Origin of the sequence: Lentzea sokolovensis (assembly GCF_033949975.1) — a bacterium.
Lineage (GTDB): Bacteria > Actinomycetota > Actinomycetes > Mycobacteriales > Pseudonocardiaceae > Lentzea > Lentzea sokolovensis.
In genome coordinates this window covers 1-222,013 of sequence record NZ_JAXAVU010000016.1, presented here as the reverse complement: position 1 = coordinate 222,013, position 222,013 = coordinate 1, and the positions used below count along the sequence as shown (strand labels likewise).

Sequence of the window (222,013 nt, the reverse complement as noted above, 5' to 3'; positions counted from 1 at the left end):
GGGTTCCGGCCTGGTCGCGATCGCCGCGGCCCTGGCCGGAGCGGAGTCGGTGACCGCGAACGACATCGACCCCCTGGCGCTGGCGGCGGTGGAACTCAACGCCGTGGCCAACGTCGTCACCGTCGGCACCCTGGGCGGTGACCAGCTCGACAGCGACGCCCACGGCGCCGACGTGGTGCTGGCCGGCGACGTGTTCTACGACGCGGAGATCACCGCGCTCGTGCTGCCGTTCCTGACCAGGGCCGCCGCACGCGGCGCACTGGTGCTGCTCGGCGATCCGGACCGCGCGCACCTGCCGCACGACCTGTTCACCGCGCAGGCCCGCTACGAGGTACCGGTGCCGTTGACGCTGGAGAGCACCGAGACCCGCAGCGCCACGGTCTGGCGCGCCTAGTTGGTGACCAGGCAGAACGGATGCCCGGCGGGATCGGCGTAGATGCGGAACCCGATGCTCTTCGACGAGCCTTCGAGCAGCGTGGCGCCCAATGCCAGCACGAGCGGTTCGGACTCGTCGAGATCGGTGACGATGACGTCGAGGTGCATCTGCTGCGGATGCTCCTGACCTGGCCAGCGCGGCGGCGCGTAGCCCTCGACGCGCTGAAACGACACCCGGCGGCCGTCCGAGATGACCAGAGTGGCCCACTCGGCATCGGCGTCGACGATCTCGCCGCCGACCACCTGCCGGTAGAACCCGGCGAGTTCGCGCGGGTCCGGGCAGTCGATCACCAGGTCGTAGAGCTCACCGATCGCCACGCACAGTCCTCTGTCCGATGGAGATGGCCTGCAGCTTGGCCCGCAGGTACTCGCCGCCCACCACCTCGGGGTAGCGGCCGTCGAGCGACACGATCCGCGCGTCGTGGTCAGTGTTGTAGAAGAAGATCAGCGACACCAGGTCCTCGTCGGGCGCGGAGGCGTCGGGCGGCAGGACGCGGTGCGGGGTGGAACGCCACCGGTCGGAGGTCCAGCGGGCCATCAGGTCGCCGATGTTCACGGTGAAGGCGGCCGGGTCGAACGGCGCGTTCTCCCACACCCCGTCGAGGGTGCGGACCTGCAGGCCGCCCACGCCGTGCTGGCGGTCCAGGATCGTGACGGTGCCGAAGTCGGTGTGCTCGCCGATGCGGAACTGCCCCGGACCGGCGGGCCCGACCTGCCTCAGCGGCGGGTAGTGGTTGACGTTGAGCGTGTACGAGGCGTTGCCGGTGTGCCGGGTGAACAGAGTCTCGGGTTCACCCAGGGCGACCGCGAAGATCGTCAGCAGCTCGTCGGACAGCGCCCGCATCCGCCGCACGTACTCGGTCACGGCCGCCTGGAGGCCCGGCACCTGGGTGGGGAAGACGTTGGGGCGGAAGAAGAACGGGTCACCGCCCGCCGGGTCGTCCGAGCCGAACGCCAGTGTCTCCTTCAGGTCCGGCGGCGCCATCGCCCCGTCGGCGCGCCCGGTCGCCTGCTCGTCGGGCGGCAACCAGCCCCGACCGCCCGTGCGCACCGCGTAGGGCTGCTTGCCGGGGGTGGGCAAGGCGAAGAACTCCCGGGTCAGCGCTCGGGTCCGCGCGCGCAGGTCGTCCGGGACGCCGTGCCCGGTGATCAGCAGGAACCCCGACTCACGTAGCGCCGCGTCGACGCGGCCCGCCACCTCGGCACGGCGCGTGCCGTCGAACCACCCGGACAGGTCCACCAGCGGAACACCCATGACAGCAACTCCTACCGCGACCGCGTGAGGTGCGCCAGCCGGTCAGCCGAGCCGTTCCACCACGAACGCCGTCAGGAACCCGGCGGTGGTGCACAGCCCGGTGTAGAGACGGGCGCGTTCGTAGGCCTCGGGGATCATGGTGTCCGCGATCATCGCCAGGATCGCTCCCGCCGCGACGGCCGTGATCACGGCGATGAGCTGCGGTGACGCGCCGTCGAGCAGCAGGTTGCCCGCCGCCGCGGACAGCCCGCTCGCGACCGCGATCGCACCCCACACCCCGAACACGTAACCGGGTCCGCGCCCGGCCTGCTTCATGCCGGCGACGCTGGAGAGCCCCTCGGGGACGTTCGAGATGACCACGGCCGCGAGCATCGCCACCCCGACCCCGCCGCCGCTGAGCAGGGACACGCCCAGCACGACCGACTCGGGGATGCCGTCGAGCAGCGCGCCCACGGCGATCGCGGTGCCGCTGCCGGCCTGGTCGGTCTCGGTCGGCTGGTTGCTGCTGCGCTTGCGGTGCCGCGCCCCGTACCGGGCGAGCAGCAGGTTCGCCAGCACGTAGCCGACCGCGCCGCCGAGGAACCCGGCGGAGGTGGCGAGCAGGCCACCGGTCTTCTCCGCCTCGTCCATCAGCTCGAACGCCGCCGCGGCGGTCAGCACGCCCGAGCCGAACGCCATCACCACGGCCACGACGTCGCCGGGCACGCGCAGGAACCAGGCGACGAGCGCGCCCGCCACGAGCGCCCCGCCGCCTGCCAGTCCCCAGATCCCTGCTTCCACCCACTGCGGCACCGCTACATCTTGGCGAAGAACACCTTCAGGTCGCCCGCCAGCAGCTCCGGCGAGTCGTGCCCGGAGTAGTGCCCGCCCCGCTCGAACTCCGACCAGTGCACCAGGTTGCGGTGATCGCGCTCGGCGAAGCGGCGGATGGTCTGGAAGTCGTCGGGGAAGATCGCGACACCCATCGGCACCGTCGTCGGTTCGGTCGGCTGGTCCTCGCGGTGGGCGTCCTCGAAGTACAGCCGCGCACTCGACCCGGCGGTCGCGGTGAACCAGTAGATCGCCACGTTCGCGAGCAGGAAGTCCTTCGTGACGACCGGTTCGCCCATGAGCTGCATCGTCCAGGCGAGCTGCCCGACGGGGGAGTCCGCGAGCGCGAACGCCACGTTCTGCGGCCGCGCCTGCTGCAGCTTCGCGTACCCCGACATCGTCTCCCAGAAGTTCTGCAGCACCCCGAGCCGGCGGTGGTCGTCCTCGGTCAGGCCCTCCATCTCGGCAGGATCACCCGAGGGGAACGAGAAGATCTGCGTCACGTGCACGCCTGCCACGTGCTCCGGGTCGACCTGCCCGAGCTGAGGCGCGATGATCGCCCCCGCGTCGTTGCCGTGCACGCCGTAGCGCTGGTAGCCCAGCCGTGCCATCAGCTCCGCGAACGCCTTCGCGATCCGCCCGGAGTGCCAGCCCGTGTCGGTAGTGGGCCCGGAGAACCCGAAGCCGGGGATCGAGGGGATGACCAGGTGGTGGTCCTCGCGCAGGTGCTCGATCACGTCGACGAACTCCAGCACCGAACCGGGCCAGCCGTGGATCAGCATGACCGGCAACGCGTCCGGGTTCGGGCTCGTGACGTGCAGGAAGTGAACGTTCGTGCCGTCGATCTCGGTGACGAACTGCGGGAAGGAGTTGAGCCTGGCCTCCACGGCCCGCCAGTCGAACTCCCCGGCCCAGTACCGCGCCATCTCCTTCACGTCCGCGACGTCGTCCCCGTAGAGCGAACCGGCCCCCGGCACCTGGTCGGTCCACCGCGTCCGCGTCAGACGAAGCCGCAACTCGTCGATGTCGGCGTTGTCGATCGCGATGTGGAATTCCCTGATCTCCGTCATAACCCGAGGCTAACGACGCTTGCGGCCAGCCTCTGTCCTAAAGTGTCCGTCCATGTTGGAAACATCGGCGCGCCTGCTGCGCCTGCTCGCCCTGCTGCAGTCACGCCGCGACTGGCAGGGCAGCGAACTGGCCGACGAACTGCGGATCAGCCCCCGCACCGTCCGCCGCGACGTGGACCGCCTGCGCGAACTCGGCTACCCGGTCAACGCCACCACGGGCTCGTTCGGCGGCTACCGCCTCGGCGCCGGCGCCGAACTCCCACCCCTGCTGCTCGACGACAACGAGGCCGTCGCCGTCGCGGCCGCCCTGCGCACCAACGCCGTCACAGGCCTGGAAGAGGTGTCCCTGCGCGCGTTGCTGAAGCTGGAACAGGTCCTGCCCTCGCGTTTGCGCCACCGCGTGTCAGCCCTGGAACAGGTCGAATCCGTCCCACGCGACTCCCCAGCACCCGCCCTCGACCCGGAGTTGCTGACAGTCCTCGCCGCCGCCTGCCGCGACAGCGACACCCTCCGCTTCGACTACAACGCCCACGACGGCACCGCGACCCGCCGCCGTGTGGAACCCCACCGCCTCGTCAACTGGGGCCGCCGCTGGTACCTCGTCGCCTGGGACGCCGACAAACAGGACTGGCGCAGCTTCCGCGTGGACCGCATCACCCCACCCCAACCGCCTCACGGCCCGCGCTTCGCCCCACGAGACTTCGACGCCACCACCTACGTCGCCTCCCGCGTGACCCAAGCCGCCTGGCGCTTCCAGGCCCGCGTCCTCGTCCACGCCCCGGCCGACGCCGTCGCCGCCCGCATCAACGCCGCCATCGGCACCGTCGAAGCCGTGGACGACGCCTCCTGCGTGCTCGTGACCGGCTCCGACACCGTCGAAACACTCGCCGTGTGGATCGGCATGCTCGGCTTCGACTTCGAAGTCACCTCACCACCAGAGCTCGTGGCACACGTTCGCACTCTTGCGGCCCGCTACGCCCGCGCCGTACAAGACTGACCATGGCCATCACCGGACGGGACATCGAGCACCTGCTCTACACCGAAACGCCCGACCCGATCCTGGTCCTGCACAACGGGGAGGCGGAGATCGTGGCCGCTGCCGATCTCGGTGGGCGGCCTGGCGCGATCGTTGTGTGCTCGCGTTCCGAGTTGCTGCGGCGGGTGGGGGAGCGCGACATCAGCGAGCAGGAACTGACGGCACTGGCCGCCGAACTCACCAGGTCAACTCAACGCCCAGCTCCTCCGCCGCCCGCCTGGCCCGCTTGACCAGATCAGGACGCAGCTTCTGGAGGATCTTCTGGTCGAGTCTTTCCAGCAACCCTACGAGGCTGAACGTTTCGGGGTCGATGTCGTTCACGTGCACGCCTAGATCGTGCAGCCTCAGGAGGCCTTCCATCTTGTCGTTGATGTGGACTCTGTCGACCAGATATGAGAACTGTTCCATCAGCTCGACATCATCGCCGCCTGTGCCCAATCTGCTGAAGAGCTCACGCGAAAACATCACGTCGCCTTCGGCCTCGTATAATTCCATGAGCGCAGGCACACACCTGTCGACCGGGGTGGCCATCAAGTTGATCAACGCTGATGTCACGATGATGCCGCACTGGGACGTCAGTGGTGTCAGAGTGTCCCGAAGCGTCACGCTGACGTCGTCCAACGTCACGTACGGCTCCGACATCAGAAGCCACTCGTTGTGGACCTCGCGACCGCGGTTGTTCAGGTTCACTGAGAAATGCCGGTCGGTGTCGCGATCGACCCAGAACCACAGCACCACGTTCGCCCACTCGCTTGACGACAGCCGCGACTTCCAGAACAGCATCAACCGCCGCCAGTCGTCCACACTCACACCCAGTTCGTCGGCGAAGAGCTTGTCCCGCAGAACCAACGCCAGCACCGCCAGGTTGAGCGAGTACTTCGCGTCCCGCACCGAGTCGGGCAATGCCACCGGCGAGTAGTCGCCGCGCTGCTTCCTGGTCTCGTCGCGCGCCGCGAACAAGCGTGAGACCAGGTCGAACAAACCTTCCCGGTCGGACTTCGCCGCGAACTCCCGCAGGAAGTCCAGCACCGGTTTGCTCGTCACGAGCGCCATGTAGGACAGCACGGCGTAGAGCTCGGTGTCGTCCGCCGAAGCCTTGCGCTTCGACCGGGCCCGGTCCTCTTCCCGCAGTTCGGTGAGCCTGTTCCACACGAACCGCGCCACGAGGTACTCGCCGAAGGTGGCGTGCAGGAACTCGTAGGTTCGCAGCGTGGTGGAGTCCGCGCGTGTGGCCTCCGTCTTCTGCACGAAGAAGAACCGCCCCAGCACCGTCTCGCCGGCCGACAGCCGTGTGTGGGTTCCGATCAACCGGTCAGGGGAGTCGAGAGCGAGCAGCTGGACGAGGTCCGCCGTCACGTCCTGCTCGGCGATCCACTGCACGCCGCGGTTGAACATCGCGAGCGCCACCACCGACAACCGGTCGAGCTCGAACTCGACGTCGTGGTCCAGATCAGCAGGGGAGCGTGACTCGCCGCTCTTGGTCACCTCGCGCCGGGCGAACAGGTCGAGCAGGCGTGCGTACAGCTGCCCGCGGCTCAGGCTGAGATGGTCGCGCTGGAACGAATCATCCACCGCGTCGTACAACGCCAGCATCAGCAACAACAACGGCTGCGAAGCCAGATCCGGATACCGCAGCACGGTCTCGGCAGGCAGCGGGCGGTTGACCGAGTTCCACACCTCCAGCCACGAACGCACTTGGCCGTCGGAGAACGGCATCAACCGCACCACCTGCGTGTGCCACGGCATCTCCAGGCCCGCACACACGCTCAACCGGCTCGTCACCACGAACACCGTCGGCCTGCCCATGTCCTCCAGGCGCTGCTGGAACTCGGCGATGATCGTCAGATACCGGGTCTGGCTCACCCCGGTGGCCTGCAGCAGTTCGTCGAAGCCGTCCAGCACGACCAACGGCAACGCGCCACCGGTGTTGCGGGAGAAGTCCGCCCAGCTGACCGGCTCGTGCAGCAGGGTGTGCAGGCCGCACTCGATCTGGTGCACGAGATCGGCGTCTGAGGGCGTGCAGCGCAGCTCCACCCGCACCACGGCGAAGTCCGACGCCGGCAACCGCGCCGCGAGCATCTCGGTCAGCACCGACTTGCCCGAACCCGGATCCCCCAGCACCAGCAGGGGAGCCGCCAATGCCTCCGGCGACGTCAGATACCCCGCCAGATAGGCGTAGAAATCGTCACGGACGGGCACGTCGTCCCACCACGCGAGCAGCGACGGCGCCAGCGCTCGATCCGTGTCGGTCACGACCTGAAACCGGGGATCTACATAGGCGTCGGACAGGCTCGGGATCCGCACGCCGTCCGGCACCTCGGTCGACTTCACCAACGACCGCCGCAACGCGCCCCGGTAGGCACCTGCCAGCTCGGCGAGCCGCACCTCGGGCATCAGGTCGGTCGTGGTCTCGCTGAGCACGTCCTCCAGCCGTGCCAACGCCTTGCGCACCGAACGGCCGTCCTCGATCGAGCACCAGAACCTGATCTCGGGAAACTCGGCGGCGAGCTGACCCAGCAACTCCTGGTACCGCACCAGCGCACATGTCGTGATGTGCTGGACCGCTTCGGTCACTTGCTCCTGCTCGTTCTCGTCGAGGCCGTCCCAGCACGCCAGACTCATCACCGCGGAGAGCAGGTCGCCGGCGAGCTGGTCGTAGGTACGTGCCACCACGACCAGGTTCTCGTCGTAGGAACGGCCCACTGACGGAAGCGGCAGCTCCAGCTCCCACGGGCTGAACCTCGCGACGAGCTCGCGGTCCTCCTTGGTGAGCTTCACGTGGACCTGCTGCTCCTCGAACGCCTCGAAGAACGCCGTCATCACCAGGACAGCGTGCGCGGCGTGCAGCTGCTGCGTGCGGGTGTAGCGACTCACGCCCCGGCGCTTCGCGGAGACCTTGGAGATCAGCTCGTTGCTCAGGCGGAGGAAGTCCGGCTTGGCGTCGAAGAGGGACAGCACCTCCCACATGCCCAACGAACCCAGGAGCAGCAACCCGCCCAGGACCTTGTCCATGGCCGCGACGACCGGGTGCTCCTTGCCGCCGAGGATCTTGACGGCCTCGTTGTAGCTGTAGGTCTTTCGCACCCGAAATGTCTACCCGACAAGTGACGGCTCATCCGGAGAACAACACCAAAAGACCAATGGCGATCAGTACGACCGGAAGAGCGATGTGGCCCCACTTGGCCAGGGCTCGTGCCACCACCTGACGGGAGGCCAGGAACCAGCCCGCCAGGCACCACACGCCGACCAGCAGCAGGAACACCGCGACGTAGACCCACAGCGAGTCCGCCACGGCGAAGACCGGCACGTAGACGCCGATGTTGTCGCCACCGTTGGCCAGGGTCACGCCGGCCATCGCGAGGATGCCGGGAGCGGCGTCCGGTTCGTCCTCGTCGTCGGAGCCTCGCCACAGGGACCAGGCGGCCTTGAGGCCCAGTGCCAGGGGGATCAGGCCCAGCCACGGGCGGAACTGGGCGGGGAGCAGGGATGCGCCCAGGGCGCCGATGACGGCTATCGCGAGGATGGCGGTGAAGCCCAGGTACTGGGCCGTCACGACCCGCCAGGCCGACTTCGCCCGCGCGAAGAACAGCGCGAGGAGCACCAGGTCGTCGACGTTCGTCACCGCGAACATGCCTGCAGCCTGGCCGATCACCCCAAGATCCACGGCCGCATTCTCGCCCGCCTTGAAACGGATAGCTCATCCGTATGTGTGCTAGCGTCGATCTTAAGCGGATCAGCTATCCGGATTGGGGAGTGTCATGGCGCGCAAGGCAGTGGTCACCGCGGGGACCGGCGGTATCGGGCTGGAGACGGCACTGGGGCTCGCTCAGGCAGGATTCGCCGTCACGGTTGTGGGGCGCAACGCCGAACGTGGGGCGCAAGCCGTCGAGAGGATCAACGCCAGGGCAGGGGAGCCCGCGAGATTCCTGCAGGCCGACCTCGCCTCGCTCGACGCGGTGCGCGCGCTCGCCGAGCGGATCGCCGCCGAAGGGGAACTGGAGGTGCTGGTCAACAACGTCGGCGCCATGTTCGCCGATCGCGCCGAGTTCGACGGCGTCGAAGCGTCGTTCGTGGTCAACCACCTCTCGCCCTACCTGCTCACCGAACTCCTGCTCCCGGTGCTGACCGGCCGGGTGGTGAACGTGACGTCTGGTTCCGTGGTGGTCGCCAAGAAGGTGTTCGACGAGGTCGAGCCGCCTGGCGGCTACTACGGGTTCCACTGGTACGGGCGCGCCAAGCTCGCGAACCTCGCCTACACCCTCGACCTCGCCCAGCGGCAGACGAAGGTGGCGGTGCTCGCGGCCGACCCCGGAGGTGCGGACACCGACATGACCGACGGCACCATGCGCACGTCCAAGATCGTGTCACCAGGACTGCGACTGCTGTGGCCGTTGGTCCGCCGCACGTTCGAGAAGGCGACCTCAGGGCCTGCCGCCATGGCAGCCCGGTCCTCGATCCTGGCCGCCACAGACAAGACACTGCCTTCCGGCACCGTCATCGGGCGCCGTGCCGTTCCCGTCTCACCCCACCGCACAGCCACGGACCCACGCGTCCAACAGGCCGTGCGCAGGCTCAGCGAGAGGCACGCGCCACTCGTCCGCGTTCCGGATGGCGTATCCAATTAGGCTGGAGGCATGACGCCGCAGCGGAAAGACGCCGCCCGCAACTGGGAGCACATCGTCACCGTCGCCAGAGAACTCGTCGACGAAGGCACCCCGCTGCAGCTCAACGACGTCGCCCGCCGCGCAGGACTGGGCGTCGGCACGGTCTACCGGCACTTCCCGACCACCGAAGCGCTCCTCGAGACCGTCGCCACGCCCTGCCTCGAAGCACTCGCCGGCCACGGCGAACAAGCCCTCACCCACGACGACCCGTGGAAAGCCTTCGCCGACTTCCTCACCACGCTCGTCGAAGGCCAGGTCACCGACGCCGCACTCGTCAAGGTCGCCGCCACGACCCACGACGTGCTGCCACGCACCACCGAACTCAAAGCGCAGATCCTCGCCACCGGAGCCAAACTGCTCGCCCGCGCCCGCGACGCCGGAACCGTCCGCCCCGACGTGCACGACGACGACCTCGTCCCGCTCATGTGCGGCATCTCCTACGCCACCTACGTGCACAGCGCGAGCCCGGCCGACCGGCTCACCACCGCACGCCGCTACCTCGAAACCCTGCTCCGAGGCCTACACGCCTGACCGCGGCGGACCGGCCGCCACGAACGCCCGCAGCTCATCCAGCTCCCGCGCGCTACCGTCGGTCAGCATCCACGTCACACCCGCGGCCTCGTACTCCTTCACCTCCTCCGGCAACACGCCGCCACCCCACATCACGACATCACCGTCGTCAGGCCCGCCCGACGCCACGAAGTCCGCCTTCACACGAGCGGCGTCCTCGGGGGAGAGCACCACCAGACCGTCAGGGCCGAACGTCGCCGGCACCACGCCCGCCGCGTGCTCCGCCGCACGGAACGGCGTCGAACGCGGCCAGTTCCCGCCGACCCAGATCGGCACCTCCACCGGCGCGAACCGCACCCCGGACACCTCGAACAACGCACCGCGGTGCTCGACCTCGGCGCCGGACAACAACGCCCGCAGCAACTCGACGCCCTCCGACATCGCCCCAGCACGCGACGCACGCTCGCCGAAGGGGGAGTAGTCCTGCGGCACACCCGCACCCACCCCGAGCACCAGCCGCCCACCCGACAACCGCTGCAAAGTCGACGCCTCCAACGCCACCTTCCACGGCCGCCGACGCCCCAGCGACGTCACCAAAGGCCCCAGCCGAAGCCTCGACGTCCGCGCCGCCACCGCACCCAACGTCACCCACACATCAGCCACAACAGGCTCCTCCGGCACCACCACGTGATCCCACAGGAAGAACCCGTCCCACCCCGCCTCCTCAGCCTCCACAGCAAGCGACACCAGCACCGAAGGATCACCCAGCGACGAACCGAACGAAGGAACATAGATCGCGTAATCCATGCCCCTCAGTGTGGCAAGCACCCCCGACAAGATCGTTCTAACGCGGCGGACCAGCGGAAATGTGCGAACGCAGCTCCGAAAGCGACGCCTTCCACCCGTCCAGCAACAACCACGTCGCACCAGCGTCCGCGAACTCCGACACCTGCGCCACCGACGGCCGCGCCCCACCACCCCAGATCGCCAAATCCCCGTCCGCAGGCCCACCCGCGGCCACGAACTCCGCCTTCATCGACGCCGCCTGCGCAGGAGACGCCACCGCGAACCCAACCGACCCGTCCTGAATGATCGGAAACAACCCCGACGCCCGCGCCGCCGCCAGGAACGGCACCTTCCGCGGCCAGATCCCCGACGTCCACACCGGCACGTCCACCGGAGCGAACCGCACCCCGGACGCCTCGAACACGCCACCCCGATGCTCCACCGGCTCACCCGAGAGCAACTCCTGCACCAACTCCACACCCTCGGTCAACCGCGCCGCACGCGACCGCGCGTCCGACGCCTCACCGAACGACGTGTAATCCCGAGGCACACCCATCCCCACCCCGAGCACCAGCCGCCCACCCGACAACCGCTGCAAGGTCGACGCCTCCACCGCCAGCTTCCACGGACGACGCCGGGGGACAGGCGTGATCATCGGCCCCAACGTGATCCGCGACGTCCGCGCCGCCACCGCACCCAACGTCACCCACGGATCAGCCACCAACGGCTCCGCCACCAGGTGATCCCACATGAAGAACCCGTCCCAGCCGGCCGCCTCGGCCTCAACGGCCAACGAACACAGCACCGCCGGATCGCCATAGGTCTCGCCATAACAAGGCACGTAGATCGCAAAACGCATGCGGGGGAGTCTGCCTCAACGCCCCTCACCGGTCGCGCCGTCGATCTGCTCCCGCAAGATGTCAGCGTGCCCCGCATGCCGCGCGGTCTCCGTCGTCACGTGCACCAACACGTTGAACAACATCACGTCCGGACGCGGCCACCACGGCACATGACCAGGGGAGTCCACCGCAAGCGCGGAGATCGTCGCATCCGAGTGCGCGCACGCACGCCGATAACGCTCGACGATGTCCTCACGCGACTCCGACTCGTCCGCCCGCATGTCCGACCCACGCGCCGCCAAGTCGTCCCACCGAGGCATCGGCTCAGGAAACGGCCGCCCGAACACCTCACCGAAGTACCGCGACTCCGCCAACGTCAGATGCTTCACCAAACCCAGCAGATTCGTCCCCGACCCCACCAACGGCCGCCGCACATCCGCCTCGGCCAACCCGTCGAGCTTCCACACCAACACCTCGCGCAACTCACGCAAATCGTCGTGCAGGTACTTCTTCGCGAACTCATCGATCATGAACGCGCAGCCTGCCAGTCACGCGCGATCGACTCCACCCACGACCAGACATCCGGCATCGCGTCGTAGGTGTACAACGAGTATTCAGGACACCCAGGCAACGGCGTGACGCCATCAGCCGCATGATCCGGTGCGAACCACACCAGATGACCCGTCTCACGATGCGCCGCCGTCAGGTTCGCATTCGCCTCTATCGCCACAGTGACGTAAGGCCGCATCTCTTCGACCGGAACCGTCAGCCCTTCGTCCTCCCACGCCCAGCCGTAATGCGGAAGGGCCTCCACGATCGACTCACTCGTCGTCGCCCCCACCGTCAGCACCTCGGTCAGGTTGAGCGTCAACTCCGACGGATCACCGAAACGCTCGACGATGCCGCCGAACACCGCCCAGAGCCGCTCCAGGAACGCGGGAGCGTCGGCCTTCCGCAACGGCGGATCGCACAACCAGCCGCGACGCGCTTCAGCAGGACCCCACGCCAGCAGTTCGTACGAACGGCCCGCCGCGGACACCGGAGTCACGGTCGCGGACGCCAGCAGCGCCGACAGTTGGGGAAACTCCGCTAGAGGGCCGCGTGTCCACGACGAGGGCTCACCGACGACGACATCGGGGTCGTAGAAGCGCTTGTGTTCGTCGAGGAGCCGATCCCAGTCAGACATGACGCGAAGCATGGCAGGGGAGACCTCACGGCAGACGCCACTCCGCCGCGCACGCCTCGACCCACGAAACGACGTCCGGCATCGCGTCGAACGAGTACAGGGAGTACGGCGGACACTTCGCCAGCGGTGTGACGCCGTCGAAACGAATGGTCGGGCGCGAACAGCACAAGACGGCCTGTCTCGACGTGCGCCGCCGTCAGGTTCCCGTTGGCCTCTATCGCCACGGTGACGAAAGGAAGCAACTCCTCGCCCGGAAGGGGCGGCATCTCGTCCGTCCACAGCCAGTCGTGCTGGCCGACGACATCAGCGAACGACGTCCGCGACGCCGACACCGTCAACACCTCGTTCTGGTTCAGCTACAGCGTCGACGGACCAGCGAACGGCTCAACGATCCCGCCGAACACCGCCCAGAGGCGTTCCAGGAACGCCGGAGAGCCGGCGACACGAGAAGGCGGCTGACAGAGCCAGCCGCGGCGGTCGTGAAAACGACCCCACGCCAGAAGTTCATGAGGACAGCCCGCCACGGACACCGACGTGACGGTCGCGGACGCCAGCAGCGCCGACGGCTCAGGAAACCCGGCCCAGGAGAGTCCCGCCACCAGGGCCGAATCCACGTTACTTGACATAATGTAGATTATCGGCAAAACGGCGACCTGCGAAGATCGTCCCAGAAGGGGCTGAAACGCCCGTGTTGGCGCGTCTGCAAGCCACAGCCAACGGGCAGGTCGGCTGCGCTTGCAGACGCCACAACATCAGATCCACGGCGATGTCGGAGCGCGGTCGACACCGACGTGTCGTCAGTGAGACGTACGTGGCGGGGTGCCATTACGTTCGCGATCCCCGACAAGTGACGCCACCTGGTCCAGCGGCTTCCTCCGCCACGTCGAATCCCGGCGAAACGGAGATTTCATGCATAATCGCCATTATCCAGCACAGTGCGCGGAATTGTCGGTGGTGTGCGGTACAAGATCCATATGCACGTGCTCGCCGCCCAGGACGCCTTCTTCCTCGCCCGCCGGACTCGCAAGGACTCGCCGCACACGACGGCCGCCTACCAGCGGGATCTCTCCGGCGTGAACACACTCCTGGCCGAGACCCTCCTCTCCCCCGTCGAGGAACTCACGATGGGCCAGCTCACCGGGGCGAACCTCCGTCAGGCTTTCGGGTTGTTCGCGGACACCCACGCCAAGAGCTCCGTGCTGCGGGCCTGGTCCACGTGGAATCAGTTCCTGACGTTCTGCGTGGCCGAGGACCTCATCGCCGGCAACCCGATGGGCGCAATCGCCCGTCCCAAGACGCCTCCGCTCGTGCCCAAGCCCCTGCGGGGTGAGGACACCCCCGAGCAGTTGCTCACGGCCGCGGCGGAGGGTGCGCGCAAGGGGCGTGATCCGTGGCCTGAGCGGGACGTGCTGGTCATCGCGCTGGGGCTGGTCGCCGGGCTCCGGAGCGCGGAGATGCGCACGTTGACGTTGGCGAGCGTGGTCGGGCGGGAGGGTGATCAGCGGCTGCACGTGAAGGGCAAGGGCAACCGCGACAGGTCCGTTCCCATCGAGCCTCCGATGGAACGCATCGTGGAGGCGTACCTGAAGAGTTGTAAGCAGCGTTTCCCTCAGGGGCGTTTTGATCGTGAGTCGGCGCTGCTCAGGGACAGGCACGGTGAGCCGATCGGGCGGGGTGGGCTGGAGTACCTGGTCAAGTCGTGTTTCCGGTGGGCGGGGCTGAACGACCGGGTGCCGACGGGGGCGAGTCTGCACGCTCTGCGGCACACGTTCGCGACGCGGCTGGCCGAGGACGGGGCGAACGCGAGCGAGATCATGGCGCTGCTGGGGCATGCGAGTTTGGCGACGAGTCAGAACTACATCGAGGCGACGGCGCGCGAGCGACGGGCTGCGGTGGCGAGCAACAGGACGTATCGGGCGCTCAAGGACATCTAGCGGTGTTCCAGTGGGATGCGGGACTCTCGGTTGTGACGCGTGGGCCGGGGGTCGCTCAGTTGCCGGATCGTTAGGCCAAGTGGGTGATCTGATAGTGCGAAAACCGCATTTCAGGGGTACCCAATGAGAATGAGATCCGTGTGGCGTGGGGCCATCTCCTTCGGGTTGGTGACGATCGCCGTGCGCCTCTACACGGCTGTCGAGGAGCACGACTTCCGTTTCAACCAGGTGCACCGGGAGGACGGCGGGCGCATCAAGTACAAGCGCGTCTGTTCGGTGTGCGGTGAAGAGGTCGAGTATTCGGAGATCACCAAGGGCTATGAGTTGGACGACGGCCGGATGGTGATCATGGAGAACGAGGACTTCGACAAGTTGCCGGTGAAGACCGACAAGTCGATCGACGTGCTGGAGTTCGTGCCGGCGGAGGAGATCGATCCGATCTACTTCCAGAAGACGTACTACCTGGAGCCGGACAAGGCGGCGGCGCGGCCGTACGTGTTGCTGCGGGACGCTCTCGTCAAGACGGGTCAGCTGGCGGTCGTGAAGATCACGATCCGGCAGAAGGAGACGCTGGCGACGATCCGGGCGCGTGATGACGTGCTGGTGATGCACACGATGTTGTGGCCGGACGAGATCCGCAAGGCGGAGTTCGACTTCCTGGACCAGGACGTGGAGGTGCGGCCGCAGGAGTTGAAGATGGCGACGTCGCTGGTGGAGTCGATGGCGGGTGACTTCGATCCGGACACGTTCACCGACGATTATCGGGACGCGCTGGAGAAGGTGATCGCGGCGAAGGCGGAGGGTGCGGAGTTGCCCGAGCAGCCGGAGGCCGAGGAGAAGGGCGATGTCATCGATTTGATGACGGCGCTGGAGCGCAGTGTGGAGAAGGCGAAGGCCGGGCGGAAGAGCGAGAAGAAGGCTCCGCCGAAGAAGAAGGCTTCGTCGGCGTAGATGGCCGGGCTCGACGAGTACCGGCGCAAGAGGGATCCGGCCAGGACGCCGGAGCCCGTTCCGAGCGCGGATGAGTTGCCGAGGGGCGACAACGACACGTTCGTGATTCAGGAGCATCACGCGAGCAGCCTGCATTGGGATGTGCGGTTGGAGCGTGATGGTGTTCTGGTGTCGTGGGCGGTGCCGAAGGGTTTGCCGTCCACGACTGATGTGGTGCGTCTGGCCGTGCACACCGAGGACCATCCGTTGGAGTACGCGCAGTTCTCCGGGGAGATTCCGAAGGGTGAGTACGGCGGCGGCGAGATGGTCATCTGGGATCGCGGCCGCTATGAGACGGTGAAGTGGTCGGACCGTGAGGTGGACGTCGTTCTGCACGGTCGTCGTGTGCAGGGTCAGTTCGTGTTCTTCCGGTCGGGCAAGGACGAGAAGAACTGGATGATGAAGCGCCGGCACGCCGCGGCGCGTCCGGACTGGCAGACCTTGCCGGAGCAGCTGAAGCCGATGCTCGCTGTTCCGGGGCCTCTCCCCCAGGATGATGATGATCTTTGGGCCTATGAGTTCAAGTGGGACGGCGTCCGGGCGATCCTGAGGGTCGAGGGTGGTCGCGTGCAGGCGTGGTCGCGGTTGGGCAACGACATCACGGTCGCCTATCCGGAGCTGCAGGGTGTGGGTGAGCAGCTGGGGTCGACGGAGGCGTTGCTCGACGGGGAGATCGTCGCGTTGCAGAACGGCAGGCCGAGTTTCAGCGCGTTGCAGAACCGGATGCACGTGACGAAGTCGGAGGCCGCGCGCCGGGCGGCGAGGCAGTATCCGGCGACGTTGCTGCTGTTCGATCTGCTGCACCTGGATGGCAGCTCCACGATGCAGCTTCCGTTCCGGCAGCGGCGTGAGCTGCTCAGGGGTCTGGAGCTGAAGGGCCCGAACTGGCTGACTCCCCCGTCCTACGACGAGGACGGTGCCTCGGTGCTGGCGGCGAGCCGTGAGCAGGGTCTGGAGGGCGTGGTCGCGAAGCGGCTGGATTCGGTCTATCAGCCGGGGATGCGCAGCCCGGTGTGGCGCAAGATCACGGACCTGTTGGCGCAGGAGGTGGTGATCGGCGGCTGGCGGATGGGTGAGGGCAAGCGTGCGGGTGTGGTGGGGGCGCTGTTGCTGGGTATCCCCCAGGACGGCGGGCTGGCGTTCGCGGGTTCGGTGGGGACCGGGTTCAACGATGCCGAGTTGGCGGTGTTGACGCCGCGGTTGAAGGCGTTGGCGCGCAAGGGTTCGCCGTTCGTGACGGAGATGCCGCGGGAACGGGCGAAGGGTGCGTTGTGGGTGGAGCCGGAGTTGGTGGCGGAGGTGGTGTTCCGGCAGTGGACGCCGGACGGGCGGATGCGGTTTCCGGCGTGGCGCGGGTTGCGGCCGGACAAGGCGCCGGAGGAGGTGCGTCGGGTTGACCAGCAGTGACGCGACTGTGCGGGTCGAGGATCGGGTGTTGAAGCTGACGAACCTGGACAAGTTGTTGTATCCGGAGTTCGGGTTCACCAAGGGTGAGGTGATCGATTACTACACCCGGATCGCGCCGGTGCTGCTCCCTCATCTCAAGGACCGTCCGGTGACGTTGAAGCGCTACCCCAACGGGGTGGACGGGAAGTGGTTCTTCGAGAAGAACGCGCCGGAGCACCGTCCGGAGTGGGTGCGGACGATGCGGCTGGAGTCGCCGGGTAGTTCGAAGGGCAACGAGACCGTCAACTACGTGATGGTGGACGAGCTGGCGACGCTGGTGTGGCTGGCGAACCTGGCGGCGCTGGAGTTGCACGTGCCGCAGTGGACGGTGGGGCCGCGCGGGGGCAAGCGGGATCCTGATCTGCTGGTGTTCGACCTGGATCCGGGTGCTCCGGCGACGATCGTGGAGTGTTGCCGGGTCGCGGAGCAGGTGCGGATGGTGCTGGACGACGACGGTGTGGACTCGTGGGCGAAGACGTCGGGCAACAAGGGCATGCAGGTGTACGCGTACGCGCCGGCGAAGGACACGTCGGAGTACGCGAAGGCGGTGGCGCAGCGGTTGGCGCAGGAGCATCCGAAGCTGATCGTGTCGACGATGGCGAAGGCGCAGCGGCCTGGGAAGGTGTTCATCGACTGGTCGCAGAACAACCCGGCGAAGACGACGATCGTGCCGTACTCGTTGCGGGCCCGGGAGCGGCCGGCGGTGTCGACGCCGATCACGTGGGACGAGGTCGAGGACTGCGAGGTCGTGGAGGACCTGGTGTTCACCGCGGACGAGGTGCTGGCGCGGGTCGAGTCGGCGGGTGACCTGTTCGGGAGTTGATATTCTGGCCGACTGCCTATGTGGGGGTTTGCCGTGAACATCGAGCTTGCCGAGTACGACGTCGCCTGGCCTGGTCTTTATGAACGGGAGCGGTCGCGGGTTCTCGCCGTTCTGCCGGATGCCGAGCTGGAGCACGTGGGGTCGACGTCGGTGCCGGGGTTGTGCGCCAAGCCGGTGATCGACCTGATGCTGGTGGTGGACGACCCGCTGGACGAGGCGGCGTACGTGCCGGCGTTGGAGGCCGCGGGGTATCGGGTGACGGTGCGGGAGGACGACTGGCACGACCACCGGATCCTCAAGGGTCCGGACACGAACATCAATCTGCACGTGTTCCCGCGCGGGTGTGCTCAGGTGCGGCGGCATCTGCTGTTCCGCGACTGGTTGCGCGACGACGCTGAGGACCGCGAGTTGTACGCGTCGGCGAAGCGGGCGCTGGCCGGGCGGGAGTGGGAGCGGGTGCAGGACTACGCGGCCGCGAAGACCGAGGTCGTGCTGGACATTCTCGAACGTGCTTATCTGGCGCGTCCGGTGGAGCCGGGCGAGGTGGAGTTCGTGACGGAGACGCTGCCGCACAACGCGCCGGTGGTGCTGGAGGACTACAACCCGGTCTGGCCGCGGTGGTTCGCCGTCGAGGAGGCGAAGATCCGGGCTGCGCTGGGCGAGAGGATCGTCAGGCTGGAGCACGTGGGGTCGACGTCGGTGCCGGGGCTGGCGGCGAAGCCGTTGATCGACATCCTGCTGATCGTGCCGGATTCGGCCGATGAGGACGCCTACGTGCCGGCGTTGGTGGCGGCGGGCTACTCCCTGCGGCTGCGGGAACGGGTCTGGCACGAGCACCGGTTGCTCAAGGGCACGGAGCCGAAGGTGAACCTGCACGTCTACTCCCCCAGGTGTGAGGAGCTCGATCGGATGCTGGCCTTCCGGGACAGGCTGCGCGCTTACCCGGAGGATCGGGAGGAGTACGAGCGCACGAAGCGGGAGTTGGCGGGCCGGACCTGGAAGCGGGTGCAGGACTACGCGGACGCGAAGACGCGGGTGGTCGAGCGGATCATTCTGCGGGCGCTGAGCTGAAGCGGCGCCGGTAGTCCGACGGCGTGAGGCCGGTTTCGCGGCGCATCAGGGCGCGCAGGTTGGCCGCGGTGCCCAGGCCTGTGCGGCGGGCGACGACGTCGAAGCGCCGCTCCCCCAGTTCGATGAGCCGGCGCGCGAGGGTGACGCGTTCTCCGGTGAGCCATGCCAGCGGTGTGGTGCCGAGCTGGGCTTGGAACCGGCGGTGCAACGTGGCTGGGCTGACGGCGGCGCGGGCGGCCAGCGAGGTGACGGTGAGCGGGGTGTCGAGGTGGTGCTGGGCCCACGCGAGGACGGGGGCGAGTGACTCGTCGGGCAGGTCGGGTACCGGGCGTTCGACGAACTGGCGTTGGCCGCCGTCGCGGTGGGCGGCGAAGACGAGGCGGCGGCTGACGGAGTTGGCGATCTCGGCGCCGTGGTCGCGGCGTACGAGGTGCAGGCCGAGGTCGAGGGCGGCGGCGCTGCCGGCGGAGGTGAGGATGTCGCCGTCGTCGACGAACAGGACGTCGGGTTCGAGGTGCACGGCCGGGAAGCGGGTGCGGAAGTCGTCGGCCCACTGCCAGTGGGCGGTGGCGCGGCGGCCGTCGAGGACTCCTGCTTCGGCGAGGGTGAAGGCGCCGCTGCAGAAGCCGACGAGGCGGGCGCCGCGGGCGTGGGCCCGGCGGATGGCGTCGAGGACCTCCGGGCGTCGGGGTACCTCGACGTTGGGGCGGTTGGGGACGATGAGGGTGTCGGCGGTGTCCGTGGCGCCGAGGTCCGTGACGCCGGTGAGGGTGAAGAAGCCGTCGCGCATCGCCGTGTGCGGTTGTGGTGAGCAGAGGCGGAAGTCGTAGAGGTGGCCGCCGATCTCGGGGCGGTGCAGGCCGAAGACCTCGGTGGCGCAGCCGAGTTCGAAGGGGTTGGAGTTCTCGTCCACGATGACGACGACGCGGTGCGAGGATTCTTGCGGCATGTGCGATTCCTAGCACTCACGCCGTGGTCGTGACAGGGGCGAGGCTCAACGACATGAACGAACCCATCGCCCTGGACAAGGCTCTGGCCTCCTTCGACGCCCTGTGGAGCCCTCGCATCGTGAGCCGCGTGAACGACTACGACGTGCGCGTCACGAAGGTGCGTGGCGAGCACGTCTGGCACGTTCACGACGACACCGACGAGTTCTTCCTCGTTCTGGACGGTGAGCTGTTCATCGGGCTGCGTGAGGCCGGGGGCGAGCGCACGGTCGTGCTGCCTCAGGGCTCGGTGTTCACCGTGCCGCGGGGCACGTTCCACAAGCCGTCGTCTCCCGATGGTGCGCGGATCCTGCTGTTCGAGCCCACCGGAACGCTGACCGTGGGCGACCGGCACGACGAGGTCCCGGCCCACGTCGACGCCACCACGGGGCACGAACTGGGCTGACGCCGCAGGAGCGTCAGCCCAGCGAGGTCAGCCCAGGCGGCAGGCCGACAGGATGATCTCCTGGCCGAGCAGCGTGCGGACCCGGACGGCGTTCTGGATCAGCTGGCCGTTCGGTCCGGTCGCGGTCTCGTTGAGGTGCACGGTCGCGACGCCGGGGATGCCGATGGTGGCGGGGCCGGTGCCGATGGGCTGGCCGTTGAGCGTGCCGACCTTCGACGAGCCGGCGACGCCGCTGGCGTCACTCACGCACTTGGCCTCGATGGCGTTGAGCGTGATCGCCCCACCCAGCAGTGAGGCTCCCTCCACCCGTGCCGACGCGACGGTGCGGCCGGTGTTCGCGTCGAGGGTGCAGTCGGCGTGCAGGGCGTTGACCGACGCCAGGCCCAGGACGTTGACCGAGGCGACGGTCTTGTCCTCGTTGGGCGGGCACTGGGCGTGCGGTGTCTTGGCGACGGTGATCAGGCCGGTCGCGTTGAGTGCCCACGCCTCGCCGCGCAGGTAGACCACGACCTTCACGACGGCGGTGGCCGAGGCGCCGTCGTCGTCGGTCACCTTGACCAGGACGTTGTGCGCGCCCAGTGCGGTGAACGTGCGCGAGGCGGTGCAGGTGCCGCTACCGGCTCCCTGGGCGACGGTGCCGTTGACGACCGGGCTGCCGTCGTCGAAGTCCAGGGTGCAGGTGTGCTTGTCGTTGGTGGCGATGTCGGTGAGCGGCGCGGAGAAGTTCACGGTGGTGCCGCGGGTGACGAGCGTCTTGTCGGCGTTCAGGGTGACCTGCGGGGCGACGTTGGTCAGCGTCAGCGTGGTGGACACGGCGACGGGCGGGTTGAGGCCGTCGTTGCCGGTCAGCGTCAGCTGCCACACGCCGTCATCGGTGCACTTGACCGTCGTGGTCTGGGCGGCGGCGTTGCCGAACGAGCAGGTCGCGCCCGCGTCCACGCCGGACTGCGGGGCCGCGGTCCACGCCGTGGTCAGTGACGGGCCGTCGGGGTCGGTCACCAGGCCCGCGAGGCTGACGTCGGTGCCTTCCTGGCCGGCGTACGGGCCGCCGGGCTTGACGACGGGCGGGGCGTTGACCTTGACGGTGACGCACTCGGTCACGCCACCGGCTCCGCCGCCATCAGTGCCGCGGGCGGTGACGCACAGCTCGTGCGTGCCCGCGGCCAGCGCCGGGGTGTCGACCGAGTAGTCGACCGTCGCGGGCCCGTCCTGCGGCAGACCCGGCGTGATCGAGGTGATCGGGAGGTCCGCGCCGCCGTCGACCTTCAGCGTCAGCTGGGTGAGCTTGGAGGCGATGACGCCGGGTACGACGTCGGGCAGCTGGGAGACGTCCGGGACCTCGGTGCAGGTGCCGCCGGTGGTCTCGGCGATCTTGCGCAACGAGTTCGGGGCGCTCGCCTGGCCGCAGGCGACGCCGTTGGACACGGCGAAGGTGAAGATCTTGATGCCGGCGTTCACCGCCTGTTGCAGCTGGGCGTCGACGGCACCGGAGCCGGCACCGTCGGACAGGAAGATCATCAGCTTGCGCTGCTGCGGAGCGGCGGTGGCCGAGGCGAGGCCGGCGGTCAGGCCCGCGGTGTAGTTGGTACCGGAGGCGAAGCTGTGCGGGGTGAAGAGCTGCACGTTGCCGATGTGCGCGCTGCCCAGGGCTTCGGAGATGTCGGTGGTGCCGTTGCCGTTGGCGTCGGCATTGGGCGCGGCGACCTTCTGGTCACCTGGCGCCGGGCTGACGTCGACGGTCGCGCTGTCCGAGCCGAACACGGCGGCGCCGACGCTGCCGACGACGGTGTTGGGGACCGCGGCCTTGGCGTTGAGGGACCGGGCGGCGGCGATCTCGCAGTCCAGGATCGTCGCGGGGTTGCCGTCGCCGTTCTGGTCGCCGCCGCAGCCCGCGGTCACGGTGCCGCCGGTGGAACCGGACACGTCGAGCACGTAGGTCAGGGCGGTGTCGACGACCGCGGCGCCGGTGCCGATCGACGCCTTGCCGGTCACGGTGACCGGGCCGGGTACGACCACGGCGTTGTTCGCCGGGCCGGTGATGGTCACGCCGATGCTCGTGCCGCCGGGCAGGTTGCCGGTGGCTGCGTGCGCAGGCAGGGCGAGTGCCACGGTGGCCGCTAGTGCGGCGCCGACCGTGATGCTGGGTCTCATGGTTCTCCGCTCGATTGGTTCGTCCCCGACCGAACGGAAGGAGACCGCACGTGGCGGAGCTGATACGGGGTGTCACCGGGATGCATTGATAGTCGACCTATTCGGACCAAGGCCGGTTCCGGTCTCGTGGATCTTGTGACTCGGGAAGAATCAGCCAGGTGAAGTTCGGGGTGCTCGGTCCGGTGCTGGTCGACGGCGTGGAGGTCGCGGCGCCACGGCAGCGCGCCCTGCTGGCGATGCTCGTGCTCGACGCTGGGCGGATCGTGGGACACGACCAGCTGATCGGCGGCTTGTACGCCGAGCCGCCCGCCGGTGCGGCCAACGCGCTGCAGTCGCAGGTCTCGCGGCTGCGCCGGGCCGTGCCGGGGCTGGTGATCGAGCACCACCCGGCCGGCTACCGGCTCGTCGCGGAGCCGTCCGTGGTGGATCACCTGCGGTGCGTCGAGCTGCTGGAAGCCGGCCGGGTGGCCGACGCGCTGGCGTTGTGGCGCGGACCGGCGCTGGCCGACGTCGACGCGCCGTTCGTGCCGGAGGCGAGGCAGCGGCTGACCGAGGTGCTCATCCGCTGCGCGCTGTCCGGCGGGACCAGCGAGCAGCTTCGCGACCTGGTGGCGGAGCATCCGTTGCGCGAGGACGTGCGGGCGGCGTTGATGCGGTCGCTGCACCGCGACGGCCGCCAGACCGAGGCCCTGGACGTGTTCACGCAGGGCCGGGCACTGCTGGCCGACGAACTGGGTGTCGATCCCTCCCCCGTGCTCGCGTCCGCACACCTGGAGGTGCTGCGGGCCCAGGCGCCGCACCGCGGTGTGCCCGCGCAGCTGACCAGCTTCGTCGGCCGGGACGAGGACCTGCGGCGCGTGTCGAAGTGGTTGCGCGACAACCGGCTGGTCACGCTGATCGGCCCCGGCGGAACCGGGAAGACGCGGCTCGCGGTCGAGGTGGCGCATCGCGAACCCGGCGAGGTGGCGTTCGTCGACCTCAGCGCCACCGCCGACGTCGCCCGCGCGGTGCTCGACGGTCTCGGGATCCGCGAGGCCGGACTCCTGTCGGCCGGGCCGCTCAGCGTCGAGGACCGGCTGCACGCGGCGCTGGCGGCGCGGGACGTCGTGCTGGTCGTGGACAACTGCGAACACGTCGTCGACGACGCCGCCCGCGTGCTCGGCGGCATCCTCACCACCTGCCCGGACGTGCGGGTGCTCGCGACCAGCCGGGAACCGCTCGGCATCACCGGCGAGACCCTGAGCCCGGTCACCGCACTGGACGACGACGCCGCCACCCGCCTGTTCCTCGACCGGGCCCGGGCGGTGAAGCCGGGATTCCACGCCGACCCGGCCGTCATCGCCGAGGTGTGCCGGCGGCTGGACGGCATCGCGCTCGCCATCGAACTCGCCGCCGCCCGCGTCCGGTCCCTGCCCCTCACCGAGATCGCGGCCCGGCTCGACGACCGGTTCCGGTTGCTGTCCAAGGGCAGCCGCACCGCCGCGCCCCGCCACCGCACGCTGCACGCCGTCGTCGAGTGGAGCTGGGACCTGCTCACCGACGCCGAACGCGACCTCGCCGCCCGCTTCACCGTGTTCAGCGGCGGCGCCGCCCTCGACACCGTCACCGCCGTGTGCCAGTCCGATGTAGACACTCTGACCTCGTTGGTGGACAAGTCACTCGTCGAGGTCACCGACGACCGCTACCGCATGCTCGACACCATCCGCGCGTTCTGCGCCACCCACGCACCCGATCTCCGCCGCGAGCACGCGCGGTGGTTCCTCGACCGCACCCAGCAGGCCGAACCGCACCTGCGCTCCCACGACCAGATCCAGTGGCTGGCCCGCCTCGCCGCCGACCACGACAACCTCGTCGCCGCCGTCACCTGGGCCACCGCCCACGACCTCGGGCTCGCACTGGAACTCGTCGCCGCGCTCGCCACCTACTACTGGTTCCGCGGCCTGCGCACCGAGGCCGCACAGCAGGCCGACGCCGTGCTGCACGCGTGCGGCGAAACCCCGCCGCACGGCCGTGAACAGGAGTACGCGCTGTGCCTGCTGATCGCGTGGCCGGTCGCGACCGGTGACCAGAGCGCCCGCATCCGCCAGGCCGACGCGCTGATGGACAGGCTCCTCGACCCGCCGCGCTACCCGATCATGACCATGATGTGGGGCATGGCGCTGGGCGCGCCCGAGGACGACTCGCAGGTGTGGCACCGCCGCAACCGGCTGCTCGGCCAGGACCCGTGGAGCGCGGCCCTCGCGCTGGTCGGCGACGGTCTCGTGGCCCGCATGGGAGGTGACCCGGCGACGGGTGCCGAGCTGCTGCACCGAGCCGCGGCGGCGTTCACGCGGGTCGGTGACCGGTGGGGCGCGGCGCTCGCGTTCAACCAGCTCGGCGAGATCGCCCTCGACCAGGGCGACGCCGCGCACGCCCTGATCCACATCGAACGCGGCCGCGGCCTGCTCGACGAGCTCGGCGCCACCGAGGACACCGCCGAAGCCGTCATCGCCCGTGCCCAGGCCACCCTGATGACCGGCGACCTCGACGGCGCCCGAGCCGATTTCGTCCTGGCCCTGTCGCTGTCCCGGCGTGCCGGAGCGCTCGTGGTGCAGGCGGGCGCCCACCTCGGCCTGGCCGAGCTCGCCCGCGTCACCGGCGACTACGCGACCGCCTACCTGGAGTGCGACCAGGCCTGGGAACGCTGCCCCGGCGGCTGGTACGGCCCGGACCAGATGCGCTGCCACATCGCCGTGCAACGCGGCCGCGTCGCGAAGGCCGAAGGCGACCGGGGCAAGGCCCGCCGGCACTTCGAGGAGGCGCTGCGCCGGGCCGTGGGGCAGCGCAACCTCGTAACCGAGACCGCCGTCCGCGCGGAACTCGCCGCCCTGGCCGCGCCCTGAGCCGCCGCCACCACAACCACGCAGGCAGCCGGCGATGCTCGATGAACGTCCACAGGTCGTCCTCGGCCACCTCGTCCGGATGCCGGCGCAGCACCTCCAGGCACTCCCGCGACACCACCCCGTGGATCCGGGCCACGTGCGCCAGCGCCGTCGCGCCCTGCCGGCGCACCTCGATGCGGTTGTGGTCCAACGCGCGAGCGACACGGCGTAAGGCGACCAACGGGTCCGGATACGACATCGCCAGGCCGATCACCGCCACGCCGACCATGTCCTCGCCGCGGTCGAACGCCGCGTCGACCTCCTCGGGGCGGCCGATGCCCATCAGCGCGGTGTAGTCGTGCCAGTTCACGCCCTCACCGCGCATCGCCCGGTCCAGCAGGAACCGCTGCCGGCCGTCGGAACGCTCGCCGGTGCGTGCCCAGTCCGCGGCCAGGTAGCGCCACACCGCGGCGGTGTCGGCACGCGAGGTCGAGGCCAGGATCCGGCACAGCTCCCGCACGTGCTCGCGTTCGCTGGCCTGCGCGAGCTCGCCCAGCACACCGGGCGGGCAGCCCAGGTCGTGCCACGCCAGCCGCGCCAGCACCGGCACCTCGTCGACGTCCACCCAGCCGTCGGCCCCGCCCCGCCCGATCTCGGCAGGCGTCAGCGAGGCCCGATACCGGGCGTGTTCGATCGGGATCACTCTCAGACCTGCGGCACCGCGCGCAGCAACGCACGCGTGTAGTCGTGAGACGGGGTGAGCAGGACTTCTTCGACCGAGCCTTGTTCCACGATTGTCCCCTGATGCATCACCGCGACCCGGTCGGCGATCTGCCACGCCAGCCCTAGGTCGTGCGTGATGATCAATGAAGCAAGGCCCAGTTCCCGGCGCAACCGGAGCAGCAGCGCCACTATCTCCCCGCGCACCGAGGCGTCCAGGGACGCGACGGGCTCGTCGGCCACCAGCAGACGGGGCTCCAGCACCAGCGCGCCGGCGATCACCGCGCGCTGCTGCTGCCCCCCGGACAGCTCGTGCGGCAGCGACTCCAGATACAGGCTCGCCGGACGTAGCTCAGCCCGTTCCACAGCGGCCGTGACCAGGGATTCCTCATCGCCGGGAATGCCGTGCACGCGCAGTCCCTCCGCCACCGCGTCGAAGATCCTGTGGCGGGGGTTGAGGGCGCTGGAAGGATCTTGAAGCACGAGCTGGACCTGGCGGCGGAAGGCCTTGAGCGCCTTGCCCGTCCGACCCACCTCGACGCCGTCGAAGATCACCCGACCGGAGGACGGCTTTCGCAGCCCCATTATGGTACGAGCCAGTGTCGTTTTGCCTGATCCGGACTGCCCGACCAGCGCCACGATCTCGCCCCGCCCGATCGTCAGGTTCACCCCGTCGACCGCGCGCGTCCGGCCGTAATCCACGACCAGATCCCGCACCTGCAGCAACGGCTGCGGCGCCGGAGCGGGCTCGGCCCAGCGGTGCGCCGGGTCACCGATCACCGGGAACGCCGCCGTCAACGCCGCGGTGTGCGGGTGCCGCGGGTTCGCGATCACCTCACGGGTGCGGCCGCGTTCGACCAGCTCTCCGCGATGCATCACCGCGAGGTCGTCGCACGTCTGCGCCAGCACCGACAGGTCGTGGCTGATCATCAGCAACCCGAGGTCCTGCTCGCGGACCAGCCGTGTCATCAATGCCAGCACCTGGGCCTGCACCACGACGTCGAGCGCGGTGGTCGGCTCGTCCGCGACGACCAGGCGTGGTCCGCACGCCAGCGCCATCGCGATCATGACCCGCTGCTTCTGCCCGCCCGAGAGCTCGTGCGGATACGCCCGCGCCTTCTCCCGGGGCAGTTCGACCTGCTCCAGCAGATCTAGAACGCTGCCGTCGACGCCGTGCAGGCGCATCGGCTCGGCGATCTGGTCACCGACGCGCTGCACCGGGTTGAGCGAGTGCATCGCGCCCTGGAACACGATCGACGCCGCCGCCCACCGCACCGCCCGCAACCGGCCCCACGACATCGTCGCCACGTCGTCGCCGTCGAGCAGGATCTCGCCGGTCACGCTCGCCGCCCTGGGCAGCAGCCGCAGCACCGACATCGCCACCGTCGACTTGCCCGACCCCGACTCACCCGCGAGCCCGAGCGTCTGACCGGGCGCAAGAGCGAGGTTCACGTCGTTGACGACGCATTTCGGTCCGTAGTGGACGGTGAGGTTCTTCAACTCCAGCAAGGGGTTCACCTCTTCGGCGTCACGACGGCTTCAAGGGCGCGCCCGACGAGCGTGAACGCCAGCACCACCACCACGATCGCGAGACCCGGCGGCAGCAGGAACCACCACGCCCGCTGCGGCACCGCCCCGTGCAACTGCGCCTGGTGCAGCATCGCGCCCCACGAGATCCGCGTCGGATCACCCAGCCCCAGAAACGCCAGCGTCGACTCCGCCACGATCGCCGACGCCACCGCCAGCGTCGCGTTGACCAGCACCAACGGCACCACCGACGGCAGCACGTGCCGTCCGATCACGTGCGTGTGGCCGCCGCCCAGGGCTCGTGCGCGTTCCACGAACGGACGGGCCTCGATCGTCAGCGTCTGCGCCCGCACCATCCGTGCCGTCGCCGGCCAGCTCGTCAGCCCGATCGCCAGGATGATCGTGCCCAGCCCACGCGGCAGCACCGTCGACAACGCGATCGCCAGCACCAGCGCAGGCAGCACCAGGAAGAAGTCCGTGACCCGCAGCAACGCCCCCGCCAGCAGTCCGCCGAAGTGACCGCTCACGATGCCGGCGAGCGTGCCGATGCCGACCGCGAGCACCGCCGCCGTCAGCCCGACGAACAACGACGTCCCCGTGCCCTGCGCCATCAGCAACGCCACCGAGCGTCCCGTGTGGTCGGTGCCCAGCCAGTGCCCGGCACCCGGTGGCTGCCACGCGCCGTCCGTCACACGGGTGACGTCGAGGGCGTCGGCGGGAATCAGCAACGGCGCGAGCAGGGCGATCAGCGCGGCCACGGCCAGCACCGCCGCACCGGCCACCCCGGCGCGCTGCGCCAGGAACCCCGAGTCGACTTTCCTCATACGACCTTCACCCGTGGATCCAGGACCCCGTGCAGCAGGTCCGCGAGCAGGTTCATCACCACGACCGCGCTCGCCGTCACCACCAGCAACCCCTGCAACAGCAGGTAGTCCGGCCCGGTCAGCGCGTCGTAGAACAACAACCCCAGGCCGGGCCAGGAGAACACCGTCTCCGTCGTGATCGCCCCGGCCACCACCAGCCCGAACCGCAGGAACACCAGCGTGATCGCCGGAAGCACCGCGTTCGGCACGGCATGACGGCGCCGCACCAGGTCGTCCCGCAGGCCCTTCGCGCGCGCCGTCGTCAGGTAGGGGGCGTGCATCTCCTCCAGCAACGACGACCGCATGACCAGCATGTACTCCGCGCACACCACCGCGACCAGCGTGATCGACGGCAGCACCAGGTGATGACCGACGTCGAGCGCCTGCGACACGAAGTCCGGCGCCGTGTCGGTGTCACGCATGCCCCGCGACGGGAACAGATCCCCCGTCACCATCATCAGCAGCATGCCGAGCCAGAACGTCGGCACCGCCCACAACGTCAGCGACGCCCCCGTCGTGACCCGGTCGAAGCCCGAGTCACGACGCCACGCCGCCCGCACCCCGAGCCACAGCCCCAGCCCCACCGCGATCACGGTCGCCGTGCCGACCAGCAGCAACGTCGGACCGAGGCGCTCGAGGATCACGTCCGCGACAGGCCTGCGGAACGTGAACGACGTCCCCAGATCACCGTGCAGCAGCGAGGTGAGGTAGTTCCAGAACTGCTCGTGCAACGGACGGTCCAGGCCGAACTGCGCGCGCAGTTCGGCCTGCATCGCCGCCGTGGTCGGACGGCCGCGCGTCATCGAGACCACGGGGTCGCCGGGCACCACCCGGAACAGGAAGAAACCCAGCACCGCCACCATCATCAGGCTGAGCGCGGCACCACCGAACCGACCGGCCAGACGCACCTACTCGCGCTCCCCCGCCGTGGCGTTGCGCCGCCGCGCCATCACGACCACCGCCGCCACCAGCACGGCGATCAGCGCACCTCCCAGCGCCAGCCCGACCCACCGGCTGCCCTGGGCCTGCACGGCCCGCTGCGCGGGTTCGGCGCCGTAGTAGCCCCACATGCCGTTCTGCGCCATGATCACGCCGCCCTGCGCGGGCTGCGTCGTGAACTTCGCGAAGTGATCGGACCGGTAGCCCTCCAGCGCGTTCTCGTACGCCAGCACCACCGCGGGCACCTGGTCGTAGAAGCGGGCCTGCATCTCCTTGACGATCGCGACGCGCTCGGCCTCGTCGAACTCCGAGAGCTGCTCGGCGTAGAGCTTGTCGTAGGTCTCGTCGCAGAAGTAGGCGTCGGTCGTGCCGCCCTTGCCGTCCGCGCCCGGCCGTTGCCCGCAGGTGTGCAGGCTCAGGATGAAGTCCGGGTCGATGTTCGTCGCCCAGCCCGAGAACGCCAGGTCGTAGGTGGCGGCGGTGGTCGCCTCGTTGAGCTGGTTGTCCGACACCAGCCGCACGTCCAGCGGGATGCCGATGTCGCTCATCGACCGCTTGAGGTACTCGCTGGCCTGCTCGTCGTACGCCCGCCCCGCGCGCCCGATGAGCCTGAGCGGGAAGCGGGTGCCGTCGGCCTTGCGCGGGAAACCGGCTGCGTCCAGTGCCGCGTTGGCCGCGGCCGGGTCGAACTTGCGCAGCTCGGATTCGCTGGGCTGCCAGTGCCACTTGCCGAACACCGGCGGCACCAGACCCGCGCCCTTCTCCGCATATCCGAGGTTCACCCGCTGCACGAGGGCGTCGAGGTCGATGGCCTGCGCGATCGCCCGCCGCACCCGCACGTCCTTGAGCGCCGGGTTGCCGTCGCCGATCGGCTCACCGGTGCGGGTCTGCGCACCGGGGTTGATCATCAACTCGGTGAAGCGGCGGCCCTGCGCCTTGTTGCGGGTCACGCCCGCCTTGCCCTGCAGCGAGTCGAACTGGGCCGGCGCCATCCGGTTGACCAGGTCGACCTCGCCCTTGCCCAGCGCCTGCACCGCGGCGTCGGAGTTCTGGAAGTACACGAAGTGCAGCTCGTCGAACTTCGCCGCGCCGCGCCAGTAGTTCTTGTTGGCCTTGAGCTTGATGAACTGCCCCGGCACGTGCTCGGTGAGCACGAACGGGCCGGAGCCCACGACCGGCATCTGGTCGTTGGCGTAGTCCTTGATGCTGCCGACCTTCTCCCACACGTGCTTGGGCACGATCGGGACGTCCAGCGCGAGCATCGTCACCTGTGGCGTCTTGGTGTGGATGACGACGGTGCGGTCGTTGGCCGCGGAGACGTGCTGGAAGTTGCTGACGAAGCTGCCGTTCGCGGTCCTGGCGACCGGGTCGGTCAGCATCAGGTTGTACGTGAACGCGACGTCGTGCGCGGTGATCGGCATGCCGTCGGACCACTTCTTGCCCTCGGGAATCGTGAAGTTCCAGGTGAGCTTGTCTGGCGAGCGCGTCCAGTTGTTCGCCAGCCCGTCGGTCACCGTCTGATCCGCCGCGGTGTACGCGGTCAGGTAGTCGTACATCAACCGGCCGATCTCGGTGCTCGACTGGAACACCGCGAGGAACGGGTTCATCGAGTCGATCTGCTGCACGATCGCGACCTTCAGAATGACCGGCGCCTGTGCCGTCACCGGAGGTGCCGCCAACCCCAATGTCGTTGCCATGACAAGCAACGCGCACAACTTCACCCGCACGAAAACCCCTCTTCCCCAGCAGCCCACCGCTAACTTACCGAGATGTGCGGATCATGATCTCGGCGGACATGGAAGGCGCCACCGGAGTCACCTGGACCGGGGACGTCATCCCCGGTACTGAGCAATGGCAACGGTTCCGGCGCCTGTTCACAGCGGACGTCAACGCCTGCGTCAGCGGCCTGGTCGCGGGCGGGGCACAGCAGGTGATCGTCAACGAGGCGCATTCCTCGCAACGCAACCTCCTGCTCGAAGACCTCCACGACCAGGCGCGAATGCTCACCGGCCGGCACAAGCCGCTGTCGATGATGCAAGGTATCGACTCCGATGTGGACGGAGTGGTTCTTCTCGGCTACCACACGGGTGCGGGCTCACGGGGCGTGCTCGCCCACACCTACATGGAGAACTCCATCACCGGCGTGTGGCTCGACGGCGTCCTCGCCTCCGAAGGGCGCCTCAACGCCGCATTGGCCGCCGAGTACGGCGTTCCCGTGCTGCTCGTGACCGGTGACGACCTGACGTGTGAGGACGCCGCGTCCTACGCGGCCGGGGCGCGGACGGTGGCGGTCAAGGAGTGCGTGTCGCGGTACGCGGCCGTGTGCCTGCCACCGGCGGTGACTTCTTCACAGATCACAGAAGCCGCCACCGCCGCGATGGCCTCGGCCGGGCGTTCGGACGCTGTCGTGGCGCCGCACCGCATCGAGGTCGAGTTCGACGCCTCGCACCTGGCCGAGGCCGCCGCCGTCGTACCGACAGTGGACCTGATCGGGGTGCGCCGCGTCGGGTTCGACGCGGTCTCCATGACCGAGGCGATGAAGGCGTTCAAGGTCGTCACCCACATCGCCGGGGCCGCGATCGAGGACGTCTACGGCTGATCACAGGCCGGCGAGAGCGAGCAGCCGTTCCATTCGCGCCTCGGGCAGCCGCGGTGAGGACGCCGCCGCGTGCACGGTCCGCTCGTCCCCGTCGTCGAGCAACGCGACCAGCGCCTCCACGGGCAGGTTGCGGTGGCCGGCGACCGCGTGCCGCACCTCGGCGTCGGGATCGGCGGCCAACCGGGCGGCGATCCCGACGGGCAGATCCGGGTCGCGCGGCGCCAGGCACCGCATCCGCGGGTCGGGGTCGGTGGCGAACCGGCGCAACACCTCCGCGGGGAACATCAGCTCGTCCGCCGGCCGCCACGGGGTGTACTTCGCGCTCGAAGGACTGAACTCGCGGTCGAGGCGCTCCGCCGTCACCACGTCCACCAGGTGCGGGGCACGCCGGGCCATCGTCGAGCGGACGTCGTACTCGTCGTCGGCGAGCAGCCGGGCGACCACCTCCGGGGGCAGTGGCTGCCCGCTGGAGGCCGCCGAGACGCGAAAGCAGGGATACGGGGAGTCGACGTGCGGCAACGGGTCGGCGCACACCCAGGGAAGGCGCAGCATCCGCAGCTCGCCGAGCACCAGCATCCGTTCGATCCGCGCTCCGTCCTCGCCGGCGAAGCCCAGCGAGTGGGGCCCGGCCAGGAGCTGTGCGTGCAGGGCTGAGCGCAGCGGTGCGGGGGTGTCCTCCCGCCCGAAGACCGCGAGCCTGACCCATGCGTTCGGATCCGTGCCGAGCGCGTCGCGCAGCTCGGACGGCAACCGCGGGTGCTTGGCCAGCTCCACCCGCACGTCCGCGTCGGGGTCCTGGGAGAGCCGGCGCGCCGTCTGCTCGTCGAGGGCGAGGTGCCGGACCACCCCGGCCCTGGTGACCGGATCGGCGAGCAGGGCGGGGATCAGGTCGGGCGGTGGCGCCGGGTGCGGCAGACCGGCGTGGTGGGCCGGGCACGCCGCCTCACGGACCTCGTCGTGCGGGTCGGTCAGCAAGGCGCGCCGCACGTGCTCGGGTGCGGCGGGCCAGTAGCGGGCCAGCGCCCCCCTGACCTCGTCGCTCGGGTCGGTCGCGAGACGTGCCCGCAGGTCGTCCGGCATGGCGGCGTTCTCCGCGAGGTACGCGCGGGTCGTCGGCTCGGGGTCGGCCAGCAGCAACTCGAACACCTCGCGCGGGGCGCCCTGATCGCAGCCCATCGCGACACTGGCCCGCACGGAGGCGTTGGGGTGGTGTGCCAGCCGAAGCCGGACCGAGCCGGGCAGACGGTCGTTGAGCGCCAGCGAGCGCAGCAGCCGGGGCCGGTCCGCGGCGATCATCTCGTCGATCAGTCCGGCGGTGAGGTCCGGCCGCTTCCCGACCGCGTCCGGTCCCTGCCGGTGGGCGATCAGGCGGCGGATCATGCCCTCGGGCAGCGCCGGGTTGAGCGCGAGCCCCTCCAGGGCCATCTGCAGGTGCACCGGCGTCCCCCCATCGATCGGCACAGGGCTGCAACAATTCCACGCTGGGCGTCCGGATACGGTGGCATTCATGCCGCTGGACGTCGCGCAGGTGTGCGCACAGCTGATCCGCTTCGACACCACCAACCGCGGTGGCGGTGATTCCGCCGGCGAGCGGGAGGCCGCCGAGCACGTCGCGGCGCTGCTGCAGGACAGCGGCGTGCGGCCGACGCTGCTCGAACCGGCCCCGCGGCGCACCAACGTCCTCGCGCGCATCCCCGGCACCGATCCGTCGCTGCCCGCCGTGCTGGTCCAGTCGCACCTCGACGTCGTGCCCGCCGATCCCGCCGAGTGGAGCTTCGACCCGTTCGCCGGAGAGATCCGCGACGGGTTCGTCCACGGCCGGGGCGCCGTGGACATGAAGGACATGGCCGCCATGACGCTGGCCGTGATCCACCGCTGGCACGAAGAAGGGCGCCGTCCGCGCCGTGACGTCGTGCTGGCGTTCGTCGCCGACGAGGAGGCCCAGGGCGCCTACGGGGCGCATTGGCTCGTGGAGCACCACGCCGCTCACTTCGCGGGTGTCGAGGCGGCGATCAGCGAGTCCGGCGCGTTCTCCTACGACGTCGACGGGGTGCGGCTGTACCCGATCGGCACCGCCGAGCGCGGCACGTCGCACATGAAGCTCACCGCCACCGGCCGAGCCGGGCACGGGTCGCGGCGCAACGACCAGAACGCGGTGACCGCGCTGGTCACGTCACTGGCGCGGATCGCGGCGTTCGAACACCCCGTGCGGCTCACGCCGACCGTCGAGGCGTTCCTCGTGGGCGCAGGCAAGGCGCTGGGGGTGGAGGTGGACCTGGACGACGTCGACGGCACCCTCACCCGCCTCGGCCCGGCCGCGAAGCTGGCCGAGAACACCGTGCGCTGCTCGGCCACGCCGACGATGCTGCAGGCCGGCTACAAGGTCAACGTCATCCCCGGCACCGCCACCGCGCAGCTCGACGTCCGCACGCTGCCCGGCACCGTCGACGAACTCGCCGCCACCATCGACTCGCTGCTCTCCCCCGGCGTGACCCGCGAGGTCCTCGAGGACCAGCCGCCCGTCGAGGCACCCGTCGACACGCCGTGGTTCACCGCCATGGCCGACGCCCTGCGCGACGAGGACCCCGCCGCGGCCGTCGTGCCGTACTGCCTGGGCGGCGGCACCGACGCCAAGGCGTTCAGCCGGCTCGGCATCCACTGCTACGGCTTCTCGCCACTGCAACTGCCCGTGGGCTTCGACTACCGCGCGATGGCGCACGGCGTCGACGAACGCGTCCCCGTCGCGGGCCTGGAGTTCGGTGCACGCGTCCTAGACCGATTCCTGTCGAGCTGACCGCCGCTCGACGAGCTCCTGCACCGCGCTGGGCAGCGTCGTCTCGAAGTCGATCAGCTTCGCCCACGTCGGCGTCACCACGATCCGCACCATGCCGTCGTAGAGCGACCGCACCTCGCGCTCCCACTCCACCCGCTGCTCCGGCGACATGTCGTAGCTGCCGTTCATCTGCAGGTACTCCTCCGGGATGCCCTCGACCTCGTCCAGCTCGACCGTGCCGCGGATCAGCAGGATCTTCGGCGGGTGCACCTCGGTGTCGATCGTCAGCGCCACCACCGGGTTCGCCCACAACGCGTGCAGCTTCGGCGCGTTCGTCGAGGTGCACAGCACGATGTGCTCGCCGTTCCAGGTGTGCGCGATCGGAACCGCGCGCGGCGTGCCGTCCTTGGCCACGTACGCCATCCGCAGCATGTCGCGGTGCAGCAGCTCCTTGCTGTACGGCCGGTTCAGCACCTCGGTGATCTCGCTCTGCGTCATCGTCGTCATGCCCCGGGGACGGAGCCGCGACGACGTTCTCGACATCCCCGCCCAAGATTTTTTCTAGCGGGGTGGCAGCGGCAGCTCCATGGCGGGCAGGCCGTCGATGCTCGCGTTGTTGTAGGGCTTCTTGTTCGTGTACTCGCGGAACTCCTCGTCGCTCTTGCGGCCGAAGTAGTCCGCGTGCAGGTCCCGCTCCGAGCGGTAGTCCATGAACGGCACCGCGAACCCGCAGGTGTCGCTGATCAGCTCCGCCGTCACCACGATCACCGCCCGCAGCGCCGGCCCGTCCGCCTCCCCGAACCCGGCCACCAGCTCGGCGAAGCGCGGGTCGTCGCGGAACACCGGCTCACCCCGGCCGTGCACGCGCACGATGTTCGGCGGCCCCTCGAACGCGCACCACATCAGCGTGACGCGGCCGTTCTCCCGCAGATGCGCGATCGTCTCGGCATGGCTGCCACCGAAGTCGAGGTAGGCCACCGTGCGGTCGTCGAGGATCCGCAACGTCCCCTGCCGGCCCTTGGGCGAGAGGTTGACGTGCCCGTCACCCGCCAGCGGAGCACTCGCCACGAAGAACACCTTCTGGTTCTCGATGAACTCCTGCAGCCGCGGCTCGATCCGCTCGTATTCCTTACCCATGCGAAGCAGTATCGATCGCCTCGCGGAACCTGTCAGCCACCTTTCCCAGGTGGTGAACGAGCTCCGGCGGCCCGTCGACGGAGAACCCGCACCCCAGCACGCCCAGGTACACGGCCAGCATCTCCACCGTGTCCGCCCCGGCTGTCAACCGGCACGACGACTCGCCCGTCGCCTCCACCAGCGCCGCCGGGACCGCGGGGAGAACCTCGGCCCGGAACGGCATCCGCTCGCTGCTCGACCCCGCTCACGAGGCCGAGCACTGGACGGAGTGCGACCGCGTCGGCCACTTCCCGGCCAGCGAGGTGCCCGACCTCTACGTGGCCGACGTCCGCAAGTACTTCTCCGCCCACCAGCAGGCCGAGTTCCACTGACCACGCCCGGCTGATCGTGTGCCGGGGACGCTCCTGGGGGGTGTGTCCCCGGCACACGATCACGCCTGGCCCGAGGCCTTCCGCGCTTCCAGCTCCACACGGTCCCAGTGGGCTTGCCAGTCCTGCTGCGGCAGGTTCGAGTTGTTCGCGCGCAGCCCGGCGACCCCGTCGAGTCCCTCGCGCAGGATGTCCGCGTGCCCGGCGTGCCGGTTCACCTCGGCGATCTCGTGGATGAGCAGCAGGTGCAGCGTCACGTACTTGCGCTCCTCCGGCCACCACGGCACCACACCGGGCGCGTCCAGCGGCAGCTCCTCGATGCTGGTGTCGGCGAAGGCCGTGGCCCGCGCGAACAACGCCAGCACGTCCTCACGCGACTCCTCCGCGGTGGCGAACATGTCCGAGTTCGGGTCAGCGTCGACGTCGAACGGCAGCTTCTCGGGGAACGGCCGGCCCAGGCAGTCGCCGAAGTAGCCCGCCTCGACCCCGGCCAGGTGCTTGACCAGGCCCAGCAGGTTCGTGCCCGTCGGCGTCAACGGGCGGCGCACGTCGTACTCGGACAGGCCGTCGAGCTTCCACAGCAACGCCTCGCGGGCGACCTTCAGATAGCGGTGCAGGTCGGCTTTCGGATCAGAGGCCATGCCCGTCACCCTGGCAGAACCCGGTCCGCGGTGGCGGCGATTTCCTCCAGCCGGGCGCGGTGCCCGTCCCACCACCCGGCGGGCACCGACGGCATGTTCGTGTTGCCGTCCTGCATGCCCGTCGCGCCGTCGATCAGCTCCCGCACCACGTCCGCGTGCCCGGCGTGCCGGTGCAGCTCGATCGACACCTGCACCAGGACCTGCCGCAACGTCACCTCACGCCGGCCCTCCGACCACCACGACACCCGGCCCGGCGCGTCCAGCGGCAGCGCGGCGATCGTCGCGTCGGCGAACTCCCGCACCCGCCCGTAGAAGGCGACGACCGACTCCCGTGACTCGCCGACGTCGGCGAACATGTCCGACGCCGGCAGGGCGTCCGCCGTCGACCAGAGCGGCGGATCGGGGAACGGCCGGTCGAACACGCGCCCGAAGTAGTTGAGCTCCACCCCGGCCGCGTGCTTCACCAGCCCCAGCAGGTTCGTGCCCGTCGGCGTCAACGGCCGCCGCGCGTCGTACTCCGACAGGCCCTCGAGTTTCCACAGCAACGCGTTGCGCGCTGCGGTCAGATACCGGTGCAGCAGTGCCTTTTCGTCCACACCGAGCAGCGTCTCAGACGGCACCGACAGTTCTGAGCACCAGTAGATCCAGGTGATCCACGACGGGCCCCGTTTCGACCGCGGCCGCGGTCAGCAACCGCTTCCGGCCTCGTTCGAACTCCTCGGCCGACAGCGACCGCAGCAGTGTGTCCGCCTCCTGCCGCAACGTCGACGCCTTGTCCGCCAACGACACCGCCGTCACCTGCGGGACCGCCTCCAGCCGCCGCACCGCGAACCCCATGCCGTCCGCCACCTCGGTGACCGTCGGGAACCCGGACAGCGCCCGCACCGCCTCGGGGAAGAACCGGAACAGGCCGATCCCGCCGTGCCGTTCCCGGAACAGCGAACGCAGCACCACCACACCGCCCGGACGCAGCACCCGCCGCAACTCCACCCCGGCCGCGGCCAGATCGCGGACGTGATGCACGACCGTCGACATCCACACCACGTCCACCGACGCGTCCGGCACCGGAATCGCGCACGCGTCCCCGGTGAGCATCGGCAGACCCGACGCCGAGCGCATGTCGGCGGACGGTTCCACCGCGACCACGGACACGTCCGGGAACCACTCCGTGAACGCCCGCACGAACAACCCCGTCCCGGCCCCCAGGTCCAGCACCGTGCGTCCCGGCACGAAGTACGGTGCGACCGCGTCCCGCCACGACGACAACCCCTCGATCGAAATCTCGCGTGCCACCCGGTATGAGCCGGCCTCCACTGCGTCGTAGCGCGTCATCCCACCATGTAACGCCATACGGATGGCGGGATGACAGCGTGCCTTCACACGCACTACACATTGCGGAGCCATGTCCCTGCCGTGGTACGAAAGGGTTGCCCTGCATGCGAAAGAGCCATCTCAGACCCCTGATCGGGGTCACCGTCGCCGCGAGCGTCGTGTTCGCCATGGGAGGCGTGCCCACCGGCGCGGCCCCCGGCGCTCAGGAAACGACGACGAACTACCAGGTCAGCGACGTCCGCACCGCTGAACAGCGCTCCAAGCTCGCGAAGTCCGGCGCCGCGATCGACTCGGTCGAGGAGCACGGCATCGTCGTGATCACCGCGACCGCGCGCGAGGTCAAGAACCTCAAGGCGCAAGGGTTCGAGGTCACCGAGCTGCCCAAGCGGATGGAGGCGAACTCGGCCGTCGGCCCGTTCGACTTCCCCGCGGCGGACTCGAACTACCACAACTACGCCGAGATGACGACGGAGATCAACAACGCCGTCGCGGCGTACCCGAACCTGATCAGCAAGCAGGTCATCGGCAAGTCCTACGAGAACCGCGACATCGTCGCCCTCAAGATCAGCGACAACGTCGGCGTCGACGAGAACGAGCCGGAGGTGCTGTTCACGCACCACCAGCACGCCCGTGAGCACCTCACCGTCGAGATGGCGCTGTATCTGATCAACCAGTTCACGACCCAGTACGCGTCCGACGCGCGCATCAAGGGCCTCGTGGACACCCGCGAGATCTGGATCATCCCGGACGTCAACCCCGACGGCGGCGAGTACGACATCGCGACCGGCAGCTACCGGTCCTGGCGCAAGAACCGGCAGCCCAACGCCGGTTCGGCCAACGTCGGCACCGACCTCAACCGCAACTGGGGCTACAAGTGGGGCTGCTGCGGCGGTTCCAGCGGCAGCACCGGTTCCGACACCTACCGCGGGCCGAGCGCGGAGTCCGCGCCCGAGGTCAAGGTCGTGGCCGACTTCGTGCGCGGCCGCAACGTCGGTGGCAAGCAGCAGATCGGCGCGTCCATCGACTTCCACACCTACAGCGAGCTCATCCTGTGGCCGTGGGGCTGGACCTACGACGACGTCGCACCGGGCCTGACCCAGGACCAGCGCGACACGTTCGCCACCATCGGCCAGCAGATGGCGGCCAGCAACAACTACACGCCCGAGCAGTCCAGCGACCTGTACATCACCGACGGGTCGATCCCCGACTGGCTGTGGGGCACGCAGGGCATCTTCGCCTACACCTTCGAGATGTACCCCGGCAGCGCCGGCGGTGGCGGCTTCTACCCGCCCGACGAGGTGATCCCGGCGCAGACCGCCCGCAACAAGGAGGCCGTGCTGCAGCTGCTGGAACGCGCCGACTGCCCGTACGAGGCCATCGGCAAGGAAGCGCAGTACTGCGGCGTCACCCCGCCCAACCCGGGCAAGTTCTTCGAGAACGCCGCGGACTTCCAGATCAGGGACAACACCACGATCAACTCCCCGATCACGGTGGCCGAGGTGACCGGCAACGCGCCGTCGACCCTCAAGGTCGCGGTGGACATCAAGCACACCTACCAGGGTGACCTGAAGGTGGACCTGGTGGCGCCGGACGGCACCGTCTACGTCCTGCACAACCGCGCGGGCGGCGGCACGGACAACATCAACACCACCTACACCGTCAACGCCTCCAGCGAGGTCGCCAACGGCACCTGGCAGCTGCGGGTCAACGACAACGCCAACCAGGACACCGGGTTCCTCGACAAGTGGAGCCTGCAGTTCTAGTTCGGTGAGTCAGGGCGCCGGTACGCCGGCGCCCTGACGCCCGTAGTCCTTCACGCGCATCGAGTCGTGCATCCGCACGCCCTTCGAGTTCAGCTTCGCCAGCGGCCGCACCACCCACGACGGCAACGACGTCAGCAGCTGCGCGCCTCGCACGAGCGCCGACACACCCAGCCGGGTGGACGGGATCAGCGTCTTCGCCACACCGAGCGCGAACGCCCTGCTGCGATGCACGATGTCGCGCATCTCGTGCTCGTACCGCGCGAACGCCGCCTCGTGGTCCGAACCCGCCGAGAGTTCGCCCGCCAGCACGTACGCGCCCAGCACCGCGAGGCTCGTGCTGCCGCCGATCGCCGGGCCGGGGCAGTAGGCCGCGTCGCCGACCAGCGCCACCCGTCCGCGTGACCACGTGTCCTCGCGCAGCTGGGTGATCGAGTCGAAGTAGAACGCCCCGTCGCCGTCCAGGTGCTCCAGCCACGAGTCGACCTCGGGATGCAGCGACGTGAACGCCTCGCGCAGCAGTTGCTTCTGCCGTGCCACGTCCCGGTGGTGGTAGGTGAGCTCGGGCGAGCGGAACAGGAACACCGCGCGTGCGTCGTCCAGGTGCCGTGCGCCGTACACCGCCGCCGTGCGCCCAGGCCCGATGTGCCCGGTCATCTCACCCGGCACGCCCAAGTCCTTCGGCACGGACGACACGGCCAGATACGCGCCCACGAACGTCTTGTCGACCTCACCGAACACGAGCCGCCGCACGTTCGAGTGCAGCCCGTCCGCCCCGATGACCAGGTCGAACCGCCGCGGCGCACCGGCCTCGAAGCTCACCTCGTCACCGATGGACGTGATCGAGTCGCCGAACACGTACTCGACGTCCGCGCGCGTGGCGTCGTAGTAGATCTCGCTCAGGTCGTCGCGCATGACCTCCACGTGCCGGTCCGACGCGGCCGCGAACAGCTTCGTCACGTCGGCGCTGATCGGCTTGCGCGTGCCTTCCCGCAGGTACGTCAGCCGCGTGGTCCCGGTCGCCAGCGCCTCGACGCGCGGCAGCACACCCATGCGTTCGGAGATGTCCATCGCCGGCTTGAACAGATCGACCGCGTGCCCGCCGGTCTTGCGCAGCACCGGCGACCGCTCGACCACCGTCACCTCGTGCCCGTACCGCGTGAGCCAGTAGGCCAGCACCGGACCGGCGACGCTGGCCCCGGAAACGAGAACTCGCACGTCACACCCCCTTACTTAACGGTCGGTAAGTGAACTGCCGCGAGCCTACACCCGTGACTTACCGATCGTTAAGTAAGATTCGGCGCGTGGCCAAGTCCGACACCAAGCAGCGGATCCTGCAGACCGCGCGCGAGCTGTTCGCCTCCCAGGGCGTGCAGCAGACCAGCCTGCAGGAGATCGCCGACCGCCTCGGCATCACCAAACCCGCGCTCTACTACCACTTCGCCTCACGCGAAGAGCTCATCCGCAGCATCGTCACCCCGCTGCTCGACGACGGCGAGGGATTCCTCGCACGCATGGAGGAACGCGCCGAGGTAGAGCCGCTGGAACTGGTCGAGGGCTTCTTCGACTTCCACCACCGCCACCGCAAGGACATGATGCTGCTGCTCACCGAGCTGACCACGCTCGCGGAGCTCGGCCTGATCGACGTCGTGCTGTCCTGGCGCGCCCGCCTCACCTGCCTCGTGTTCGGCCCGGACGCGACGCTCGAACAGCAGACCAGGGCGGTGCTGGCGTTCGGCGGCATGCAGGACTGCACCATGCAGTTCCCCGACACCCCCGTCGACGAACTGCGCGCGGCGACCGTGACGGCCGCGTGCGCGGCCCTGGGGATCGACTAGACGCTCCACACCGCAACCCTTGCCGGCCAACGGGGTCGCCGATGCGCCCGGCGGCGTCAAAAGCCGCCGTTCGGTCGCTGTCGGCCGGCGTTCAGGTGGACGAACATCACGCGATGGCCCTTCGCCGCGCATGGGTGCTCCCGCTGACACCCATCGCCGTCGTACTGCTGATCGCGGTCGCCCTCGTCCCGGTCACCGGCGAGCACCCCGCCTGGCCGCTCGCCGTCCTGGCCGCCGCTCTCGTTCTCGCGGCAGTGATCTCGGCCGCGGCCGGACGCGTCTCCGGTGAACCCGCCGAACGACCGTGGGCGATGGCCATCGGCACCGGCCTGCTCACCGTCGTCACGCCGTTCGCGGTCAGCGGCCTGCTGAACGGGCCGGCGACCGCGTTGATCGTCCTGCCCTGGCTGGCCTTGGGCCTCGGTGCGGGGTACTGGCAGTTGCAGCTGTGCGAGGGAGCGCGATCACGCCCCCTGCACGCCGCCATAGGATTCGGCTACACCTTCGTTTTCATCGCCGTGACGCTGCTGCTCGCAGTGGTGTCCGCGCGGCTCGTTGACTAGATGAGAACGGACTCTCGAAACCGCTCTTGGCTCGGCTGAGCGCGGGGTAGGGTCCGGACACCGATTAACCGCCGGGAGAGACATGCGCGCCGTCGAGATCAGACCTGGGGTCCGGATCCGCTGGGTCGAAGTGCCGGGCGCCTCGCCCGCACGCGTCTACCTGCACGGACTGGGCGCCTCGTCGGCTCCGTACTACGCCGAAGCCGTCGCGCACCCGCTGCTGGCCGGGCGCCGCAGCCTGATGATGGACCTGCTCGGGTTCGGCATCAGCGACCGGCCCAGCGGCTTCGCCTACTCGCTGGAGGGCCACGCCGACGCCCTCGCCGTGGCACTGGCCAAGATCGGGCTGCGCCGCAGCGAGATCATCGGCCACAGCATGGGCGGCGCCGTCGCCATCGTGCTCGCCGCGCGTCACCCCGAGATGGTGCGCTCGCTCGTGCTCGTCGACCCCCACATCGACCCGCACACCCCGTCGCTCGGCGCGCCCGGCAGCCGGGGCATCGCCGCCTACGGGGAAGCGGACTTCCTGAGCCACGGCTTCGACCGCGTGCTGCGCGACGTGGGCCCGCACTGGGCGGCCACCATGCGCATGGCCGGTCGCGAGGCCCTCTACCGCAGCGCGGTCGACCTCGTGCGCGGCACCTCGCCGACGATGCGGAAGTTGTTGCTGGAGCTGGAGATCCCGCGTGTCTTCCTGCACCCGGAGGACGCGCCGCCCAGCGGTGGCCGCGAGCTCGCCGCGTCCGGTGTCCAGCTCGTCTCCGTGCCGAACACCGGTCACAACATCATGATCGACAACGTCGAGGGCTTCGCGCGCGCCGTCGCCCAGCAGCGTCTGTCGGTCTAGTCCAGCTCACGGGCGATCGCGCCGGTCAGCAGTTCCCGCGCGCGGTCCAGGGTCAGCGAGCCGCTGTGCCAGCGCTCGCTCAGACCCTCGACGAGCGCGGTGAGCCGTTCGGCGGCCGCCGCCGCGTCGAGGCCGGGATTCGCTTGGCGCAGCAGGGTTTCGACGTCGGAGTTCCACGCCTCGGTGGCCGTGCGCAACGTCGCGCGCAGCTCCTCGTGGAACGCCGCGCTGGCCCGCAGCTCACCCCACGCGACGCTCGTCTCCCGCACGTGCGCGTCGTCCTGCAGCTCGTCCAGGAGCATCCGCTCGACCTGGGTGCGCGGATCACCGGACTCCGCGCCGCCGGTGTAGGACCGCGCCCGGTCGTTCACGTGCTCCAGCGCCGCCCGCAGAATCCCGGCACGGTCCTTGAAGTGGTAGTAGATCAACGCCGTGGACACCCCGGCCTCGGCCGCGAGCTTCTCGACGCGCAACCCGCGCACGCCGTCCTGCGCGATCACCCGCACCGCGGCCTCGAGCATCCCGATCCTGCGCTCCGACAAGACGATGTCCTTCCTAACGGGGTTCCTGCTGCGTGGTGCAGTGGATGCCACCACCGCCCGACGCGATGCCGTCGATGTTGATCTGCACCACCGCACGTCCGGGGAACAGCCGCTCCAGCGTCGCCTTCGCCGCCGCGTCCGCCCGCCGGTCACCGAACTCCGGCCCGACCACCGCGCCGTTGCAGACGTAGAAGTTGACGTACCCGGCCGCGAAGTCCTCGTCGCGCACCCGCACCGTCTCCGGACCCTCCAGCACCTCGACCCGCAGCGGCCTGCCCGCGGCGTCGGTCGCGGCGCGCAGGATCTCCAGGTGGCGGCGCGTCACGTCGTGGTCGAACGACTCGGGGTCGTTGTCCAGCCCCGCCACCACCACACCGGGACCGGCGAAGCGCGCGTAGAAGTCCGTGTGGCCGTCGGTGATGTCCCGCCCGGCGATGCCCGGCAGCCAGATCACCTTCCTGATCCCGAGCAGGTGTGCGAGCTCCTGCTCGACGTCGGACTTCGTCCAGCCCCGGTTGCGGTTGCCGTTGAGCACGCAGCTCTCCGTGATGATCGCCGTGCCCTCACCGTCGACCTCCAGCGCGCCGCCCTCCAGCACCAGATCCGTGCGCACCCGCTGCGCACCGGCCTGACCAGCGACGAATCCCGCGACCCTCGCGTCACGGCGGTGCTCCTGCTTGCCGCCCCAGCCGTTGAAGTTGAAGTCGACCGCGCCGCCGCCGCGCACGAACACCGGACCGGTGTCACGCATCCACAGGTCGTCCAGTTCCGAGGTCACCAGCTCGACCCCCGGCAGCAACGACCGGGCGAGGTCGAGGTCCTCGGCGCGCACCAGCATCGACACCGGCTCGAACCGGGCGATCGTCGTCGCGATCGTGGCCTGGTCACGACGCACCTGGGGCAGCAGGTCCCGGCCCCAGATCCGCTCACTGGCCGCGAACGCCATCCACGTCCGCCGATGCGGCTGCCCCTCCTCGGGCATCACCCACGGCTTCTCGCTCGTGGTGGCACCGCCGGTCTCGCCCGCGCAGCCGGCGAGCAGACCGCTGATGGTCGCCGCGGCCGACTGCACGAAGTTGCGCCTGTTCATACCCCCACGGTAACCCTGACTGAAATTTCAGTCAAACTGTTCGCGCTGGTCAGGTCGCTGTCGAGATCAGCAATGCCGTCGTGAACGGCACAGTCGCAGCGGGCGCTGACACCGCCCCGGCAGTCAGCGGCGCCGGGCGGGCTCCGCCGACCAGTGCGAAGGCCGGGTCAGCGCGTCCGGCAGCTTCGTCCTCGCGTTGCCGCGCGCGGCGTTGACCTGCGGCTGGGTCAGGAACAGGCAGGTGCTCAGGTCCGCACCCGACAGGTCCGCGCCCCGCAGGTCGGCGCCGATCATGTCCGCCCGCGACAGGTCGGAGTTCGTCAGGTCCGCGCCGATCAGGTACGCGCCGCGGAAGTCCGCGCTGCCCAGGTTCTTGTTCCGCAGCCGCGCGCCGATCAGGTCCGCGCCCCGGTACGACTTCGCGCTGGAGCGCAGCCGTTCGCTGGTGCGCAGCAGCAGGACGTTCACCTTCGCCCGGATCTCCGCCACGTCGAGCACCAGGACGTCGTCCGGTGCGCCGACGGCGTGCCGTTCGACCTCGGCGAACGCGGCGGCCAAGTCGTCGTGCGGGTCGAGGCGGCCGGCCTCGGCGAGGTACCAGAGCAGTTCGTGCAACTGCCGGACCACGGGGAACACCGCGAACATCTTCTCTCGTTCAGCGATGCGCCAGTCGACGCCGCCGAACACCGTCTGCGACACCCGCTGACCCGCACCGAAGCAGTCGTAGACCGTGCAGCCGGCGTACCCCTTGGGCCGCAACTGGTCGTGGATGCCGCACCGGTGATCGGCCAGCAGGTTCCGGCACGGCGTGCCCGCGTCCTTGGTGGCCGCGAAGTCCGCGGACTTCGCGAACGGCAACGCGACGCAGCACAACCCGAAGCAGTTGGCGCAGTCGCCTTTCAGTTCTTCCATCGCCGGATCAGCCTACTGGGTCGCCGTTGAGCAGCCGGACCTCCGCGGTGACGGCCACCGCGTCCGCCGGGCGCGTGCCCCGGTCGCGGTAGCGGAACAGCAACCGCCGGATCGACGCGCCGATCTCCGCCATCTCCTGCGGCGTCACGTGGATGAGCGCACTGAACGACTCCTCCGGCGCCGGCTCGTCCTCGGTCTCCCACCGCAACTGCCACGGCCGCGCCTTGCCACCCTGGTGCGGCGCCTCCTCGATCAACCCGAGCTCGGCGAGCCGACGCAGGTGGAACGAGCACAGCCCCGAGCTCTGCCCGAGCCGCGCGGCGGCCTGGGTGGAGGTCAGCGTGCCGTGCTCGGCGAGCAGATCCAGCAACGCGATGCGCACGGGATGGTCCGGAAGCGGCCGTCGAGACATGAACGCACCCTACCGATAACTTTGCAAAGACTGCTACTTTGCAAAGCATGTCCGAGATCCACCGAGGCGCACCGCGCCGCATCACCGTCGTCGGCGAAGAGATCCTGACCCGCCGCTGCCGCGAGGCCACCGAGTTCGGCACGCCCGAGCTCGCCCGGCTGATCGAGGACATGTTCGCCACCAACCACGTCGCCGAGGGCGCCGCCATCGCCGCGAACCAGGTCGGCGTCGACCTGCAGCTGTTCGTGTGGGACATGCGCGACGAATGGGGCACCCACCACACCGGCCACGTCCTCAACCCCGTGCTGGACGACCTCCCCGCCGACCAGCGCACGCTGCTCGAAGAACCCGAAGGCTGCCTGTCCGTACCGGGCCCGTACCGCGTGGTCGCCCGCCCCGACCGCGCCGTCGTGCGCGGCCAGGACCAGGACGGCAACCCGATCGTCGTCGAAGGCAGGGGCTACTTCGCCCGCTGCCTGCAACACGAGACCGACCACCTGCACGGCAGGCTCTACCTGGACCGCCTCACCCAGCGCGAACGCAAGTCCGCACTCCGCGAGATGGCCGCCTCTCAGGACGAGGTCTTCGCCCGCCGCGCCGCCCGAAGCTCCTCCGCCGCCTCGTCCAGCTGACGCTCCGCCCGTTCGGCCCGCGTCAACGTCTGAGCGCGCGCGTCCTCCACCACGGCGAGCGTCTGCCGCACCGCCGCCACCTGATCCGCACTCTCCTGCCTGACCTGCGCGAACCGCGTCTCGAACTCCGCACGTGACCGCTCCAGCTCCGTGCGGGCGTCCGCCGCGGCCTGCTCGGCCCGTTCCGCGCGCACCACCGCCTGGTCACGAGCCTTGGCGGCCCGGCTGACCGTCTCCGCGGCCTCGACGCGCGCCTTCTCCACCTGGGCCGCCGAGTCTCTGTGAACCTGCTCGGCTGCCGTCACCTCCGCCTGGGCTCGCTCGGCCACCGTCCGCGCTTCCGCACGAGCCCGATCGATCTCGGCCTGCGCCTCGGCACGGGCCCGCGCGATGTCGGCCTGGGCTTCGGCGCGTGCCTGTTCGATCTCCTTGGCGGCCTGCCGCCGAGCCTGCTCGGCGTGCTTCACCGCATCGGCCTTGGCCTGCTCCGCCTCGCCCCGGATCTCCTCGATCAAGGCCGCCGCCTGCACCCGGACCTCGGCGATCTCGGCCTCGGCGCGCTCACCGGCAGCCCGCGCGGCCTCCCGCGCCTCGTCTCGTTCCGTCACGGCCGTGTCCACGGCGTCGTCGGCTTCCTCCGCCGCCCGCACCGCCTGCTCGGTGGTCTCCTCGGCCACCTTGCGCGCCTTCTCGGCGTCGTGCCGGCGACGTTCGGCGGATGCCAACTCGGACTGCGCCTCCGCGACCCGTCGCGCGGCCTCGGCTTCGGCGGCCTGGATCTGACTCTCGGCGACGCTCGGGTCCGCCATGGCGTTCAGCTCGCCGACGGCCCGGCCGAGGGTCTGCGTCATCTGCTCCGACAGCACCCGGAACCGGTCGAGAAGCTCTTCAGCCCTGATCTTGGCGGTACCGGAGACCCTGGGGAGATTCGTCACGGTGACGACCTCCAGGTTTTGCTCGGTGGTTTCCGCCAGCCGCTGCCGCTCCCTCCACGCCCTCCAGCGCGTGTGCTCCGGCAGGTCGCAGTACTCCGAGGGCCTGCCGGGCCCGCCACCTCGGAAAACGGGGCGGTCACAGCCGGGGAAGTTGCAGCTCGTCTCCACGGCGATATCGTAGCAGAATTACGTGTGCAGTTACGTTATTCAACGCAACGCTACTCAATTGGGCACGAAAATCCTGGCCGCCGATAAGTGAACATTATCGGCGGCCAGGATTCCGTCAGCGAGAGCCGACCGTCCGCAGGGTCGCGAGAACCAGGGCACGGGCGACGGTGACGACCTCGCTCAGAAAAACCTGCTCCTGGGGACCGTGGGCCAGACGGACGTCGCCAGGGCCGTACTGCAAAGTGGGCACCCCCGCCCCCGCGTACAACCGCAGATCGCTGCCGTACGGAGCCCCCTTTTCAGCAGGGCGTGAATTCCCGCTGACGTCGGCGTGCGCGTCACCGACCAGGCCGGCGAGCGGATGCCCCACCGGCAATCGGCCGCTGGCGAACTGCCCACCGGGCCACGTCACCACGGCAGGGTGCGCCCGCAACCACGAGTCCTCGGCACAAGCCTCGGCCACGCACGCCTCGAGTTCGGCGCGGGCCTGGGCGGGGTCCTCCCCCAGCGCCACGCCCAGCCGCCCCTCGGCGACCAGCAGATCCGGCACGCTGCTCGCCCAGTCGCCTGCCTGCACCGTGCCGACAGACAGCGGGTACGGGATCGGATAGGCCGACATGAGCGGATCGACGTCCACGTTGCGGCGCGCCTCCAGCCGGGCGAGCGCGGCGTGGATCGGCAGGTAGGCGTCGAGGGCGCTGACCCCGGCGTACCGGGTGCTGCCGTGGGTGGCCTGGCCGGGCACCTCGATGCGGAACGTGAGCGCGCCGCCGTTGGCGACCATCAGCGCTCCGCCGGTCGGTTCGGTGATGATGCAGGCGTCGCCGGTGTGGCCGCGCTGGAGCGTGCCGAACGCTCCGAGCCCACCGTCTTCCTCGCTGACCACGAAGTGCACGGCGACCTGGCCGCGCAATGAAGTCGCCCGGATCGCGGACACCGCGGCGAGGATCGCCACCACGCCCGCTTTCATGTCGCACGCGCCGCGGCCGTGCACGACGTCGCCGATCACCCGTGGGCGGAACGGATCTCCGTCCCACTGAGCCAGGTCGCCGGGCGGGACGACGTCGACGTGTCCTTGCAGGATCAGCGTCGGACCGTCGTTCTTCCTGGTGCCGCCGACCAGGCCCCACGCCTCCGTGCGGGGTGCTTCGCCGCCGGGGAAGTCGGCGTGCGCGCGCAGTTCGGGCAGGTTCATCGACCACAGGTCGACGTCCAGGTCCAGCCGTTCCAGGTGCCCGGCCAGCACGTGCTGCAACTCGGATTCCGCGGCACTGCCCGTCACGCTCGGCACCGCGAGGAGGTCCAGCAGGAGTTGGCCGATCGCCGCCTCGTCCACCGCCGCCAGTGCGGCCGCCTCGACATCGTTGATGGTCACAGGCCGGAGGTTAGGGTCGCTCACCTGCGCAAACAATCGTCAGAAGCGGCGTTCGGCGGTGCATCCTTTGCAAAGAACGGGGCTCTGTGGCAATTCTTTGCGCATGGACGACATCGACGAAGCGATCATCCGGTGCGTGCTGCGCGACGCCCGCGCCACCTACGCCGAGATCGGCAAGGAGGCCGGCCTGTCGCCGTCCGCCGCCAAGAGACGGCTCGACCGCCTGGTTTCCACCGGTGCGATCCGCGGCTTCAGCGCGCTGGTGGATCCGCAGGCGATGGCCTGGCACACCGAGGCGTTCGTGGAGGTCTACTGCAAGGGCAACCCCACCCCGGCCGAACTGACCAAGGCGTTGCACGACATTCCCGAGGTCATCGAGGCGTGCACCGTCTCCGGAGCTGCCGACGCGATGCTCTACATGCTCGCCAGGGACATCCCGCACCTGGAACAGGCCATCCAGCGCGTGCGTTCGACAGCACCCGTGGACCGAACCGAGAGCGCGATCGTGCTGTCGCGACTGCTGACCCGGCCACGTCTGTAGCGGACGTTTCAGCTGCTCCGGCCAAGACGCTCGTTCGCCTCGTCCGCGGCCGCGGACATCCTCGCCAGGAACGTCGCGACGGTGCGGAGTTCAGCCGGCGGCGTCGTGTGGAGGACGTTCGCGATCTCGGTGCCGGCCAGGCCGAGGAACTCACGGGCGCGCTGCCGAGCAGCTGGCGTGGGGCGGAGAGTGACGCGGCGGCGGTCGGTGCTCTCTCGCGTGCGGTGGACGTGGCCCGCGGCTTCGAGCCGGTTCAGCAAGATGGTGGTCGCGCCCGTCGTCATGCCGATCTGCCGGGACAACTGCACCGGGGAGAGCGGGGTGCCCGTCTCGGCCGCCCAGACGATCTGGCTCAGCGCGTTGGCATCGGCTCCCGGCAGTCGCATCCAGGTGGCGAGGTGCTGGTTGAGCTCGCCGAAGTCGATCACCCAGTCGCGCAGGCGGTGCATCACCTCGATCTGCGCCGGCGTCCAGTCCGCGGTCAGCGGGTCGCTCTCTGTCATGCACACGCCTTCGCTCCAAAGTAGCTTTGTGACAAAGCTACTGACAGGGGAGTTCTAGATGGCTGCACGACACGCGGTGATCTCCGGTGCGAGCATCGCGGGCCTCTCGGCCGCGTACTGGCTGCGGCGCACAGGATGGCAGGTGACCGTGCTGGAACGCGCCGAGGCGTTCCGCGACGGCGGGCAGAACGTCGACGTCCGCGGCGTCGGACGCGAGGTGCTCGCCCGGATGGGGCTGGCCGAGGCCGTGAAGGAGCAGAACACCACCGAGACGGGCACGGTCTTCGTCGACACGGACGGCCGGGTGCTCGCCGAGCTTCCCTCGAACGGCCCGGACGGCGCGACCGCCGAGTTCGAGGTCCTTCGCGGCGACTTCGCCCGCACGATCCTGGAGCACCTGCCGGAAGGGGTCGAGATCACCTACGGCGACATCATCACCGAGGTCGCCGACGACACCGACGCGGTGACCGTCACCACCGCCTCGGGACGCGTTCTGAGCGCTGACCTGCTGGTCCTCGCCGAAGGAGTCCGCTCGGCCACCCGCGACCGGCTCTTCGGAGACCTGGTCGACCGCCGCGACCTCGGCATCTCCATGGTCTTCGGCACGATCCCCCGCACGGCCTCCGACGACAGCCGGTGGCGCTGGTACACCACCACGGGAGGGCGTCAGGTCCACCTGCGCCCCGACAACCACGGCACCACCCGCGCCATGCTCGCCCACGCCCGAGCCGCTGACGTCACCCGGCTCGATCGCGCGGACGCACTGGCCGAGTTCCGGCACCACTTCGCCGACGCGGGCTGGGAGGCGCGGCGTGTGCTCGACGGGTTCGACACCTCCGCCGACGTCTACGTCGACCACCTCACCCAGATCCGCATGCCGGTGTGGCACCGCGGGAGGGTGTGCCTCGCCGGTGACGCTGCCTGGTGCGTGACCCCGATGGGTGGCGGTGGCGCCTCGCTCGCGCTCGTGAGCGGATACGTGCTGGCAGCGTGCCTGTCCACCTCGGGAGACCGGTTCGAGGAAGGGCTCGCGGCCTACGAGAAGTGGATGCGGCCGCTCGTCGACGACGTCCAGAACCTCCCGCGCTGGATCGTGCCGATCGCCTACCCCCGCACCCGGCTCGGGCTGGCCCTGCGCCGCCTGGCCGACAAGGCCATGACCTCGTCGCTGCTGTCTCCCCTGACGGCGAAGTTCACCCAGGTCGCCGACACGACCAGGGACCTTCCGCCCATCGGGGCGGCGCACTCCTAGGACTCGGTCGGACACGTGTGATCACTATCGTCGAAGCGTGCTCTTCCCACTGGAACCCACGCCGATCCACGTGTCCGACGAGGTCCTCGACGACCTGCGAGCCCGTCTGGCGCTGACCCGTTCACCGCTGGACGAGGGCAACGAGGACTGGTCCTACGGCGTCCCGGCGAGCTACCTGCGCGAACTCGTCGACCACTGGCGTGACGGGTTCGACTGGCGCAAGGCCGAGGCCGCCATCAACACCTACGAGCACCACGAGGTGACGGTAGCGGGCGTCCCGATCCACTTCATGCGCAAGCCCAGCCGCAGCCCGCGACCGATCCCGCTGATCCTCACCCACGGCTGGCCGTGGACGTTCTGGCACTGGTCGAAGGTGATCGACCCGCTCGCCGACGACTTCGACGTCATCGTGCCGTCGCTGCCGGGCTTCGGTTTCCCCGGCCCGCTCACCGGCTTCCCGGACGTCAACTTCTGGAAGGTCGCCGACCTCTGGCACGCCCTGATGACCGAGATCCTCGGCCACGAGAAGTACGCGGCCGGCGGCTGCGACATCGGCGGGATCATCTCCAGCCAGCTCGGCCACAAGTACGCCGACTCGCTGTACGGCATCCACATCGGCTCAGGCCTGCCACTGGACTTCTTCAGCGGTGACCGCGCCTGGGACTTCGCCCGAAACCGCCCGCTGCCCGACGATCCGGCCGCCCGCGCCCGCACCATCGAACTCGACCACCGCTGGGCACCCCACCTCACCGCGCACATGCTCGACGGCGCCACCCTCGCCCACGGCCTGAGCGACTCACCGGCGGGCCTGCTCGCCTGGCTGCTGGAACGCTGGACCTCGTGGAGCGACAACGGCGGCGACGTCGAGTCGGTCTTCACCAAGGACGACCTGCTCACCCACGCCACGATCTTCTGGGCGAACAACTCCATCGCCACGTCGATGCGCTACTACGCCAACGCCAACCGCTACCCGTGGACGCCGTCGCACGACCGCAAGCCGGTCGTGCAGGCCCCGACCGGACTCACCTTCGTCACCTACGAGAACCCGCCCGGCATCCACACCGCCGCCGAACGCGTTCAGGCGTTCAAATCCGGACCGCTGGCCGGCTACTTCAACCACGTCAACGTGAACGCCCACGAGCACGGCGGCCACTTCATCCCGTGGGAGAACCCGAACGCGTGGGTGAGTGACCTGCGCCGAACGTTCAGCGCGCCACGGGGAAGTTGAAGTAGGTGTCCGGGAACGGCTCGTCGTTGAGCGTGAAGTGCCACCACTCCTCGGCCAGGTTGCGGAACCCGGCGCTGACCATCGCCGACTTGAGCAGTTGCCGGTTCTCGCGCGCCTGCCCGGTCACGCGCGGGTCGTCGGTGTGCGAGAGCGTGTCGAAGCAGTCGTAGCCGGTGGCCATGTCGACGGTGTTGTCGGGGAACCGGTTGGGCGCCGCGCAGTCCACCAGCCGCTCGCCGGGCACGTACGGGCGCTGGTGCCGTGCAGGCAGCTTGACGATGGTCAGGTCGAGCGTCGACCCGCGGCTGTGGCCTGACTTCTCGGCGATGTAGCCGTCCTCGAACAACCGCGTCTTGTCGACGCGCGGGTAGAACTCGGGCTTCATCCGCTGGTCGGCGAGGTCGCGCGCCCACCGCACGAAGTGGTCGACGGCGCGTTGCGGGCGGTAGCAGTCGTAGACCTTGAGCGTGTAGCCCTGTTTGAGCATCCCGCGCTGCACGGTCCGCAACGCCTTCGCGGCCTGCTTCGTGAGGATGCACAGGGGCGCGCGGTAGCCGTCGATTCGGGTGCCGACGAAGTTGTGCGCGGTGTAGTAGCGGATGTCGTGCTGGATTGTGGGGTCGACGTCGCGCAGCACGACGAACCCGCTGGTGGCGTGGGCGGGCGTCGCGACGGAGATGGTCAGCAGCAGGGAGAGCAGCAGGGCTCGCATGGAGTTCATCCAAGCAGTGCGCTGACCACAGCTGAAGTGTCGAGACCTGTCAGCGGAACCTTCCGCAGGGCCTCGGCGAGCTGAGTGCGGTGGTGCAGGCGAGCCTCGGTGGTAGGTAGTCGGGTGACGTGCCGGGTGTAGGCCTCGACCAGTGCCACGGCGGGCGGGTAGTGCCACAGGTCGGAGCCCATCCCTTCGCACCAGGTCAGGATGCCCAGCAGTCGCCCGGTGTGGTCGATGATCTCCTCGTCGGCGTCGTCCGCGCTGATGGCCAGGAGCAGATGGGAGGCGGTGGCGACCTGGGCCGCGAAGTAGGCGTTGAGGAAATCCCCGTCGCACGCGCGGCGAAGCAGCCACTCACGAGCGCCGCCGGTCCTGCACAACGTCTCGACGACGTAGACCCGGCCCCAGCCGGAGATCCGGTCGCCCAGCCAGGTCAACGCCTCGATGCCGCCTTGGCGGCGAGCCAGAGCGTCGGCGGCGAGCGGGCCGAAGTGGTCCGAGAGCAGCCCGATCGTCTGGATCAGCGGGATGTCTCGTTCGTCGTAGTCGGCCGCGAGCAGGGCCAGTCCGACAGCGGCGGCACGCCGGTTGCCGCTGTGCCGCACGAGCCACCGGCCGGTCCGCCGTGCCTGCGATCGGTCGGCGCGCAGTGCCGCGGCGGCGATGTGGTCGTTGTGGTGGATCGGGACGTGCAGGTCTGCCAGCGTGCCGGCGAGCTCCGCGGGTGAGGAGTTCGTCGAGAAGTGCTCGTCCAGCGCCGATGCGACGTCCACACCGATCTTGCGCTGGTCGCGGGTTCGCCTGCGGATGCGTTGGGTGGTGGCCCGGTAGAAGTCCTCGTCCGGGAACGGGTACCCGTCTCTGGGCAGCGGTTCGCCGGGGAACTCACGGTGCAGTGCGAGCGCGTGCTCGTACAGGGATCCGCTCATGCGCGGACGCGGGACTCGATTCTGTCGATCATGGGCGTGAGGTTAGCCCGGCGGCCACGCCCTGAGCAACGAATCCAGCGCGTCCAGCGCGCGCAGCCACGACGCCTCGACCCCGCGCGGATGGCTGTGGAACGCCCCGGCGCGTTCCAGCGACACGTACCCGTGGAACGTGCTGTGCAGCAGCCGGATGGCATCGGTCTGGTCGGGTTCCCACAGGTCGTAGCCCCGCAGGATCGCGCGGGTCATCTCGGAGTGCTTGCCGGCCGCGCTGGTCGCCGCCGTGTCCGGGTCGAGCGCCATCTGCGTCGCCGAGTAGCGGCCGGGGTGCTCGTGGGCGTAGCGGCGGTAGGCGTTGGCGAACGCGACCAGGGCGTCCTTGCCCGAACGACCCGCGATCGACTCGGCCACCTGGTCGGCGAGTTCGGCCAGCGCCAGGACGGCCAGGCGGACGCGCAGGTCCTGGGCGTTGCGGATGTGCGAGTAGAGCGAGGCGTCCTTCACGCCGAAGTGGCGGGCCAGGGCGGACACCGTCACGTTCTCGAAGCCGACCTCGTCCGCCAGGTCCGCCGCCGCCTGCGTGAGGCGGTCGGCCGTGAGCCCCGCACGTGCCATCCGTCACCCTTCCTAGGGTCCTTAATAATTTGCCTAGGACCTCTAGGTAAGCCTAGCGTCCCTGCTATGAAGCCGCTGACCGAACACGACATACGCGCGTCCTTCGTCAATTCCACCAAGGGCGAGGCGAAGCGCATGCACGTACCCAAGGATTTGGGCGAACGGCCGTGGGACGACCTGGACTTTCTGGGGTGGACCGACCCGGCCGCGCCCGACCGCTCGTATCTGGTGATCGAGCTGGACGGGCGGCTCACCGGCATCGCGCTGCGGCGGGCGCAGCAGGCCGGGCGGGCTCGCAAGACGATGTGCTCGTGGTGCCTGACCACGCATTCCGGTGACGGCGTGTCGCTGATGTCCGCGCGCAAGGCCGGCAAGTCCGGGCAACTGGGCAACACGGTCGGCGTCTACGTGTGCGCCGACCTGCGGTGTTCGTTGTACCTGCGCGGGAAGAAAAGCGCGGGGCCCGGCTCGCGGTTCAAGGAGTCGATCACGGTCGACGAACAGGTCGAACGGATGGTGTCCGGGGTCCGCGCGTTCCTCGATCGAGTGAACTCGTAGGTGTCAGAGTTCGAGGACGAGCTCCGCACTGCAGGCGCGGGCACAGGGCCACGGGTCGCCGCATTCGGTGCAGCCGGTCGTCGCGGGCAGGTGCGTGTCGAGCACCTGGACCGCCCTCGTTCGGTAGCGCTCCAGGTCGGAGTCCCAGTTGTGGCGGGAGCCCGCGGTCGCACTCGTCATGGTCATCAGTCCTCGGGTTGAGCTGGTGGACACAGCATGCACCTGTGATGGCGCTCACGGGCGGCAATTTCGCGAAACACGACGAACGGATTCGAACGACGAATCTGAGCGGCCTTGAGGAGCATCATGTCCGCATGGACATATCGGCGTCGCTGGCCGCGGCCGGGCGTGGTGACCAGACGGCGTGGGACGCCCTGGTCAGGCAGTTCAGCGGCCTGTTGTGGTCGATCGCTCGCAGCTACCGGCTGGGCGACGCCGACGCGGCGGACGCGGTGCAGTGCACGTGGATCAAGCTCGTCGAACACCTCGACCGCATCGCCGAGCCCGAACGGCTCGCCGGGTGGCTCTCCACGACGGCGCGGCACGAGTGCCTGCAGCTGCTGCGACGCGCCGGGCGCCTGCCCGAACCTGCCGAGGAGATCGCCGACTCCCCCGACCCCGCGCCGGACGTCGACCACGCCCTGCTCGCCGGTGAACGCAACGCCGCGCTCTGGCAGGTCTTCGAGCAGCTGCCCGACCGCTGCCGGCGCCTGCTGCGGGTGTTGATGGCCTCGCCGCCACCCGCGTACACCGAGGTCGCGCTGGCGCTGGACATGCCGGTCGGCAGCATCGGGCCGATCCGCCAGCGCTGCCTGGGACGCTTGAAAGTGCTGGTCAGGGGCAACGAGCTGCTGGAGGGCCGGTCATGAACGACGACGACTTCCTCGACGTCCTGCGCGCCGCCGCCGACGAGTTCGACCCGGTCCCCGCGGGCGTGCTGCGCGACGGCAGCGCCGCCCTGGCGTTGCGGACGCTCGACGCCGAACTCGCCGAGCTGGTCGAGTCCGAGGCACTGGTGCGCGGCGACGGGCCGTTGTCGCTCGCGTTCGAGTCCGACCGGGTCACGGTCAGCCTGGAGATCATCGACGACGTCGTGCGCGGGTTCGTCACCGGCGCCGCGGGCGAGGCGGTGGTGGAGACGCCCCGATCGCGCCGGGCGGTGCCGATCACCGACGGCTGGTTCATGGTGACCGAGGTGCCGCCGGGCCTGGTCCGCATCCGGGTGACGGCGCTCGACGGCACGGCGGTCGTCACGCAGTGGGCCCGCGGCTGATCTGTATTTCCGTGCGGCGCGCTCCCTCTTCCCAGATACGGAAAGAGGGGGAACACGCCCATGACCTGCTTCATCCTGCCCGCACACCTGCAGATCGAACTCGCGGAAACCGGCAACGTCGACATCCGCGACTCCATCAGAACCCTGCTCGCCTCCGCCACGCTGCGCGCCCAGCGCGCCACGCTCACCGAGGCCGTGCAGTTCCTCGACCTCAACGCCGCCCAGTTGCGCGGCCCGGCCGGTGAGTTCAAGGCGGTGCACGACGTCCAGGGCGGCGACGAACGCACCCTGCCCGGCGTCCTGCGCCGCAAGGAGGGCGACGGTCTCATCGACGACACCGCCGTCAACGACGCGTTCGACAACGCCGACCGGACCTACGACTTCTACCGCGACGTCCTGGGCCGCCACAGCGTCGACGGCAACGGCCTCAACCTCGTCTCCTCCGTCCACTTCGGACGCGACTTCGACAACGCCTTCTGGGACGGCACCCAGATGGTCTACGGCGACGGCAGCGGCAAGGTCTTCCAGCCCGGCGCCCTCGCCCGCGACATCACCGTCGTGGGGCACGAGATCACGCACGGCGTCGTGCAGTACACGGCCGGCCTGCGCTACCGGAAGCAGTCCGGCGCTCTCAACGAGTCGATGGCCGACGTCTTCGGTTCCCTGGTCAAGCAGCACGCGCTCGGACACTCCGCCGACCAGGCCGACTGGCTCATCGGCGCGGGCATCCTCGGCACCCAGCTCCAGGGCGTCGCACTGCGGTCGATGAAGGACCCCGGCCGCGCGCACCAGCTCGACCGCCAGCCCGCCCACATGCGCTCGTACGTCGACCTGCCCGACGACGGCAACCCGCGCAACGACAACGGCGGCGTGCACATCAACTCCGGCATCCCCAACAAGGCGTTCCACCTCACGGCGACACGGCTCGGCGGCAACGCCTGGGACCGCGCGGGCAAGGTCTGGTACGACGCGCTCGCCACGAAACTCCGCGTGAACTCGAACTTCACCGACGCCGCCGTGGCCACCACCGCGAGCGCGCAGGCGTTGTTCGGCAACGACGTGGCGAACGTCGTACGGGAGGCGTGGAACGACGTCGGCGTGCGCTGAACCGGTTACGCCGCCTGCCTGATCGCCCCGCCGGTCCCGCACTGGTCCACTGGGTGAGTGGCCGCATTCTTTCTGGAATCACCGGCATCACTGGGGAAACTCGCCGACCAACTGCAGCGCGCCGGTGACGACGGCGCGGCAGGGCAACGCCACGTCGAGAAGTACGCGAACCTCACGCTGCCCGAAGAAGGCGTCCTGCTCGACACGATGGCCTCCCACGAACACGCCTACGCACTCGTGCGCGGCGCGATGGAGGCGATCTCGGTGCGCGGCGGGTATGTCGCGAAAGCCATCACCCAGACCGTCGACACCTACATGCGCGAGGACGAGGCAGCGCGCGAGCGGCTGGACAAGCTGTTCCGCGGCCTTGACCCGTCCATGTCACGTCCGGACTTCAGCCGCTACGAGAAAGCCCTGCGCGGCCCGGCGTTCAGCGACGTCGCCGAACCGTCCGACCACTTCAAGCAACCCGACCGCCCCGCGGACGACGGACCGCTCTTCAAGTACGACCCCTCGTCAGACCTCTTCAGCCCGGTCGCCGCTCTGCGCGGCGTCTGCGTCACGGTGGCAGGCAGTGACCCGTTCGAGGCGATGGTGCGCTGGCTCAGCGGCGACTGGGTCGCCTACCACCGCTGCGTCACGGTGTGGAAGCAGGTGGGCGCGGCCTGCGAACAGATCGGCGCCAACATCGGCCGCGCGGGCGCCGAAACCGATTCCGTGTGGCGCGGCAACGCCTCCGACGAGGCCCAGCAGTACCTCTCCGAACTCGCCCGCTCCGTCAGCGGCTTCGTCCCGATCTGCGCGAAACTCACCGAGCACTACGAGGCCGGCGTACAGGCGGCGCAGAAGTTCAACGAGGCACTCGCCTCGGTCGCCGCCTCCCTGGCAGAAGCCGCCGGCCTGTGGCTCGGCGCCACCATGTCGTTGCGAATGAGCCGTGGCTTCCAGCGTGGCGCCACCATCGCGCTCATCGCCTACTACGCCACCCAGATCCTCGAACTCGTCACCGAGGCCATGTCGCTGTGGGGCAAGGCCAAGGACCGTGCGGCGGGGATCGTCGGCCTGGTCCACGCCGTCGAGTTCGGCCGCCTGCGCGACGTCAAACCGCCCAGGATGCTGCTCTCCCCGGGATCACCGCTGTGAGCGACGTCGACGGGCCACGGCTGCGGGAGGCGATGCTGCGCCACCTCGTCCGGTCGGCGCCGGGCCAGCCGGTGAGCGAGATGGCGCAGGAGGTGCTGTCCGGCCGGATGACCATGGGCGCGGCAGCGGGAAGCCTCGCCTACCGCGACCTGTTCGCCACCGCGGCTGCCGAGGCACCCCAGCTCATGCAGACGGTGTCACCCGCGGAACTCGCCGAGGCCGAGCAGACGCTCGCCGTCGCGGCGACCCTGCTCGACCCGCCCGTGCTGCCGGAGCCGGTGCGACCGCGACCCGCTTTCGAGGACGAGTGGGACGACTCCGTCACCTCGCCGTGGGATGAGTCCTGACCAGGCGGAGGAGTGGTGCCCACTGGTGGGCCGTGAGCGGGAGTTCGACGGACGGGGACTTGCTGTCCCGGATGCCGACGCCACAGCCCACTTCCACGCAGTTCATGTCTGGGGTGCTGTAACTACTCTTCCGCCACCAGGTCACCGCAAGCCTCCCCACCGATGATGTCGGTGACCAGCTTCCGGGTTTGTGCCTCGTCCAACGCCGTCCGTCCGAGTGACTTCAACACGTCTTCGTAGAGACCGACCGAAGGCTGATCTTCCAGGAACACGGTAGCGCCCTCACTCTCCACGAAGACGAGCGGCGGGATCTTCTTGAAGGTCAGCATGTCGAACGAGCCTGCCAGCCCGGCGTGCGGACCAAACGCCGTGGGAATCACACGAAGCGTGAGATAAGGCCTGACTGACACACGAAGCAAATGGTGAAGTTGGTCCGCCATGACGTCTGGGCTTCCGACTGGCAGCCGAAGCGCCTGCTCGTGCAGGTAGATCGTGACCGCCCGATCGCCGTCGAGAGCAGCGTTCTGCCGTGCGATCCGATTGCTGATCACAGCGGGGCGTTCGTCGACGGACAGCCGTGTCGATGCGTTGATGATGTGCGTCATGTAGTCAGGCGCCTGCACCAGACTGTGCACGACGTTCATCGACCAGCCGGTCACGCCCGTCGCTATCTTCTCGTGTTCGCGCAGTGTGCGCGCTCGGTCCGTGACGCCTGACTTGGCGGGCTGCAACCAATCGCGCTGGTGCGTCTCGTGGTGAAGCGCCATCAGGTGGTCGAACTCGTCGGGCGGCGTGCGCAGCAGGCCCAGGAGCTTGGCCAGGTCGACGTCGCTCACGCCTTCCTTGCCGTTGACCAGTTCCGAGACTTTGGCTTCCTGCCAGCCCAGCAATTCGGCGGCGGCCCGGTTGGTGAGGTCGGCCGCCCGAAGCAGCGCCCGGATCGCGTCACCGAACTCGCGGCCGCGCACCGTTGATCTCCGCAAAGGCATGCAGGGACGGTAGAGGCGGCGTTCCGTTTGGCTCCACCCATTCGCCGCAGGTCAACCTGAAAGCATGCTGTTTGGACATCTTCCAAAGTCATGGGCGTGGTTGGGTAGGCGCATGATCGACGTTCTCGGCACTGGATCCGCACCTCGGCTCGTCGTGTTCGACCTCGACGGAACCCTGTATCCGAAGGAGGCGTACGCGGAGCAGGTGCTCGCCGTGATCGGCCGGATGTTCGTGGAGTTGCAGGGCGCTTCCGAGGCGCACGCGGAGGCGAAGGTGGCCGAACTGCGGGAGGCGATGCGGACGAACTGGTCCGGTACGTCGACGACGTCGTTCGTGCGGGCCAACGGGTTCGACGTCGCGCAGTGGTTGGAGTACCGCGAGACGCATCTGTCCATCGCGGACGGACTGCGCCGCGACGACGGTGTCGTCCGGGAGCTCGGCAGGCTGCGCGAGGTGGTGCCGATCGTGTTGCTCACCAACAACACCAGGGGATCCATGGAGGCCATCCTGGGCAAGGTCGGCATCGGGACCGAGGGGTTCACGGAGGTGTTCAGCTCCGAGGACTCGCGCGACACGCCGAAGCCCGATCCCGGCGCGTTCCAGGTGGTGCTCGACCGCCTCGGGGTGCCGGCGGAGGGGACGTGGAGCGTCGGGGACCGGGTGGACATCGACATCGCCCCGTTGCAGCGGCTCGGTGGCTCCGGCATCGCCGTCGACGGGCCCGCTGACCTGGGTGCGGCCGTCGATCACCTCATCGGGCTGGTGCGTCGGGCTTGATGGTGCCGTCGGGTTCGACGTGGAATCCGGGGATCTCCAGCACCGCCTTGTGGTTCGTGAGCCTGGCGCCGAGGAACCAGCGCGAGTCGCGAGAGCGGACTCCGCTGAACAGGACGTCGTCCTCGAAGGTCACGCCGGTGAACCGGCTGGTGTCGCGGAAGTCGGCGTCGACGAACCTGGCGACACCGGCGAAACGGGCGTCGGTGAAGCGGGCCACGCCGTGGAAGACGACCTTCTCGCAGTTGAGGCCGCCGGTGAACACGCAGCCGCGAGCGTTGAAGTCGACGAGCACCGCGCGGCTGAGGTCGACCTTGACGCCCCAGAACTCCGGTTCGCGCAGGTGGGTGGTGAGGATCGTGCCCGCGGAGCGGCGGACGTGCAGTTCCTGCTGGGTCTCCAGGTCGTCGTCGCCGTCCGCGAACGGCATGCGCAGGTACGCGCTGATGACGTCGGTGACGACCTGACGCTGGTGCGGGTTCTCCTGAGCGAGGCGTTCCAGCGCGTAGAGGCCGGCGATGCGGACCTGGGCCAGCGGTGAGCCGAGGTGCTCGGTGGCTTTGACGTAGAGGTCGGTGAGGCGCCGTTCGTCGGCGTCGCGCGCGGTGATGACGGCGACGACCTCCTGGTGCCACTGCCGGCGCACCGCCAGGAACAGCACGATGCTGCCGCCGCCGGCCAGCCCGACGGTGAAGCCGGTCTTGATCGCCTCGATGCGGCGGCCGGGGTCGCTGCCTGCCTCGGCGAGCAGCCAGACGAGCACCGCGGCGGTCACGACGACGGCCAGCACGCCGCACACCACGATCACCCATCGGCGAAGCGGTCGCAGGGGCTGCTGCTGCCTGGTGGTCATGGAAGTTGATTTTGGCCTGCCGGCCGCCGATCGTGGCCTAGTTCGGCGCGACGGCTCGGCGGACGCTGTCGCGCAGGAGGTCCCGGCGGCGGTCGTGGGTCTCGGCGGGCTCGTCGCTCGTGGCCGCGTAGACGTTGCTGACCGGCGACCACGCCATCGACATCGCGATGACCATGGCCATCAGGTCGAACGGATCGCCGTCCCGGATCAGCCCTGCCCGCTGCGCCTCGGTGATCGCCTGGAGCTTGTTCTGGTCCATGCGATCGGCGTCGGCGACCAGGTAACCGGCCGGGCGTCGTTCCAGACGGGCCCAGGTCGCGAGCCGGATGAGGTCGGGGCGCTCGAGGTACTCGTCGTAGAGGCGCACGGCCCAGTCCGCCAGGTCGGCGGCGTCGATGGGCACGACGTTGACGATCCGCTCCAGCGAGCCGAAGAAGATCGCGTCGAACAGCCCTTCCTTGTTGCCGAAGTAGGCGTAGAGCTGGGCCTTGTTGGTGCGCGCCGCGGCGACGACGCGTTCGATGCGGGCTCCGGCGATGCCGTGCTCGGCGAACTCGCGGGTGGCCACGTCGATGATGCGTTGCCGCGTGGCCGCGCCACGGGCGGTCAGCTGCTGGTCGGACATGGCCGAACTGTACCGACAGAACAGTCGGTTTACTTTGCCGCCCTTCTGTGGGTACCTTGAAATAGACCGAACAGTCTGTTTGAGGGAGAGTCATGCGCAGCACCACCGGCTGGCAGGCCGACGGACCCACCAAGTTGCACGAGGTACCTATCTCGCGGCGTGACCTGCGGCGCGACGACATCGCGGTACGGGTGGACTTCTGCGGCGTCTGCCACACCGACCTGCACGCCGTGCGCGGGCACAACGGCGAGGACGTGCTCGTGCCGGGGCACGAGTTCACCGGCGTGGTGATCGAGATCGGTCCGGACGTGACGGCGTTCCGGGTCGGCGATTCCGTCGCCGTCGGCAACATCGTCGACTCGTGCGGCGTGTGCACGATGTGCACGGCGGGTCAGGAGAACTTCTGCCGTGAGTTCCCCACGCTCACCTACGGCGGCACCGATCGCCACGACGGGACGACGACGTTGGGCGGTTTCTCCCGCGAGTACGTCGTCCGCGACCGGTTCGTCCATCCCCTGCCGTCCGGGCTGGACCCGGCGGCCGCGGCGCCGCTGCTGTGCGCCGGGATCACCGTGTGGGAACCGCTGCGCGCCCTGGGCGTCGGTCCGGGGACGCGCGTCGCGGTGGCCGGCCTGGGCGGACTCGACGCGATCCGTCTGGGTGCCCGTGACGTCGTCGTGTCCACCGACCCGGACAGCGCGGCGGCGTCGCGCGACCGGTTCGACGTGCTGATCGACACCATCCCCGTGGCCCACGACCTCGCCCCCTATCTCAGGCTGGTGGCCGTGGACGGGACGCTGAGCCAGGTCGGCTACCTCGGCGCCGTCACCGTGGAGACGATGGACCTGCTCATCGGCCGCAAGAAGCTGAGCTCCGGAGGCAGCGGCGGCCTTCCCGCCACCACTGCCATGCTGGAGTTCTGCGCCGCCCGCGGCATCGTCGCCGACGTCGAGACCCTCCCGTCGGCCCGCGTGACCGAGGCCCTCGACCGGCTCGAACGCGGCGACGTCCGCTACCGCTTCGTGCTGGACCTGTCCGACCTCGACTGAGGTGCTGCGGGACGCACGAGTTTCATAGTCAACGACGGCGAGCCCGAGGCAGCTTGGCGATCTTGGCCTCGGCCTGCTCGGAGTCGATGATGCCCACGCGGGCCCGCCGCCGCAGCGCGCGGGCCACGATCTCGGCGAGCGGCGAGTCGCTCCACTTGCTCCAGTACGCCTTCTTGGTGCGTCGGCGCTTCAGCTCGGACTCGACGTCGTCGGGTTGGGACTGGGCGAGCACCAGGTGCTCACGGCGCCGATCCGCACGGACGTTGTTGCGCTTGTTCCTGGGGATGTTCTTGCGAGAGCTCTTGTCGTTCTCGCCGTAGCTGTTGCGGTGGTCCTTGGCGTAACTCAGCGCCTTCTTCTCCTGCGGGGACTTCCTGGTCACAGATCCAGTCTAGAAAGCATCGCCATCGGTTTTGCTCAGCCGTGCTAAGTTTTGCTCATGCGAGCAAAGTCCGTGACCGAGCAGGCCCGGCGAGCGCAGATCGTGGCGGCGGCGATCGCCACGATCGCGGAGCTGGACTACGCGGAGACGTCGTTCAAGGCGATCGCGGCGCGGGCCGGACTGAGCAGCACGGGCCTGATCTCGTACCACTTCAAGAACAAGCAGGAGCTCGTCGACGTCGTGTTCGCGGACATCTTGGAGCGCTTCCAAGGGTTCGTGAGCACGCGGATGAACCAGGCGGGCGCTCGCGAGGAACTGCGGGCGTTCCTGGTCGCCAACATCGCGTTTCTGCGCGAGCACCGCGCGGACATGGTGGCGTTCCTGCGGATCAAGGCCCACGCGGCGGTGACGGACGGGGGCATCGCCGACTCCGATCACGCAGGGCTCGCCACTCTGCTCCGACAGGGGCAGGCCGCCGGCGAGTTCCGCGCGTTCGACCCGGACGTCATGGCCGTGTTCGTCCTCGCGCTGCGCAACAGCGTCGTGCAGCGGTCCGGGTCACTCGATCTCGACGTCTGCGAAAGGGAGTTGGTCGCGGTCGTCGACCTAGCGACAAGGGGTTAGCCATGCGTCGGGGGACGTTGCTAGTTGCCGCATCACTGCTGCTCAGCGCGTGTGGGAAGGGGGAAGCCATGCCATCGGACGTCGTCACGACCGACACCGGGCAGGTTCGGGGTGAGGTGCGGGACGGGCATCTGCGGTTCCAGGGGGTTCCGTACGCCCGTGCGGCGCGTTGGGAGCCGCCGGTGCGCGCCGCGGAGTGGAGCGGGGTGCGGGACGCGTTCAAGCCTGGCAGTCCGTGTCCGCAGGTCGGGTCCAGCTACTCCGAGACGAAGAGCACCGACGAGGACTGCCTGTTCGCCAACGTCACGACGCCTTCGGCGGCCGGCCGCAAGCCGGTGCTGGTGTGGGTGCACGGCGACGGCGCGATCGGGGCCGGGCACTTCTTCGACGCGGAACGCCTTGCGCGGCAAGGGGACGTCGTCGTGGTGACGTTCAACTACCGGATGGGCGTGTTCGGCGGCTTCGGCCTGCCGGGTCTCGAGCACTCCGGTGAGTTCGGGCTGCTCGACCAGCGCGCGGCGTTGGAGTGGGTCCAACGCAACATCTCCGGCTTCGGCGGGGATCCGGGCAACGTGACGCTGTTCGGGGTGTCCTTCGGGGCGACCGCGGTGAGCGCGCACCTGATCGGGCCGAAGCCGCTTTTCCACAAGGCGATCATGCACAGCTCGTTCACGCTCGTGGACGTGCCTCGCGGCGCCTGGTTCCCGGACCTGGAGGCGTTGCCGTCGCTCGCGTGGCGGCCGGTACCGGAGATCCAGGAGATCGGCGCGATGATCAGCGGCGAGCTGGGCTGCGCGGACGTCGAGTGCCTGCGGCGACTGCCGGTGGAGAAGCTGCTGGACTACCCGCAGATCATGAACGTCTTCCAGTCCGTCGGCTACGGCGGCTCGCTGCTCCCCCGGCTACCGGCCGAGTCGCTGGAAGCGGGCGAGTTCGCCGACGTGCCGATCCTGGCCGGCGCGACCCGCGACGAGCACAACAGCTTCGTCGGCCTGTTCCGGCCGGACCCGATGTCCGCCGAGGACTACTCGCGGCTCGTCCGGGAGGCGTTCCCCGACCGCGCGGCCGAGATCGAGCGCGAATACCCGGTCAGCGCGTTCGCGTCGCCGAAGCAGGCGTGGGCGTCACTGCTGACGGACCGCATGTGGGCGAGGGCGACGTTCCGCCAGAACATGCTGTACGCGAAGAAGGCGCCCGTCTACGCGTTCGAGTTCGCCGATCGCAACGCGGCCACAGACCCGTCGATGCCGCCTGAACTGCACGGCGCGAACCACTCGTCCGACATCGAGTACCTGTTCCCCGAGGCGGACTTCGCCAAGGACCGCGGCCTGTCCGACCACATGATCAAGGCCTGGACGGACTTCGCCCGCACCGGAACGCCGGGGTGGCCGCGGTTCTCGGAGGGCCAGTACGTGCAGTCGCTGGCTCCGGGCGCCATCGGGCCGGTCGACTACGCGGCCGAGCATCGGCTGGCGTTCTGGAACTAGGCCAGGGCTTCGGCGGCCTTGATCACGTGCTCGATCTGGTCCCTGGTGAGGCGCCGGAGGTCCCAGACGAGGCCGCCGACGTCCGCCGGGGCCGGGTCCGGCGTGATGCCGGTCAGCGTCGCGAGGTCGGTGGCGGGAACGTCGAGCAGCGCGGAGAAGTCGCCGAGCAGGTCAGGCGTGAGCTCCTTGGTGCCGTGGCCGATCTTCGCGTAGGTCGAGGCCGCCCAGCACCGGCGACCCGTGGTCACCATGAAGACCGACTTCGCGACGGCGACCTGGTTCATGTTCCGGTTGCGCAGCAGGCGCATGACGAGCGGACCGGGACCTTCGGCGTCGTACGCGTGCGTGATGCTGGTGGGATCAGTGCGTTCCCGCTGCGGCAGCGACCGCACCAGAGCGCGCACCTCGGACCGTCCGTCGGGGTTCAACGGCAGGAAGGCACGCAACAGGCCGGGGATGCTGCCGCCCGCGTGGAAGTCAAGTGGTGCCAACTCCTCCGGCACCGGCTCTCCGGCGATCACCAGCCTGTCTGATTCGTGCAACTTCTCCCCCATGCGCACGAGCCTAGGACGGGAATCGCTACTCTGGATCACGTGCCCGGCACCACCAGCTCGCGAACCCGCGCGTATCTCGCGCGGGTTTTCGCCGTGCTCGCGCTGGTGGCCGGGGTCGCGATGATGCAGGGCACCCCGTGCGAGACGGAGTTCGCCTGGACCGCGCAGTGCCCCACGTCGAGCACGCACGCGGTCGTCCACTCCGCCCAGGCCGATGACGGCGGGCTGATCGAGGGCATCCTCGTCGCGGGCGCGTGCCTGGTGGTGGCGCTCGCCGTGCTGATCGGGTTCGCCGTGGCGCGGCGGTCCGGCTCGTTCCAGGTGCTCACAGCGCGCCTGCCTTCAGTTCTTTCTCCCCCTTCACGTCGGCTGGAAGTGCGGCTGGCGCAGCTCTGCGTGCTGCGCGCCTAGACCGAACCCGTTCGCTGGTTCGGTCCATCACGCCTTCGTGGAGGTTTCTTCGTCATGTCCAAGAACGCTCGCCTGTCCCTGATCATCGTCGCCGTCGTGGCGGTCGTGGTCGCCGGCTTCTTCCTCTTCAGCCGCAACGACACCACCGCGGCGCCGCAGTCCGCCGACGGCAAGGTGACCGTCGTCGAGTACCTCGACCTCGAATGCCCGTCGTGCCGCGCCGCCTACCCCGGCGTCGAGAGGTTGAAGACCGAGTACGGCGACCGCGTGACGTTCGACGTGCGGCACTTCCCGATTCCCAGCCACCGCAACGCCGAGCTCGCGGCCGTCGCGGTCGAGGCGGCGGGGGCGCAGGGCAAGCGCGACGACATGTTCCGGCTGATGTTCGACTCGCAGCAGGAGTGGGGCGGGCAGCAGACGTCGCAGCGCGCGGTGTTCAGCGGGTTCGCGCAGGAGCTCGGGCTCGACGCGGCCGCTTTTGAGAAGGCCCTGGACGACCAGGCGCTGCGCGACCGCGTCCTCGCCCAGCGCACCGAAGGCAGCAAGGCGGGCGTGACCGGCACGCCGACGTTCTTCATCAACGGCACCAAGTTCACCGGCGCGCCCACCTACGACGGCCTCAAGGCAGCCATCGAGAAGGTGCGTTCGTGAACCGGATCGTCGCCTGGGTGCTGGCGGTCGGCGGGTTCGTCGGGCTCGTCGCGTCGTTCGTGCTCACGATCGAGAAGATCGCGCTGCTCAAGGACCCGTTCTACGTGCCGACGTGCAGCATCAACCCGGTGCTGAGCTGCGGCTCGATCATGAAGACCGCGCAGGCCGAGGTGTTCGGGTTCCCCAACCCGCTGATCGGCGTCGCGGGCTTCGCGGTGGTGGCGACACTCGGCGTGCTGCTGGTCGCCGGGGTGTCGTTGCCGTCGTGGGTGTGGATCGGGTTGCAGGTCGGGGTGACGTTCGGCGTGCTGTTCGTGCACTGGCTGATGTTCCAGTCGCTGTACGAGATCGGCGCGCTGTGCCCGTACTGCATGGTCGTGTGGGCGGTCATGATCCCGATCTTCTGGTACACGACGCTCCGCAACATCCGGCCGGAGTTCCAGTTCCACAGCGTCGTGCTGATCCTGTGGTACCTGGTGATCGCGGCCGGAGTGTTGCAGGCGTTCTGGTTCTACTGGTCGTCGCTGGTCTAGAAGCAGCACCTCGCGTCAGCCGTGGGCGGGAAGCCCGCCCACGGCGCTGAGGACGGTGCCGTTGACGTAGCTGGCCTGCGGGGACGCCATGAAGGCGACAGCCGCGGCGATCTCCTCGGGGTCGGCGAGGCGTTGGAGCGCGACGGACCGTCCGACGGATTCGAACGCCTCGCCGAAGCCGGACGTGCCCTCGGTGCGGGTGGGGCCGGCGGCAACGGCGTTGACCCGGACACCGGAAGGCCCGAACTCGGCTGCCCAGACTCGGGTGAGGGATTCGAGTGCCGCTTTGGTGGCGCCGTAGACGCCGCTGCCCGCGCCGGGGGTCGTGGCGGCGCCGCTGCTGATGTTGACGATCGCTCCGCGGCCGCGTTCGACCATGCCGGGCGCGAGCGCCTGGACGAGGAGATAGGGGGCGCGGACGTTGACGGCGATGTGGACGTCGAAGGTGGCCAGGTCGGTGTCGGAGGTGCGGGCGAAGCGGAAGATGCCCGCGTTGTTGACCAGGACGTCGACGTCTCCGGCGCGTTCGGCCAGCGCGGTCACCTCGGTGGGGTCGGACAGGTCGGCGGGTTCGAAGCGGACGCGGACGCCCAGGGCTTCGATCTGCTGGACGACGCGGGCGGCACGTTCCCGGTCGCGGCCGTGCACGATGACGTCGGCGCCGCGGCCGGCCAGCGCGAGTGCGGTGGCGCGGCCGATGCCGGCCGTGGCGCCGGTGACCAGAGCGGTCTGCCGGGCGAGGTCCTTGCTCATGTTCGTGCTTCTTTCTCCGTGGTGCCGTGGGCCTGACAGCAGCTTCAGGCCGTTCGCCCGGATCCGCGAAGAATCTTGCCGCGGTGGCAAGGTTGGGAGCATGGATGACGAGACCTCGTCGACGATGGCGGCAGTCGGACCCCGCCTGAAGGGGCTTCGCACTCAGCGCGGTCTCTCGCTGACCGCGCTCGCGCAGACCACGGGCATCTCCCTGAGCACGCTCTCCCGCCTGGAGTCGGGCCACCGCCGCCCCACCCTGGAACTGCTGCTCCCGCTCGCGCGCGTGCTGCGCGTGGACATCGGCGAGCTGATCGGAGCGCCCCCGACCGGTGACCCCCGCGTGCGCCTCGCACCCGTCACCCGGCACGGCATGACGATGCTGCCCCTCGCCCGGCGCGCGGGCAGCCCGCAGGCCTACAAACTGATCTTTTCGCCGCGGACGCGCTCCCCCGAGCCTGAGCGGTCCAGTCACGAGGGCTACGAGTGGATCTACGTGCTCGACGGGCGCCTGCGGCTGCTGCTGGGCGACAACGACCTCGTTCTGGGGCCTGGTGAGGCGGCGGAGTTCGACACCCGGACCCCTCACTGGTTCGGCAACGCCGACGAACACCCCGTCGAACTCCTGAGCCTGCTGGGCCGGCAGGGAGAGCGGGCCCACCTGCGGGCCCGGACCCTGCCACGTGACTAGCTGCCCGCCACGACCCAGTCGCCGAACGGCGCGTCCGGGCCGACCGCCGTCTGCACGCGGTAACGCAGGCGCATGTCGGCCCCGAGGATGAACACGCGCACGAGTCCCTGTGCGTCCACCACGGCTGATGGACCGACTTCGACGTAACCGCCGAGGTCGGTCCACGGCGTGAAGTTCCCGGCCGCGTCCTGACGCACGACGCTCAGGCCGTAGTCGTTGTTGCGCGCGAAGGCCAGCGTGCGTCCGCCGGAGGTCACGGCGGCGATCGGGCCGAGGCCGCCCATGCCGCCGATGTTCTTCTGCGTCGTCTCCCAGGTTCCGTTCGGTGTCTGCTCGCGCAGCGTGCCGACGGAACCGTCGTTGGTGCGGCGGCTGAAGACCCGGACCCGGCTCGCGTCCAACGCGACGCCGACGGAGGCGGAGCTCTCCGCGCCGGTCGTCAGGGCCTGGTAGATCGTGGAGCCGCCGACGTTCTGGTACCAGTGGAACGTCCGGCCGTTGCCGTCGCCGAAGACGTGCATGCGCCCGCCCGGTGCGGTGATGGCGGAGAGCTGCGACATCGCCTTGCCGTTGCCGCCGACGGCGGTGGCCCACGTGCTGTTGAAGCCGGTGCCCTCCTGCCACTTGTTGCCGAGCGTGCCGGACCTGTTGACCACGAACAGTTCCAGCAGGCCGTTCGACACGGCCAGGACCGGGGTCTGGTAGGCGGGCGAGGAGTTGTTGGGGTTGCCGAGCGAGGTCCAGGCGCCGAAGCTCTGCGCGCCGGCCGCGGTCTGCGTGCACGTGCGGATCGCGGCCGTGTCCAGGTCGAGCACCGCGAGCTGCAGGCGGTTGTCGCCACGCATGGCGACCGCGACGCCCGGCGCGAACGAGCCGTTCAGAAGCGCGGTGGGGCCGACCCACGCGCCTCCGTTGGGCTGGCGCCACCACATCAGCGAGTCACCCGCGACGATGAACGCGTGGACGGTGCCCGCACTGTCCATCGTGGACCACTGCGGTGCGACGGGCCAGCGTTCGTAGGAGCGGGACAGGTTCACGTCGAACACGTCGCCGCTCAACGGGTCCTGCGCCTTGTACTTGTTGTACGCGGCGGTTTTCGGGGTGCGCAGCGTGCTCGGCACGTTCGCCGGCGCCTGGCGGGTGTTGTAGCAGCGGTAGCGGACCAGCAGCGCGTACGGGCGTCCGGTCGGGCCCATGTAGGACTTCACGGCCTTCTGCGCGAACTTCGCCGTGTGGATGTGGTCGAGGTGGTCGGGCATGCCGTTGGCGTAGCGGACGTCGTCGGGGAACGGGTCCTGGCAGCGCACGACCGTCGCCTGGAACTGCTGCAGGAGTCCGACCAGGACGTTCACGACGTCGGCGTGCTTGTAGGTCTGCACGCGGTTGGCCGGGCTGCCGGTGGGGACGATCGTGCTGGTGCTGTACGAGGTGTTCGTCCAGAGGTTCTTGGTCGCGTCCTCGTGCAGATCGTCACCGCCGTCGGGCAGGTTCAGGTAGATCAGCTGCACGGTCGGCTTGCCGTCGAGCGTGTTGACCTCGACCGTCTTGCCTGCGACGACCATCGCGGTGCGGGTCCACTGACTCGCCACCCCTGCCAGCGACGCGTAGGCGTTGCGCTGGCCCTTGTGCAGCTCCGCGGACAGCTGCTCGCGGGTGAGGTTGTCGGTGCCGTTGAACTCGTCGGCGGTGAGAATGATCGTCCTCACCGGACACCCGGACAGGATCGCGGGCTGGATGTCCGGGTTGATGAACAGCAGGTCGTCGTCGGAGTGCGCGATGATGTTCACGAAGCTCGCACCCGTTGGCGCGGCGGCGTGCGCGGTGCCGGTGTTGACCCCGACCGCCGTCAACGCGGCCGCGGCACCACTGGCCTTCAGAACCGTACGTCTGCTGATCTTGGGCATTGGACGACCTCCCGCTGTACCGATGCCCGGACTTCGGTCGCCAATGAATCTTTGTTACACGTGCGTCGTGCGGAGCAATTCGCGCAATCCATCGATGCCGGTGAAGTGGTGCCCGCGCATCCCGGTCAGTTCGGCGGCTCGCACGTTCTCCAGCCGGTCGTCCACGAACAGGATGTCGTCGTCGCCCAGCGCGTCACGGCACCACTCGAAGGCCGCGCGTTCCGGCTTGGCGTGCCCGATTCGGCACGAGAACGCGCACACCTCGAACAGGTCCAGCCATGCGTAGGTGCGTTCGAAGTTCCGCGCGTGGTCCTCGGGGATGTTGGACAGCAACGCGATGCGCTGACCCGCGTTGTGCAGTTCGTGCAGCAGCGCGACCATCTCGTAGTCGACGCGGCTCCAGCTCGCGACGTCCTTCTCCACGAGCGGCGGGTGGCCGACGAGCGCCCAGTACTCCTCCGCCGTTAAGTCGCCGCGGTCGTAGCCGGGCCGGTGTGCCCAGTAGGCGTCCCAGAAGTCCGCGTCGGTGCTCATCGTGGCCATGACCTCGGGCGACTGGTCGCGGGCGATCACGCCGAACATGTCGAACAGGACGATCATGCCGTCACCACCGTGACGCCCGCGGCGGTCAGGCCGTCGTCGCCGTCCGCGTCGGTGACCACGGCGTGCAGCGCGGACACCGGGGCGACGTGGGCGAGGGCGGTGCGGGTCAGTTTCGAGGCGTCGACGGCGGCGATCACGCGCCGGGCCGAGGTGATGGCGGCTCGTTTCACCGAGGCGTCCTCCAGGTCGAAGGCGGTCATGCCGTGTTCGGCGGAAAGCCCGCAGCAGCCGATCACCGCGGTGTCGAAGCGCAGTGCCTGGAGCGAGGCCAAGGTCAGCGGGCCGGTCAGGGCGAGTTCGCCGGGACGGGGACGGCCGCCGGGCACGAGCAGCGTGAGCGTCGACGACGAAGACAGCGCGTTCACGGCGTGCAACGACAACGGCATGACGGTCAGGCGCCGGTCGTGCAGCAGGCGGGCCACTTCGAGGCAGGTGGTGCCGCTGTCCAGGACGACGGACTCGCCGTCCGCGATCAGACCGGCCACGGCGGCGGCGATGCGGCGCTTGGCGTCCATGTTCTCGTCCGAGCGCAGCGCGAACGGCGGCTCCTCACCGCGCAGCAACAGACTCCTGGCGCCGCCGCGATAGCGTTCGAGAACGCCCTGAGCTGCGAGGACCTCCAGGTCGCGGCGGATGGTCATCTCGGAGGCGCCGGTCATCGTCGCCAGGTCCGCCACCCCGAGGGAGCCGGCGTCGCGGACCGCCTCGGTGATCTGCTTCAGTCGGGACACAGCCGTGATTGAACACGAGTGATGTTCGAAACTCAATCTTTCGAACAGGCGATCCGTTCGTTAGCTTGTGCATGTGAACGCTCTCAGGGCCGCGCGGGTGGCCACCTTCACGTACTTCGGGCTCAACGGGTTCCTGCTTGGTCTGTGGCTCGTGCACATCCCGACGGTCGAGGACCGCACGGGCATCAACCACGCCGAACTCGGCCGGTTACTGCTCCTGCTCGGTCTGGGCGCGTTCATCGGCATGCGACTCGGTGGCAAGTTCACCGACCGCGTGGGCGTGAAACTGGTCGTGCCCGCCGCAGGCGTGTTCTGCAGCGTCACGGCCTTCCTGCCCGGTGTGGCCGTCAACCAGTGGACGCTCGGTGCGGCGCTGCTCATCTTCGGCCTCGGCAACGGCCTGATCGACGTCAGCATGAACGCGCACGCCGTGGTGGTGGAACGGCACTACAAGCGCCCGGTCATGTCGGCGTTCCACGCGACGTGGTCCCTTGGCGGTGTCGCCGCCGCGTTGACCGGCGCACGGACGCTGAGCTGGGAACTCTCCCCCGCCACGACCCTCGGTGCCGCCGCCGTGCTCGGCGTCGTCGTCAGCCTGGTGACCGCGAGGCTGCTGCTCGACGAGAAGGAGGAGCAGCACGCCGCCGCGCAGACCGGCAAGCGCAAGGTGCCGCGCCGGATCTGGATCATGGCGGTGCTCGCCCTGCTGGTGATGCTGAGCGAGGGCGCGGCCAACGACTGGAGCGTGCTGCACCTGCAGGACGTCCTCGACGCCCCGCCGCAGATCGCGGCCCTGGCCTACGGCGCGTTCGCCACGACGATGACCGTCGGACGGTTGCTCGCCGACCGGATCACCGCGAAGGTCGGCCCGGTCGCGGTGCTGCGCTGGGGCTCGGTGATCGGCGCGGCGGGCATCGCGACCGCGGCGCTCTCGCCGTGGATCTGGCTCGCGCTGGTGGGCTGGGCGATCGCCGGCATCGGCCTGTCGGGCACGGTCCCGCAGCTCTTCAGCGCCGCCGGACACGCGGAACCCGGCGCGGCGGGAGCCAACGTCTCGCGCGTGGCCGGGCTCGGCTACCTCGGTGTGCTGGCCGGACCAGCGGTGATCGGCTGGCTCACCCACGTCGTGCCGCTCAACATCGCGTTCCTGTTGCCGGTGGCGTTGTGCCTGGTCGCGGCGGTCTCGGCGAACGTTCTTCGCACCGATTCCGCCGAGGAGAAGGTCTCGGCGTAAGAATGCGCCCATGGATCTTGCCGAACTGGATCTCACCACCGCACATCTGGCCGACGCCTGCATCCGGGCCAACATCCCGGTCCGCACCGTCTCCCTGACGCCGGTCATCCCCGGCTCCAGGACCTGCGGCCGCGTGCTGCCCGCCCGGCACGCGGGCAGCGTCGACATCTTCCTGGAGGCGATCGAGCGCAGCGAGCCCGGCGACGTGCTGGTCGTCGACAACGACGGCCGCGCCGACGAGGCCTGCGTGGGCGACCTGATCGTCCTCGAGGCGCAGCAGGCCGGGCTCGCGGGAGTGGTCATCTGGGGACTGCATCGCGACACGCAGGACATTCGCGCGATCGGGCTGCCGGTGTTCAGCCTCGGTGCGAACCCGACGGGCCCGTTGAGCCTGCGCGACCGTGCGCCCGAGGCTCTGTCGACGGCCGAGATCGACCAGTGGACCGTCACGTCCGACGACATCGTGTTCGGTGACGACGACGGCGTGCTGTTCGTGCCGGCCTCGGACGCGGAGGCGCTCATCGCGAAGGCGCGCGGCATCCGGGACGTCGAACGAGCGCAGGCGAACCGCGTGCGGCAGGGTGAGTCCCTGCGCAGCCAGCTGCGGTTCAGCGAGTACCTGGCGAGCGGACGCACGTTCCGCGAACACCTGCGCGAGATCGGCGGCGCAGTCGAGGAGTGAGGCCATGATCCCCGGGACATCGATTTTGGGCAGGTACAGGGCTCGTGCGGAGGCGTTCGAGGCGAAGGTCGCGAACGTGCGCTCGGACCAGTGGATCAACCAGTCGCCGTGTGCACAGTGGACGGCCCTTGAGGTCGTGGACCACGTCATCGAGATGCACGGCGTGATGCTCGGCCATCCGATCCCACGCACCGAAGACCCGCTCACGGACTTCCGCGAGGCCCGCCGCCAGGTCCAGGAAGCGCTGGACTCCGATCGGGCGCGCAGCGAGGTCTCCACGCCCGCGGGCCCGATGACGCTGGAAGACCACGTCGACCAGGTCGTGAGCGACGACCTGGTGCTGCACGGCTGGGACCTCGCCCGCGCCACCGGCCAGGACGAGACCATCCCCGCGACCGACGTGGAACGCCTCTGGGCCACCGCGACGGCCGTGCCCGCCGACCTGATGGAACGCTTCCGCACGCCCGGCGCGTTCGGTCCCGGCATCGAGGTCTACGGCGCCGAGATCGAGGTGCCGCAGGACGCTCCGCTGCAGGACAGGCTGCTCGGGTATGTGGGCCGGGACCCCATGTCGAAAAGTCTCTGAGCACTTCGACGGATCCGTGTAGGGCAGCCGCTGAGAGGAACGAACATGGACTGGACCCTGGAAGTCATCGTCGTGCCGGTGTCGGATCTCGACCGGTCGAAGCAGTTCTACTCCGAGCAGCTCGGATTCAAGGTCGATCACGACACGACGTTCAACGAGGACACGCGGGTCCTGCAGCTCACCCCGCCCGGCTCCGGCTGCTCGATCGTCATGGGCAAGGGCATCGTCAAGGGTGAGCCGGGGACGCTGAAGGGCGTGCAGCTCGTCGTGTCGGACCTGGAGAAGGCCCGCGCGCAGCTCGTCGAACGCGGCGTCGAGGTCGGGGAGATCGTGCGGATGAACGAGGCAGATGGAGGGTCGTTCATCTTCTTCGACGACCCGGACGGCAACAGCTGGGCCGTGCAGGAGATCAAGGCCCGCGCTACCGGTGGGGAGTGGAAGTGAAGTACATGCTGGTCAGCTACGGCGGCAGCCAGGAGGACTGGGAGGGCCTGGCCGCCTGGTCCGACGAGGACATGCACCGCATGATCGCCTACATGCGCGACCTGGACGCCGAGCTGCGCGCCTCCGGTGAGCTGCTGCAGTCCGAGGGACTGAGCGGCCCGGCGCGGGCGTTCGTGGTGCGCGGCGGCGACGACGGACCGGTGGTGGTCGACGGGCCGTTCGCCGAGTCCAAGGAGGTCATCGCCGGGTACTGGGTGGTCGACGTCGACAGCCGGGAACGGCTGCTGGAGATCGCCCGCAAGGCCTCGGCGTGCCCCGGGCCGGGCGGGAAGGTCCTGAACCAGCCGATCGAGGTGCACCCGATCATGGGCGCGCCCGACGTGGACGCGGAAACCCTGGCACCGTACGAGAAGTAGCGGTGAGGGGCCGGGCGAACCCGGCCCCTCACGCGGTCACTTCAGGTCGTACGCGCGGATGATCGTCTGCTGGACGTCACCGCCCGCGTCCGCCGCCCGAGCCTTGAACGACACGTTCTTGGCGCCGTGCGGGTGGATCAGCGTGATCTGCCAGCCGGCGCGCGTCTTGCGCAGCGGCACCGGCTTCCAGGTCTTGCCCTCGTCGTAGGACACCTGCACCGCGGGGTCCTTGATGTTCGTGACGGGGCCCGTTCCGTTGCGCTCCACCGTGATCGGCACGGTGACGACGCGTCCGGCACGGTTGTTCGCGTCGAGCTGCGGCGCGAACCGGACCGCGAGCAACGGCACCGACTGGTAGAGATCGCCGGCGACGAACTCCGAGTAGAACGACCAGTCCGCGGTCACCTTCGACGACAACGAGTCGCGGGTCGCCTCGGTGTGGACGGTGTAGCGCTTCTTCTCCGCCGGCGCGTTCGGGACGTTGCCGTACCCGGCCTCCGGCTGGTCGGAGATGACCTTGCCGTCCAGCGTGATGGTGGTGCGGCCCGTGGTCGGCGAGGAGTACCCGTACATGCCCTGCGAGCTGTGCAGGGGCAGGTCGAGGCGCAGCAGGTTGCCGACGCGTCCGGCGAAGCGCACGGTCCCCGGGGCGTGCGGTACACCGGGCCCGTAGACGGCGCTGTTCCAGTGCTCGGTCGTGGTGCGGCCGAGCTTGAACACCCGTGGTGCGACCGAGAACTGCGAGCCGAGACTGGGCCACTCGCCGAGCTTCGTGAACTCGGTCAGGCCGCCGGACCAGTCGACGCCCGGCGTGTAGAACTCCTTGAGCCGCAACGGCAGCGGGCCGGAGGCACCGTTGTCGCGCTGGCCGATCGAACCCGGCACGCGGGCGTGCGTGATGGAGTCGACCTTGGCCAGTTCGCGGTCCTTGACGGAGCGCTGCAGGTTCTCCGGCACGCGGGTCTTCTCGCTGATCCGCACGTGGTACTGGTACGGGCTGCCGTCGAACTTGCCGTTGGCGTCCGGCTTGGCCTGCACGCTCTCGGCGTAGAACTCGAACTTCGGCCACGACGTCTTCGACGGGCGGACGCGGATCGAGTCGAACGAGTTGAGGTACCAGGTGCCGCCGGTCGCGCCCCAGTTGGCCTGCATCAGGAACCCGAGACCCGCCTGCGCGGCCTTGGCCTCCTTCTGCTCGACCGCGATCACCGGCTGGGTGCCCTGCCGTGCGTCGAACACGATCTCGGTGTTGCCGGTGACCTCCAGCGCCGGTTCGGTCAGCGTGGTGGTCAGGCCGCCCTTGGTCGGGTCGGGGTCACGGGTGCTGATCGTGCCGTCGAGGAAGTACTTGCCCTTGGGCAGGCGCTGCACGAGCGTGCCGGACGGGTCGTAGCGGAAGTACGCCTGCGGCTGGTCGAGGCTGACGAACCGGTAGTCGTAGTACTGCGTCGCCGCGCCGTTGTGGTCGAGGAACGTGAGCTTCACGTCGTAGCTCTCGACCTCCTTCACCACGCCGATCGGCACCCGTGCGCCGTCAGACGACAGGACCACCGCGCCGTAGACGCCGTCCGCGACGGCGGCTTTCGTGTCGGCGGTGACCGTGGCGTCGGCCGTGCCACCGGCGGGGATCGTCAGCTTCGCCGGCGAGACGCTGAACAGGCCGGCCCCGGCGGGCTTCACCTCGGCGATGCTGAGGTCGACCGTCACGTCGGACGCGCCGTTGTTGCGGTAGGTCAGCTTCTGCGTGATGGGCTTGTCATCGTCGTGCGGCCACTGCGCGGTGCCCAGCGAGAAGCTGCCGTGGTTCGTGGAGACCCCGGCGGACACGGCACGGCCGACGTCGAGACGTCCGGCGCCCTGCTCGTAGATGGTCAGCGGCGGGTTGGGCTTGGCGCTGTTCATCAGCGCGGCCTTGATGTCCTCGGCCTTCCACGCCGGGTTCTTCGAGGCGAGGATCGCCGCGGCGCCCGCCACGTGCGGGGTGGCCATCGACGTGCCGGACATCGAGACGTGTCCCTCGCCGACGGGTGTGCCGATCTGGCCGTTCTTGGCCTTGGCGGCCACGATGTCGACGCCCGGCGCGGTGATGTCGGGCTTGACGGCGTTGTTCACCCAGCGCGGGCCGCGCGAGGAGAACTCGGCCAGCGTGTCGTCGCGGTTGACGGCGCCGACGGTGAGGGCCGCGTCGGCGGATCCCGGCGAGCCGATGGGGCCACCGGAGTTGCCGGCGGCGACGACGAACAACGCGCCGGTCTGCTCGGTGATGCGGTTGAGCGCCAGCGACATCGGATCGGTGCCCTCGTCGGGCCACGAGCTGCCGAGGCTCATGTTGACGACCTTGGCCTTGGTCGCGGCCCACTCCATGCCGGCGATGATGTCGCTCTCCCGGCCGCCGCCGTAGTCGCCGAGCACCTTGCCGTTGACGAGCTTCGCGTCGGGCGCGATGCCCTTGTACTTGCCGTCGCCCGTGACGGTCGACGCGACGTGCGTGCCGTGGCCGAGGCGGTCGTCGGTGCTGTCGCTGTCGCTGAAGTTCTTCGACTCCACGACCGCGCCCGCGAGGTCCGGGTGGGTCTCGTCGACGCCGGTGTCGAGGATCGCGACGGTGACGTCCTTGCCGGTGAAGCCCTTCTCCCACGCCTGGGGCGCGCCGACCTGCGCGGCGCTGCGGTCCAGTGACGCGGTGACCTTGCCGTCGAGCCAGATCCTGCCGGTGCCCGCCGCCCGGGCACCGGCCCAGAACGAGCCGTTCTTCTCCACCGTGATCGCCCGAGCGTCGATGCTCGGCAACGACTCGGCGTTCGCCGCGCTGATCCCCTGCCCCTGCACGATCAGCGGAAGCGTCTTGCCGGCCGCGTCGTCGTAGCCGGATCTGGCCAGCAGCGAGACGTCGAACAGCCGTGCGTCCAGTTCGCCCGTGTTGAGCCTGTGCTGGGCGTCGAGCGGGACGACGTGCAGGTCGCCGCGCGGGTCCTTGAAGCTGCGGAACCCGACGGTCTCCCTGCCCTGCGCCGCTCGGGCGTGGACCTTGCCGTTGGAGACGGTGATCTCGTCACCGGTGATGAGGGTGACCTTGGTGGTCAGCCCGTCGGCGCGTACCTCTTGTTCCTGTGGCGCCGCCGAAACAGGAACGGCTGCCGTGGCAGCAACCACGACAGCCGTCAGTCCGGCAGCGAGATGTGATCGTTTCAAGCGAACTCCCCTTAGTTCACCGAGGAGGGAATAGCCCTCAGTGACTAAGACACTCCGCACGGTTGCGGCGTTGCTGGGTGGTCCGCATCACATGTTCACAGATTTGCCTGGATTGCCCGTTCGACGGCCGCCTCGACGTGCAGGCGGGTGGTCGGGAACACCGGAACCGGCACGTCAGCCTGGGAGAGCAGCAGTTCGATCTCGGTGCAGCCGAGGATGACGCCCTCCGCCCCTTCGAACCGCGCGATCACGTCTTGATAGGCGCGCCGGGACTGCTCGCGGACGATGCCGAGGCACAGCTCGTCGTAGATGATCCGGTGCACGATCGCCTGGTCCTCGGCCGAGGGCACCAGGACCGTCAGGCCGTGGGACTCCAGGCGTTCGCGGTAGAACGGCTGGTCCATGGTGAAGCCGGTGCCGAGCAGGCCGACCGTGCTGAAGCCGGCCTGCCGGATGGCCTGTGCCGTCGTGTCGCCGAGGTGAACCACCGGGATGTCGACGGCGGCCTGGACCTGGTCGAACACCTTGTGCATGGTGTTGGTGCAGATCAGCAGGAAGTCGGCGCCGCCGGCCTGCACCTGTGCGGCGGCTTCGGCGAGAGCCTTGCCCGCGTCGTCCCAGCGGCCGTCGACCTGCATGCGTTCGATCTCGGCGAAGTCGACGGAGTGCAGCACGACCTTCGCGGAGTGCAGGCCGCCGAGCCGTTCGCGTACGAGTACGTTCGCCAGCCGGTAGTACTCCGCGCTGCTCTCCCAGCTCATTCCGCCCAGCATCCCGATCGTCAGCATGCGACCAGTCAAGCACTCCAGCGCGGGTCACGGCCGGTGGTGGACAGGAGCTGCTCGAACGGTGACGCGTCCGCCGGTGCCTCGACGGGTGCCTTGAACACGTTCATCTCGATGGCCATCGGGCCCATCTGCTTCACCAGGCCTTCGACCTCGGTGAACACCTCGGGGTCGGGCTCGAAGCGCTGGCCGGTGGCCTGGGCGAGGTCGGAGACGTGGATGGTGAGGTCGAGCAGCACCAGGCCGCCGACGGTCTGCGCGGGCATCTGCATGTTGCCGGCGATGCCCTCGGTCGCGCCGGGTTGCCCCCAGGCCTCGACGAGCTTCGCGGACTCGGCGGGGTACTGCTCGCGCCAGTCCGGGTAGGACGGCGTGTGGCTGAAGTCGGCGTCCTGCTTCGCGGCGAGTTTCTGGAACTCCACGACGACGTGCAGCAGGTGGTCGAGCAGGGCGCGGACGTCGTAGTCGGCGCACGGGGTGGGCTTGGTCAGGTCGTCGTCGGTGATGTTCGCGATGACGGGCAGTGCGTGGTCGCGGGCTCGATCGAGCAGAACGCTGAGCTTCATGGTTCCGAGCCTATTTTCGTGCGTCTCGCCGCTCTTGAAGAAACGCGCCAACCTAGTGGCGTGACTCAGAACGTCGGCGGCGAATCCGCGCTCAGCAGGGTGCCGCGACGCACCCGTCTGACCACGAATACGCCGGCAACGTTCTGAGCCACGCCACTAGGATCTGCGCTGTGCAGGGGCCGCGCCGGGACACTCGGGGGATCATCGACGCCCGCGAGCTTTTCGCCCGCGTGCGGTTTCGCCGCCGCATGCCGTGTGCCGAGTTGCAGCCGTACCTGGAGCACTACTGGCTGATCGACGGTCAGCTGGACGCGCCGTACACCTCGCACGTCGTGCCGCATCCGTCGGTGAACGTCGTCTTCGAGCGCGGCTTCGCCCAGCCGGAGATCGCCGGCGTGGGACTGGGGCTGTTCAGCCGCGTGCTGGACGGTCGGATCCGGGTGGCGGGCGTGCAGTTCCGGCCGGGAGGGTTCCGGCCGTTCCGTGCCGAGCCGGTGTCGGAGTGGACCGGGCGGCACGTGCGGCTCGACGCTCCGTCGTCGCTGGTGCTGGACGTGGAGGACGAGGACGAACGGGTGGCCGCGCTCGACGCGTTCCTGCTGGGTCTGGGGCCGGTGCCCGATCCGCAGGCGACGCTGGCGATGGAGCTGGTGCAACGGATCCGGGACGACCGGGAGATTCGGCGGGTCGCGGACTTCGCGCGGGACTGCGGTGTCGCGGTGCGCACGATGCAACGGCTGTTCGCGGACTACGTAGGGGTGAGCCCCAAGTGGGTCATCCTGCGGTACCGCATCCACGAGGCGCTGGAACGGGCCGAGTCGGACGTGGAGTGGGCGCATCTGGCCGCTGACCTCGGGTACAGCGACCAGGCCCACCTCGTCCGGGACTTCACGCAGACCGTGGGCGTCTCCCCCACGGCGTACGCGCGGGCGCTCAACTGAAGTACTGGCACAGCTCGACGAGGATCCCCTCGGGGCCGCGGACGTAGCAGGTCCGGAGCACGTTCTCGTACGTCTCGACGTTCCTGACCAGTTCGGCGCCGTGCGGCTTCAGGCGGGCGAGGGTGGCGTCCAGGTCGTCGATGACGAACGCGATGTGCCGCAACCCGAGGGCGTTGATCGGCGCGTGCGAGCTGCCGTCGATGCTCTCAGGGGTCTGGAACTGGCTGAACTCGATCCGGTACTGGTCGTCCGGGGTCTTCAGCATGGCGATGTCGCTGTTGGAGCCGTCGAGCCCGATGACGCCGTCGACGAACTCGCCCTCCATGTGCGCCTCGCCCTCCAGCTCCATGCCGAGCGCCTCGAAGAACGCGACGGCGGCCGCGAGATCGCTGACGGTCATTCCCACGTGGTGCATGCTCTTGATGCTCATGCCCCTGGGACGGAGCCCACGACCGATCCTCTACACCGAAAGTGGTCCAACTTCGCGGTAGGTTTTTGGCTCTCCTGCCTGGACCGCTTTGGCGGCAGAGTTCACGGGCATGAGCCTCGCATTCCTGATCACGACGTTGATCGCGGTCGCCACGCCCGGCACCGGTGTGCTGTACACGCTGTCCGCCGGTCTCGCGCACGGCCGCAAGGCGAGCGTGGTCGCCGCGTTCGGCTGCACGCTGGGGATCGTGCCGCACGTGCTGGCCACGGTCACCGGGCTGGCGGCGCTGCTGCACGCGAGCGCGCTGGCGTTCGAGATCGTGAAGTACCTCGGTGTCGCGTACCTGGTCTACCTGGCGTGGGCGACGTTGCGGGACAAGAGCGATCTCGTCGTGGACACCGCGGTGGCACCGGCGTCAGCCCGCAAGGTCGTGGTGTCGGCGGTGCTGATCAACCTGCTCAACCCGAAGCTGACGATCTTCTTCGTGGCGTTCCTGCCGCAGTTCGCGACCGGCTTCGGGCAGATGGTCACGCTCAGCGCGGTGTTCATGGCGCTGACGTTCGTGGTCTTCGCCGTCTACGGGGTGTTCGCGGCGTCGATGCGCGACCGGGTGCTGGCCCGGCCGCGGGTGATGGTGTGGCTGCGCCGGTTCTTCGCGGCGTCGTTCGCGGCGCTCGGCGCGAAGCTGGCGCTGAGCTGACGCCGAATCAGGACCTCGCCCACGCCGCGCGTCGCTCCAGACGAAATCCCGCTCGCTGCAGATTCGCGGCGCTCACCGACTCGGGACGAGCCGTTGCCACTGCCAGCACGCAACCCGCGTCGGCGGCCACACGGAGGCGGTGGCGCAACAACAGCGACTGCGCGCCCCGGCCCCGGTACGCGGGCAAGGTCGAGGCGCCGCCCAGCACGGCGACATCGCCGTGGATCGTCATGGCGGCAGCGGCGATCGGCGTTCCTCCCGCCACGGCCAGAAACCGCCGCATCATCGGCAGCCGATGTTCGGCCCGGATGAACGCGGCGACCGTCCCGCCGACCTCGTATCCGGCCAGCAACACCTCCACGAACGCGTCGGCCGCCCCCGCTGCGACCACGTCGAGGCCGGCACCTTCCTCGGGCCTGGGCCGGACGGTCAGCCGGTTGACCGCCAGCAGACGGTCGGCCATGCGTGCGAACCCCGCCGTCACCAGCGCGTTCTCCGCCGCGACTGCCGGTTCGGCCGGCACCACCAGCGTCGGCTTGACGCCTCGCCAGTCTGCTGAGTCGACCAGGTCGATCGCGGCGGGCACCGTCTCGCCCGACACCGTCGAGAGAAATCCCAGCGCGGGATCCGTGGCCAGCACGGCCATCGCCCCTGCCTGCTCCCACACGCGAAATCGGCCCGGCACACCGGCCTCCGACGCGGCGTCGCAGGCCCACCCCGCGCGGCGATGCAACGCGCGCACCGCCCTGCTCACCTCCGACGACACGGCTAGCAGGCGGCGGCGCGTTCGAGCAACAACGTCCGCTCGCGTTCGTTGCGGGTCAGCGACGCGGCCTTCTCGAACTCCGCCTTCGCCTCCGCGGTGCGCCCGAGCTTCGCCAGGAAGTCGCCGCGCACGCTGGGCAGCAGGTGGTAGCCCTGCAACGCCTTCTCACCCGCGATCTCGTCGACCAGAGCGAGACCCGCGGCGGGCCCGAACGCCATCGACAACGCCACCGCGCGGTTGAGTTCGACGATCGGGGACGGCGAGATTCCCGCGAGCACCTGGTAGAGGGTGGCGATGCGCTGCCAGTCGGTGTCCTCGGCCTTGCGCGCACGGCCGTGACACGCGGCGAGAGCGGCTTGTACGTAGTAGGGGCCGGGCGGTTGGTTGAGTGCTTCGGCGCGTTCGAGGGCTTTGAGGCCGCGGCCGATGAGCAGCCAGTCCCAGCGGCCGCGGTCCTGTTCGAGCAGCAGCACCGGTTCGCCGCCGGGGCCGGTGCGGGCCTTGGTGCGGGAGGCCTGGATCTCCATCAGCGCGACCAGGCCGTGGACCTCGGCCTCCTTGGGCGCGAGTTCGGCGAGCACACGGCCGAGCCGCAACGCCTCGGCGCAGAGTTCGGGACGCAGCCAGTCGTCGCCCTGGGTGGCGGAGTAGCCCTCGTTGAAGATCAGGTAGATGACTTCGAGCACCGACGCGAGCCTGGTGGCGAGTTCGGGGCCTTCGGGGACCTCGAACGGCACTCCGGCGTCGGCCAGGGCCTTCTTGGCGCGCACGATGCGCTGGGCGACGGTCGCGTCGCTGACCAGGAACGCGCGGGCGATCTCCTCGGTCTTGAGGCCGCCCAGCATCTTCAGCGTGAGCGCGACCCGTGCCTCGGTGCCCAAAACCGGGTGGCAGGCGGTGAACATGAGGCTCAGGAGGTCGTCGCCGATCTCGTCCTCGATGCCCTCGCCGGCATCGGGTGTGGCCTCCTGGACGTCGCGGCCGATCTCCTCGACCTTGCGGTTGAAGTTCTCGCGGCGGCGGATCTGGTCGATCGCCCGCCGCTTCGCCGTCGTGGTCAGCCAGGCGCCGGGGTTGCGCGGCACGCCTTCCGCCGGCCACTGTTCCAGGGCCGCGACCAGCGCGTCCTGGGCCATCTCCTCGGCGAGGCCGACGTCGCGGGTGTACCGGGCCAGCGCGGCGATGACCTTCGCCGACTCCATCCGCCAGACCGCGTCGATGGTGCGATGTACCGAGGTAGCCCCCATGGGGGCATCAGACCACAGCCACCTGACGTATTTCCACGACGCACGCAGGAAGGTGGATGCGCCGGATCCGTTCGACCGCTTCCTCCTGGTCGCGGACGTCGATCAGCCAGTACCCCGACACCCCGAACGCGCCGGGCACCAGATCCCCGGCGTCGAGCAGAACGCCCGCCCGCACGAGCGCGTCCCCGTGCTGTGCCACCAACGGTCTCGGGCTCCTGACGAACACCATGAACCGCACCGGGCCTCCTCGTTCGCCGTCTACCGGTACGTCGAACGAGGAGGCCCGGAATCGACGCGATGATCAGCCGCGGAAGTCGGCCGCGTGATCGCGCGCCCACTGCGCGAAGGTCCGGTACGGCTTGCCGGTGAGCTTCTCGTAGTCCGGCGACACCACGAACTCGTAGTCGGAGAAGTCGTCGGCCTCGCCACCCTCGTAGCCGCCCAGGCCGAGGACGTAGCGGGCGATCTCCTCGGGCCAGCCGACGCTCACGTAGTAGGCGAGCGCCTCGTCGGCGGTGACGTCCTGGAACGTCAGTTCCCGGCCGATCGCGGCGCCGATGTCGCGGGCCATGTCCCGCTGGGTCAGTTGCGGCGGCCCGGACAGGTCGTAGGCCCTGCCCGCGTGACCGTCCTCCTGCAGCACCCTGATCGCGGCGTCGGCGATGTCGGCCTCGTGGATGGGCTGGCCGAACCCGTCCGGTTCGGGGTGCACGATCGTGCCGTCGGCACGGATCGACGGACCCCAGAGGTCGATCTTGTTGGCCGCGAACTCTCCCGGCCGCAGGTGCGTCCACTCGACGCCGGACGCCTCCACGGCCTGCTCGACCGGCAGGTGGTGGCTGGTGTCGTAGCCATAGGTCACCGCGCCCGAGGACAACGTCACGATCCTGCGCACGCCCGCTCGCACCGCGCGGTCGACCACTTCCTGTGCGGTCGGTGGGTGCACGAACAGGTAGAGCTTCTCCACGCCGTCGAACGGGATGCTGTCCGGGTCGTCGAGATCGGCCTTCACCACGTCGACGTGAGCGGGGAAGTCCGCCTTGGCCGGGTCGCGGGTGATCGCCCGCACCGGACCGGTGAGTCCTCGCACCACCAATCGGCCGACGTTGCCCGTCGCGCCGGTCACCAGTGTCGTCATCGCATGCCCCCTTCGATGCCGTCGAGCAGTTTGTCGAGCCCGTAGTCGAACGAGCTGCGCATGTTGTCCGCGAGCGTGCCCTCGGTGTCGTAGGCGCCGGCGTTCCACAGCGCCGTCATCGCCGGGTACCGCTCGACGTCGAAGTAGTCGTCCCAGAACACCTGCCGTGCGCCCCACCACGAGTCACCGGACTCGCCCGTCACCGCGGCCAGCTGCTGATCGTCCACTTCGGACGCCGCCGCGCCGTGCACGAATCCCTCGACCGCGACGTGCGCGACGGTGACCTGCCGCGGTTCCAGTCCGGAGTCGGCGAGCGCGGCCAGCACGAACTCCTGGCCGTCCATCAGCCCCGGCCCGAGCGGCGGCCGCACCATCGACACGTCCCGCATCCACGGGTGCGCCTGGTAGACCGCACGCGTGCGGTCGGCGTAGTGCTTGACGCGCTCACGCCACGTGCCCTCTGCCGTGAGGTCGCGCTCCTGCAACACCGCGTCGGCCATGAGGTCGATCAACTCGCCCTTGCCGGGCACGTGCGTGTAGAGCGACATCGTGCCGACGGTCAGTTCCTGCGCGACGCGGGCCATCGACATCGCGCCGAGCCCCTCGCGGTCGGCCACCGCGATCGCCGCGGTGACGATCTGGTCGACGCTCACCTTGGGCTTCCTGCCGACCGGCTTCGGCTCCGCCGGTGTGCGCCAGAGCAGTGCGAGCGTCCTGGCCGGGTCTCCCCCGCCGCTGCGTTCGGCGGCCATCCGTCCACCTCATTTCCGTAGGCCATACGGAAACAATACCGTACGCCCTACGGAAATGAGTCCGGTTTACCCGACGAGGTCGCCGCTCACCGCGCCGGCAGCTCGCTGGCGCTCCGTCCGCCGAGGAAGTCCCGCAGGATCTCGATGAACCGCGCCGGCTGCTCCTCGGCCACGTAATGGCCGCAATCGTCGATGACCACCCCGGTGACGTCGTCGGCCGCCAGCCGCATCGTGTCGGCGACCAACGCACCGCTGTACCGGGCGCCGCCGACGGCGAGCACAGGCAGCGTCAGGCGGGTCTCCTTCCGCTGCTCGTTCTGCGCGATCGTCTCGTCGAGCGCCCGGTAGTACGCGAAGCTCGCCCGCAGCCCGCGAGGATCCGCGACGATCGCGTCGACGTAGACGTCGACGGCGTACGCGGGGATCGGCGTGGCGGCCTTGGTGGCGAACTGGTGGCCGAAGAAGAGATGCTCCCGCCCCCGGACCAGCTCCTCGTTGAGGTCGGTGAGCCGGTTGAAACCGAAGTGCCAGAGCCGCTGGTTGACCGCGGCCGGGCTGAAGACCGACGGAATCGGTGTGAGACCGGGGATGACGGCGTCGACGACGACGAGCCTGCCGACCCGCTCGGGGTGGTCCGCGGCGAGGGCGTATCCGGTCCACATGCCGATGTCATGGCCGACCACGTCGAACCGGTCGTGCCCGAGCGCGGCCATCAGCGCGACCAGATCGGCGGCCAGCGTGCCAGCGTCGTACCCGTCGTCGGGCTTGCCGGAGAGCCCGGCCCCGCGCGAGTCGACGGCGACGACGGTGTGCTCGCGGGCGAGCGCCGGCATCACTTCCCGCCAGGCGTACCAGGTCTGCGGCCACCCGCCGACCAGCAGCAGCGGCGGACCGTCCCCACCGGTGACCGCGTGCAACCGCAGCCCGTCCAGCTGCACGAACCGGCTGACGAAGACGTCGGTGAACCCGTCGGGCAGCCGCAGCGAGCTCAACATGGAACGATCGATACAACTTGTCATGGCGGCGACCCTACGCATATTGGAACGATCGGTGCAAGATGTGTAGGCTGATGAACCATGGTGGGCCGCAAGCAGTTCGACGTGGACGAGGCGCTACGACGCGCGATGCACGTCTTCTGGCGCTGGGGCTATTCCGAGGCCTCGATCGACCGCCTCACCGAGGGCACGGGACTGGGCCGGAGCTCGCTCTACAGCACCTTCGGCGACAAGAGCGCCCTCTTCCGGAAAAGCCTCGAACGGTACGCGCAGACCTACCACCCGCTGTACGACCAGGCGCTGTCCGGCTCGCACCCGAGTCCGAGCGCCGTCGTGGCCGCCTACCTGCAGGTCACCCTGAACCGCATCGCCGACCCGGCGGTCCCGGACGGCTGCCTGCTCACGGTGTCGGCAACGCAGTTCCCTGCCCTCGACGCGGAGGGCCAGGCGGCGGTCCGCGCCATGATCGACGGCGTGCGGGCGATGCTGGAGCAGGCGTTGCTCGCGGCGGGGGCCGATGAGCAGGAGGCGGCGGAGCTGGCGTTGTGCACGCTGGCGACGAACAAGTCCCTGGCGGTGCTGAGCCGTGCCGGCTTCTCGAACGAGGAGCTGGCAACCGTCGCCGCGGCCGCCGCGCGGCAGAGCGCTAGTTGACGTACCAGGTGACCTCGACCGTGTCGGAGGAGATCTTCTTCGACTCCGCGCACACCTCGTGCGTGAACACGAGCCCGGTGGCCCGGCACATCCGCGCCGGCGTCCGAGCCGTGAACCCACGGGACTCCAGGTGCTCGCGCATCACCTCAGGAGCGCGGTCCCCTGTCGCGATCACCTCACGCGAGCAGTTGCCGGAACCGCAGTAGCCACTGCCTTCGGCGACCCGCAGCCCGGACGGCGCGGGCAGCACGCCCTCGTCGCCGGGTTTGGCCTCCAGCTGACCGAGCAGGACGACCGCCGTGGCCAGGAATCCCGCCAGGACCATCGTCACCAGCCCGAGGACACCGGTCGACACGCGCCGCAGGGCCGGCAGGCACACGATCGCCGCGATGACCGGGTAGAGCCAGTACACCTCGACCTCCGAGGGCACCAGCGATCCGGACCACCCGAGTCCGCGCGGCACCACGAACCACACCAGCACGGCCAGCAGGATCAGCCCGACGGTCACCCCGGCCTCGCGTGACCGGGCCAGGAAGCACCAGATCAGGATCGGCACCACCCCGAACAGGCCCGACGGCGCCTGGGTCCACGGGAACGTCCCCACGATCACGGCGGCGACGAGCAGCGCGGCTCTCCACCAGTGCGGCCAGCGGAACTCCCCCGGGGTGGACATGCCGCCAGTAAAGCGGAAACGCCGCCCCGAAGATCGGAACGGCGTTTCCTCGTGGTGGGAACGAGTGTCAGGCTGCCAGGCGGGTGGTCACGAACGCCAGGCCAGCGTCGTCAGCATTTCCTTGCCGCGCTCGGCGCTGCGCGGGGCGCTGAGCACGTCGTAGCGGCCGCCCACGAGCTGGGTGACCGAGGCGAAGTCACGACGTCCGCCGGTCGCCTTGTAGCGGACGGCCGCGCTCGCGAGGCCGAAGACCGTACCGAAGACGAGACCCGCGATGATCGGGGCGAGGGCGCCGCCGGTCGAGAAGAAACCGAGCAGCAGGCCGACGAACAGACCGAACCAGGCACCCGACGCGGCGCCCGCGCCGAGGACGCGGCCCCAGGTCAGGCGGCCGGTCACGCGTTCGACGATCATCGGCTCGACGCCGACGATGGTGACGTCCGCGACCGGGAAGTCGTTGTCCGCCAGGTGGTCCACGGCCCGCTGGGCCTCTTCGTAGGTCCCGTAGGAACCAATGGGCCAGCCGGTGGGCGGAGTGGGCAGTGCGTTGACGCCCGTGGAATTTGCTCCCGTGGCGAACGGAGTCGCGGTGGTCATTTCCAACACCTCCGAATTGCGATCCCTACACCCGGTATTACGAACGCGGGCCCTCGGTTGTTCCCAGAGTTGAGCTGATGTGACTCAGCTCCCTGTCGGTAAGCGTGATGTCCAGCGATTCCAGTGTTTTTCCGAGGTCGTCCACCTGAGAATTCTCAGGTTTCTCACCGGCGTGCTCGACCGTGAGCGTCATTCCGACCAGCCGGCGGCTCAGGCCCGGTTCGAGACGCATGACGACGAGCTGGCGGCTGAACGGCGACCGCTCGTGCGTGGCGACGTAGTAGTTGGAGGCCATGTAGTCGACGGGCAGCTGTTCGACGTCGGTCTCGAACGCGTGCTGCCGTTCCCAGCCGTCCGCGGTCTGCTTCTCCAGCACCCAGCGGTTGTCCTCGCGCCGCAGCCGGTGCGGCCATCCGGCCTGGTCCACGATCGCACCGTCGACCAGCGGCATCGGGTGCAGCATTCCGGCGCCGAACCCGACGTCGATCAGCTGGTCGTCGACGATGGACATGAAGTGCGTGCGCGGCCCGGTCTTCACGCGGCTCATCTGCCTGTTGACGGTGTACCCGAGGCGCTCCAGCACGGCCGTGAACAGCAGCTGGTGCTCGAAGCAGTAGCCGCCGCGACGGCGCCGGACCATCTTGTCCTGGATGTCGCCGAGGTCGAGTGACGGCACATGGCCGAGCAACACGTCGATGTTCTCGAACGGAATGGCGCGCACATGCGCTTCATGCAACTCCGCGAGCGAACTCGACGCCGAGGTCCCCGTGCGCGCGAAGTACGCGTCCAAATCAAGCAATTCCGTCTGCCACATGGCCTTCCCCCTGAACTCGTTGCCACTCTTCTTTTGTCAGCGCGTACTCGACCTCTCCGTATTCCGCGCCGGGCAACGGATCGGGGAAGTCGACGTGGAACGTGCGGACGTGCCGCAGCCCGCACCTCTCCATCACGCGCCGCGATCCGGCGTTGACGAACATCGTGGTGGCGACCACGCGCCGCACTCCGCCCGTGGTGAACCCGCGTTCGATCAGGGCCTTCCCGCCCTCGGTGGCGTAGCCGAGGCCCCAGAACTCGCGGTGCAGCCGGTAGCCGAGCTCGACCTCGTCGGTTCCCTTGAACTCGAACCAGCCGACGAACCGGCCGCTGTCCTTCTCTCGGGCCGCGAGGAAGCCGTCGCCGAGGTAGTTCTCGACCGGGGCCGGGTCGAGGTACCGCATGACCTCGGGGTCGGCGTGCAGCGCGAGCAACGAGTCCACATCGGACTCGGCGAGCGGGCGCAGCGTCAGTCGTTCCGTTTCCACGCGGAGATCGTGCCGCACTTCAGCGAGGCGAACGCGGCCAGCAGGCACAGGACGATGGCGAAGCCGAACGCGATCGCGAGGCCCTGGGCGAACGGCCCGGAGATCAGGCTCGGGAAGAACCCGCGCCCGGTGAGGAACGCGGCCTGGTCCGGTGGCAGCGTCGCGAGCTGGTCGCCGAGCAGTTGCTGGATCGGGTTGTAGCCGAGGAACGCCGCGAACAGCACGGCCACCGCGGGCAGCGCCGCGACCTGGGCCGCGGCGGCCGGAGCGACGCCGTGCTCGACCAGTCCGGTGCGCATCGCCGCCGGCAGTGACTGGGAGAACCCGACGATGATCAGGCTGAAGAAGAACCCGATCGACAGCACCATCGCGGTGTTCTGGAAGGTGGTCATCATGCCGCTGCCCGAGCCGCGGGCGTTGGCGGGCAACGAGTTCATGACCTCGGCGCGGTTGGGCGAGGAGAACATGCCCATGCCGATGCCGGTGAACACCAGGATCAGCGCGAACTCCCAGTACGGGAAGTCGACGGGCAGGGCGATGAGCAGCGCGAACGTCACCGCGGTCAGCACGTTGCCGGCGAACGCGAGCGCCCTGCTGCCCAGGCGGTCGGACAGGATGCCGGCGGTGGGCGCGGCGAGCAGGAACCCGACGGTCATCGGCAGCATGTAGATGCCCGCCCACAGCGGCGTCTCCTCGTAGGAGTAGCCGTGCAGCGGCAGCCAGATGCCCTGCAGCCAGATGATCAGGATGAACTGCAGCCCGCCGCGCCCGAGCGCCGAGGCGAAGTTCGCGATGTTGCCCCAGGTGAACGACGGCAGCCGGAACAGGTGCAGGTCGAACAGAGGGTTGGGCACGCGGTGCTCGATCACGACGAACGCCGCCAGCACCGCGAGCCCGCCGATGAGGCACGTCAGCACGAACGGGCTGGTCCAGCCGGTCTGGGAGGTGCCGTGCGGCTGGATGCCGTAGGTGATCCCGACCAGCAGGACGATCAGGCCGACGCCGAAGGTGATGTTGCCCCACCAGTCCATCTCGGCGTGGCGGCGTTCGCCGGTGTCGTGCAGCTTCAGGTAGGCCCAGACCGTGCCGAACAGGCCGAACGGCACGGACACGATGAAGATCAGGTTCCAGTTGACCGGGGCCAGCAGGCCACCGACCACGAGACCGAGGAACGACCCCGCGATCGCCGCCACGCCGTTGATGCCCAGGGCCATGCCGCGCTGGGTGACCGGGAAGGCGTCGGCCAGGATCGCGGAGGAGTTCGCCATCAGGAACGCCCCGCCGACTCCCTGCACGATCCGCCAGCCGATCAGCCACAGCGCGGCGGCGTCACCGCCGAACCAGGTGATCGCGAGCATCACCGAGGAGAACGTGAAGATCGCGAACCCCAGGTTGTACATGCGGGCCCGGCCGTACATGTCCCCCAGCCGCCCGAAGCTGACCACCAGCACCGCCGTGACGACCAGGAATCCCATGATCATCCACAGCAGGTAGCCGGTGTTGGCCGGGTCGAGCGGGTTGATCGCGATGCCCTTGAAGATGTCGGGCAACGCGATCAGCACGATGGAGGAGTTGATCGTGGCGATGAGCATGCCCAGCGTGGTGTTGGACAGCGCGATCCACTTGTACCCGGCCGGAGCCGCCTGCACAGTCACTTCGCCATGCTAACCAACTTGTCTACGACGGGTTCTGCGGCGTGATCGTCTCCAGCACGTTCCCGCCGGCGTCCCGCACGACCACGCGCGCCTCCGGATGACGGTCGAGCAGCTTCGCGGCCAGCACGAACGTGCCGTTGCCCAGCGTCGCGGGCACGTCGGCCGCGCCGGGGCTGGTGTAGGTGATCGAGGCGACCCGAGGGTCGAGGACCAGGCCGATGGCCGCGGCGTTGCTGCTGCCGCCGTCGTAGTACTCCCCCTGTTCGTTCACCTTGTACGGCTTGAAGTCGTAGAACGCCGTCATCCCCGCGATGGTCTGGCCGCGGTACTCGGTCAGGTCGTCCAGGTCGAACACCATGCCGGGCGTCGGGTCGTGGTCGGCGTCACGGCAGTAGAACAGCAGGTCGCCGAACCGGCCGGTGATCATCGTGTCGGTGGCGCTGACCTTGGCCGTGAGCCCGTGCGCGAACTGGCCGGGGTCCGGGACAGCCCTGTCCTTCAGACACGCGCCGAACCGCTTGGCCTCGGGGGTGTCGCGGGCGGCGGGCGGCTGCGGGCGGTCCAGGACGGACGCGGTGGGCTTCGGTACGCCCCGCACGGCGAACTCCTCGCCGTTGACCAGTGCTTTCGTGCCGTTCTCCGCCTTCTGGAAGCCGCTGGGCGCGAGGAACAGGCCGTCCACGAGGGCGGGCATCGTGTTGTTCTGGCCCGAGTCGGCGATCTGGGACAGGCTCAGGAACTTCACGTCGGACGAGACGATGCCCGCCATGGCGCCGGTCGGCGTGGTGAAGAGGATCTCCACCTGGCGCCGGCCCTCGGGCACGGCGGGGTTCGGCGCGGAGATCGTCGTCGTGGTCGCGGTGTTCGCGCAGAAGAAGACGCCGGCCGCCGTGCGGAACGCGGTGAGCACCGTGCCGTTCTTGTGGCTGGTCGCCATCGGCGTCCATTCGGCGACGGGTGTGTGGGCCGTGGCCGCCGCGGCGCAGCGGGCCAGCACGTCGGGGTCGACCTTGTCGCGTTCGACGTGGTTGACGATCCCGCGGTCCTTGCCGACGAACTCGCCGTTGTGCTGCACGGGCGGTTCGGCGACGTCGGCTGAGCTGCCGAGAAGTGTCTGGCCGGCGAAGACCGCGCCCGCGGCGAGCATGCTCACGCCGGCGGCGATCAGGATCGGCCTGCCGTTGCGGGCGGCGGGGCTCATGCCTTCGGAGAGACGCTGACGGGCGCGCATGCGGACGTCGTCGGGCAGCGCGCGGTGTTCGGGCAGCTGGTCGATCACGGGGTGTCCTCGGGGGTCAGGTCGCGCAGCCGGGCGCGGGTGCGGGAGACGCGGGCGCGGACGCTCGACTCGGTGATGCCGAGGAGCGCGGCGGCGTCGGCGGTGGACATGTCGCCCAGCAGGCAGAGCTGGGCGATCTCGCGGTCGGAGGCCGGCAGTTTCGCGATGGCGGCCACCACTGCGGCGAGGCGGCGTTGGGCGTCGGTGCGGGCGGCGACGTCGTCGGCGTGGTCGCGTTCGTCCTGCGGCGTCAGCTTCGTGACCAGCCGCAGAGCTCTGCGCGAGGCCCGCCACTCGGTGCGGGCCCGGTTCGCGGTCACCGTGTAGAGCCACGGCAGCGCGGAGTCGCGCACCAGCTGGGCGTCGCCGCGTTTGCGCCACGCGGTCAGGAACGTCGCGGAGAGCAGGTCCTCGGCCTGCGACCAGGAGGCCGTCAGCCGGTAGGCGTAGTTCCAGACCGCTTCGGCGTGGCGTTCGAAGAGCTCGGTGAACGCGGCGTGGTCGCCTTTCGCGATCTGCTCCCAGAGGCGCGTGTCGGGCGGCCCGACGTTCGCGCGCTCGGTCGTCTCAGTCATCACACTCCGCCTGGGGCCGTCACGGCCCAGTGTGCTGCGTGACGCGCGTCACCCGAGGCTGGGGAGCCGCCCCTCATTCGAGGCCTGAACGACACCGATGGCAAGATCTTCGCCGTGCCGATCGAGCAGAAGCAGCCCGGCAATGTCGAGGCGGAGACCCAGGTGTTCGCGAAGATCACGATCCCCGTGCAGGACGCGGCGACGATTCCCGGAGTTCCCCCGGTGACGCCCGCTCCGGTGACACCCGCTCCCGCGGCGGTCACTCCACCGGCCCCCGCACCGGCCCCCGCACCGGCCGCCACACCGGCGGCGACCACCGCGGCGCAGGATCGTCAGTCCAAGTCGCTGACCCGGCGGTTGGCCCGCCGGATCCTCGGCCCGACCTTGATGACGAAGAAATAGGGCTCAGCGACACCTATCTGTCGGGGACCTGTCCCAAGCCCCCGCAGACCCGGCATGCGGTCCGGTCCTCGTTGAGTCCAGAACCAAGGCAACGGCTGCACTCCTTCACAGAAGAACAGTGTCCGCTTCTACTCCGAGTGGGGGCAGCCGCCAAGCAGGGACCCTCCCGGCAATAATGGGTGACCCCCACCGTTCACGCTCGGTGATCAAGCCTGCGTGGACGGTCCGGCCGGAATCTCGTTGGCGCGTGCGACATTGCCTGTGACGATGCCTCTGCTTTCCCCGTGCGGAAGCTTCCACCAGCCGGAGCACCCGCGCGGGCACGGGTGCGACATCTCGTGCAGCACAAGGCCTTCCGGACCGGGAACGGGTTGTTGCCACGACATCGTTCCGGACCCTGCGCACAGCAGGCAGGTGTCCTCTTCACACTCCACACCTGTAAGTACTCCACAGGGGACACTTCGGGCAATCGCTGGATCGAGGGGAGATCACCGATGGCAGTCGCGGTCGTGACGGGAGCGGGTTCCGGGGTGGGGCGCGCGGCGGCGCGAACCCTGCTGGCGGCGGGATTCCAGGTCGCTCTGGCAGGCAGGCGCGAGGACGCGTTGATCGAGACCGGAGAGGGCTTTCCCGGTTCCGCTCTCGTCGTGCCGGCGGATGTGTCGCAGGAGGACTCGGTCGTCGCGTTGTTCGAGGCGGTGGTCGCGCGCTTCGGCCGGGTGGACGTGTTGTTCAACAACGCCGGGATGAACGTCCGCGCGACGCCGATCGAGGAGTTCTCGTTGAGTGCGTGGGAGAAGGTCGTCGGGGTGAACCTGACGGGCGCTTTCCTGTGCGCACGTGAGGCGTTCAGGGTGATGAAGACCCACGGCGGCGGCCGGATCATCAACAACGGCTCGATCTCGGCGTCGGTGCCGCGCCCGCACGCGGTGGCGTACAACGCGACCAAGCACGCGATGACCGGGCTGACCAAGTCGTTGTCGCTGGAGGGCCGCGCTTACGGCATCGCGTGCGGGCAGATCGACATCGGCAACGCGGCGACGGAGATGACCGAGCGGATGGGCGCCGGCGTGCTGCAGGCGAACTTCGAGGTCAAACCTGAGCCGACGTTCGACGTGCAGCACGTGGCCGATGCCGTCCTGTACCAGGCTCAGTTGCCGCTCAACGCCAACGTGCAGTTCATGACCGTGATGGCGACCGCGATGCCCTACATCGGTAGAGGCTGAGCCTGGTACATGCCGCCGCCGCGCTCCAGCAGGCCGAAGTCGACCAGGTAGCGGCGGATGGTCACGTGGTCGAGTTCTCCCCCGTCGCACCAGGCTTTCAGCCGCTCGTTGATCTCCTTCTCCTCGTAGTAGGTCCGCGCGGTGAAGGCGTGCGAGGCGACGTGTTCGAGGATCTTGCGGCGGCGTTCGTGCGCGACGGGCAGCGAGACGAGCTTGTCGCCCCTGATGAACGGAGCGAGCCCGTCCGCGGGCATCGACTCGGTGAGCGTCGCCGCGAGCGGCTTGAGATCGGCTGGCCGGGCCGGTTCCCCCTCGACCAGCCCGGCCTCGCGGAGCTTGGTCAGCGCGGTGCCGGCGTCCTTGGCCTTCAGCCCGGAGGCGGCGGCGATGTCGGCCAGCGTGCCCGCGCCGAGGACGACGGCGGCGAACGCCCGCAGCCTCGTGGGTTCGGCCAACGCACGCACGACGGATTCCGGAGTGGTCATGCCTGCGAACCTAACGCCGCCGTCCACCCGTTTTCAGCGGGAAGGCGCCCCCTGCCAGTCCTGCCTCATCGGCCCACCAGGCCCTCGGCCATCACGTCGGCGAGGTAGCCCTCGAAGTCAGGGACGTCCGGTTCCAGCACGTGCCGCACCCACGCGGTGCGTTCGTGGGCGAGCGGCGGAAGCTCCCAGACGCAGCCGATGAGGTCCTTCGGGATGACGGTGAAGCGCGTGAGGTCCGGGTCGGTCGAGCCGAGGAACGGCTGGTCGCCGGACACGGCGGTGCGGCAGTGCAGGACGTTGTCCCAGACCCAGTTGTAGGCGTTGAGGTACATGCCGGCGGAGCTGCGGTGCAGGACGGTGACCGTGGCGGGCGGGGTCGGGTCGTCGAAGTCCGGGTAGATCTTGGGCAGGAACGCGTAGGCGGCCGCGCGGATGTCGTCGGTGATCTCCAGTCCGGGGGTGACCACCTCGTAGCGCTTGACGTGTCTGCCCGCGACGACCAGCGGTTCCCTGACCGCCAGCTCCTTCTCGTAGAAAGCCATGGGTCGAACGTATGAGCTAACCCTGACAGGGTGTGTCAGTGATTTTGGGCGGGTAACGCGGTCGGCCAGCACTGCGACAGTCCGTGCATTCGGCCGCACGCGTAGGCCGTTGAGCGCAGGCGAGAGGTGGCACCGTGTCCGATGAGCCGAAGACCGATCCAATGGCCGGCGCGTTCGGGCTGCAGGTGCAGAAGGAGTCCGGACCCGGTACAGGCCCGGACTGGACGGGCTCGTATCCAGCGGACTCGCTGCGGCGCATTCGCGCCGCGGCGACGACCGAGGAGGCGGGTGTGCAGGCGACGACCGAGGCTGTGATCCTGCTGCACTCGATCCGCCGGATCCTGATGTGGATGCTGGTCATCGTCCCGACCGTCGGTGCTGCCCTGTTCATCGCGCTGATCGTCATGGAGAACACCGCCGAGCCGGCGCCGTGCACCTCGATCTACAGCTGCAGGTGAGCAACCGCGAACGCCATCACTGACAGGGTGTGTCAGTGTATCCGCGTGCGTGCGAGCCGGTTGGTGTCCGTACTGCTCCTTCTGCAGGCCAAGGGCCGGATGACGGCGCAGGCGCTGGCCGACGAGCTGGAGGTGTCGGTCCGCACGATCTACCGCGACGTGGAGTCGCTGCACGCGGCCGGGGTGCCGCTGTACGGCGACGCGGGCCCGTCCGGCGGCTACCAGCTGCTCGACGGCTACCGCACGCGGCTGACCGGGCTGACCGCGCAGGAGGCGGAGTCGCTGTTCCTGGCCGGGCTGCCGGGTGCGGCGGCGGATCTGGGGCTCGGGGACGCGGTGTCGGCGGCGCAGCTCAAGTTGATGGCGGCGTTGCCGTCGTCGATGCGCGACCGGGCCTCCCACATGGCGACGCGCTTCCACCTCGACGCGCCCGCCTGGTACTACGACCCGGAGCGCTCGCCGTTCCTGGGGCTGGTGGCGGACGCGGTGTGGCGCGAGCGGCTGCTGGAGGTCAGTTATCGGCGGTGGCGTGCGCCGGAGGACGTCACGCGCGTGCTGCGGCCGTTGGGTCTCGTGCTGAAGGCCGGTCGCTGGTACCTGGTCGCGCAGGGCAGCACGCGGATCTCCACGTACCGGGTGTCGCAGATCCAGGCGGCCGCCGTGCTGGAGGAGACGTTCGAACGCCCGGAGGCGTTCGACCTGGCGGCGCACTGGACGGCCTCGTTGGAGGAGTTCCAATCGCGGCAGTACACGGGTTCGGCGGTCATCAGGCTGTCGGCGCGGGGCTGGGAGTCGTTCTCGTCGAACGTGCTGCCGGTGGTGGCGCGGGCGGCCGAGGAGTCCGCTGTGGACGACGGTGAGGGCGTGCGGGTGACGATCCCGATCGAGTCTCTCGGCCACGCGACCGGGATGTTGCTGCGGATGGGCGGCGAGGTCGAGGTGCTGGAACCGGCGGAGCTGCGGGAGCAGGTCACGGAGTCGGTGCGGGCGCTGGCGTCGATCTACCTGGGGTGACCAAACCTCGCGAGGTGGTGCCACAGGTGCTTCACGACCTGCGGTGGCGCCTCGACGGCCTCCAGGAGGTCCGGGGTGATGACCCCGTCCCGCGCGATCGCGAGTCCTAACGCGACGGACTCGGGTGTGCGGTAGTCCGAGTGGCGCAGGAGGTCCTGTGTGGACAGCCGGAACCCGGAGTGCCGTTCCACCGGGCAGGGCAGGTCCACGTCGGGGAAGGTCGGGTCCAGGACCACCGCTTCGACGTCGTCGAGCGTGACGGGGCCGTGGACGTGGGCCTCGACGTAGTCGTCGAGGGGGTCGCGGTCGTCGGCGTCGGCGCGTTCGATCAGGGCGAAGCGTTGCGCGGTGCCGAAGTGGACCGGGTCGAAGACGCTGTCCGGGTAGCAGAACGTCGTGCGGTCGAGCACGTGTTCCTTGAGGCGCAGGTGGGCGGAGCCGAACCGCGGCGCGGCGCCGTGTTCCAGCCCGCGATGGTCGAGCGCGCCGTACTTCGGCCGGTCGGCGGGATTCGCGTGGTCGTAGGCGCCGCCGAACAGGCGGCTCTCCCAGTCCCAGCGGGCGCCGCCGGGGTGGGCGGTGAGACCGCCGTTGCTGGTGCCGGTCTCGAACTGGGAGCGGTAGACGCCCTCCCGCGCGAGCTTCGCCAGTACGCCGCGACCGGGGTGGAAGTTGAGCGTCACACGCAGGTCGCGCGGCATCAGTCCGCCGGCCGAACGCGCGGCGACGTGCGCGATGGCCTGCTCAAAGGACACGAGCGAGCTCCCGGTCGTGCACCCGCCCCAACGCCAACTGCGCGGTCAACGCCCCCAGCAGGGCCATGAACATGTCCCACTGCGTGTCCCACACATCGCCCTGGGTCCCGAGGAACTCATCCGCCGCCGCCCCACCCAGAACCGCCGCCAGCCACTCCCCCAGTTCATAGGTAGCGCTGAACGCCAGACACACGCACACGACGAGGAAGAACAACCACCCACCGGGCCGAAGCGGAGTCCGGCGCATCAGGATCTCGCGGGCGAGCACGGCCGGCACGAACCCCTGCACGAAGTGAGCGAACCGGTCGTAGTGGTTGCGCGCCAGGTCGAGCAGGTCCTGCACCCAGAACCCCACCGGCACCCGCGCGTAGGTGTAGTGGCCGCCCAGGATCAGGACCAGCGCGTGCAGGAAGATCAGCCGGTACAGCAGCGGCGTCAACGGGAAGCGCCGGTAGGTCGCGATCAGCACACCCCCACCGATCACGACGGGTGCCACTTCGAGGTACCAGGTCGCGCGGTCGTACGGGCCGATACCCGAGGCGATCAGGGCGGCGACGGTCAGGCCGAGCAGGACCAACGGCTCGGTGGTGCGCTTGTCATAGCTCACGGATCACCTTGCAGGGATTGCCGACGGCGAGCACGCGCGGCGGGATGTCGCGCGTGACGACGCTACCGGCTCCGATGACGGCGTCAGAGCCGATCGTGACACCCGCGCAGACGATGACTCCGCCGCCGAGCCACACGTTGTCGCCGATGGTGATCGGCGCGGCGGACTCGAAGCGCTGTCGGCGGGCCTCGTGGTCCTCGACGGGGTGCAGGGCGGTCAGCAACTGGACGCGGGGGCCGATGGAGACGTCGTCGCCGATGGTGATGGTGGCGCAGTCCATCAGGATGGCGTCGTAGTTGAGGAAGCTGTTGGAGCCCATGTGGATCTGGTAGCCGTAGTCGCACTGGAACCGCGGCATGACCCACGAGCCCTCGCCGATGGAGCCGAAGAGCCGAGAGATAACCGCACCGGAGCGGGTGGCGTTGAACTCGTCCACCAACTGCTGCGCGGCGAGGCGTTCCGCGACCAGTTCGGGGTCGGAGTCCTTGTACAGCAGGCCGGTCGTCATCTTCTGCTTCTCGGTGATCACCCTTCGAGAGTGCACGAACCCAGCAGCGCGCGTGCCCTGGACGCGGCGATCTCCATCAGTGCCACGAGTTCCGCGGCCTCGAAGCCGGGTGGCGGTTCGACCGCGAGCACCACAGGTGTGGTGGCATGAACCGAAGGACGAGCAGGCAGTTGACCTGCCGTTTCGACGGAAACCACCACAGGTGTTCTGGTACCGACGGGGCCGGCGACGCGCTCGCGGAGGGCGTCGAGGAGTTCCTGTTCCGGTTTTCCCTTGAGCAGCAGGAGCACGAACGGGTCGGCGTCGAGCAGCCAGCCGACCTGGAACGCGAGCGCGGCGGCGTGGCGGCACGTGAGTTCCCAGCTGTCGCAGTCGCAGTCGGGTTCGAGGTCGCCGATGCCGGGCAGCAGGTCCACACCGGACTCTTCGGCGGCGAGGACGAGGTCGCGGGGCATGTCGTTGTCCAGCAGGGCGGCGATGTGGCCGGAGTGTTCGGCGACGCGGTCGAGGAACCGTCCCCATTGGACTTCGGACAACGCCGGGACGCGGACGGTGGTGCTGTAGACGGTGTCGTCGTCGTGCACCTGGGCGTGCAGGCGGCCGGGGCTGACGGTGATGGGGCCGACGACGCCGGCGTGGGCGTAGCGGCGGCCGAGGCGGATCAGGGTGGTGTTGAGCGCGGTGTCCTCGAGGGCCTTCACCCAGGCCTTGCCCCACCACGTGGTGGCGACGCGGCGTTTCACCTTGGGGAACGCGGCGAATCCGCGGGCGGTCACTGGGCGCTCCTGAGCTGGACGAGTTCGGCGAGTTCGGCGTCGGTGAGTTCGGTGAACGCGGACTCTCCCCCGTGCAGGACGGCGTCGGCGAGGTCGCGTTTGTCCTGCAGGAGTGCGGCGATGCGTTCCTCCACGGTGCCTTCGGTGACGAGCTTGTGCACCTGGACGGGTCTGGTCTGGCCGATGCGGTAGGCGCGGTCGGTGGCCTGGTCCTCGACGGCGGGGTTCCACCAGCGGTCGAAGTGGATGACGTGGTCGGCGCGGGTGAGGTTGAGGCCGGTGCCCGCGGCCTTCAACGACAGCAGGAAGACGGGCGCGCGGCCGTTCTGGAAGTCGTCGACCATCTGTTCGCGCTGGGGCACGGGGGTGCCGCCGTGCAGGAACAGGGTGGGTTGCTTGATGTGCTGTTGCAGCAGCCGGGCCATGCCGACGTACTGGGTGAAGATCAGCGCCGAGCCGTCCTCGGCGACGATCGTGTCCAGCAGTTCGTCGAGCAGGTCGAGCTTGCCGGAGGCGCCCTGTGGAGTGGTGTGGCCGAGGTAGTGCGACGGGTGGTTGCAGATCTGCTTGAGTCCGGTCAGGAGTTTCAGCACAAGACCGCGCCGGGCCATGCCGTCGCTCGAAGCGATCTGGTCGAGGGTCTCCCTGGTGAGCGCTTCGTACAGCGCCGCCTGCTCCACGCTCAGCGAGACGTACCGGTCGGTCTCGGTCTTGGCGGGCAGTTCGGGGGCGACGCCGGGGTCGGACTTGCGGCGGCGCAGCAGGAACGGCCGCACGACCTTGGCGAGGGTGTCGTCGGGTTCGGGCCAGCGGGTCCGGAACGCGCGGTGCGTGCCGAGCAGGCCCGGGGTCGTCCAGTCCAGGACGGCCCAGAGCTCGGACAGCGAGTTCTCGACGGGCGTGCCGGACAACGCGACGCGTGCCGCCGCGGGGATCGAGCGCAGTGCCTTGGCGGTGCCGGAGTGCGGGTTCTTGACGTGCTGGGCCTCGTCGGCGACGACCATGCCCCACTCGTGCTCGCTCAGCGCCTCGGCGTCCAGCCGCATGGTGCCGTAGGTGGTGAGGACGACGCCGCCAGTGGCGAGCGTCCGCTGTGGACCGTGGTAGCGGGTGACGGACACTCCTGGTGCGAACCGGTGGATCTCGCGTTCCCAGTTGCCGAGCAACGACGCCGGGCAGACGACCAGCGTCGGGAGTTCGTGGTCGCGGTGCAGGTGCAGTGCGATGAGCGTGATGGTCTTGCCGAGGCCCATGTCGTCGGCGAGACACGCGCCCAGTCCGAGGCCGGTCATGTGGGCGAGCCAGCGCAGGCCGTGCAACTGGTAGTCGCGCAGCTGTGCCCGCAAGGCCGCGGGCTGGGGGAACTCCGGCACTGTCGCGATGGCCGTGGTGAGGCTGTGCGGGGCGACCTCGACGTGCTCGCCGTCGATGATCGCCACGCCGGTGAGGGCGGCGGTGACGGCCTGAGCAGCGGTGATCGGCTTGAGCTGCTGGCGGGCCTTCTTCTTGAGCTTCGGGTCGACCAGGACCCACTGGTCGCGCAGTTTCACGATCGGCCGGGACGCCTCGGCGATCACGTCCATCTCGGCCTCGGTGAGCTCCTCGCCGCCGAGCGCGAGCCGCCAGTCGAACGTGAGCAGGTCGCCCGCCTCGAACCGGCCGCCGGCCTCGCCGATGACGGCCTTGGCGGACAGGGTCATGGCGAGGTCGCGGGGCCAGTGGACCTCGATGTCGGTGCCGAGGAGTTCGGTGATCTCGCCGTCGGTGAGGTCGGCCTGGTCGAGCAGGCGTTGCAGCGGCGGCCAGTCGACGCGGGCCATCGCCCTGATGGCGTCGAGCTCGCGGCCGGAGCCCCGCACGTCCTGCGGGTAGGGGTCGGTGATGGCGCGGACCTGCACGATCGCGCGGAACCGCAGGTCGTCGGAGGTCTCGATGCGCAGCGAGATCTTGATCTGCTCGTCGGCCCACGTCTTGAGCTCGGGGACGTCGTGCGGTTCGGTGCCGGCGAACGGTCCTTCGCCGGTGCGGGGCAGCGTGTCGGCGACGGCGTCGAGAAACCCGCGGAGTTCGTCGTAGTCGCCGTGTGCGGCGAGCTGGCGCAGGTGCAGCTCGTCGGCGTGGTCGAGCGGCCCGACGCGCCAGGTGTCGTGGCCCCCGGCCGTCACGCCGGGCACGATCCGGCCGCGGGCCACCAGGGTCAGCGCGGTCGCGGCGGCCACTCCCCAGTAACCGTCGTCGTGCAGCACGTCCGGCAGGGCTTCGAGCAGGGGTTTTCCGTGGAGCTGGCCGAATCTGGGCGGGTCGGCAGGCACGAACATACTCTGTACCGTACACCATACGGTACGGTAGGGTCGCGTTCGTGATCGAACACACGGGCAGCGGTGACCCCGCGAGGACGCTGGCGTTGCTGTGGCGCACGCAGGAACGCGTGTCGCGCAAGGGCAAGCCGGACCTGAGCGTGGACCGGATCGTGCAGGCGGGCATCTCGCTGGCCGACGCGGACGGGCTCAAGGCGCTGTCGATGCGGCGTGTGGCCGAGTCGCTGGGCGTGGGGACGATGTCGCTCTACACCTACGTGCCGGGCAAGGGCGAGCTGATCGACGTCATGGTCGACACCGTGCAGGCCGCGACCGGACGTGAGGCGGCCGAGGGCTGGCGGGAGCACCTCGCGTACGTGGCGCGGGAGAACCTGGCGCTGTACCGACGCCATCCGTGGTTGTTGCAGGTCGCGCCGTCCCGCACGGTGCTGGGCCCGCAGGTGGCGGCGAAGTACGACTTCGAGCTGCGCGGCCTGGAGGGCGTGGGTCTGTCGGACGTGGAGATGGACTCGGTGCTCAACCTCGTGCTCGGGCACGTGCAGAACTCGGCGCGCGGCCTGACGGCGGCGGCGGTGACCGAGAAGGAGACGGGGCTGACCGATCAGCAGTGGTGGGACGCGGCGGCGCCGGTCCTGATGACGGTGTTCGACCCGGCCCGCTTCCCGGTGGCGGCACGCGTGGGTGGCGCCGTGGGCGAGGCGCACCAGAGCGCGTTCAGCCCGGAGCACTCGTTCGAGTTCGGGCTGGAGATGATCCTCGACGGCGTCAATCGACTGATCGAGTCGCGTCGGCTGTAACTGCTGAGTGACACCTTGCGGGATGCGTCGTTAATTCCCACACGGTGTCACTTGGGTGCCTACAGTTACGCCACGCCGATCAACTTCACCGCTGGGAGGCCCGCTCGTGGTGATCGACTCGCAGCCCCGGCAGGCGCTGGTGCGCCGCTTCACCGGTCTGGCGCGGTCGACTCCGGGACGCCTGAGCCTGATCGTCGTGGTGCTGGTGGTGGCGAGCCTGGCGAGCGGCTGGCTGTCGACGTGGAGCGTGAACCGCCAGGAGCGGGCGCTGGAGGACCTGACGACCAGGTCCGAGCCTCTCGCGCACGCGGCGCAGGAGGTCTACCGGGCGTTGCAGGACGCGGACGCGACGGCGGCGAGCGCGTTCCTGTCTGGCGGGCTGGAGCCTTCCCAGCTGCGGGAACGCTACGAGAAGGACATCGCGCAGGCACAGGCGGCGCTGTCGGTGGCGACGGCCTCCTCCCCCGACCTGACGGCGACGCTGGCGGCGCAGCTGCCGGTCTACACCGGACTCATCGAGACAGCGCGCACGAACAACCGGCAGGGTTTCCCCGTGGGCGCGGCGTATCTGCGTGAGGCGTCGGGGCTGATGCGCACGCAGCTGCTGCCGGCGGCGCAGGAGCTGTACCGGGCGGAGACGGACCGGGTGTCGCGCGCGCAGGACGAGGCGAACTTCCCCTGGGGCTCGGTCGGGGTGGCGCTGGCGTTCGTGATCGCGCTCGTGCTGACCCAGCGGTATCTGACCCGCCGGACGAACCGGCTGCTCAACGTCGGCCTGCTGGTGGCCACGGGCGCGGCGGTGGTGTCGCTGCTGTGGGTGACGACGGTGTCGGTGCTGGTCATGAACAACGTGTCGGACTCGCGGGCGGCCTCGCAGAAGGTCGACGTGCTGGCGCAGGCGCGGATCGCGACCCTGACCGCGCGGGGCGAGGAGACGCTGACGCTGGTCGCGCGGGGTGCGGGCCAGACCTACGAGAAGAACTTCGTCGAGGTCTCCGAACGGCTCGAAGGGCTGCTCGACCAGGCCGCGCGCCTGGGCGGCACCGAGGCGGTCGACGAGGCGATGCGGCAGTTCCGGCAGTGGCAGCAGGTCCACCAGCGCATCCGCGAGGCCGACGACGCCGGGCAGTACAGCGACGCGGTGGCGCTGATCGGCAACCCGTACTTCGACTCGCTGGACCAGTCCCTGGTGCGTGCGATCGGGGAGGCGCGGCAGGACTTCAGCGACGAGGTGGCGGTGGCGCGGGCGTCGCTGGCGGGTACGGCGGTCGGGGTGCTGGTGCTCGCGCTGATCGGCGCGGCGGGGTCGGCGATGGGGTTGTGGCAGCGGCTCAAGGAGTACAGGTGAGGCGACTGGCGTTGGCGGCGCTGATGCTGCTCGGAGCGTGCTCGGCGGGTCCGCCGCCGAGCGAGGTCGTGCCGCGCAGCGCCGCGGCACCGCAACCGGCGAACGCGAGCACGGTCTCCGCGGCGCCGAGCAGTTCGGCGAACCCGCCGCCGTCGTGTGACGCGACGGCGAGCCTGCGGCCGGGCGCGTTGCCCGCGGCCGGGCAGATGCCGTCCGGGTCGACGATGGCGAAGATCGCGCAGCGCGGCCGGTTGATCGCCGGGGTGGACCAGAACTCGTACCTGATGGGGTTCCGCAACTCGTTCACCGGCGAGATCGAGGGTTTCGACGTCGACGTGGCGCGGCAGATCGCGAAGGCCGTGTTCGGTGACGAGAAGAAGGTCCAGTTCAAGGTCGTCACGGCGGCCGAGCGGATCCCGATGCTGCAGAGCGGCGCGGTCGACGTCGTGGTGCGCACGATGACGATCACCTGCGACCGGCTCAAGGACGTGGACTTCTCGCAGGTCTACTACCAGGCGGGGCAGCGGGTGCTGGTGCGCCGCAACTCCGGCATCACCGGCGTGGAGGGCCTGGCGGACAAGCGGGTGTGCGTGGCGTCGGGGTCGACGTCGCTGGGCAACGTGGTGAACCGGGCGAAGACGACGGTGAGCGTGCCGAACTGGACGGACTGCCTGGTGATGCTGCAGCAGGGGCAGGCCGACGCGATCTCGACCGACGACACGATCCTCGCGGGACTGGCCGCGCAGGACCCGTACACCGAGGTCGTGGGGTCGCGGTTCACCGACGAGTCGTACGGCGTGGGCGTGCCGAAGGGGCAGGAGGACCTGGTCCGGTTCGTCAACGGCGTGCTGGAACGGATGCGCGCCGACGGCACGTGGGGCGGGATCTACCGGCGGTGGCTGACGCCGCTGGGTCCGGCACCAACGCCGCCCGTCGCGCGTTATCGGGACTAGGGGGCCGGGATGAGTGACGAGCTTGAGCTGCCCGAGACAGGGCCGTCGACGGCGCCGGGGACCGCGCCCTGGTCGTCGTCGCAGGAGGTGTCGCGGTCGAACTCGGGCCGCACGCGGCGGGGCAGCGCGCGGTCGATGAGCCGCGGCCGGCTGGGTGCCGGGCTGGTCGAGGTGCCGCGGGTGCCGTACCGGGATCCGAAGACCGCCGTGCTGGAGCAGCCGGAGGTGCCGGAGGCGAAGCGGTTCTGCTCGAAGTGCGGCAAGAAGGTCGGGCGGCGCAAGGACGGCAAGCAGGGCCGGGTGGAGGGGTTCTGCCCGCAGTGCGGGCACGCCTACTCGTTCACGCCCAAGCTCGCGCCCGGTGAGGTGCTGCACGACCAGTACGAGGTGCTGGGCTGCCTGGCGCACGGCGGCCTGGGCTGGCTCTACCTGGCGCTCGACCACGCGGTGAGCGACCGGTGGGTGGTGCTCAAGGGCCTGCTCGACTCGGGCGACGCGGACGCGATGGCGGCGGCGCTGGCCGAACGCCGGTTCCTGGCCGAGGTCGAGCACCCGAACATCGTGAAGATCCACAACTTCATCCGGCACGAGAGCCGCGACAGCGACAAGCGCGTCGAGTACATCGTGATGGAGTACGTCGGCGGCGAGTCCATCAAGGACATGATCACGCGCCGGCGCCGGGAGGGCCGCGGGGACGAGGCACTGCCGCTGGCGCAGGCCATCGCCTACGTGCTGGAGATCCTGCCCGCGGTCGGCTACCTGCACGGCGTGGGGCTGCTGTACTGCGACTTCAAGCCGGACAACATGATCCACACCGAGGAGCAGCTCAAGCTGATCGACCTCGGGGCGGTGCGGCGCATCGACGACCACCACTCCCCCATCTACGGCACGATCGGCTACCAGGCGCCCGAGATCGGCACGATCGGCCCGTCGGTGTTCTCCGACATCTACACGGTCGGGCGCGCTTTGGCGGTGATGAGCTTCCCGTTCGACTTCCGCGGCCGCTGCAAGGACCGGCTGCCCACGGTCGACGAGGAACCGCTGCTGGGCCGGTTCGAGTCGTTCCACCGACTGCTGCTGCGCGCCACGAACCCGAACCCGGAGCTGCGGTTCTGCTCGGCCGAGGACATGGCCGAGCAGCTCACGGGCGTGCTGCGCGAGGTGCTGGCGATCGAGGACGGCGTGCCGCGGCCGGGCCTGTCGCGGCAGTTCACGCCGGAACGCCGCCGGTTCGGCGTGGAGGGCTCGCTGGATCTCGCCGAGGTGGCGCTGGCGTTGCCGGCACCGAGCGTGAGCACCTCCGACGCCGCCGCCTCCTGGCTCGCGACGGCGACGACGTCGGATCCGGCGGGGCTGCGCAAGGCGCCGGAGTTCACGGTGGAGGTGCGGCTGCGGATCGTGCGGGTGCTCATCGAGTCCGGCGACACCGAGGCGGCGATGCGGGAGCTGGAGTCGCTCACGGCGCCGTCGATGTTCGACGAGCCGGAGCTCGACCCGGCCGAGGACTGGCGCCCGGACTGGTACCGGGGCCTCGCGGCGCTCACGGACGGGCGGGCCTCCGACGCGCTGGGGTTCTTCGACGCGGTGTGCTCGGCGGTGCCGGGCGAGGCGGCCCCGAAGCTGGCGCTGGGCGTGTGCGCGGAGGCCACCGGGGAGCTGAAGGCGGCGGCGGGCTGGTACGAGCTGGTGTGGAGCACGGATCACTCGTACGTGTCAGCGGCGTTCGGGCTGGGGCGGGTGCTGCTGGCGTGCGGGGAACGCGCTCGGGCGGTCGAGGTGCTGTTGTCGGTGCCGGACACGTCGTCGCAACATCTGGCGGCGCAGATCGCGGCGGTGCGCGCGCAGCTCGGTGACTGCGGCGCGGAGGACCTCGTCGCGGCCGGGGAACGGTTGCACGCCTTGGACATCGACGTCCATTCGCACACGCAGCTGTCGGCCGAGGTGCTGGAGGCGGCCTACGACTACGTGACCCGCAATCAGGCCGCCGAGGGCAAGGTGCTGGACTGTGCACTCTCCGAACACGAGCTTCGGCTGGGTCTAGAGGCGCGCTATCGCACGCTGGCCCGGTTCGCGGCCACGCCGGAGGAACGGATCGCATTGGTGGACCGCGCGAACGCGGTAAGGCCTAGGACGTTGGTTTGATGGACACCCTGAAGTGCCCGGAGTGCTTCGCGCCCGTCGCGGCGGAGGACCGGTTCTGCGAGGCGTGCGGACGCAACCTGCTGGTCCGCCGCACGCCGCTGGGCGGACCGACCGGTCCCGCGCAGGCCTCGTGCATCCTGTGCGGGTCGCCCGACATCGACGACGAGGACTACTGCACCCAGTGCGGCCGTCACCAGCCCTCGGCGCGCGATCGGGTCGAGTACGCGCTGGGCGCGGTGTCCGGTGTGTCGGACCGGGGCAAGCGGCGGGCGCGCAACGAGGACTCGATGGCGTTCGGTCACGTCGCGGGCAAGGGTGTCGCCGCCGTCGTCTGCGACGGTGTGGCCTCCTCCGAACGCGCCGAGCAGGCCTCGCAGGCCGCCGCGGACGCCGCGGTGGACGTGCTGCTCAACGCCCTGATCGACACCGCGGACCCCGAGCAGGCCATGGTCGACGCCGTCGCCGCGTCGTGCTCCGCGGTGGAGCAACTGGTCGAGCTGGAGCCGATGGAGGCGGGCGGCCGGGGTGTCGCGCCGTCGTGCACGTTCGTCTCCGCGCTGGTCACGGAGAACTCGGTGACGATCGGCTGGGTCGGCGACTCGCGCGCCTACTGGCTGTCGGATGAGGGCTCCAAGCAGCTCACCACGGACGACACGTGGGCGGCGCAGCTGGTCGCCGAAGGTGTGCTGACCGAGGAGCAGGCGCGCACGGACCGTCGCGCGCACGTGCTGTCGCGGTGGATCGGCGCGGACGCGGGCCGGGTGGAACCGCAGGTCGTGACGCTCAAGCCGACCTCGCCGGGCGTGTTCCTGCTGTGCTCGGACGGCCTGCACAACTACCGGCCGGAGCCCGAGGACCTGCAGCCGCTGCTGCCGTGCGGGCCGGAGGAGTTCGTGAAGGTCGCCCTGGACGCGGGCGGCCACGACAACATCACCGTGGTGCTGGTGCCGTTCGCGCCGGCGGACTGAAGCCCCGCACGGTCAGGCCGGCGAGCTGGTCGGCCTGACCCGCGGTGCCGTGGTTCCCAGTCCACGCCGCGGCGTTCATCAGGGTGAACACGTCCTCACCGGTCAGGTCCGCGCGGACCTGACCGGCCTCGATGGCGCGTCGTTGTTCGCCGGTGCCGAAGTCCACACCTTTGAGTGATTCGCCGCTGGCTGACCGGAGCTGGGCACCGTTCGGTGCGTGAGATTCTTTTCTGTCGCGTGATCGTCGGGCACGTTGAACGTGTGCACGCAGGCGCAGGGGCACCTCTACGACGACCCGGAGTGCGCGCACTTCGCCACGATGGGCAAACGCTGCTGAAATGACGTCATGAGGAGGGCGGTGTTGATCGCGGCGGCGGTGGTTGTCACCATCGTCGCCGTGGTCTTCACCTTCCAGCGCAAGCTCGTGTACTTCCCCTCCCCCGGCCCGGTGCCCGCGGCCGACGAGGTGCTGCCCGGTGGGCGCGACGTCCGGCTGGTGACGGCGGACGGTCTGCTGCTCGACGGCTGGCACTTCGAACTGCCCGACGCGACCGCCACGGTGATCGTGTTCCCGGGCAACGGCGGCAACCGGACGGGGCGGGTGTCGCTGGCGCGGGAACTGACCTCGCGCGGGCTGTCGGTGCTGTTGTTCGACTACCGCGGCTACGGCGACAACCCCGGCAAGCCGACGGAGGAGGGCCTGACGTTCGACGCGCGGGCGGCGCTGGACCTGATCGACGGGCCGGTCGTCTACTTCGGCGAGTCGCTGGGCGCGGCCGTGGCGGCGGAGCTCGCGACGTTCCGCGCGCCCAAGGGCATGGTGCTGCGCTCGCCGTTCACCTCGCTCGCGGCGGTCGGGTCGCACCACTACCCGTGGCTGCCGGTGAAGGCGTTGTTGCAGGACAAGTTCCCCGTGACGGAACGGGTGTCCGGGCTGGACGTTCCGACCGTGGTGCTGCTGGGCACGAAGGACTCGGTGGTGCCGCCCGCGCAGAGCCGTGAGGTGGCGACGGCGGCACGCGCGAAGCTCGTCGAGGTCGACGGTGCGGACCACAACGACGAGGTGCTGGTGTCGGGGCCGCAGGTGATCGACGCGGTGCTGTCGGTCAGCTGATCGGCGCGATCTCGCCGGACCCGCGGCGCACGAGCGCGGCGGGGACGACGGCGTGCACGGGCGGTGAGGTGTCGCCGTCGATGCGGGCGAAGATGAGCTCGGCGGCCTTGCGGCCGATGCCGGGCACGTCCTGGCGCACGACGGTGATGCCGGGGTCGAGCATGTCGGCGAGCGGGAAGTCGTCGAACCCGATGAGCGCGACGCGGCGGTGCAGGTCGCGGGCGCGCAGCAGCCGCATGGCGCCGACGGTGACGAGGTTCTGGGCGGTGAACAACGCGGTGGGCGGCCTGTCGAGGTCGAACAGCGCCCCGGTGGCGGCTTCGGCGAGGTCGGCTCCGTGCAGGTCGGTGCGCACGAGCTCGTCCCGCAGGGTCAGGCCCGCCTGGGCGAGGCCTTCGAGGTAGCCGGTGTAGCGCTCCTGGCTGGTCCACAGGGTGCGCCGGTCGCCGAGAAACGCGATGTCGCGGTGGCCCAGGCCGGCCAGGTGAAGGACGGCGTCGCGGGAGCTGTCGCGGTTGGTGGTGGTGACGCAGTCGGTGCCGCCGAAGGTGGGGGGCCGGTCCACGAGCACCATCGGGGTGCCGCGGTCGCGTTCCTGTTGCAGGGCGTCCTGATGCCCGCCCACCGCCATGACGACGACGCCGTCGACACGGCGCGTGGACAGTGACACGAGCAGTTCGCGTTGCAGGGTGTGGTCGTCCTCGCTGCTGCCGGCGAGCACGAGGACCCCGGCGTGGCGGGCGCGGTCCTCGACGGCGCGCAGCAGGGCGGCGTCGAAGGGGTTGGAGAGGTCTTCGAACAGCACGCCGATGGTGGCGCTGCGCCGGTCGGAGCGGCGCAGGCTGCTGGCGGTCAGGTTCGGGCGATAGCCCAGGGTGCGGGCCGCCTCGCGGACGCGGTCGACGACCTCGGCGCCGGCGCCGGGCAGGCCGTTGATCACGCGGGACACGGTCTTGATGCTGACCTTCGCCAGGGCGGCGACGTCGCGCATCGTGGGTTCACGTCTCTCGCCGCTTTGGCCCATGTTCCGCCACGCTCACTTCCTACGCCTCTTGCGTCAACGATGACGCAACGGTATACCCGTTGCACAGCTCGCGTAGCCGCTCTCCTATTCATGATCCGAGAGACTTCGGACGGGCGGTTACGTCAACGTTGACGTAGGAGTTGCCATGCGTAGAAGTGCCGGGATCACCGCGGCGGCGTTGCTCACCTTGGTCACCGCGTGCGGAGGTGGTGGGTCCTCTGGCGGTGGCACGACGCTGGTCGGCCTGGTGACGAAGACGGACACGAACCCGTTCTTCGTGAAGATGAAGGAGGGCGCGCAGCAGGCGGCCTCGTCGGCGGGCGCGACGGTGCAGTCGTTCGCGGGCAAGCAGGACGGCGACAACCAGACGCAGGTCGACGCGATCGAGAACCTGATCGCGTCGGGCGCGAAGGGCATCCTGATCACGCCGAGCGACTCGAAGGCGATCGTGCCGTCGGTGGACAAGGCGCGGGCGGCGGGGCTGCTGGTGATCGCGCTGGACACGCCGCTGGAGCCGGCCAGTGCCGCGGACGCGACGTTCGCGACCGACAACTACAAGGCCGGGTTGCTGATCGGGCAGTGGGCGAAGTCGAAGTTCGCGAAGGAGGGCAAGCAGGCCAAGATCGCGTTGCTGGACCTCAACCCGAACCAGGTGTCGGTGGACGTGCAGCGCGACCAGGGTTTCCTGGAGGGCTTCGGCGTCGACGTGAAGGACAAGGCCCGCATCGGTGACGAGTCCGATCCGCGGATCGTGGGCCACGACGTGACCAACGGCGACCCGTCCGGTGGCCGCACGGCGATGGAGAACCTGCTGCAGAAGGACCCCGGCGTCAACCTGGTCTACACGATCAACGAGCCCGCGGCGGCCGGTGCCTACGAGGCGTTGAAGGCGGCGGGCAAGGAGAAGGACGTCGTGATCGTGTCGGTCGACGGCGGCTGTCCGGGCGTGAACAACGTCAAGTCCGGCGTGATCGGGGCGACCTCGCAGCAGTACCCGCTGAAGATGGCGCAGCTCGGGGTGGAGGCGGTGTCGAAGTTCGCGAAGGACGGCTCGAAGCCGCAGAACACCGACACGGGCGTCACGTTGATCACCGACCAGCCCGCGGACGGCGTGGAGTCCAAGGACTCGGCGTTCGGCCTGCAGAACTGCTGGGGCTAAGCGATGACCGCGGTGGTGGAGGAACGGGATCGTTCCGTGCTGACGCGCGTGCAGCACCTGCTGCACGCGCAGGCCACGATCGGACCGGCGGTGGTGCTGCTGGCGTCGGTGATCGTGTTCGCGTTGCTGTCGGACCGGTTCCTGACGCCGGGCAACATCTCGCTGATCCTGCAGCAGGTCGCGGTGGTGGGCACGCTCGCGGTGGGACAGACGATCGTGATCCTGACCGCCGGCATCGACCTGTCGTGCGGGGCGATCATGGTGCTGACCTCGATCGTGATGGCGAAGGTGGCGTCGGAGACCGGCCTGCCGGGCTTGCCGGCGTTGCTGCTCGGGTTCCTGGTGGGCACGGTGTGCGGGTTGCTCAACGGCCTGCTGGTGACGCGGCTGAAGCTGCCGCCGTTCATCGTCACGCTGGGCACGTTGAACGTGTTCTTCGCGTTGAACCTCTGGTATTCGGGCAGTGCCACGATCCGGGGCTCGGACATGCCGTCGTTGCTGCTGTTCACCGGGCAGACGTTCACCGTCGGCGGCACGCGCATCACCTACGGCTCGATCATGCTGGTGCTGCTGGTGGCGGCGATGGCGTTCGTTTTGAAGAACACCGCGTGGGGCCGGCACGTCTACTCGACCGGTGACGACCTGGAGGCCTCGCGCCTGTCGGGCATCCGCACGGCTCGGGTGCTGCTCTCCGTGTACGCGACGGCGGGGTTGATCTACGCGGTGGCGGCGTGGACGTTGATCGGCCGGATCGCCTCGGCTTCACCGCAGGCGGGGCAGACCGACAACCTGGACTCCATCACGGCGGTGGTGATCGGCGGGACGTCGCTGTTCGGTGGCCGCGGCGCGGTGGTGGGGTCGCTGATCGGCGCGTTGATCGTCGGCGTGTTCCGCAACGGCCTGGCTTTGGCCGGGGTGGACGTGCTGTGGCAGACGATGGCGGTCGGTGTGCTGATCATCGTGGCGGTGTCGCTGGACCAGTGGATCAGGAAGGTGAAGGCATGACCACCCCGATCCTGCAGGCAACGGGCCTGGTCAAGCGGTACGGCAGGGTGACGGCGCTGGCGGGTTCGGACCTGGAGCTGCTGCCGGGCGAGATCCTCGCGGTGATCGGCGACAACGGCGCGGGCAAGTCGTCGCTGATCAAAGCGCTGTCCGGCGCGGTGGTGCCGGATGAGGGAGAGGTGTTCCTCGACGGCTCCCCCGTGTCGTTCTCGACACCGCTGGACGCGCGCAAGGCCGGCATCGAGACGGTGCACCAGTCGCTGGCCGTGTCGCCGTCGCTCGACATCGCGGCGAACCTGTTCCTGGGCCGTGAACTGCGCCGCAAGGGCGTGCTCGGCTCGGTGTTCCGGATGCTCGACCGCACCGGCATGCGCGACGAGGCCCGTCGTCAGCTCGACGCGCTGGGGATCATGACGATCCAGAACCCCGGCCAGGCCGTGGAGACTCTCTCGGGCGGGCAGCGTCAGGCTGTGGCGGTGGCGCGGGCGGCGGCGTTCGGCAGCCGCGTCGTGATCATGGACGAGCCGACGGCGGCGCTGGGTGTGCGGGAGTCCCGTGCGGTGCTGGACCTGATCCTGCAGGTCCGCGACCGAGGCCTGCCGGTGATCCTGATCAGCCACAACATGCCACACGTGTTCGAGGTGGCCGACCGCATCCACATCCAGCGCCTGGGCCGGCGCAAGGCGGTGGTGGATCCGAAGTCCATCTCGATGTCGGACGCGGTGGCGATCATGACCGGGGCCATGGAGCCGCCCGAGGCCTAGGCCGTGCCGAAGGGGTTGTCGATCACGTACCGCCACCGGCCGTCCTCGCCCCGGCGAGCGACGTCGGTGGCGGTGCCGTGCACGTCGCCGATGGTCCAGTCGACGATGAGCAGCGCGATGCCGTCGTGTTCGTAGACGTGGCGTGGCCGGACGTCGATGGGCAGGCCGAGGTCGAGGAACCGCTGGTTGGCGGCGCGCCGGGCGGCTCCGGTGACGGTGCGGCCGGGTTCGGGGACGAACAGGCCGCTCGGTTCGTAGACGGTGTCGACGGCGTCCGCGTTCCGGGAGTTGAACGCGGCGGCGAACTCGTGGGCGACACTGGCGGGGTGGATGGACATGCCGACAGCGTCGCGTTCGCTTCTGTGGGTCACCAAACGGTGACCTGGAACCGGCCGTCGCAGGACTGCCCGGTCGAGATCGCGCTCGCTGCGATCAGCGGCCGGTGGGCGACCTTGGTGCTGCGGGATCTGATGCACGGGCCGCGGTCGTTCTCGCAGTTGCGGGAGGGGTTGCCGTCGTTGAGCGCGAAGGTGCTGACCGAACGACTGGACTCGCTGGTGGCGCAGGGCTTGGTGTCGTGCTCCCGCTCCCCCGGTTTCCCGGTGCGGACGTCGTACGAGCTGACGCCGGCCGGGATGCTGCTGCGGCCGTTGCTGGTGCAGCTGTACCGCACGGGTGAGGCGCTACTGGGCGAGCTCGCGCAGCACTGACTCCAGCGGCGCGAGGACGTTGCGGGAGGCATGCAGCTCGTCGGACACCAGCGCGGTGCGCTTGTCGACGCGGCGCCAGAACTGGCCCTCCACGGGGATCTGGACGAGCTGGACGTCGAAGACGGGTGGGTGGCCGAGTTCGCCGGTGAGCTGGTCGACGATCTCCTTGAGCACGACCTGGAAGCCCGCTCTGGCGTCGTCGCGCGCCCTGCTCTGCCTGGGCGAGGTCGGGTTCGGTGTCCACTGGCTGTAGGCGGCGCGCATCTGTTCGGGCAGGCCGACGGGCGGGCGGCCTCCGCCGCCGTGGTCGTAGGACTGCGTCCACCACCGATCCCACGCCGCCCCGAAGGTCTCCGGCACGTACACGTCGTGCATGCGCGGGACCGGCGGGGTCAGGCGTGGGATCGAGTCGGCGGTGGGTGTGCTGATGCCGAGTGCGTCGCGGGTGTAGAGGGCGAAGGTGTTACCGCTGCGGCTGGACACCTGCCACGTGGAATCCCCAGGAAAGTGCATGTTCCACGGTAGCGAGGTCTACAAGGGCACGGCGTCGAGTGCTTTGTAGATGCGTTTGTCGCTGACGCTGTAGCGGGTGGGGATGGTCTGGGCGAAGTAGGACAGGCGCAGTTCCTCGATCATCCAGCGGATCTCGTCGAGTTCGGGCGCGGGTTCGTCGGCCGGGGTCTGCGCGCGCAGTTCCCGGTATTCGGCGTGGACCTGGTGGATCTTGTCGGTCCAGTCGAGGTCGCGCCGCGGGTTCTCGGGCAGTTTCTCGATGCGCCGCGCGATGCCCTTCAGATAACGGACGAGGTCGGGCAGCCGGTCGTAGCCGGTGTGGGTGACGAATCCCTTGTACACCAGCGAGTTGAGGTGTGCGCGGATGTCGGCGGCCGAGTCCGGGGCGCCCTTGAGTCCGGTCAGTGCCAGTTCGGCCTGGTGGGCGGCTTCGAGGACCTTGCGGACCTCCTGCACGACGACCCACGTGGTGTCGTTGAGCGCGGCCTGGACCTTCTTCAGTTGCGCCGCATAGGACTTGGCGTTCCACGCGGGGTCGCCCATGAGCCGGTCGACGGCGGCCATGATGCAGTCCGACAGCAGCGCGGCGACGCTGCCGTGGGGGTTGCGGGTCAGCGCGAGTTTGGCGGCGTTGTCGAGGTGGCGCTGCAGGTGTTTGACGGGCGAGTTGACGCCGAGCAGCAGGAGTCTGCGCACGCCGCGGCGGTGGGCGTAGGCCTGCCGGCCGGGGGTGTCGAGGACCTTGATCGCGACGGTCTCGCCCTGGTCGAGCAGCGACGGGTAGGCGGTGACGGTGATGCCGGACTGCCGTTGCTCGATGGTCTGCGGCAGGGCGTCGAAGTCCCACGTGGTCAGGCCGGTGCGTTCGAGGTGGCCGGCGGCCTGGCTCAGTGATTCGCGGACCTCGTCGCGCAGTTTCTCCTTCAGTGCCGCGATGTCCTTGCCTTCGGCGAGGGTGCGGTTCTGGTCGTCGACGACCTGGAAGGTGAGCTTGAGGTGGTCGGGGACGGCGTCGAACTGCCAGTCCTCGCGCTGCACGGTCACGCCGGTCAACGCCCGCAGTTCCCGTTCGACGCCGCTGAGCAGGCTGGTGTCCTTGGGGTTGATGCGCGCGAGGACGGCGGTGGCGACGTCGGGGACGGGCACGAAGTTGCGGCGGATCGGCTTGGGCAGCGACCGGATGAGCGCGACGACGAGGTCGTGTCGCAGGCCGGGGATCTGCCAGGAGAACGCGTCGTCGTCCAGGGCGGTGAGCGCGGGCAGCGGCAGCTGGACGGTGACGCCGTCGTTCTTGGTGCCCGGCTCGAAGTGGTAGCTCAAGGGCAGCGTGAGCTCGCCCTGGCGCCACTGGTCGGGGTAGGCGTCGGGGGTGACGTCGGCACGCTCGTTGACGAGCATGTCCTTGGTGAAGGTCAGCAGGTTCTTGTCCTTCTGCTTCTTCCACCACGAGTCGAAGTGCCGCGCGGACACGACCTCCGGGGCGACGCGCTTGTCGTAGAACTCGTACAGCGTCTCCTCGTCCACGACGATGTCGCGGCGCCGTGCGCGGTTCTCCAGTTCGCCGACTTCGTCGAGCATCGCGCGGTTGGTGTGGAAGAACCGGTGGTGCGTGGTCCACTCCCCTTGCACGAGCGCGTGGCGGATGAACAGCTCACGCGAGAGTTCGGGGTCGATGCGGCCGTAGTTGACCTTGCGGCCGGCGACGATCGGCACCCCGTACAGCGTGACCTTCTCCAGCGCGACGACCGATCCGCGTTTGGTCTCCCAGTGCGGTTCGGAGTACTGGCGTTTGACCACGTGCTCGCCGAGGCGTTCGGCCCATTCGGGTTCGATCCTGGCGACGATGCGGCCCCACAGGCGGCTGGTCTCGACGAGTTCGGCGGCCATCACCCACTGCGGTGGTTTCTTGGCCAGCGCGGAGCCGGGGAAGATCGCGAACTTGGCGTTGCGGGCGCCGAGGAACTCCGTGAGCGGACGTCGTTTCTCGCCTGGTGCCTGCTTTTTGAGGATGTCCTTGACGCCGATGTGGCTGAGCAGTCCGGACAGCAGCGCGATGTGGATGTTGCGCGGGTCGCCGGGCTGGTCGTTGACGTGCATGCCGATCTGCTTGGCGACCTGGCGCAGTTGCAGGTAGATGTCCTGCCACTCGCGCACGCGCAGGTAGTTGAGGAACTCGGCCTTGCAGCGCTTGCGGAACTGGTTGCCGCTCAGTTCCTTCTGCTGCTCCTTGAGGTACTCCCACAGGTTGAGGAACGTCGTGAAGTCGGATTCCTTGTCAACGAACCTCGCGTGTTGCTGGGTGGCGGCTTCCTGCTGGTCCGCGGGCCGTTCGCGCGGGTCCTGGATGGACAGTGCCGCGGCGATGATCATGACCTCTTTGAGGCAGCCGGTGGTGTCGGCCTCCAGGACCATGCGGCCCAGGCGGGGGTCGACGGGCAGGGCGGCGAGTTTGCGGCCGGTCGGGGTGAGCTTCTTCTCGGCGGCGTTGATGGCGCCGAGCTCCTGCAGCAGGCCGATGCCGTCGTTGATGTTGCGGGAGTCGGGCGGGTCGATGAACGGGAACGCGGCGACGTCGCCGAGGCCGATGTTGGTCATCTGCAGGATGACGCTGGCGAGGTTGGTGCGCAGGATCTCCGCGTCGGTGAACTCGGGGCGGGCCTCGAAGTCCTCTTCGGAGTACAGGCGGATGCAGATGCCTTCGCTGACGCGGCCGCAGCGGCCCTTGCGCTGGTTGGCCGACGCCTGGCTGATGGGTTCGATCGGCAGGCGCTGGACCTTGAGGCGGTGGCTGTAGCGGGAGATGCGGGCGTTGCCGGGGTCGACGACGTACTTGATGCCGGGCACGGTGAGGCTGGTCTCGGCCACGTTGGTGGCGAGCACGACGCGGCGGCCGGTGTGGCGTTGGAACACGCGGTGCTGCTCGCCCACGGACAGGCGGGCGTAGAGCGGGAGGATCTCGGTGTTGCGGAGGTCTTCGGCTTTGAGGGCTTCGGCGGTGTCGCGGATCTCGCGTTCGCCGGACAGGAACACCAGGACGTCGCCGGGGCCTTCGGCCTGCAGTTCGCGGACGGCGTTGAGGATGCCCTGGGTCTGGTCGTCGTCCTCCTCCAGCGGCCGGTAGCGGGTCTCGACGGGGTAGGTGCGGCCGGAGACCTCGATGACCGGGGCGTTCTCGAAGTGCGCGCTGAAGCGTTGCGGGTCGATGGTCGCCGAGGTGATGACGACCTTGAGGTCGGGGCGCTGCGGCAGGAGCTGTTTGAGGTAGCCGAGCAGGAAGTCGACGTTGAGGCTGCGTTCGTGGGCCTCGTCGATGATGATCGTGTCGTACCTGCTCAGCGTCCTGTCGGTCTGGATCTCGGCGAGCAGGATGCCGTCGGTCATGAGCTTGACCAGCGTGTCGTCGCCGGACTGGTCGGTGAAGCGGACCTTGTAGCCGATGGTGTCGCCGAGCTTGGTGCCGAGCTCCTCGGCGACGCGTTCGGCGACGGTGCGGGCGGCGATCCTTCTCGGCTGGGTGTGGCCGATCTGGCCGATGACACCGCGCCCCAGTTCCAGGCAGATCTTGGGCAGCTGCGTGGTCTTACCGGATCCGGTCTCGCCCGCGACGATCACGACCTGGTGGTGCGCGATCAGCTCTTTGATCTCGTCCTTGTGCTGGCTGACCGGTAGCTCGGCGGGATAGGTGATCTTGGGAACGGACTCCCGGCGCAGCGCGACCTTGAGCGCGGCCTCGTCGATCTGGGCGGCGATCTCCTCGGTGATCTTGCGGCGCGCCAGCGGGTCCTTGACCTTGCGTGCGCCGTCGAGGCGCCTGGCGAGTCGGCGTTGATCACGCGGCATGAGCTCGGGCAGGCGTTTGTGCAGTTCAGCGTGCGGGGTGTCCATTTGGTGTCAAGGATAGTGGGGAGCTCCGATTCGCTCGCGTCAATAACTGTCAGACCCCGCCGCTAGCGTTGCCGCATGGACGCAGGGGGCTTCTGGAAGCTGGTCGATCACGCCGTTGCCGCTACCGCTGACCTGGAACAACGGCGGGAGTGGCTGTCCGGGCGGCTGGCTTTGCTGCCGGCGGGTGAGATCGCCGACTTCGCGGTGCGGCTCGACGAGCAGCGCGTCCGGGTGGACACGTGGGCGCACTGGCAGGCGGCCACGCTGATCTGTTCCGGGCTGTGTTCCGGTGACGGGTTCTTCTACTTCCAGGCGTGGCTGATCGGCCAGGGGCGGTCGGTGTTCGAGTCGGTGGCGGCGTCGCCGGACGCGCTGGCCGATCTGCCCGCGGTGGCGCGGCTGGCGGCGCTGGGGCCCGTGGACGGCTGGTCCGACGAGGACTGGCCGGAGTGGGAGGTGCTGTACCGGGTGCCGGACGCGGCGTTCGAGGCCGTGTACGCCGGAGACCTGGACGACCTGCTGGCCTCGCGCGGGCAGGCGCGGGCGTTCGACGTGTCGCCGGGCGGTGAGGACGTGGAGATGGAGGATCCGGTGGACATCGCGCGCCGGATTCCGCGGCTGTGGGCGTTGTTCGGGAAAGTGGCTCGATAGCCCCTGGGGTCTGCCGGTCCCTCCATGCCGTCCGTGATGCCGCTCCCCTGGTCGCTCCGTCCTACCCGTATGACCTCGCAGGGCTTCTGACCTGGCCTGATGTCGGGGCTTCAAAAATTGTCAGACCCCCTCGCTAGCGTTTCGGGCATGGACCTCAACGCGTTCTGGGGCCTGGTGGAGTCCTCCGCTGCGGGGGCCTCGGACCAGGACGATCGGCTGGAGCGGCTCACGGCCGCGCTGGCAGCGTTGCCTGCCGGCGAGGTGGTGGAGTTCGCGGTGCGCCTGGACGAGGTGCGTCGCCGGGTGGACACGTGGGCGCACTGGCACGCGGCGGACGTGATCTGCGGCGGGTTGTGCTCGGACGACGGGTTCTTCTACTTCCAGGCGTGGCTGGTGGGTCAGGGCCGGGCGGTGTTCGAGGCGGTGGCCTCGTCGCCGGACGCGCTGGCCGATCTGCCGCACGTGCGGTTGCTGGCGTCGCGTGGCGGCGTGCACGCGTGGGCGGATGAGGACTGGCCGGACTGGGAGGGTCTCGACTACGTGGCGGCCGAGGCGTTCGACGGTGATCTGGAGGCGGTGGTGGCCTCACGTGGGCTGCTGGTGTCGCCGGATCCGGCAGGTGAGCAGTGGGATTTCGCTGATCCGGCGGAGATCTCCGCGCGGATCCCGCGGTTGGGTGCGTTGTTCGGGAAGGTGGCGTGATGGCCGTGCCGGTCGAGGTGCCGGTCGACGTGGTGGTGTGGCGGGCTCCTGGTCCGGCGTCCTTCGCGGAGGCGGCGGCCCGGTATGCGGAGTTGCGGTCCTCGCCGCTGGGCGCGTTCGAGCCCGCGGTGGCGGCGTTCGTGCGGGAGTTGCGGCGGACCTCGCCTGATCCCTCCTCCCCCGTGTCGTGGGAGGAGGCGCTGACGGTGGGGGTGGACGCGGTGATCGTGCACGTGGTGTGGCCGGGGCAGCGTCAGGTGCTGGATCTGGTGGCGTTGCTGGCGTCGCGCCACGGGCTGGTGTGTTTCGAGCCTGCTCGCCAGGCGGCGATGTCCTGACGCAGCGCGGTCTTCGTGTCCGCGGGGGCGAAGGAGGCGTCGACGGCGTTGGTGGCGATGCGCGCGAGAGCGTCGTCGTCGAAGCCGAGGTGCTCGCGCAGCAGCCGGTATTCGTCGGTGAGCGTGGTGCCGGTGGATGCGGGGATGTCGGTGCTGAGCGTGACGGTCAGGCCGGCGTCGATGAGCAGTGGCAGCGGATGAGAGGAGAGCGAGTCGACCAGTCCCAGTGCGACGTTGGACGACGGGCAGGCTTCGAGCGGTATGGCGCGGTCCCGCAGCAGCGCGACGACGTCCGGGTCGTCGAGTGCGCGGAACCCGTGGCCGATCCGGTCGGCGAGTCCTACGGTGACGGCTTCGGCGACGCTCGCCGCTCCGCAGCACTCCCCGGCGTGGTGCACGAGCCCGATCCCGGCTTCGCGCGCGGCGCGGAACACGGCGGTGAACGGGGTGAGCGGGTGGTCTTCCGCTCCGGCCATCCCGATCGCGACGACCCGCGGGTGCGTGGTCGCGAGACGGAGCGAGTCCTGAAACCGCGCGACTGACCGCTTTCTGGGGTGGTCCACGATCACACGGCATTCGATGCCGTGGGCGGCCTGTCCTGCGGCGAGCCCGGACAACACCGCTTCGAGCGGCATGTCCGGATCACCGAGGCGTTCTCCGTGCGCTGCCGCGGTGAACGTGACCTCGGCGTACCGGGTCCCCTGCGCTGCTTCCTCGGCGCAGAACTCGTACGCGATCCGGTGGAAGTCCTCGGCTCGCCGCAGGCAGTCCCGTACTGCCCCGTTGTGGGCGGCGAACTGCGTGAAGCCGTCGAACGATCCGGCCTGCACGGCGGGCACGTCGACGCCGTGGCGCTCGGCGAGTTCGGCGAGGGTGTCCGGGCGCACGGTGCTTTCCAGGTGCACGTGCAGGTGGGCCTTGGGCAACGTCGCGAGATCACGCATGTGGTGCGACGCTACCCAGACCCGTCCGCGGGCGCCCGGGATTTATCCGGCGAGGAGCGTGACCGCGCCGGCGAGTTCGTGCTCGGGGACTTCGCCGTGGCCTCCGGGGTTGGCGTGCAGGGACTTCTGGCGGGTGGCGAAGGCGTCGAACAGCGCGAGGCCGGCGTCGCGGGCGATGAGCTGGTCGTCCCACTGCAGCAGGAACCGCACGGACGCGGTGATCCTCGCCGCCGCTTCCGTCAGGGGTTCGGTGGCGCCGATGAGTCCGAACACGGCCGTGCGGACGCGGGGTTCGGCGGCGGCGAGCGGGATGCCGATGGCGGCGCCCATGGACACGCCCCAGAACCCGACGGACTCGCCGGTGGCGGGCAGGGCGTCGAGCACGGACCGCCATTCCGGGATCGCCCGTGCTGCTTGCAGGGCGTTGTACTCGGCGACGAGTGCGCCGGCGTCGTGTCCTGAGGTGATGCGGGAGCGGATCTCGGTGGCGAACCGCTCATCGTCGGTGGTGCGGGGCCGGTCGCCGTGGCCGGGCGCGTCGAGGGTGACGACGGCGAGTCCGGCGGCGGCGCACCGTGCCGCGCGGGCGGTGATGCCGGGGGCTCGTTTGTGCTGTCCGCCGCCGTGTGCGCTGAGCACGAGGCCGCTGGGGGTGCCGGCGGGGGTCCAGAGCACGCCGGGGACGCCGTCGTGGACGAAGTCGCGTGCGGTGGTGCCGTCGGCGGACGTGGTTTCGGAGGTGAAGCGCATGGCTGTCGGGCCTTTCGGGAGGGCTGCTGGAGCGTTCCCGTGGCGACGCGCGGACGGCGTCAGGCCGCAAGGGGGAGGGAACGCCCATCTGGGTTGACCGCGTTGATGGGACTCACCTCCTCGGGCCGATCGCGTGCGGTGACCCTAGCAAGTGGTGATCACCGGTCGCCCGCGATATTCGGCGCGACATCGGACGCGGGCCGCGACTAGGTTCCGGTGCCATGCCTGATGTTGTGCAGACGCGCCACGGCGCGACGGTGCTGATGTGCGCCGCGGACGGTCCCGCGATCACCGACGAGCAGTCCGCTGTGGACCTGATCGGCACGTTGTGGGGGCAGGACGTGCAGTGGCTGGTGTTGCCGGTGGCGCGGTTGTCACCGGACTTCCTCGTGTTGCGCACACGGGTGGCGGGCGCGGTGGTGCAGAAGTTCCAGCAGTACGGGTTCAAGGTCGTGGTGGTCGGGGACATCACCGAGCAGGTGGCGGCGAGCACGGCGTTGCGGGACTTCGTCCACGAGTCGAACCGGGGCCGTCAGTTGTGGTTCGTGGCGGACGAGGCCGAGCTGGACGCACGCTTGAGCGTGGCGGCCTGATCACGGCGAACGGAGTCTGTTGCCAGTAACTTGCAATAGGTAATGTCGGGTCATGGAGATCCGTCGTTCGCTGTCGCAGCACAGCGGTCCGCGCAAGTCGCCGTTCGAGCTCGTGCGCCGCCTGGCCGAGCGCGTCACGGCGGACACGCGGCCGGAGGATCCGGTGCGCGAGTTGGAGCACCGGGTCGCGGAGCTGCTGGGCAAGCCGCAGGCGTTGTTCTTCCCGTCGGGGACGATGGCGCAGCAGGTGGCGTTGCGGGTGCACGCGGACCGTTCGGGCTGGCGGGCGTTCGCGGGTCATCCGCAGACGCATCTGCACGTGTGGGAGAACCAGGGCTACAACGCGCTGCACGGCCTGCGGTTTCACCCCGTGGGTGACCGCAACGAGCTGTTCGGTCTCGATGATCTGGCAGCGGTGCACGAACCGCTCGCAGCAGTGGTGTTCGAGCTGCCGCAACGCGACATCGGCGGCGTGTTGCCCGCGTTCGGTGATCTGGCGGCGCAGACGGCGTGGGCGAGGCAGACGGGCGCGGCCGCGCACTGCGACGGTGCGCGGTTGTGGGAGGCGCAGACCGGGTACGACGCCACGTTCGCGGAGATCGGCGCGTTGTTCGACACGGTGTACGTGTCGCTCTACAAAGGACTCGAAGGCGTGCGGGGCGCGGTGCTGGCCGGGGACGCCGAGACGATCGGGCACGCGGGGGTGTGGCGGCGCCGGATGGGCGGGGCGATCGCGGACGCGTGGCCGCTGGCGGCGATCGCGTTGATGGGCATGGACGAGAACCTGCCGAGGATGGCGGAGTTCCGCGACCACGCGCGGGCCGTGGCCGAGGCGATCAACGCCGACGGGTTCGCGCACACCATCCCGGACGTGCCCGCCACTCCCCTGTTCCACGTCCACCTGCCGATGTCACGCCGCGACGCGCAACGGGCGGCGCAGAACCTGCTGGAGGAGACGGGGATCAAGCTGTTCCTGTACGCGCGGTCGAATCCGGATCCGCGCCGGTGCGCCTTCGAGGTGAGCGTCGGGATCAGTGGGCTGGACTTCGCGCCGCGCGAGGTCGCGGAGTTGATCAGAGGACTACCATCGCGGGTGTGAGCCTGCCCGAACCCGTCCAGCACGCGCTGGTCAGGGTGTCGCACTCGGTGCTGATCGACGCCGACGCGCTCGTGAGGGTGCGCGAACGGTTCGACGACGAGCAGGCGGCCTCGCTGAGCGGCTATCTGCGCAGCGCGCAGTCTCCGAACACGGTGCGCGCCTACCGGTCGGACTGGATCGCGTGGGCCGGCTGGTGTCAGGCGGAGGGCCGCCAGGCGTTGCCCGCGGACCCGCTGGACGTGGCGGTCTACCTGGCGGTCGCGGCGGACACGGTGAAACCGGACGGGTCACCGGCGTTCGGCGCCTCGACGCTGGAGCGCAAGTCGGCGGCGATCGCGGCCGTGCACGCGGCGAACGGGCTGCCCAGTCCCACACGCAGTGACGTGGTGCGGCTGACGTTGCGCGGTATCCGGCGCACCCGCAAAACACAGCCACGGCGGAAACGGCCGGTGTTGCTGGAGACGCTCGAAGCGCTGCTGGAAGAACGGCCCCAGGACGGCCCGGCGCGCGCGCGGGACGCGTTGCTGCTGCTGGTGGGCTTCGCGGGCGCGTTGCGGCGCAGTGAGCTGGCGCGGATCGAGTTCGAGGACGTCACGGTGGACGTGGATCCGCGCACGCACGAGCCGTTGCTGCTGATCCGGCTGGGCACGACGAAGACCGACCAGACGGGCAAGCACCAGCAGTCGGTGGTGCTGCCGCGCGGCAGCAGGCGGCCGACGTGCCCGGTGTGCGCGTTCGCGGACTGGGCCGACGTGCTCGACGGCCGCGAGATCACCGAGACAGGTCTGCACCGCTGCCACGGCTACCAGGCCGGCGGGCGCCGGGGTGCGGTGTTCCCGATCATCAACCGGCACGGCGGCATCGCGGACAAGGCGATGTCGGGGCGTGCGGTGGCCGAGCTGGTGAAGCGGTACGCGGTGCGGGCGGGGCTGGATCCGGCGTTGTTCGGCGGGCATTCGCTGCGGGCGGGGTTCGCGACGCAGGCGGCGCTGGGCGGGGCGAGCGACCGGGAGATCATGCGGCAGGGCCGGTGGACCAATCCGCGGACGGTGCACCGCTACATCCGCACGGCGAACCCGCTCGAGGACAACGCCGTGACCCGCCTCGGCCTGTGAGTTTGTGACCCAGGTCTCACGCTGCGTAGTTAACTGTAAACAAGATCCCCTCCGGTAGGGCTGCACCAATCGGAGCAGCGAGTTAGCCCAGCGGCTGGGTCGTACCGGGAAGTTTCCGTCGTGTTTCCACGCCGTTTGAGCTGCTCTTTTGTCCCGCCATTCGGACAAAAACCGGTGTCCTGACCAGCGCATCAGCTCAATTCATGAACCGATCTCGCATTCTGGGAGCGGCTGGTCGTATGCACTGAGAGCAATACGATCACCACGCCCGGTCATCGACGACGGCCGGGATGTTCCACGGTGATCGACCCGGCACCCCTGTAACGCCGGAGCGATCACTCCCTGCACCGGAACAAGGAGCGTTCATGAAGCGCAAAACCCTGGGCATCACCACCGCCCTGGTGGCCGGGGCGGCTCTGGCCGCCACGGGCACGCTGGGAGCCAACGCTGCACCGCAGCCGAGGAGCCTCACACAACAGGAAGCTCTGCACGCCGCGGCCGAGCAGGCGGGGACGATCTCCTCCGCCCTCGGCCTGGCCGGCGGCGAGCAGCTCGTGCCCCGTGACGTCGTGCGCGACGCCGACGGCACGCACCACCTCCGCTTCGACCGCACCCTCAACGGTCTGAAGGTCATCGGCGGCGACCTCGTCGTCGCCCAGAAGTCCGGCCAGGTCACGGGCGTGACCAAGGCGTCGGAGGCCACCCTCGCAGGCCTCGACACCTCTGCGCCCGCCACCGCGGCCGCCGGCGGCACGCTGGTCGTGTTCGCCCTCGACCACGCCCCCGTGCTCGCGTGGGAGACGGTCACGCACAGCGTCAAGGAAGACCAGACGCCCAGCGAACTGCACACCTTCACCGACGCCAAGACCGGCCAGACGCTGCTGACCTACGACGGCGTGCACCACGCCGAGGGCACCGGCCAGTCCACCTACACCGGCACCGTCGCCCTCAACACCACCCAGTCCGGCTCCACGTTCCAGCTCAAGGACCCGGCCCGCGGCAACCAGGCCGTCAACAACCTCAACAACGGCACGGGCACCGGCACCCTGTTCACCGACGCCGACAACAAGTGGGGCAACGGCACCTACACCGACAAGGCCACCGCGGGCGTCGACGCCGCCTTCGGTGCCGCGAAGACCTGGGACTACTACAAGAACGTCCACGGCCGCAGCGGCATCAAGAACAACGGCCAGGGCGCGCTGAGCAAGGTCCACTACGGCAACAACTACAGCAACGCCTTCTGGTCGGACTCCTGCTTCTGCATGACCTACGGCGACGGCGCCCAGAACCGCAACCCGCTGACCTCGATCGACGTCGCCGCCCACGAGATGTCGCACGGCGTCACCGCCTCGACCGCGGGCCTGGTCTACTCCGGTGAGTCCGGCGGCCTCAACGAGGCCACCAGCGACATCTTCGGCTCCACCACGGAGTTCTACGCCGCCAACACCACCGACGCCGGCGACTACCTGATCGGCGAGAAGATCAACATCCGCGGTGACGGCAAGCCGCTGCGCTACATGGACAAGCCCTCCAAGGACGGCAAGAGCCTCGACTACTGGTCCTCCACCGCGGGCAACGTCGACGTGCACTACTCCTCGGGCATCGCCAACCACTTCTTCTACCTGCTCTCCGAGGGCAGCGGCCAGAAGACCATCAACGGCGTCGCCTACGACTCCCCCACCACCGACGGCCAGCCCGTCACCGGCATCGGCCGCGACAAGGCCGAGAAGATCTGGTACCGCGCGCTGACCACCAAGTTCACCTCCAGCACCAAGTACGCCGCCGCCCGCACCGGCACCCTCGCGGCCACCGCCGACCTCTACGGCGCCTCGTCGCCCGAGTACGCGGCGGTCAACCGGGCCTGGGCCGCGGTGAACGTCAAGTAGCAGACCACTCCGCAAGAAGCGCCGAGGTCCGGACCGACCCCCTGCACGGTCCGGGCCTCGGCAAGGTCGTGTCCGCGCTGCTCAGGGCTCCAGATCGGTCGCCGCCAGGAACGAACCGTCCATGTGGAACGGCACCGACTGGTGCTCGTGCGTCACCAGCCACCGCCCGTCGCGGCGCCGCAACCCCACGGTCGTGCGCATCCACATCGAGAACCCCTCCGGGTAACCGACCGGCACCGCCGCCATCCGCGCCAGCCCGTGCACGAACGCCACGTCACCGGCCACCGCGACCTGCAAATCCCGGTGCTCGAGCGTGATCGGCCCGCTGAACCCGGCCATCCACCCCGCCAACGCCTCCGGATCACGAGCGTCCAGACCCGTGTTGCGCAACGGCGGCGCCAACGTGCACGTCACCGCGTCCTGCGCATACCGCGCCACGATCCGCGCGGGATCACGCAGCCGCATGCCCTCCTCCTGCTCGGTGAACACCGCGAGGATCACGACCTCGTCCTGCACCAGCGTGTGAGTCATCTCGAACTCCTCCGTCGAAAGTGGCTGACACACCGGTGTCGAGACACAGCCCGCGGTCTCGACATGGCGGTGAGAAGATTTTTCCGCCAGCCAGCCACGAGCCGGGAGGCCGCACGTGAAGTACCTGATCCTGATCTACAGCAACCCCCAGTCCCGGGCCGCGTGGGACAAGCTCACCGAAGAGCAGCAGATGAAGTTCGGCCAGGACCACTACGACCTGTCCGACAAACTCCGTGCCTCCGGCGAGCTCATCGTCAGCGAAGGCCTCCCCGGACCGGAGACCGGCAAGGGCGTGAGCATCCGAAACGGCGAGGTCGTCGTCACCGACGGACCGTTCGCCGAGGCCAAGGAGTACCTCGCCGGCTTCTACCTCGTCGAAGCGGACGACATCGAGCAGGTCATCGCCCACGCCGCCACCCTGCCCGACGCCCACAACGACGGCATCGAGATCCGGCCCGTCTGGGACCCCTCCATGCTGGACGGCATGTGAACCCTGAGGTGGAGGGCCTGCTGCGCACACTGGCGCCGCAGGTCCTCGGCGTCCTCGTGCGCCGCCACGGCCAGTTCGACGTCTGCGAGGACGCCGTGCAGGAAGCACTGCTCGGCGCCGCCCAGCAATGGCCGGCCGACGGCATCCCCGACAACCCCAAGGGCTGGCTCATCACCGCCGCCTCGAGACGGTGGATCGAGCAGTACCGCTCCGACACCGCACGCCGTCAGCGCGAGGACAAGGTCGTCGCCCTAACGCCCGCACCACCGGACCCGGTGCCCGCCCAGGACGACACGCTCACGCTCCTCGCGCTGTGCTGCCACGAGTCACTCACCACGGCCTCGCAGATCGCCCTGACGCTGCGCGCCGTCGGTGGTCTCACGACGGCGGAGATCGCACGCGCGTTTCTGGTGCCCGAGGCGACGGTCGCGCAGCGCATCAGCCGCGCCAAACAGAAGATCAAACAGTCGGGAGCGAAGTTCCGGCCACCCCAGGACCTCACCGCCGTCCTGCACGTGCTCTACCTGATCTTCACCGAAGGCTCCACCGCCAGCTCCGGCGACGACCTCGTCCGCGTCGACCTCACCGCCGAGGCACTCCGCCTGACCAGGCAACTCCACCGCAGAAGGCCCGACGACGGCGAACTCACCGGCCTGCTCGCCCTGATGCTGCTCACCGACGCACGCCGCCCCGCCCGCACCAACACCCACGGCACCCTGATCCCGCTCGCGGAACAGGACCGCACCCAGTGGGACACCACAGCCATCGCCGAAGGCACCGACCTGATCAGCACCGCGCTCAGGACCGCACAGATCGGCCCCTACCAGCTGCAGGCGGCCATCGCGGCCGTCCACGCCGACGCCAAAACCGCCGACGACACCGACTGGCACGAAATCCTCGGCCTCTACGACCTGCTCACCGTCACCGCACCCGGCCCGATGGTCTCACTCAATCGCATCGTCGCCGTCGCCATGGTCCACGGCCCGCACAAAGCGCTCGACGAACTGTCCACACTGGACCTCGACCACTACCGGGTGCACGCCGTACGAGCGCATCTCCTTGACCTGCAAGGAGAACACGACCAGGCACGACTGGAGTACGAGAAGGCCGCCAAACTCACCCTGAGCGCACCCGAACAGCGCTACCTCAGGTCCCGGTCGCGCCACCCACGGTAGCGTCCGACGACGGCTCCTCCTGCGGCGGCGCCACGGGCACCACACCCTTCAGGTCGCCACCGTTGTCGTTGGTCCGCAACACGAACGGCCGCGTCGTCGTGTACTGCACCACCGAGATCGAACACGGATCCACCACGATCCGCTGAAACCCGTCCAGGTGCACACCCAGAGCGTCCGCGAGAATCGACTTGATCACATCACCGTGCGAGCACAACACCCACACCGCACCAGGACCATGCTCCTCGGTGATCCGCGCATCATGCGCACGCACAGCCGCGACAGCGCGAGCCTGAACGTGCGCGAGCCCCTCACCCTCGGGAAACACCGCGGCGGACGGATGCTGCTGCACCACCGCCCACAGCGGCTCGTTCAGCAGATCCTTCAACGCCTTACCGGTCCACGCCCCGTAATCCACTTCGGACAGATCCGGCTCCGCCACCGCCTCCAGAGAGCGGTCCGCCAGCAACGGCGCCAGCGTCTCCTCGCACCGCTGCAAAGGAGACGACACCACCGCACTCACCGGAACGTCCTTCAACCGGCCGACCAACGCCGCGGCCTGAGCCTGCCCGCGCTCGTCCAAACCCACACCCAGCGAACGCCCGGCGAGCACACCGGAACCGTTGGCGGTCGAACGAGCGTGTCGAAGCAGGATCACCGTAGCCACGGCACCCACCTTAGATCGGCTGCAGCAACCCCATCGACAGCAGCCCCATCAGCACGAGCCCCAGCATCAACCGGTACCAGACGAAAGCCGAGTACGAATGCTTCGACACGTACTTCAACAACCACGCGATCGTCGCGTACCCCACCACGAACGCGATCAACGTCGCCACGATCATCTGCGGAACCGACGCCTGCACGCCCTCACCCGAACGCTCCAGAACGTCCGGAATGGAGAACAACCCCGCCCCGAACACCGCCGGAATCGCCAGCAGGAACGAGTACCGCGCCGCCGCCTCGCGCGTCAGCCCCAGGAACAAACCCGCCGTCAACGTGCCACCCGAACGAGAAACGCCCGGGATGAGCGCCAGCGCCTGCGCCAGCCCCATCCCGATCGCGTCCTTCATCCGCAACTCGTCCCGCTGCTGCTTGGCCATGTGATCCGCCAGCCCCAGCAGCAGACCGAACACCACCAGCATCGTCGCCGTGATCCACAGGTTCCGCGCCGACGTCCGGATCTCGTCCTTGAGCAGGTAACCGAGAACAGAGATCGGCACGGAACCGATGATCACGTACCAGGCGAGCCGGTAGTCCTTCTCCTTGCGCGCCTCCGCGGAGAAGAGGCCGCGGAACCAGGCGCTGATGAAGCGCCCGATGTCCTTGGCGAAGTAGATCAGCACCGCCACCTCGGTACCCAACTGGATCACCGCGGTGAACGAAGCGCCCGCGTCGTTGCCGAAGAACAGCGTCGACGTGATGCGCAGGTGCGCACTGCTGGAAATCGGCAGGAATTCCGTCAGTCCTTGGACCAGTCCGAGGACCAGAGCCTGCAACCAGCTCAACTACCCACTCCTGCCAGATCCAAAGCCTCGGCCGCGGTCCGAAGACCCGCGATCCCCTGCTCCAGATCTTGCAGCATCGGCGAAACGGACAGCGTGGTGACCCCCGCGGCAGCGAGCGCCTTCATCTTGTCTGCTATGCGCTCCTTCGGGCCCAGCAACGACGTCGCGTCCAGGAACTCCAGCGGAATCGCCGCCATCGCCCCCGCGTAGTCACGCGACAGGTACTTCTCCTGGATCTCCTCGGCCTGAGCCGGGAAACCCATGCGCACCATCAGGTTGTTGTAGAAGTTCTGCTTCCGCGAACCCATACCGCCCACGTACAACGCCGTGTACGCCCGAACCGGGTCCGCACACGCCTTCCAGTCCTCACCGACGATCAGAGGAACGGTCGGAACGACGTCGAAACCGTCCATCGTCAGCCCGGCCTTCTCCCGCCCGGCCTTCACCGACGCCAGCGACTCCGCCGAGTACTCCGGCGAGAAGAAGATCGCCAGCCACCCGTCCGCGATCTCGCCCGTCAGCTCCAGGTTCTTCGGGCCGACCGCAGCCAGGTAGATCGGAATCTTCTCCCGCACCGGGTGGACGGTCAGCTGCAGCGCCTTACCGGGACCGTCAGGAAGCGGGAGCGTGTAGTGCTCACCCTCATAACGCAGCTTCTCCCGAGACAGCGCCTTCTTCACGATCTCCACGTACTCACGCGTGCGCGCCAACGGCTTGTCGAACCGCACACCGTGCCAGCCCTCCGACACCTGCGGACCCGACACACCAAGACCCATCCGGAACCGCCCACCGGACAACGTGTCCAAAGTGGCCCCGGTCATCGCGGCCATCGCCGGCGTCCGCGCCGGAATCTGGAAGATCGCGCTACCGACGTCGATGCGTTCGGTCTGCGCGGCCACCCACGCGAGCACCGTCGGCGCGTCGGATCCGTAGGCCTCCGCGGCCCACACCACCGAAAAACCGAGTCGGTCGGCCTCTTTGGCCAGCTCAAGGTTCGCGGCGTCGTTGCCGGCGCCCCAATATCCGAGGTTCAGTCCGAGCTTCACACGGCGAGACCCTACCGGTCAGTAACACCGATTGCCAGGCTCAGCCGATGATCACCCCTTAGCATCGCGCACGTGGAACAGCGATACCTCGGCCGCAGCGGCCTCCGCGTCTCCAGGACCGCACTGGGCACGATGACGTGGGGCCGCGACACCGACGCGGACGAGGCCGCCACCCAGCTCATGGCCTTCGCCGACGCCGGCGGCACCCTCGTCGACACCGCCGACGTCTACTCAGAAGGCGAAGCCGAACGCCTCCTCGGCACCCTCCTCGACGAAGTCGTCCCCCGCGACGAACTCGTCCTCGCCACCAAAGCCGTCGCCCGCCGCACCGAAGGCCCCTTCGGCGGAGGCGCCTCCCGCGGCGCACTCCTGTCCGCCCTCGACGGCTCCCTGCGCCGCATCGGCGTCGACCACATCGACCTCTGGCAACTCCACGCCTGGGACGCCGGCGTCCCCATCGAGGAATCACTCTCCGCCCTCGACCACGCCATCTCCTCCGGCAAAGTCCGCTACGCCGGCATCTCCAACTACAGCGGCTGGCAACTCGCCACCGCCGCCCTCACCCCCACCACGTTCCCCCTGATCTCCACCCAGGTCGAGTACTCCCTGCTCGAACGCGGCATCGAACGCGAAGTCGCCCCCGCCGCCCGGCACCACGGACTCGGCCTCCTGCCGTGGGCCCCCCTCGGCCGCGGAGTCCTCACCGGCAAGTACCGCAACGGCACGCCACCGGACTCCCGCGGCGCGTCCGCGCACTTCGCGGGCTACGTCGAGCAGCACCGCAACGAACGCGCCGCCCGGATCGTGCAGGCCGTCTCCACCGCCGCCGAAGGCCTCGGCACCTCCGCGCTGTGCGTCGCCCTGGCCTGGGTCCGCGACCGGCCCGGCGTGATCTCCCCCGTGGTCGGCGCCCGCGACACGAACCAGCTCATCGCCTCACTCGAAGCCGAAGAGCTCACCCTGCCGCCGGCGATCAGGGCCGCACTGGACGACGTCAGCGCGATCGAACTCGGCTATCCCGAACGCCCCATGCCCTGACCCCTTCTTTCATCAGCTTGTCTGTGGTCCGGACTCGGTCCGGGACTGGTGAACCGTTGAACATTGATTTTGGTCCACACTGAAGCAATAGAGATTACTGCCAGACCGAACCGCCGAACGGGTTTCACCCCACCCCTTGCGTGACCTATGACCGCCCGTCAGGGATGCTGGAGAGGACGACTTCCGCGAAGGGAACCGATCTTGCGCCGGCTCGCTGCTCTGCTCCTGACCACCGCCACGCTGGCAGCGTGCGGCCAGAGCGAAGGGTCACAGGATCCCCTGCAGGTCGCGGAGACCCTCGAAGCCGCCAAGCCGGCCCACTCCCCCGCCCAGAACGCCACCCCGCCCGGCGAGATCACGCCCGGCGGCACGTTCACCGAGACAGGCACCACGCTGAAGTTCCAGGTCAACGGGCGTGACGTCGAACTCGACCGGCTGCGCAGCGCGGTCTTCGAGATGACCACCGACGACAAGGGCGCCGAGACCAGGGGCGCGGGCCTGCGGGCGGGCGACGGCGCCACCAACGGCGTCCCGGACCGCTTCGGCCGCCTGCTCGTGGTCGACACCCGCGGCGGGGAGTTCATCGCGTTCTCGATCAACCCGCTGATCATGCGCCAGCGCTACCCCATGCCCGGAACGCCCTACGGCATCGCCTACGACGGCAAGCGCGACATCGCGTGGATCACGCTCACCGACCGCAACGAGGTCGTCGGCCTCAACGTCGCCGCGGGAGAACCATCCGAGAAGTACCGGTTCCCCACCGTGCGTCAGCCCAACACCGTCAGCGTCGACCAGGAATCCGGACGCGTCACCGTGACGTCCGGCGACAACGGAGGGATACAGGTGATCGCACCATGAACGAAGGGGTGATCGACGGAGACTGGGAATACCGGCCGCTGCGTCTGCCGCCCGGCATCTCCCGCCGCACCGCGACCACGCAGCTGGCCATCCAGGCCGAGTTCGCCGGCTGGGAACTGTCCCGCACGCTGCTCTACAGCGACGGCTCCCGCAAGATGTGGCTGCGCCGCAAGCGCCAGCCCGCGTTGCTGCCAGGCCTCATCACCTGACCACGACGGCAGAGCCGAACGCACCCGCCTCGCACTCCGCGAGGAAGTCCGCCGGAAAGCCCCGCTCGAACGGGGCCGACGCCTCCAGGCGCGCGACCGCTTCCGGCGGCAGCACCACCTCGCCCAGGCAGTCCAGCACCTGCTCCGCAGTCCGCGCGCCCACCAGCGGCAGCGCCCCGGACGCACGCACCCACGCCAACGCCACCTGAGCCGGCGTCGCGCCCAACTCCTCCGCCACGGACCGCACGGCCCACGCCGCGCGCTGCTCCCGTTCGGTCAGCACCCCAGAGCGTTGCGCACCGCCGGACAACTTCCCCGCCGCCAACGGCGCCCACGCCGCCACGCTCAGCCCCAGCGCAGAGGCCATCGGCAGCAACTCCCGCTCCACATCGCGCCGCAGCAGGTTGTACGGCACCTGCAACCCCGAGAAGGCCGTCCAGTCCCGCCACTCCGCCAGCGTGTTCGCCCGCGCCACGAACCACGCCGGCGCGTCCGACACCCCGACGTAGAGCACCTTCCCCGCCCGCACCACGTCGTCCAGCGCCCGCATCGTCTCCTCGACCGGCGTGTGCCGGTCCCACAGATGCACCCACAACACGTCCACGTAGTCCGTGCGCAACCGCCGCAACGACTGCTCCAGCGACAGCACCAGGTTCTTGCGGTGGTTCCCGCCCGCGTTCGGATCCCCCGCGTCCCGCGACAACGTGTACTTCGTCGCCACCACGAACCGGTCCCGCCGCCCCAGCACCGCGCCGAGCACCTCCTCGCTCTCCCCGTACGCCGAAGCGGTGTCCAGGAAGTTGCCGCCCGCGTCGGCGTAGACGTCGATCACCCGCCGCGCCACGTCCTCGGAACGCAACGTCATCGTGCCCAGCAACAACTCCGAGACCCGCAGGCCGGTCCGGCCGAACAGTCGATATCGCATGATCCACAGCATCACCGCGGACGACGAACGCAGGGAGACCGGCTCAGGGCCCCTCTAAGCTCCGCCGTCATGGCCGACAACGCACTGGGCCGCTTCCTGCGCGCCCGCCGCGAAGCCACCACTCCCCCGAGCACCGAACGCCGCCGCACCCCAGGACTGCGCCGCGGCGAACTCGCCGACCGCGCCCGCATCAGCGTCGAGTACCTCACCCGCCTCGAACGCGGCACCGACCGCTCCCCCTCCGGCCAGGTCCTGGCCGCCCTCGCCGACGCGCTGGCCATGACCGCCGACGAGCGCGTCCACCTGTACCGCCTGATCAAGGCCGACACGACCTGCTCCCCTCCCCCGCCACCACCGCTGCGGACGACCGTGCGGGCCACCCTCGACGCCCTCGAACCCACCGCGGCCGCCGTCCTGTCCCCCGCCGGCGACGTCCTGGCGAGCACCGCAGGATTCCGCGAGATCTCCGGCCTGGACGACGAGCAGAACCTCGTCCGCTTCGCCTTCAGGCCCGAGTCGAAGACCCACTACCCCGACTGGGACCAGGTCGCGAACGACCGGGCCGCCGCCCTCAGAGCCGCCGCCGACCTGGGCGACCACGCGGCGGCAGCGCTCGCGTTCGAGCTCTCCATCACCGCGGGCGCCGCCTTCACCGACCGCTACGACACCGCGTCGTCCCTGCCACCGACCACCGGCACCGAACGCTGGGGCCCTCACCTGCTGGTGTTCGAGACGCTGTACCTGTCAGGCGAGGGTGAGCACCGCCTGATGATCTACTTCAGTCAACACTGAAGCTATAGAGAATGACGATATTCGAGCCGATGGAAGAATCTCCGCCATGCCCCGCCCGGAGAAACCGCTCGACCCGTTCGCCGGGCCAGTCGAACAGTTCGCGTTCGACCTGCGCCGGCTCCGCGAGAAGGCCGGCTCCCCCGGCTACCGCGAGCTCGGCAAGCTCAGCCACTACTCCGCCAGCACCCTCGCCGACGCCGCCCGCGGCCAGCGCCTGCCGAGTCTCGCCGTCACCCTCGCGTTCGTCCGGGCCTGCGGCGGCGACGAGGAGATCTGGGAACGGCGCTGGCGCGAGATCGGCGAGACCGAACAGCACTCCCCCGAAGCCGACTCCCCCTACGTCGGCCTCAAGGCGTTCACCGAGGACGACGCCGACCGCTTCTTCGGCAGGGAACGACTCGTCGGCAAACTGCTGGGCAAGCTCGAGCACCACACCACCGTGCTGGTCATCGGCGCATCCGGCTCAGGCAAGTCATCGCTGCTCAGAGCAGGTCTCCTGGCCCGCCTGCCAGGTGAGCTGATCACCCCGGGCACCCACGAGACACTTCCCGAGACCGACGGTCTGCTGGTCGTCGACCAGTTCGAGGAGATCTTCGCGCTCCCCCACCGCGACGAGTTCATCGCCGCGCTCACCCGCCGTGTCGGTCAGACCGTCATCGGGCTGCGCGCCGACTTCTACGGCCACTGCGCCCGCTACCCCGGCCTCGTCAGCGCCGTCGAGGACGCCCAGGTCCTGGTCGGCCCGATGACCACCGACGAACTGCGCAAGGCCATCACCCAGCCGGCCGTCGAGGTCGGCTGCGCGCTCGAAACGGGACTGGTCGCCCGCCTCATCGCCGACGCCACCGGCGAACCCGGCGTCCTGCCCCACGTCAGCCACGCGCTGCTCGAAACGTGGCAGCGCAAGCGCGGCAACACCCTCACGCTCACCAGCTACCACGAGAGCGGCGGCATCGCCCGCGCCATCGCGAACACCGCCGAGAACGCCTACACCGGGCTCGGCGAGCGACAGCGCGTCCAGGCACGTCAGGTCTTCCTGCGCCTGATCACCCCGGGTGAAGGCACCGAGGACACCAAACGTCACGTCAAACGCTCCGAACTCGCGGCGGACGACGTCGTCGAACACCTCGCGGCGGCACGCATCCTCACCGTCCACGACGACAGCGTCGAGATCAGCCACGAGGCCGTCATCCGCAGCTGGCCGCGGCTGCGCGACTGGATCGCCGAAACACGCGACGACCTGCGCGTGCACCGCAGGCTCACCGCCGCGGCCGCCGACTGGGAGGCACACGGCCGCGACCCCGGATCGCTCTACCGGGGCGTACCGCTCACCCAGGCCTCCGACTGGTCCCAGCGCGAACCCGGCGCCCTCAACGCCGAGGAGCAGGCGTTCCTCGACGCCAGCAAAGCCGCGGTCGAACACGGCCTCGCCACCGAGAAGCGCCGCACCACCAACCTGCGCCGCGTGGTCGCCTTGCTCGCCGCGCTGCTGCTCCTGGCCACCGCGTCGACCGTGTTCGCCGTGCGCGCCCAACGACAGACCACCGAACAGCGCACCATCGCACTCGCCCAGAAGGCCATCGCCGAGGCCAACAGCCTGCAGGACCGCGACCCGAGCCTCGCGAGCCAGCTGCGCCTGGCCGCCTACCGCCTCACCGGGCTGCCCGCGGCCCGCGACGCCCTGCTCAGCACCTTCGCCGCACCCCAGGTCACCGTCGTGCGAGGTCACCAGGAAACGGCGTCGTTCGCCGTGTTCAGCCCGGACGGCAAGATCCTGGCCACCGCGGCCGACGACCGGACGATGATCATCTGGGACTTCACCGACCCCTTCCACCCCAGCGAGCTCGGCCGCGTCCACGCCGGCGGCAACGCCACGCACGGCATGGCGTTCAGCACGGACAGCAAGACGATCGCCGCCGCGGGCTGGGACGGTCTCATCCGCCTGTTCGACGTCACCGACCCGCGCAGACCCGTCGAGAAGGCCCGCGTGTCCGGCCACGAGGGTCAGGTGCAGGCCGTGCAGTTCACCCCGGACGGCCGCTCGCTCGTCAGCAGCGGCCAGGACAAGACCATCAGGCTCTGGGACATCTCGGGCCCCGCCACGCTCATGCGCACCATCCAGGCCCACGACGAGAACGTGCACGCCGTTTCGCTGAACCGTGACGGCACCACCGTCGCCTCGGCGTCGTGGGACGGCACGGTCAAGCTCTGGGAACTGGCGACCGGCAGCCAGCTGTCCGTCATCGACGCCACCCCCGGCGACTACGCGGTCGACGGCGTCAGCTTCTCCCCCGACGGCCGGACGATCGCCACCGGTGCCGACAACGGCGACGTGCGCCTGTGGGACGTCACCGACCAGCGCGCTCCCGCGCTGCTCAGCGTCGCGAGCGGACACTCCTTCTCGGTCCACGCGGTCGCGTTCTCCCCCGACGGCAGGTTCCTCGCCAGCGGCGGCGGCGACAAGACGATGCGGCTGTGGAACGTCACGGACCGCCAGAACGTCCGGATCGCCGCGGTCCTGGGCGGACACACGGACGCCTTGGGGTCGGTGACCTTCAGCTCCGACTCGCGCAGGATGGTCACCGCCACCACGGAGGCCGAGGTCAGGGTGCTCGACCTGGCCAACCTGAACTACCCGCGGCACAAGCACACCGTGTGGAAGCTCGACTACGACAAGCAGGGACGGTACTTCGCGACCGTCGCCGAGGACGGCGCCATCAAGCTGTGGCGGCCGGACGACCGGCACGCCGAGGAGATCTCCACACTGCCCGTGTTCGCCCCCGACGACGAGACGATGACGCTCGACATCAGCCCCACCGGCAACGTCCTGTTCACGTCGTCCACGACCACCGCCGCGCTGTGGGACGTCGGCGACCCGGCCAGGCCGCGCCTGCTGACCAAGGCGATCACCTGGAACGTCCCGATCGTCGGCGCCACGTTCAGCCACGACGGCAAGATGCTCGTCGTCGCCGAGGACGACGGCGTGATCGGCCTCTGGAACGTCTCCGACCCGGCCGCTCCGGTCAGGACAGGGGGATTCAGCGTCCCCAAGACCGACACCGTCTGGCAGGTCGAACTCTCCCAGGACGACCGCACGCTGGTGGTCGCGAGCGGCAGCCGGGAGCTCCAGCTCTGGGACGTCAGCGATCCCGCCAAGCCGCGTGCGTACCCGGCGCTCAAGACCGACGGCAACCCGGACCCCATCCGCCGCGGCGGGCAGGCGGGCCGGGACGAGGTGTTCACCGTCGTGATCCACGGCAACGTCATGGCGTTCGCGAACCAGGGCGCGAGCGGCGCGCTGTACGACATCAGCGATCCCGCACAGCCGCGCAAGCTCGCGTCCCTGCCCAACGACGGCGGCCCGTTGCAGCGCCTGGCCGTCTCCCCCGACGGCACCCTCGTCGCGGCCGGCACGACCGACGACGTGGTCCGCGTGTGGGACGTGAGCGATCCCCGAAACCCCCAGGTCCGGGCAGTGCTTCACGGTCACACGGAACGGGTCTGGGGTGTGGCGTTCGCGCCGGACAACCGCACTCTCGCGACCGCCGGCGCGGACCGCGTCGTCCACGTCTGGGACCTCGACGTCGAGGCGACCGCGACCCGCGTGTGCACCACTACGACGGCGCACCTGTCCAGTCAGAACTGGGAGCACTACTTCCCCGGCGTGGAGCCGAGACCTCTCTGCTGAGCACCACCACTCACCTTTCCTCTCGACCGCATTTGTAGTGCGAAAACGTTGTGTGGTGTCGATGCGGTCGTGCCTTACAACAATGCTCGCGCAACCGAGGCGACCCACTGCGGGAAGGTGAGCCTTCAGTCAACACTGAATCAATAAAATGCACCGAACTGGTTGTAGATGTGATCAGATTCTGGGTCATGGAGCTCGTGCCGCACGAAGTCGGGGTCGCTCACAGCGCACTGCCGCACGACGAAACGTCCGCCCGTGCCCTGCTCGCGCAAGCCGCGGCGCAGGGCCTGCACACAGTGGTCGTCACCGCCGAGGAAGGTGACGAGCGCGCCCTCGCCGTCCTGCGCGAACTCCGCGCGGAATGGCACACCGAGGACGGCCGGGTCACCGCCCGGCTCGACTCGGACGCCGAGGGCCAGCTGGCGCATCTCTGGGGACTGACGGCGGAGGGGCGGGCCGCGTGGCTCGCCGCGTTCCCCCGCCACGACGACCCGAACTGGTGGATGCACCGCCTGCTGGTGCTCAACCACCACCCGGAGTGGGCGCCGCTCAAGGACTGGCTGGTCGACGAGCACGTCCGGCTCTTCGGCCGTCCGCCGGGAAGGCGCAGGTCTAGCGCGGCAGGCCGCTGAAGTCCGGTTGGTGGAACCGCTGGATCCAGGGGATCGGGTCCTCCTTGGGAGTGTCCCGATCCGGCTGGACCGCGGCGAACGTCAGCACCGGCACCCTCGGCACGCCCACCGCGATCACGTCGCCGTGCGTCCCGGCGATCCACATGACGCCGGTGTCGGCGATGTTCGCCACCACGTTCAGGTCCGGGATCACGAACTGGACCAGCGCGAGTCCGCCCGGCATCTGTGCGAGGCCGGCGACGTTCTGGTTGGGCTTCCACGGGAACAGCGTGATCGCCACGGGTGTCCACTGCGCCGAGTTCTCGACGGCCTTCACGGCGTCGCGGTACCAGCGGCTGATCTCGATCGCCGTCGGGACGCCCAGCAGGCCCAGTGCCGTCATCAGACCGCCGACGACCAGCCCGGCCGGCGCGAGCGGGACCAGACTGAGCAGGACCAGCACTCCCCCGAGTCCCGCGGGCACGGCCGACCACAGCCATGACCGCACGCCCCACCGCATGCCCTTGTAGGCCTTCATGGTGGCCGCGTCGTCGAGCGGCCTGCCCAGCGGTCGTTCGACGCGCTCCCGTGCCGGGTGGGTCTCGGTGTCGGTCTTCTTGCCTGCCTTGGCGTTCTCCATCTTGGCGAACCCGGCGGCCCGGACGACCGCCCTGCCGGACGCGTCGGGACCGCAGACGAAGACCTCCTGCCGTTCCAGCACCATGTCCGGCAGGTCCTGGAACCAGCCCTGCAGCACCGTGCCGTCCCCGAGCAGCAGGCGGTCGTGCACGTCGTCGTGCTGCTTCTCCGCGACCGTCGCCGGGACCCGCCGCCACGGCTGCTCCAGCAGGCCGCGCCGCAGTGCCCTGGTCTCCGACCGGTACATCAGCGGGCCCAGCCCGAACAGGAACGTGACCAGGAACAGCACGACCATCGCGCCGACGTTGCCGGGGGCCGTGGCCAGGAACAGGCAGCCCACGCCGAAGGCGCCCGTCACGACGGCGATGCCGCCCAGCGTCGTGGCGCCCCAGCGCAGGTCCTGCAGGATCAGACCGGTGGACCAGTCGTCCTTCGCCGGCACGTCCGTGCGCGGTTCGAGGTACTGCAGCACCAGCCCCCCAGCTATGCCTTCGCGGCCACCTCGCGGATCAGGTTCGCGAGCTCCGCCGGTCGTTCCAGCGGAAGCATATGTCCGGCGTCGGCCAGCACGACCGATGTTCCCCCGAACTTCACGGCGTCCGACTCGGGCACCAGCCGGTCCTCGTCGCCCACGACGGCGACCACGGCCTTCTCCTTCGCCACCATGAGCCCGGCCTCGCGGTCGTAGCGGTCCACGGCGGGCCGGAACAACGCGATGGTCTCCGGCCAGTGTCCCCACACCATGTCCGCGGTCAGGTCCACGTCCTCGGGCGCCGGCTGGTCGCCGAACAGCCACCAGCGCAGCCCGGCGGTCTTGGTCGGCTCGATCTTCTCCCGCACCGCCCGCACGATCGGCCCGAACGCCCGTTCCAGCTCCCGCACGAGCTTGCCGACCGCCTTGGGCCACGCGAGCGCCGTCTCGGACATGCCGCTCGCCGCCGTGGACACGAACACGTTGCCCAGCACCCGCTGGCGGAACAGCCGCGGCCGGCGTTCGGCCATCGCGAGCGCCGCCATGCCGCCCATCGAATGCCCGGCGATCACGACGTGGCCCTGCGGCACCGCGCGTTCGATCAGCTCGCCCAGGTCCTCCCCGAGCTGATCGATCGTGGCGGTCTCCTTGGACGCGCCGCCGGACTTGCCGTGGCCGCGGTGGTCGTAGGCGATGACCTGGAAGTCCTGGCTCAGCAACTCCACCACCTTGTGCCAGCTGCGGTGGTCGAGCGCGTAGCCGTGTGCGAGCACGACCGTCACGGGTGCCTCGGGATCCCCCGCGCGCATCACGTTGAGCTCGGTCCCGTCCTCCAGCCGCACCATGCGCTGTCCTTTCGCCGTGTCGTCTGTTCGTCCTAACGAGACAACCCGGTTCCAGGACACGCCCTAAATGCGGCCGAGCACCACTTCGGGCGGCATCTTCCCGCCGCCGACGCCCGGCACGCCGCGGAAGTCGTAGGCCGTCACCCTCCCGCCGGGCTGGATGGTCCAGGCCTCCCCCGGCTCCCCTTGTGCCAGCACGGTCTGCAGCGCCTCGGCGACGTCGGACGGCGTCAGCAGCGGGAACGCGACGGAGTTGAACTCCTCCTTCGCCGCGCCCAGCAACAACGTGTCGACGAACCCGGGGCACAGCGCGGAGACCGTGATGTTGTCCCCGGCCAACGCTTTGCCCGCCGCCCGCGCGTACCCGACGACCGCGTGCTTGGTCAGCGTGTACAGCGGATCGGCGGGCATCGCCGTCAGCCCGGCCAGCGACGCCGTGATCACGATCCTGCCGCCGCCCTGCCGCCGCAACGCCGGGACCGCGGCGCAGAGCCCGTACACGACGTGGTCGACGTTGACGCCGACCAGCTTGCGGTAGCGGTCGACGTCCAGTGCGTCGTCCACTCCGGTCTGCCCGCCCCCGATCCCGGCGTTGAGGAGCACGACGTCGAGGCGGCCGAACTCCTTCTCGATCTGCTCCACGACCGCGGGCATGGTCGCGGGATCGGCGACGTCACCGGCGATGGCGATCCCGCCCACCGCGGACGCGACCCGGTGCGCGCCGGCGGCGTCGAGGTCGAGCACCGCCACCCGCGCGCCGAGCTTCGCGAGCCGGTGCACGACGGCGGAGCCGATGCCTCGCGCTCCGCCGGTCACCAGCGCGACCTGACCGGTCAAGTCCACAGTGGACACGACACCACTCCTCAGCTGTTGCGCAGGAATCGGTCGAGAACCCGGACGCCGAACTTCAGGGCGTCCACCGGCACGCGCTCGTCCACGCCGTGGAAGAGCCCGGAGAAGTCGAGGTCGGCGGGCAGCTTCAGCGGCGAGAAGCCGAAGTTGCGGATGCCGAGGGTCTGGAACGACTTGGCGTCGGTGCCGCCGGAGAGCATGTACGGCAGCACGCGGGCGCCGGGGTCCTCGGCGAGCAGCGACGCCGTCATGGCGTCCACCAGGGCGCCGTCGAACGTCGTCTCGACCGGCGGCAGGCCGACCCACTCGCGTTCCACGTCCGGGCCGAGCAGTTCGGCGAGCTCGCGGTCGAACGCCTCCTCGCGGCCCGGCAGGATCCGGCAGTCCACAGTGGCCTCGGCGGTCGACGGGATGACGTTCGCCTTGTACCCGGCGGAGAGCATGGTCGGGTTCGCGGTGTCGCGCAGCGTCGCGCCGATCATCCGCGACAGCGCGCCGAGCTTGCCGATCGAGCCCTCGATGTCGTCGTCGGGGAACTCCAGGCCGGTGATCTCGGTGACGCCGTCGAGGAACTCGCGCACGGACGGGCGGATGATCAGCGGCCACTGGTGCTGGTCGAGCTTGGTGACGGCGGCGGCGAGCTTCGCGACCGCGTTGTCGCGGTGGATCATGCTGCCGTGCCCGGCGGTGCCCTTGACCCGCAGCTTGAGCCAGCGGATGCCCTTCTCGGCCGTCTCGACGAGGTACGCGCGGACGTCGTCCTTGAGCGTGATCGAGAAGCCGCCGACCTCGCTGATCGCCTCGGTGACGCCCTCGAACAGCTCGGGCCGGTTCTCCACCAGCCACTTCGCGCCGAACAGGCCGCCTGCCTCCTCGTCGGCGAGGAACGCGAACACGATGTCGCGCGGCGGCACGATGTCGTTGCGCTTGAAGTGCCGGGCCAGGGCCAGCGTCATGCCGACCATGTCCTTCATGTCGACGGCGCCGCGGCCCCACACGTACCCGTCCTGCACGGCCCCGGAGAACGGGTGCACCGACCACTCGGAGGCGTCGGCGGGCACGACGTCGAGGTGGCCGTGGACCAGAAGCGCGCCACGGCTGGGATCCGCGCCCTGCAGGCGCGCGACGACGTTGCCGCGGCCTTGGGCCCCGGACTCCACGTAGGTCGTCTCGTAGCCGACCTCGGACAGCTTCTCGGCCACCCACTCGGCGGCCTTGCGCTCCCCCACGACCGTCGCGGGATCACCCGTGTTCGTGGTGTCGATCCTGATCAGCTCACTGACGAGGGTGACGACCTCGTCCTCCGCCAGTGCCAGTGCGTTCCCCGTTGTGCTCACCCCGTCTTCCTACCACCCGTTTCCTCCTGGCCATCAGTCAGAACACTGACCAGCCCGTGGACGTGGTGAATCGGTCCAAGGCGTCCACGCCCGCGAGAGAGTTGCCGCGTGCGTCCAATCCTGGGCTCCAGACACAGATCGCGCATTTCCCGGGGACCACGGCGATGATCCCGCCGCCGACGCCGCTCTTGCCGGGCAGGCCGACGCGGTAGGCGAACTGGCCGGCGGCGTCGTAGGTACCGCACGTGAGCATGACGGCGTTGACGCGTTTCGCACCGCTGACGCCGAGCAGCCGGGTGCCGTTGTTGCGGACGCCGTGGCGGGCGAGGAAGAGGGTGGCGCGGGCAAGATCAGCGCAGCTCATCGCGATCGAGCACTGCCGCACGTACTCGTGCACCACCATGTCGACGGGGTTGCGCATGTTGCCGTAGGAGGCCATGAAGTGCGCGAGGGCGCGATTGCGGTCGCCGTGGTCCAGCTCGGACTTGGCGACCTCGGGGTCGACGTCGATCGCCGGGTTGCCGCTCTCCTGCCGCAGGAAGCCGAGCAGCCGGTCGGCGGCGCCGAGGCCGAGGTGGTCGGTGACGACGACGGCGCCCGCGTTGATGAACGGGTTGCGCGGGATGCCCTGCTCGGTCTCCAGCTGGACCAGCGAGTTGAACGGCGACCCGGACGGCTCGCGGCCGACTCGGGTCCACACGTCGTCGTTCTCGGCGAGGGCCAGAGCGAGCATGAACACCTTGGAGATGCTCTGGATCGAGAACGGCCGGTCGTAGTCCCCCGCGCCGAAGACCTCGCCGTCCAGGGTGGCGACGGCGAGGCCGAAGGCGTGCGGGTCGATCCTGGCCAGTGCCGGGATGTAGTCGGCTACGGCGCCACCTGGCGTGACCTCGGATGCGATGCGGTCCACCAGCTGCTGCAACTCCATGCGCTCATCCCATCACGGGATGAGCGTCACGCCACCGTGAACTCGTGGAACTTCGTGGCCTGACCGGCCTTGACCGTGCAAGGCGAGTTGACGGTACCGATCCACGTCGGGTCACCGTTGGCGTAACGCGGCGTCAGCGCGAGCGTCGCGGTGCCCAGGGAGATCGTCGTCGTGCCGGCGTTGGCCAGTGTCAGCGACGGCAGCGTGCCCGTGGCCACGACCTGGAACGTGCCCGACGAGGGAACCTGGGTGCTCGGGATCGTCGACGTCGCCGTGAGGTTCTGGACCGTGCCCGCGTTGTCCACCACTACGTTCGTGGTCATCGTGCCGTCGACAGATCGGCCTCCGATCCACCACAGGGTGTTGCGGATGTCGTCCGACACGGTGGCGGCCACCGTCGTGTCGGCGACCGCGGTCGGCACACCGACGGCGGCGGAGTCCGGCACGTTGGGCGACGTGACCACGGTCGGGACGTCATGGGTGCCGGTGATCGAGAACTCGCACACGTAGGTGATGTTCAGAGAGGCGGTCGCGGCGGAACTGGTGCCGGCCGTCGCCACGCTCAGCGCTCCGGCAACCAGAACGACGGCGGCGGCGCGCGCGAAAAGTCCGGTCTTCATCTGCAGGGACCTCCTGAGTACGTCATTGAACTGCAGAAAGGCGGTGTTGCTTTACTCGCCAGTAAAGTAGCCAGCTTTGATTCGACAAGGCAAGCGAAAATCGTCTTTTGTCACTCGCGTACGAAATGACTTCCCGTTGTTTGTCAGTCGCGCAGCAACAAATAGTGCGCACGCAGGGCGAGCTCGAGCGTGAACCGTTCCTCGGCGTCGTGCATTCGGTCGCCGAACAGTTCGTCCAATTGGTTCACGCGGTACCGCACGGTCTGCGGGTGCACCTTCAGCCGTGCGGCGACCTCCGGCGCGCCACCCCGTGCCGACAGCCACACCAGCAGCGTCTCGGCGAGCTTGGTGCGTTGCAGGTCGGTGAGCGGGGCCAGCGGAGCCAGCGCCCGTTCCGCGAGCTGCCTGGCCAGGAACTCGTCCGCGAGCACGGTCAGTTCGACGATGTGGTCGGCGCAGTCCAGCACGGGCTTGTCGGGCAGCACCTTCTCGCGGGCGAGGGCGAGCACCCGGCGTGCGCAGGCCAGTGACCTGCGCGTCTCCTGCGGCGCCACCGGCAGGCCGACCGCGGCCCGCCACCCCGGCAGGGCTCCGCGCAGCCAGCGCGGTACCGCGGCCGGATTCGGCACCAGCAGGTACGGCGTGGCGTCCTCGAAGTTGACCAGGACGTCGGCCGGCAGGTCGTCCGCGGGCGCGGCGGACGGCTCCAGCGCGACGGCCACGAGCCGGTCGGGCATCGGCCAGGACGCCGCCCTGGCCGCGTCGAGCACGGCCTGCCAGTTGGTCGCGGGATCGCCGACGAGCAGCTCCATCAGCTTGCGCCGCTTGCGTTCCAGCGTGCCCGCCGCACTCGCCTGCGCGGCGGCGTACCCCTCGACCGACAGGCTGACCAGCTCGTCGACGTGGGCGATCATCGCCTCGCCCAACACCGACATCAGTCGCAGCGACAGCTCCCGCCGCTCGGCGAACCCGCAGATGTGCCGCCACGCCACCCGCGCGCCGATCCGGTAGGCGGCCTGAAGGCTGTCGAGGCTGCGGCCGGACTTGAACTCCCACGCGCCGAGCTTGCGGTGGATGTCGTCGTGCGGATCGGGCTCGGAATCCGGCGAGGCGATGCGGTCGACGAACTTCACCAGCGCCTGCCGGATTCCGTCGACCACGTTCTCCCGGAACCTGCTGTATTCCGGAATGGATTTCTCGATCGCCTCGAAAATGCCCACCGCGACGGGCGCCACTTCCATTCGGAGCAACGGCGCCAGTTCGCGCGGGACCGATCTTCTCGGATCGGCCGGCCCAGTCATCCTGGCGAGTGTAGGAGGAAAACGAAACCGGGTCGTTCAGCCAACTGGACCAAATGGTTCACATGAGGAACAGCCGGGCGACGGCATCGCGCGCGACCAGGAACCCGGCGATGCCGAGAATCCAGCCCGTGGCGCTCGCCCCTTTAGCGGCGAACCAGTCGCTGATCCTCGTGAGGAACGGCTCGATCCTCGCCCGCAGCGCGAGCCGCCCGCCGAGCAGCAGGAGCGCCGGCACGATCATGACCAGGCAGTATCCGGCGAGCAGCAGCCCGATCTGAGCGGGTCGCAGGTCGGCGGCGCTCATCATCCCGATCGCGCCCAGGTACGGCAGCATCGTCGCGAGCTCGACCACGCCCGCCAGCACCGCGACACCGGCGAGCGCCACCGCGGACCCGTTGGCGTTGAGGCGGTTCTGCCACCTGCTTGTGTTCGGCTTCTTCTTGCTGTCGAAGCGGAAGCTGATCGCGAACAGGAACACTCCGATCACCAGCTGGATCCAGAGAGCCACCTCGTTGTCGAGGTGGCCGGCCAACTGCGAGGCGCCCAGCACGATCACGATCCCGACGGCGAAGTAGAAGACGGTGATCGTGCCGAGATAGACGCCGAACCTGCTCAGCTTCAGCCGTCCCGGCGTGAGCATCAGCCAGATCGGGATGAACAACGTCCCGATGCTCGTCGAGTCGAGCAGCGCCAGTCCCGCTAGCGCCGCAACCAGTCCCAGTGTCACGTACTCCCCCACAGTCGTTCGAGGTGGCGCGCGATCACCTGCCGCGCCACCTCCTCCGTCATCACGTCCGGTTCGAGCGCTCGTTGCGCCGTCACCCCGTCGACCAGTGCCGCGAGCCCGACGGCCTCCCCGCCGTCCAGGCCCGCGACCTCCAGCACGTGCCGACACAGATCCCTGATCGCCTGTGCGCCCTCCACGTGCCGTTGCAGCAGCACGGGATTCGCCGCCGCACGAGCCGCGAACGCCAGCCACACCCGTGCGCGTGCCGCGTCGTCCACGAGCCCGATGGCGCACAGGGCGTTGTGCAGGCGGCCCTGAAGGCTCCCCTCCTGGTTCAGGACCTCCTGCACGCGTGCGGTGAGCTCCTCCACGAGCTGGTCCTGCGCGAACAGCAGCAGCTCGTCCTTGCTGCGGAAGTACTTCTGCAGCAGGCCGGTGGTGGCGTTGAGTTCCCTGGCGATCCTGGGCAGGCTCGCGGCGTCCAGCCCCTCGGCGTCGACCACCCGGTAGAGGGCGGCGACCACCTGCTGACGCCGTTCGACGGGATCCGCGCGTTTTGGCACGACCGTAAGATTACGACCTTGATCTGATCACGGCAACTCCCTTGCGCAACCTCGGGACGGCGTGCGGCGTCGAACACGTCGTGAAGCGGTGGATCTGGGCGGCGTTGGCCGCGATTCCGGTCGGGGCGGGCGCGATCTGGTGGGCGTTGCCCGACACCACGGACGTCGCGGTGATCACCGCGATCAACCCGGACGGCACGGTGCAGTGGGTCGACGGCGAGTTCCGGCGAGCCGAGGAGAACAACACCATGGTTCACGAACTGCCCGGTGAGACGCGGGTGTCGCGGCTCGCCGACGACGTGGTCATCCGCACGCCGTTCGGGTGCGGAGAGCCGCAGGGCTTCACACTGACGTGGAACGGGTTGGGCGCGATCGAGTGCACGCGCGCGGAGTTCCTGGCGAAGGGCGATACGCCGTACGCGCCCCGGCTGACGTTCAACGGCGACGGCGAGATCACCGAGATTCAGGGGCGATACCACCCGTAGTCCGTATACCTCTGGTTCATGGACCTCACTGCGGTTCCGCTGGTGGCGTTGCGGGTGTTCCAGGAGGTGGCCGAGCGGGGCTCGCTGAGCGCCGCGGCCGTCGCGCTGGGCTACACGCAGTCGGCGGTGTCCCGGCAGATCGCCGCGCTGGAACGGGTCGTGCGCGCGCCGTTGCTCGACCGGCAGCGCGACGGCGTGCAGCTGACCGACACCGGGCACGTGCTGCTGCGGCACGCGGGGCTGGTTCTCGCGCAGCTCGACGCGGCCAGCCGTGAGCTGTCCGGGCTGCCGGCCACCGCGGGCACGGTCCGGCTCGGGTGGTTCACCAGCGCGGGCGGCACGCTGGTCCCGTCCGCGCTGGCATCGTTGCGGCGCAGCCATCCGGCGTTGACGGTGACCACGCGCGACGGCACCACCGCGTCGTTGGTCCGCGCCCTGCGAGCCCGCACGGTCGACGTCGCGGTGCTGGCGTCCGAGCCGCCGTTCCCTCCGCTGGACGACGAGACGCCGGCGTTGCGGACCAAGGTGCTGGACGAACGCGAGTTGCTGCTGGCCGTGCCGTCGACGCATCCGCTGGCGCACAAGGACTTCATCGAAGTGGCCGACCTGCGCGGCTGGGCGTGGATCGCGGGCCCGCCCGGTTTCGGCGTCTGGCCCGGGCTGGACGAACGGGTGACCGTCACCCATGTCGCGCGGGACTGGCTGGCGAAGCTTCAGCTCGTGGCGTCCGGTGCGGGCATCACGACGTTGCCCGAGCCGTTGGCCACGTTGGTCCCGCACGGCGTGCAGGTCGTCCGAGTGCGCTCTTTGGAGCGTCAGCGCATCGTCGTCGCGTGGCTGAATCTGTCCGAACCGGCGTCCGTGGTGGTGGACGCGCTCGTGCTCCGCGCATGACATCTGTCATGGGGAACTGATGTGGGACGGCACTGCCGGTTGCCCGTGTTTCCCGAGATCGTTGGTTCATGACAGCGATCGAGGTGCGGGGGCTGACTCGCCGGTACAGCGGAGGGTTCGAGGCTGTGCGGGGCGTTTCCTTTGACGTGGAGCGGGGCGAGATGTTCGCCCTGCTCGGCACGAACGGTGCGGGAAAGACCTCGACCGTGGAGGTGGTGGAGGGGCTCTCACGTCCGGCGGAGGGGTCCGTGCGCGTGCTCGGCCACGACCCGTTCGGCGAACGGGCCGCCGTGCGGCCGCGGATGGGCGTGATGCTGCAGGAAGGCGGTTTCCCGCCGGACCTCACGGTGACCGAGGCCGCGAAGATGTGGGCGGGGACCCTGACATCGCCGCGGCCGGTGGACGAGGCGTTGACGCTCGTCGACCTGGCGCATCGGGCGTCGGTGCGGGTGAAGCAGCTGTCCGGCGGGGAGCGGCGGCGGCTGGACCTGGCGCTCGCGTTGCTGGGCAAGCCGGAGGTGTTGTTCCTCGACGAGCCGACCACCGGACTCGACCCGGAAAGCCGGCGCAACACGTGGGAGCTGATTCGCTCGCTGCTGCGCGAGGGTGTGACCGTGCTGCTGACCACGCATTATCTGGAGGAGGCGCAGGCGTTGGCCGATCGGCTGGCGATCATGCACCGCGGCCGGATCGTGGCGCAGGGAACCGTGTCCGAGGTCGTGGACGCGTACCCGTCGCGCATCTCGTTCGTGCCGCCGGCCGGTGTCCCGCTGCCTGTCGTGGCCGACGTGGAGTCGTCGGGCCGGGTGACCGTGCGGACGAACGAACTGCAGTCGACCCTGCACGAGCTCCTGGCGTGGGCTCACCAGAACAACGTGGAACTGTCCGGTTTGGACGCCCGGTCGGCGTCGCTCGAAGAGGCGTTCCTGGCGATCGCGGAGGAGGCGGCATGAGGGCCGTGGCTGTGGGACAGGCCGAGCTGAAGTTGTTCTGGCGCAACCGGACCGCGCTGTTCAACTCGCTGCTGCTGCCGTTGTTGCTGGTGCCGGTGCTGATCTCGGTGGACGCGGACGGCGTGCCGCTGGTCGTCGGGTTGATCGGGTTCGCGCTGCTGATGGCGGTGTACTACAACCTCGTCACCACGTTCGTCGCCCGGCGCGAGGAGCTGGTGCTCAAGCGGCTGCGCGTCGGCGAGCTGACCGACCCGGAGATCCTGGTCGGCGCGTCCCTGCCGTCCGTCGTGGTGGCGCTGGGGCAGATGGTGCTGTATTGCGTCGTCGTTGGGGTGATCACCGGCGTCGAGCTCCCGTCACGACCGTGGTTCCTGCTGCTCGGTGTGCTCGGCGGAGTCGCGGTCTTCACGGTGCTCGCCGCGGTGTCCTCGGCGTTCACCCGGACCGTCGAGATGGCGCAGGTGACGTCGCTGCCGATCCTGATGGCGTGCCTGTTCGGCTCCGGCCTGATGTTCCCGCTCTCGGCGTTGCCCGAAGGCCTCGCCGCGGTGCTCAGGTACCTGCCGCTGACGCCGGTGCTCGAACTGCTGCGCGCCGGCTGGTCGGACGGACCCGTGCTCAAGCCGGTGATCGTCCTGGCGGTGTGGATCGCCCTGGGGACCTACGCTGTGCAGCGGTGGTTCAGGTGGGATCCCCGGAGGTGAACTTGCTCGGCTGGTGGCGGTCCCGTGGCAGCGCGGCGCGGTTCGACCTCTTCGTGCGCTACACGTTCTACCTGAGCTACGTGTTCCTGCCGCCGCTGCTGCTCATCAGCCTGACCGCGGAGATCAGCACCGTCGCCCTCATCGTGCTCGTGACGGCGGTGCTGGCCCACGTGGCCATGGGCGTCCGGCTCGTCCACCTCGGCATCGAGCACCACCTCCGCAAGGCCGCCTACCCACGCCGCCTGCTGACGATCTACGCCGTCGCCACCTGCACCGCGCTGGCCGTGGCCGAACTCACCTACCCGGATCCGTTGCCCGGCAAGAACGACAGTCCCAGCGACGGCATCGCGATCATCTTCCTGGTCCTGATGATCACGACCCTGTCCGCCGTGGCCCGCCCGCGCACCCTCGTGCTGGTGGCCGCGGCGGGCGGCGCCTGGATGTACCTCGTCGCACCGCCGGGCAACGCGTTCTTCATGACCATCATGCTGCAGTTCCTGGTGGCCGCGTTCCGCTCGACGCTGTGGATGCTGCGCATCGTCTGGGAACTGGACCGCTCCCGCGAGGTCCGCGCGAACCTGGCAGTGGCGGAAGAACGCCTCCGCTTCGCCCGCGACCTGCACGACGTCGTGGGTCGCAACCTCTCCGCCGTGGCCCTGAAGGCCGACCTCGCGGCCCAGCTGGCCCGCCGCGGCCGCACCGAGCCCTCCATCGACGAGATGCTCGAGGTCCGCCAGATCGCCCAGGACTCCCTGGACGAACTCCGCGCCGTGGTCAGCGGCTACCGCACCGCCGACCTCTCCGTGGAACTGGCAGGAGCCCGCTCACTCCTGGCCTCGGCGGGCATCGACTGCCGCGTGATCGGCGACGTGACGTTCGACGGCGAACCGGCCGGCGCCCTGGGCTGGGCAGTCCGCGAAGGCGTCACCAACGTCCTGCGCCACAGCGAGGCCCACACGTGCACGATCACGTTGCGCGGCAAGGTACTCACCATGTCCAACGACGGCGTCTCCCTGAAGACGTTCCGCTTCGGCAGCGGCCTGACCGGCCTCCACGAACGCATAGCAGCCCTCGGCGGCACCGTGACAGCGGCCCCGGAAGCCCCCAACCGCTTCGTCCTCACCGTGGAGCTCCCGTGATCCGCATCCTCCTCGCCGACGACGAGCACCTCATCCGCGGCGCCATGGCCGCCTTGCTGTCCCTGGAAGACGACCTAGAAGTAGTCGCTCAAGCCGCGACCGGCGCCGAAGCCCTGGCCACCGCCCGAGTGGTCCGCCCAGACGTGGCCGTGATCGACCTGCAAATGCCAGACCTCGACGGCGTCTCCGTAGCCCAGTCCCTGGCCACAGAACTCCCCACGTGCTCCACGATGATCGTCACCAGCCACGGCCGCCCAGGCCACCTCAAACGCGCACTGGCCGCAGGCGTGAGGGGCTTCCTCCCGAAAACCGTCTCCTCGGACGTCCTGGCCACAGTGGTCAGAACCGTCCACACAGGAGGCCGCTACGTCGACCCGTCCCTGGCAGCCGAAGCAATCAGCGCCGGCGACAGCCCCCTGACCCCACGCGAAGCAGACGTCCTGGAACTGGCCCTCGAAGGCGCTCCGATCGAGGAAATAGCCCGCCGCGCCTCCCTGTCCCCAGGCACGGTCCGCAACTACCTCTCCTCAGCCGTGGGCAAAACCGGAGCCTCGAACCGCCACGAGGCAGCCCGCTTCGCCAGGGCCAAGGGCTGGATCTAACTCTCCCACCACTTCAACACCCGAAGCGCGTAAAACGTGAGCCACTTAGACGGCTCACCTTCGTCAACATCAACCTCGAACCACACCCGCCCAGGATGCCGCCCACCCTGCAACCAGGTCCCGTCCGCCTGCCGGGCCGTCCTGATCATCTCGACGGCCTCAGCCATCCGAGGATCCTTCCGACCGGCCTCCCGGAAGTAGTCCATCGCGTTCAACACGCTGTACCCCCACCGAAACGGCGACCTGAACCGCCCAACCCACTCCCCCACAACCTCCTGAGTGGACAACCGCCGGCAAAGCCGCCGAGCAAGCAAATACTCCTCACCCCGCACCCGAGCCGCTCGGGTCTCCACCGTCCCCCCAGTAGCCACCTCGTGGGCCAGCAACCCTTTCAACGAGTTGAGCGTCGAGTGAAACGACGACCGCGTGGACCCCTCAACCCACTCGCAGTTCCACCCACCGTCCTCAAGCTGATGCTCGACAAACCAGTCGGCGATCCCCCGAACATCAACCCCAAGCCACACCCCGTTGGCCAACGTCCACGAGTTGATGCAGCAGTCGACCTCCCCACCCCAATAGGGCAGCCCCTGGTACTCCCACCGACACCCAGCCGCAAGCAGCTCAGCGGTCCCCTCAAGCACCGCGGCATCAACCCCCCACTCCCGCAACGAGGTCAACGACCAGGTGGTGGCAGTCCACGGCTGCCCCTCCTCCTTCCCGTCAAACCCAGCGGGAAAGAAGGCCCCACCAGCCCACATGCCATCGCTCCCCTGCGCGGCAAGCAACCGTGCCCCAAACCCCTCACCCCCCACAAGCGCCCGCGTAGCGCGCCAAACCTCCTCCGGCGCCCCCACCAAATCCCGCTGAACCTGCCACCGCAACGCAGGGTCGGACTCAAGCAACCACCCAGTCACCTCACGCACACCCCGACCCTAACCCCACCCACCGACACCACCACCGATCAAGCCCCAACCAGCACAAACACACCCACCAGGCCCCGATTTTGGCGTGCACCGACGATCATGTAACCTATGGACACACCACGGCGCGAGCCGAGGCAGAACTAAATACGTCCGGGTGGCGGAATGGCAGACGCGCTAGCTTGAGGTGCTAGTCCCCGAAAGGGGGTGGGGGTTCAAGTCCCCCCTCGGACACGAGCGTTATTCACCCCCACGGGGTTGATGGAAACATCAGCTTCGTGGGGGTTTTGCTTGTACCGAACTTGCAGGTCGATCGCCTCGTACAACTCCTCCAGCCTCGTCGGTGCGTGACCTCGTAGCGCCGCGCTGACGTCTCCTATCAAGTCGATCGCCGCGTAGATCTCGGCGATGTCCACCTCCACTGGTGCTGGGACGTTGTCCAGGGCTGCCCGTGACGCGAGCCGTTCGGCCTGTGCCTCGTTGATCACCTCGACCAACGCCGCAGGGTCCACGCCGGCCATGATCGCGTTCTGAAATCTGGTCAGCTTGGCCTCGGCTTCAGCGAGCCGCCGCTTTGCTGCGTCGCGACCGATCTCAATGACCGGCTCTTGCGAATCCATCAGCGCCGCAACGGTCCGGTCGCGGTTTTTCCGATCGAAGACATGTCCCAGCCAGCCGTTCACCGCGTCCTGAAGAGCGTCCTCTCTCAAATAGACCGCGCCAGGATGCGAAGCGAGCACAGGAGATCCCGGAGTCAAGGTGCGCGCCGGACAGCGGTAATACATCGCTTTCTTACGCGGGCTGCCCTCCATCTTCCGCCCACAGATGTCACACCGGATACGACCGCGGAACAGGTAGCGGTGCTTCACCGCGCGCCCAGCACGCTCTGTCTTTCGCGCGGTCCGCAGATTGCCCTTCGACTTCCGCAGAAGCTGAGCAGTCGTGAAGTCCTCGATCTCCACGATCTTCGGATGCGCCGGATTACGCGACCGAACGACTCGATCCGGACTGGCCTTCCGGAACCGCACCACATGACCAGCCGACACGTCATCAGGATCGAGCAGCGTCTCGTACTTCGTGGAGCGGCCGAAGAACGCATAGCCGGTGTAACGGGGGTTCTCCAGGATCGCTCGCACCGTGCTGCCCTGCCAGCCGTCACCTGGCCGATGCCGGTTCTGGTCCGGACGTCGCGCGGACGGACACGCAATCCGGTCGTGGTTGAGTCCGTTGGCAATGGCCCGGTCGCCCTTGCCGCTCAAGTACTCGGAGAAGATCCGCTGCACGACCCACGCGGAATCGTCGTCGATCACGAGTACCCGCAACCGGTAACCCTCTGCCGACTTGCGCGGATTCGGATGTAGCCCGCCGTCGACCGTGACGTACCCGTACGGCGCTCGTCCGCCCTGGTGCCGTCCCTCGTTGAGCACCTGCGTGTCCATCGCGGCCCGGACACGAGCCTGCACGTGCTGACGCTCGGACTCGCTCATGCCACCGAGCACGCTCATCAGCATCTTGTGCGACGGGTTCCGGGGGTTGTACTTCCCGCCCAACTCCGGAACCCACAGGTCAACCCCGTACGCCTCGAACCGCGGAGCGATCAACGAGAACTGGTTGCCGAACCAGCACCTCGTCCCCTCCCCCACTACAACGGCGTTCCAACCACGGTGCGGGTTCTTCAGCGCTGCCAGCAACCGCGAAGCCTCGTCACGCCGCTCCCATGGCACGGACCGCGACTTGCCGATGTCGAAGAACTCCTCAACGATCCGGCCGCCCAACGGCCCGACGAACTTGTCCGCGTTGCCGAACTGCCAGCCGCGCGACGTCTCGGGGTCCTGGTTGTCCTCAGTCGAGCACCGGCCGTAGCCCGCTACCGGACCGATGCCGTCATCCACGACTTCACTGACCTCGATGCCCCACAGGTCATCGAGTGTCGCCCACGGGTCCCGGCTGATTTCAACAGTCATCGCACCTCCCTCCCGGAGGACCGTTCAGGCCCTCCGCTTCGCTCAGCTCGAACAGGATGTCTAGCAGTATGCGGCTTACTCGCCTGGTGAGAACAGGTAGCTCCACAGGAAGGTTGACCTTCAGCTCTCTGCGGTCCAGATCATCGCCGGTCATAGCTGGTCCACGTCCGGCAGGCCGAACGAGCCGATTTCAACAATCGCAGCTCGGATGTCCGCCGTCAGATATCCCCTAACACGGCGCGTGCCCTCTTCCTCCTGGACGTACTGCCGCGTGGGTCGGCAACCAAGGTCGCCCATGTCCTTGCCGAACGTTGTCGGCTCGACGTCCAGCGCTTCCACCAGTTCGGCCGTGGGCACGAACTCCCGCTCGTCCAGCCCGTCACCGAGGTACTCCACGACCGCAGCCAACGGCTCCGGCAGCTCGATCTCGTCGCGACTCGGCCCACCGATCTCTTGCACGACCTCCGCGCGATGGAGCAACGGCGCGTCACATCCGGCAGCCTGACCGGTCAACGTGCCTTCGACCTCTCGGAGCGCACGGCCTCGTTCGCAGATCGTCCGCCAGTCCTCGTTGGGCATGTAGAACGTCCGCACAGTCAACGCGAGCACATCTGCCCCAGCCTGTGTCTCTCCGTCCGGCCGCAGAATGCCGACTCCCTTGTGCGACGGAAGCAACCGGCTGCTGTCGTACCCGCGGGTGTTCATCTGCTCCCCGAGCACGATGTTGCTGTCCCGCCAGTCCATGACCCGCAACGCGAACCGCGACCCGAGCACCGCCCGCAGCTTCGACGGAATCGTGTTGCTGTCCGGCCGCTGCGTAGCGAGCACCAGCACCAGTCCAGCCGCCGGGGCCTTCTTCGCGAGCCACGTCAACAGCTCGCCGATCTGCTCCCCTGCCGTGAGCTTCTTCCCTTGCACCACAACAGGAGTGCGATCCTCCAGTGCAATGTGGACCTCGTCGACAATCAACGCCGTGATCGGCATGTCCAGCGACGGATCACGCGACATCGCCGGAGTCACCTTCGACTCGGGACACGTCACGTCGTCCAGGTCCTGCATCCGCCGATACCGCCGCTGAACGTCCGCGACCAACTCCACGAGCCAGTCCAGGAACGCCAACACGTGTTCGCTGTCGTCGCCAGCCATGAACCGGTGCGCGACCTGCTCTGCGGCCTGCCAGTCCTTCCCGTTCTTGAAGTCGGCGACGTACAGCCGCGCGTACGGATCGAGGATGAGCCCCGCCGCAGCCAACCGTTCGGCCATCGTCTTGCCCTGCCTGGGAATCGCGCCGATCAACACCGACGTCCACACCAACGGCAGGTCGATCCGCCGTCCACGAGCATCGGTCCCGAACGGCACCGGGCGCCACGCATCCCAACGCTCGACCGCGAGCAGCGGCGTTCCGATCGGCGGTGAGGCGTACGGATCCTCATCGGCAACCCACATCGCCACGCGTCCGGCATGACCGCCATTGCCGCGCACGCGCTCAACACTCAGCTGAATCTCGTCCACCGCCAGCGCCGACGCCAGGTCCTCCCGGTGCTTCACGACGTCGGCCGCCTTGCGCGTGGCAGGCAGGTCCACCGTGATCGCCCAGCCGGCACCTTGCCGAGATGCGCGCTCGACCAACCGCAGCGACTCGTCCTTCCCGATCAGCTTGGCGTCCCGGAACGCGTCGACCAGCACCTGAGAGTCCATCGTCCACGTCAGCGTGCGTGGTCCGGCGAGCACGGACTTCCGTCCTGGTGAGCCGTCCTTCGCCCGTCCGACGATCGCCAGCACGGCCGCTCCGACGCCTCCAACGCTCCACAACACCAAGTCGCCGTAGAGCACCCAAGCCACCGTGATCACCGCACCGCCAGCGAGCAGCACGGTTCCGGTGACCTTCCATCGGAACAACGTCAACGCGCGGATCTCAACGAACTTGTCCGCCAGCTTCTCCGACTGCTCGGCAGCGTCGCGGTAGTCCCGCACCCGAACCCAGTTCCGCCAGCCACGCGCCGCAACCACCAGGCCACGACCGACAGCACTCGCACACCGGAGCGGAGTCCGAAGCACCCAAGCAAGCGCATCCTTCGCGGCGAGCTTCAACGCCTCGCGAGACTTCAGCGCCGGAGGCACCACATGCGAGTAGCGCCAGGTGGTCTCGATCCGCCGGACGAGCGCCGCACGCTCGTCGACCAGTTCTCCTTCCATGATCTGCTCTGCAGGCACCAGCTCGCCGCTCATGGCTGGTCCCCGTTCAGCGCGGCCGCCAGCTTCGAGGACAGCCCGCGCGAGCACCCCGTGACCTCACGCACCCATGCTGGCGAGACCTTGGCGCTCGACTTCCGAGCCTTGCGAGCCACCGCCAGGTACTCCGCGAACGACGTCCGCGGAGCGGGTGCCACGGCCTCCACCGTGGCACCCGCAGCGGTCCCAAGCTTGTCCCGCAACTCCGTCACGGCCTCAGCAGCGACGAACACAACGAGCGGCGGCACCGAGTGCAACACCACGAGCGCCGCGGACCCGGCCACGAACGCACTCCAGGTGTTCATGACGTACGTAGCCCCGAGCGTGAACCACTTCGCAGCCCGCACCCATCCACCAAGCCGCACCCCGTGCCGAGCAGTCACCTGCTCGGCACGGAGGATCGCCAGCAGCACCAGCGACACCATCGGGTCCAACAGCCACGCCGCGAACCAGGCCAGCGACCACACCGCCGCACCGGCCGCAGCGAACTGCTGAACGTTGGTCATCGTGAACGCGAGCCCCAGCAGAATCCCGGTCCAGCACAACCGGTCCACCTGCACGGCAACCCGCTCGATCGGCTCGCTCACTTCCGATCACCACCACGTCGATGAGGCTCGTACGTGGTCACTGTGAGCGCCTTCGTCAGCGTGTACGACGCGAGCAATGCCGGCACTCCGAGCACCGCGAACAACAGCCAGCCGTTCCCGCCGTGCGTCACGACCACCCACTGAACGATCACGATCAGCACGGCGTTCACGACCACGCGCCCACCGAGTGACATCAGTCGAACGCTCGTCCGCGCCGCACTCGCCGCCGCCTTCGCCCGACGAGAACCAGCCCGCCAGACCAACACCAGAACCAAGAGGACACCGACCGCAGCCAGCACCTGAGTGGGAGTGACGCTGATGGCGTTCATGAACGCGACCCCCTCTCGGCCCGTTCACCGCGCTGAAGCCAGTGCCGGTGCACCTCGCTCCGCTCGTCCTCCGGCAACGCACCCCACACACCGACCGTCTCAGCGCCGGCCGTGCGCAACTCCAGCTCCAAGCACTCGTCCCGCACGGGACACCCGGAGCACTGCCGCTCAGCCAGCTCTCGATCGGTCAGTTCCTCGTCCGCCCACGGTGGTTCCCCCGTGAACGCCCACATGCACAGCCCGTCGCTCTGAACGACGTCGGTCAACTCATCGGTCGGCACCCATCGCAAGTGGTCCAGCGACCAGGCGATCCCGACCAGCCGCAGATCAGTCACGAAGCACCCCCGGCTCCGAAAGCACTCGCCGAAGCGAGCTACCGGGGACGACGAGACGGCCGTACTGGCGCTCAGCCGTGAGCACCCCGAGCCGGATGGCCCGGAACACGGCGGACTGGCTGATACCGAGCACCCAAGCGGTCTCGCGGATGGAGTGAACAGAAGACACAGAAGTACGCATAGGAATAGGCCCTTCAAAGAGAGAGCTGACGATTTCAGCTCTAATTGATTGATTTCAGCGCGCATGATGGCGCGTTTGATCACGCACAGCGCGAAATGCGCCGTGTCACGTCTCCAAACAGCGCAAGGCGGCTAATATCAGCGCCGAGGCGGAGCGCGGAGGAATACGTGTCGGAGGATTGGGCGGCAGTCGCCAGAGCCATCAACGAGCGCGTGAACGAGCTCGGCTGGCGTCAACGCGAGCTAGCAGAACGCTCGAACGTCTCCCAGGCGATCGTCCGCGAGATCCAACACAACACAGTGGAGCGCCGGCGGGGGCCGCGGACGCTGGAGTCCTTGTCTACCGCCATGGGCTGGCACCCGATGCACCTCGACGCGGTGCTGCATGGCCGCCGCCCGCCCGAGCGAGACGAGCCGATCACCGACCCCGGCGACTCGCTTTGGTCGCGTTTGGACAGTGTCGAACAGCGCCTGATCGACATCACCGAACGCCTCGACGACCTGAAGTCGGACCTCGCGTCGGTAGCGAAGCAAGTCCGCGAGAACCGGTAGCCGAGTGCGTTTCCGCTGGTTGAGTGCCCTGATTTCCATGCACCAATTCCAGCGCGAATAGCCACCCGAACCCATGCATGTCCAATGCAAGTTCAATGCAGGTTCTGCGCTCTGGGGGTAGCGCGAGCATGAGCGTGAACGACGAGTGGACCGGCCAATCAGCGCGCTGCCTACAGGCAGCACTACGTATGACTCACGAGGCCTTCGCCGAACACCTAGGCATCGGCGTCCGCACCGTGGCCTCCTGGCACCAGAAGCCAGACACCAAGCCACGCTCAGGCGTCCAGCGTGAACTCGACACCGCACTGGCGAACGCACCCGCTGACGCAGCTGACCGTTTCCATGAGCTGATCAACGGCGGACCTCTGGACCTCCCAGACGGCGCATCCAAGGACGCGGAACTCCGTCTCAGCGAAGACGCGACGATCGTCGCCGCCCTCGACTGGCTAGACGCACGCGCAGGCTGGGACCCCGGCACCGCCCGTCGCGAAGTAGCCGCACGCCTGGCAGCCCTCGACCTGCACGCCCTCCAGGACCGCGGAGTCCTCCGTGGCCGCGTGAACCAACGCGACACCGCCAGCGCACTCGCGAACTACTACGGCGCCTCGACCACTGGCCATGGCCGCTACTCAGCAACGTTCGGCACGAACTCGGCAGCCTCCACGACCGTACTGACGCACCCGGACTGGCTGGACCTCGACTGCCCGCTGTTCCCCAAGCACGACAAGCTGAAGCTCGCCGGCGTAACTCCAGCCGACAACATCACGATGGACGAGGCGAGCGCAGACCGCGCCGCGCAACGGCTGGCCGAAACGCTGGCCCTGGGACACCGCATGGTGAACATGCCGCTGTTCCGGCTGCTCGACGTGGATATGCGAAAGCACCAGCTCGCGGGCACCGTGGGCGTGACGGACTTCGTGGGGTACGTGGTGACGATGGACCTGCTCGAAGGCGAGCTGGTCGACGCGCTAACCACCGACAAGCCGACGAGCCCCGGCGCACTCCCCCTCCGCGACACATACATGCCAAACCTGACGGCAGCGTTGAACGTCGGCGACCGAATGTGCGCAGGCGGAGCCCTCGCGCTCACAGCCATCGCCCGCCCTGCGGACGCGTTCCGCAGCGAACCGGACTATCTCCTGCTCGTCCAGGAACGCTCAGGCCACGTGATCAACGCGGCCCGCCGCTTGGCCGTAATCCCGAAGGGCTTCCACCAGCCGCTAACGGACTTCCGCGCCGACACCCGGGTAGGCGCGACCCTCCGTCGCGAGATGGAAGAGGAACTGTTCGGCCGAGACGACGTGGACAACACCGTCGGTGAACAGCGCCACGCAGACCCCATGCACCCAAGCCGACTCTCCGAGCCAATGCGCTGGCTACTGGCCGAACCCGACCGTCTGCGCATGGAGTGCACAGGCTTCGGCCTCAACCTCGTGAGCGGCAACTTCGAGTTCGCCAGCCTCATCGTCATCGAAGACGAGGAGTTCTGGACGCACTACGGCGGAGACGTCCAAGCCAACTGGGAAGCGTCCCGTCTGCACCAGTACTCCAGCCGCGACGCGGAGCTCCTGGACGAACTCGTGAACGATGTAGCTTGGAGCAACGAAGGGCTCTTCGCCCTTCTGCAGGGCCTACGCCGCCTCCGCGAAATCGGTGGCACCCGCGTAGACCTGCCAGAGATCGAATGGGAGATCAGGTGACCGCCAACTGGCAAGCCGGCAACGCCGCGGACGACAGCACGGAGACCCGCGGCTGGCTGGTCGGACACTTCATCGACCCGTCGATCGGCGTCCGCTCTCAGAAGGACGTCGAAGTGAAGTGGGGAACCCATCCCGCCGGTGACAAGCGTCCGGATTGGACCTCCGACGACCAGCGCACCACGCTGGTTCTGTTGGTAGAAGGCAACTTCCGCGTAGACACCACCGACGGCAGCAAGACCATGACCCGCCAGGGCGACTACATCATGTGGGGACCGGGCGTAGACCACTCCTGGGAAGCCCTCGCGGACTCCGTCGTCATGACCGTCCGCTGGCCCTCACAGACCTGACAACTCGAAGTTCGGCAGACTCACCCGCGAGCCACCGACCTCACGCAGCCGCCGGAGCCCTTGGAGCAACGCGAACAACCCTTCGTTGCTCCAAGCCTCCTGCTGCACCAGGTCCGTGATGAGTTCGCCGTCCAAGCTTGAGTACAACGTCAGCCCGGACGCCTCCCAGTTCGCCTCAAGCTGCCCACCGAACCGCGGCCAGAACTCCTCATCCTCAATCACAACCAGCGTCGCGAACTCGTAGTTGCCGCTGACGAGATTCAGCCCAAACCCGGTGCACTCCATCCGCATCCGGCCGGCTTCGCCCTCCAGCCATCGCATCGGCGCAGACCAGCGCCCAGGATGCATCGGCGATGCCACCCGCGCAGCACCCGAAGTCACGTCCACGTCGCCGCGCCCGAACAACTCCTCCTCCAGCTCTCGCCGGAGTGTGGCACCGATCCGAACATCAGCCCGAGGATCGGTAAGCGGCTGGTGAAAGCCCTTCGGAATGACCGCCAACTTCCCCGCCGCGTTCACCACCTGATCTGACCTCGTCTGCACGATCAACGCGTAATCCGCAGCACCCCGGAACGGGTCCGCAGGCCGCGCAATCGCCACCAGCGACAGAACCCCACCCGCACAGACGCGCCCGGCAACATCAAGCACAGCATCCATGTCTGGCAGGTACCTGTCCCGCAGTGGGTTCAGAGCCCTAGAGCCGCTCACCACCGCGTCCGCCAACTCCGCTTCGAGTAGATCCATCGTCAGCGCGTACTCGACAAAGCTCCCCACGTCGACAGCCCCACCGATGCCGTGTGCACTGACGTCGATCCCAACCAACCGGTACAGCGGCAGGTTCGCGAACCGCACCCCAAGAGCAGCAGCCATCACGAGCCGCTGGACAGCCGCCTCCGCGCAACCTGCGCTCAAGACAGGTGCCGACCCTTCTCCCTGTACGAGGGCCAGCCGTTCATTGCCAGCATCGAGCGGCATCCCAAGGCCGCTCCATTCGGACCGCGTGAACACGCTGGTCTGCACGTCCATGCCCCGACCTAGAACCCCGAACGTGTAGTTGACTCGGTAGTACCGCCTCACCACGTCTGCGGTCTGCCGCCGGCTGATCCGATTCCGCCTTGCCCGCTGTCCCTGGAGCACCCCGACGTCAACGAGCTTCAACCCAGCACTCACCTTTGCCGCGGACAAACCTGGCAGCCAGCCAGCCGCACCATCCAGCCACTCGAACGCCCCTGCCAGGCCCGGATGAGCCGACACGCCGACCGAGCTTCCCCCAGGACTGCCCTCCATCGGCGGAGACAGCAACACCTCGACCGTCGAACCGAGCATGTTCTCCAGCAGCCGGGCGGTACTCGCTTTCACCTGACCCAGAGGCTCGTCAGCAGACCGACGCCCAGCAACGAGCCGCTGAAGGTGCCGAAGCCCAAGCGTGCCCGGCTCCCTGTGCTCCCGCGCGTACAGCTCGGCTTCCTCGACAAACTCCTCCAGCGTCAGCCGGCGTTCCCAAATCCGCTGCTCAAGCACGGTGCGAAACGTCCGCATCGTCCCTCCTAGCTCCCCAGGTCGCAGCTGGTCGCCCCAGGTCACCCACAGGCCGTACCGCTGATCGAGCGCTGATGAAATCTTGATTTCAGTCTGACATGCCTGCTCCGCAGCCGTCAGACCGTCCGGTGACGTGAGGACTCCGCGTCCGCCTCAAACACGTCACCGGACACCCAACGCACGTGCCACAGGGAAGGGAACCGCCATGGCCGCAGTCACGGTCGCGCTCGGTCTCGTGGCAGGGGTGACGTGGACGTGGGTCATCGGAGACCACTTCGACTGGTGGCAGCGAGCGGCTGCGCACCGTCGGCACCTAAGACATCACCGTTAGGCGGAGTGCTCGGATGAACGACCTCCCAGGCGAGACGTATGGCGAAGCGTGGCTGTCGCTCACCAACGAACAGCGCTCCGAGTTGCTGTCACGGCGACGCGACAACCAGCTCAACGAGAAGGCACTCGACGAAGCGCCCACCAACCACGGCGAGGACGAACAGCCCAACCAGCCGCAGACCACGCAGCCACCGAGCTTCTCATCAAGTTCTTCACACCAATGCAAGGAATCAGGACATGCCCAAGAGGTACTCGACCGCGCGCGGCCGTGAGTTCGGCGAGAGGCTGCGCGCGGCCATCGCGCAAGCGGGCATGACCTCTCGGCAGCTCGCCGACCTACTGGGCTGGCAAGAGGCCAAGGTTTCGGACATGGTGAACGGCAAGGGAGGGGTCACCACTCTGGAACTCGTGTTGGTGCTCGGTGCCTGCCGAGTCCCCGAGCCCGAGCGCGAGCACCTACTCAGCCTCTTCCCTGCTACCGAGGTGAACGGCTGGTGGCAGCCACACGGCAAATGCGCACCGGTCCGATCACATACAGCCCGCACCAACCTTGCCGCGGCCAAGTCCATCGTCAGCTGGCATCCTCATGCGATCCCGGATCTCCTCCGGACGACCGACTACGCGCGTGGAGTGTTGGCCGGCTCAGCCATCGTGCCGGCGATCGAGCTGGACGAGCGGCTACGTGCGTTGCACGAGTTGCAGGAGCTGCTCCGCAATGGTCTCGACTGCACGTTCTATGCCCACGAGTTCGCGATTGAACTCCAGGTCTGTGGGCGCGAAGGGCACATCGCCCAGTTGCAGCACCTCATGCGCATGGCGGCCTGGAAGAAGATCAGGATCTTGATCGTGCCCGCGGCAGCCGGTGCGCATGCCGGCGTGGCTGGACCGTTCACGCAGCTCACGTTCCCGAAGTACCAGCCTCTGATCTGGACGATGACTGAGAACTCCAGTCTCTTCGTCGAAGAGGAACACGCGGTCGAAGGGTACGAGGCAGTCGTCCAGGCACTCGACGAGATCAGCCTCGACGAGCACCAGTCGCTGAAGTGGATCTCCCGCCGATGCGTACGCCTCCAAGAGTCCGACGAAGCCGAGGACGTGATCCGCGAAGACGAGGACGAGCCCTTCCCGCCGCTGTAGGCGACCAGCGCTTCGTCACCAAGATGAGAGCGAGCAAAGTGATCGTGAGGCGTCGATCTCCTCATGCCTAAGGACTTCCGGGCTACGGCGCTTGAACGCGCTGTCGGCAGAAAACTGGCCAGCTGGCGAAACGAACGAGACCTCAGTCTCGTCGAAGCAGGTAACCGCGTCGGCTTCAGCAGCGCCAAGCTGTCGATGATGGAGAACGCGATACAGCCCTCCGCGGTCGTCGACATCATGGCGTTGGGCTACGTCTACAAGGCGCCCACCCCTGAGTGGCAGTTCGTGATGTCGCAGGCGCGGCACGCCGCGGACTTGAGAGCGCTCCGGCAGCCTCAAGCGGCCATCTTCGACCCGGCTGAGGACTTCCCACTCCTGATCGCTGACGCAACCCGGTTGCGGACGTTCGCCACGGACACGGTGCCGACCATCTTCCAACTCGCCGACTACACCACAGCAACCACACAGCGGGACGACCCGGCCAAAGCCGCGCAGCTCTCGCGCGTCAGGGAGACATGGGCAACCCGATCAAGCGGCGACGACCCCCTCGCCGTCGAGGCGGTGTTCCCGGAAGCCGTGCTCCGACAGGTAGTAGGCGGCAGGCGCGTGCTGAAGGCACAAATGCTTCACCTCATGGAGGTCAGTGAGCTGCCAGAGGTGAGTCTTCGGGTAGTACCGCACTCGGCTGGCTCCTATCCCACGATGAACTGTCCCTTCACTTGGCTGAGCTTCTCGCACCGACAGCACAACGACGTGGTGTACACGGAAACGTTCCTGCGCTCCGAGTACGTGGAGACCCACTCCGAGATCGAACGGGTCGCAGAGCGGTTCTCCGCGTTGCGGATACTGGCACTCGACGAGGACGAGTCGTTGGAACTCATCGCCGAAGCTGCCACGCGCATCTAAGCCAGCCAACATTCCAGACGACCACCCGGCGGGCCCGTGCTAGTACAAGGGCTGCGCGATCACGCAGCCACGAGACCGACCACGAGACCGACTTGGTCCGCCGTCTGCAAGGCAGCAGGCGCATATGAGTCTGCCGAAACCCGATATCCGACCACGAGCGCCACGTCGCGCTGTCTACCAGAACTGTTCGCGATCTGACCGAGAGCGTCCGCATAGTCACGGACCGCAGAAGCACGCTCGAGCTGACCGCCCAAAAATCCGTGCCAGCGGCGCCAGGTGCAACAATCGCACCCCCAAGCATCGAAAGCAATTAGGTTATCCAATAGCAAAGTTCACCTGGACGGCCTATGCCGACATCACAGATTCGGGCTTCAGCAGAGGCCCATACACCGGTATCTTGGTTTCTATGGTTGATGCTCTCCGGCTGGCCAAGGCGTTGGTGGATCCACTGGTCCGTACGATGCTGTCAGAACGTCGACGGCGCGATGAGCGGTCACGCCCGTTGAGCGACCTCATCAACGTATCACTTCTCGACGACTACAAGAAGCGCAAATTTCGCCGAGAAGTCGAGGCAATTCGAGACGCAGTCGCCCAACGTCTCGAATCTTTTTCTATTGGCGAATGGGCCAATTTCGACGAAGGCGATCGCGCCGCTACTCTCTCAGCGGTTGCCGATGCCTTCGAATCGGCAAATTTAACAGATACAGTTCTAATGGCCACGAATGCTAATCCTGTGCAACTAGCGCGCCATATCCGGTCAAGCATCGAAGCAAATCACACAGCGATTGGCCTTAGCGGCCCAGCAAATTCGTTCTTCGAGAGGCTCGTAACTGAATGCTCCACTGTATACGCACAACTTGTGGTTCAACTATCGTCATTCGGACCACGCAGCCTCGTTGAGTTACTTGACCGAACATCGTCCCTCAGCATTCAGATTGAACATGTTCTCCGGAGACTTCCCCAGCGGACAATCGAAGCACCAGACGGAACCGATCATGACGTCGACTTCATGCAGCGTTATCTCAATCACATAAGCGCCAGCCTGGACGTAATCGAACTTTTCGGGATTGACGTTCGCACTTATAGCCCAGATACCGCGCTCAGCGTGGCCTACATTAGTCTCACCGTGTCGCCCGAATCGACACCAGAAAGAAATCTAGATCCGGCACAACACACGGTACTTGAACAACTTAACCATGCTGCTGCACATGAAGCAGGAATTAAGGTCGAGCATGCGCTCGGTCACTCACCCCGCATTCTTATCCGAGGCGAAGCAGGGTCAGGGAAAACAACACTCCTTCAGTGGCTGGCCGTAAATTCGGCACGGAGCTCTTTTAAAGCTGAACTGTCGGAATGGAATCAGCTTACCCCATTTTTGGTTAAGTTGCGAAATTATGCAGGAAACCCGCTGCCCACACCCGAGCGTATGCTCGAAGGGGTGGCTGACCCAATTATCGGGCTAATGCCAACCGGATGGGTACACCGCCAGCTCTCAACTGGAAGATCGTTAATCCTAATTGACGGAGTGGACGAGCTGGCCGCTTCGGACCGCAAAGCAGTGCGCGACTGGATTCGCAATCTCCTATTCGTGTATCCGAACAATCGAATAGTCGTGACCTCTCGCCCACACGCGGCAGCATCGCGATGGCTCAAATCGGAAGAGTTCACCTCGGCAAATATCGACCGAATGCGCCCTAGCGAGGTGCAGAACCTAATTTGCCATTGGCATAATGCCATAAGGCAAGCCAAGAGCACGCCATGTAATTCGACTGATTTACACGAATATGAGCGATCCATTAAGGCCCAGTTAGACTCTAGTCCTCACCTCCAAGGAATAGCGACCAGTCCCCTTTTGTGCGCAATGCTTTGCGCACTAAATCTCGATCGCCACAGCGCCCTCCCCTTGGATCGCATGGGTGTTTACGCAGCCGCTCTAGACATGCTGCTTGAGCGACGCGACATTGAACGAAAAGTACCCAGCTATAAAGACATAGATTTGAGAGCACGCGACAAGATTGATCTACTTCAGCATCTCGCGTGGAGGCTGTCAATAAATGGTCGCACTCAACTTACTCGAGACGATGCTATTCAACGGCTATCCGAACGGTTAGCGACCATGCCTTTAAGCAACTCCGATCCCGAGCTGATACTAGATCACCTTCTGCAACGCAGTGGCATAATTCGACAGCCAGCGGTAGATAGAATTGATTTCGTTCATCGAACTTTTCAAGAGTATTTGACTGCGCGCGAGACTGCGGAGCAAGGCGACGTCGGGCTACTCGTAGGATATGCACACCTGGACACCTGGCGCGAAACCATAATCATGGCAGCCGGACACGGTAATCACCCAACAAGGCAGAATCTACTCGACGGAATTTTGGACCGAGCTGATACTGAACCGAGACATTCCCGATCGCTTCGACTCCTCGCAGCCGCTTGCCTTGAGACGATCGGGTCCATAACTGGAGATCTCCGGAATCGAATCGAATACGGACTTTCTAAAACTATCCCTCCTCGTCGAATCAACGAGGCTCAGTCGCTTGCATCTGCTGGTCCTGCACTGATTCACAACGCCCCGCGTAACCTGCACAGCTATAGCGATACGGCAAGTCGAGCACTAGCCAGAAGCGTTGCACTTGTCGGCGGTCCACAGGCTATCCAAATATTAGGTTCGTATGCAGCCGACCAACGTATGATCATCCGTCAGGAACTATTCGATTTATGCGGGTATTTCAATCCTAAAGAGTACGCAGAGATCGTACTCAGTCGGATGCCCGAGTTCTTTAGTAGAATCTGGATTAGGAACCGTTCGCAACTTCAGGCGGTTCGCAATCTTTCACTTTTCAACAGGGTCGACTATCTCTCATTGCACGAAGTTGAGGATCTCAATCGAGATCTAGAAAACCTTCCCCCTATATCCAGTGTCTGGTTTCACGGTGAAATCGAAGACATTTCTGCCTTGGTCACACATGCCGACTCTTTAACTCGCGTAGTCATTTGGTCAAAGGCGCCGATCACGGACTTGGAGCCGCTGCGTCACCTAAGAATGCTAGAGTCATTAGTAATTAGTCATCCCAAAGGGTTTGACAACCTTGAGCATCTTGAGACCTTGTCTCGGCTCAAAGAACTTTGGCTCTACGACTGCGATCGAGTGCAGAGCTTCTCCGTACTCCTTAACCTGCCGGCGCTTCAATCTTTACGAATTGCAACGCCTGCGAAACCAGGCTTTTGGAAAATGCTGGCTGACCTACCTGGATTGGACGAGTTGGACATCCTTGGTTCGATTCCTCCTCCTACGGGACTCCGCGGAATCGCTTCCGCGAGACCCGAATTAAAAAACCTGCGTCTTATGGACGCCCATTGGCTCGACGAGCTCAGCGGGATTACAGGGATCAGCAACTTGGAACAAGTCCATATCGACAGCAGCAAGCTGGCCGATATTCGACCGCTCAATCACTTGCCGGAACTCAATACAATTGACTTAGCTTGCCCGATGGTTCACGATCTAGCCCCTCTCGCCGATTGCCCGAATCTGAAGACGCTATATCTACGAAGTTGCATGCGCGATGTCGACCTTTCTCCCCTGAAGAATCAGGACTTGACTTTATATGTTGACGATCGCGCCACATTCAAACGATGGAAGAAGAAACTCGGCTCAAGGGTTAACCTGCAGTCGTTTGGGCTCTAATTGCGAGACAGACTGCACGCGGGCGGCGTCCCAGCAAGCACCGGCGCGATATCCGGAACGCCGATGCGAAGACAGGGATTCGTTGTCGCCGTCCCACATCCGTAGATCAAGCCTGTCCCGTCCCACTGCAAGCCGCGCGGAGACCCGGACCGCACTCAGGATCCACAGCCGGGACAGCATCGCTGCTCACTGTCCCGTTGTCCAGCATCTGGATATCAGCTGGCAGAAGGGCTTCGTACGCTGTGCGAGAGCTGTCCCACGTAACCGTCGTGGGACAGCTCTCGCAGATCAAGAGGGGCCAGGTCACTCACTCCGGGCCGGGAAGGGCTACGTGGGTGAATAGTGTGCGACTTCGTCCTCGGACACGAAAAAGTGGCACGTGTGCCACGTCTACGTGGCAGGTGCTCAAGTACGCTTGAGCACCTGTTTTGCGTTTCGGCGCTACTTCCAGGTGGCGTTCGATGACCATTTCCTTCATCCGCCCCATCGTTCCTGACACAGCGCCGGGAAACACAAGGGGCGCATCTGCCCGCATTGCCGGTCAGCCCCTCCCGCTTATCGCCGTTCCGGTATCACCGCCGCAACGGCTGAGCAACATCCTGTACAGCGTCGCCACGCTCGACGACCGCGGCCGGGTCGCAGACCGCCACATGACCGCCGCACTGAACTGGACCGCCGCAACCCGGCTGAACATCCGCGAACACGACGGCCTGTTGGCCGTCGCCGCCGACCCGCACGGCGTCTTCAAACTCACCAAACAGGGACACGTCCGGCTACCAGCCGACGCCCGTCGAGCAGCACGCCTGAGGTCCGCCGACCGAGTCCTTCTCGTCGCCCACCTCGACCGCCAGACGGTCACGGTGTTCCCACCCATCGCGCTAGACCAGCTGGTGCTGCCCGCCCTGCAAGGCGGTGAGGACCTGTGACCGGTGCACCGACCCAGGCTGAGCTCGACGCCGCGCGCCTGGTGCTCGATCGGATGGGAGTGACCGCCGAGGACCTGCTCAACTCGGTGAAGCCGCCGGCTCCCACCTTCGGCGAGTACATCCCGGTCGTGGCGGCGGCCGTGAGCGACGGCACTCGCCGCGCCTACAGCCCGTATTGGAACCGCGTGCTCGACCAGTGGGCGGACATCTCGCTAAGCGACCGCACGCCCACCGACATCCAGCGGCTGGTCCAGCACGTCAAGGCGAACCTGACCGTGCGCCGTAACACCCGCAACGGCAACTCCGCCGCCGAGCACCTGATCGCCGCGTTGCGCTGCCTCTACCGCCACGCCGTCAACGACGAACTCGTCGACGAACGCTCCAACCCGGCCGCCAAGGTTCCCAAGCCCCGACGCCAGCCCAGCAACCGGCGGGCGCTCTCCGGCAAACAGATGGACCAACTCAACGACGTCGTCGCCGGCGGAGGCAACGACCCACAACTCGACTCACTGATCATCCGGTTCCACACCGAGACCGCCGCACGCCGCGGCGGCGCCCTCGCACTACGCCCCAAAGACCTCGACGAAGAGAACTGCCTCGTCTATCTCCGCGAAAAGGGCGAGTCGTCGCGCTGGCAACCGGTCTCCCCCACGCTGATGTGGCACCTGCTCCAGCACGTCGAACAACGCGGCGCACCGATGAACGGACGCCTCTTCCGCTACCTGGACGGCCGCCCGATCACCTACCACCGCTACGACCGCCTCTGGGTCCGCGTCGGCGAAGGCCTGCCATGGGCCGCGAAGCAGGGGGTCAGCACGCACTGGATCCGATACACCACGCTCACGTGGGTCGAACGCCACTTCGGCTACGCCGTCGCCCGCGCCTTCGCCGGACACAACGACACCAACAGCGACGCGGGCAGCACCACGACCTACGTCCGCGCGACCCTTGAGGAAGTCGCCACAGCACTGGCCGCGCTCACCGGAGAGCACCACCCACTCGCCGCGTAATTGGCAGCGGACAAAGACGGGGACTGTCTGTGCATCACGTGATGGACAGACAGTCCCCGTTCTACAACTCGCGCTTCCTAAAGGGACGCGTCGACAAACACCGCCGTCGGCAACCCATCACGTCCCGTGGAGTCGGCGGCGGAGAGACTCTCTCCAAGGCGGCACAGCATCGCTTTCGACTGCTCCGCGTCCAGGCTTGCTCGGTCGAGTGCACGAATGACCTGTTGGTAGGCCTCAACAGCTCCGCTGTCTTCTTCGATGAGCATCGAATATTCGTGCTCCAGGAAGATCAGCGGCTCGTGCGCTCGGAAGGTCAGCCGGGTGAAGGCCTCGTTCATGCCCGCGTGAGCACCGACCGCCGTCGGCACGATCTTGATCGTGATGTTCGTACGAACACCCATCAGCAGCAGGTGATGTACCTGGCTGACGTGGACGTCATGACCGCCGACCGGCAGATGCAGCGTCTGCTCGTGGACGTAGAAGGTGCACTGCAAGCCGCGGCCGACGAGCAGATCCTGCAACTCCTGTCCCACCTTGAGGCATCGATCCACTTCCTCGTCAGGCAGGTTCGGAGACGCAGCGATGGCCGCCCGCATGTAGTCCACCGACTGCAGGTACACCGGGAGCCCGTGCGGGTGCCACGTAGTCAGGTTCTTCGCCGACTTGAGGTTCTGGACGAGCGTGCGATGCCGTTCAGACGCACTCAAGCTGTGCTTCTGCCACCAACCCTTGACGTGGGTCGCAGGCCGCAGTGCCACCAGGTGGTCACGTTCATCAACCGGCGTACGACAGACCCCCAGCAGAAGGGCAAGTTCTGTCTCGGTGCAGCCGATCTTGCCATTCAGGAAGTCCGACAGCTTCGCCTCCTGCCAGCCCACGAGCTCAGCGACCCGGCGCGCGGGCATGCCAGAGGCCTTGATGGCCGACCGCACGCCTTCACCGAACTCGCGGCCACGAGCCGTGGAACATCTCTGCGGCATGGGAATTCCTTGCAGTAGCTGGGATCTGTTGCGCCAGGCACAACCAGCCAACTGCTCCAGCACAGGTCAGACCAGCTCACCAATCGCGCAGCGACCCAGCACCAATCCCGCAACTACTAGCTCTCGCCTGCAGAAATGCCGTGGTCATGCAGGGATGACCCGATCGGGTGTTCGCGCCACCACCACGCGGTTCACACGAGCGCTTCGGCGTGGGCCGCCGGACGTCAACTCAACTGAGCGGAGCGCTCGCCCTGCGCACCTCGATGGCGTAAGAGTGGGTGCATGGTCACTGCTGTCGTCTTCGATGTCGGCGAAACGCTGTTGGACGATTCGCGCGAGTGGGGCGCGTGGGCCGATTGGATCGGCGTACCGCGGCACACGTTCTCGACCGTTCTGGGCGCGGTGACCGTCTCTGGAAGAGACAATGCGGAGACCTTCCAGTACTTTCGCCCAGGCTTCAACGTCGCGCACGAGCGGCTGTTGCGCGAGGACGCCGGGCTAGGTGAGCGGATTGAGGAGCAGGACCTCTATCCCGATGTCCGGTCAAGCCTCGCGGCACTGCAGGGCCTTGGACTACGGGTTGGGGTTGCCGGCAACCAGACTGCCCGCGCGGCCGAGTTGCTCCGAGCCCTTGCCCTGCCGACCGACTTCGTGTCGACGTCTGGGGAATGGGGCGTTGCCAAGCCCTCAGAGACGTTCTTCGAGCGCGTCGTCGAAGCTGCTGCAGTTCATGCCGAGCAGATCGTGTACGTGGGAGACCATCGGGACAACGACGTCGTTGCTGCGAAGGCTGCGGGGCTGCGCACGGCGCTGATCCGGCGTGGTCCTTGGGGATACCTGTGGGCTGACGACCCGTTGGTGAAGCGGGATGCCGATTGGGTCATCAGCTCACTGGACGAGCTTCCTGCGCTGCTCGCGGGCTAGAATCGCTGCCGATACGTCAGATCGCCCGTGCTCCAGCCCAAGCGGCGAGCTCGACCACCCTGTTGTTTCCGGGGCGATGCTGGAGAAGCGAAGCGAGAGTTCCTTTGACTTGCGGATGTTCTCGCGTGTGTTGAGGAGCCGCGTCACGCGCCATCTCGATGCAGACATAGGCCTCCTCGTGGTGGCCCAAATCGTGTTGCGCGCTACCCAGCTCGATGTAGTAGTGCGAACGGCGCTCCGCAGGCAATTCCGCCGACGGATGCCATGTTGCTGCCCGCTCGATGCCGATCGGGTCGCGCAGCTCAGTGGCCACCGCAAGTTCGTGGATGCGAATCGACTGCGGGCCAAAGGCAGTGCCGCGGTAGACACCTTCAGAGACTCTCTTGGCCGCCTCGTTGGCTTCACGCAGATGATCCTTGGCCGTGCGAGGGTCCCCGATTCGACCGGCCACCACTGCTGCTCGCATGTGGAGGGATCCATAGGCAGCAGCAACGTGCTGATCGTCGAGATTGGACAAGGCCGACTCACTGGCAGCTTTGACGAGCGCTCGACCGGCAGCACCGAGGTCGCCGCTGGCGAAGAACGTCTCCGTGCGGACGTACTCGGCCGCTGCCACGAGCAGCGGGTCATTCGCCTGAGCCGCCGACTGCCGTATCAGGTCGATGATGCGGCCTGAGAGATCGAGGTATCCGAATTTGAAGGCGATCCCGTCTGCAGCGCGAAGTGCAAGAGCACGAAGCAACGCGACCTGTTGCTCCTGCTGGCCTTCCTTGGCGACTTGAGCTGCCCGCGCCAGCTCTGCGAGAAGGTCTGGCAGAACTTCCGCAAGTGCGCCGTACCTGGCCTCAAGACGGTGCTCATTAACGCGGGCGACGTCTGCAGCGATCTCGACGAGCGGACGCGTGGGCCCGTCATCAGGAAGGTCGAAAGCATCGAGTGCCCGCCGCACAAGCGGTACGACGCCGTGCACGCTGTCGAGGCTGTGTCTGATCTGGACGGCTCCACGAGGATCATGTCGAGGCTGGTCTGATCGACTGCCGATCGACCGCACTTCGAGACGCTCGTCAGCGCGCGGATTCAGGAGGTCGATCAGTTCCTGAACGGACACAGCCAGTACCTTCGCGAGCCGCGGCTGCAGCCAGGCCTCCGGGGTGGACTTGCCCTGCTCCCAGCGACCGACGGTTCCGGGAGTGACTCGCAGGAGCTCGGCCAGGCTCTCCTGTGAATACCCCATGGCCCTGCGGCGGGCGGCCAGCCCTTTCCTCGGCTTCGCCATCGGTCTCCCCTGACGCGAATTCGGCGCATTGTGCCTGCACAGGCTAGCTCGGAACACCTGCCGAACAACCGTTCCACCAAGAGAACTTCATTTTCACCCGGTCGGGTTATCCCGGCGTTAACGCAGGCAGGAGCGCTAGATGACTGATTCCTGCTGGGTTGTGGCTGGATACCTGCCCTGGTTCTCCACAGTTATGTCGATTTCCGTGGATCACAGCTGACATCAGGCGCGCTGCTCGCGCAGACGTTCACGGGAAGTGATCGGGCATGGTTCGAAGTTACAAATGGCAGCCCCATGACGATGGCCGCCACGCGATACCCCAGGAACTAGGCGTCAACGACGTCGGCTACACCCTCTGCGGCATCGAGGTGACGGCCGGTCCCGACAGGTGGCCCAACGAAGCGCGCTACTGGCCGACGTGCAACGAGTGCGATCTGGCGTGGCGAGAATCCGAAGGCATCCTGCCGTGGCCGCGAAGGGGCCAAGACGCCAGGCCCTTGCCTTCGCGTCGTCCTGGAGCTTCCACGGCGTCAGACACCAGCAGCCCGATCGACGTGCTTGATCTCGTCATCGACACGTTGACCGCTCAGGGTGCAAACCTCAGGACTGCCCGCCGATGAAGATCACCGAACGGGTCTCCAAGGACAAACGCCTCTCCTGGACCCGCAAAGGCGGCATCGTCCTGGTGGCTTTCCTCGAACGTGTGACCGTCGAACACAACGTCGCTCGTCTCGCGGAGTTGGCGTGCCTCGCTGACGTCGACCTGCTCAACCAACTGCGCCGGTTCACAAAGGCACGCGTGCTCGGTCGGCGCACCGATCTGGACGTCGTGCCTGCCGAGGATCACTTCTGGCTGTCCACTGAACGCGTCGACCGAGCACGTGCACTCCTCCAGCAAGCAGACGACGCCGACCTCCGGGAACTGGTGGCGGAACGCGGACTCGACATCGACCGCGCCTTGGGCGACTTCTCCACCCAGCAGCCGTACGCCGTCGCACTAGGCAAAGCACTGCGAGACGCACGTATTGCCTCCGAATCGAGTCAGGCCGAGGTCGCCGAGAAAGCGTCGGCCCTCTCGAACACCGAGCTGTCAGCGTTCGAGAATGGGCACGCTCTGCCAACCCTGATCACGCTCGCCGAGCTGGCTCACATCTACAAGGTCGACGCTGACGAGCTGATCGTCCGGGCCGCCTGTCACTCGAGGCCCGACAAACAGGTGTTGGCGTTGCGAGTCGCCGAACCGACGTTCCGCGCGGTGCTCACTCACCAGTTCGCGGTACGTCGCGTTCGGGAACTCGCGCGGACGAAGGCGCAGCGCTCGAAGGCCGCGACGCCTAGGTGATCTGGAGCTTCTCGATCACGCGCGTGGTTGTCCTGTCGAACACCTGCGGTCGTGGGGCGGCCCGGTGAGGTTCGGCGGCGTGGTGACGTAGTAGGCGTTGACGACCTTGTGTTGTCCGTCCCTGTAGAACGGAATCTGCCACCACGGCGGCACGCACGTCGTCCCGGTGCTGCCCGTGGACCAGTGGAACTTGATGAGGATGAAGCTGTCCGCGCAGTGCACGTACCGACCAGTGAGCTCTCCCACCGGAGGCGACACCTCGTAAAAGCCGCAGCGCGGCGGCATGATCCGCGCCGCTGAGCCGGAAGGTGCGTCGATCAAGCCCATCGCCGTGGTTGCGAGCAGCACGCCCACCGTTGAGGCAGCGCGAGCGAGTCGTCCGTTCATCGTTGTTTCTACCCTTCTCCTGAAGTCGTTGGTGCACTTCAGTTTTCGGGTGTCCACAACAGATTCGGAAGGCGTCTTCCGTCTGCCCCTGCAGAGCAGACGGAAGACGCCGCCTTACAGCGGGTCGAGGTAAAGGGTTCCGCGAGCGGCGAGAGTCTTGCTGACCAATCGATCGTTGGCCTCGTGCATCGCGGTGACGACCTCCGGCGACGCGGATGGTGCATACCTCAGAGCCGCGACCAGGAACACCAGGTCGTCGTCCGGCAGACGCAGCAGAGGTGTGGTGATCCTGTCCGTGCGCAACGGGTAGGCGAGAACGAGGCCGAAGTCACTGTAGAGATCCGCGCCGAGCTCGCGATCGGCATGGTGAAGCAGGTCCTCCACCGAAGCGCTTGGAACGAGCAGGTTGCACCACGGGTGCGGTGACTCCCAGAGCCCAGCTTCGCGCAGGACAGGTTCTCCGGGCGCGAGCCGATCGATGAAGTCCCAGTAGGTCACGGCCTGGGTTTCGGCTTCCCGGAAGGACAAGCCTCCAAGATCGCCTTTCCCCGTGCCGGTACCGATGAATGTGACAGCCTCAAGTTCGGCTACGTGCTGGCCTTCTCGGAGCTTGAGCTGCCCCTCTACATAGTCGAAGGTTCCAGTGGTCACCAACTGGCGTTGATCAGCGACGAGCTGGCCGATCGTGTCGTAGTGGAGTTTCTGCCAGGCAACGGTTTCCGGAGCTTGAACGAGGCGCAGGGTCGCGCGGGTGATGACGCCGTTGCGCCCGCGGCCTGCGCGTACCGCGTCGAACAGGCCGCGGTTCGAACTCGGTGAGCACGTCACGACGTCGCCGGCAGGGGTGACGACGTCGAGCGAGAGCACGTTGTCCGTTTGAGCGCCGTGGTGGTGGCTGGCCCCGCCCAAGCCGCCGACAGACAGGGTTCCTCCGACGGTCAGTTCGAGGTAGTCGGTGAGCACTGGCGGCGTGAGCCCGTGCGGCAGGGTCGCGCGCAGCACGTCGCTCCACTTCGCGCCTGCGTCGACCACGACCTGGTCAGGTCCGACCTCGTGGATCGCGGAGAGGGCCGTCATGTCGATGACGACTCCGCCAGGCGCTTGGGCCTGGCCGCTCGTGGAGTGGCCTTGGCCGCGGGGAACGACGACGAGGTCGTGCTCACCGGCATGCTTGATCACCGCGCTGATGTCGGCCGCGTTGGCGGGCCGCAGAACGGCTGCCGGATGGTCGTGAACGGTGTCGCCGTAGTCGTGCGCGGCCCACGCGAGCGCGTTCTCATCGGTGTCCAGACTTCCGGTGAGCGCGGGCATGGTGCTGAGCGCCTGGTGCACTAGACGTCCTCCTTGAGGCTCTCGATCAACTGTCTCCGCAGCCCCGCTGCGGTCGGTTCGATGTTGCCGCTGAGCAGGTCGGCGGCGGCGGACCACGACTTGTGGGCGCCGTGGAGGTTGCCGCGGTCGGCGTGCAGGTCGCCGACGCGCCTGTGGATGTGGGCCTGACTCCAGACGTCGGCGACCTTGCTGAAGGTGCACAGCGCTTTCTGCAGGTGGCGAAGAGCGACTTCGTACTCGCCATTCGACTCGGCCAGACCTGCCAGCAAGGTCGAGGTGCACCCCGAGGACATCAGGTCCTCGGCCTCGTCGAAGATCGTCTGTACGTCCGTGAGCAGAGATCGCGCCCCACCGGCATCACCTGAAGCTGCCAGCACGGATGCCAGATGCGCAGAGGCCACCGCGTACTCCCACTGGTCATGGGCCTCCGTGCTCAGCCGGCGTGCAGTCTCAAGGTGCGCGATCGCGGCGTCGAGATCGTTGAGCTGGTAGCAAGCTCGGCCGAGACCCACGTGGCACGCGGCAAGACCGTTGAGATCGCCCAGCTCGGTCCTGATCTGCATCGCTTGGCGGTACAAACCGGCCGACGACCCCGCCTTAAGCTCGTCGATGCCTGCGTCGCCAAGCGTCTCCAGTGCCCACGCCTCGGCGTCGCGGTGGCCACCCTGCCGGGCCATCTCCAGCGCGTCCCGCAAAGCAGGAACCCACCACGACCAGGCGCGACGGTGGAACAACATCTCGTTCACCACCACAGGCAGATAGGCAGCCGAGGTGACGTTCCAGCGAGTGCCGCACCGGACCAGGCGGACGAGGAGCTGGAGCTCGTCCTCGAACCATCGGACCGCGTCGGCGGGCTGGTGGAACGTCAGCGTCGTCATGTCGGCCCGCGGCACGTCGAGCGGCCTCCGCGGCCGCGACGGCCACAGCATCCGGATCGCCGCCGCTCCGGTGTTCAGGTAGAGGTCGACCAAACGCGACACAGCCGCGCGGTTGGCCTCTTCGCCACCAAGCTCGCGGACTCGCTCGAGGGCGTACGCCTGCACGAGATCGTGCATGACGAACTTGTCCTGCGCGGTCTGCTCCACGAGGTGCACGGTGGCGAGGGCGGACAGATGCCCCTGCGCTTGCAGGGGTGACAGCCCGATGAGCGCGGCTGCGGCCTCGATCCTGATCGGGCCACCGGGATGGAGGCCAAGCTGCCTGAACGTGGCTGCTATGGAGTCCGGAAGCGCGTCGTGCGACCACGACAACACCGTCCTCACAGCCAACGTCTCGTCCGCGGTCAGCACGTCGAGCGGCTGGCGCCGGGTCAACTCGTCGGCCAGAGTGCGAAGTGGGACGGTCGGCAGCAGGTTCGCGCGCTCGCCGGCGATGCGCAGCGCGAGCGGCAGACGACCAGCTCGGTCAGCGATGACCCGTGCGGCGGCGAGGTCACCGTCCACCCTCGCGCCCAGGACCGATCTCATCAGGTCAAGCGCCTCGTCCGAACTCATCGGACGCAGAGTGATGCGCACGGCACCGTCGTGGACGACCGCCCCTGAAAGCCTGTTTCGGCTGGTCACCAGCGCCAACGACCGCGGCGAACTGGGCAACAGCGGCCGAATCTGATCGGCGTCGACCGCGTTGTCCAGCACCACGAGCGTGCGGGTCGCCTCCAGCAACGTCCGGTACAGCGCGACGCGGCCGTCCAGGTCACTCGGGATGTCCTGGGGCGAGGCGCCCAACGCCCGCAGGAACCGGCCGAGCACCACGGCAGGATCTTCCGGCGAGTCAGCGGCAAAGCCGCGCAGGTCTGTGAACAGCACTCCGTCCGGGAAGTGCGGAGCGATCGTGTGAGCCCAGTGCACCGTGAACGCGGTCTTGCCCACGCCCGGCGGGCCGTCGAATGCGATCAGGCCCTCGTGTGCGTCCAACGCGGCTGACGCCTGCCTGAGCGCCTCCTGGCGCGGAACGAAGGAGCGCAACGCAGCTGGCAGCTGAGCTGGGCGGATGCGTTCGCGAGTAGCTCTGGCGCGCGGCCTCGGTACCGCGAGTTCTACCAGCTCACCCCCAGCCTCGAGAGCACGGTCGATTGCCTCCGCGATCTCCGTGGAAGGACTGCGGATGTCGTGTTCGAGGTTGCTGAGGTAGCCCTTGCTGACGTTCGCTCCAGCCGCCAAGTCCTTCAGCGAGAGCTTGCGGTCCTCCCGGAGCACATGGAGCAGCTGCCCGAAGGTCATCTCGCTCGTTTCGACACCCGTCTGCTGCCGTCTGCTGTTCATCTGGAGACGCCCCTCCCCTGGCCAACTGCCTTCCATCCTGCCAACACTGAATGCAGTCCCCCGACTACGAACAGTGCAACCCCCAGGTCCAGGAGGTGAGCGTATGACGATCCAGCCGCACTTCGCCTCGGCTTCCGGGCAGTCAGGCGTGGGAGACCACCCAGTCGAACGACAACTTTCGTTGATCAGATCGAATCAACTTGGAGGACCTCCACGCGGAGGGAGCTGCTGTGCCGCACTGGACGACGTACGGACTTCTCGGCCTTCTCGCCGGGCCGTTGGTAATGACCTTCGCCCGCTCCGTGACGCACGACGAGCAGCTCTCGTGGAGCGCCATGGCGAGGTGCGGCTGGATGCCCTTGGCGGCCGCGAGTGGCTTCCTCTGCGCCGCGTTGTGCTGGATCGCCACCCAGGCGAGGGACGAGGCCAGCACACTCTCGTGGTTCGTGATCGTCGGACTTCTTCTCGCCATGATCGACACAGTCGCGCATCGTCTACCGCATCAGATCAGCGGCGCGCTGCTCGCCGGCAGTGCTGTCCAGCTGGCACTCCTGGCGCTGCTGCGGTTCGACTTCGACTCGCTGCTTCGTGCAGGTCTGGCAGCGGCCGTGGTGACCACCGCCGGCCTGGCGATCTACGTCGGCTCACGCCAGGGCCTTGGCTTCGGCGACGTCGTGCTCCTGGCCCCGATCGCGTTCGTCCTGGGCTGGTTCGGCTGGCGGCAGCTGTTCATAGGACTCATGACCGCGTTCGTAGTCGCGGCCGTCAGCATGCGCGTTCTACGTGCCTGCCGCGCTACCCGCCGCGGCGACCCGCTGGCGCTCGGGCCATTTCTGATCGCCGGCGCAGTAGGCGCGATCTTGCTGATCTGAACGGCGGCGCGTGATGTGCCTGCCGTTCAGGGACGAGAACCCCGTGATCGTCTACGAGGCGCAACGTGCGCTGCACCGCGCCACCGCGACCTTCGTGCTGATCGTCCTCCTGTCCTTCAACCAATACCTCCGCCCGGACATCACCGCGAAGCCGGGCGCTTCGATCGAGGTGGGCGTCGTTGCTCCCCCGGCGCCCACCTCGCCCCCACCGACCACCTGGAGGCCTCGATGATCATCACCGCACGAATCGCCACGATCCTCGGCGTTGTCGCCGTGACGTCCTGCAGCACGGGAAGCAACAGCTCACCCCCACCCCAGAACACCTCGACCTCGACTGGCACGAGCTTCGCCCCGTTGCCCGATCCGCCTGAACGCAGGGCGATCGACACCTATCTGGCAATGTGGCGTGAGATGGCAGCAGCCGGCGAAACGTCGAACTCGGACGCGCCTGGGCTCGCCAAGCACGCCACCGGCGACGCGCTCATCGTCATCAAGAACAGCCTCGCCGAGGACGATCGGAAAGGGCTGATCACCAAGGGTTCTCCGAAGAGCGATCCTCAGGTGACCAATGTGGACCGTGCCGATGGTGTGGTGACGGTCGTGAAGATCAGGGACTGTGGTGACGACAGCGCGTGGTTGAAGTACCGCAGGGGAACGAACGAACCCGCCGATGGTCAAGGCGGCGGTCGACGCTCCATCCTCGCCGAGGTCAAAGCCCAACCCGACGGTAGCTGGCGGGTGACCCGGTTCGCGGTCCAGGGAGTCGGCTCATGCTGACGCGTGTGGCTTTCGCCGCGGCGATCACCTTGGCCGGACTTGTGGCCACGGTCTCGTCGGCCCGAGGTGACCCTGGCTGGGGCTCGGTCGACTGCTCGACGACACCTGGTCCGGGCTGCGAACTCATCGCGGAGGTGTCCCAGGCTCAAGGACGTCCAAACGTCTCCGGCACGACCACCCAAGACGAGACCTCGGATTCGTTCGAGTGCAGGTACGTCCCGGTCGATCAGGGCGACCCTGCTGTTCCCCAGCCCGAAGGGCCGGGTGGATGGTTTCGCCTGTTGTGTTCGGCCGACGGCAAGGCCACCGCGAACCGACCGCCGGTCTGGATACCTGCCGGGCAGCAGGCCGAGCCGTCGATCACCCCGGAGCAGGTCGCGATGATGGCCAAGAGCCGACTCCGGTTGCCCACGCCCACGATCGCAGTGAACCCGGCCGGTGAGCAGTTGGTGCACCTGCCGACGTGGTTGTGGCTGCGCGAAGGCTGGCGAACGACCTCTGCGAGTGCCTCGGTCCCCGGGATCACCGTCACCGCTGTCGCTGAGCCCGTCACCGCGTCGTGGTCCACGGGCGACGGCACCACCGTGACGTGCTCCGGTCCAGGCTCGCCGTTCACCACGGGCCATGACCCGAAAGCCGCCTCACCCGACTGCGGTCACACCTACCGGCGCGCCTCCAACGGGATGCCCGGCGAGGTCTACACCGCCACGGCGACGGTCCAGTGGAACGTGCGGTGGTCCGGTGCCGGACAGAGCGGCGTCTTCCCAGGCCTGACGACGACAACGTCGACGAATTTGCGCGTCGCCGAGAGCCAGGCTCTCAACTCCCGCTGATCCCAGAAATGCCCGAGCGTGCCGCCAAATCAGGTGTCACGTCGCGGTACCCCCATGCCTTCAGGAGGCCAAGATGAAAACGCAGCAGGCTCTCAATTCTAAGCCGGCCAACATGGTGCCGCCCCGGATGCCTGGTCGCAAGCGACGAAGTCTCCCTCACCTGATTCTCGGCGCTGTGCTGGTGGTGGCATGTGCAGCTGGCGGGGTTGTTGCGGCACAACAGCTCGGTGACCGTCAGGAGGTCATCGCGCTGGCGCGACCGGTCGATGTCGGCCACGTGATCCTGCAGCAGGACCTCGTCGGGGTGAGTCTCGCCGTGGACGGTGCCATGAAGGTCGTTCCCACGTCTGCCGCTTCAAGCGTGGTCGGCAGGCCGGTCGCGTACTCGCTGCCGGTCGGGGTTCTCCTGACCGATGATGTGCTCGGACCGCCGCGGCTGCCTGGCGACGGTCGAGCGATCGCAGCCCTCGGGCTCAAACCGGGGCAGTTCCCTCCCGAGTTGTCCGCCGGGTCGAACGTGCTCGTACTGGCCTCCGCAGCGAACGAAGGCAGTTCAACGAGTTCCTGGCGTGCCGTGGTCGTCGCAGTCGACAGGACGGACCAGACGCCCGTCGTCTCGGTGGACCTGCCTGAACTCGATGCGCGAGCACTCTCCTCGACGCCCGCGGACAAGATCGCCGTGCTGATGGTCGGAGGTCGTTGATGATGGTCATCACTTGTTCCCTCAAGGGTTCTCCCGGTGCCAGCACGCTCGCTGTCGCACTCGGCACCCGCTGGCCAGAGCCGGTCCGCCCGATCGTGGTCGAGGCAGATTCGGCCGGCGGGGACGTCGCAGCGCGGCTTCGCCTGCCGAGCTCTCCCGGCCTCGTCGGCCTCGCCGCTGCTGCACGTGGCAACGCCGGCACCGAGCTGCTGGCCCAGCACTCACACGCCCTGGCGAGCGGTCTGCGGATCGTGCCCGCGCCGTCTGATCCCGCGCAGTCGCGGGCAGCACTCGGAGCGTTGGCGGCCTCGCAGTTCGGTCCCTTTCGGACACTCGGCGCTCCGCTCATCATCGACGTCGGCCGAGTCGATCCGGACCCGAAGATGCTGGGCCTGCTGAGGTCCGCCGACGCGGTCGTTGTCGTGGCCCGGCCTCACGACGACTCGTTGGCGCACGTAGCGGCAAGGCGAGCCCAGGTGCAGACGTGGTCACACCGGCTCGGCCTCGTGCTCGTGGGCAATGGCTATCCATTGGCACAGGTCACGGAGGCGTTGGGCCTGCCGGTGCTCGCCGGCATCCCGGACGACGCCAAGGGCGCGCAGGCTCTGTGGCATCAGCGCGGCTTCGACTCGGCGTTGAGCCGCCACGCAGAAGGGCTCGCTGGACAGCTCCTGCGCACGGCTCAGCAGGACATGACGCCGCAGCGGAGTTCCCGATGACCGCCGTGACCCCGCTGAGCGGGGTCACGGACCTGCCGTTTCCGAGGCCGATGAGCGACGTTCGAAGTCTGCGCGAACGGCTCCGGAACGACGTCACCGACCAGCTCAGTGCCCGACTGCGGGCGGACGGGACTGCGGAGCGCCCACCGCTCGGACCGCTGCAGCGCCGTCAGCTGGCCGAGGCGCTTCTGCGCGACTCCGTCGAGTCGATCGCACGGAAGCGGCTCCAGGCCGGCCTCGAGCTGTTCGACGCCGACGTGGAACGGCGCGCGGTCGCCGAGGTCCTGGCCGAGTTGTTCGGCGCCGGCAGGTTGGACCCGCTGCTCGCCGACACCAGCATCGAGAACATCAACGTGAACGGCGCGGACCAGGTGTTCGTCAAACGCGCCGACGGCACGCGCGAAATGCTGCCACCGATCGTCGACTCCGACGACGATCTCGTCCACCTGATCCGCACGCTGGCTGCGCGCAGCGGCATCGAGGAGCGCCGCTTCGACAACGCCTCCCCCATCGTGAACTTCGCCCTGCCGTCCGGCGAACGCGTCTCGGCCGTGATGACGGTGACGGCCCGTCCGTCCGTCTCCATCCGCAGGCACCGCCTCCAACGGGTGAACCTGGGCGAGCTTCGTGACAACGACACCATCGGACCGGGGATGGAGTCGTTCCTCGCGGCCTTGGTCAGGGCGAGGAAGAACGTGCTCGTCACCGGAGGCACGACGATCGGCAAGACGACCTTGCTCCGGGCGCTCGCCTCCGCGATCCCGGCGCACGAGCGCCTGATCACCATCGAGGACGTGTTCGAGCTCGGCCTCGACCAGGACCCTGCGCACGCGGACGTGGTCGCGTTGCAGGCGCGCGAGCCCAACCTGGAGGGAGTCGGTGCGATCACGTTGTCCGACCTGGTGTGGCAGTCACTGCGCATGCAGCCCGACCGCGTGATCGTCGGTGAGGTGCGCGGTCCTGAAGTCATTCCGCTGACCAACGCCATGTCGATGGGCAACGACGGATCGATGGGCACGCTGCACGCGAGTTCGAGCGCGGGTGCGTTCACCAAGCTGGGCGCTTATGCCGTTCAAGGACCCGAGCGGCTGACGCTGGAGGCCACCAACCTCCTGGTCGCCTCAGCACTGCACTTCGTCGTTCACCTGGACCTTTCGCCGGATCGTTGTCATCGTGTCGTGTCCTCGGTGCGGGAAGTCGTGGACGCCGACGGGCGCCAGATCATCAGCAACGAGGTTTGGCGGCCAGGCCCTGATCTCCGAGCGGTTCCCGCGGCCCCGCTCCGATCGCGCACGCTCGACGAACTCATCGCGGCGGGCTACGACCGTGAACTCGTGGATCGGTGGGGATCATGAGTTCCGCGTTGCTGGCCCTGCTCGCGGCTGGATGCGCCACGGGTGTGTGGCTGATCGCGCTCGGCATTCGCGGCACCTCCGCGCAACCTCGACGGTGGACGGTTCCTGACCACTTCTTCATGGTGCGGCTCTGCATCGGCGTGGTGGTCGCTCTTCTGGTCGGCGTGATCACAGGCTGGATCGCGGCGGCGGTCCTGGCCGGACTCGGCGCCGCGTTGTTGCCTCGTGTCCTGCGGACGGGTACCGAGCAGCGTGCCGGGCTCGACCGCATCGAAGCGATCGCGAGTTGGACCGAAATGCTGCGCGACACCTTGGTCGCCGCATCCGGGCTGGAGCACGCCGTGCTGGCAACTGCGACCCGAGCGCCCGAAGCCATCCGGCCTGAGGTGGTGTCGCTCGCCGCCCAGTTGCGCGGCGGTGAACGCCTGGGGGTCGCGTTGCGACGCCTCGGCGACGAACTGCACGACCCGACCGCGGACCTGGTGATCGCCGCACTCGTGCTGTCCAGCGAGCACCAGGCACGTCATCTCGCCGAGCTGCTGGGCGAGCTGGCGACGGAGGCGCGCGAGCAGGCGTCCATGCGAATGCGGATCGAGGCGAGCCGACGACAGACCCGCACGAGCGTCCGGGTCATCGTGATCACGACGATCGCGTTCGCCGGCGGCCTGATCGCACTCAACCGCGCATACCTCGACCCGTTCGACAGCTTTCAAGGACAGCTCGTTCTCACCGTCGTGGGCGCGCTGTTCGGTCTGGCGTTCGCCTGGCTCGCCCGAATCGCCCGCCTGCGGGAACCCGACCGACTCCTCGTTGCGGAGGTGCGGCGATGATCATGCCGTTGTTGTGGGGAGCATGCCTAGGTGCAGGGCTGTGGGCCTTCGCGGTGTGGCTGGTACCTCCGAAACCCTCCCTGCACGAGGTGCTCGCGACGCTTTCCGCACCTGCGAGTCCTCCAACCGGCACGAGTCCGGTGTGGAGGGTCAAGCACAGGATCGCCTACGTTGTCGGCTCGTTCGGGCTTCCGAGCGCGCGCCTGCGAGCTGACCTGAACGTCACGGGCGGCGATGTCGAACGTCACCTGGTGTCGAAGGTGCTTGGTGGCTTGGCAGGTGCCGCGTTGGCGTCCTGCGCCAGCCTCGCACTGGTCGTCAGCGATGCCGGATTGCCGTGGATGACTTCCGCGGTCGCGATCATCGCTTCCGGTGCGGCCGGATTCCTAGTGCCGGACTTCAGGGTGCGCGAGGCAGCTCAACGCCGCCGGTCCGCCTTCCGACACGCGCTGAGCGCCTACCTCAACCTCGTACGCATCCTGCTCGCAGGTGGAGCGGGAGTGGACTCGGCGCTGTCCGACGCGGCCGAGGTCGGCGCCGGCTGGGCATTTCACCAGCTGCGGCAAGCACTCGTGACCGCTCAGGTGACGCGTGCGACTCCGTGGGACGCGCTCGAACGTCTCGGCGAGGATCTAGAGCTGCGTCAGCTGTCGGATCTTGCAGCTGCCGTAGGGCTCGCCGGCACCGACGGCGCCAAGATCCGTTCCAGCCTGGCTTCCAAAGCGGCCGCCTTGCGCACCAGAGAGATCACCGATTCCGAAGGTGAAGCGCGTGCTGCAACCGAGCGGATGAGCCTTCCACTTGTCTTGCTGATGCTCGGCTTTCTCCTGTTCATCGGATATCCGGCCCTGATTTCAGTCCTCAACGGACTCTAGGAGTGATCATGATCTACCTCGTGTTCTGCAACGTCCGTGCCGCGTTCGAGAGCCTGCGGCGAGACGATCGCGGGTATGTGGGCGAAACGGTGGTGACCATCGCCGCGCTCATCGCCGCGGCATTGGCGGTGGCCGCGCTTCTCTCGTCCTTGTTCGTCGGTGCCGCCTCCAAAATCTCCTTGTGAGCGGAGCCGTCCGATGCACCGACTTCAGCTCCCCAACGACCGCGGAAGTGCCTCAGCGCAGGTCGTGATCATGCTGCCAGTGACGTTCCTGGCCTTCTTCCTGGTCGTGCAGTTCGCCATGTGGTCTCACGCAACGCACATCGCGCAAGCTGCGGCCTCGCACGGGCTTGCAGCCGTTCGTGCACACGGTGGATCGCCAGCCGACGGCGCCGCTAGTGCGCGGAACGTGCTCGCTGATCTCGGAGGCGGACCTCTGCGCGACACGAACGTCGACTGCGAACGGGGTTCTGAGACGGCCTTCGTGCGGATCTCGGGCACCGCGAAGCAGGTCGTCCCATTCCTGAGCCTTCCGGTGCACGCCGAGGCCGCAGGTCCTGTCGAGCGTCTCGTCGAGCCGGGGCGGTGACCAGCATGTCCTGGTGGCGCGATCAACGCGGATCCGCAGCGGCAGAGGTCGCGCTGTGGGTTCCCGTCTTGGTGATGGCCTTGGTGTTCGTTGCGGTCGTGGTGCACCGCGGTGTCGATGCGCGGCTTCGGCTCAACGACGTCGCACACCAGGCGGCGCGCGCCGCGAGCATCGAGAACACGACCACACGAGCTGGTGCCGCTGCCACAGCTGTCGCAACCAGGGCGCTCGCCGATTCCGGGGTCAGTTGTCAGGGCGTGAACGTCGAAGTCCTCGGCGATGTCCGGCCAGGAGCAGCGGTGACCGTAACGGTCTCGTGCACGGTCGATCTCGGCGACGCGGCGCTGCTCGGCGTATCGGCCCGGAAGCACCTGTCCTCCACCGCATCAGAGGTGGTTGACGCCTGGCGTTCCGACCGGAGCAGCTCATGACCGCGTTCCTCGTCGCCCTCACCACCAGCCTCCTAGCTCTCGCCGGCCTCGTCCTCGACGGCGGCCTCGCACTCGCCACGAAGGTCCAAGCCGCGGGGGTTGCAGAGGCAGCGGCGCGAGCAGGAGCTCAAGCGATCGACCTAAGTGCCTACCGCCTCGACAACCGGCTCACGCTCGCGCCGGACCAGGCGGCGAGCAGAGCCGAAGCACATCTCTCCGCAGCTGGTGTCGACGGCAAGGTCACCGTCTCCGGCAACACCGTCACGGTCGTCGTCACCACCTACCAACGCACGCAGCTACTCGGCCTCGTCGGGATTTCCAGCATCTCCGTCCAGGCAATCGGCCACGCGAGTCCCCACCGCGGTGTCGCACCAAGCCCGTGAAGACGCTCGAAAGGGGAACACCATGGCCACCACGGACGAGATCCGCAGGCGGGTCGAACTCGCTGACGCCGAGAGGAGCAATCGCCGGCTGGCCACCGCACAGCTCGTCGGTGAGCTCGCGCACCGACGCACCGTTCTGGCGGCTGAGCTGAACGAGATCGACGTCAAGCTCGGTGAGCTGATCACCGAGGCCGAGGACGTGATGAGCCTTCCGGAACTCGCTTCGTTCACCGATGTGCCGGCTGACGAACTCACGAAGTGGACGGCCGCCAGCAAGCCGAAGCGAGGCCGGAAGAGGCGGGCGAACACGCGACCGCCCAAGCCTGGGACCTCCAACGATCAACGCAACCCTGGCGTGAACGAATCCCCGTCGGGCACAGAGGTCGCCCCACAGGCGCCTGGGCCCGCCTCAGAGCGATGAACTCGAACGCCGGCCGCAGTGGCGTCTTCAGGCGCCTCGGCAGCTTGCTGCGCGCGCTGGTTGCGTCAGCGGTACTGCTCGCCGTGTTGGTCGGGTTGCCGCTCGGGCTGCGTCACTACGTGGGCTGGCCGCTACCAGACGAGGTGCCCAGCTGGGCTGTGCTGTCCGCCGTGCTCACGCAGCCGATGTCGCCTTCCTTCCTGATCGACGGACTCGCATGCCTCTGCTGGTTGCTCTGGGCCGCGTTCGTCCTGGACATCGGGCTTCGCGCCGCCGACGTCTTACGCGGCGTGCGGTGGCCAGACGTGGCCGCGGTTCGGTCGCCAGCGGCGGTCTTGGTCGGCACGATCGTCTTGTCGGTGCTCGGCAACCGTGCGGCAGGTGCTGCCGGCGACGGCCTCCAGCTGGCCTCATCCAGTCCGGTAGCCGTGGTCGAAACCGTGCGAGCACCCGATCCGGTCACGGGCAACTGCGACTCGATGTGGGCGGTGGCCGAACGCGCGCTTGGCGACGGTGCCCGCTGGCCCGAGGTCTTCGAGCTCAACCGCGGCAAGCCGCAACCCAACGGCCAATCTCTCACGGACCCGCACCGCGTGTTCCCTGGGGAGAAGCTGCTCATCCCGTCAGCACCGCCTCCTCCACCCGTGTCCACTCCCCCGGTCGAATCGGCGGCCCCGCCAACGCCTGCACCCGAATTGCCTCGGCACGAGGACCAGCTTCCGCAGCCCGACTCCGCACCGTCCGGAAGGGCCACGGCGTTCGTCAGCGCTGCATTGGCCGCTGCCGTCAGCGCCGCCCTCGTCGTGGCGAGACGGCGACACCGCGTCAGGTACAAGCCCGGCAGCGGGCTGCGTGACGATCTCCGCGTCGCGCCCGTGGTCTACGAGCTGCAGCTCGCTCACCACCGGTCCGAGGACAGCGAGCACCCATCAACTCCGGCGGACGACGCAACGCCGCTCGGTGTCAGGAACGAACGGGAAGTCGCACTCGACCTTGCGGCATGCGGCGGACTCGGCCTGGTTGGCCCCGGCGCCGTTGCGGCAGCGCGTGCTCTCGTCGTGACTGCCTTGACCCGCACGACCGTCGCGATCACCGCTGAGGATTTGGCGTCGCTCCTTGGCGAAGCCGCAGTCGGTGAGCCACCGTCCGCGTTGCGGATCGTCTCCAGCTGTCAACAGCTCGCCGAGCAAGCACCTCCGGCCGTGCTCGTGGCTCACCTTGACCACCAAAGCCGGCGGCACCTCGAAGTCACGCTTGCACAGGAGTCCTCGCGGCAGCTCGTCGGCGTCTTCCTCGGACAGTGGACGCGCGGCATCACGCTCTACATCAGCGCTGACGGCACTATCTCCTCAGCAAGTCCTGGACCTGGCCAGGAACTCGCGGGCATCAAGCTCTTCCGCCTCGACGACGACGATGCACGCGACCTGCTCGCGTTGTTCAGGGACGCTGAACCCCGTCCACAACCCGCAGCTGCCGACGCCGCGCTCGAGATCAGTGCGGACGTCGTGGCCACTGACCGTCCACGGCTACAACTCCGGCTGCTCGGCGTACCCGCCCTGCGCTGGCCTGACTCCGAGCACGACATCGCCGCCACCATTCAGCCGCGGCTACGCGAACTCGTCGTCTTCCTCGCCGTGCACGCCGACGGCACAAGCCGCGAAGCGCTTGTGAACGCCCTGTGGCCGGCGAACACGTCGGACAAGTCGAGCAACGCCCTCAACACAGCGCTCTCCCGGCTGCGCAATGCGATCACGAAGGCGACCGGAGGAGCGATCACCGACATCGCGATCGTCGGAGGAGGCCGCTACCGCCTCAACCCGGACCTCGTCGAGGTCGACTACTGGCACCTGGATCGCGCGATCACGGCCCGCCGCTCGGCAAGCACCGCACAAGGGCGCCTCGACACATACCGCGAGGTCGTCAACCTCTACACCGGTCCGCTCGCGGAGGGGATCGAGAGCGAATGGCTGGAACCGGTGCGCGAGGCCGTGCGGCGCGACGTCATCGACGCGGCTGCTGCACTCGCGCACGCGTTGCGCGATGTCGATCCCGAACAGACGCTCGAACTGCTGGAACGCGCACGAACCTTCGATCCGCACAACGAGCTCCTGTACCGGGACATCATGCGGCTTCAGGGGCGCCTCGGCCGGCTTGAGGCCATCCCGCGCACTCTTGCTCTGCTCGCCAGCAAGCTCGCAGAGATCGATGACAAGCCGTCACCAGAAGCGAGCTGGCTTGCAGCCAACCTCCCGCGGCACCACGCCAAAGACCAACTCCCAGCATCATGAACGCCGCATTCCCCCGAAAAGAATCTCCGCCACAACAAAAGAACCTTTTCCTGGAATTTCATTCACAGCAGACTCGATGTTACCGTGCATTTTGTCATGATCAACCAAATCAACTACCAGAGGGGAATCATTCCGGGGTTCAGCCATAGGTACACCTGGAGGTCACCTCCAGACCTGATCCGCCCAGCACGCACTCCACGCGTGACAGGACGACCACAGCGGGATCACCTGATGTCCCAGACTCGCTTGACCGCAAGCGGGAGGTCAAAACGGCGCGGCGGCGGGCCTTCGGTCCACTTACCACCTGCACAGACCTGACGACCCAGCCTCGCCTCTGCTCCATGCCAACCTCCCCCGACCTGTTCAACCAGCCCAAAGCCGGACCTGGGCCTTGGCCGGCGCCTCGAACCCGCAGCACTCCAGCCAGAACACAACCGCAAATGCAATTGAATTCAATTGCCACCCATTGCGCTAATGCTTCAATTTTCCTCAAAAGAGTCTTGAAAAACCCCCAAAAATGCACTGGCAATTGATGTGCAGCGGAGTTATATTTGAATCACACCGGGAAACCGGAAACCACACCGAATACCACACCTGGCGCAAGCCATGTCTGCCGAACGGGGTCCATCATGTGTTACGCCGACACCATCACCGAAATTGACGGCACCGTTACCGCGTACTGCTGCTGTGGATGGGTCGAACACGAACACACCCCGGAATCGGCTGACATCGCCGCAGAAACGCACCAGAACACGCCCAACGACGAGTCGCCCATCGCGGCCGCCTGACCCCTGCAACCGGACCGAAAGGGAACCGCGATGACCACGCCCGCCACGACCCCGACCAGTGCCCCCGCGACAGGATCGGCAACCCGCCTGCGCAACGGCGAACTTCGCGCCATGGTTGCGCGCGTGCTGGCAGACGATCCCGGCACGGGCATGACCCCGCGCGTCGTCGCCGCCAAACTCGGCGGTCGATCATCAGGCGCGGTGGGCAACGCGTTGAAAGTACTCGCGGAATGCGGTGCCGCTGAAGTCGTGTCGGCCGCGCCGCTGACCTACCGCGCCACCGCGACCACCGCCGTTGTCGCAGCAGCCGCGATCACTCCCGCCCCGGTACCCACCCCGCGCCCACCCCGCGCGAAATCATCAGCAACCACAGCCGTTCCCGGACCCGCCGCGCCTACCCCGAAACCCGCCGCAACGACTGTTGTCACGGGACCGGTGACGCGCCCGAACGGCCTGACGTACCACCCCCGGTTGTTGTCCGGCATGCCGGACGTGACCGCGCTGCACCGGTTGCGCGAAGCAGGAGTCGCCGCACTGCTGTACGGCCCGCCCGGGACGGGAAAGACGTCGGTGGTCGAAGCCGCATTCCCTGACCTGCTCACGGTTCAGGGTGACGGCGACACCACGGTTGCCGACTTCGTCGGTGAGTACACGCAGACCGATGACGGGCGCTACGTGTTCGTGCACGGCCCGTTGGTACGGGCAATGCGCGCGGGTGTGCCGCTGTTCATCGATGACGCCACGCTGATTCCGCCCACCGTGCTTGCAGTGGTCTACCCCGCGATGGACGGCCGCCGTCAGATCGTGGTCAAGGCGAACGGCGGTGAGGTCGTTGACGCCGCTGACGGGTTCTACGTGGTCGCCGGACACAACCCCGGGGTGCACGGCGCAATTCTCAGCGACGCCCTGTCATCCCGGTTCTCAGCCCAAATCCACGTGTCCACCGACTACGACCTCGCCGCGAACCTCAAGATCGATAAGCGGGCCGTCAAAGTCGCGCGCAATCTCGCCACCCGCCAAGCCAAGGGCGAAATCGGATGGGCACCGCAACTGCGTGAGCTGATCGCTTTCCAGAAGATCGCGGGCGTACTCGGCGCCGAAGCCGCCGCCGGAAACCTGGTCGGCATCGCACCCGAGGAAGACCGCACCACGGTTGCCAGCGCTGTCCGAGACGCGTTCGGCACGACGGTCAAACCGCTGGCACTCGGCACCCGCATCTAGCGCGGACCATCCGGAAAGGACACCGCCATGACCACCCACCTGGTAGCTGACCCGGACGCAACGGGTGCCGCCATCTTCCCCGCACGCCCAGAATGGCTGACGCTGTCCGCCGCACTGGCGGACGAAGTGCCGGTGATCGCCGACCGGGAAGACCTGTTGGTCACCATCGCGCCTGGTGCGGGTGGCGGTGCCCCGGCGTGTTTCTACCCCAACCGCGCATTGATCGAAGTCGACGGTGACCACCTGGGAGTGGACCCTGCGACCGTTGATCCGGCGAACCTTTCCGACCGTGCGCGTTACCCCGTCACGTGGGGACTGCTGACCCACGAGTGCGCACACGCGAAGCACAGTGTGTGGGAACTACCCGACGACGTCCCACCCGCTGTCGCGGACGCCGCGATGGTGCTGGAAGAGTCCCGGATGGAATCGGCACACGTTCGTCGCCGTCCAGACGACCGACACTGGTTGCGCGCATCAGCGACGAACCTGGTTCTCGCCGACTTCGCTGGAACCCCAACGATGGCTAAGGCGGACGCCGCCCGTGCCGCTGCCCTGGTTCTGGCCCGAGTCGACGGTGGCATCCTCACCGCCGCTGAAACCGCACCGGTCGCCGACGTCGTCGAGGACGTTCTCGGACTCGACACGCTGAACGAACTCCGTGCTCTGTGGCAGGAAGCTCTCACCACGGCCGACGATGACGCCGACACGATGATCGATCTCGCGAAGCGCTGGTGCAAGACCGTCGGGACCGACTCTGACAGCGAATCGCCTGAACCTGGTGAGCCCGGCAAGCCGGGCGAGTCGTCACCGCCATCGCCCCTCGCCGAAGCGATCGGCCGGACACTGGCCAAGGTGGCACGCGCGGTGGCGGACGAAGCCCCGCCAGAAGATCCGGCCGTTGTGGCGGCTGCAGCGAAGGCGGCCGAAAAGGCGGCTACCGACGCAGCTGAGGCAATCGCGCGGTCCGTGTTCTCCGGCAGCCACCCCCGTTCCGGCTACGGATCAACGACCATCGCACGCACCCGCAAACCGACCACCGCCGAACGCACCGCCGCCCGAACGCTGGCACGGGCGCTGTCGACCGCTGGCACACGCGAACGAGTCGCGGTGAAGTCGACTTCCCCGATTCCGCCCGGACGACTTCGGATGCGCGGAGTACTCGCCGCCGACGCTCAACGAGCGGCAGGTGCCGTGCCGACAGCCGAACCGTTCACCCGCACGGCACGCCTGACCGTGCCCACACCGCCGCTACGGCTGGGAATCGCGTGCGACGTGTCGGGATCGATGAGCCACCTTCGTGGCCCTGTCGCGTCGACTGCGTGGATTCTCGCCCACGCTGGACGGCACGCCACCGTGCCCGCCGAAACAGCCGCCGTGATCTTCGGCGTGCACGTCCGGCCCATCACCCACCCCGGCAAAGTGCCCGCCGAAGTGACCGAGTTCGACGCTGACGATGACTGGGAAAGCGTTGCCCTCGCAGTCGATTCCCTAGACGGTGCGCTCGGCCTCTCACGCCCCGGTGCCGCGCGACTGCTGGTGATCGTGTCCGACGGGCACTTCAACGGCGACGAACGCACCGCCGGGCAAAAGCGCGTTGATCGGCTGCGCGCGTCCGGCTGCGCGGTGCTGTGGCTGACCTCAAACCCTTGGGACACCCCTTTCAACGGCGTGACCGTGCACCAACTCGCCGACCCCACCGCCACCGCTACCGCGATCGGCCGTGCCGCGACCAGCGCACTGAGGGCGGCCGTCCGCTAACCGAGTTCAACCGCCCGTTGGAGGTGCTTTCCCTTGCACAGCAGAGATAACACAACCGTGAAAGATCCAACGCTCGGCCTTGTGGACAGGGCTGTTGGCGCTGCGCGAGCCCTGCGTGCCACGCGCACCAGTGAGTTCCGCCGCCGCCACGACTCACAAGAACAGTGGAGTCGGTGGGCGCGCCGTGCCCGCGTCGCACGAACTGTTGCGGCTGCGCTGCAGTTGCCCGCCGACAGCGTCACCGTCACGGACGACCCCGACCGCCAGTACCGCACACGCAACGGCAAAGTGCCCGGCGACCTGATCACGGTCACAGACCCCGAAACCGCTCAACGGTGGCGACTCCTGACCGACTTCACCAGTCCCGGCGAGAGCTGGTTCGTCCTGGACCAGTGCCCCGGCTGCGATGCCGAGGTGCCCGTCGTGCGCATCGCGTGCCTCGCTGACCTCGGCGACTACCTCGACCCGGACACCGGCCTGGTTCTCGTCGACGAGGCGCAGGACTCGTTGCTACATCGGGCGAGCTGCGCGCTAGCACTTCCCAACTGATCATGACCGTCTATACGCACGAAGGAGACCTTGCGATGCCCTCTCACACGGAGACCGTCGTCCGTCGCTTCCGCGAGAACGACTTCGAGGTGACCTCCGTCGTCGCCGATCCGGCCGACGCCCAACAGGTCCTCTACGGAACCGTCACCCGCAACGGCGTCCTCGTCGGGAGCTACTACTGCACGGACCAGATCCGCCAGTCAGGTTGGCGAGCCGTCGCAGCGGACGGCGAACACCTCACGTTCGGCGACGAGCCCGTCGAGCTCACGTACGACGGCGACGCGGTCTTCCTGCTGATGAAGAACGCGGACTCGCCGGCCTGACCGGGAAAGACCCAACCTCAAGGAGGCGCGACATGACATCCACATTCCACAACGAGATCAAGCTCGGCAACATCGACTACAGACTCTCCGCAACCGTGGAGTCCGAAGATTCGCTGGTGCTCGACCTGCTCGGAACGACGGAGTCTGGCGAGGTCGTCGCCGACGGGCGCCTTCGTCTCCCGGTCCAGGGCGGCAGCACGATCGGCAAGCTCCTCACCCGCGTCCTCTCCGCGCACACGCGGATGCAGGTCCGGCCGGTCCGCTACGCGAACGCCACCCTTCCTTGGACGCAAGCCCTGGACGACGAACTACGGCAAGCCTGGCTGCAACCGGGTGTCCGAGATGCGGTGGGACGCATCAACGATCTCGCCGAGCACATGCAACGGTCCCCCGGCGCCGTCAGGGCACGCCTTCCGAAGGTGGGTTGCGACCCGGACGTGGCTACCCGCGAACTTTCGAAAACTGCCGCTGCCTTGCTGCGCGTAAAGCCCACGCGCGCAAGGGAAGACGACTGATTTCCCAACCGTGCCCCTTAGACATTGTTCGCTCAACATTCCAACGAAAGGCCGCTATGAACACGCCATTCCCTCATACCGTGGTCGATGAGAGCCTCAGTGCGACCGAGGGCTACTACACGCTGTTGCGGATCGTGCACCTCGGTCCGCACACGGTCCGAGTGCGAGTCCATCGGCAGATCGAGGTGGAGCCGTGCTTCGCCGCGGCCGAGGTCCTCAGCGTTGACATGACCTGGACGCCTCTCGTCATGCACCACCCGGACGACTGGTTCGACCGGACGGCGACGCCGTTCAAGCACATCAACGTCAAAGCCGAGCTCGAGCCCCTCGCGGACGGTTTGATGCAGCGCGTCACGGCGATCCTCGTCAAGTCGATCTCCATCCCCGAGCACGTCCTGGATGTCGTCGGCGCGCTGTTGGCCATGGCCTACGGCAGCACGGGCGAACACCTGGTCACTCCCGATGACGTGCGGTGGGCGAAGGCCAACGGCGGCCCGTTCCGCGCTATCGACCGGAGGGACGGCAGCGTGCTGCTCACCAAGGCACATCGGTACGACTGCCCGTTGCTCACCAGCGAATGCGACGTCCCCTGCGACGGCAAGTGCCAGGCCGCAGGTGGTGATCCATCACTGAACTAGGTTCCAGCCCTTAGCTTCACCCGACCGACGACGCGGAGTCGCCGGTCGGCCTTCTTCTCCCGGGGGTTTGCTCGCTTCCCTCAAGCACCAAAGCAAGCCGTTGCCGAACCCTTAGGCCCGGCAACGGCATCAGCTCAGAACGTTCTACTTATTCCGTGGCGGTGGGCGCGATCGCGAACCGCTTCGGCGCCTCTTGCGTCTTGACCACGGTTCCAGCCGACGTCAACTTCTCCAGCGCGTTGTTCACCGCGCCCTGAGAACGGCCAAGGGCCCTCCCGATGTGTGTCGGTCCGAACTCCTCACCCGGATGCATGCGGAGGTAGTCCTCCGTCAGCGCCCTCAGCGCACCGGACTTCAGCCGCCCTTCCGGCAGCGGGTCGAACGGCTCACGCGCAGGAACTACGGCTTCGGCCAACTCAGGTTCCGCAACCACTTCCGGCTCCACCACGTCAGTGGCGACAGCCGACCACAGATCACCAGCGCGTCGGCCGTCGACCACCCCGCGCGCCGTGCGTATTGCGGTCCCATTTGCCTCCCAGCGCGCCAGAATCTTTCCGGCGGTGGATTTGTTGATCCCGATGCTGGCCGCCAAGTCAACGGCCGTAGAACCCGGCGCGGCGACCAGCGCCGCCCGCAGTTTGTCAGCAGCCGTTTCAGGCGCTGCGACATCGCTGTCCCTTTCGATCTTGGTTGTCGTCTTGGTTCGGTTCTTGCTGGGCATGACGGTCTCCGCTTCTGGGACGTGGTTACGCGGGTCATGCCCTGGCCAGGGCTTGCATTTAGCCTGCGGCGCGCTACCGCTTGAATCGGCTACAGGACTATGAACGCTTCCTTCAACACGAGAAGTCAAGCGGCTACTAGAAGAAGCTCTGTCTCATGTAGACACAGCGCGGTGCGGCCGCGTTGCCCCGTAGTAGTCGTCTCCGGTCCAGCGGTACGGGCCGATCTTCACGACCTGCCCGAAGGTGGGCGCGTGAATCATCTGCCCTGCGCCGATGTACAGACCAACGTGGTGGACGTCCCGCGACGTCCCGTAGAACACCAGATCGCCCGGCAGGAGCGGTTCTCCAGCCGGTACCTGCGGCCCGGCGTCGTGTTGGGTGTGCGCTGTGCGGGGCAACTCGACGCCAGCAGCGTCGTACGCCGCCCTGGTGAGTCCGCTGCAGTCGAACCCGCCTTCCGCCTCGCCGTCTCCACCCCAGATGTAGGGCAGGCCCAGCTGCGCGCACGCGAACTCGATGGCGATGCGAGCTGCGGGCGTGGCCGACCGGATCTCGGCGCAGTTCCCGGTGCCGAGGTTGGCTGATTCGGCGTACTTTCGCGCTTGCTCAAGCACGTCACGCACGTACCAATCGGCGTGGTTGTACGCGAAGATCGCCTTGTACAGGTCTTGAGGAGCCCCCGAATCACACAGGTAGAAGGCTGCCGCGTGCACAGCATCGTGCGGGTTGTAGCGCGAGGGCGGGGTGGCACCGCCTGGCGGAAGCGCGTGACGTCCGAGCACGCCTGCGAAGGTCGGCTCGAGGAACTGCATCGGCCCCCCGGCGCCCGCGAAGTTCTCGCCGCTGGTCACACCCGGAGCGTCGAGGCGCCCGTGGTCAGTTTCGATCTTGCCGATGGCCGCGAGAATGCTCCAGTCGAGGCCCGGACAAACACGTACTGCGGCAACGTAGAGCCCGCAATACGTCGGCGGTACGTCCTCGATCGGCTTGGCACAGTTCACGTGCCCGGACGTTGAAGAACCGAACAGGGCGGACACCGCGTTGACGACACCTGCTGCTGCCAGAACGGCGACGAGCAACACCGTGCCAACTGCGGCGCCGAGCTTGGCCATCATCGGACACCGGCGCCCGGTCCCGACGCCGGAGGCGGCATCGGGTCTGGCGGAGGCAGCACCACCACCGAGTCGTTCGCCGGCTCAGCGGGGCGCGGGCAGGCTGGCAGCACCTCGCGAAGACGCACGCGGTTCGACGAGTGCGTGTTGAGCGGCAGCCAGACCGCACTCGCTGGGCTCGGTTGGTCGTCAGGTGTGAGGAGGTTGGCGGCCGCGGTGACAACCGGCAAGGCGTCTGGATTGTCGAGTCCGCGCCAAGCCACAAGGAGTTGCCTGCGAGCGTTGGCTTCTCGTCGTGCCGTTGGAAACCAGAACAGCAGCGGGGTCGAGATACCGGTGCTGTCGGCGAGAGCGCTGTAGCCCACGAGCTTCGCGACGACCTTCGTCAATGGTTCGGTGCCGAGATCGAACTCCAGGAAGAACTCGGCGTGTGAACCCCCGTGGCCGAGTAGCCCATAACCGTCCGGCCGGGTGAGGTCGCCGAAGAGCCTCGTGCACCGAACCTCGGACCACCACGCGTCGATGGTGAACGCTCCACTGCGTTGGGCGTCCGCGACGAGGCCGACGAACCACTCGTTCACGCCGACCGTGTGGGCGAGCCGCAGGCTGTGGGCGATGCCGACGGCCCGGTCATGGCGATAGCCGAGGTCCTTCACCTCGAGGCCGTGCTGCGAGGCCAAAGCTGCGGCGCCGGCAGGCGCGAGGACGTAGTGCATGGGCGCGCTCCCGATCGGCGTGAACGGCTGGAAGCGGTCGACGACGCCCCAGAGGTACAGCTCCCGCAGGCGTTGTCGTCCGGAGCGGTACGACGGGAACGCCGCCGACGTGATCAGCTCGGAGGTGAGCACGCGGTGTTCCCAGAGCATGTTGATGATCCACCGGTCTCGGGGAGTGAGCCTGGTCGCTAGCACCGCTTGGTGTCCGGCGGAGTTCGCGACGCGAGGTGCCGGTCGAGTCGACTTGGGCGCGCGGTGGTGTCGTTGCGGCGTGGGTGCGACGAGCATGCGTACTCCCTGGTCAACTGGACGTGTTGCCACGTCGCGGATCTGCTGTCCGACGCGACGCGGGCTCATCGCCATCGGGTCGTGTGTGGACGGCCTTCGGCTGGACTCGCTGGTTGTTGCGCGCAGCGGACCGGAGGAGTCGGCTTCGTCCTGGTACGGCAGGCGGAAGCGGCTCGGTGACCACGGTGAACGGCTCGGTCTCTGCGCCGTGCACGACCAGGCGGACCGCGGCGTGGAAGGCGTCGTAGTGCGACAGATCGTGAGGAGAGATCCGCGGCGTGGTGTGCCGGGCGAGGTGGTGTGCGTCCTCGGGGCTGACGTTGAAGAAGAACTTGTTGCGAGCGTTTGCCGAGATGCTTTCCTGCATCTCACGTGGAAGCTGCGAGTTGTTCTGGTGGGCGAGCACCAGTGACAGCCGCAGAGCCCGCGCTTCGGGGAGCATGTCGTCGACCGCGTACGGCAAGTTCAGGAAGTTGTGGAACTCGTCGAGCATGAGGGTCGCGTCGTGTCTGTCGCGCTGCGGCGTGCGGGCGCGGGCCGTGGCGACCTGCCATACGTTGGCGACCACGATCGAGCCGATGAGCCTTGCGGTCTCGTCGCCGAGCGAGCCCTTGGGGATGCGGACGAGACAGATTCCTCCGTTGTCCAGGACTTCCTTCATGTCCACAGTGGATCGGCCAGCGGCGACGGTGTCGCGGACGAATCTGCGCAGCAGGAAGGCTCGGAGCTTGTTCATCAGGGGCGCGATGACCTGGGATCGGCTGGCGTCGCTGAGATCGTCGTACCAGGTCCAGAAGCCGCGGAGCACCGGATCCGTGATTCCGGCGGTGGTCCGGGCTCGGTAGGCAGGGTCGGAGAGCAGTTTCGGGACGTCGGCCAGCGTCGCGACGCCGTCCGTCATCCGGAGCGTGAGGCAGGCGGCTCGCATGACGTCGTCAGTACGTGGTCCCCAGAACGCGGAGTACACGCGGCGGAAGATCGAGACGAGGTTGTCGACGGCGAGGTCCGGGTCGCCACCGTCGAGCGGGTTGAGGCACGGCGGCCGGTTCCGGGAGTCCGCGTCGAAGAGGACCACCCTGTCCGCGGCTGCGGCGGGCAACCGGGACAAGAGGTCGGTGACCAGGTCGCCCTTCGGGTCGATCACGACTGCGGCACGTCCCGCTTCGGCGTCCGCCAGAACGAGCTGGGCCAGCAGAGTGGACTTGCCGGAGCCGGTGGCGCCGATGACGTGCATGTGGTGCCTGGCGTCCGCCACCCGGAGACCAACCGGCCTGCTGTGACCGCTGTCAGTGCGCCCGAGCGGCTTGACGTCGTGGCCGGTTGCAGGGATTCCGGGTGGTGGAGCGATTGCACGGGCGCCAGCACGTTGAACACCAGGAAGGGTGTCATCGGTCGGCAAGTGCGCAATGGCGGCGAGTTCCGGAACCGAAAGCAGATCTCCTCGTCCGAGTCGGCGTTCGGCGAGAGCGACGGCCGGCCTACGCAGCCGCCTGCGGGCGAAGTGGTTGTGCTCGGTGTAGGTGGCGAACGTCGTCGCCAAGGCATGAGCTCGTCCGCGAATCGCAGCTCGCGCCAGGCGCACGTCGGTGTCGGTGGCATCGGCGCCGAGCAGCGTCGAAACGCCGTACCGAACCACGGTTTCGAACTGGCTGCTGCGCTGCTTGTTCACGGACGCACGGCCCTGAGCCGACATCTCGAGCCTGTACTCAGGGCTGATGTGGCTGGTTCGGGTGCCGGAACCTCGACGTGAGGCTCTCAACGACGGCGTGAGCATGTCGAGCAAATGCCCGGCGAGGTTGGTGCTGCTCCGGCTGCCGCGTCGTGCTCGTGCAAGGCGGCGGCCGGTGGCCGGACGGGCGAGGACCTGCACGCACGCGTGTTCGTTGTGTCCTAGCCCTACCGGCGCCCCGAGCAGTCCGCGAAGCGGATCTGCGGCGAAGTCGATGCGCAGGGGTAGCGCCTCTGCACGGGCGAGGCGCAGCTCTCCCCCAGCTACCAGCAGTTGCTCACCTGGGCCGGCGAGCGGAAGAGGTGCTTCGGCTGGCGTGGTGCTTGTATGGGCGCCGGGCCATGCGGCCTCGACAGCCCGTTCCACGAGACCCGGCGGAATCGCGCCGGGCACCCACAACCGGATGCCCACACCTGCTTGGGAGAACGTGAACTCGAAGGCCAGGTGCGGCTGACCGGTGAGCAATCGGTGCCAGGCTGGGCGCAGAAGCCCTACGAGGTGCGACCAGAGCGCAGTACCGCCGGTCGGATCGGGCTGCGGTGGCACCCGGACGGTGACCATCCGCGCCTCAGCCGTGAGGTGCGTGTGACAGCGGCGGCGCCAGAACCGGCGTGCGGCCAGCCCTACAACAGCGCCTACCACTGCAACGGGTCCCACGACGGGGCCGGATGCGATCACCCAGTCCTGCGCGTTGGAGATGAAGTCGCCAACCCCCGCGCCCGGATCGGTCAGATAGTCGTCAATCCAGCTGCTCGTCATCACGCCGCCTCGATGTCGTCGATGTCGACGTACGCCGCCTCGGCGCCTTCGAGCTCGTCAGTGAGCTCCGCCGGGTTGGTGGTGATCAACTCGTGCTCGGCCGGAGACGCGATGCCCTGGAACGCGACGCGCTGTGTTCCGGTGGACAGCAGCCCTTGGCCCCGTTCAGCGGACAGCAGGAACTCCTGCTCGCCCTCCGAGAGATGGAAGAGGTGGGCGAGCTTCTCGATCGCCTGCGGTGCCTGCCGCAGCAGGATCTGCGTTTCGGCGTTCGCAACCACCGCTTGGCCGATGTCGTTGCCGAGAACGTCCACTGCGTCCTGAGTGATCACGGTGAGGCCCGCGTTGTTCTTCCTGCCGACCTTCGAGGTCTTGAACAGGAAGGCCGCCCCTGCTGGCTCTTTGATGAGCCACCACGCCTCGTCCACCACGACGAGGCGTCGCCGGCGGATCGCCGGGTTGGTGATGCGCCGCCACACCGTGTCCAGCGTCAGGACCGTTCCGACGCTCTTCAGCTCGTCCGGGAGGTCACGGAGGCTGAACACAATCAGATGACCTTCGGGGTGCGTGGTGGTCTGGCCGTCGAAGAGCTTGCTGAAGGCGCCATCGACGTAGGGACGGAGTTGGGCGGCGAGATCGGTTGCCGTCTTGTCGCCGTAGTCGTCGAGCACCTCGCGCAGCGTTCGCAAGGTGGGGACTGGCCGAGACCATGTTCGAGCGTCGGCGGTGATACCGACCGACTCGTACGCCGCAGCGATCGCCTGATCGAGAACCGCTCGTTCTGTCCCGTCGAGCTCGCGTCCGATGAGGACTGCGATCACGGTGTGCAGGAACAGAGCACGCCGCTGGAGCGCATCGCGCGGCGCAGAACGGCGGCCGTCAGCGCGGATGTGAACCGGCAGGTCGAACGGGTTGAGGCGCACGTCGTCCGCACCGAGCCGGACCTGCACACCACCGACCGCCGCGGCGAGCCGGAGGTACTCGTCCTCGGGGTCGATGACCGCGACCTCGACACCGCGGTAGAGCGACCTGAGCAGTTCGAGCTTGACCAAGTAGGACTTCCCCGCGCCGGACCGGCCGAGGATCACGGAGTTGTGGTTGTGCATCCCGGCGCCGAAGCGATCCCAGTGGACCAGCCCTTGGGAGCCGATGTTGTAGCCGTAGAGCACCCCGGACGGCGCTGCGACGCTCGTCGGGTCGGGCGCCGGCAGGTCCGGCGAGGTGAACGGGAAGGCTGCGCTCAGCGCACTCGTGTCGAAGGTGCGACGCATCCCGATCAGGTCCATGCCCAACGGCAGCGTGGACACCCAGCCCTGCAGGCTTCGGTACGTCGTGTGTTTGGCATCGAGCAGCAAACTCGCGCACAACGACCGGAGCGCGGCGACTTCGTCCGCCAGTTCCCGCTCACCGGCGGCGTGAATGGTGAGGTACAGGCCGACCCGATAAAGCTTGCCCTCCCCACGGGCGACGCGGTCGGACAGATCGTGCGCGTCCGCGGTCGCGATGTCGGCTTGCGGATCTGGGAGCCGACCGTGCTCGGCGTCGTGCCGGCGCCCGGACTCCAGTCGCGCGAGTTGCTTCTTCAGCCGGGCCGCCGACGTGGCCGGGTCGACGGGGTCGATGTGCAGCGAGACGTCCAACCGGCCGGGGTAGTTCAGCAGCGGTGAGAGCCAGCCCGGGTAGACCTCACGCGGGAAGCCCGTGATGGCGAAGCTCGCCACCCATTCGTCGCCAAGCTCCAGGTGCCGAGTGCCCACAGAGATGGCGTCCGGAACGATCGCGTTGATCATGGCGCCTGCTCCCAGTCGTAGTCGGACGCGGTCGTGATGACCTCGCTCGCGTTGGCGAGTCCGGCAGAAGGCGGCAGGAGGGTGTCGGGGTTGCACGCCGCCGCGAGTACTGCGGTCGCTTGTCCCGCATCCAGCGGCGTGATGACGACGCCAGCGCTCGTGAAGAGTTCGATCGCGTCGTTCAGCCGCCGGACCAACTGCGCTTCGGCAGCGCGTCGAGGCCCCTCACCCACCTGCCCACCTCCGCGACGGCGGAGCATCGGCAATGCGCCCTTGGTCTCCTGGGCGATGCCGAACGGCTCGCGCAGCACCAGGAGAACCTGTCGACGCAACAGTTCGGTTCCGGCACCCAGGTGTTCGAGGAAGTCCGCGTGCTCGCGCGCCGCCCGCTCCAGTGCTGGGTGCGGAAGCCCGCCAGCGGTGTCGCGGAGTTCGGCGATCTGTTCGGAGAGATCGAGCCGGTGTGCGCGGACCAGCACCTGAACGGGCCCGGTGAGCGAGTGCAGGTACCTGCCGAAGCTCGAGACGATGGCCTGCTGTTCCATCGGCGTTCGGAGAGCGAAGTTGACGGTGCTGGCCACGGCGACGAGCGCCAGGCCGTCCATTCCGAGGTCCACAACGCCGGTCACTGTCACGTCCTCCACCGGCAAACGCAACGGAGACGACGCGAGCTCGTGCTCGGCGCCGGAATCCACGCTGGCCGTGATCCAGTCCGGTGTGGACGAGGCGTCTTCTGGTGCCGCGACATGCCTTCGTGGCGTCAAGTGCTGCCGGAGTGCGGACCAAAGCAGGCGGTCCAGCGACACTCCGTCACGCTGGCCAAGAGCGAGCACGACCGAGACCGTCGCGATCGGGAGCGCGAGAACCAGGAACGCTGGCAGCGGGACAAATCGCTGGGTGACCGCCCACGCGACGTAGAGCGTCACCCCGGTCGTGGTGAGGATGGTGAGCTGTCGTCCGGTGAGGCCGAACAGGATGCGATCGGGCCGGTCGACGTCAGCAGGAATTCGCACGGGTCGCGTCATGACGCACCACCGGTAGTCGGCTTCGCGCTTCGCGGTGCGCGGGCAGGCGGGTCGAGCGGAAGCCGCAGCTGACGCGAGCGCGCTCGGCGCGGAGACGACGACGGTTTCGGAGGCGGCGGAGGCGCAACGCGGGCCACCCCTTCGAGCGGCAACGCGTACTGACCATCACGTTGCGGTCGTGTCCCGGCGAACGGGTCGAAGGGAAGTTCCGGTTGATGCACTCGGCCAGCAGTTCGCCGGGGCTGCTTGGGCGCAGGCGGTGCTGGCGCTGCTGGCGGCTTCGGAACGCGCGCGACATCGAGCGGTAGTGCGTACTGACCGCGACGCGTCGGCCGAATGCCTCGATATGGGTCGAACGGGATCTCGAGCTGCTTGCCCGGATCACGTCGGGGCACGGTCGCCGGACTTGCGGCCGCAGGACTGCTCGGAGCCACCCGAGGAACGTCGATGGGGAGCCGATACTGGCCGCTGCGGGTCAGCACTGGCCGATCCGTCGGCCACCCCTTTTCGAACGGAAGGGCGAGTTGTCGGCCCTGGGGTTTCCGTACTCCGCCCGCCTGAGGCGCTGCAGGCACCGGAGCGGCCTTGGGGCGTCGCCTCAGCCCGGACAACGGCAGCATGAATTGGCCAGACGCGGTCGCCTTGACGTTCGAGTACGGGTCAGGCGGTCCAGCAGGTGGGCGAGCCGCACGGGCGCCAGCTGCCCGTGTCGAACCTGCCATGCCCCCGCGGATCAGACCGAAGGTCTTGTAGGCGATGAAGCCGCGGATCAACGAGCCGAGGAAGGTGCGACCGCCGCCGAGCTGAACACGTTGCATGACCCAGCTCGGGATCTTGACCAGGATCCACAACAGAGCACCGGCGACGATGAGGTTCAGAACGTTGTCCGGGTTGGGGCCGAAGATGCTGAAGCCCCCGTCGGACAGCAGGACGCGCAACCCGACGATGAGAACGAGTGACTGTCCGATCTGGATCGCGAGCACGCCGCCGAACGCACGCCACCACCATCGTGCGATCCCATCTGTCTGCTGCAGGCCGTGCAGGATGAGACAGAGGGGTGCGCCGGCGAGAAGCAAGGCGGTCACCGCAACTCGCACGGCATAGGTGCCGAGCAACGCCAGGAGCAGCACGATGATGCCGAGGCTGACGAGCAGGTTGAAGATGCTGCCGCCGGTTGCCGCGCTCGTCACGGTGTTCGCGAACATCCCGGCGAGTTGCTTGGCGGCGGCGTCCGGGTCCACTCCGCCGGCGACGAGTGCGTACGACAGCGCGTTCGCGAACTCGACAGCTCGTCCCGCGAGAAGCAACGACAGGTTCGCGGCCAGGAACCCGATGACGATGCGGGGCGCGGTCTCGCGGATGGTGGTGCGCGTCTGCAACGTCTCGTACGTCATCAGGATCAATCCGGCCACCGTGATGAGCAGGGCGTAGCTCGCGACCGCGATTCCGCGGGACGACTCCCACAACTCGGCGATGCGAGGGACCTGGTCCAGGCGAGGCGTCGCCAGCAAGGTCTCGCCGACCGTCTTCAGCAGCGGGTTGAGCGCGCCCACCACCAGCGCCGAGAAGAAACTCGTGATGCCTTCCGACACGCACGCACCGACGTCGGTGATCCCGCACTCGTCCGACCTGGGAACGGGCGGTGTCGAGGGAGGTGGTGCAGAAGTCGTCGGCGGACTGGTTGTCGTCGTGGTCGGGTTGGGCGGTTGCGGTTCCGCGGCAGCCGAGGTGACTCCGACGCTGAGAATCGCGGCGAGCGCACCGAACACCGCCCACGCGATCCGCCGCTTGGTCGTCGAAGGACGAGTGGCTGTGGAGGCGGTGTTCATCACCGTTCTCCGACCAAAGTCTTGAGAATCGCGACGAGCAACGGCGCGAGCATGGCGATGGCGAACCCGACGCCACCGGCTTTGAACGATGCCTTCGCCTTGTCGACCTCACCGGGTTCCGACCCGTTGATGAGGAGCCGCAGCCCGCCGATCGAGAAGCACACGGTGGCGATGGCGGCGGCGATGCCGATGATCCAGTTGCGGATGTTGTTGAGGACTTCGTCCAACGTGGACGCGAGCGCTACTACGTATACAGGTTGTGCAGAGGCGGTCGACGTAGCGATCAGCAGCACGACGACGACCAACTCGGTGAGAAGAAGAACCCGGCTGCTGTGGCGGAACGAACGAATCAAGCGCATCGCGGCACCTCCGGAGTCGTGCTCGACGGCGGCGCGGGCACGTCGGGCGAACTGGTGTGCGTGGAGGCGATCGGCTGCCTCTCGCACCCCTGAACTCCGGATCCGGAAGCGTTCGGGGACACCGCGCCGATGTCGTCGCGCAGGTAGAGGGCGAGGCGACGTTCAGCGCGCTGGCGAGCTTTCTTCGTGGCCTCGTAGCTCGCGCCGCGCTGGTCGGCGACTGCGGCCAACGGCACCTTCTCCAGCCGGGTCAGTCCGATCAGGTCGGCTTCGCTGCGCGAGATCGCCCCGGCTTCGACAGCACGGGCGAGGACGAAGTCCGGATGTCCCAACGGCGCAACTGGAGATGCCGAAGCAATCGCGCTGGCCGACGGAGCTGGCGTGTCCAGTGCTTCTCGGAGAGCTGCGTGTCCGGCGCGATAGGCGGCCCAACGCAGCCGCACCATTACGCGCGGACGACTGAGGTCGATCGTGGCGAGTTCGGCGAGAAAGCCGGTGAGCACCGAACTGTGGATGTCGCTCGGATCGTCGGCGAACCGAGCCGTCAGCTTCGACGCGACGTTGAGTAGCGCTGGCAAAGCGATCCCTGCGCAGGCGACCGTCCACGTTGAACCTTCGGTCCGAGCGAGCCGGACGAGGTGAGTCCACACGGCATCGCGGACGCTCTGTGGGCATGTCCGGCGCAGCAACAGGTCACGGACTTCGTCCACCCGAACCCGGCGATCAGGGAACCCGTCGAACAGGCTCCCGTCGACAGACACCGGATGAGGGCCGGCGACGAGCCACGCGAAAGCAGAGCGGACGACGTCGAGCGGCATCGAGTCGGCAGTGATGCCAGGGCAGTTTCTGGGAAGCATCGGAACTCCTGACGAAGTGGAAATCCAGCTCCGTCAGGACGCCACGCCGACCATCACCAAACTCTGACCCAGCAATGACCTGGCTCTTACCAACTGCATTCACGCCTGCCATGGCGGGCACGGGCGAGCGAACGAGTTAACAGCTGCTCACACCTCCGCTACCAGCGGATTAGCACCTCGGTACTTGTCCGGTACTCGATCGGTTAGCGCCCTTCACGCCGTCTGGAGCCCAAAAAGAATTCGCACGTCCCGAACAGGATCCGCATTCGGAGTTCAGGGGTGTCAATCACCGCCTGCCAATCAGGCGACCCCCCGAATCTGGAGGATCCGTGACGCGACTCGGCGATTCCCCTGGTACCGACAGGACGGCACGCCGTCCTGGAGCACGACCGCCCTCAGCACCTGGCAGCGCCCGCGCTGACGGCAACCGCAGGCCGTATCCGACAGCGCCCAACGTCAGCAGGGTCAGTCCGGCCCGGCCTGCGAGGCGCTCGTCCCCATCCACGACAAGCCCAACGCCGGCGACCGTGTGGGCTTGCGGCCCTGCACAAGTTCCGCTGGACGAGGACTGGCCGGTACGCCTGATTCAGCAGGTGGTCCGCGCGTTCAGCCGCCCGCGCGACCGAGTCGTCGTACTGCCTTGGCCGACCAGCTCCAACTCCACCAAGCCAGCGGTCGAAGCCGTGAACGATCTCGGCCGTCGGGCGAACTCTGAGTCCGATGTGGAGCGAGAGCCGTCCGCGACCGCCGATCTGGTAGTCACCAGCACGCCGCCTCACCAGGCGATCGCAGAGTTGGCGGACCAGGTCGTGCTCACTGCGGCACGACTGCTCCGAGTAGGCGGCGTCCTCGTCGTGTTGACCTACAACGACGCGGTCAGCGGTGAACTCGTCGACCGCACCGGCCAGCTCGTCACCAGCGCCCAGTACGCCGATCTCCTCTATCTCCAGCACATCGTCGCCGTGCACGCCCCGATCCACAGCGGCCGGTTCCAAGTGGACCTCAACGACCACGACGCGGAGGACCTACGTCGTGCGCGACACCGCGCCGCGGTGCGCGGTCTTCCCGCGCCGCATCGCCGCATCCACTCGGACGTGCTGGTGTTCGCCCAGCCGCACGACCACGCCGCTCGGCCGCTCGCCAACGCCGTCATCGAAGCGGGGGTCATCCGATGAACAGCGAACTCCCGGTGTCCGTCTGGTCGACGGCTCAGACCTCGCCCTCTACCCAGCGGAAGAACCGCTACACCCGCGAGTCGACCGCGCATCCCGCGAAGATGCTGCCCGACGTCGCGCGCTACGCCATCGCGCACTACACAAAGCCCGGCGACCTCGTGCTGGACCCGATGTGCGGCATCGGCACAACGCTCGTCGAGGCCGTCCACCTCGGACGGCGCGCCGTGGGCATCGAGTACGAGCCGCACTGGGTCACCGTCGCCGGCAACAACCTCGCTCTCGCGGCCGAGCAAGGCGTCGACCACGACGGCCAGGTCTTCCACGGCGACGCCCGTCAGCTGTCCACCTTGCTGCCCAACGAGCTGCGCGGCCAAGCCGCGCTCGTCGTGACCTCACCGCCGTACGGGCCTTCAACGCACGGCCGGGTCGCCGTGGCGCCAGGCGAAGGCATTCAAAAGTACTTCCACCAGTACGGCAGCACGCTCGACCGCGGCAACCTCGCCAACATCGGTCACCACCGACTGCTTAGCGGCTTCACCCGCATCCTCACCGCGCTCACCGAGTTCATGCGTCCCGGCGGGCACATCGCCATCACGGTCCGCCCGTGGCGCGAGCACGCCGAGCTCATCGACCTGCCCTCGCAGATCCTCACCTGTGGACGCAACGCCGGCCTCATTCCGGTGGAACGATGCGTCGCTCTGCTCGCACGGGTCGCCGAGCACGACTTCGTCGCCCGCGGTTCGTTCTTCCAACGCGACTTCCTCCGCAAACAGCGCGAGGCGGGGCTCCCTCTCCACCTCATCGCACACGAAGACGTGCTCGTCTTCCGCACACCACTTCGTCCGTCCCGCTCAGTGGCAGCCGAAGCGCGTGCCGCATGAAGGCACGCGTTGCACACGACCTGTCCGTCAGGTCCAGCCCCGGACCGGTGCTGGGTTCGCTCTGCACCGGCTACGGCGGCTTGGACCTCGGCGTGCTCGCAGCTTTCGGTGGCGGGCGCATCGCGTGGTGCGCCGACCACGACCCAGAGGTCCGAGAAATCCTCACCGCCCGCATGCCCGGCGTGCCGAACCTCGGCGACCTGCGCCTCGTCGATTGGACCGGAGTCGACCGAATCGACGTCCTCGCGGTCGGCTTCCCCTGTCAGGAGATCTCCGCCGCTGGACAACGCAAGGGCATCGAGAAGGGAACGCGCAGTGGAGTGTGGATCGATGTCGTGGCGTGCATTCGCGTACTACGACCGCAGTTCATCATCGTGGAGAACGTCGCCGCGCTCCGCTGGAGGAACGGCGGACTCCACCGCGTTCTCGGAGACCTGGCCGAGGCAGGGTATGACGCGGTCTGGCGCAGCGTTCGCGCCTCCGACGTCGGCGCGCCACACCGCCGCGAACGCGTGTTCCTGCTCGCGTGGCCCACTGTTTCCGACACCGCAAGCGCGCGACGGCGACAACCGCGGGCCCGCGGATCCCGCTCGACGCCGTGCCCTCGGCCGCCAGGTGAGCCTGCACGACGTCGTCAACGCGACGCTTGTAGCGGGTCGGCGAGCACCGCGCTCCAAGCGCAAGTCGACGCTGTCATCCAAGGCAGTTCGTCCAGTACTCCCCCGCTCTCGCCCACGAGCTGGTGCGTCTACTCCGACGTCGTAGCCCGATGGGAACACTCAACAGGTCGCGCCACACCACACCCGACCGTCCCTGGCACGCACGGCGGCCCGGTGCTGTCGCCCGCGTTCGTCGAGCACCTCATGGGTCTTCCATCTGGTTGGGTCACCGACGTTCCGCTGCTTCGAGTCGACCACCTGCGCATCCTCGGCAACGGGGCTGTCCTACAGCAGGCCGCCCACGCCGTCACGATGCTGCTCGATGACTTCCACGAAGTCGTGCACGCGTCAACCCGAGGACGTGCGGCATGAACCTCGTCGAAGCTCTGGCCGAGAGGCTGGCGGCAGACCCCGCCGGTCGCGTCATGCGTTCGCCGCGGATCGCCGGGCTCCCGGTCGCCCGGCCTCCCGAGCAAGTCCAACGGAGTTCCTCGCGCTACGCGTTCACGACCATCGACAGTCGCGGACGTCTCGGCGACAGGTCGTTGGTCCACCTGCTCAACTGGCCGCCGGGCACCTCGTTGAAACCGACGTTGCTCGACGACCAGGTCATCGTGCTCGGGCGGTCTCCCGGCACCGCGACGGTGACAAAGCTCGGCCATGTCCGGCTACCGGCGGCGATCAGGCACCGATGTCAGCTGCGCGCGGGCGACGGCCTTCTGCTCACGACCTCTACGGCCTGTGGCCTCCTGGTCGTCTGCACGGCCTCGGTGCTCGACGAGGCGCTCGCCGTGTTCGTTCGCGGAGAGTCGTCGTGAACGACATCGACCTCGAGGCAGTGCGAGTTCTGCTCAACCGCCTCGGGGTCCGGCCGGAACAGCTGCTCGACCAACCAGTACCGACCTCGATGCCGACCATCCGCGAGTACGTCGAGAGCGTAGCCAAGGCCGTGCCCGCCGGCACGCTGCGCGTGTACGAGACGTACTGGAACCGCATCGTCGACGAGTGGGGAGACCGGCCGCTAGACGAGCCGACACCGCTGGACATCAAGCAACTCGCCGAGCGAGCCAAGGTGGACGCTGTAGTCCGCAAGAACTCCCGAGGCGGCCGCTCGGCCGCGGAGCACCTCATCGCCGCAGCCCGCTGCCTCTACCAGCACGCGATCGCGGACCGTCTGATGTCCGAGAGCGACAACCCGGCACGACGCGTTGCCAAACCACGCCGACTCGCAAACACGCGACGAGCGCTTCCCGACAACCGGCTCCGCGAGATAAACGAAGTCGCCGGCTCGACCGGCAACGACCCCGAACTCGACCTCGTCCTGCTCCGCTTCCACACCGAGACCGCCGCACGTCGCGGCGGCGCACTCGCGCTCCGGCGCTGCGACCTGGACCCCGAGCAATGTCTGGTCAGGCTCTTCGAGAAGGGCGGCACCGTGCGCTGGCAACCGGTCTCGCCAACGCTGATGAGGCACCTCCTTCTTCTCTGCGAACAGCGTGGCGCCGTCGGCAACGAACAACTTCTCCGCTACCGCAACGGAGACCCGATCACGAGGCGTCGGTACGACTACCTGTGGCAGCGGCTCGGCAAACACCTGCCGTGGGTCGCCACGCAGCAAGTGAGCACCCACTGGATCCGCTACACCACGCTGACGTGGGTCGAGCGGCACTTCGGCTACGCCGTCGCGCGGGCGTTCGCCGGACACTTCGGCAAGGGCGACGCCGGCACCACGACCACCTACGTCCGAGCCACCATCGAAGAAGTCGCCACCGCACTCGCCGCGCTCACGAACGAAGAACATCCCCTGGCAGCCAGCAATCCCTCCGCAACTCTGTTCGCCAGGTCGTGACCCGATAGGACGGACTTCAAAGCGCTACACGCATCCGATCGAACATATGTGCGAATGCAGTGATAGGTTCTCGCGTCATGGATCGGCAGCTTCTCGAACCGTCCCAAATGGACGGCACGCTCACCTACAGGTACGACTCGACCGGACGACCGGTGGCCCTCTTGCCGGCGAGGTGCAAGCTCGGGCGGCACACGCTCGGCCACGCCCAGTTCCGAGCGGTCGTGCGAAACGGTGAGGCTCACATCAGCTGCCTCGCGTGCGCGACCAACGGCGCCGACGACGTATGGCGGCTGGCGGCCACGGCGCCCGCTCCCGACAGCGCCGAGCTGTCCCAGGAGCGCTACTTCGAACTCGTACTCCACCGCGCGAACCGAGCATTGACGGCGGGCAGGTGGACATGACGCTCCACAGTCCGTACACCGCGTGGGAGGGCGACACTGTCCACGGCCGGAGAGCCGTACTCACCAGCGTCGGAGTTCAGCTGGATCGCCTGTTCGCCCGTGTCGCGGACGCACCGCGACACGTGATCGAGACCGGCCTGGACATGACCGGCGAGGTCCCCGGCAGGCTTCACGGCCGCTTCCCGAGCATCGACGGCGACTGGTTCGGTGTCGTCAACTACGAGATCGGCTATGCCGACGGCCGCGCGCAGAAGGTGTACCTGGTCGACCAACTGGTGCCGTTTGACGTGCTGCGCTTGCGCGAGCGACCCAAGCGACGTTGACGGGCGAAACTAGGCCGTTCGGGCTACCTTCAGATTCCTGGTGAGCAGGCAACACGCCAGGATCGGAGGTCGCCGTGGCACACGACTCCGTTCCCGCCTGGATCGACCCGATGCTGGCCAAGCCCGACGGCGGCCGCCTGCGCGAAGGGCCGCAATGGGCGTACGAGTACAAACTGGACGGCTACCGCGTCGCGATGCGGATCGCCGCCGACGGAACGACAGTGCTGACCAGTCGCAACGGTCTCGACCTCACCGTCGAGTTCGCCGAGTTGACCGGCGTGCTCACCGCGGCGCTGCGAGGGCGCGCCGCGGTGCTCGACGGTGAGGTCGTGGTCTACAACGAGACCGGTCAGATCGACTTCGGTCTCCTGCAGCAACGCCGAGGCCGCTTTCAGAAGCACCGCACCGCCAAACGCACCGACCCCTTCGAAGACGTGCCGATCCGCTTCCTGGCATTCGACCTCCTGCAGCTCGACGACCAACTCCTCCTCGACCAGCCGTACGAACAGCGACGACACCAGCTCGCCGAGCTCCCAATGCCCGACCCGTTCCGGATCACCGTCGTGCCGTCGTACACCACCGACGACCTCACCGCCGACCGCCTGACCCCGCAGCGGCTCCTCGATCGCGTCGCCGCGGAAGGGCACGAAGGACTCGTGGCGAAACGGCTCGACTCCCCCTACCTCCCAGGCAAGCGCCCCGACTTCTGGTGCAAACACCCGCTTGTGCAGACGCGCGAGGTCATCGTGTGCGGGTGGCGGCCAGGCCAGAGCGGCTTCACCGGCACCGTCGGGGGTCTCCTGCTCGGCGCGCACGACCCGGACACCGGCGAGCTGATCTACATCGGTGACGTCGGCACCGGCTTCACCCGGCAAGACCGCGACCACCTGCGCGACCGCCTCCAGCCACTGGAGCGCTCGGGTCATCCGTTCGCGAGCCCACCTCCACGTGAGGACCTCGTACGCGCCCGATGGGTCGACCCGGTCCTCGTCGGCGAAGTCCGGTTCCGGCAGTTCACCCGCGGCGACGAGGGCCGGCTGCGGCACACCGCGTGGCGCGGCCTGCGCGCGGACCGCACCCCTTCGGAAGTGACCGCGCCACGACCCGGCCGCCCCGGCCCTCCGCCTGCTCCAGAGCCGATCAAGATCGGCAGCCGCGTGACGGTCAACGCCGGTGGCCGCACGCTCGCCTTGTCCAACTTGGACAAGCCTCTCTATCCAGACGGCACGACCAAGAGCGAGGTCATCGCCTACTACAGCCGAATCGCACCCGTCCTGCTGCCACATCTGGCGGACAGACCTGTCACGTTCGTGCGCTTCCCGAACGGCGTTCATGGGCAGAAGTTCTTCCAGAAGAACACCGACGCCAGCGCACCTGGCTGGCTGCCGACCGTGCCTTTGCGGGGCGGCGGGTCGCGCCGGAGCACGGATGCCAACGAGATCGTTCACTACCCGCTGCTTCACGAACTCGCTGCCCTCGTGTGGGCAGCCAATCTCGCGGCACTCGAACTGCACGTTCCTCAATGGACCGTGACGGATGGGGTCCGAGACTTGCCGAACCGGCTTGTGTTCGACCTCGATCCCGGACCCGGTACCACGATCGTCGACTGCTGCCGTGTGGCCGAGCGCCTGCACGACGTCCTCGTCGCCGATGGACTCATTCCGGTCGCAGCCACGTCGGGCTCGAAAGGCATGCAGATCTACGCCGGTGTCGAGGTGACCAGCGCGCAGGCTCCCTCGGTCTACGCGAAAGCTGCCGCAGTGGCTTTCGAGCGAGAAGCGCCGCAGCAGGTGACGACCAACATGGCGAAGTCACGGCGCGAAGGCAGGGTGTTCATCGACTGGAGCCAGAACAGTCCCGCCAAGACCACCATCTCGCCCTACTCGCTACGTGGCCGGGACGAGCCGACCGTGGCCACGCCGGTCACGTGGGATGAGGTTCGCGGTTGTCGGCGAGCCGAGGAGCTGGTGTTCACCGTGGACGAAGTTCTCGAACGAACCTCAGAACTCGGTGATCTCCTCGCTCCAGTTCTGCAAAACCGAGCACCGCTCCCGGCCACCTCTAGTTCTGGCAGCCGCAGCCTGACGCGGTCTTGGCCTCCGCGACGGTGACGCCGGGGTCGACGGACTGCTCGCCAGAAGTGCAGCAGGCGCTGACACCACAGCACGAATGTTCGCCTTGCGCCGGAGCCACTGCGGTAACGGGTTCGATGTCGAGTGGCTTCACCGCGCGAACGATGGTCCCGTACATGCCGTCGACTGCCTCGTACGTCGGGGTGATCTCGATGTTGGTGAACCCGGCGGCTTCCAGGCCCTCGCGGTACTCGGTGAAGGTGAGGGCCCCGGCGATGCAGCCGACGTAGGAGCCCCGCTCGGCTCGCTCGGCGGGCGCGAGGTGGTCGTCGGCGACGACGTCGGAGATGCCGATGCGGCCGCCGGGGCGTAGGACGCGGAAGGTCTCGGCGAACACGGCGGGCTTGTCCACGGAGAGGTTGATGACGCAGTTGGAGATCACGACGTCGATGATGTTGCCGGGCAGCGGGATAGCCTCGATGTTCCCCTTGAGGAACTCGACGTTGGTGGCGCCGGCCTTCTCCGCGTTCGACAGAGCCAGCGCGAGCATCTCGTCGGTCATGTCCAGGCCGTAGGCCTTGCCGGTGGCGCCCACGCGGCGGGCGGAGAGCAGGACGTCGATGCCGCCCCCAGAGCCCAGGTCCAGCACCCGCTCCCCTTCGCGGAGCTCGGCGACTGCGGTGGGGTTGCCGCAGCCGAGTGAGGCGGCGACCGCCTCGGCGGGCAGCTGGTCGCGATCGGCCGCGGCGTAGAGCGTGGCGCCGAAGTTCTCGTCGATCTCCATCGCCTCCGGGCCGCAGCACCCACCTCCCCCTTGGGACACAGCAGTCGCCGCTGCCGCATAGCTGGCGCGAACCGTTTCCCGCAGCTCGGTCTGCTCGCTCATGAGTGCCCTACCTCCAGGTTGTATTGAAGTCTGTCTATGTCATGTTGCACCTCGGCCGAAGAACAGTCAATATTGAAGTATGTCGAAGCAAGAGGGCGGTTGTTGCGAGCCCCTCTCCGAGGAGCCGCTCGCCGAGGTCCAGGCAGTCGAGCTGGCAGCGATGTTCAAGGCAATCGGCGATCCTGTGCGTCTGCGACTGCTGTCGTTGATCGCCTCGCGCCCCAGCGGCGAGGTCTGCGTCTGCGAGCTCACGCCGGCGTTCAAACTTTCCCAGCCGACGATCTCCCATCACCTCAAGCTGCTCCGGCAGGCAGGCCTGGTCGATTCCGAGCGTCGGGGAACGTGGGTGTACTACCGAGTGCGTCCGGAGACAACCGACAGGTTGGCCGCCTTGCTCGCGAGCGTGAGTGGCGAACAGCGCACTGCCGCGGTGTAGGTCCAGTAATTCCTCACCGTGCCGGTGGAGCCCCCACGCCCGCCGGGTCATCGAGCAACCTGGCGTTGATCCCCGCACGCGCGGTCATCCTGCCGATCTCCGCGGTGAAACTCGGTCGTCACCACTAAGTGCCTGCCGCGCGCTGACACACGCGTGCAGCAGATAAACGCTGCAACTGAGTCGAATCAGGCTCGCCAGTACGGCCACGATGGCCAAGGCGCTGAGCTTGGCATCGAAGCCGATGGCCAGAGCGGTGAGCATGCCGAGGTCGCCAGCCATGCAGCCCACCACGACCGCTGTGGCACCAGTCAAGGCGCGACGAGGTGCAGCGGACGGCAACCAGCGGCTCAAACTGCCAGTGGTGGCCAGCACCAACAGTCCTATGAGCACTGCGGCACCGATCAACGGCAGCACCGGAATGCCTGCCGGTGACGTCGGCGCGAGCAGAAGCAACCACCACACGCCCACCAGCGGGCCGGTGACGACCAGCGCCGTGACGACGTGGCGGGCCTGTTGGGTGACCAACTCCCCGGCGAAGGCGGCTGCGACCTGGTCAACCGTGCCGAACTCGCCGACAGCGGCCTCGGCGGCCACTCTGGGCGGACTGCCACTCTCGGCATGGCGGGCAGCGGCTTCCGTCAAACCGTCGCGAAGCTCGTCGAGCACCGCGACGCGCGCCCGGCGCGGGCCCGGAAGACGAGTCGCGAGGGCGGCCAGATAGCCCTCGATGATCAGGGCGTCGCGGGCCATTGTCGCCCCGCCAGCAACGCCGACACCGCCGTCGAGAAGGTGTCCCAGACGTCTCGTTCGGCCTTCAAGGCCTGGCGCCCGGCCAGTGTGAGCTCGTAGGTGCGGCGACGTCGGCCACCGACGGTGTCCCACCGGCTGTGCACCAGTCCGGAACGCTCCAGCCGGTGCAGCGCCGGGTACACCGTCCCGGTCGGCAGATCGAACGTGCCACTGCTGCCGTCCCGCACGGCGTCGATCACCGCGTAGCCGTGCCGCGGACCGGTTTCCAGAACCGCCAGCAGCAACGCGTCCAGGTGCCCCTTGAGCGCCTCTGGCCTCATAGGTAGCAACGCTACTCCAGCATGCTGACAAAGTCACGACTTGCCAGCTCAGCGGCTTGGAGTAGCATCGCTACATATAGCAATACTAGCTATGGGCGGTGGTGGCCGTGGACATCCTTCACCTCACCGAGGCGGCAGGAGTCGACCGCGCGGCAGCAGGCGGCAAGGCGTCCACGTTGGCCGAGCTGCTCGCGGCCGGCTTCCCCGTGCCACCGGGCTTCGTCGTGCTCGCGCACGCTTTCGAGCAGCCCGACGCAGATCTCGACGTCGCGGTGCTCGACGCCACCGCGCGGCTGGGCGACGGGCCGTTCGCCGTGCGTTCTTCGGCCGCGGCGGAGGATCTCCCGGACGCGTCCTACGCCGGGCTGTACGAGTCGTTCCTCAACGTCTCGCGCGACAGGCTCACCGAGGCGGTTCGGGCCTGCCGGGCCTCGATGACCGCTGCGCGCTTCACCGCGTACCGGGACACGCCGACGCAGATGGCGGTGCTGGTGCAGACGATGGTCGACGCCGACGCGGCAGGAGTGGCGTTCACCGCCGACCCGCTCACCGGCGACCGGGACGACGTACTGGTCACCGCGGTCCGCGGCTTGGGCGAGCGACTGGTCGGCGGCGAGGCCATCGGTGATCAGTGGACGGTGCGAGGCAGCGCGGTGCGGTGCGAGCGGGCAAGCGAACACGCGGTGGACGCCGATCAGGTTCGCGCGGTCGCCGAACTGGCCCGCCTGGTCGAGGTCCACTTCGGACGGCCGCAGGACATCGAATGGGCCTTCACGGCGGGGCGGCTGTTCCTGTTGCAGGCACGACCGATGACCGCGCTGCCCGATCCCGTCGACTGGCGCGCACCCGGCCCAGGGTTGTGGCAGCGGAACTTCCGACTCGGCGAGTGGTTGCCGGAGCCGCTGACCCCGTTGTTCGCCGACTGGGTGCTCCCCCGCATCATCGCCGGGTTCAACGAAGAAATGCGGGCGACGGTCGGCGTCTCGCTGCCGTTCGGGCACGAGCTCGTGCACGGCTGGTACTACACGACTCCGCATCCGGTCATCACGCCCGCGCGGCTCACCAGCGCGCTCGTCCGCGGCAAGCTGACCTTGGTGCGGTTCGTGCGTCATGCGCTGGTACAGCCGCTGGTGAATCCTCCTGCTGCCGACACCGCGCTTCTCGGACAACTCCATGTCCGATGGGTGGAGTTGCGCAGGCGCTACCAGCAGCTGGTCGACACCGCGGACAGCACGGTCGACGACATCGCCTTCACCGCGGGCAAGTACCTGTGGTTGCTGGCCGTCGTCGGAGGCGCCGCGTGGAAGATGGAGGCCGCGCTCGGACGTTTCGCTCGGCGGCACCTGCCAGATCAGCTTCCTGACGGTGTAGCGGTGTTGCTGGCCGGGTTGCCGGGCATCGAGACGGACATCCCGCCGCACGCGGTGTACTCGCTCGACTGGTACCACCCGATGACAACGCAGTCCACGGTGGATGAATCCCGACGCGCCAGGTCCGCCACAAACCGTGGCGCCGCAGAGAACCTGTGTCGCGCCGCGCTTACCGACCGGGTCTCGGTGCGGACGAAGTTCGACGCGTTGCTCGCCGTCGCCCAGCGCTATGCCGTCATTCGCGAGCAGCAGGCACGTGATCTCACACTCGGCTGGCCGTTGCTGCGCCGCCTCGCTCTGCAGCGGGGTGATGAACTGTCCACGGGCGATGCGACTGACATCTTCTTCTGCACCTGCGCCGAACTCGACGCCAAGGACGAGAACCTCCTCGCGGTGATCCAGCAGCGGCGCGCCACCTGGCAACGGCAACGCCGTCTGGCAGCACCGCTGCAGCTCGGTACTCCATCCCGTCTGGTCGGCGCGGTCATGAGCAGGGCAGGCGCCGCCCACACCCCGACATCGGCTGCGGACAACTCCGTCACTGGCCAACCTGCCAGTCCAGGACGAGCCACCGGCAGGGTCCGGATTCTGCATGATCCCAGCGAGCTAGATCGGTTCGTCTCCGGTGAGGTGCTCGTCGCACCGACGACCACTCCTGCGTGGACTCCACTGTTCGCCGTCGCGGCGGCAGTGGTCACTGATGGCGGCAACCTCGCCGCACACGCCTCGCTCGTCGCCCGCGAGTACGGCATCCCCGCGGTCGTGGGCACCGGAAACGGCACCCGTGTTCTGTCCGAAGGACAGACCGTCACGGTCGACGGCACCACCGGCGTCGTGAGCTGGTGAGCGCGATGGCTCTGCAGGTCCTGATCGTCGGCCACGTCCTGCTGGGACTCACGGCGACGATCACCGGAGCCGCCGCCATGCTGAGCCGGAAACGACCCGGACGACATCCCCGCCGGGGTCTGCTCTACCTCGCCGGGCTGGCAGGCGTTGCGTTGACGGGCACTGCGATCGCGCTGTCCGACTGGGGGCACCTGTGGCACCTCGCCGCCCTCGGCGCGACCGCGGCGGCCTTGGCCACGATGGGCTTCGCAGCGCGACGGACGCGATGGCGCGGTTGGCTCGCCTGGCACATCGTCGGCATGGGCGGCTCCTACATCGCGATGCTGACGGCGTTCTACGTCGACAACGGCCCGCGCCTGCCGCTGTGGCAGCTCCTACCTCCGGTCGCGTTCTGGTTCCTGCCCGCGATCGTCGGCCTGCCGCTGATCGCCTTCTCCCTGCGCCGCTACGCCCGAACCTGATGGCTTGGAGCGAGCAGTTCGTCCAGCGACGGCATCCGGGACGAGATGGTGTCGCCGGTGAACCCGGCGATCCAGCCGTCCTCCTCCTCGAAGAACCGGATCGCGCAGAACTCGGGGACCGTGCCCATGTCAAACCAGTGCCGGGTGCCGGCGGGCACCGACATCAGGTCACCGGCCTCGCACACCACTGCGTAGATGCGGTCGCCG

239 protein-coding genes, 1 tRNA gene and 2 pseudogenes (1 of these 242 cut by a window edge) are annotated in these 222,013 nt (G+C 68.3%); 126 read left to right on the top strand and 116 right to left on the bottom strand.

Annotated features, from left to right (window positions below):
- On the top strand, positions 1-394 hold the 3' portion of the coding sequence (locus SK854_RS41350) for a class I SAM-dependent methyltransferase (RefSeq protein ID WP_319980603.1). It extends 236 nt beyond the left edge of the window; only the last 394 of its 630 coding nucleotides appear in the window; its start codon lies off the left edge, out of view; the stop codon is at positions 392-394.
- Here SK854_RS41350 and SK854_RS41345 read toward each other — a convergent pair.
- Genes SK854_RS41345 through SK854_RS41330 form a run of 4 tightly spaced genes read right to left on the bottom strand, consistent with a single transcriptional unit; the run spans position 391 to position 3,570 of the window.
- Positions 391-753: a VOC family protein gene (locus tag SK854_RS41345; protein ID WP_319980602.1), complete on the bottom strand. Its 363-nt coding sequence runs from the start codon at positions 751-753 to the stop codon at positions 391-393. The genes SK854_RS41350 and SK854_RS41345 overlap by 4 nt on opposite strands.
- Positions 740-1,690, bottom strand: coding sequence for an isopenicillin N synthase family dioxygenase (locus SK854_RS41340; protein ID WP_319980601.1), 951 nt, complete (start codon positions 1,688-1,690; stop codon positions 740-742). The genes SK854_RS41345 and SK854_RS41340 overlap by 14 nt, the downstream gene beginning before the upstream one ends.
- A gap of 42 nt (positions 1,691-1,732) precedes the next feature.
- Complete coding sequence (locus SK854_RS41335) at positions 1,733-2,482, bottom strand: ZIP family metal transporter (RefSeq protein ID WP_319980600.1); 750 nt, start codon at positions 2,480-2,482, stop codon at positions 1,733-1,735.
- Between the two features lie 2 nt (positions 2,483-2,484).
- A complete protein-coding gene (locus SK854_RS41330; protein ID WP_319980599.1) occupies positions 2,485-3,570 on the bottom strand; it encodes an epoxide hydrolase family protein in 1,086 nt (361 codons plus the stop codon).
- A 52-nt stretch (positions 3,571-3,622) separates the two neighbouring features.
- Between SK854_RS41330 and SK854_RS41325 the strand changes: the two genes are divergently transcribed.
- Positions 3,623-4,567, top strand: a complete 945-nt coding sequence (locus SK854_RS41325) for a helix-turn-helix transcriptional regulator (protein ID WP_319980598.1) — start codon at positions 3,623-3,625, stop codon at positions 4,565-4,567.
- Between the two features lie 2 nt (positions 4,568-4,569).
- Positions 4,570-4,836 carry a hypothetical protein gene (locus SK854_RS41320; protein WP_319980597.1) on the top strand — a complete coding sequence of 89 codons (267 nt, stop codon included), beginning with the start codon at positions 4,570-4,572 and terminating at the stop codon, positions 4,834-4,836.
- Here SK854_RS41320 and SK854_RS41315 read toward each other — a convergent pair.
- Positions 4,784-7,690, bottom strand: coding sequence for an NACHT domain-containing protein (locus SK854_RS41315; protein ID WP_319980596.1), 2,907 nt, complete (start codon positions 7,688-7,690; stop codon positions 4,784-4,786). The genes SK854_RS41320 and SK854_RS41315 overlap by 53 nt on opposite strands.
- A 28-nt stretch (positions 7,691-7,718) precedes the next feature.
- Complete coding sequence (locus SK854_RS41310) at positions 7,719-8,270, bottom strand: cadmium resistance transporter (protein WP_319980595.1); 552 nt, start codon at positions 8,268-8,270, stop codon at positions 7,719-7,721.
- A gap of 94 nt (positions 8,271-8,364) precedes the next feature.
- On the opposite strand from SK854_RS41310, the gene SK854_RS41305 reads away from it, so the two are divergent.
- Together SK854_RS41305 and SK854_RS41300 are read left to right on the top strand one after the other, a co-directional pair.
- Entirely contained in the window at positions 8,365-9,231 is an 867-nt protein-coding gene (locus tag SK854_RS41305) for an SDR family NAD(P)-dependent oxidoreductase (RefSeq protein ID WP_319980594.1), read from the top strand.
- Between the two features lie 9 nt (positions 9,232-9,240).
- A complete protein-coding gene (locus SK854_RS41300) occupies positions 9,241-9,801 on the top strand; it encodes a TetR/AcrR family transcriptional regulator (RefSeq protein ID WP_319980593.1) in 561 nt (186 codons plus the stop codon).
- Here the strand turns inward: SK854_RS41300 and SK854_RS41295 are convergent.
- From SK854_RS41295 to SK854_RS41275, 5 genes are all read right to left on the bottom strand, one after another.
- The gene (locus tag SK854_RS41295) at positions 9,790-10,587 is read right to left on the bottom strand and encodes an LLM class flavin-dependent oxidoreductase (RefSeq protein ID WP_319980592.1); all 798 of its coding nucleotides are present in this window, start codon (positions 10,585-10,587) and stop codon (positions 9,790-9,792) included. The genes SK854_RS41300 and SK854_RS41295 overlap by 12 nt on opposite strands.
- Before the next feature lie 37 nt (positions 10,588-10,624).
- A complete protein-coding gene (locus SK854_RS41290; RefSeq protein WP_319980591.1) occupies positions 10,625-11,425 on the bottom strand; it encodes an LLM class flavin-dependent oxidoreductase in 801 nt (266 codons plus the stop codon).
- Between the two features lie 15 nt (positions 11,426-11,440).
- Positions 11,441-11,935, bottom strand: a complete 495-nt coding sequence (locus tag SK854_RS41285) for a DinB family protein (RefSeq protein WP_319980590.1) — start codon at positions 11,933-11,935, stop codon at positions 11,441-11,443.
- On the bottom strand, positions 11,932-12,591 hold the full coding sequence (locus SK854_RS41280; RefSeq protein ID WP_319980589.1) for a hypothetical protein: 660 nt from the start codon (positions 12,589-12,591) through the stop codon (positions 11,932-11,934). Before SK854_RS41280 ends, SK854_RS41285 begins: the two co-directional genes overlap by 4 nt.
- Before the next feature lie 356 nt (positions 12,592-12,947).
- Positions 12,948-13,217: a hypothetical protein gene (locus tag SK854_RS41275; RefSeq protein ID WP_319980588.1), complete on the bottom strand. Its 270-nt coding sequence runs from the start codon at positions 13,215-13,217 to the stop codon at positions 12,948-12,950.
- A gap of 330 nt (positions 13,218-13,547) precedes the next feature.
- On the opposite strand from SK854_RS41275, the gene SK854_RS41270 reads away from it, so the two are divergent.
- The 5 genes from SK854_RS41270 to SK854_RS41250 all read left to right on the top strand — a co-directional run bounded on the left by SK854_RS41270 (position 13,548) and on the right by SK854_RS41250 (position 18,855).
- Positions 13,548-14,525: a tyrosine-type recombinase/integrase gene (locus SK854_RS41270; protein ID WP_319980912.1), complete on the top strand. Its 978-nt coding sequence runs from the start codon at positions 13,548-13,550 to the stop codon at positions 14,523-14,525.
- 129 nt (positions 14,526-14,654) lie between these two features.
- A complete protein-coding gene (ku, locus tag SK854_RS41265; RefSeq protein ID WP_319980587.1) occupies positions 14,655-15,476 on the top strand; it encodes a non-homologous end joining protein Ku in 822 nt (273 codons plus the stop codon).
- The gene (gene ligD, locus SK854_RS41260) at positions 15,477-16,922 is read left to right on the top strand and encodes a non-homologous end-joining DNA ligase (RefSeq protein WP_319980586.1); all 1,446 of its coding nucleotides are present in this window, start codon (positions 15,477-15,479) and stop codon (positions 16,920-16,922) included.
- A complete protein-coding gene (ligD, locus tag SK854_RS41255; RefSeq protein WP_319980585.1) occupies positions 16,909-17,784 on the top strand; it encodes a non-homologous end-joining DNA ligase in 876 nt (291 codons plus the stop codon). The genes ligD (SK854_RS41260) and ligD (SK854_RS41255) overlap by 14 nt, the downstream gene beginning before the upstream one ends.
- 33 nt (positions 17,785-17,817) lie before the next feature.
- Positions 17,818-18,855, top strand: a complete 1,038-nt coding sequence (locus SK854_RS41250) for a GrpB family protein (RefSeq protein ID WP_319980584.1) — start codon at positions 17,818-17,820, stop codon at positions 18,853-18,855.
- Here the strand turns inward: SK854_RS41250 and SK854_RS41245 are convergent.
- Complete coding sequence (locus SK854_RS41245; protein WP_319980583.1) at positions 18,833-19,804, bottom strand: GlxA family transcriptional regulator; 972 nt, start codon at positions 19,802-19,804, stop codon at positions 18,833-18,835. The two genes, SK854_RS41250 and SK854_RS41245, sit on opposite strands and share 23 nt — an antisense overlap.
- A gap of 53 nt (positions 19,805-19,857) precedes the next feature.
- Here SK854_RS41245 and SK854_RS41240 point away from each other — a divergent pair, with 53 nt between their 5' ends.
- Positions 19,858-20,247 (top strand): cupin domain-containing protein, encoded by a 390-nt coding sequence (locus SK854_RS41240; RefSeq protein ID WP_319980582.1) that lies wholly within the window; start codon positions 19,858-19,860, stop codon positions 20,245-20,247.
- Between the two features lie 27 nt (positions 20,248-20,274).
- Here the strand turns inward: SK854_RS41240 and SK854_RS41235 are convergent, their stop codons facing one another.
- Positions 20,275-22,398 carry a choice-of-anchor P family protein gene (locus SK854_RS41235; RefSeq protein WP_319980581.1) on the bottom strand — a complete coding sequence of 708 codons (2,124 nt, stop codon included), beginning with the start codon at positions 22,396-22,398 and terminating at the stop codon, positions 20,275-20,277.
- Between the two features lie 158 nt (positions 22,399-22,556).
- Between SK854_RS41235 and SK854_RS41230 the strand changes: the two genes are divergently transcribed.
- Entirely contained in the window at positions 22,557-25,280 is a 2,724-nt protein-coding gene (locus SK854_RS41230; RefSeq protein WP_319980580.1) for a BTAD domain-containing putative transcriptional regulator, read from the top strand.
- 684 nt (positions 25,281-25,964) lie between these two features.
- Here the strand turns inward: SK854_RS41230 and SK854_RS41225 are convergent.
- The 4 genes from SK854_RS41225 to SK854_RS41210 are packed head-to-tail and all read right to left on the bottom strand — an operon-like array spanning position 25,965 to position 31,005.
- Positions 25,965-27,497: an ABC transporter ATP-binding protein gene (locus SK854_RS41225; protein WP_319980579.1), complete on the bottom strand. Its 1,533-nt coding sequence runs from the start codon at positions 27,495-27,497 to the stop codon at positions 25,965-25,967.
- Positions 27,494-28,330, bottom strand: a complete 837-nt coding sequence (locus SK854_RS41220) for an ABC transporter permease (protein ID WP_319980578.1) — start codon at positions 28,328-28,330, stop codon at positions 27,494-27,496. The genes SK854_RS41225 and SK854_RS41220 overlap by 4 nt, the downstream gene beginning before the upstream one ends.
- On the bottom strand, positions 28,327-29,277 hold the full coding sequence (locus tag SK854_RS41215) for an ABC transporter permease (protein ID WP_406601893.1): 951 nt from the start codon (positions 29,275-29,277) through the stop codon (positions 28,327-28,329). The genes SK854_RS41220 and SK854_RS41215 overlap by 4 nt, the downstream gene beginning before the upstream one ends.
- The gene (locus SK854_RS41210; RefSeq protein ID WP_319980577.1) at positions 29,278-31,005 is read right to left on the bottom strand and encodes an ABC transporter substrate-binding protein; all 1,728 of its coding nucleotides are present in this window, start codon (positions 31,003-31,005) and stop codon (positions 29,278-29,280) included.
- Between the two features lie 74 nt (positions 31,006-31,079).
- On the opposite strand from SK854_RS41210, the gene SK854_RS41205 reads away from it, so the two are divergent.
- Complete coding sequence (locus tag SK854_RS41205) at positions 31,080-31,907, top strand: M55 family metallopeptidase (protein ID WP_319980576.1); 828 nt, start codon at positions 31,080-31,082, stop codon at positions 31,905-31,907.
- Here the strand turns inward: SK854_RS41205 and SK854_RS41200 are convergent, their stop codons facing one another.
- Positions 31,908-33,344, bottom strand: coding sequence for a hypothetical protein (locus SK854_RS41200; protein ID WP_319980575.1), 1,437 nt, complete (start codon positions 33,342-33,344; stop codon positions 31,908-31,910).
- Positions 33,345-33,414: 70 nt separating this feature from the next.
- Here SK854_RS41200 and SK854_RS41195 point away from each other — a divergent pair, with 70 nt between their 5' ends.
- Positions 33,415-34,701, top strand: a complete 1,287-nt coding sequence (locus tag SK854_RS41195) for a M20/M25/M40 family metallo-hydrolase (RefSeq protein WP_319980574.1) — start codon at positions 33,415-33,417, stop codon at positions 34,699-34,701.
- Here the strand turns inward: SK854_RS41195 and SK854_RS41190 are convergent.
- Both SK854_RS41190 and SK854_RS41185 read right to left on the bottom strand, forming a co-directional pair.
- The gene (locus SK854_RS41190) at positions 34,678-35,178 is read right to left on the bottom strand and encodes a pyridoxamine 5'-phosphate oxidase family protein (RefSeq protein ID WP_319980910.1); all 501 of its coding nucleotides are present in this window, start codon (positions 35,176-35,178) and stop codon (positions 34,678-34,680) included. The two genes, SK854_RS41195 and SK854_RS41190, sit on opposite strands and share 24 nt — an antisense overlap.
- 63 nt (positions 35,179-35,241) lie before the next feature.
- A complete protein-coding gene (locus SK854_RS41185; protein ID WP_319980573.1) occupies positions 35,242-35,817 on the bottom strand; it encodes a pyridoxamine 5'-phosphate oxidase family protein in 576 nt (191 codons plus the stop codon).
- 128 nt (positions 35,818-35,945) lie between these two features.
- On the opposite strand from SK854_RS41185, the gene SK854_RS41180 reads away from it, so the two are divergent.
- Complete coding sequence (locus SK854_RS41180; RefSeq protein ID WP_319980572.1) at positions 35,946-36,188, top strand: hypothetical protein; 243 nt, start codon at positions 35,946-35,948, stop codon at positions 36,186-36,188.
- A 59-nt stretch (positions 36,189-36,247) separates the two neighbouring features.
- Here the strand turns inward: SK854_RS41180 and SK854_RS41175 are convergent, their stop codons facing one another.
- The 3 genes from SK854_RS41175 to SK854_RS41165 are packed head-to-tail and all read right to left on the bottom strand — an operon-like array spanning position 36,248 to position 38,158.
- Positions 36,248-36,826, bottom strand: coding sequence for a DinB family protein (locus SK854_RS41175; protein WP_319980571.1), 579 nt, complete (start codon positions 36,824-36,826; stop codon positions 36,248-36,250).
- A 5-nt stretch (positions 36,827-36,831) separates the two neighbouring features.
- Positions 36,832-37,446 carry a DinB family protein gene (locus SK854_RS41170; protein ID WP_319980570.1) on the bottom strand — a complete coding sequence of 205 codons (615 nt, stop codon included), beginning with the start codon at positions 37,444-37,446 and terminating at the stop codon, positions 36,832-36,834.
- Positions 37,436-38,158: a class I SAM-dependent methyltransferase gene (locus SK854_RS41165; RefSeq protein WP_319980569.1), complete on the bottom strand. Its 723-nt coding sequence runs from the start codon at positions 38,156-38,158 to the stop codon at positions 37,436-37,438. Before SK854_RS41165 ends, SK854_RS41170 begins: the two co-directional genes overlap by 11 nt.
- A 104-nt stretch (positions 38,159-38,262) precedes the next feature.
- Here SK854_RS41165 and SK854_RS41160 point away from each other — a divergent pair, with 104 nt between their 5' ends.
- The gene (locus SK854_RS41160) at positions 38,263-39,921 is read left to right on the top strand and encodes a M14 family metallopeptidase (RefSeq protein WP_319980568.1); all 1,659 of its coding nucleotides are present in this window, start codon (positions 38,263-38,265) and stop codon (positions 39,919-39,921) included.
- A gap of 9 nt (positions 39,922-39,930) precedes the next feature.
- On the opposite strand, the gene SK854_RS41155 is transcribed toward SK854_RS41160, so the two are convergent.
- On the bottom strand, positions 39,931-41,136 hold the full coding sequence (locus SK854_RS41155; RefSeq protein ID WP_319980567.1) for an FAD-dependent monooxygenase: 1,206 nt from the start codon (positions 41,134-41,136) through the stop codon (positions 39,931-39,933).
- A gap of 86 nt (positions 41,137-41,222) precedes the next feature.
- On the opposite strand from SK854_RS41155, the gene SK854_RS41150 reads away from it, so the two are divergent.
- From SK854_RS41150 to SK854_RS41140, 3 genes are all read left to right on the top strand, one after another.
- Positions 41,223-41,756 carry a TetR/AcrR family transcriptional regulator gene (locus SK854_RS41150; RefSeq protein ID WP_319980566.1) on the top strand — a complete coding sequence of 178 codons (534 nt, stop codon included), beginning with the start codon at positions 41,223-41,225 and terminating at the stop codon, positions 41,754-41,756.
- Positions 41,757-41,869: 113 nt separating this feature from the next.
- The gene (locus tag SK854_RS41145; protein WP_319980565.1) at positions 41,870-42,319 is read left to right on the top strand and encodes a hypothetical protein; all 450 of its coding nucleotides are present in this window, start codon (positions 41,870-41,872) and stop codon (positions 42,317-42,319) included.
- 82 nt (positions 42,320-42,401) lie between these two features.
- Positions 42,402-43,166, top strand: coding sequence for an alpha/beta fold hydrolase (locus SK854_RS41140; RefSeq protein ID WP_319980564.1), 765 nt, complete (start codon positions 42,402-42,404; stop codon positions 43,164-43,166).
- Here the strand turns inward: SK854_RS41140 and SK854_RS41135 are convergent.
- From SK854_RS41135 to SK854_RS41120, 4 genes are all read right to left on the bottom strand, one after another.
- Positions 43,163-43,708: a TetR/AcrR family transcriptional regulator gene (locus SK854_RS41135; RefSeq protein WP_319980563.1), complete on the bottom strand. Its 546-nt coding sequence runs from the start codon at positions 43,706-43,708 to the stop codon at positions 43,163-43,165. The two genes, SK854_RS41140 and SK854_RS41135, sit on opposite strands and share 4 nt — an antisense overlap.
- A 13-nt stretch (positions 43,709-43,721) precedes the next feature.
- Positions 43,722-44,798, bottom strand: a complete 1,077-nt coding sequence (locus SK854_RS41130) for an agmatine deiminase family protein (RefSeq protein WP_319980562.1) — start codon at positions 44,796-44,798, stop codon at positions 43,722-43,724.
- A gap of 123 nt (positions 44,799-44,921) precedes the next feature.
- A complete protein-coding gene (locus SK854_RS41125) occupies positions 44,922-45,710 on the bottom strand; it encodes a pentapeptide repeat-containing protein (RefSeq protein ID WP_319980561.1) in 789 nt (262 codons plus the stop codon).
- 7 nt (positions 45,711-45,717) lie between these two features.
- Positions 45,718-46,122, bottom strand: a complete 405-nt coding sequence (locus tag SK854_RS41120; protein WP_093603399.1) for a winged helix-turn-helix domain-containing protein — start codon at positions 46,120-46,122, stop codon at positions 45,718-45,720.
- Between the two features lie 47 nt (positions 46,123-46,169).
- Between SK854_RS41120 and def the strand changes: the two genes are divergently transcribed.
- Complete coding sequence (gene def / locus SK854_RS41115; protein WP_319980560.1) at positions 46,170-46,754, top strand: peptide deformylase; 585 nt, start codon at positions 46,170-46,172, stop codon at positions 46,752-46,754.
- Here the strand turns inward: def and SK854_RS41110 are convergent.
- A complete protein-coding gene (locus SK854_RS41110) occupies positions 46,694-47,857 on the bottom strand; it encodes a hypothetical protein (protein WP_319980559.1) in 1,164 nt (387 codons plus the stop codon). The genes def and SK854_RS41110 overlap by 61 nt on opposite strands.
- A 115-nt stretch (positions 47,858-47,972) precedes the next feature.
- Positions 47,973-49,232 (bottom strand): ArgE/DapE family deacylase, encoded by a 1,260-nt coding sequence (locus SK854_RS41105; protein ID WP_319980558.1) that lies wholly within the window; start codon positions 49,230-49,232, stop codon positions 47,973-47,975.
- Between the two features lie 103 nt (positions 49,233-49,335).
- Between SK854_RS41105 and SK854_RS41100 the strand changes: the two genes are divergently transcribed.
- Positions 49,336-49,773, top strand: a complete 438-nt coding sequence (locus SK854_RS41100) for an Lrp/AsnC family transcriptional regulator (RefSeq protein WP_319980557.1) — start codon at positions 49,336-49,338, stop codon at positions 49,771-49,773.
- Positions 49,774-49,781: 8 nt separating this feature from the next.
- On the opposite strand, the gene SK854_RS41095 is transcribed toward SK854_RS41100, so the two are convergent.
- Complete coding sequence (locus SK854_RS41095) at positions 49,782-50,276, bottom strand: MarR family winged helix-turn-helix transcriptional regulator (protein WP_319980556.1); 495 nt, start codon at positions 50,274-50,276, stop codon at positions 49,782-49,784.
- A gap of 58 nt (positions 50,277-50,334) precedes the next feature.
- On the opposite strand from SK854_RS41095, the gene SK854_RS41090 reads away from it, so the two are divergent.
- Together SK854_RS41090 and SK854_RS41085 are read left to right on the top strand one after the other, a co-directional pair.
- Complete coding sequence (locus tag SK854_RS41090) at positions 50,335-51,528, top strand: FAD-dependent monooxygenase (protein WP_319980555.1); 1,194 nt, start codon at positions 50,335-50,337, stop codon at positions 51,526-51,528.
- A 37-nt stretch (positions 51,529-51,565) separates the two neighbouring features.
- Positions 51,566-52,756, top strand: a complete 1,191-nt coding sequence (locus tag SK854_RS41085) for an epoxide hydrolase family protein (RefSeq protein WP_319980554.1) — start codon at positions 51,566-51,568, stop codon at positions 52,754-52,756.
- Here SK854_RS41085 and SK854_RS41080 read toward each other — a convergent pair.
- The 3 genes from SK854_RS41080 to SK854_RS41070 are packed head-to-tail and all read right to left on the bottom strand — an operon-like array spanning position 52,734 to position 55,012.
- The gene (locus tag SK854_RS41080; RefSeq protein WP_319980553.1) at positions 52,734-53,468 is read right to left on the bottom strand and encodes a M15 family metallopeptidase; all 735 of its coding nucleotides are present in this window, start codon (positions 53,466-53,468) and stop codon (positions 52,734-52,736) included. The two genes, SK854_RS41085 and SK854_RS41080, sit on opposite strands and share 23 nt — an antisense overlap.
- A 5-nt stretch (positions 53,469-53,473) precedes the next feature.
- Positions 53,474-54,400 (bottom strand): hypothetical protein, encoded by a 927-nt coding sequence (locus SK854_RS41075; RefSeq protein WP_319980552.1) that lies wholly within the window; start codon positions 54,398-54,400, stop codon positions 53,474-53,476.
- 42 nt (positions 54,401-54,442) lie between these two features.
- Positions 54,443-55,012: a TetR/AcrR family transcriptional regulator gene (locus tag SK854_RS41070; RefSeq protein WP_319980551.1), complete on the bottom strand. Its 570-nt coding sequence runs from the start codon at positions 55,010-55,012 to the stop codon at positions 54,443-54,445.
- A 66-nt stretch (positions 55,013-55,078) separates the two neighbouring features.
- On the opposite strand from SK854_RS41070, the gene SK854_RS41065 reads away from it, so the two are divergent.
- Positions 55,079-55,570, top strand: coding sequence for an FBP domain-containing protein (locus tag SK854_RS41065; protein WP_319980550.1), 492 nt, complete (start codon positions 55,079-55,081; stop codon positions 55,568-55,570).
- Positions 55,571-55,573: 3 nt separating this feature from the next.
- Here the strand turns inward: SK854_RS41065 and SK854_RS41060 are convergent, their stop codons facing one another.
- On the bottom strand, positions 55,574-55,750 hold the full coding sequence (locus SK854_RS41060; protein WP_177320742.1) for a hypothetical protein: 177 nt from the start codon (positions 55,748-55,750) through the stop codon (positions 55,574-55,576).
- 134 nt (positions 55,751-55,884) lie between these two features.
- On the opposite strand from SK854_RS41060, the gene SK854_RS41055 reads away from it, so the two are divergent.
- Genes SK854_RS41055 through SK854_RS41035 form a run of 5 tightly spaced genes read left to right on the top strand, consistent with a single transcriptional unit; the run spans position 55,885 to position 59,440 of the window.
- Positions 55,885-56,439, top strand: a complete 555-nt coding sequence (locus SK854_RS41055) for an RNA polymerase sigma factor (RefSeq protein ID WP_319980549.1) — start codon at positions 55,885-55,887, stop codon at positions 56,437-56,439.
- Positions 56,436-56,843, top strand: coding sequence for a hypothetical protein (locus SK854_RS41050; RefSeq protein ID WP_319980548.1), 408 nt, complete (start codon positions 56,436-56,438; stop codon positions 56,841-56,843). Before SK854_RS41055 ends, SK854_RS41050 begins: the two co-directional genes overlap by 4 nt.
- A gap of 60 nt (positions 56,844-56,903) precedes the next feature.
- Positions 56,904-57,950 (top strand): M4 family metallopeptidase, encoded by a 1,047-nt coding sequence (locus SK854_RS41045; RefSeq protein ID WP_319980547.1) that lies wholly within the window; start codon positions 56,904-56,906, stop codon positions 57,948-57,950.
- Positions 57,951-58,007: 57 nt separating this feature from the next.
- Entirely contained in the window at positions 58,008-59,093 is a 1,086-nt protein-coding gene (locus SK854_RS41040; RefSeq protein WP_319980546.1) for a hypothetical protein, read from the top strand.
- On the top strand, positions 59,090-59,440 hold the full coding sequence (locus SK854_RS41035; protein WP_319980545.1) for a hypothetical protein: 351 nt from the start codon (positions 59,090-59,092) through the stop codon (positions 59,438-59,440). Before SK854_RS41040 ends, SK854_RS41035 begins: the two co-directional genes overlap by 4 nt.
- Here SK854_RS41035 and SK854_RS41030 read toward each other — a convergent pair.
- On the bottom strand, positions 59,415-59,546 hold the full coding sequence (locus SK854_RS41030) for a DUF397 domain-containing protein (protein WP_319980544.1): 132 nt from the start codon (positions 59,544-59,546) through the stop codon (positions 59,415-59,417). The genes SK854_RS41035 and SK854_RS41030 overlap by 26 nt on opposite strands.
- A gap of 16 nt (positions 59,547-59,562) precedes the next feature.
- On the bottom strand, positions 59,563-60,408 hold the full coding sequence (locus SK854_RS41025) for a helix-turn-helix domain-containing protein (RefSeq protein ID WP_319980543.1): 846 nt from the start codon (positions 60,406-60,408) through the stop codon (positions 59,563-59,565).
- A gap of 133 nt (positions 60,409-60,541) precedes the next feature.
- Between SK854_RS41025 and SK854_RS41020 the strand changes: the two genes are divergently transcribed.
- Complete coding sequence (locus SK854_RS41020) at positions 60,542-61,207, top strand: HAD family hydrolase (RefSeq protein WP_319980542.1); 666 nt, start codon at positions 60,542-60,544, stop codon at positions 61,205-61,207.
- Here SK854_RS41020 and SK854_RS41015 read toward each other — a convergent pair.
- The gene (locus tag SK854_RS41015; RefSeq protein WP_319980541.1) at positions 61,182-62,057 is read right to left on the bottom strand and encodes a pentapeptide repeat-containing protein; all 876 of its coding nucleotides are present in this window, start codon (positions 62,055-62,057) and stop codon (positions 61,182-61,184) included. The two genes, SK854_RS41020 and SK854_RS41015, sit on opposite strands and share 26 nt — an antisense overlap.
- A 37-nt stretch (positions 62,058-62,094) precedes the next feature.
- On the bottom strand, positions 62,095-62,682 hold the full coding sequence (locus SK854_RS41010) for a TetR family transcriptional regulator (RefSeq protein ID WP_319980540.1): 588 nt from the start codon (positions 62,680-62,682) through the stop codon (positions 62,095-62,097).
- Positions 62,683-62,774: 92 nt separating this feature from the next.
- Between SK854_RS41010 and SK854_RS41005 the strand changes: the two genes are divergently transcribed.
- A complete protein-coding gene (locus SK854_RS41005; RefSeq protein WP_319980539.1) occupies positions 62,775-63,731 on the top strand; it encodes an NAD(P)-dependent alcohol dehydrogenase in 957 nt (318 codons plus the stop codon).
- 28 nt (positions 63,732-63,759) lie between these two features.
- Here SK854_RS41005 and SK854_RS41000 read toward each other — a convergent pair whose 3' ends face one another.
- A complete protein-coding gene (locus tag SK854_RS41000; RefSeq protein WP_319980538.1) occupies positions 63,760-64,113 on the bottom strand; it encodes a hypothetical protein in 354 nt (117 codons plus the stop codon).
- 57 nt (positions 64,114-64,170) lie between these two features.
- Here SK854_RS41000 and SK854_RS40995 point away from each other — a divergent pair, with 57 nt between their 5' ends.
- Complete coding sequence (locus SK854_RS40995; protein WP_319980537.1) at positions 64,171-64,737, top strand: TetR/AcrR family transcriptional regulator; 567 nt, start codon at positions 64,171-64,173, stop codon at positions 64,735-64,737.
- 68 nt (positions 64,738-64,805) lie between these two features.
- Complete coding sequence (locus SK854_RS40990; RefSeq protein ID WP_319980536.1) at positions 64,806-66,224, top strand: carboxylesterase/lipase family protein; 1,419 nt, start codon at positions 64,806-64,808, stop codon at positions 66,222-66,224.
- Here the strand turns inward: SK854_RS40990 and SK854_RS40985 are convergent.
- Positions 66,221-66,778 (bottom strand): hypothetical protein, encoded by a 558-nt coding sequence (locus SK854_RS40985; protein WP_319980535.1) that lies wholly within the window; start codon positions 66,776-66,778, stop codon positions 66,221-66,223. The two genes, SK854_RS40990 and SK854_RS40985, sit on opposite strands and share 4 nt — an antisense overlap.
- Positions 66,779-66,817: 39 nt before the next feature.
- On the opposite strand from SK854_RS40985, the gene SK854_RS40980 reads away from it, so the two are divergent.
- The 3 genes from SK854_RS40980 to SK854_RS40970 are packed head-to-tail and all read left to right on the top strand — an operon-like array spanning position 66,818 to position 68,373.
- Positions 66,818-67,189: a hypothetical protein gene (locus SK854_RS40980; RefSeq protein ID WP_319980534.1), complete on the top strand. Its 372-nt coding sequence runs from the start codon at positions 66,818-66,820 to the stop codon at positions 67,187-67,189.
- A gap of 54 nt (positions 67,190-67,243) precedes the next feature.
- Positions 67,244-67,840 carry a DsbA family protein gene (locus SK854_RS40975; protein WP_319980533.1) on the top strand — a complete coding sequence of 199 codons (597 nt, stop codon included), beginning with the start codon at positions 67,244-67,246 and terminating at the stop codon, positions 67,838-67,840.
- Positions 67,837-68,373 carry a vitamin K epoxide reductase family protein gene (locus SK854_RS40970; protein ID WP_319980532.1) on the top strand — a complete coding sequence of 179 codons (537 nt, stop codon included), beginning with the start codon at positions 67,837-67,839 and terminating at the stop codon, positions 68,371-68,373. Before SK854_RS40975 ends, SK854_RS40970 begins: the two co-directional genes overlap by 4 nt.
- Positions 68,374-68,388: 15 nt before the next feature.
- Here the strand turns inward: SK854_RS40970 and SK854_RS40965 are convergent, their stop codons facing one another.
- On the bottom strand, positions 68,389-69,126 hold the full coding sequence (locus tag SK854_RS40965; RefSeq protein ID WP_319980531.1) for an SDR family NAD(P)-dependent oxidoreductase: 738 nt from the start codon (positions 69,124-69,126) through the stop codon (positions 68,389-68,391).
- A gap of 100 nt (positions 69,127-69,226) precedes the next feature.
- Here SK854_RS40965 and SK854_RS40960 point away from each other — a divergent pair, with 100 nt between their 5' ends.
- A complete protein-coding gene (locus SK854_RS40960) occupies positions 69,227-69,814 on the top strand; it encodes a helix-turn-helix domain-containing protein (RefSeq protein WP_319980530.1) in 588 nt (195 codons plus the stop codon).
- On the opposite strand, the gene SK854_RS40955 is transcribed toward SK854_RS40960, so the two are convergent.
- The 3 genes from SK854_RS40955 to SK854_RS40945 are packed head-to-tail and all read right to left on the bottom strand — an operon-like array spanning position 69,811 to position 73,052.
- A complete protein-coding gene (locus SK854_RS40955) occupies positions 69,811-71,718 on the bottom strand; it encodes a twin-arginine translocation signal domain-containing protein (protein WP_319980529.1) in 1,908 nt (635 codons plus the stop codon). The genes SK854_RS40960 and SK854_RS40955 overlap by 4 nt on opposite strands.
- A 54-nt stretch (positions 71,719-71,772) precedes the next feature.
- Entirely contained in the window at positions 71,773-72,318 is a 546-nt protein-coding gene (locus tag SK854_RS40950) for an HAD family hydrolase (protein WP_319980528.1), read from the bottom strand.
- The gene (locus tag SK854_RS40945; RefSeq protein ID WP_319980527.1) at positions 72,315-73,052 is read right to left on the bottom strand and encodes a DeoR/GlpR family DNA-binding transcription regulator; all 738 of its coding nucleotides are present in this window, start codon (positions 73,050-73,052) and stop codon (positions 72,315-72,317) included. The genes SK854_RS40950 and SK854_RS40945 overlap by 4 nt, the downstream gene beginning before the upstream one ends.
- A gap of 73 nt (positions 73,053-73,125) precedes the next feature.
- On the opposite strand from SK854_RS40945, the gene SK854_RS40940 reads away from it, so the two are divergent.
- The 5 genes from SK854_RS40940 to SK854_RS40920 are packed head-to-tail and all read left to right on the top strand — an operon-like array spanning position 73,126 to position 76,414.
- Positions 73,126-74,286: an MFS transporter gene (locus SK854_RS40940; protein WP_319980526.1), complete on the top strand. Its 1,161-nt coding sequence runs from the start codon at positions 73,126-73,128 to the stop codon at positions 74,284-74,286.
- Positions 74,287-74,296: 10 nt separating this feature from the next.
- Positions 74,297-74,968 (top strand): RraA family protein, encoded by a 672-nt coding sequence (locus SK854_RS40935; RefSeq protein WP_319980525.1) that lies wholly within the window; start codon positions 74,297-74,299, stop codon positions 74,966-74,968.
- 4 nt (positions 74,969-74,972) lie between these two features.
- On the top strand, positions 74,973-75,554 hold the full coding sequence (locus SK854_RS40930) for a TIGR03086 family metal-binding protein (protein ID WP_319980524.1): 582 nt from the start codon (positions 74,973-74,975) through the stop codon (positions 75,552-75,554).
- A 45-nt stretch (positions 75,555-75,599) separates the two neighbouring features.
- Positions 75,600-75,998, top strand: a complete 399-nt coding sequence (locus tag SK854_RS40925; protein ID WP_319980523.1) for a VOC family protein — start codon at positions 75,600-75,602, stop codon at positions 75,996-75,998.
- 5 nt (positions 75,999-76,003) lie between these two features.
- Entirely contained in the window at positions 76,004-76,414 is a 411-nt protein-coding gene (locus tag SK854_RS40920; RefSeq protein WP_319980909.1) for a YciI family protein, read from the top strand.
- Positions 76,415-76,450: 36 nt separating this feature from the next.
- On the opposite strand, the gene SK854_RS40915 is transcribed toward SK854_RS40920, so the two are convergent.
- The 3 genes from SK854_RS40915 to SK854_RS40905 all read right to left on the bottom strand — a co-directional run bounded on the left by SK854_RS40915 (position 76,451) and on the right by SK854_RS40905 (position 80,957).
- Entirely contained in the window at positions 76,451-79,606 is a 3,156-nt protein-coding gene (locus SK854_RS40915; RefSeq protein ID WP_319980522.1) for a S8 family serine peptidase, read from the bottom strand.
- 95 nt (positions 79,607-79,701) lie between these two features.
- Positions 79,702-80,394 (bottom strand): aspartate/glutamate racemase family protein, encoded by a 693-nt coding sequence (locus SK854_RS40910; protein WP_319980521.1) that lies wholly within the window; start codon positions 80,392-80,394, stop codon positions 79,702-79,704.
- A gap of 8 nt (positions 80,395-80,402) precedes the next feature.
- Positions 80,403-80,957, bottom strand: a complete 555-nt coding sequence (locus tag SK854_RS40905; RefSeq protein ID WP_319980520.1) for a TIGR03086 family metal-binding protein — start codon at positions 80,955-80,957, stop codon at positions 80,403-80,405.
- 170 nt (positions 80,958-81,127) lie between these two features.
- Here SK854_RS40905 and SK854_RS40900 point away from each other — a divergent pair, with 170 nt between their 5' ends.
- Positions 81,128-81,898, top strand: a complete 771-nt coding sequence (locus SK854_RS40900; protein WP_319980519.1) for an AraC family transcriptional regulator — start codon at positions 81,128-81,130, stop codon at positions 81,896-81,898.
- Here SK854_RS40900 and SK854_RS40895 read toward each other — a convergent pair.
- On the bottom strand, positions 81,891-82,313 hold the full coding sequence (locus tag SK854_RS40895) for a VOC family protein (RefSeq protein ID WP_319980518.1): 423 nt from the start codon (positions 82,311-82,313) through the stop codon (positions 81,891-81,893). The two genes, SK854_RS40900 and SK854_RS40895, sit on opposite strands and share 8 nt — an antisense overlap.
- A gap of 124 nt (positions 82,314-82,437) precedes the next feature.
- Here SK854_RS40895 and SK854_RS40890 point away from each other — a divergent pair, with 124 nt between their 5' ends.
- Complete coding sequence (locus SK854_RS40890; protein WP_319980517.1) at positions 82,438-83,028, top strand: LysE family translocator; 591 nt, start codon at positions 82,438-82,440, stop codon at positions 83,026-83,028.
- A 7-nt stretch (positions 83,029-83,035) separates the two neighbouring features.
- On the opposite strand, the gene SK854_RS40885 is transcribed toward SK854_RS40890, so the two are convergent.
- The 6 genes from SK854_RS40885 to SK854_RS40860 all read right to left on the bottom strand — a co-directional run bounded on the left by SK854_RS40885 (position 83,036) and on the right by SK854_RS40860 (position 87,926).
- On the bottom strand, positions 83,036-83,794 hold the full coding sequence (locus SK854_RS40885; RefSeq protein ID WP_319980516.1) for a GNAT family N-acetyltransferase: 759 nt from the start codon (positions 83,792-83,794) through the stop codon (positions 83,036-83,038).
- Between the two features lie 2 nt (positions 83,795-83,796).
- Positions 83,797-85,041, bottom strand: a complete 1,245-nt coding sequence (locus SK854_RS40880) for an RNA polymerase sigma factor (protein WP_319980515.1) — start codon at positions 85,039-85,041, stop codon at positions 83,797-83,799.
- 7 nt (positions 85,042-85,048) lie between these two features.
- Entirely contained in the window at positions 85,049-85,279 is a 231-nt protein-coding gene (locus SK854_RS40875; protein WP_319980514.1) for a YciI family protein, read from the bottom strand.
- Positions 85,280-85,342: 63 nt separating this feature from the next.
- The gene (locus tag SK854_RS40870; RefSeq protein WP_319980513.1) at positions 85,343-86,179 is read right to left on the bottom strand and encodes an NAD(P)H-binding protein; all 837 of its coding nucleotides are present in this window, start codon (positions 86,177-86,179) and stop codon (positions 85,343-85,345) included.
- Complete coding sequence (locus SK854_RS40865; protein ID WP_319980512.1) at positions 86,176-86,931, bottom strand: TetR/AcrR family transcriptional regulator; 756 nt, start codon at positions 86,929-86,931, stop codon at positions 86,176-86,178. Before SK854_RS40865 ends, SK854_RS40870 begins: the two co-directional genes overlap by 4 nt.
- 86 nt (positions 86,932-87,017) lie before the next feature.
- The gene (locus SK854_RS40860) at positions 87,018-87,926 is read right to left on the bottom strand and encodes an alpha/beta fold hydrolase (RefSeq protein WP_406601892.1); all 909 of its coding nucleotides are present in this window, start codon (positions 87,924-87,926) and stop codon (positions 87,018-87,020) included.
- A gap of 81 nt (positions 87,927-88,007) precedes the next feature.
- On the opposite strand from SK854_RS40860, the gene SK854_RS40855 reads away from it, so the two are divergent.
- On the top strand, positions 88,008-88,580 hold the full coding sequence (locus tag SK854_RS40855) for a TetR/AcrR family transcriptional regulator (protein ID WP_319980511.1): 573 nt from the start codon (positions 88,008-88,010) through the stop codon (positions 88,578-88,580).
- Here the strand turns inward: SK854_RS40855 and SK854_RS40850 are convergent.
- From SK854_RS40850 to SK854_RS40820, 7 genes are all read right to left on the bottom strand, one after another.
- The gene (locus SK854_RS40850) at positions 88,573-89,253 is read right to left on the bottom strand and encodes a hypothetical protein (RefSeq protein WP_319980510.1); all 681 of its coding nucleotides are present in this window, start codon (positions 89,251-89,253) and stop codon (positions 88,573-88,575) included. The genes SK854_RS40855 and SK854_RS40850 overlap by 8 nt on opposite strands.
- 87 nt (positions 89,254-89,340) lie before the next feature.
- Positions 89,341-89,850 carry a general stress protein gene (locus SK854_RS40845; protein ID WP_093602956.1) on the bottom strand — a complete coding sequence of 170 codons (510 nt, stop codon included), beginning with the start codon at positions 89,848-89,850 and terminating at the stop codon, positions 89,341-89,343.
- Positions 89,851-89,887: 37 nt separating this feature from the next.
- The gene (locus tag SK854_RS40840; protein WP_319980509.1) at positions 89,888-90,664 is read right to left on the bottom strand and encodes an arylamine N-acetyltransferase family protein; all 777 of its coding nucleotides are present in this window, start codon (positions 90,662-90,664) and stop codon (positions 89,888-89,890) included.
- The gene (locus tag SK854_RS40835; RefSeq protein WP_319980508.1) at positions 90,642-91,151 is read right to left on the bottom strand and encodes a GNAT family N-acetyltransferase; all 510 of its coding nucleotides are present in this window, start codon (positions 91,149-91,151) and stop codon (positions 90,642-90,644) included. Before SK854_RS40835 ends, SK854_RS40840 begins: the two co-directional genes overlap by 23 nt.
- Positions 91,133-92,743, bottom strand: coding sequence for an MFS transporter (locus SK854_RS40830; RefSeq protein ID WP_319980907.1), 1,611 nt, complete (start codon positions 92,741-92,743; stop codon positions 91,133-91,135). Before SK854_RS40830 ends, SK854_RS40835 begins: the two co-directional genes overlap by 19 nt.
- An 85-nt stretch (positions 92,744-92,828) precedes the next feature.
- The gene (locus tag SK854_RS40825) at positions 92,829-94,085 is read right to left on the bottom strand and encodes a hypothetical protein (RefSeq protein WP_319980507.1); all 1,257 of its coding nucleotides are present in this window, start codon (positions 94,083-94,085) and stop codon (positions 92,829-92,831) included.
- Entirely contained in the window at positions 94,082-94,660 is a 579-nt protein-coding gene (locus SK854_RS40820) for an RNA polymerase sigma factor (protein ID WP_319980506.1), read from the bottom strand. The genes SK854_RS40825 and SK854_RS40820 overlap by 4 nt, the downstream gene beginning before the upstream one ends.
- Before the next feature lie 114 nt (positions 94,661-94,774).
- Between SK854_RS40820 and SK854_RS40815 the strand changes: the two genes are divergently transcribed.
- Both SK854_RS40815 and SK854_RS40810 read left to right on the top strand, forming a co-directional pair.
- A complete protein-coding gene (locus SK854_RS40815) occupies positions 94,775-95,062 on the top strand; it encodes a hypothetical protein (protein WP_319980505.1) in 288 nt (95 codons plus the stop codon).
- 494 nt (positions 95,063-95,556) lie between these two features.
- Entirely contained in the window at positions 95,557-96,288 is a 732-nt protein-coding gene (locus SK854_RS40810; protein WP_319980504.1) for an SDR family oxidoreductase, read from the top strand.
- Here SK854_RS40810 and SK854_RS40805 read toward each other — a convergent pair.
- Both SK854_RS40805 and SK854_RS40800 read right to left on the bottom strand, forming a co-directional pair.
- Positions 96,270-96,773, bottom strand: coding sequence for a DUF2087 domain-containing protein (locus SK854_RS40805; RefSeq protein ID WP_319980503.1), 504 nt, complete (start codon positions 96,771-96,773; stop codon positions 96,270-96,272). The genes SK854_RS40810 and SK854_RS40805 overlap by 19 nt on opposite strands.
- A 65-nt stretch (positions 96,774-96,838) precedes the next feature.
- Positions 96,839-97,315, bottom strand: coding sequence for a hypothetical protein (locus SK854_RS40800; protein ID WP_319980502.1), 477 nt, complete (start codon positions 97,313-97,315; stop codon positions 96,839-96,841).
- 134 nt (positions 97,316-97,449) lie between these two features.
- Between SK854_RS40800 and SK854_RS40795 the strand changes: the two genes are divergently transcribed.
- Together SK854_RS40795 and SK854_RS40790 are read left to right on the top strand one after the other, a co-directional pair.
- Entirely contained in the window at positions 97,450-97,773 is a 324-nt protein-coding gene (locus SK854_RS40795; RefSeq protein ID WP_319980501.1) for a hypothetical protein, read from the top strand.
- A gap of 63 nt (positions 97,774-97,836) precedes the next feature.
- Positions 97,837-98,787 (top strand): helix-turn-helix transcriptional regulator, encoded by a 951-nt coding sequence (locus tag SK854_RS40790; RefSeq protein ID WP_406601891.1) that lies wholly within the window; start codon positions 97,837-97,839, stop codon positions 98,785-98,787.
- On the opposite strand, the gene SK854_RS40785 is transcribed toward SK854_RS40790, so the two are convergent.
- From SK854_RS40785 to SK854_RS40765, 5 genes are read right to left on the bottom strand one after another with little or no spacing between them, the layout of a single operon-like run.
- Complete coding sequence (locus SK854_RS40785) at positions 98,775-99,542, bottom strand: DUF3626 domain-containing protein (protein WP_406601890.1); 768 nt, start codon at positions 99,540-99,542, stop codon at positions 98,775-98,777. The genes SK854_RS40790 and SK854_RS40785 overlap by 13 nt on opposite strands.
- Positions 99,532-100,149: a DUF2238 domain-containing protein gene (locus SK854_RS40780; RefSeq protein WP_319980499.1), complete on the bottom strand. Its 618-nt coding sequence runs from the start codon at positions 100,147-100,149 to the stop codon at positions 99,532-99,534. The genes SK854_RS40785 and SK854_RS40780 overlap by 11 nt, the downstream gene beginning before the upstream one ends.
- Positions 100,139-100,657: a sugar O-acetyltransferase gene (locus tag SK854_RS40775; protein ID WP_406601895.1), complete on the bottom strand. Its 519-nt coding sequence runs from the start codon at positions 100,655-100,657 to the stop codon at positions 100,139-100,141. Before SK854_RS40775 ends, SK854_RS40780 begins: the two co-directional genes overlap by 11 nt.
- A gap of 17 nt (positions 100,658-100,674) precedes the next feature.
- Positions 100,675-101,433 carry an SWIM zinc finger family protein gene (locus SK854_RS40770; protein WP_319980497.1) on the bottom strand — a complete coding sequence of 253 codons (759 nt, stop codon included), beginning with the start codon at positions 101,431-101,433 and terminating at the stop codon, positions 100,675-100,677.
- Positions 101,430-103,751 carry a DEAD/DEAH box helicase gene (locus SK854_RS40765; protein WP_319980496.1) on the bottom strand — a complete coding sequence of 774 codons (2,322 nt, stop codon included), beginning with the start codon at positions 103,749-103,751 and terminating at the stop codon, positions 101,430-101,432. Before SK854_RS40765 ends, SK854_RS40770 begins: the two co-directional genes overlap by 4 nt.
- Positions 103,752-103,792: 41 nt before the next feature.
- Between SK854_RS40765 and SK854_RS40760 the strand changes: the two genes are divergently transcribed.
- Together SK854_RS40760 and SK854_RS40755 are read left to right on the top strand one after the other, a co-directional pair.
- Positions 103,793-104,548 (top strand): TetR/AcrR family transcriptional regulator, encoded by a 756-nt coding sequence (locus tag SK854_RS40760; protein ID WP_319980495.1) that lies wholly within the window; start codon positions 103,793-103,795, stop codon positions 104,546-104,548.
- A gap of 106 nt (positions 104,549-104,654) precedes the next feature.
- Positions 104,655-105,896 carry a hypothetical protein gene (locus SK854_RS40755; RefSeq protein WP_319980494.1) on the top strand — a complete coding sequence of 414 codons (1,242 nt, stop codon included), beginning with the start codon at positions 104,655-104,657 and terminating at the stop codon, positions 105,894-105,896.
- Here the strand turns inward: SK854_RS40755 and SK854_RS40750 are convergent.
- Complete coding sequence (locus tag SK854_RS40750; protein ID WP_319980493.1) at positions 105,880-106,203, bottom strand: hypothetical protein; 324 nt, start codon at positions 106,201-106,203, stop codon at positions 105,880-105,882. The genes SK854_RS40755 and SK854_RS40750 overlap by 17 nt on opposite strands.
- Between SK854_RS40750 and SK854_RS40745 the strand changes: the two genes are divergently transcribed.
- The 3 genes from SK854_RS40745 to SK854_RS40735 are packed head-to-tail and all read left to right on the top strand — an operon-like array spanning position 106,181 to position 109,959.
- Entirely contained in the window at positions 106,181-106,849 is a 669-nt protein-coding gene (locus tag SK854_RS40745) for a glutamate ABC transporter substrate-binding protein (RefSeq protein ID WP_319980492.1), read from the top strand. The genes SK854_RS40750 and SK854_RS40745 overlap by 23 nt on opposite strands.
- A gap of 9 nt (positions 106,850-106,858) precedes the next feature.
- Positions 106,859-108,991, top strand: coding sequence for a serine/threonine-protein kinase (locus SK854_RS40740; protein ID WP_319980491.1), 2,133 nt, complete (start codon positions 106,859-106,861; stop codon positions 108,989-108,991).
- Positions 108,991-109,959 carry a PP2C family serine/threonine-protein phosphatase gene (locus SK854_RS40735; RefSeq protein WP_319980490.1) on the top strand — a complete coding sequence of 323 codons (969 nt, stop codon included), beginning with the start codon at positions 108,991-108,993 and terminating at the stop codon, positions 109,957-109,959. The genes SK854_RS40740 and SK854_RS40735 overlap by 1 nt, the downstream gene beginning before the upstream one ends.
- Here SK854_RS40735 and SK854_RS40730 read toward each other — a convergent pair.
- Entirely contained in the window at positions 109,922-110,125 is a 204-nt protein-coding gene (locus SK854_RS40730) for an SbtR family transcriptional regulator (RefSeq protein WP_319980489.1), read from the bottom strand. The genes SK854_RS40735 and SK854_RS40730 overlap by 38 nt on opposite strands.
- Positions 110,126-110,305: 180 nt before the next feature.
- Here SK854_RS40730 and SK854_RS40725 point away from each other — a divergent pair, with 180 nt between their 5' ends.
- Entirely contained in the window at positions 110,306-111,073 is a 768-nt protein-coding gene (locus SK854_RS40725; RefSeq protein WP_319980488.1) for an alpha/beta hydrolase, read from the top strand.
- Here SK854_RS40725 and SK854_RS40720 read toward each other — a convergent pair.
- Positions 111,066-112,064, bottom strand: a complete 999-nt coding sequence (locus SK854_RS40720; protein ID WP_319980487.1) for a LacI family DNA-binding transcriptional regulator — start codon at positions 112,062-112,064, stop codon at positions 111,066-111,068. The two genes, SK854_RS40725 and SK854_RS40720, sit on opposite strands and share 8 nt — an antisense overlap.
- A gap of 178 nt (positions 112,065-112,242) precedes the next feature.
- Between SK854_RS40720 and SK854_RS40715 the strand changes: the two genes are divergently transcribed.
- The 3 genes from SK854_RS40715 to SK854_RS40705 are packed head-to-tail and all read left to right on the top strand — an operon-like array spanning position 112,243 to position 115,025.
- On the top strand, positions 112,243-113,256 hold the full coding sequence (locus tag SK854_RS40715) for a sugar ABC transporter substrate-binding protein (protein ID WP_319980486.1): 1,014 nt from the start codon (positions 112,243-112,245) through the stop codon (positions 113,254-113,256).
- 3 nt (positions 113,257-113,259) lie between these two features.
- Positions 113,260-114,261 (top strand): ABC transporter permease, encoded by a 1,002-nt coding sequence (locus tag SK854_RS40710; protein WP_319980485.1) that lies wholly within the window; start codon positions 113,260-113,262, stop codon positions 114,259-114,261.
- On the top strand, positions 114,258-115,025 hold the full coding sequence (locus SK854_RS40705; RefSeq protein WP_319980484.1) for an ATP-binding cassette domain-containing protein: 768 nt from the start codon (positions 114,258-114,260) through the stop codon (positions 115,023-115,025). The genes SK854_RS40710 and SK854_RS40705 overlap by 4 nt, the downstream gene beginning before the upstream one ends.
- Here SK854_RS40705 and SK854_RS40700 read toward each other — a convergent pair.
- The gene (locus SK854_RS40700) at positions 115,022-115,363 is read right to left on the bottom strand and encodes a YybH family protein (protein ID WP_319980483.1); all 342 of its coding nucleotides are present in this window, start codon (positions 115,361-115,363) and stop codon (positions 115,022-115,024) included. The genes SK854_RS40705 and SK854_RS40700 overlap by 4 nt on opposite strands.
- A 39-nt stretch (positions 115,364-115,402) precedes the next feature.
- Here SK854_RS40700 and SK854_RS40695 point away from each other — a divergent pair, with 39 nt between their 5' ends.
- Positions 115,403-115,735: a winged helix-turn-helix transcriptional regulator gene (locus tag SK854_RS40695; protein ID WP_319980482.1), complete on the top strand. Its 333-nt coding sequence runs from the start codon at positions 115,403-115,405 to the stop codon at positions 115,733-115,735.
- Here SK854_RS40695 and SK854_RS40690 read toward each other — a convergent pair.
- Together SK854_RS40690 and hrpA are read right to left on the bottom strand one after the other, a co-directional pair.
- On the bottom strand, positions 115,709-116,218 hold the full coding sequence (locus tag SK854_RS40690; RefSeq protein ID WP_319980481.1) for a hypothetical protein: 510 nt from the start codon (positions 116,216-116,218) through the stop codon (positions 115,709-115,711). The two genes, SK854_RS40695 and SK854_RS40690, sit on opposite strands and share 27 nt — an antisense overlap.
- A gap of 48 nt (positions 116,219-116,266) precedes the next feature.
- A complete protein-coding gene (gene hrpA, locus SK854_RS40685; RefSeq protein WP_319980480.1) occupies positions 116,267-120,133 on the bottom strand; it encodes an ATP-dependent RNA helicase HrpA in 3,867 nt (1,288 codons plus the stop codon).
- A 75-nt stretch (positions 120,134-120,208) separates the two neighbouring features.
- On the opposite strand from hrpA, the gene SK854_RS40680 reads away from it, so the two are divergent.
- The 3 genes from SK854_RS40680 (at position 120,209) to SK854_RS40670 (ending at position 121,824) form a co-directional block, all read left to right on the top strand.
- A complete protein-coding gene (locus tag SK854_RS40680; protein ID WP_319980479.1) occupies positions 120,209-120,784 on the top strand; it encodes a DUF4240 domain-containing protein in 576 nt (191 codons plus the stop codon).
- A gap of 147 nt (positions 120,785-120,931) precedes the next feature.
- Positions 120,932-121,486 (top strand): DUF4240 domain-containing protein, encoded by a 555-nt coding sequence (locus SK854_RS40675; protein ID WP_319980478.1) that lies wholly within the window; start codon positions 120,932-120,934, stop codon positions 121,484-121,486.
- The gene (locus SK854_RS40670; RefSeq protein WP_319980477.1) at positions 121,486-121,824 is read left to right on the top strand and encodes a type 1 periplasmic-binding domain-containing protein; all 339 of its coding nucleotides are present in this window, start codon (positions 121,486-121,488) and stop codon (positions 121,822-121,824) included. Before SK854_RS40675 ends, SK854_RS40670 begins: the two co-directional genes overlap by 1 nt.
- Here SK854_RS40670 and add read toward each other — a convergent pair.
- Together add and SK854_RS40660 are read right to left on the bottom strand one after the other, a co-directional pair.
- Entirely contained in the window at positions 121,740-122,768 is a 1,029-nt protein-coding gene (gene add / locus SK854_RS40665) for an adenosine deaminase (RefSeq protein ID WP_319980476.1), read from the bottom strand. The genes SK854_RS40670 and add overlap by 85 nt on opposite strands.
- A 42-nt stretch (positions 122,769-122,810) precedes the next feature.
- The gene (locus tag SK854_RS40660) at positions 122,811-123,518 is read right to left on the bottom strand and encodes an alpha/beta fold hydrolase (RefSeq protein ID WP_319980475.1); all 708 of its coding nucleotides are present in this window, start codon (positions 123,516-123,518) and stop codon (positions 122,811-122,813) included.
- A gap of 221 nt (positions 123,519-123,739) precedes the next feature.
- Here SK854_RS40660 and SK854_RS40655 point away from each other — a divergent pair, with 221 nt between their 5' ends.
- From SK854_RS40655 to SK854_RS40640, 4 genes are all read left to right on the top strand, one after another.
- Positions 123,740-124,111 carry a DUF4180 domain-containing protein gene (locus SK854_RS40655; protein ID WP_319980474.1) on the top strand — a complete coding sequence of 124 codons (372 nt, stop codon included), beginning with the start codon at positions 123,740-123,742 and terminating at the stop codon, positions 124,109-124,111.
- Positions 124,112-124,163: 52 nt separating this feature from the next.
- The gene (locus SK854_RS40650; protein WP_319980473.1) at positions 124,164-125,210 is read left to right on the top strand and encodes a threonine aldolase family protein; all 1,047 of its coding nucleotides are present in this window, start codon (positions 124,164-124,166) and stop codon (positions 125,208-125,210) included.
- The gene (locus tag SK854_RS40645) at positions 125,207-126,325 is read left to right on the top strand and encodes a site-specific integrase (RefSeq protein WP_319980472.1); all 1,119 of its coding nucleotides are present in this window, start codon (positions 125,207-125,209) and stop codon (positions 126,323-126,325) included. Before SK854_RS40650 ends, SK854_RS40645 begins: the two co-directional genes overlap by 4 nt.
- Before the next feature lie 365 nt (positions 126,326-126,690).
- Positions 126,691-128,211: a M4 family metallopeptidase gene (locus tag SK854_RS40640; protein ID WP_319980471.1), complete on the top strand. Its 1,521-nt coding sequence runs from the start codon at positions 126,691-126,693 to the stop codon at positions 128,209-128,211.
- Positions 128,212-128,292: 81 nt separating this feature from the next.
- On the opposite strand, the gene SK854_RS40635 is transcribed toward SK854_RS40640, so the two are convergent.
- On the bottom strand, positions 128,293-128,742 hold the full coding sequence (locus tag SK854_RS40635) for a YybH family protein (RefSeq protein WP_319980470.1): 450 nt from the start codon (positions 128,740-128,742) through the stop codon (positions 128,293-128,295).
- 115 nt (positions 128,743-128,857) lie between these two features.
- Between SK854_RS40635 and SK854_RS40630 the strand changes: the two genes are divergently transcribed.
- Positions 128,858-129,232 (top strand): YciI family protein, encoded by a 375-nt coding sequence (locus SK854_RS40630; protein WP_319980469.1) that lies wholly within the window; start codon positions 128,858-128,860, stop codon positions 129,230-129,232.
- Positions 129,229-130,407, top strand: a complete 1,179-nt coding sequence (locus SK854_RS40625) for an RNA polymerase sigma factor (RefSeq protein WP_319980468.1) — start codon at positions 129,229-129,231, stop codon at positions 130,405-130,407. The genes SK854_RS40630 and SK854_RS40625 overlap by 4 nt, the downstream gene beginning before the upstream one ends.
- Here the strand turns inward: SK854_RS40625 and SK854_RS40620 are convergent.
- The 3 genes from SK854_RS40620 to SK854_RS40610 are packed head-to-tail and all read right to left on the bottom strand — an operon-like array spanning position 130,379 to position 132,955.
- Positions 130,379-131,071, bottom strand: a complete 693-nt coding sequence (locus SK854_RS40620) for a histidine phosphatase family protein (RefSeq protein ID WP_319980467.1) — start codon at positions 131,069-131,071, stop codon at positions 130,379-130,381. The genes SK854_RS40625 and SK854_RS40620 overlap by 29 nt on opposite strands.
- A gap of 10 nt (positions 131,072-131,081) precedes the next feature.
- Positions 131,082-131,909 carry an undecaprenyl-diphosphate phosphatase gene (locus SK854_RS40615; RefSeq protein ID WP_319980466.1) on the bottom strand — a complete coding sequence of 276 codons (828 nt, stop codon included), beginning with the start codon at positions 131,907-131,909 and terminating at the stop codon, positions 131,082-131,084.
- Positions 131,906-132,955, bottom strand: coding sequence for an LLM class F420-dependent oxidoreductase (locus tag SK854_RS40610; protein WP_319980465.1), 1,050 nt, complete (start codon positions 132,953-132,955; stop codon positions 131,906-131,908). Before SK854_RS40610 ends, SK854_RS40615 begins: the two co-directional genes overlap by 4 nt.
- Before the next feature lie 72 nt (positions 132,956-133,027).
- Here SK854_RS40610 and SK854_RS40605 point away from each other — a divergent pair, with 72 nt between their 5' ends.
- The 3 genes from SK854_RS40605 to SK854_RS40595 all read left to right on the top strand — a co-directional run bounded on the left by SK854_RS40605 (position 133,028) and on the right by SK854_RS40595 (position 135,060).
- Complete coding sequence (locus SK854_RS40605; protein WP_319980464.1) at positions 133,028-133,993, top strand: aldo/keto reductase; 966 nt, start codon at positions 133,028-133,030, stop codon at positions 133,991-133,993.
- Positions 133,994-134,194: 201 nt separating this feature from the next.
- A complete protein-coding gene (locus SK854_RS40600) occupies positions 134,195-134,851 on the top strand; it encodes a YncE family protein (RefSeq protein WP_319980463.1) in 657 nt (218 codons plus the stop codon).
- Positions 134,848-135,060, top strand: a complete 213-nt coding sequence (locus SK854_RS40595; protein WP_093602889.1) for a DUF5703 family protein — start codon at positions 134,848-134,850, stop codon at positions 135,058-135,060. Before SK854_RS40600 ends, SK854_RS40595 begins: the two co-directional genes overlap by 4 nt.
- On the opposite strand, the gene SK854_RS40590 is transcribed toward SK854_RS40595, so the two are convergent.
- A complete protein-coding gene (locus SK854_RS40590; RefSeq protein WP_319980462.1) occupies positions 135,053-135,985 on the bottom strand; it encodes an aldo/keto reductase in 933 nt (310 codons plus the stop codon). The genes SK854_RS40595 and SK854_RS40590 overlap by 8 nt on opposite strands.
- 69 nt (positions 135,986-136,054) lie before the next feature.
- On the opposite strand from SK854_RS40590, the gene SK854_RS40585 reads away from it, so the two are divergent.
- From SK854_RS40585 to SK854_RS40575, 3 genes are all read left to right on the top strand, one after another.
- The gene (locus tag SK854_RS40585) at positions 136,055-136,777 is read left to right on the top strand and encodes an MmyB family transcriptional regulator (RefSeq protein WP_319980461.1); all 723 of its coding nucleotides are present in this window, start codon (positions 136,055-136,057) and stop codon (positions 136,775-136,777) included.
- 46 nt (positions 136,778-136,823) lie between these two features.
- Positions 136,824-140,465, top strand: coding sequence for an nSTAND1 domain-containing NTPase (locus SK854_RS40580; protein ID WP_319980460.1), 3,642 nt, complete (start codon positions 136,824-136,826; stop codon positions 140,463-140,465).
- A gap of 188 nt (positions 140,466-140,653) precedes the next feature.
- Positions 140,654-141,097 carry a hypothetical protein gene (locus SK854_RS40575; RefSeq protein WP_319980459.1) on the top strand — a complete coding sequence of 148 codons (444 nt, stop codon included), beginning with the start codon at positions 140,654-140,656 and terminating at the stop codon, positions 141,095-141,097.
- Here the strand turns inward: SK854_RS40575 and SK854_RS40570 are convergent.
- The 9 genes from SK854_RS40570 to SK854_RS40530 form a co-directional block, all read right to left on the bottom strand.
- Entirely contained in the window at positions 141,078-142,187 is a 1,110-nt protein-coding gene (locus tag SK854_RS40570) for a hypothetical protein (RefSeq protein WP_319980458.1), read from the bottom strand. The genes SK854_RS40575 and SK854_RS40570 overlap by 20 nt on opposite strands.
- An 11-nt stretch (positions 142,188-142,198) precedes the next feature.
- Complete coding sequence (locus tag SK854_RS40565; protein WP_319980457.1) at positions 142,199-143,032, bottom strand: alpha/beta fold hydrolase; 834 nt, start codon at positions 143,030-143,032, stop codon at positions 142,199-142,201.
- 63 nt (positions 143,033-143,095) lie between these two features.
- Entirely contained in the window at positions 143,096-143,884 is a 789-nt protein-coding gene (locus SK854_RS40560) for an SDR family NAD(P)-dependent oxidoreductase (RefSeq protein WP_319980456.1), read from the bottom strand.
- An 11-nt stretch (positions 143,885-143,895) separates the two neighbouring features.
- Entirely contained in the window at positions 143,896-145,221 is a 1,326-nt protein-coding gene (locus SK854_RS40555; protein WP_319980455.1) for a M20/M25/M40 family metallo-hydrolase, read from the bottom strand.
- Between the two features lie 37 nt (positions 145,222-145,258).
- Positions 145,259-146,149 (bottom strand): glutaminase, encoded by an 891-nt coding sequence (locus SK854_RS40550; RefSeq protein WP_319980454.1) that lies wholly within the window; start codon positions 146,147-146,149, stop codon positions 145,259-145,261.
- Between the two features lie 26 nt (positions 146,150-146,175).
- On the bottom strand, positions 146,176-146,769 hold the full coding sequence (locus SK854_RS40545) for a DUF6801 domain-containing protein (protein ID WP_319980453.1): 594 nt from the start codon (positions 146,767-146,769) through the stop codon (positions 146,176-146,178).
- 143 nt (positions 146,770-146,912) lie between these two features.
- The gene (locus tag SK854_RS40540; RefSeq protein WP_319980452.1) at positions 146,913-148,070 is read right to left on the bottom strand and encodes a PucR family transcriptional regulator; all 1,158 of its coding nucleotides are present in this window, start codon (positions 148,068-148,070) and stop codon (positions 146,913-146,915) included.
- Positions 148,071-148,128: 58 nt separating this feature from the next.
- A complete protein-coding gene (locus tag SK854_RS40535; protein WP_319980451.1) occupies positions 148,129-148,797 on the bottom strand; it encodes a GAP family protein in 669 nt (222 codons plus the stop codon).
- Entirely contained in the window at positions 148,794-149,360 is a 567-nt protein-coding gene (locus tag SK854_RS40530; RefSeq protein ID WP_319980450.1) for a TetR/AcrR family transcriptional regulator, read from the bottom strand. The genes SK854_RS40535 and SK854_RS40530 overlap by 4 nt, the downstream gene beginning before the upstream one ends.
- A 41-nt stretch (positions 149,361-149,401) precedes the next feature.
- Here SK854_RS40530 and SK854_RS40525 point away from each other — a divergent pair, with 41 nt between their 5' ends.
- From SK854_RS40525 to SK854_RS40500, 6 genes are all read left to right on the top strand, one after another.
- Entirely contained in the window at positions 149,402-149,845 is a 444-nt protein-coding gene (locus tag SK854_RS40525) for a hypothetical protein (protein WP_319980449.1), read from the top strand.
- 18 nt (positions 149,846-149,863) lie between these two features.
- Positions 149,864-150,739 carry a LysR family transcriptional regulator gene (locus tag SK854_RS40520; RefSeq protein WP_319980448.1) on the top strand — a complete coding sequence of 292 codons (876 nt, stop codon included), beginning with the start codon at positions 149,864-149,866 and terminating at the stop codon, positions 150,737-150,739.
- Between the two features lie 68 nt (positions 150,740-150,807).
- Entirely contained in the window at positions 150,808-151,692 is an 885-nt protein-coding gene (locus tag SK854_RS40515) for an ABC transporter ATP-binding protein (RefSeq protein WP_319980447.1), read from the top strand.
- Positions 151,689-152,396, top strand: coding sequence for an ABC transporter permease (locus tag SK854_RS40510; RefSeq protein WP_319980446.1), 708 nt, complete (start codon positions 151,689-151,691; stop codon positions 152,394-152,396). The genes SK854_RS40515 and SK854_RS40510 overlap by 4 nt, the downstream gene beginning before the upstream one ends.
- Positions 152,378-153,535, top strand: coding sequence for a sensor histidine kinase (locus SK854_RS40505; RefSeq protein WP_319980445.1), 1,158 nt, complete (start codon positions 152,378-152,380; stop codon positions 153,533-153,535). Before SK854_RS40510 ends, SK854_RS40505 begins: the two co-directional genes overlap by 19 nt.
- Positions 153,532-154,137, top strand: a complete 606-nt coding sequence (locus SK854_RS40500; protein WP_319980444.1) for a response regulator transcription factor — start codon at positions 153,532-153,534, stop codon at positions 154,135-154,137. The genes SK854_RS40505 and SK854_RS40500 overlap by 4 nt, the downstream gene beginning before the upstream one ends.
- Here the strand turns inward: SK854_RS40500 and SK854_RS40495 are convergent.
- Positions 154,134-155,060: a squalene cyclase gene (locus SK854_RS40495; RefSeq protein WP_406601889.1), complete on the bottom strand. Its 927-nt coding sequence runs from the start codon at positions 155,058-155,060 to the stop codon at positions 154,134-154,136. The genes SK854_RS40500 and SK854_RS40495 overlap by 4 nt on opposite strands.
- Before the next feature lie 148 nt (positions 155,061-155,208).
- Here SK854_RS40495 and SK854_RS40490 point away from each other — a divergent pair.
- Positions 155,209-155,291: transfer RNA gene (locus SK854_RS40490), tRNA-Leu, on the top strand.
- Here the strand turns inward: SK854_RS40490 and SK854_RS40485 are convergent.
- The 5 genes from SK854_RS40485 to SK854_RS40465 form a co-directional block, all read right to left on the bottom strand.
- Entirely contained in the window at positions 155,273-157,021 is a 1,749-nt protein-coding gene (locus tag SK854_RS40485) for a recombinase family protein (protein WP_319980443.1), read from the bottom strand. The two genes, SK854_RS40490 and SK854_RS40485, sit on opposite strands and share 19 nt — an antisense overlap.
- Before the next feature lie 150 nt (positions 157,022-157,171).
- Complete coding sequence (locus tag SK854_RS40480; protein WP_319980442.1) at positions 157,172-159,250, bottom strand: cell division protein FtsK; 2,079 nt, start codon at positions 159,248-159,250, stop codon at positions 157,172-157,174.
- Positions 159,247-159,840, bottom strand: a complete 594-nt coding sequence (locus SK854_RS40475) for a hypothetical protein (RefSeq protein WP_319980441.1) — start codon at positions 159,838-159,840, stop codon at positions 159,247-159,249. Before SK854_RS40475 ends, SK854_RS40480 begins: the two co-directional genes overlap by 4 nt.
- Positions 159,837-160,169, bottom strand: coding sequence for a hypothetical protein (locus SK854_RS40470; RefSeq protein WP_166053842.1), 333 nt, complete (start codon positions 160,167-160,169; stop codon positions 159,837-159,839). The genes SK854_RS40475 and SK854_RS40470 overlap by 4 nt, the downstream gene beginning before the upstream one ends.
- Positions 160,166-160,504, bottom strand: coding sequence for a WhiB family transcriptional regulator (locus SK854_RS40465; RefSeq protein WP_319980440.1), 339 nt, complete (start codon positions 160,502-160,504; stop codon positions 160,166-160,168). Before SK854_RS40465 ends, SK854_RS40470 begins: the two co-directional genes overlap by 4 nt.
- A gap of 348 nt (positions 160,505-160,852) precedes the next feature.
- Between SK854_RS40465 and SK854_RS40460 the strand changes: the two genes are divergently transcribed.
- From SK854_RS40460 to SK854_RS40450, 3 genes are all read left to right on the top strand, one after another.
- A complete protein-coding gene (locus SK854_RS40460) occupies positions 160,853-161,236 on the top strand; it encodes a helix-turn-helix domain-containing protein (protein WP_090062704.1) in 384 nt (127 codons plus the stop codon).
- 128 nt (positions 161,237-161,364) lie between these two features.
- Entirely contained in the window at positions 161,365-162,936 is a 1,572-nt protein-coding gene (locus SK854_RS40455) for a helix-turn-helix domain-containing protein (RefSeq protein WP_319980439.1), read from the top strand.
- Positions 162,933-163,283 carry a signal peptidase I gene (locus SK854_RS40450; RefSeq protein WP_319980438.1) on the top strand — a complete coding sequence of 117 codons (351 nt, stop codon included), beginning with the start codon at positions 162,933-162,935 and terminating at the stop codon, positions 163,281-163,283. The genes SK854_RS40455 and SK854_RS40450 overlap by 4 nt, the downstream gene beginning before the upstream one ends.
- On the opposite strand, the gene SK854_RS40445 is transcribed toward SK854_RS40450, so the two are convergent.
- Positions 163,272-164,822, bottom strand: coding sequence for a transcriptional regulator (locus SK854_RS40445; protein ID WP_319980437.1), 1,551 nt, complete (start codon positions 164,820-164,822; stop codon positions 163,272-163,274). The genes SK854_RS40450 and SK854_RS40445 overlap by 12 nt on opposite strands.
- A gap of 344 nt (positions 164,823-165,166) precedes the next feature.
- Here SK854_RS40445 and SK854_RS40440 point away from each other — a divergent pair, with 344 nt between their 5' ends.
- From SK854_RS40440 to SK854_RS40415, 6 genes are all read left to right on the top strand, one after another.
- The gene (locus SK854_RS40440; protein WP_319980436.1) at positions 165,167-165,424 is read left to right on the top strand and encodes a hypothetical protein; all 258 of its coding nucleotides are present in this window, start codon (positions 165,167-165,169) and stop codon (positions 165,422-165,424) included.
- The gene (locus tag SK854_RS40435) at positions 165,390-166,289 is read left to right on the top strand and encodes a helix-turn-helix domain-containing protein (protein WP_319980435.1); all 900 of its coding nucleotides are present in this window, start codon (positions 165,390-165,392) and stop codon (positions 166,287-166,289) included. Before SK854_RS40440 ends, SK854_RS40435 begins: the two co-directional genes overlap by 35 nt.
- A 63-nt stretch (positions 166,290-166,352) precedes the next feature.
- Positions 166,353-167,195 (top strand): DUF5753 domain-containing protein, encoded by an 843-nt coding sequence (locus SK854_RS40430; protein WP_319980434.1) that lies wholly within the window; start codon positions 166,353-166,355, stop codon positions 167,193-167,195.
- A 406-nt stretch (positions 167,196-167,601) separates the two neighbouring features.
- Positions 167,602-170,883 carry an NACHT N-terminal Helical domain 1-containing protein gene (locus SK854_RS40425; RefSeq protein ID WP_319980433.1) on the top strand — a complete coding sequence of 1,094 codons (3,282 nt, stop codon included), beginning with the start codon at positions 167,602-167,604 and terminating at the stop codon, positions 170,881-170,883.
- 461 nt (positions 170,884-171,344) lie between these two features.
- The gene (locus tag SK854_RS40420; protein ID WP_319980432.1) at positions 171,345-171,809 is read left to right on the top strand and encodes a hypothetical protein; all 465 of its coding nucleotides are present in this window, start codon (positions 171,345-171,347) and stop codon (positions 171,807-171,809) included.
- Positions 171,806-172,819, top strand: coding sequence for a tyrosine-type recombinase/integrase (locus SK854_RS40415; RefSeq protein WP_319980431.1), 1,014 nt, complete (start codon positions 171,806-171,808; stop codon positions 172,817-172,819). Before SK854_RS40420 ends, SK854_RS40415 begins: the two co-directional genes overlap by 4 nt.
- A gap of 77 nt (positions 172,820-172,896) precedes the next feature.
- Here the strand turns inward: SK854_RS40415 and SK854_RS40410 are convergent, their stop codons facing one another.
- Positions 172,897-173,862: a helix-turn-helix domain-containing protein gene (locus tag SK854_RS40410; protein ID WP_319980430.1), complete on the bottom strand. Its 966-nt coding sequence runs from the start codon at positions 173,860-173,862 to the stop codon at positions 172,897-172,899.
- Between the two features lie 219 nt (positions 173,863-174,081).
- On the opposite strand from SK854_RS40410, the gene SK854_RS40405 reads away from it, so the two are divergent.
- Entirely contained in the window at positions 174,082-174,723 is a 642-nt protein-coding gene (locus SK854_RS40405) for an HAD family hydrolase (RefSeq protein ID WP_319980429.1), read from the top strand.
- A gap of 16 nt (positions 174,724-174,739) precedes the next feature.
- On the opposite strand, the gene SK854_RS40400 is transcribed toward SK854_RS40405, so the two are convergent.
- On the bottom strand, positions 174,740-175,999 hold the full coding sequence (locus SK854_RS40400; RefSeq protein ID WP_319980428.1) for a helix-turn-helix domain-containing protein: 1,260 nt from the start codon (positions 175,997-175,999) through the stop codon (positions 174,740-174,742).
- Between the two features lie 266 nt (positions 176,000-176,265).
- Here SK854_RS40400 and SK854_RS40395 point away from each other — a divergent pair, with 266 nt between their 5' ends.
- Positions 176,266-176,619, top strand: coding sequence for a zinc finger protein (locus SK854_RS40395; RefSeq protein WP_319980427.1), 354 nt, complete (start codon positions 176,266-176,268; stop codon positions 176,617-176,619).
- Positions 176,616-177,341 carry a helix-turn-helix domain-containing protein gene (locus SK854_RS40390; RefSeq protein WP_319980426.1) on the top strand — a complete coding sequence of 242 codons (726 nt, stop codon included), beginning with the start codon at positions 176,616-176,618 and terminating at the stop codon, positions 177,339-177,341. The genes SK854_RS40395 and SK854_RS40390 overlap by 4 nt, the downstream gene beginning before the upstream one ends.
- A gap of 15 nt (positions 177,342-177,356) precedes the next feature.
- Here SK854_RS40390 and SK854_RS40385 read toward each other — a convergent pair whose 3' ends face one another.
- From SK854_RS40385 to SK854_RS40375, 3 genes are all read right to left on the bottom strand, one after another.
- Complete coding sequence (locus SK854_RS40385; protein WP_319980425.1) at positions 177,357-177,728, bottom strand: DUF6355 family natural product biosynthesis protein; 372 nt, start codon at positions 177,726-177,728, stop codon at positions 177,357-177,359.
- Positions 177,729-177,842: 114 nt separating this feature from the next.
- Complete coding sequence (locus tag SK854_RS40380) at positions 177,843-179,060, bottom strand: FAD-binding protein (protein WP_319980424.1); 1,218 nt, start codon at positions 179,058-179,060, stop codon at positions 177,843-177,845.
- Positions 179,060-181,321 (bottom strand): helix-turn-helix domain-containing protein, encoded by a 2,262-nt coding sequence (locus SK854_RS40375; protein ID WP_319980423.1) that lies wholly within the window; start codon positions 181,319-181,321, stop codon positions 179,060-179,062. Before SK854_RS40375 ends, SK854_RS40380 begins: the two co-directional genes overlap by 1 nt.
- Positions 181,322-181,551: 230 nt before the next feature.
- Here SK854_RS40375 and SK854_RS40370 point away from each other — a divergent pair, with 230 nt between their 5' ends.
- The 22 genes from SK854_RS40370 to SK854_RS40265 all read left to right on the top strand — a co-directional run bounded on the left by SK854_RS40370 (position 181,552) and on the right by SK854_RS40265 (position 198,191).
- Complete coding sequence (locus tag SK854_RS40370; RefSeq protein WP_319980422.1) at positions 181,552-182,193, top strand: A24 family peptidase; 642 nt, start codon at positions 181,552-181,554, stop codon at positions 182,191-182,193.
- 43 nt (positions 182,194-182,236) lie between these two features.
- A complete protein-coding gene (locus tag SK854_RS40365; RefSeq protein WP_319980421.1) occupies positions 182,237-182,425 on the top strand; it encodes a hypothetical protein in 189 nt (62 codons plus the stop codon).
- A 122-nt stretch (positions 182,426-182,547) separates the two neighbouring features.
- Positions 182,548-182,970: a hypothetical protein gene (locus SK854_RS40360; RefSeq protein ID WP_319980420.1), complete on the top strand. Its 423-nt coding sequence runs from the start codon at positions 182,548-182,550 to the stop codon at positions 182,968-182,970.
- Positions 182,964-183,803, top strand: coding sequence for a hypothetical protein (locus SK854_RS40355; protein WP_319980419.1), 840 nt, complete (start codon positions 182,964-182,966; stop codon positions 183,801-183,803). The genes SK854_RS40360 and SK854_RS40355 overlap by 7 nt, the downstream gene beginning before the upstream one ends.
- A 73-nt stretch (positions 183,804-183,876) precedes the next feature.
- The gene (locus SK854_RS40350; RefSeq protein ID WP_319980418.1) at positions 183,877-184,506 is read left to right on the top strand and encodes a hypothetical protein; all 630 of its coding nucleotides are present in this window, start codon (positions 183,877-183,879) and stop codon (positions 184,504-184,506) included.
- A gap of 2 nt (positions 184,507-184,508) precedes the next feature.
- Entirely contained in the window at positions 184,509-185,225 is a 717-nt protein-coding gene (locus SK854_RS40345) for a chromosome partitioning protein (protein ID WP_319980417.1), read from the top strand.
- Positions 185,222-186,580 carry a CpaF family protein gene (locus SK854_RS40340; protein WP_319980416.1) on the top strand — a complete coding sequence of 453 codons (1,359 nt, stop codon included), beginning with the start codon at positions 185,222-185,224 and terminating at the stop codon, positions 186,578-186,580. The genes SK854_RS40345 and SK854_RS40340 overlap by 4 nt, the downstream gene beginning before the upstream one ends.
- The gene (locus SK854_RS40335) at positions 186,577-187,410 is read left to right on the top strand and encodes a type II secretion system F family protein (protein ID WP_319980415.1); all 834 of its coding nucleotides are present in this window, start codon (positions 186,577-186,579) and stop codon (positions 187,408-187,410) included. The genes SK854_RS40340 and SK854_RS40335 overlap by 4 nt, the downstream gene beginning before the upstream one ends.
- Entirely contained in the window at positions 187,407-188,285 is an 879-nt protein-coding gene (locus SK854_RS40330; RefSeq protein ID WP_319980414.1) for a type II secretion system F family protein, read from the top strand. Before SK854_RS40335 ends, SK854_RS40330 begins: the two co-directional genes overlap by 4 nt.
- An 8-nt stretch (positions 188,286-188,293) precedes the next feature.
- Positions 188,294-188,470 (top strand): hypothetical protein, encoded by a 177-nt coding sequence (locus SK854_RS40325; protein ID WP_319980413.1) that lies wholly within the window; start codon positions 188,294-188,296, stop codon positions 188,468-188,470.
- Positions 188,471-188,483: 13 nt separating this feature from the next.
- On the top strand, positions 188,484-188,876 hold the full coding sequence (locus SK854_RS40320; RefSeq protein ID WP_319980412.1) for a TadE/TadG family type IV pilus assembly protein: 393 nt from the start codon (positions 188,484-188,486) through the stop codon (positions 188,874-188,876).
- 5 nt (positions 188,877-188,881) lie between these two features.
- Complete coding sequence (locus tag SK854_RS40315; RefSeq protein ID WP_319980411.1) at positions 188,882-189,307, top strand: TadE/TadG family type IV pilus assembly protein; 426 nt, start codon at positions 188,882-188,884, stop codon at positions 189,305-189,307.
- Positions 189,304-189,690: a pilus assembly protein TadG-related protein gene (locus SK854_RS40310; protein ID WP_319980410.1), complete on the top strand. Its 387-nt coding sequence runs from the start codon at positions 189,304-189,306 to the stop codon at positions 189,688-189,690. Before SK854_RS40315 ends, SK854_RS40310 begins: the two co-directional genes overlap by 4 nt.
- Before the next feature lie 22 nt (positions 189,691-189,712).
- Positions 189,713-190,111, top strand: a complete 399-nt coding sequence (locus tag SK854_RS40305; protein ID WP_319980409.1) for a hypothetical protein — start codon at positions 189,713-189,715, stop codon at positions 190,109-190,111.
- Positions 190,108-192,399: a BTAD domain-containing putative transcriptional regulator gene (locus tag SK854_RS40300; RefSeq protein WP_319980408.1), complete on the top strand. Its 2,292-nt coding sequence runs from the start codon at positions 190,108-190,110 to the stop codon at positions 192,397-192,399. Before SK854_RS40305 ends, SK854_RS40300 begins: the two co-directional genes overlap by 4 nt.
- Before the next feature lie 629 nt (positions 192,400-193,028).
- Entirely contained in the window at positions 193,029-193,187 is a 159-nt protein-coding gene (locus SK854_RS40295) for a hypothetical protein (RefSeq protein WP_319980407.1), read from the top strand.
- A 30-nt stretch (positions 193,188-193,217) separates the two neighbouring features.
- On the top strand, positions 193,218-194,408 hold the full coding sequence (locus SK854_RS40290; protein ID WP_319980406.1) for an AAA family ATPase: 1,191 nt from the start codon (positions 193,218-193,220) through the stop codon (positions 194,406-194,408).
- A gap of 27 nt (positions 194,409-194,435) precedes the next feature.
- Positions 194,436-196,166 (top strand): vWA domain-containing protein, encoded by a 1,731-nt coding sequence (locus SK854_RS40285; protein WP_319980405.1) that lies wholly within the window; start codon positions 194,436-194,438, stop codon positions 196,164-196,166.
- Positions 196,167-196,388: 222 nt separating this feature from the next.
- A complete protein-coding gene (locus SK854_RS40280) occupies positions 196,389-196,715 on the top strand; it encodes a hypothetical protein (RefSeq protein ID WP_319980404.1) in 327 nt (108 codons plus the stop codon).
- Positions 196,716-196,750: 35 nt separating this feature from the next.
- Positions 196,751-197,038 carry a hypothetical protein gene (locus tag SK854_RS40275; protein WP_319980403.1) on the top strand — a complete coding sequence of 96 codons (288 nt, stop codon included), beginning with the start codon at positions 196,751-196,753 and terminating at the stop codon, positions 197,036-197,038.
- 32 nt (positions 197,039-197,070) lie between these two features.
- Positions 197,071-197,553: a hypothetical protein gene (locus SK854_RS40270; protein WP_319980402.1), complete on the top strand. Its 483-nt coding sequence runs from the start codon at positions 197,071-197,073 to the stop codon at positions 197,551-197,553.
- An 80-nt stretch (positions 197,554-197,633) separates the two neighbouring features.
- Positions 197,634-198,191, top strand: coding sequence for a hypothetical protein (locus SK854_RS40265; RefSeq protein ID WP_319980401.1), 558 nt, complete (start codon positions 197,634-197,636; stop codon positions 198,189-198,191).
- A gap of 148 nt (positions 198,192-198,339) precedes the next feature.
- On the opposite strand, the gene SK854_RS40260 is transcribed toward SK854_RS40265, so the two are convergent.
- The 9 genes from SK854_RS40260 to SK854_RS40220 all read right to left on the bottom strand — a co-directional run bounded on the left by SK854_RS40260 (position 198,340) and on the right by SK854_RS40220 (position 209,098).
- Complete coding sequence (locus tag SK854_RS40260) at positions 198,340-198,912, bottom strand: MarR family transcriptional regulator (protein WP_319980400.1); 573 nt, start codon at positions 198,910-198,912, stop codon at positions 198,340-198,342.
- Positions 198,913-199,065: 153 nt separating this feature from the next.
- On the bottom strand, positions 199,066-200,028 hold the full coding sequence (locus SK854_RS40255) for a bifunctional lytic transglycosylase/C40 family peptidase (RefSeq protein ID WP_319980399.1): 963 nt from the start codon (positions 200,026-200,028) through the stop codon (positions 199,066-199,068).
- A complete protein-coding gene (locus tag SK854_RS40250) occupies positions 200,025-201,029 on the bottom strand; it encodes a replication-relaxation family protein (protein ID WP_319980398.1) in 1,005 nt (334 codons plus the stop codon). The genes SK854_RS40255 and SK854_RS40250 overlap by 4 nt, the downstream gene beginning before the upstream one ends.
- 13 nt (positions 201,030-201,042) lie before the next feature.
- Entirely contained in the window at positions 201,043-203,517 is a 2,475-nt protein-coding gene (locus SK854_RS40245) for a type IV secretory system conjugative DNA transfer family protein (protein WP_319980397.1), read from the bottom strand.
- A complete protein-coding gene (locus SK854_RS40240) occupies positions 203,517-205,307 on the bottom strand; it encodes a VirB4 family type IV secretion system protein (protein WP_319980396.1) in 1,791 nt (596 codons plus the stop codon). The genes SK854_RS40245 and SK854_RS40240 overlap by 1 nt, the downstream gene beginning before the upstream one ends.
- On the bottom strand, positions 205,304-206,332 hold the full coding sequence (locus SK854_RS40235) for a PrgI family protein (RefSeq protein ID WP_319980395.1): 1,029 nt from the start codon (positions 206,330-206,332) through the stop codon (positions 205,304-205,306). The genes SK854_RS40240 and SK854_RS40235 overlap by 4 nt, the downstream gene beginning before the upstream one ends.
- Positions 206,329-208,161, bottom strand: a complete 1,833-nt coding sequence (locus tag SK854_RS40230) for a hypothetical protein (RefSeq protein ID WP_319980394.1) — start codon at positions 208,159-208,161, stop codon at positions 206,329-206,331. Before SK854_RS40230 ends, SK854_RS40235 begins: the two co-directional genes overlap by 4 nt.
- Positions 208,161-208,520 carry a pilin gene (locus tag SK854_RS40225; protein ID WP_266037045.1) on the bottom strand — a complete coding sequence of 120 codons (360 nt, stop codon included), beginning with the start codon at positions 208,518-208,520 and terminating at the stop codon, positions 208,161-208,163. The genes SK854_RS40230 and SK854_RS40225 overlap by 1 nt, the downstream gene beginning before the upstream one ends.
- The gene (locus SK854_RS40220; protein WP_319980393.1) at positions 208,511-209,098 is read right to left on the bottom strand and encodes a hypothetical protein; all 588 of its coding nucleotides are present in this window, start codon (positions 209,096-209,098) and stop codon (positions 208,511-208,513) included. The genes SK854_RS40225 and SK854_RS40220 overlap by 10 nt, the downstream gene beginning before the upstream one ends.
- Positions 209,099-210,060: 962 nt before the next feature.
- Here SK854_RS40220 and SK854_RS40215 point away from each other — a divergent pair.
- The 8 genes and pseudogenes from SK854_RS40215 to ligD (SK854_RS40180) all read left to right on the top strand — a co-directional run bounded on the left by SK854_RS40215 (position 210,061) and on the right by ligD (SK854_RS40180) (position 216,776).
- Positions 210,061-210,552, top strand: a complete 492-nt coding sequence (locus SK854_RS40215) for a hypothetical protein (RefSeq protein ID WP_319980392.1) — start codon at positions 210,061-210,063, stop codon at positions 210,550-210,552.
- Positions 210,452-211,433: pseudogene (locus SK854_RS40210) on the top strand (TRM11 family SAM-dependent methyltransferase). The gene SK854_RS40215 and the pseudogene SK854_RS40210 overlap by 101 nt, the downstream one beginning before the upstream one ends.
- Positions 211,430-212,464, top strand: coding sequence for a DNA cytosine methyltransferase (locus SK854_RS40205; protein WP_319980390.1), 1,035 nt, complete (start codon positions 211,430-211,432; stop codon positions 212,462-212,464). Before SK854_RS40210 ends, SK854_RS40205 begins: the two are co-directional and overlap by 4 nt.
- Positions 212,461-212,910, top strand: coding sequence for a hypothetical protein (locus tag SK854_RS40200; protein WP_319980389.1), 450 nt, complete (start codon positions 212,461-212,463; stop codon positions 212,908-212,910). The genes SK854_RS40205 and SK854_RS40200 overlap by 4 nt, the downstream gene beginning before the upstream one ends.
- A 5-nt stretch (positions 212,911-212,915) precedes the next feature.
- Positions 212,916-213,941 (top strand): tyrosine-type recombinase/integrase, encoded by a 1,026-nt coding sequence (locus SK854_RS40195; protein ID WP_319980904.1) that lies wholly within the window; start codon positions 212,916-212,918, stop codon positions 213,939-213,941.
- Between the two features lie 77 nt (positions 213,942-214,018).
- Positions 214,019-214,342: a hypothetical protein gene (locus tag SK854_RS40190; RefSeq protein ID WP_319980388.1), complete on the top strand. Its 324-nt coding sequence runs from the start codon at positions 214,019-214,021 to the stop codon at positions 214,340-214,342.
- Positions 214,339-214,665 (top strand): hypothetical protein, encoded by a 327-nt coding sequence (locus SK854_RS40185; protein ID WP_319980387.1) that lies wholly within the window; start codon positions 214,339-214,341, stop codon positions 214,663-214,665. Before SK854_RS40190 ends, SK854_RS40185 begins: the two co-directional genes overlap by 4 nt.
- A gap of 110 nt (positions 214,666-214,775) precedes the next feature.
- Complete coding sequence (gene ligD / locus SK854_RS40180) at positions 214,776-216,776, top strand: DNA ligase D (protein WP_319980903.1); 2,001 nt, start codon at positions 214,776-214,778, stop codon at positions 216,774-216,776.
- Here the strand turns inward: ligD (SK854_RS40180) and arsM are convergent.
- Positions 216,727-217,623 carry an arsenite methyltransferase gene (gene arsM / locus SK854_RS40175; protein ID WP_319980386.1) on the bottom strand — a complete coding sequence of 299 codons (897 nt, stop codon included), beginning with the start codon at positions 217,621-217,623 and terminating at the stop codon, positions 216,727-216,729. The genes ligD (SK854_RS40180) and arsM overlap by 50 nt on opposite strands.
- Before the next feature lie 79 nt (positions 217,624-217,702).
- Between arsM and SK854_RS40170 the strand changes: the two genes are divergently transcribed.
- Positions 217,703-218,059 carry an ArsR/SmtB family transcription factor gene (locus SK854_RS40170; protein ID WP_319980385.1) on the top strand — a complete coding sequence of 119 codons (357 nt, stop codon included), beginning with the start codon at positions 217,703-217,705 and terminating at the stop codon, positions 218,057-218,059.
- Positions 218,060-218,143: 84 nt separating this feature from the next.
- Here the strand turns inward: SK854_RS40170 and SK854_RS40165 are convergent, their stop codons facing one another.
- Together SK854_RS40165 and SK854_RS40160 are read right to left on the bottom strand one after the other, a co-directional pair.
- Positions 218,144-218,809 (bottom strand): permease prefix domain 1-containing protein, encoded by a 666-nt coding sequence (locus tag SK854_RS40165; RefSeq protein WP_319980384.1) that lies wholly within the window; start codon positions 218,807-218,809, stop codon positions 218,144-218,146.
- The gene (locus SK854_RS40160; protein WP_319980383.1) at positions 218,791-219,129 is read right to left on the bottom strand and encodes a PadR family transcriptional regulator; all 339 of its coding nucleotides are present in this window, start codon (positions 219,127-219,129) and stop codon (positions 218,791-218,793) included. The genes SK854_RS40165 and SK854_RS40160 overlap by 19 nt, the downstream gene beginning before the upstream one ends.
- Before the next feature lie 107 nt (positions 219,130-219,236).
- On the opposite strand from SK854_RS40160, the gene SK854_RS40155 reads away from it, so the two are divergent.
- A complete protein-coding gene (locus SK854_RS40155; protein WP_319980382.1) occupies positions 219,237-221,345 on the top strand; it encodes a PEP/pyruvate-binding domain-containing protein in 2,109 nt (702 codons plus the stop codon).
- Positions 221,346-221,350: 5 nt separating this feature from the next.
- Positions 221,351-221,806: a hypothetical protein gene (locus tag SK854_RS40150; protein WP_319980381.1), complete on the top strand. Its 456-nt coding sequence runs from the start codon at positions 221,351-221,353 to the stop codon at positions 221,804-221,806.
- On the opposite strand, the pseudogene SK854_RS40145 reads toward SK854_RS40150, so the two are convergent.
- Positions 221,791-222,013 (bottom strand): annotated as a pseudogene (locus SK854_RS40145) (cupin); the annotation flags it as partial. The gene SK854_RS40150 and the pseudogene SK854_RS40145 sit on opposite strands and share 16 nt — an antisense overlap.

Excerpts from the sequence above, each read along its gene's own strand:
- SK854_RS41340 (WP_319980601.1), bottom strand. The coding sequence starts at position 1,690 with ATGGGTGTTCCGCTGGTGGACCTGTCCGGGTGGTTCGACGGCACGCGC.
- SK854_RS41330 (WP_319980599.1), bottom strand. The coding sequence starts at position 3,570 with ATGACGGAGATCAGGGAATTCCACATCGCGATCGACAACGCCGACATC.
- SK854_RS41325 (WP_319980598.1), top strand. The coding sequence starts at position 3,623 with ATGTTGGAAACATCGGCGCGCCTGCTGCGCCTGCTCGCCCTGCTGCAG.
- SK854_RS41320 (WP_319980597.1), top strand. The coding sequence starts at position 4,570 with ATGGCCATCACCGGACGGGACATCGAGCACCTGCTCTACACCGAAACG.
- SK854_RS41305 (WP_319980594.1), top strand. The coding sequence starts at position 8,365 with ATGGCGCGCAAGGCAGTGGTCACCGCGGGGACCGGCGGTATCGGGCTG.
- SK854_RS41300 (WP_319980593.1), top strand. The coding sequence starts at position 9,241 with ATGACGCCGCAGCGGAAAGACGCCGCCCGCAACTGGGAGCACATCGTC.
- SK854_RS41295 (WP_319980592.1), bottom strand. The coding sequence starts at position 10,587 with ATGGATTACGCGATCTATGTTCCTTCGTTCGGTTCGTCGCTGGGTGAT.
- SK854_RS41290 (WP_319980591.1), bottom strand. The coding sequence starts at position 11,425 with ATGCGTTTTGCGATCTACGTGCCTTGTTATGGCGAGACCTATGGCGAT.
- SK854_RS41285 (WP_319980590.1), bottom strand. The coding sequence starts at position 11,935 with ATGATCGATGAGTTCGCGAAGAAGTACCTGCACGACGATTTGCGTGAG.
- SK854_RS41280 (WP_319980589.1), bottom strand. The coding sequence starts at position 12,591 with ATGTCTGACTGGGATCGGCTCCTCGACGAACACAAGCGCTTCTACGAC.
- SK854_RS41275 (WP_319980588.1), bottom strand. The coding sequence starts at position 13,217 with ATGTCAAGTAACGTGGATTCGGCCCTGGTGGCGGGACTCTCCTGGGCC.
- ku (WP_319980587.1), top strand. The coding sequence starts at position 14,655 with ATGAGATCCGTGTGGCGTGGGGCCATCTCCTTCGGGTTGGTGACGATC.
- ligD (WP_319980586.1), top strand. The coding sequence starts at position 15,477 with ATGGCCGGGCTCGACGAGTACCGGCGCAAGAGGGATCCGGCCAGGACG.
- SK854_RS41245 (WP_319980583.1), bottom strand. The coding sequence starts at position 19,804 with ATGCCGCAAGAATCCTCGCACCGCGTCGTCGTCATCGTGGACGAGAAC.
- SK854_RS41240 (WP_319980582.1), top strand. The coding sequence starts at position 19,858 with ATGAACGAACCCATCGCCCTGGACAAGGCTCTGGCCTCCTTCGACGCC.
- SK854_RS41235 (WP_319980581.1), bottom strand. The coding sequence starts at position 22,398 with ATGAGACCCAGCATCACGGTCGGCGCCGCACTAGCGGCCACCGTGGCA.
- SK854_RS41220 (WP_319980578.1), bottom strand. The coding sequence starts at position 28,330 with ATGAGGAAAGTCGACTCGGGGTTCCTGGCGCAGCGCGCCGGGGTGGCC.
- SK854_RS41210 (WP_319980577.1), bottom strand. The coding sequence starts at position 31,005 with ATGGCAACGACATTGGGGTTGGCGGCACCTCCGGTGACGGCACAGGCG.
- SK854_RS41195 (WP_319980574.1), top strand. The coding sequence starts at position 33,415 with ATGCCGCTGGACGTCGCGCAGGTGTGCGCACAGCTGATCCGCTTCGAC.
- SK854_RS41190 (WP_319980910.1), bottom strand. The coding sequence starts at position 35,178 with ATGACGCAGAGCGAGATCACCGAGGTGCTGAACCGGCCGTACAGCAAG.
- SK854_RS41185 (WP_319980573.1), bottom strand. The coding sequence starts at position 35,817 with ATGGGTAAGGAATACGAGCGGATCGAGCCGCGGCTGCAGGAGTTCATC.
- SK854_RS41175 (WP_319980571.1), bottom strand. The coding sequence starts at position 36,826 with ATGGCCTCTGATCCGAAAGCCGACCTGCACCGCTATCTGAAGGTCGCC.
- SK854_RS41165 (WP_319980569.1), bottom strand. The coding sequence starts at position 38,158 with ATGACGCGCTACGACGCAGTGGAGGCCGGCTCATACCGGGTGGCACGC.
- SK854_RS41160 (WP_319980568.1), top strand. The coding sequence starts at position 38,263 with ATGCGAAAGAGCCATCTCAGACCCCTGATCGGGGTCACCGTCGCCGCG.
- SK854_RS41145 (WP_319980565.1), top strand. The coding sequence starts at position 41,870 with ATGGCCCTTCGCCGCGCATGGGTGCTCCCGCTGACACCCATCGCCGTC.
- SK854_RS41140 (WP_319980564.1), top strand. The coding sequence starts at position 42,402 with ATGCGCGCCGTCGAGATCAGACCTGGGGTCCGGATCCGCTGGGTCGAA.
- SK854_RS41130 (WP_319980562.1), bottom strand. The coding sequence starts at position 44,798 with ATGAACAGGCGCAACTTCGTGCAGTCGGCCGCGGCGACCATCAGCGGT.
- SK854_RS41125 (WP_319980561.1), bottom strand. The coding sequence starts at position 45,710 with ATGGAAGAACTGAAAGGCGACTGCGCCAACTGCTTCGGGTTGTGCTGC.
- SK854_RS41120 (WP_093603399.1), bottom strand. The coding sequence starts at position 46,122 with ATGTCTCGACGGCCGCTTCCGGACCATCCCGTGCGCATCGCGTTGCTG.
- def (WP_319980560.1), top strand. The coding sequence starts at position 46,170 with ATGTCCGAGATCCACCGAGGCGCACCGCGCCGCATCACCGTCGTCGGC.
- SK854_RS41100 (WP_319980557.1), top strand. The coding sequence starts at position 49,336 with ATGGACGACATCGACGAAGCGATCATCCGGTGCGTGCTGCGCGACGCC.
- SK854_RS41095 (WP_319980556.1), bottom strand. The coding sequence starts at position 50,276 with ATGACAGAGAGCGACCCGCTGACCGCGGACTGGACGCCGGCGCAGATC.
- SK854_RS41090 (WP_319980555.1), top strand. The coding sequence starts at position 50,335 with ATGGCTGCACGACACGCGGTGATCTCCGGTGCGAGCATCGCGGGCCTC.
- SK854_RS41080 (WP_319980553.1), bottom strand. The coding sequence starts at position 53,468 with ATGCGAGCCCTGCTGCTCTCCCTGCTGCTGACCATCTCCGTCGCGACG.
- SK854_RS41075 (WP_319980552.1), bottom strand. The coding sequence starts at position 54,400 with ATGAGCGGATCCCTGTACGAGCACGCGCTCGCACTGCACCGTGAGTTC.
- SK854_RS41070 (WP_319980551.1), bottom strand. The coding sequence starts at position 55,012 with ATGGCACGTGCGGGGCTCACGGCCGACCGCCTCACGCAGGCGGCGGCG.
- SK854_RS41065 (WP_319980550.1), top strand. The coding sequence starts at position 55,079 with ATGAAGCCGCTGACCGAACACGACATACGCGCGTCCTTCGTCAATTCC.
- SK854_RS41060 (WP_177320742.1), bottom strand. The coding sequence starts at position 55,750 with ATGACGAGTGCGACCGCGGGCTCCCGCCACAACTGGGACTCCGACCTG.
- SK854_RS41055 (WP_319980549.1), top strand. The coding sequence starts at position 55,885 with ATGGACATATCGGCGTCGCTGGCCGCGGCCGGGCGTGGTGACCAGACG.
- SK854_RS41050 (WP_319980548.1), top strand. The coding sequence starts at position 56,436 with ATGAACGACGACGACTTCCTCGACGTCCTGCGCGCCGCCGCCGACGAG.
- SK854_RS41045 (WP_319980547.1), top strand. The coding sequence starts at position 56,904 with ATGACCTGCTTCATCCTGCCCGCACACCTGCAGATCGAACTCGCGGAA.
- SK854_RS41030 (WP_319980544.1), bottom strand. The coding sequence starts at position 59,546 with ATGAACTGCGTGGAAGTGGGCTGTGGCGTCGGCATCCGGGACAGCAAG.
- SK854_RS41020 (WP_319980542.1), top strand. The coding sequence starts at position 60,542 with ATGATCGACGTTCTCGGCACTGGATCCGCACCTCGGCTCGTCGTGTTC.
- SK854_RS41015 (WP_319980541.1), bottom strand. The coding sequence starts at position 62,057 with ATGACCACCAGGCAGCAGCAGCCCCTGCGACCGCTTCGCCGATGGGTG.
- SK854_RS41010 (WP_319980540.1), bottom strand. The coding sequence starts at position 62,682 with ATGTCCGACCAGCAGCTGACCGCCCGTGGCGCGGCCACGCGGCAACGC.
- SK854_RS41005 (WP_319980539.1), top strand. The coding sequence starts at position 62,775 with ATGCGCAGCACCACCGGCTGGCAGGCCGACGGACCCACCAAGTTGCAC.
- SK854_RS40995 (WP_319980537.1), top strand. The coding sequence starts at position 64,171 with ATGCGAGCAAAGTCCGTGACCGAGCAGGCCCGGCGAGCGCAGATCGTG.
- SK854_RS40990 (WP_319980536.1), top strand. The coding sequence starts at position 64,806 with ATGCCATCGGACGTCGTCACGACCGACACCGGGCAGGTTCGGGGTGAG.
- SK854_RS40985 (WP_319980535.1), bottom strand. The coding sequence starts at position 66,778 with ATGGGGGAGAAGTTGCACGAATCAGACAGGCTGGTGATCGCCGGAGAG.
- SK854_RS40975 (WP_319980533.1), top strand. The coding sequence starts at position 67,244 with ATGTCCAAGAACGCTCGCCTGTCCCTGATCATCGTCGCCGTCGTGGCG.
- SK854_RS40965 (WP_319980531.1), bottom strand. The coding sequence starts at position 69,126 with ATGAGCAAGGACCTCGCCCGGCAGACCGCTCTGGTCACCGGCGCCACG.
- SK854_RS40960 (WP_319980530.1), top strand. The coding sequence starts at position 69,227 with ATGGATGACGAGACCTCGTCGACGATGGCGGCAGTCGGACCCCGCCTG.
- SK854_RS40955 (WP_319980529.1), bottom strand. The coding sequence starts at position 71,718 with ATGCCCAAGATCAGCAGACGTACGGTTCTGAAGGCCAGTGGTGCCGCG.
- SK854_RS40950 (WP_319980528.1), bottom strand. The coding sequence starts at position 72,318 with ATGATCGTCCTGTTCGACATGTTCGGCGTGATCGCCCGCGACCAGTCG.
- SK854_RS40935 (WP_319980525.1), top strand. The coding sequence starts at position 74,297 with ATGGATCTTGCCGAACTGGATCTCACCACCGCACATCTGGCCGACGCC.
- SK854_RS40930 (WP_319980524.1), top strand. The coding sequence starts at position 74,973 with ATGATCCCCGGGACATCGATTTTGGGCAGGTACAGGGCTCGTGCGGAG.
- SK854_RS40925 (WP_319980523.1), top strand. The coding sequence starts at position 75,600 with ATGGACTGGACCCTGGAAGTCATCGTCGTGCCGGTGTCGGATCTCGAC.
- SK854_RS40920 (WP_319980909.1), top strand. The coding sequence starts at position 76,004 with ATGCTGGTCAGCTACGGCGGCAGCCAGGAGGACTGGGAGGGCCTGGCC.
- SK854_RS40910 (WP_319980521.1), bottom strand. The coding sequence starts at position 80,394 with ATGCTGACGATCGGGATGCTGGGCGGAATGAGCTGGGAGAGCAGCGCG.
- SK854_RS40905 (WP_319980520.1), bottom strand. The coding sequence starts at position 80,957 with ATGAAGCTCAGCGTTCTGCTCGATCGAGCCCGCGACCACGCACTGCCC.
- SK854_RS40895 (WP_319980518.1), bottom strand. The coding sequence starts at position 82,313 with ATGCACCACGTGGGAATGACCGTCAGCGATCTCGCGGCCGCCGTCGCG.
- SK854_RS40890 (WP_319980517.1), top strand. The coding sequence starts at position 82,438 with ATGAGCCTCGCATTCCTGATCACGACGTTGATCGCGGTCGCCACGCCC.
- SK854_RS40880 (WP_319980515.1), bottom strand. The coding sequence starts at position 85,041 with ATGGGGGCTACCTCGGTACATCGCACCATCGACGCGGTCTGGCGGATG.
- SK854_RS40870 (WP_319980513.1), bottom strand. The coding sequence starts at position 86,179 with ATGACGACACTGGTGACCGGCGCGACGGGCAACGTCGGCCGATTGGTG.
- SK854_RS40865 (WP_319980512.1), bottom strand. The coding sequence starts at position 86,931 with ATGGCCGCCGAACGCAGCGGCGGGGGAGACCCGGCCAGGACGCTCGCA.
- SK854_RS40860 (WP_406601892.1), bottom strand. The coding sequence starts at position 87,926 with ATGTTGAGCTCGCTGCGGCTGCCCGACGGGTTCACCGACGTCTTCGTC.
- SK854_RS40855 (WP_319980511.1), top strand. The coding sequence starts at position 88,008 with ATGGTGGGCCGCAAGCAGTTCGACGTGGACGAGGCGCTACGACGCGCG.
- SK854_RS40850 (WP_319980510.1), bottom strand. The coding sequence starts at position 89,253 with ATGTCCACCCCGGGGGAGTTCCGCTGGCCGCACTGGTGGAGAGCCGCG.
- SK854_RS40845 (WP_093602956.1), bottom strand. The coding sequence starts at position 89,850 with ATGACCACCGCGACTCCGTTCGCCACGGGAGCAAATTCCACGGGCGTC.
- SK854_RS40840 (WP_319980509.1), bottom strand. The coding sequence starts at position 90,664 with ATGTGGCAGACGGAATTGCTTGATTTGGACGCGTACTTCGCGCGCACG.
- SK854_RS40830 (WP_319980907.1), bottom strand. The coding sequence starts at position 92,743 with ATGCTCATCGCCACGATCAACTCCTCCATCGTGCTGATCGCGTTGCCC.
- SK854_RS40820 (WP_319980506.1), bottom strand. The coding sequence starts at position 94,660 with ATGACTGAGACGACCGAGCGCGCGAACGTCGGGCCGCCCGACACGCGC.
- SK854_RS40810 (WP_319980504.1), top strand. The coding sequence starts at position 95,557 with ATGGCAGTCGCGGTCGTGACGGGAGCGGGTTCCGGGGTGGGGCGCGCG.
- SK854_RS40805 (WP_319980503.1), bottom strand. The coding sequence starts at position 96,773 with ATGACCACTCCGGAATCCGTCGTGCGTGCGTTGGCCGAACCCACGAGG.
- SK854_RS40800 (WP_319980502.1), bottom strand. The coding sequence starts at position 97,315 with ATGGCTTTCTACGAGAAGGAGCTGGCGGTCAGGGAACCGCTGGTCGTC.
- SK854_RS40775 (WP_406601895.1), bottom strand. The coding sequence starts at position 100,657 with ATGACGACCGGCCTGCTGTACAAGGACTCCGACCCCGAACTGGTCGCG.
- SK854_RS40765 (WP_319980496.1), bottom strand. The coding sequence starts at position 103,751 with ATGTTCGTGCCTGCCGACCCGCCCAGATTCGGCCAGCTCCACGGAAAA.
- SK854_RS40745 (WP_319980492.1), top strand. The coding sequence starts at position 106,181 with ATGGGGTTCCGCAACTCGTTCACCGGCGAGATCGAGGGTTTCGACGTC.
- SK854_RS40740 (WP_319980491.1), top strand. The coding sequence starts at position 106,859 with ATGAGTGACGAGCTTGAGCTGCCCGAGACAGGGCCGTCGACGGCGCCG.
- SK854_RS40735 (WP_319980490.1), top strand. The coding sequence starts at position 108,991 with ATGGACACCCTGAAGTGCCCGGAGTGCTTCGCGCCCGTCGCGGCGGAG.
- SK854_RS40725 (WP_319980488.1), top strand. The coding sequence starts at position 110,306 with ATGAGGAGGGCGGTGTTGATCGCGGCGGCGGTGGTTGTCACCATCGTC.
- SK854_RS40720 (WP_319980487.1), bottom strand. The coding sequence starts at position 112,064 with ATGCGCGACGTCGCCGCCCTGGCGAAGGTCAGCATCAAGACCGTGTCC.
- SK854_RS40715 (WP_319980486.1), top strand. The coding sequence starts at position 112,243 with ATGCGTAGAAGTGCCGGGATCACCGCGGCGGCGTTGCTCACCTTGGTC.
- SK854_RS40710 (WP_319980485.1), top strand. The coding sequence starts at position 113,260 with ATGACCGCGGTGGTGGAGGAACGGGATCGTTCCGTGCTGACGCGCGTG.
- SK854_RS40705 (WP_319980484.1), top strand. The coding sequence starts at position 114,258 with ATGACCACCCCGATCCTGCAGGCAACGGGCCTGGTCAAGCGGTACGGC.
- SK854_RS40700 (WP_319980483.1), bottom strand. The coding sequence starts at position 115,363 with ATGTCCATCCACCCCGCCAGTGTCGCCCACGAGTTCGCCGCCGCGTTC.
- hrpA (WP_319980480.1), bottom strand. The coding sequence starts at position 120,133 with ATGGACACCCCGCACGCTGAACTGCACAAACGCCTGCCCGAGCTCATG.
- SK854_RS40680 (WP_319980479.1), top strand. The coding sequence starts at position 120,209 with ATGGACGCAGGGGGCTTCTGGAAGCTGGTCGATCACGCCGTTGCCGCT.
- SK854_RS40675 (WP_319980478.1), top strand. The coding sequence starts at position 120,932 with ATGGACCTCAACGCGTTCTGGGGCCTGGTGGAGTCCTCCGCTGCGGGG.
- SK854_RS40670 (WP_319980477.1), top strand. The coding sequence starts at position 121,486 with ATGGCCGTGCCGGTCGAGGTGCCGGTCGACGTGGTGGTGTGGCGGGCT.
- add (WP_319980476.1), bottom strand. The coding sequence starts at position 122,768 with ATGCGTGATCTCGCGACGTTGCCCAAGGCCCACCTGCACGTGCACCTG.
- SK854_RS40660 (WP_319980475.1), bottom strand. The coding sequence starts at position 123,518 with ATGCGCTTCACCTCCGAAACCACGTCCGCCGACGGCACCACCGCACGC.
- SK854_RS40655 (WP_319980474.1), top strand. The coding sequence starts at position 123,740 with ATGCCTGATGTTGTGCAGACGCGCCACGGCGCGACGGTGCTGATGTGC.
- SK854_RS40650 (WP_319980473.1), top strand. The coding sequence starts at position 124,164 with ATGGAGATCCGTCGTTCGCTGTCGCAGCACAGCGGTCCGCGCAAGTCG.
- SK854_RS40640 (WP_319980471.1), top strand. The coding sequence starts at position 126,691 with ATGAAGCGCAAAACCCTGGGCATCACCACCGCCCTGGTGGCCGGGGCG.
- SK854_RS40635 (WP_319980470.1), bottom strand. The coding sequence starts at position 128,742 with ATGACTCACACGCTGGTGCAGGACGAGGTCGTGATCCTCGCGGTGTTC.
- SK854_RS40595 (WP_093602889.1), top strand. The coding sequence starts at position 134,848 with ATGAACGAAGGGGTGATCGACGGAGACTGGGAATACCGGCCGCTGCGT.
- SK854_RS40590 (WP_319980462.1), bottom strand. The coding sequence starts at position 135,985 with ATGCGATATCGACTGTTCGGCCGGACCGGCCTGCGGGTCTCGGAGTTG.
- SK854_RS40585 (WP_319980461.1), top strand. The coding sequence starts at position 136,055 with ATGGCCGACAACGCACTGGGCCGCTTCCTGCGCGCCCGCCGCGAAGCC.
- SK854_RS40580 (WP_319980460.1), top strand. The coding sequence starts at position 136,824 with ATGCCCCGCCCGGAGAAACCGCTCGACCCGTTCGCCGGGCCAGTCGAA.
- SK854_RS40575 (WP_319980459.1), top strand. The coding sequence starts at position 140,654 with ATGGAGCTCGTGCCGCACGAAGTCGGGGTCGCTCACAGCGCACTGCCG.
- SK854_RS40565 (WP_319980457.1), bottom strand. The coding sequence starts at position 143,032 with ATGGTGCGGCTGGAGGACGGGACCGAGCTCAACGTGATGCGCGCGGGG.
- SK854_RS40550 (WP_319980454.1), bottom strand. The coding sequence starts at position 146,149 with ATGGAGTTGCAGCAGCTGGTGGACCGCATCGCATCCGAGGTCACGCCA.
- SK854_RS40545 (WP_319980453.1), bottom strand. The coding sequence starts at position 146,769 with ATGAAGACCGGACTTTTCGCGCGCGCCGCCGCCGTCGTTCTGGTTGCC.
- SK854_RS40540 (WP_319980452.1), bottom strand. The coding sequence starts at position 148,070 with ATGACTGGGCCGGCCGATCCGAGAAGATCGGTCCCGCGCGAACTGGCG.
- SK854_RS40520 (WP_319980448.1), top strand. The coding sequence starts at position 149,864 with ATGGACCTCACTGCGGTTCCGCTGGTGGCGTTGCGGGTGTTCCAGGAG.
- SK854_RS40515 (WP_319980447.1), top strand. The coding sequence starts at position 150,808 with ATGACAGCGATCGAGGTGCGGGGGCTGACTCGCCGGTACAGCGGAGGG.
- SK854_RS40510 (WP_319980446.1), top strand. The coding sequence starts at position 151,689 with ATGAGGGCCGTGGCTGTGGGACAGGCCGAGCTGAAGTTGTTCTGGCGC.
- SK854_RS40485 (WP_319980443.1), bottom strand. The coding sequence starts at position 157,021 with ATGACTGTTGAAATCAGCCGGGACCCGTGGGCGACACTCGATGACCTG.
- SK854_RS40480 (WP_319980442.1), bottom strand. The coding sequence starts at position 159,250 with ATGAGCGGCGAGCTGGTGCCTGCAGAGCAGATCATGGAAGGAGAACTG.
- SK854_RS40470 (WP_166053842.1), bottom strand. The coding sequence starts at position 160,169 with ATGAACGCCATCAGCGTCACTCCCACTCAGGTGCTGGCTGCGGTCGGT.
- SK854_RS40455 (WP_319980439.1), top strand. The coding sequence starts at position 161,365 with ATGAGCGTGAACGACGAGTGGACCGGCCAATCAGCGCGCTGCCTACAG.
- SK854_RS40445 (WP_319980437.1), bottom strand. The coding sequence starts at position 164,822 with ATGCGGACGTTTCGCACCGTGCTTGAGCAGCGGATTTGGGAACGCCGG.
- SK854_RS40440 (WP_319980436.1), top strand. The coding sequence starts at position 165,167 with ATGAACGACCTCCCAGGCGAGACGTATGGCGAAGCGTGGCTGTCGCTC.
- SK854_RS40435 (WP_319980435.1), top strand. The coding sequence starts at position 165,390 with ATGCCCAAGAGGTACTCGACCGCGCGCGGCCGTGAGTTCGGCGAGAGG.
- SK854_RS40430 (WP_319980434.1), top strand. The coding sequence starts at position 166,353 with ATGCCTAAGGACTTCCGGGCTACGGCGCTTGAACGCGCTGTCGGCAGA.
- SK854_RS40425 (WP_319980433.1), top strand. The coding sequence starts at position 167,602 with ATGGTTGATGCTCTCCGGCTGGCCAAGGCGTTGGTGGATCCACTGGTC.
- SK854_RS40420 (WP_319980432.1), top strand. The coding sequence starts at position 171,345 with ATGACCATTTCCTTCATCCGCCCCATCGTTCCTGACACAGCGCCGGGA.
- SK854_RS40405 (WP_319980429.1), top strand. The coding sequence starts at position 174,082 with ATGGTCACTGCTGTCGTCTTCGATGTCGGCGAAACGCTGTTGGACGAT.
- SK854_RS40400 (WP_319980428.1), bottom strand. The coding sequence starts at position 175,999 with ATGGCGAAGCCGAGGAAAGGGCTGGCCGCCCGCCGCAGGGCCATGGGG.
- SK854_RS40395 (WP_319980427.1), top strand. The coding sequence starts at position 176,266 with ATGGTTCGAAGTTACAAATGGCAGCCCCATGACGATGGCCGCCACGCG.
- SK854_RS40390 (WP_319980426.1), top strand. The coding sequence starts at position 176,616 with ATGAAGATCACCGAACGGGTCTCCAAGGACAAACGCCTCTCCTGGACC.
- SK854_RS40385 (WP_319980425.1), bottom strand. The coding sequence starts at position 177,728 with ATGAACGGACGACTCGCTCGCGCTGCCTCAACGGTGGGCGTGCTGCTC.
- SK854_RS40375 (WP_319980423.1), bottom strand. The coding sequence starts at position 181,321 with ATGAACAGCAGACGGCAGCAGACGGGTGTCGAAACGAGCGAGATGACC.
- SK854_RS40355 (WP_319980419.1), top strand. The coding sequence starts at position 182,964 with ATGCTGACGCGTGTGGCTTTCGCCGCGGCGATCACCTTGGCCGGACTT.
- SK854_RS40350 (WP_319980418.1), top strand. The coding sequence starts at position 183,877 with ATGAAAACGCAGCAGGCTCTCAATTCTAAGCCGGCCAACATGGTGCCG.
- SK854_RS40345 (WP_319980417.1), top strand. The coding sequence starts at position 184,509 with ATGGTCATCACTTGTTCCCTCAAGGGTTCTCCCGGTGCCAGCACGCTC.
- SK854_RS40340 (WP_319980416.1), top strand. The coding sequence starts at position 185,222 with ATGACCGCCGTGACCCCGCTGAGCGGGGTCACGGACCTGCCGTTTCCG.
- SK854_RS40335 (WP_319980415.1), top strand. The coding sequence starts at position 186,577 with ATGAGTTCCGCGTTGCTGGCCCTGCTCGCGGCTGGATGCGCCACGGGT.
- SK854_RS40330 (WP_319980414.1), top strand. The coding sequence starts at position 187,407 with ATGATCATGCCGTTGTTGTGGGGAGCATGCCTAGGTGCAGGGCTGTGG.
- SK854_RS40325 (WP_319980413.1), top strand. The coding sequence starts at position 188,294 with ATGATCTACCTCGTGTTCTGCAACGTCCGTGCCGCGTTCGAGAGCCTG.
- SK854_RS40320 (WP_319980412.1), top strand. The coding sequence starts at position 188,484 with ATGCACCGACTTCAGCTCCCCAACGACCGCGGAAGTGCCTCAGCGCAG.
- SK854_RS40315 (WP_319980411.1), top strand. The coding sequence starts at position 188,882 with ATGTCCTGGTGGCGCGATCAACGCGGATCCGCAGCGGCAGAGGTCGCG.
- SK854_RS40310 (WP_319980410.1), top strand. The coding sequence starts at position 189,304 with ATGACCGCGTTCCTCGTCGCCCTCACCACCAGCCTCCTAGCTCTCGCC.
- SK854_RS40305 (WP_319980409.1), top strand. The coding sequence starts at position 189,713 with ATGGCCACCACGGACGAGATCCGCAGGCGGGTCGAACTCGCTGACGCC.
- SK854_RS40300 (WP_319980408.1), top strand. The coding sequence starts at position 190,108 with ATGAACTCGAACGCCGGCCGCAGTGGCGTCTTCAGGCGCCTCGGCAGC.
- SK854_RS40295 (WP_319980407.1), top strand. The coding sequence starts at position 193,029 with ATGTGTTACGCCGACACCATCACCGAAATTGACGGCACCGTTACCGCG.
- SK854_RS40290 (WP_319980406.1), top strand. The coding sequence starts at position 193,218 with ATGACCACGCCCGCCACGACCCCGACCAGTGCCCCCGCGACAGGATCG.
- SK854_RS40285 (WP_319980405.1), top strand. The coding sequence starts at position 194,436 with ATGACCACCCACCTGGTAGCTGACCCGGACGCAACGGGTGCCGCCATC.
- SK854_RS40275 (WP_319980403.1), top strand. The coding sequence starts at position 196,751 with ATGCCCTCTCACACGGAGACCGTCGTCCGTCGCTTCCGCGAGAACGAC.
- SK854_RS40270 (WP_319980402.1), top strand. The coding sequence starts at position 197,071 with ATGACATCCACATTCCACAACGAGATCAAGCTCGGCAACATCGACTAC.
- SK854_RS40260 (WP_319980400.1), bottom strand. The coding sequence starts at position 198,912 with ATGCCCAGCAAGAACCGAACCAAGACGACAACCAAGATCGAAAGGGAC.
- SK854_RS40255 (WP_319980399.1), bottom strand. The coding sequence starts at position 200,028 with ATGATGGCCAAGCTCGGCGCCGCAGTTGGCACGGTGTTGCTCGTCGCC.
- SK854_RS40250 (WP_319980398.1), bottom strand. The coding sequence starts at position 201,029 with ATGCTCGTCGCACCCACGCCGCAACGACACCACCGCGCGCCCAAGTCG.
- SK854_RS40245 (WP_319980397.1), bottom strand. The coding sequence starts at position 203,517 with ATGACGAGCAGCTGGATTGACGACTATCTGACCGATCCGGGCGCGGGG.
- SK854_RS40240 (WP_319980396.1), bottom strand. The coding sequence starts at position 205,307 with ATGATCAACGCGATCGTTCCGGACGCCATCTCTGTGGGCACTCGGCAC.
- SK854_RS40235 (WP_319980395.1), bottom strand. The coding sequence starts at position 206,332 with ATGACGCGACCCGTGCGAATTCCTGCTGACGTCGACCGGCCCGATCGC.
- SK854_RS40230 (WP_319980394.1), bottom strand. The coding sequence starts at position 208,161 with ATGAACACCGCCTCCACAGCCACTCGTCCTTCGACGACCAAGCGGCGG.
- SK854_RS40225 (WP_266037045.1), bottom strand. The coding sequence starts at position 208,520 with ATGCGCTTGATTCGTTCGTTCCGCCACAGCAGCCGGGTTCTTCTTCTC.
- SK854_RS40205 (WP_319980390.1), top strand. The coding sequence starts at position 211,430 with ATGAAGGCACGCGTTGCACACGACCTGTCCGTCAGGTCCAGCCCCGGA.
- SK854_RS40200 (WP_319980389.1), top strand. The coding sequence starts at position 212,461 with ATGAACCTCGTCGAAGCTCTGGCCGAGAGGCTGGCGGCAGACCCCGCC.
- SK854_RS40190 (WP_319980388.1), top strand. The coding sequence starts at position 214,019 with ATGGATCGGCAGCTTCTCGAACCGTCCCAAATGGACGGCACGCTCACC.
- SK854_RS40185 (WP_319980387.1), top strand. The coding sequence starts at position 214,339 with ATGACGCTCCACAGTCCGTACACCGCGTGGGAGGGCGACACTGTCCAC.
- ligD (WP_319980903.1), top strand. The coding sequence starts at position 214,776 with ATGCTGGCCAAGCCCGACGGCGGCCGCCTGCGCGAAGGGCCGCAATGG.
- arsM (WP_319980386.1), bottom strand. The coding sequence starts at position 217,623 with ATGAGCGAGCAGACCGAGCTGCGGGAAACGGTTCGCGCCAGCTATGCG.
- SK854_RS40170 (WP_319980385.1), top strand. The coding sequence starts at position 217,703 with ATGTCGAAGCAAGAGGGCGGTTGTTGCGAGCCCCTCTCCGAGGAGCCG.
- SK854_RS40165 (WP_319980384.1), bottom strand. The coding sequence starts at position 218,809 with ATGGCCCGCGACGCCCTGATCATCGAGGGCTATCTGGCCGCCCTCGCG.
- SK854_RS40160 (WP_319980383.1), bottom strand. The coding sequence starts at position 219,129 with ATGAGGCCAGAGGCGCTCAAGGGGCACCTGGACGCGTTGCTGCTGGCG.
- SK854_RS40150 (WP_319980381.1), top strand. The coding sequence starts at position 221,351 with ATGGCTCTGCAGGTCCTGATCGTCGGCCACGTCCTGCTGGGACTCACG.